This is a genomic window from Sphingobacterium sp. SGG-5, assembly GCF_011043525.1.
Lineage (GTDB): Bacteria > Bacteroidota > Bacteroidia > Sphingobacteriales > Sphingobacteriaceae > Sphingobacterium.
The window spans coordinates 230687-440317 of record NZ_JAAKGO010000005.1; the positions used below are offsets into that span (position 1 = coordinate 230687).

General features: G+C 43.2%; 166 protein-coding genes, 3 tRNA genes, 1 other RNA gene and 1 riboswitch (1 of these 171 running past the window's edge). Of the genes, 59 read left to right on the forward strand and 111 right to left on the reverse strand.

Annotated features, from left to right (window positions below):
• The 27 genes from G5B30_RS09485 to G5B30_RS09615 all read right to left on the reverse strand — a co-directional run.
• Nucleotides 1-243, reverse strand: partial view of a hypothetical protein gene (locus tag G5B30_RS09485; RefSeq protein WP_165319740.1) — the start only. It extends 816 nt beyond the left edge of the window; 243 of the gene's 1059 nt are visible here — the first part of the coding sequence; the start codon lies at nt 241-243; its stop codon lies off the left edge, out of view.
• 13 nt (nt 244-256) lie between these two features.
• A complete protein-coding gene (locus tag G5B30_RS09490) occupies nt 257-919 on the reverse strand; it encodes a hypothetical protein (RefSeq protein ID WP_165319741.1) in 663 nt (220 codons plus the stop codon).
• Nucleotides 920-975: 56 nt separating this feature from the next.
• Nucleotides 976-1929 (reverse strand): DUF5017 domain-containing protein, encoded by a 954-nt coding sequence (locus G5B30_RS09495; protein WP_165319742.1) that lies wholly within the window; start codon nt 1927-1929, stop codon nt 976-978.
• Between the two features lie 19 nt (nt 1930-1948).
• Nucleotides 1949-3826: a RagB/SusD family nutrient uptake outer membrane protein gene (locus G5B30_RS09500; RefSeq protein ID WP_165319743.1), complete on the reverse strand. Its 1878-nt coding sequence runs from the start codon at nt 3824-3826 to the stop codon at nt 1949-1951.
• 36 nt (nt 3827-3862) lie between these two features.
• Nucleotides 3863-7249, reverse strand: coding sequence for a TonB-dependent receptor (locus G5B30_RS09505; protein WP_165319744.1), 3387 nt, complete (start codon nt 7247-7249; stop codon nt 3863-3865).
• Between the two features lie 213 nt (nt 7250-7462).
• Nucleotides 7463-8617, reverse strand: coding sequence for a FecR family protein (locus tag G5B30_RS09510; RefSeq protein ID WP_165319745.1), 1155 nt, complete (start codon nt 8615-8617; stop codon nt 7463-7465).
• A gap of 68 nt (nt 8618-8685) precedes the next feature.
• Nucleotides 8686-9279, reverse strand: coding sequence for an RNA polymerase sigma factor (locus G5B30_RS09515; RefSeq protein WP_165319746.1), 594 nt, complete (start codon nt 9277-9279; stop codon nt 8686-8688).
• 352 nt (nt 9280-9631) lie between these two features.
• Nucleotides 9632-11749: a sialidase family protein gene (locus G5B30_RS09520; protein WP_165319747.1), complete on the reverse strand. Its 2118-nt coding sequence runs from the start codon at nt 11747-11749 to the stop codon at nt 9632-9634.
• Between the two features lie 7 nt (nt 11750-11756).
• A complete protein-coding gene (locus tag G5B30_RS09525) occupies nt 11757-12932 on the reverse strand; it encodes a sialidase family protein (protein ID WP_165319748.1) in 1176 nt (391 codons plus the stop codon).
• Between the two features lie 11 nt (nt 12933-12943).
• On the reverse strand, nt 12944-13897 hold the full coding sequence (locus G5B30_RS09530) for a DUF5017 domain-containing protein (RefSeq protein ID WP_165319749.1): 954 nt from the start codon (nt 13895-13897) through the stop codon (nt 12944-12946).
• Between the two features lie 20 nt (nt 13898-13917).
• Nucleotides 13918-15771 carry a RagB/SusD family nutrient uptake outer membrane protein gene (locus G5B30_RS09535; protein WP_165319750.1) on the reverse strand — a complete coding sequence of 618 codons (1854 nt, stop codon included), beginning with the start codon at nt 15769-15771 and terminating at the stop codon, nt 13918-13920.
• A gap of 10 nt (nt 15772-15781) precedes the next feature.
• Nucleotides 15782-19189 (reverse strand): SusC/RagA family TonB-linked outer membrane protein, encoded by a 3408-nt coding sequence (locus G5B30_RS09540; RefSeq protein ID WP_240903168.1) that lies wholly within the window; start codon nt 19187-19189, stop codon nt 15782-15784.
• 198 nt (nt 19190-19387) lie between these two features.
• Nucleotides 19388-20548 (reverse strand): FecR family protein, encoded by a 1161-nt coding sequence (locus tag G5B30_RS09545; RefSeq protein ID WP_165319751.1) that lies wholly within the window; start codon nt 20546-20548, stop codon nt 19388-19390.
• A 229-nt stretch (nt 20549-20777) separates the two neighbouring features.
• On the reverse strand, nt 20778-23027 hold the full coding sequence (locus G5B30_RS09550) for a hypothetical protein (protein ID WP_165319752.1): 2250 nt from the start codon (nt 23025-23027) through the stop codon (nt 20778-20780).
• A gap of 19 nt (nt 23028-23046) precedes the next feature.
• The gene (locus tag G5B30_RS09555) at nt 23047-24762 is read right to left on the reverse strand and encodes an alkaline phosphatase family protein (protein ID WP_165319753.1); all 1716 of its coding nucleotides are present in this window, start codon (nt 24760-24762) and stop codon (nt 23047-23049) included.
• Between the two features lie 8 nt (nt 24763-24770).
• On the reverse strand, nt 24771-26798 hold the full coding sequence (locus G5B30_RS09560; protein ID WP_165319754.1) for a M60 family metallopeptidase: 2028 nt from the start codon (nt 26796-26798) through the stop codon (nt 24771-24773).
• A gap of 13 nt (nt 26799-26811) precedes the next feature.
• A complete protein-coding gene (locus G5B30_RS09565; protein ID WP_165319755.1) occupies nt 26812-28575 on the reverse strand; it encodes a LamG-like jellyroll fold domain-containing protein in 1764 nt (587 codons plus the stop codon).
• Between the two features lie 12 nt (nt 28576-28587).
• The gene (locus G5B30_RS09570) at nt 28588-30210 is read right to left on the reverse strand and encodes a DUF5008 domain-containing protein (protein ID WP_165319756.1); all 1623 of its coding nucleotides are present in this window, start codon (nt 30208-30210) and stop codon (nt 28588-28590) included.
• Nucleotides 30211-30230: 20 nt separating this feature from the next.
• Nucleotides 30231-30974: a hypothetical protein gene (locus G5B30_RS09575; protein ID WP_165319757.1), complete on the reverse strand. Its 744-nt coding sequence runs from the start codon at nt 30972-30974 to the stop codon at nt 30231-30233.
• Between the two features lie 19 nt (nt 30975-30993).
• On the reverse strand, nt 30994-32622 hold the full coding sequence (locus tag G5B30_RS09580) for a RagB/SusD family nutrient uptake outer membrane protein (RefSeq protein ID WP_165319758.1): 1629 nt from the start codon (nt 32620-32622) through the stop codon (nt 30994-30996).
• 22 nt (nt 32623-32644) lie between these two features.
• Entirely contained in the window at nt 32645-35797 is a 3153-nt protein-coding gene (locus tag G5B30_RS09585) for a SusC/RagA family TonB-linked outer membrane protein (protein WP_206367071.1), read from the reverse strand.
• Nucleotides 35798-35810: 13 nt separating this feature from the next.
• On the reverse strand, nt 35811-36785 hold the full coding sequence (locus G5B30_RS09590) for a DUF5007 domain-containing protein (RefSeq protein WP_240903169.1): 975 nt from the start codon (nt 36783-36785) through the stop codon (nt 35811-35813).
• Between the two features lie 6 nt (nt 36786-36791).
• Complete coding sequence (locus G5B30_RS09595) at nt 36792-37454, reverse strand: hypothetical protein (protein ID WP_165319760.1); 663 nt, start codon at nt 37452-37454, stop codon at nt 36792-36794.
• 13 nt (nt 37455-37467) lie between these two features.
• Nucleotides 37468-38982, reverse strand: a complete 1515-nt coding sequence (locus G5B30_RS09600) for a RagB/SusD family nutrient uptake outer membrane protein (RefSeq protein WP_165319761.1) — start codon at nt 38980-38982, stop codon at nt 37468-37470.
• Nucleotides 38983-38986: 4 nt separating this feature from the next.
• Nucleotides 38987-41944 (reverse strand): SusC/RagA family TonB-linked outer membrane protein, encoded by a 2958-nt coding sequence (locus tag G5B30_RS09605; protein ID WP_165319762.1) that lies wholly within the window; start codon nt 41942-41944, stop codon nt 38987-38989.
• A gap of 309 nt (nt 41945-42253) precedes the next feature.
• The gene (locus tag G5B30_RS09610; protein WP_165319763.1) at nt 42254-42673 is read right to left on the reverse strand and encodes a SufE family protein; all 420 of its coding nucleotides are present in this window, start codon (nt 42671-42673) and stop codon (nt 42254-42256) included.
• A 6-nt stretch (nt 42674-42679) separates the two neighbouring features.
• Nucleotides 42680-43903 carry a cysteine desulfurase gene (locus G5B30_RS09615; RefSeq protein WP_165319915.1) on the reverse strand — a complete coding sequence of 408 codons (1224 nt, stop codon included), beginning with the start codon at nt 43901-43903 and terminating at the stop codon, nt 42680-42682.
• A gap of 130 nt (nt 43904-44033) precedes the next feature.
• On the opposite strand from G5B30_RS09615, the gene G5B30_RS09620 reads away from it, so the two are divergent.
• Entirely contained in the window at nt 44034-45029 is a 996-nt protein-coding gene (locus tag G5B30_RS09620) for an acyl-ACP desaturase (RefSeq protein ID WP_165319764.1), read from the forward strand.
• Between the two features lie 12 nt (nt 45030-45041).
• Here G5B30_RS09620 and G5B30_RS09625 read toward each other — a convergent pair whose 3' ends face one another.
• The 14 genes from G5B30_RS09625 to G5B30_RS09690 form a co-directional block, all read right to left on the reverse strand.
• Nucleotides 45042-46013 carry an NAD(P)H-quinone oxidoreductase gene (locus G5B30_RS09625; RefSeq protein ID WP_240903170.1) on the reverse strand — a complete coding sequence of 324 codons (972 nt, stop codon included), beginning with the start codon at nt 46011-46013 and terminating at the stop codon, nt 45042-45044.
• Complete coding sequence (locus G5B30_RS09630) at nt 46010-48706, reverse strand: TonB-dependent receptor (protein ID WP_165319765.1); 2697 nt, start codon at nt 48704-48706, stop codon at nt 46010-46012. Before G5B30_RS09630 ends, G5B30_RS09625 begins: the two co-directional genes overlap by 4 nt.
• 128 nt (nt 48707-48834) lie before the next feature.
• On the reverse strand, nt 48835-50232 hold the full coding sequence (locus G5B30_RS17555; RefSeq protein ID WP_165319766.1) for an amino acid racemase: 1398 nt from the start codon (nt 50230-50232) through the stop codon (nt 48835-48837).
• Nucleotides 50232-51065, reverse strand: coding sequence for an MBL fold metallo-hydrolase (locus tag G5B30_RS09640; RefSeq protein ID WP_165319767.1), 834 nt, complete (start codon nt 51063-51065; stop codon nt 50232-50234). The genes G5B30_RS17555 and G5B30_RS09640 overlap by 1 nt, the downstream gene beginning before the upstream one ends.
• 52 nt (nt 51066-51117) lie before the next feature.
• Nucleotides 51118-53331, reverse strand: coding sequence for a S9 family peptidase (locus tag G5B30_RS09645; protein ID WP_165319768.1), 2214 nt, complete (start codon nt 53329-53331; stop codon nt 51118-51120).
• 9 nt (nt 53332-53340) lie between these two features.
• Nucleotides 53341-55233: a CocE/NonD family hydrolase gene (locus tag G5B30_RS09650; RefSeq protein WP_165319769.1), complete on the reverse strand. Its 1893-nt coding sequence runs from the start codon at nt 55231-55233 to the stop codon at nt 53341-53343.
• A gap of 3 nt (nt 55234-55236) precedes the next feature.
• Complete coding sequence (locus tag G5B30_RS09655) at nt 55237-56385, reverse strand: C1 family peptidase (protein ID WP_165319770.1); 1149 nt, start codon at nt 56383-56385, stop codon at nt 55237-55239.
• A 31-nt stretch (nt 56386-56416) separates the two neighbouring features.
• On the reverse strand, nt 56417-58072 hold the full coding sequence (locus tag G5B30_RS09660) for a serine hydrolase domain-containing protein (RefSeq protein WP_165319771.1): 1656 nt from the start codon (nt 58070-58072) through the stop codon (nt 56417-56419).
• Nucleotides 58073-58099: 27 nt separating this feature from the next.
• Entirely contained in the window at nt 58100-59413 is a 1314-nt protein-coding gene (locus G5B30_RS09665; protein ID WP_165319772.1) for a DUF4302 domain-containing protein, read from the reverse strand.
• Nucleotides 59414-59420: 7 nt separating this feature from the next.
• Nucleotides 59421-61406: a substrate import-associated zinc metallohydrolase lipoprotein gene (locus G5B30_RS09670; RefSeq protein ID WP_165319773.1), complete on the reverse strand. Its 1986-nt coding sequence runs from the start codon at nt 61404-61406 to the stop codon at nt 59421-59423.
• A 36-nt stretch (nt 61407-61442) separates the two neighbouring features.
• Complete coding sequence (locus G5B30_RS09675; RefSeq protein ID WP_165319774.1) at nt 61443-62909, reverse strand: RagB/SusD family nutrient uptake outer membrane protein; 1467 nt, start codon at nt 62907-62909, stop codon at nt 61443-61445.
• A gap of 12 nt (nt 62910-62921) precedes the next feature.
• Nucleotides 62922-66554 carry a SusC/RagA family TonB-linked outer membrane protein gene (locus G5B30_RS09680; protein ID WP_165319775.1) on the reverse strand — a complete coding sequence of 1211 codons (3633 nt, stop codon included), beginning with the start codon at nt 66552-66554 and terminating at the stop codon, nt 62922-62924.
• A gap of 28 nt (nt 66555-66582) precedes the next feature.
• Nucleotides 66583-67680: a FecR family protein gene (locus tag G5B30_RS09685; RefSeq protein ID WP_165319776.1), complete on the reverse strand. Its 1098-nt coding sequence runs from the start codon at nt 67678-67680 to the stop codon at nt 66583-66585.
• A 72-nt stretch (nt 67681-67752) separates the two neighbouring features.
• A complete protein-coding gene (locus G5B30_RS09690; protein WP_165319777.1) occupies nt 67753-68343 on the reverse strand; it encodes an RNA polymerase sigma-70 factor in 591 nt (196 codons plus the stop codon).
• 62 nt (nt 68344-68405) lie between these two features.
• On the opposite strand from G5B30_RS09690, the gene G5B30_RS09695 reads away from it, so the two are divergent.
• Together G5B30_RS09695 and G5B30_RS09700 are read left to right on the forward strand one after the other, a co-directional pair.
• Nucleotides 68406-68957 carry a DUF1697 domain-containing protein gene (locus tag G5B30_RS09695; RefSeq protein WP_165319778.1) on the forward strand — a complete coding sequence of 184 codons (552 nt, stop codon included), beginning with the start codon at nt 68406-68408 and terminating at the stop codon, nt 68955-68957.
• A gap of 3 nt (nt 68958-68960) precedes the next feature.
• The gene (locus G5B30_RS09700; RefSeq protein WP_165319779.1) at nt 68961-69341 is read left to right on the forward strand and encodes a nuclear transport factor 2 family protein; all 381 of its coding nucleotides are present in this window, start codon (nt 68961-68963) and stop codon (nt 69339-69341) included.
• Here the strand turns inward: G5B30_RS09700 and G5B30_RS09705 are convergent, their stop codons facing one another.
• Nucleotides 69342-69674 (reverse strand): HopJ type III effector protein, encoded by a 333-nt coding sequence (locus G5B30_RS09705; protein WP_165319780.1) that lies wholly within the window; start codon nt 69672-69674, stop codon nt 69342-69344.
• On the reverse strand, nt 69640-70080 hold the full coding sequence (locus tag G5B30_RS09710; RefSeq protein ID WP_165319781.1) for a hypothetical protein: 441 nt from the start codon (nt 70078-70080) through the stop codon (nt 69640-69642). Before G5B30_RS09710 ends, G5B30_RS09705 begins: the two co-directional genes overlap by 35 nt.
• Before the next feature lie 387 nt (nt 70081-70467).
• Here G5B30_RS09710 and G5B30_RS09715 point away from each other — a divergent pair, with 387 nt between their 5' ends.
• Entirely contained in the window at nt 70468-70923 is a 456-nt protein-coding gene (locus G5B30_RS09715; RefSeq protein WP_165319782.1) for a copper resistance protein NlpE, read from the forward strand.
• Nucleotides 70924-70938: 15 nt separating this feature from the next.
• On the opposite strand, the gene G5B30_RS09720 is transcribed toward G5B30_RS09715, so the two are convergent.
• Nucleotides 70939-74784, reverse strand: a complete 3846-nt coding sequence (locus G5B30_RS09720) for a TIM-barrel domain-containing protein (RefSeq protein WP_165319783.1) — start codon at nt 74782-74784, stop codon at nt 70939-70941.
• Between the two features lie 264 nt (nt 74785-75048).
• Between G5B30_RS09720 and G5B30_RS09725 the strand changes: the two genes are divergently transcribed.
• Nucleotides 75049-75471: a hypothetical protein gene (locus G5B30_RS09725; RefSeq protein WP_165319784.1), complete on the forward strand. Its 423-nt coding sequence runs from the start codon at nt 75049-75051 to the stop codon at nt 75469-75471.
• Between the two features lie 53 nt (nt 75472-75524).
• On the opposite strand, the gene G5B30_RS09730 is transcribed toward G5B30_RS09725, so the two are convergent.
• The 6 genes from G5B30_RS09730 to holA all read right to left on the reverse strand — a co-directional run bounded on the left by G5B30_RS09730 (nt 75525) and on the right by holA (nt 80395).
• Nucleotides 75525-75824, reverse strand: a complete 300-nt coding sequence (locus G5B30_RS09730) for an FtsB family cell division protein (RefSeq protein ID WP_165319785.1) — start codon at nt 75822-75824, stop codon at nt 75525-75527.
• 28 nt (nt 75825-75852) lie between these two features.
• On the reverse strand, nt 75853-77148 hold the full coding sequence (eno, locus tag G5B30_RS09735) for a phosphopyruvate hydratase (RefSeq protein WP_165319786.1): 1296 nt from the start codon (nt 77146-77148) through the stop codon (nt 75853-75855).
• A gap of 147 nt (nt 77149-77295) precedes the next feature.
• Nucleotides 77296-78396, reverse strand: coding sequence for a glutamine-hydrolyzing carbamoyl-phosphate synthase small subunit (gene carA / locus G5B30_RS09740; protein ID WP_165319787.1), 1101 nt, complete (start codon nt 78394-78396; stop codon nt 77296-77298).
• A 208-nt stretch (nt 78397-78604) separates the two neighbouring features.
• A complete protein-coding gene (locus G5B30_RS09745) occupies nt 78605-78805 on the reverse strand; it encodes a YwbE family protein (RefSeq protein ID WP_165319788.1) in 201 nt (66 codons plus the stop codon).
• 10 nt (nt 78806-78815) lie between these two features.
• Complete coding sequence (locus G5B30_RS09750; RefSeq protein ID WP_165319789.1) at nt 78816-79385, reverse strand: hypothetical protein; 570 nt, start codon at nt 79383-79385, stop codon at nt 78816-78818.
• On the reverse strand, nt 79385-80395 hold the full coding sequence (holA, locus tag G5B30_RS09755) for a DNA polymerase III subunit delta (RefSeq protein ID WP_165319790.1): 1011 nt from the start codon (nt 80393-80395) through the stop codon (nt 79385-79387). Before holA ends, G5B30_RS09750 begins: the two co-directional genes overlap by 1 nt.
• 148 nt (nt 80396-80543) lie before the next feature.
• Between holA and G5B30_RS09760 the strand changes: the two genes are divergently transcribed.
• The 8 genes from G5B30_RS09760 to G5B30_RS09795 all read left to right on the forward strand — a co-directional run bounded on the left by G5B30_RS09760 (nt 80544) and on the right by G5B30_RS09795 (nt 89034).
• Nucleotides 80544-80996, forward strand: a complete 453-nt coding sequence (locus G5B30_RS09760; protein WP_165319791.1) for a type I restriction enzyme HsdR N-terminal domain-containing protein — start codon at nt 80544-80546, stop codon at nt 80994-80996.
• 74 nt (nt 80997-81070) lie between these two features.
• Complete coding sequence (gene clpP / locus G5B30_RS09765) at nt 81071-81769, forward strand: ATP-dependent Clp endopeptidase proteolytic subunit ClpP (protein ID WP_165319792.1); 699 nt, start codon at nt 81071-81073, stop codon at nt 81767-81769.
• Nucleotides 81770-81776: 7 nt separating this feature from the next.
• Nucleotides 81777-83024, forward strand: coding sequence for an ATP-dependent Clp protease ATP-binding subunit ClpX (clpX, locus tag G5B30_RS09770; RefSeq protein ID WP_165319793.1), 1248 nt, complete (start codon nt 81777-81779; stop codon nt 83022-83024).
• A 203-nt stretch (nt 83025-83227) separates the two neighbouring features.
• Nucleotides 83228-84043, forward strand: a complete 816-nt coding sequence (locus tag G5B30_RS09775) for an AMP nucleosidase (RefSeq protein WP_165319794.1) — start codon at nt 83228-83230, stop codon at nt 84041-84043.
• Nucleotides 84044-84152: 109 nt separating this feature from the next.
• Nucleotides 84153-84268, forward strand: a riboswitch (SAM riboswitch).
• A gap of 193 nt (nt 84269-84461) precedes the next feature.
• Nucleotides 84462-85769 carry an O-acetylhomoserine aminocarboxypropyltransferase/cysteine synthase family protein gene (locus tag G5B30_RS09780; RefSeq protein WP_165319795.1) on the forward strand — a complete coding sequence of 436 codons (1308 nt, stop codon included), beginning with the start codon at nt 84462-84464 and terminating at the stop codon, nt 85767-85769.
• A 126-nt stretch (nt 85770-85895) separates the two neighbouring features.
• Nucleotides 85896-87077 carry a homoserine dehydrogenase gene (locus G5B30_RS09785; protein ID WP_165319796.1) on the forward strand — a complete coding sequence of 394 codons (1182 nt, stop codon included), beginning with the start codon at nt 85896-85898 and terminating at the stop codon, nt 87075-87077.
• Nucleotides 87078-87090: 13 nt separating this feature from the next.
• Nucleotides 87091-88797 carry a M3 family oligoendopeptidase gene (locus G5B30_RS09790; RefSeq protein ID WP_165319797.1) on the forward strand — a complete coding sequence of 569 codons (1707 nt, stop codon included), beginning with the start codon at nt 87091-87093 and terminating at the stop codon, nt 88795-88797.
• A 60-nt stretch (nt 88798-88857) separates the two neighbouring features.
• Nucleotides 88858-89034, forward strand: a complete 177-nt coding sequence (locus G5B30_RS09795) for a hypothetical protein (protein WP_165319798.1) — start codon at nt 88858-88860, stop codon at nt 89032-89034.
• A gap of 6 nt (nt 89035-89040) precedes the next feature.
• On the opposite strand, the gene G5B30_RS09800 is transcribed toward G5B30_RS09795, so the two are convergent.
• Together G5B30_RS09800 and rnpB are read right to left on the reverse strand one after the other, a co-directional pair.
• The gene (locus G5B30_RS09800) at nt 89041-90414 is read right to left on the reverse strand and encodes a sigma-54-dependent transcriptional regulator (RefSeq protein ID WP_165319799.1); all 1374 of its coding nucleotides are present in this window, start codon (nt 90412-90414) and stop codon (nt 89041-89043) included.
• A gap of 34 nt (nt 90415-90448) precedes the next feature.
• Nucleotides 90449-90837, reverse strand: an RNA gene (gene rnpB, locus G5B30_RS09805) — RNase P RNA component class A.
• Nucleotides 90838-90929: 92 nt separating this feature from the next.
• Here rnpB and G5B30_RS09810 point away from each other — a divergent pair.
• From G5B30_RS09810 to G5B30_RS09835, 6 genes are all read left to right on the forward strand, one after another.
• Nucleotides 90930-91724 (forward strand): N-formylglutamate amidohydrolase, encoded by a 795-nt coding sequence (locus G5B30_RS09810; protein WP_165319800.1) that lies wholly within the window; start codon nt 90930-90932, stop codon nt 91722-91724.
• Nucleotides 91714-93546 carry a flavohemoglobin expression-modulating QEGLA motif protein gene (locus G5B30_RS09815; protein ID WP_206367072.1) on the forward strand — a complete coding sequence of 611 codons (1833 nt, stop codon included), beginning with the start codon at nt 91714-91716 and terminating at the stop codon, nt 93544-93546. The genes G5B30_RS09810 and G5B30_RS09815 overlap by 11 nt, the downstream gene beginning before the upstream one ends.
• Before the next feature lie 19 nt (nt 93547-93565).
• Entirely contained in the window at nt 93566-94552 is a 987-nt protein-coding gene (locus G5B30_RS09820; protein WP_165319801.1) for a glutathione synthase, read from the forward strand.
• 129 nt (nt 94553-94681) lie between these two features.
• Nucleotides 94682-96523: a glutamine--fructose-6-phosphate transaminase (isomerizing) gene (glmS, locus tag G5B30_RS09825; protein ID WP_165319802.1), complete on the forward strand. Its 1842-nt coding sequence runs from the start codon at nt 94682-94684 to the stop codon at nt 96521-96523.
• 1 nt (nt 96524) lies between these two features.
• A complete protein-coding gene (locus G5B30_RS09830; protein WP_165319803.1) occupies nt 96525-98705 on the forward strand; it encodes a DUF4954 family protein in 2181 nt (726 codons plus the stop codon).
• Nucleotides 98695-99132 (forward strand): hypothetical protein, encoded by a 438-nt coding sequence (locus G5B30_RS09835; protein WP_165319804.1) that lies wholly within the window; start codon nt 98695-98697, stop codon nt 99130-99132. Before G5B30_RS09830 ends, G5B30_RS09835 begins: the two co-directional genes overlap by 11 nt.
• Before the next feature lie 36 nt (nt 99133-99168).
• Here G5B30_RS09835 and G5B30_RS09840 read toward each other — a convergent pair whose 3' ends face one another.
• Entirely contained in the window at nt 99169-99312 is a 144-nt protein-coding gene (locus G5B30_RS09840) for a hypothetical protein (protein WP_165319805.1), read from the reverse strand.
• A 41-nt stretch (nt 99313-99353) separates the two neighbouring features.
• A complete protein-coding gene (locus tag G5B30_RS09845) occupies nt 99354-100022 on the reverse strand; it encodes a tetratricopeptide repeat protein (RefSeq protein WP_165319806.1) in 669 nt (222 codons plus the stop codon).
• A 299-nt stretch (nt 100023-100321) separates the two neighbouring features.
• On the opposite strand from G5B30_RS09845, the gene lon reads away from it, so the two are divergent.
• A complete protein-coding gene (lon, locus tag G5B30_RS09850) occupies nt 100322-102790 on the forward strand; it encodes an endopeptidase La (RefSeq protein WP_165319807.1) in 2469 nt (822 codons plus the stop codon).
• Here lon and G5B30_RS09855 read toward each other — a convergent pair.
• Entirely contained in the window at nt 102779-103591 is an 813-nt protein-coding gene (locus G5B30_RS09855; protein ID WP_165319808.1) for a helix-turn-helix domain-containing protein, read from the reverse strand. The two genes, lon and G5B30_RS09855, sit on opposite strands and share 12 nt — an antisense overlap.
• Before the next feature lie 94 nt (nt 103592-103685).
• Nucleotides 103686-105251, reverse strand: coding sequence for a hypothetical protein (locus G5B30_RS09860; RefSeq protein ID WP_165319809.1), 1566 nt, complete (start codon nt 105249-105251; stop codon nt 103686-103688).
• 117 nt (nt 105252-105368) lie between these two features.
• Here G5B30_RS09860 and rnhA point away from each other — a divergent pair, with 117 nt between their 5' ends.
• Nucleotides 105369-105875 (forward strand): ribonuclease HI, encoded by a 507-nt coding sequence (gene rnhA, locus G5B30_RS09865; protein WP_165319810.1) that lies wholly within the window; start codon nt 105369-105371, stop codon nt 105873-105875.
• Here the strand turns inward: rnhA and G5B30_RS09870 are convergent.
• From G5B30_RS09870 to G5B30_RS09885, 4 genes are all read right to left on the reverse strand, one after another.
• Nucleotides 105864-106826, reverse strand: a complete 963-nt coding sequence (locus G5B30_RS09870) for a helix-turn-helix transcriptional regulator (protein ID WP_165319811.1) — start codon at nt 106824-106826, stop codon at nt 105864-105866. The genes rnhA and G5B30_RS09870 overlap by 12 nt on opposite strands.
• A gap of 81 nt (nt 106827-106907) precedes the next feature.
• A complete protein-coding gene (locus tag G5B30_RS09875) occupies nt 106908-108620 on the reverse strand; it encodes a heme ABC transporter ATP-binding protein (protein WP_165319812.1) in 1713 nt (570 codons plus the stop codon).
• 141 nt (nt 108621-108761) lie between these two features.
• On the reverse strand, nt 108762-109793 hold the full coding sequence (locus tag G5B30_RS09880) for a FecCD family ABC transporter permease (protein ID WP_165319813.1): 1032 nt from the start codon (nt 109791-109793) through the stop codon (nt 108762-108764).
• A gap of 2 nt (nt 109794-109795) precedes the next feature.
• Nucleotides 109796-110644, reverse strand: coding sequence for a hemin ABC transporter substrate-binding protein (locus tag G5B30_RS09885; RefSeq protein WP_165319814.1), 849 nt, complete (start codon nt 110642-110644; stop codon nt 109796-109798).
• A 350-nt stretch (nt 110645-110994) separates the two neighbouring features.
• On the opposite strand from G5B30_RS09885, the gene G5B30_RS09890 reads away from it, so the two are divergent.
• The 5 genes from G5B30_RS09890 to G5B30_RS09910 all read left to right on the forward strand — a co-directional run bounded on the left by G5B30_RS09890 (nt 110995) and on the right by G5B30_RS09910 (nt 116183).
• The gene (locus G5B30_RS09890) at nt 110995-113280 is read left to right on the forward strand and encodes a TonB-dependent receptor (RefSeq protein WP_317164336.1); all 2286 of its coding nucleotides are present in this window, start codon (nt 110995-110997) and stop codon (nt 113278-113280) included.
• 3 nt (nt 113281-113283) lie between these two features.
• Nucleotides 113284-114030 carry an HmuY family protein gene (locus tag G5B30_RS09895; protein ID WP_165319815.1) on the forward strand — a complete coding sequence of 249 codons (747 nt, stop codon included), beginning with the start codon at nt 113284-113286 and terminating at the stop codon, nt 114028-114030.
• A 41-nt stretch (nt 114031-114071) separates the two neighbouring features.
• Nucleotides 114072-114668 (forward strand): hypothetical protein, encoded by a 597-nt coding sequence (locus tag G5B30_RS09900; RefSeq protein WP_165319816.1) that lies wholly within the window; start codon nt 114072-114074, stop codon nt 114666-114668.
• Between the two features lie 8 nt (nt 114669-114676).
• A complete protein-coding gene (locus G5B30_RS09905) occupies nt 114677-115453 on the forward strand; it encodes an HmuY family protein (protein WP_165319817.1) in 777 nt (258 codons plus the stop codon).
• A 172-nt stretch (nt 115454-115625) separates the two neighbouring features.
• Nucleotides 115626-116183 carry a biliverdin-producing heme oxygenase gene (locus G5B30_RS09910; RefSeq protein ID WP_165319818.1) on the forward strand — a complete coding sequence of 186 codons (558 nt, stop codon included), beginning with the start codon at nt 115626-115628 and terminating at the stop codon, nt 116181-116183.
• Nucleotides 116184-116442: 259 nt separating this feature from the next.
• Here the strand turns inward: G5B30_RS09910 and G5B30_RS09915 are convergent, their stop codons facing one another.
• Nucleotides 116443-116820: a YidH family protein gene (locus G5B30_RS09915; protein ID WP_165319819.1), complete on the reverse strand. Its 378-nt coding sequence runs from the start codon at nt 116818-116820 to the stop codon at nt 116443-116445.
• Nucleotides 116821-117085: 265 nt separating this feature from the next.
• Here G5B30_RS09915 and G5B30_RS09920 point away from each other — a divergent pair, with 265 nt between their 5' ends.
• Genes G5B30_RS09920 through rimK form a run of 3 tightly spaced genes read left to right on the forward strand, consistent with a single transcriptional unit; the run spans nt 117086 to nt 119635 of the window.
• Entirely contained in the window at nt 117086-118264 is a 1179-nt protein-coding gene (locus G5B30_RS09920; RefSeq protein ID WP_165319820.1) for an AIR synthase related protein, read from the forward strand.
• Nucleotides 118265-118271: 7 nt separating this feature from the next.
• On the forward strand, nt 118272-118703 hold the full coding sequence (locus G5B30_RS09925) for an ATP-dependent zinc protease (protein WP_317164335.1): 432 nt from the start codon (nt 118272-118274) through the stop codon (nt 118701-118703).
• On the forward strand, nt 118700-119635 hold the full coding sequence (gene rimK / locus G5B30_RS09930; RefSeq protein WP_165319821.1) for a 30S ribosomal protein S6--L-glutamate ligase: 936 nt from the start codon (nt 118700-118702) through the stop codon (nt 119633-119635). The genes G5B30_RS09925 and rimK overlap by 4 nt, the downstream gene beginning before the upstream one ends.
• Nucleotides 119636-119637: 2 nt before the next feature.
• Here rimK and G5B30_RS09935 read toward each other — a convergent pair whose 3' ends face one another.
• The 18 genes from G5B30_RS09935 to G5B30_RS10020 all read right to left on the reverse strand — a co-directional run bounded on the left by G5B30_RS09935 (nt 119638) and on the right by G5B30_RS10020 (nt 148635).
• A complete protein-coding gene (locus tag G5B30_RS09935) occupies nt 119638-120831 on the reverse strand; it encodes a M20 family metallopeptidase (RefSeq protein WP_206367073.1) in 1194 nt (397 codons plus the stop codon).
• A 50-nt stretch (nt 120832-120881) separates the two neighbouring features.
• Nucleotides 120882-121952, reverse strand: coding sequence for a dihydrodipicolinate synthase family protein (locus G5B30_RS09940; protein ID WP_165319822.1), 1071 nt, complete (start codon nt 121950-121952; stop codon nt 120882-120884).
• Entirely contained in the window at nt 121952-122974 is a 1023-nt protein-coding gene (locus G5B30_RS09945) for an NAD-dependent epimerase/dehydratase family protein (protein ID WP_165319823.1), read from the reverse strand. The genes G5B30_RS09940 and G5B30_RS09945 overlap by 1 nt, the downstream gene beginning before the upstream one ends.
• A 1-nt stretch (nt 122975) precedes the next feature.
• On the reverse strand, nt 122976-124178 hold the full coding sequence (locus G5B30_RS09950; protein ID WP_165319824.1) for an NRAMP family divalent metal transporter: 1203 nt from the start codon (nt 124176-124178) through the stop codon (nt 122976-122978).
• Nucleotides 124179-124182: 4 nt separating this feature from the next.
• Nucleotides 124183-125709: a PQQ-dependent sugar dehydrogenase gene (locus G5B30_RS09955; protein WP_165319825.1), complete on the reverse strand. Its 1527-nt coding sequence runs from the start codon at nt 125707-125709 to the stop codon at nt 124183-124185.
• Nucleotides 125710-125960: 251 nt separating this feature from the next.
• Entirely contained in the window at nt 125961-127961 is a 2001-nt protein-coding gene (locus tag G5B30_RS09960) for a hypothetical protein (RefSeq protein WP_165319826.1), read from the reverse strand.
• 239 nt (nt 127962-128200) lie between these two features.
• Nucleotides 128201-129709 carry a polysaccharide lyase 6 family protein gene (locus G5B30_RS09965; protein ID WP_165319827.1) on the reverse strand — a complete coding sequence of 503 codons (1509 nt, stop codon included), beginning with the start codon at nt 129707-129709 and terminating at the stop codon, nt 128201-128203.
• A 77-nt stretch (nt 129710-129786) separates the two neighbouring features.
• A complete protein-coding gene (locus G5B30_RS09970) occupies nt 129787-131166 on the reverse strand; it encodes a hypothetical protein (protein WP_165319828.1) in 1380 nt (459 codons plus the stop codon).
• 47 nt (nt 131167-131213) lie between these two features.
• On the reverse strand, nt 131214-131852 hold the full coding sequence (locus G5B30_RS09975; RefSeq protein WP_165319829.1) for a hypothetical protein: 639 nt from the start codon (nt 131850-131852) through the stop codon (nt 131214-131216).
• A gap of 60 nt (nt 131853-131912) precedes the next feature.
• The gene (locus tag G5B30_RS09980) at nt 131913-132941 is read right to left on the reverse strand and encodes a carbon-nitrogen hydrolase family protein (RefSeq protein ID WP_165319830.1); all 1029 of its coding nucleotides are present in this window, start codon (nt 132939-132941) and stop codon (nt 131913-131915) included.
• Between the two features lie 37 nt (nt 132942-132978).
• A complete protein-coding gene (locus G5B30_RS09985; protein WP_165319831.1) occupies nt 132979-134358 on the reverse strand; it encodes a polysaccharide lyase 6 family protein in 1380 nt (459 codons plus the stop codon).
• Between the two features lie 14 nt (nt 134359-134372).
• On the reverse strand, nt 134373-135326 hold the full coding sequence (locus G5B30_RS09990; RefSeq protein ID WP_165319832.1) for a DUF5017 domain-containing protein: 954 nt from the start codon (nt 135324-135326) through the stop codon (nt 134373-134375).
• A gap of 26 nt (nt 135327-135352) precedes the next feature.
• The gene (locus G5B30_RS09995) at nt 135353-137161 is read right to left on the reverse strand and encodes a RagB/SusD family nutrient uptake outer membrane protein (RefSeq protein WP_165319833.1); all 1809 of its coding nucleotides are present in this window, start codon (nt 137159-137161) and stop codon (nt 135353-135355) included.
• Between the two features lie 19 nt (nt 137162-137180).
• Nucleotides 137181-140459, reverse strand: coding sequence for a SusC/RagA family TonB-linked outer membrane protein (locus G5B30_RS10000; protein WP_240903171.1), 3279 nt, complete (start codon nt 140457-140459; stop codon nt 137181-137183).
• Nucleotides 140460-140730: 271 nt separating this feature from the next.
• Entirely contained in the window at nt 140731-144171 is a 3441-nt protein-coding gene (locus tag G5B30_RS10005) for a pyruvate carboxylase (RefSeq protein ID WP_165319834.1), read from the reverse strand.
• A 118-nt stretch (nt 144172-144289) separates the two neighbouring features.
• Nucleotides 144290-145693, reverse strand: a complete 1404-nt coding sequence (locus tag G5B30_RS10010; protein ID WP_165319835.1) for a polysaccharide lyase 6 family protein — start codon at nt 145691-145693, stop codon at nt 144290-144292.
• Between the two features lie 57 nt (nt 145694-145750).
• Nucleotides 145751-147154 (reverse strand): polysaccharide lyase 6 family protein, encoded by a 1404-nt coding sequence (locus G5B30_RS10015; RefSeq protein ID WP_165319836.1) that lies wholly within the window; start codon nt 147152-147154, stop codon nt 145751-145753.
• Between the two features lie 50 nt (nt 147155-147204).
• Nucleotides 147205-148635, reverse strand: coding sequence for a right-handed parallel beta-helix repeat-containing protein (locus tag G5B30_RS10020; protein WP_165319837.1), 1431 nt, complete (start codon nt 148633-148635; stop codon nt 147205-147207).
• Nucleotides 148636-148858: 223 nt separating this feature from the next.
• Here G5B30_RS10020 and G5B30_RS10025 point away from each other — a divergent pair, with 223 nt between their 5' ends.
• Nucleotides 148859-150256: a polysaccharide lyase 6 family protein gene (locus tag G5B30_RS10025; RefSeq protein ID WP_165319838.1), complete on the forward strand. Its 1398-nt coding sequence runs from the start codon at nt 148859-148861 to the stop codon at nt 150254-150256.
• An 18-nt stretch (nt 150257-150274) separates the two neighbouring features.
• On the opposite strand, the gene G5B30_RS10030 is transcribed toward G5B30_RS10025, so the two are convergent.
• The 9 genes from G5B30_RS10030 to thrS form a co-directional block, all read right to left on the reverse strand.
• Nucleotides 150275-151753: a PQQ-dependent sugar dehydrogenase gene (locus G5B30_RS10030; protein ID WP_165319839.1), complete on the reverse strand. Its 1479-nt coding sequence runs from the start codon at nt 151751-151753 to the stop codon at nt 150275-150277.
• 11 nt (nt 151754-151764) lie between these two features.
• Nucleotides 151765-152880, reverse strand: a complete 1116-nt coding sequence (locus G5B30_RS10035) for a plastocyanin/azurin family copper-binding protein (RefSeq protein ID WP_165319840.1) — start codon at nt 152878-152880, stop codon at nt 151765-151767.
• Between the two features lie 6 nt (nt 152881-152886).
• The gene (locus tag G5B30_RS10040; RefSeq protein WP_165319841.1) at nt 152887-154179 is read right to left on the reverse strand and encodes an enolase C-terminal domain-like protein; all 1293 of its coding nucleotides are present in this window, start codon (nt 154177-154179) and stop codon (nt 152887-152889) included.
• Between the two features lie 19 nt (nt 154180-154198).
• Nucleotides 154199-156391, reverse strand: coding sequence for a TonB-dependent receptor (locus tag G5B30_RS17405; protein ID WP_165319842.1), 2193 nt, complete (start codon nt 156389-156391; stop codon nt 154199-154201).
• A 165-nt stretch (nt 156392-156556) separates the two neighbouring features.
• Nucleotides 156557-157624 carry a LacI family DNA-binding transcriptional regulator gene (locus G5B30_RS10050; protein WP_165319843.1) on the reverse strand — a complete coding sequence of 356 codons (1068 nt, stop codon included), beginning with the start codon at nt 157622-157624 and terminating at the stop codon, nt 156557-156559.
• Between the two features lie 799 nt (nt 157625-158423).
• On the reverse strand, nt 158424-158768 hold the full coding sequence (gene rplT, locus G5B30_RS10055; protein WP_165319844.1) for a 50S ribosomal protein L20: 345 nt from the start codon (nt 158766-158768) through the stop codon (nt 158424-158426).
• A 101-nt stretch (nt 158769-158869) separates the two neighbouring features.
• Nucleotides 158870-159070 (reverse strand): 50S ribosomal protein L35, encoded by a 201-nt coding sequence (gene rpmI / locus G5B30_RS10060; RefSeq protein ID WP_165319845.1) that lies wholly within the window; start codon nt 159068-159070, stop codon nt 158870-158872.
• 46 nt (nt 159071-159116) lie between these two features.
• Nucleotides 159117-159641: a translation initiation factor IF-3 gene (infC, locus tag G5B30_RS10065; RefSeq protein WP_165319846.1), complete on the reverse strand. Its 525-nt coding sequence runs from the start codon at nt 159639-159641 to the stop codon at nt 159117-159119.
• Between the two features lie 48 nt (nt 159642-159689).
• Nucleotides 159690-161615: a threonine--tRNA ligase gene (thrS, locus tag G5B30_RS10070; protein WP_165319847.1), complete on the reverse strand. Its 1926-nt coding sequence runs from the start codon at nt 161613-161615 to the stop codon at nt 159690-159692.
• A gap of 170 nt (nt 161616-161785) precedes the next feature.
• On the opposite strand from thrS, the gene rlmF reads away from it, so the two are divergent.
• Both rlmF and G5B30_RS10080 read left to right on the forward strand, forming a co-directional pair.
• Nucleotides 161786-162697 (forward strand): 23S rRNA (adenine(1618)-N(6))-methyltransferase RlmF, encoded by a 912-nt coding sequence (gene rlmF, locus G5B30_RS10075; protein ID WP_165319848.1) that lies wholly within the window; start codon nt 161786-161788, stop codon nt 162695-162697.
• 84 nt (nt 162698-162781) lie between these two features.
• Nucleotides 162782-163540: a DUF3575 domain-containing protein gene (locus tag G5B30_RS10080; RefSeq protein WP_165319849.1), complete on the forward strand. Its 759-nt coding sequence runs from the start codon at nt 162782-162784 to the stop codon at nt 163538-163540.
• Between the two features lie 117 nt (nt 163541-163657).
• Here G5B30_RS10080 and glmM read toward each other — a convergent pair whose 3' ends face one another.
• Nucleotides 163658-165031 carry a phosphoglucosamine mutase gene (glmM, locus tag G5B30_RS10085; protein WP_165319850.1) on the reverse strand — a complete coding sequence of 458 codons (1374 nt, stop codon included), beginning with the start codon at nt 165029-165031 and terminating at the stop codon, nt 163658-163660.
• Nucleotides 165032-165212: 181 nt separating this feature from the next.
• On the opposite strand from glmM, the gene G5B30_RS10090 reads away from it, so the two are divergent.
• Together G5B30_RS10090 and G5B30_RS10095 are read left to right on the forward strand one after the other, a co-directional pair.
• Nucleotides 165213-165812, forward strand: coding sequence for a phosphatase PAP2 family protein (locus G5B30_RS10090; RefSeq protein ID WP_165319851.1), 600 nt, complete (start codon nt 165213-165215; stop codon nt 165810-165812).
• Nucleotides 165809-166606 carry a ZIP family metal transporter gene (locus G5B30_RS10095; protein WP_165319852.1) on the forward strand — a complete coding sequence of 266 codons (798 nt, stop codon included), beginning with the start codon at nt 165809-165811 and terminating at the stop codon, nt 166604-166606. The genes G5B30_RS10090 and G5B30_RS10095 overlap by 4 nt, the downstream gene beginning before the upstream one ends.
• Here the strand turns inward: G5B30_RS10095 and G5B30_RS10100 are convergent.
• Nucleotides 166600-167064: a MarR family winged helix-turn-helix transcriptional regulator gene (locus tag G5B30_RS10100; protein ID WP_165319853.1), complete on the reverse strand. Its 465-nt coding sequence runs from the start codon at nt 167062-167064 to the stop codon at nt 166600-166602. The two genes, G5B30_RS10095 and G5B30_RS10100, sit on opposite strands and share 7 nt — an antisense overlap.
• Before the next feature lie 181 nt (nt 167065-167245).
• Here G5B30_RS10100 and G5B30_RS10105 point away from each other — a divergent pair, with 181 nt between their 5' ends.
• The 3 genes from G5B30_RS10105 to G5B30_RS17585 all read left to right on the forward strand — a co-directional run bounded on the left by G5B30_RS10105 (nt 167246) and on the right by G5B30_RS17585 (nt 169843).
• Complete coding sequence (locus tag G5B30_RS10105; protein WP_165319854.1) at nt 167246-167485, forward strand: ferrous iron transport protein A; 240 nt, start codon at nt 167246-167248, stop codon at nt 167483-167485.
• Nucleotides 167485-169587, forward strand: coding sequence for a ferrous iron transport protein B (feoB, locus tag G5B30_RS10110; protein ID WP_165319855.1), 2103 nt, complete (start codon nt 167485-167487; stop codon nt 169585-169587). The genes G5B30_RS10105 and feoB overlap by 1 nt, the downstream gene beginning before the upstream one ends.
• A 103-nt stretch (nt 169588-169690) precedes the next feature.
• Nucleotides 169691-169843, forward strand: coding sequence for a FeoB-associated Cys-rich membrane protein (locus G5B30_RS17585; protein ID WP_165319856.1), 153 nt, complete (start codon nt 169691-169693; stop codon nt 169841-169843).
• Here the strand turns inward: G5B30_RS17585 and dinB are convergent.
• Nucleotides 169825-170871 (reverse strand): DNA polymerase IV, encoded by a 1047-nt coding sequence (gene dinB, locus G5B30_RS10120; RefSeq protein ID WP_206367080.1) that lies wholly within the window; start codon nt 170869-170871, stop codon nt 169825-169827. The two genes, G5B30_RS17585 and dinB, sit on opposite strands and share 19 nt — an antisense overlap.
• Nucleotides 170872-171026: 155 nt before the next feature.
• On the opposite strand from dinB, the gene G5B30_RS10125 reads away from it, so the two are divergent.
• From G5B30_RS10125 to G5B30_RS10135, 3 genes are read left to right on the forward strand one after another with little or no spacing between them, the layout of a single operon-like run.
• A complete protein-coding gene (locus G5B30_RS10125) occupies nt 171027-172232 on the forward strand; it encodes a porin (protein WP_165319858.1) in 1206 nt (401 codons plus the stop codon).
• Between the two features lie 11 nt (nt 172233-172243).
• Nucleotides 172244-173362 (forward strand): lipid-A-disaccharide synthase, encoded by a 1119-nt coding sequence (lpxB, locus tag G5B30_RS10130; RefSeq protein ID WP_165319859.1) that lies wholly within the window; start codon nt 172244-172246, stop codon nt 173360-173362.
• A gap of 30 nt (nt 173363-173392) precedes the next feature.
• Nucleotides 173393-174031 carry a hypothetical protein gene (locus G5B30_RS10135; protein WP_165319860.1) on the forward strand — a complete coding sequence of 213 codons (639 nt, stop codon included), beginning with the start codon at nt 173393-173395 and terminating at the stop codon, nt 174029-174031.
• A 15-nt stretch (nt 174032-174046) separates the two neighbouring features.
• Here G5B30_RS10135 and mnmA read toward each other — a convergent pair whose 3' ends face one another.
• Nucleotides 174047-175138, reverse strand: a complete 1092-nt coding sequence (mnmA, locus tag G5B30_RS10140) for a tRNA 2-thiouridine(34) synthase MnmA (RefSeq protein ID WP_165319861.1) — start codon at nt 175136-175138, stop codon at nt 174047-174049.
• A gap of 226 nt (nt 175139-175364) precedes the next feature.
• On the opposite strand from mnmA, the gene G5B30_RS10145 reads away from it, so the two are divergent.
• Nucleotides 175365-175437: transfer RNA gene (locus G5B30_RS10145), tRNA-Phe, on the forward strand.
• A gap of 41 nt (nt 175438-175478) precedes the next feature.
• Nucleotides 175479-175551: transfer RNA gene (locus G5B30_RS10150), tRNA-Phe, on the forward strand.
• A 14-nt stretch (nt 175552-175565) separates the two neighbouring features.
• Here the strand turns inward: G5B30_RS10150 and G5B30_RS10155 are convergent.
• From G5B30_RS10155 to G5B30_RS10185, 7 genes are all read right to left on the reverse strand, one after another.
• Complete coding sequence (locus G5B30_RS10155; RefSeq protein WP_165319862.1) at nt 175566-176516, reverse strand: MBL fold metallo-hydrolase; 951 nt, start codon at nt 176514-176516, stop codon at nt 175566-175568.
• Entirely contained in the window at nt 176516-177103 is a 588-nt protein-coding gene (gene coaE / locus G5B30_RS10160; RefSeq protein ID WP_165319863.1) for a dephospho-CoA kinase, read from the reverse strand. Before coaE ends, G5B30_RS10155 begins: the two co-directional genes overlap by 1 nt.
• 5 nt (nt 177104-177108) lie before the next feature.
• Nucleotides 177109-177993: a hypothetical protein gene (locus G5B30_RS10165; RefSeq protein WP_240903172.1), complete on the reverse strand. Its 885-nt coding sequence runs from the start codon at nt 177991-177993 to the stop codon at nt 177109-177111.
• 240 nt (nt 177994-178233) lie between these two features.
• Nucleotides 178234-178554, reverse strand: a complete 321-nt coding sequence (gene yajC, locus G5B30_RS10170; RefSeq protein WP_165319865.1) for a preprotein translocase subunit YajC — start codon at nt 178552-178554, stop codon at nt 178234-178236.
• A 42-nt stretch (nt 178555-178596) separates the two neighbouring features.
• Nucleotides 178597-179046: a DUF1573 domain-containing protein gene (locus tag G5B30_RS10175; RefSeq protein ID WP_165319866.1), complete on the reverse strand. Its 450-nt coding sequence runs from the start codon at nt 179044-179046 to the stop codon at nt 178597-178599.
• Nucleotides 179046-179993, reverse strand: a complete 948-nt coding sequence (gene nusB, locus G5B30_RS10180) for a transcription antitermination factor NusB (protein ID WP_165319867.1) — start codon at nt 179991-179993, stop codon at nt 179046-179048. Before nusB ends, G5B30_RS10175 begins: the two co-directional genes overlap by 1 nt.
• A gap of 38 nt (nt 179994-180031) precedes the next feature.
• A complete protein-coding gene (locus tag G5B30_RS10185) occupies nt 180032-181105 on the reverse strand; it encodes a Glu/Leu/Phe/Val family dehydrogenase (protein ID WP_165319868.1) in 1074 nt (357 codons plus the stop codon).
• Nucleotides 181106-181365: 260 nt separating this feature from the next.
• Between G5B30_RS10185 and G5B30_RS10190 the strand changes: the two genes are divergently transcribed.
• Together G5B30_RS10190 and G5B30_RS10195 are read left to right on the forward strand one after the other, a co-directional pair.
• Nucleotides 181366-183144, forward strand: coding sequence for an ABC transporter ATP-binding protein (locus G5B30_RS10190; RefSeq protein WP_165319869.1), 1779 nt, complete (start codon nt 181366-181368; stop codon nt 183142-183144).
• An 83-nt stretch (nt 183145-183227) separates the two neighbouring features.
• Nucleotides 183228-183301: transfer RNA gene (locus tag G5B30_RS10195), tRNA-Ala, on the forward strand.
• A gap of 35 nt (nt 183302-183336) precedes the next feature.
• On the opposite strand, the gene G5B30_RS10200 is transcribed toward G5B30_RS10195, so the two are convergent.
• The 6 genes from G5B30_RS10200 to G5B30_RS10225 form a co-directional block, all read right to left on the reverse strand.
• Nucleotides 183337-185058, reverse strand: a complete 1722-nt coding sequence (locus tag G5B30_RS10200) for a hypothetical protein (protein ID WP_165319870.1) — start codon at nt 185056-185058, stop codon at nt 183337-183339.
• Nucleotides 185059-185179: 121 nt separating this feature from the next.
• Nucleotides 185180-185443: a 50S ribosomal protein L27 gene (rpmA, locus tag G5B30_RS10205; RefSeq protein WP_165319871.1), complete on the reverse strand. Its 264-nt coding sequence runs from the start codon at nt 185441-185443 to the stop codon at nt 185180-185182.
• 58 nt (nt 185444-185501) lie between these two features.
• On the reverse strand, nt 185502-185813 hold the full coding sequence (gene rplU / locus G5B30_RS10210) for a 50S ribosomal protein L21 (RefSeq protein WP_165319872.1): 312 nt from the start codon (nt 185811-185813) through the stop codon (nt 185502-185504).
• A gap of 62 nt (nt 185814-185875) precedes the next feature.
• A complete protein-coding gene (locus G5B30_RS10215) occupies nt 185876-186841 on the reverse strand; it encodes a Gfo/Idh/MocA family protein (protein ID WP_165319873.1) in 966 nt (321 codons plus the stop codon).
• Nucleotides 186842-186955: 114 nt separating this feature from the next.
• On the reverse strand, nt 186956-187399 hold the full coding sequence (locus G5B30_RS10220; RefSeq protein WP_165319874.1) for an Hsp20/alpha crystallin family protein: 444 nt from the start codon (nt 187397-187399) through the stop codon (nt 186956-186958).
• A gap of 108 nt (nt 187400-187507) precedes the next feature.
• On the reverse strand, nt 187508-187870 hold the full coding sequence (locus G5B30_RS10225; protein WP_165319875.1) for a dihydroneopterin aldolase: 363 nt from the start codon (nt 187868-187870) through the stop codon (nt 187508-187510).
• A gap of 54 nt (nt 187871-187924) precedes the next feature.
• Here G5B30_RS10225 and G5B30_RS10230 point away from each other — a divergent pair, with 54 nt between their 5' ends.
• Together G5B30_RS10230 and G5B30_RS10235 are read left to right on the forward strand one after the other, a co-directional pair.
• Entirely contained in the window at nt 187925-190111 is a 2187-nt protein-coding gene (locus G5B30_RS10230; protein WP_206367075.1) for a S9 family peptidase, read from the forward strand.
• A gap of 106 nt (nt 190112-190217) precedes the next feature.
• Nucleotides 190218-191000, forward strand: coding sequence for an META domain-containing protein (locus G5B30_RS10235; protein ID WP_165319876.1), 783 nt, complete (start codon nt 190218-190220; stop codon nt 190998-191000).
• An 8-nt stretch (nt 191001-191008) separates the two neighbouring features.
• On the opposite strand, the gene cysM is transcribed toward G5B30_RS10235, so the two are convergent.
• The 4 genes from cysM to G5B30_RS10255 form a co-directional block, all read right to left on the reverse strand.
• Complete coding sequence (gene cysM, locus G5B30_RS10240) at nt 191009-191881, reverse strand: cysteine synthase CysM (RefSeq protein WP_165319877.1); 873 nt, start codon at nt 191879-191881, stop codon at nt 191009-191011.
• A gap of 1 nt (nt 191882) precedes the next feature.
• Nucleotides 191883-192692: a serine O-acetyltransferase EpsC gene (gene epsC, locus G5B30_RS10245; protein ID WP_165319878.1), complete on the reverse strand. Its 810-nt coding sequence runs from the start codon at nt 192690-192692 to the stop codon at nt 191883-191885.
• A gap of 66 nt (nt 192693-192758) precedes the next feature.
• Entirely contained in the window at nt 192759-193142 is a 384-nt protein-coding gene (locus G5B30_RS10250) for a DUF3037 domain-containing protein (RefSeq protein WP_165319879.1), read from the reverse strand.
• Complete coding sequence (locus G5B30_RS10255; protein ID WP_165319880.1) at nt 193120-193917, reverse strand: HipA family kinase; 798 nt, start codon at nt 193915-193917, stop codon at nt 193120-193122. Before G5B30_RS10255 ends, G5B30_RS10250 begins: the two co-directional genes overlap by 23 nt.
• A gap of 231 nt (nt 193918-194148) precedes the next feature.
• Here G5B30_RS10255 and G5B30_RS10260 point away from each other — a divergent pair, with 231 nt between their 5' ends.
• The 5 genes from G5B30_RS10260 to gldG are packed head-to-tail and all read left to right on the forward strand — an operon-like array spanning nt 194149 to nt 199589.
• A complete protein-coding gene (locus tag G5B30_RS10260; protein ID WP_165319881.1) occupies nt 194149-194691 on the forward strand; it encodes a DUF1599 domain-containing protein in 543 nt (180 codons plus the stop codon).
• An 8-nt stretch (nt 194692-194699) separates the two neighbouring features.
• Nucleotides 194700-195908: a BT_3928 family protein gene (locus G5B30_RS10265; protein ID WP_165319882.1), complete on the forward strand. Its 1209-nt coding sequence runs from the start codon at nt 194700-194702 to the stop codon at nt 195906-195908.
• A gap of 1 nt (nt 195909) precedes the next feature.
• Nucleotides 195910-196419, forward strand: a complete 510-nt coding sequence (locus G5B30_RS10270; RefSeq protein WP_165319883.1) for a shikimate kinase — start codon at nt 195910-195912, stop codon at nt 196417-196419.
• 4 nt (nt 196420-196423) lie between these two features.
• Nucleotides 196424-197146, forward strand: coding sequence for an ATP-binding cassette domain-containing protein (locus G5B30_RS10275; protein WP_165319923.1), 723 nt, complete (start codon nt 196424-196426; stop codon nt 197144-197146).
• A 25-nt stretch (nt 197147-197171) separates the two neighbouring features.
• Complete coding sequence (gene gldG / locus G5B30_RS10280) at nt 197172-199589, forward strand: gliding motility-associated ABC transporter substrate-binding protein GldG (RefSeq protein ID WP_165319884.1); 2418 nt, start codon at nt 197172-197174, stop codon at nt 199587-199589.
• 10 nt (nt 199590-199599) lie between these two features.
• On the opposite strand, the gene G5B30_RS10285 is transcribed toward gldG, so the two are convergent.
• Nucleotides 199600-201093, reverse strand: coding sequence for a succinate CoA transferase (locus tag G5B30_RS10285; protein WP_165319885.1), 1494 nt, complete (start codon nt 201091-201093; stop codon nt 199600-199602).
• Nucleotides 201094-201297: 204 nt separating this feature from the next.
• Between G5B30_RS10285 and G5B30_RS10290 the strand changes: the two genes are divergently transcribed.
• The gene (locus G5B30_RS10290) at nt 201298-202110 is read left to right on the forward strand and encodes a helix-turn-helix transcriptional regulator (RefSeq protein ID WP_165319886.1); all 813 of its coding nucleotides are present in this window, start codon (nt 201298-201300) and stop codon (nt 202108-202110) included.
• 8 nt (nt 202111-202118) lie between these two features.
• Nucleotides 202119-202982 (forward strand): DUF1080 domain-containing protein, encoded by an 864-nt coding sequence (locus tag G5B30_RS10295; RefSeq protein WP_165319887.1) that lies wholly within the window; start codon nt 202119-202121, stop codon nt 202980-202982.
• A gap of 78 nt (nt 202983-203060) precedes the next feature.
• On the opposite strand, the gene rpsT is transcribed toward G5B30_RS10295, so the two are convergent.
• Nucleotides 203061-203315: a 30S ribosomal protein S20 gene (rpsT, locus tag G5B30_RS10300; RefSeq protein WP_165319888.1), complete on the reverse strand. Its 255-nt coding sequence runs from the start codon at nt 203313-203315 to the stop codon at nt 203061-203063.
• Nucleotides 203316-203398: 83 nt separating this feature from the next.
• Between rpsT and G5B30_RS10305 the strand changes: the two genes are divergently transcribed.
• The 6 genes from G5B30_RS10305 to G5B30_RS10330 all read left to right on the forward strand — a co-directional run bounded on the left by G5B30_RS10305 (nt 203399) and on the right by G5B30_RS10330 (nt 209627).
• The gene (locus G5B30_RS10305; RefSeq protein ID WP_165319889.1) at nt 203399-203929 is read left to right on the forward strand and encodes an RNA methyltransferase; all 531 of its coding nucleotides are present in this window, start codon (nt 203399-203401) and stop codon (nt 203927-203929) included.
• Between the two features lie 82 nt (nt 203930-204011).
• The gene (gene sucD / locus G5B30_RS10310; RefSeq protein ID WP_165319890.1) at nt 204012-204884 is read left to right on the forward strand and encodes a succinate--CoA ligase subunit alpha; all 873 of its coding nucleotides are present in this window, start codon (nt 204012-204014) and stop codon (nt 204882-204884) included.
• Between the two features lie 154 nt (nt 204885-205038).
• A complete protein-coding gene (locus G5B30_RS10315) occupies nt 205039-205656 on the forward strand; it encodes a TetR/AcrR family transcriptional regulator (protein ID WP_165319891.1) in 618 nt (205 codons plus the stop codon).
• Complete coding sequence (locus G5B30_RS10320) at nt 205643-206935, forward strand: TolC family protein (RefSeq protein WP_165319892.1); 1293 nt, start codon at nt 205643-205645, stop codon at nt 206933-206935. Before G5B30_RS10315 ends, G5B30_RS10320 begins: the two co-directional genes overlap by 14 nt.
• Nucleotides 206936-206946: 11 nt before the next feature.
• Nucleotides 206947-208041 carry an HlyD family secretion protein gene (locus tag G5B30_RS10325; protein ID WP_165319893.1) on the forward strand — a complete coding sequence of 365 codons (1095 nt, stop codon included), beginning with the start codon at nt 206947-206949 and terminating at the stop codon, nt 208039-208041.
• 2 nt (nt 208042-208043) lie between these two features.
• Nucleotides 208044-209627 (forward strand): DHA2 family efflux MFS transporter permease subunit, encoded by a 1584-nt coding sequence (locus G5B30_RS10330; RefSeq protein WP_165319894.1) that lies wholly within the window; start codon nt 208044-208046, stop codon nt 209625-209627.
• The last annotated feature ends 4 nt before the right edge of the window (nt 209628-209631 follow it).

The window sequence follows — 209631 nt, forward strand, 5'->3', positions numbered from 1 at the left end:
TATATCTACATTGATTGGTCTGCACAAACCATCCAAGCACACTTCTCCGGTCAAATTAGTCGAATAATATGTAGCAAAGCCGTGATTGTCCTTTAATAAGTAAACGACAAACCTTTCATTCTCCGAACTGAAGATGAATGCTTCTTGCTTTGTACCTAATGCATATTTATGATCCGTCTGGGCAATCAAATATGACAATCCACTTGCCATTAATAACCAGATGCATACAACCTCTTTGGCCATTTTTTACAACACTTTACTTAGCCTTTACTTCCCCGTCCAATGACAGGACATAGTCTTGTGGATTTCCTCCCTCAGATCTTCCTATAGTAAATGTAGCAGTTTCGGGATTCGTACCTCCCCATATATATAACCGAAAGACAACACCTTTTTTTTGCCCTATCTCCTGCAGTGCCCTAACCCCCGACAGTTGCAATACCGGTTGCCATAAGCCATCAGGCTTACCATAGTCATATTTAATACTGACATCTTTATCTCCTAATTCGTTGAACTTCTTTCCATCTAAACTGTATGCCCATCTGTAGTAATAAGGCCCTCCCGCTCCTGGTCTCAGCTTCGCTTTTAGAGACGAAAGTGCCACCGTATAGCCCTTATTCGGTTGTACCCTAAACTCATAGTATGCTCCTTTGGAAAACGCTTTTTCTTTCGTATTATCAGAAGTCCCCACCAAGGAAAGCCTCGAAACAAAGCTTCTGGTAAACGTATTGGGGTTAATAAGCGCATTGCCTCTGATAAGTTCAGAGGGTTTCAAATTCGGATCCCGCAACTTTGCAGCCGCAGACTCCTCATTCCCTTTAGTATCCGGATCGGAAAAGTTCCATCCCAATATTTGTGTGTGACCTATATTGACTACAAATAATAATATGGCAATTCCGAAAAGTTTTATCTTATTTTTCATGTTTATTTCTTTTTGTATGTTCAACTGATTTTTGCTATTCAAATTATCCGACACCCTTATGGCTTAACCGTTATTTCAAGCTGTTTAATAACAGTTTTCTCACCATATACATTTGCATTTTTTGCCTCAAACACCACATGATATGTTCCTGCTTCGCTATACGTGTGTGTATATGCGTCAATCACACCATCTTCCACTGTTTTCACAGAAACAGCCTTATCGATACCGAAATCTACCGTTTTGCCAATATCAAGGGGATTAGTAATCGCCCATGCGGTGTGCGTAACGTCATCCTGTGACGGAGAGATATTACCATAAAAATTCAAATAGGTAGCCTGCAGGTTAGATCTGCCTGCCGCGAAAGTCGCTGACTTCACCAATTCCTTTGGCGGTGTAATGCCAGCACTGGCGTGTGTAGCCAGCGTCGATTTTTCACCATTGGAACTTAAAGATTCCAGTAAAAAACTACGCACTCTAAGAAAATTAGGGATAAGACCGTGTGTCGATCTCGGCATAGCCGTGTATCGAAATGCAATATATGTCGGCTTGCCATCTTCAATATAAGGTGATATATTTCCTGCTCCTGAAGCGATCCAAGTGCTATTCTCATCCGAGAGATGAGCTACCCTAAATTCGTCAGTGATATCAGTCCAATCGGCAGCTTCCACGTCACTGATATTAAGCTCTCCATTAAAATTGTTAGAAAGGAGAACCGCCAGCTGGTTATCTTGTGTAGCGTCCCGGCTATTAATAATTAAGGACTCAAACGACAGGGTAATGTCCGATTCTTCTATCCTTCCAGCCCTAAATTCATAATCATTACCCCACTCGCCAGAATAAAAGTTAATAAAATCCGGACTTCCTGAAAAATGAAAAGTTACTTCTTCATTGGCTTTGACCTCCAAAGACTCCACATCTACATCGAAATCAGGGAGATCAACATTCGCTTCCTTACTGCAGGAAGAGAGCATTAATGCACAGAATAGGATTAATAAATAATATGTTTTCATTACATTTTCTTGTTTAATTTTACCATCCATTATTTTGTGGTTTGAGATTAGGATTAACCCCCATGTCATGTGCCGGAATAGGCCAGACCACATCTCTTGCAGATGCATTCGTATAATAAATAAGTGCATTATTTCTGTCCGTAAAAGCGGGCGCAGCCAATGTCAGCGTCCGGCAATATTCCATCCGCTCTTCGAAAATGCCCCACCTTACAATATCTCCCTTTCGTAGGAGCTCAAAAGCCAACTCTCTGGCTCTCTCCTGTTGTATCAATTCCCGGAAAGCTATTCTATCCACTAAATCTAAAGGTGAAGCGTCCGCATCCCCTACCGTAGTTAGGGTAGCCATTGCCGTTGCCCCAGTGCCATTACCTCCTGTGATCGTAACAACAGGTGTAGAAGTAAACTGTATACCTGGATTGGTTATGGTTATCTCGGTCACACTGCCACCCGAGATACTGGCTGTAGCGGTAGCACCCGTACCATTTCCCCCTGTTATCGTTACTGCCGGGGCCACAGTATATCCTGTTCCTCCAGCAGTAACATCAATAGTCTTTATATTCTCCGAAACACCTCCTTTACCGTTAAGATATTTACCGTACGCCCGTCTTCTCACATCGTTCAGGTATTGTTTAGCTAAGGGGCTAGGTCCATCCTCATTATTCGACTCATTATCAGCCTCTGCATACATGAGCAAAACATCAGCGTAGCGCAATAATGGAAAGTTGATAGACGTATACCCATCGACTTTAGGCAACAGTGTTTCGTACTCCCTTCTGAACTTCCCCACATGTCTTTGACTGATTTCCGTGGTGGTATGATATGTTTTTGTAGCCGGATTCACGTTATTGTATTTGAATGGTGCTATTGCCCAGTCTCTCCGTTGGTCGTATGAATAGAGCTTATCCGGCGAATCGTACAGGTTATACAGGTATATGCTCGAATGGGTATAACCTACGGCATAACCTATCGAAGGGTCTAGATTTTGTCCATACCGAATACCATTTCCCCGTCCGACCATTCCACCACTTGTGTATGGCCCGACACTATTATTTCCCCAAAATTCGACTTCCCAAATACTTTCTTTATAATCATATTTATCTTGTATATAATTTATAAACACGTCTTCGTACGAGACATTCAGTTCATGAACACCCAAACTGATTACTTTCTCTGCCCATTTTTTAGCATCTGCATACTTCGATGTTTCATTAACCGGTGAGCCAGCCATATGCAAACATACCCTTGCCATGATACCCCACACAGCAGACTTACTGACTTTACCTCCATGCCCGATGGTCTCAATATCTTCTACCATATCAGCGGCACGCTCCATATCTTCCAATATCTGTTCATACACTTTTTTTGCCGGTGTCCTTGGAAGGTGTATATCTGTTATCGAAGCTGACACTGGTGTTTTTAGAAGTAATGGTACATCACCAAAATTTCTAACCAACATAAAATAGAAATAGCCCCGTAAAAACAAAGCTTGCCCTTCTATAACTTTTCGTTGCGTCTCATCCATGACGGGCTTATTGATATTCTCCAGTAATAAATTCGCTTTATTAATACCCACATACAGTTCTTGCCAGAATGCCTCTATTTTAATATCATTGGTAGAAACATTATACCCACCAACAGTGGCTAACTCATTGGCAAAGGAACTAAACCCTTCATCAGCTTCAAGTCCCATTCTTCCCAACATGTAGTTTCCGTATAAATAAGAGCTTCTCAATGTCGCATACACGCCGTTTAATGCATTTTGCAACTGTTCTTCTGTATCGTAATAATTTTTAGGTGTTAAAAAATCATCTGGAGTGGTGTCTAAAAACTTTTCACAGGAAATCAGTAACACCCCTATAATCAACGATAAAGAAGCTATAAAACAACTTTTTTTCATCTTAGAATCTTTTAATAAATACATGCTATTCACTATTTATAATGACACCTTTACGCCAAAAGTGACTGCGCGCTCCCGGGGATAGGCCGAATAATCAAAGCCAGGTGTTAATGTTTTATTCTGTACAGAAACCTCCGGATCCATTCCCGAATAATTCGTCCAGGTATATAGGTTTTGAGCCGAAGCGTACACATCAATACCCTTCAACTTAAGCTGCTTACATATGTTGTCGGAAAACCGGTACGAAAGAGAAACTGTTTTAAGACGTAAATAAGATCCATCTTCTATTATTCTTGAAGAGAACATACCTGTAGGGCCCTGTCCTCCTGACCGAAAATACTCGTTATTGGGATTCTCCGGGGTCCACCTGTTGGCATAAGTTGCATATTGGTTCAAGTTATTTCGACTGTACAGATTCCCTTCAAACATGTCGCGGTTAGCATTAAAAATATCATTACCATATGACCATTGAAAAAACACATTCAAGGCGAAATTTTTATAGACAAAATTGTTATTGAAACCTCCAATATGGATAGGAATAGCTCTCCCGATGTAGACGCGGTCTTTATCATTCACGATTCCATCTCCGTTAAAGTCTTTATATTTTATGTCGCCCGGCTGCACATTTGCACTTCCGTTTGAGGGAACATGGCTCTTTAATCTGTAGCTTTCATCCGGTTGTACATCGAAATCTTCCAATTGGTAGTTTCCTTCCCATTGATAACCGAAGAAGGTCGCCGCAGGTTCACCTACTTTAGCTAAATATAACTGCGCCTCTGTGTAGGAAGCGGGAAACGATACAGTAGATATTAATTTTTCTTGATCTTCCGCTAACGCCAGAACTTTATTTCTATTAAAAGCAATATTAAAATCACTCGACCATTCGAAATTCCGTGTTTTATAATTGATCGTATTTAAAGCTATTTCTACACCTTCATTTCTCACTTTACCTATGTTCTTAAATATCGTTGAATAGCCTGTACTATATGGCACAACGGCATCTAACAACAGATCACTGGTGTTTTTTCTATACAAGTCAACTGTAAGGTTTATCCTTTCTTTAAAAAGGGAGAGATCGTAACCAATATCCATCTGTTCCGTGCTTTCCCATTTTAAATCTTCATTTCCATATGTGCTTGGGAAAATACCATGTAAAGGTGTCTGGTTGTTGTAAGAATAATAATGTGCATATGGCATAGTCAACGTAGAGAGCCACGGGAAATCCCCTACTCTATTATTGCCCGTTATACCGTAACTTACTCTTAATTTTGCATCAGATACGAAGGATAATTTTTTAATAAAATCTTCTTTTCCCATGCTCCAGGCAAAAGCCCCGGAAGGGAAATACCCCCATTTATTGCCTTTAGCAAATTTGGATGAAGCATCTGCTCGAAATGAGGCTGTAAACAAATATTTGGATTTATAGTTATAGTTTACCCGAGAAAGGAAGGATACCAATGTATTATTAGTTACCGACGATGCCAACGAAGATAGCTCTCCCCAATCTAATCCACTAACACCTAATTCTGGATTCGGAACCCGTTGTGCAGCATAACCATTACGTTTACTTTCATTAGATTGGAACGTCGTCCCAACGACAACATTTACATTATTGTTCTTATTAATCCGATTTCTATATGTCAACAGATTTTCATTTACCCAGGTGTTATAATAGGTATTATATAATCCACCATTCACCCCCCTCGTGTTACTTGCAAAGGGATACCCTCTTGACGTTAATTCATTATAAAAAGATTCTTGTAAAAGCGTCCTATTATTAATACCGCCTCGTATAGCCAGATCAAAGTTCTTAGCAAATGCATAATTCACCCTGGCGTTGGCAAACAGGGTGTTTCTCATTCTTTTATTCAATTCATTTGATGCCGATAGATAAGGGTTAAAACGCTCGTCCGTCGCTAAATCATCAAGAGGCTCTTCTTCCGCAATTATACCTTCTAAGGGAATGGGCCGATAACCCCATATTTGATACATTAAATAGGTAGAATACGCTTGTCCACTATTTGATCTCGAAGATGAAACAGGCTGCCCATAGCTACTTTCTTTACTTGCATTCACATTCACAAAAAGTTTTAGCTTATCGTTAATCTTCTGGTCAAGCAAGACTCGGCCTTGATAGCGACTATATCCAGAATTTACGATAACACCAGTTTGATCGAAAAGTGATCCTGAAACAGTATATTTGGTCTGCGGTGTTCCTCCTGTTAGTGAGACATTATGAATATGTAAAGGGGCTGCTGAACCAAACATTTTATCCTGCCAATCAATCGGAGCTATGGAATGATAATCTTCCAATGTTCTTTCTGGACCTGTCAGATACGAATAGGTCGCTATTGCTTCATTTGTTTCCAGTTGATACTTCACAAATTCATAAGGATTCAACAACTCTATTTTCTTTGTCACATTCTGAAATCCAACCGAACCATCATACGTTAATGCCGGTATACCTACTTTTCCCTTTTTAGTCTCGACCACAATTACCCCATTAGCTCCTCTTGAACCATAAATGGCCGTTGCAGACGCATCTTTCAATATGGTAATTGATTCAATATCTTTCGGATTTAAGATACCGCTAATTGCATCCTCGGTCGGGAAACCATCAATAACATATAACGGTGCGTTACTTTGTGTCAACGAATTCCCACCCCTTATCACAATATTCATTCCTTCACCTGGCTGTCCATCATTCGAGCTTACCTGTACCCCCGCAATTCTTCCCGCCAAAGCATGCTCCATTGTCGCTACAGGAGCTTTTTGCAAATCTTCCATATTGACTACGCCCACTGCTCCCGTCAAGTCCTCTTTCTTCACTTCGCCATAGCCGATATTGACGACCACTTCCTCTATTTCCGATATTGCCCTTATCAGTTTAATATAGATATTATTGTCATTTGCGACCACCCGTTCCTGAGCACTATATCCCAGATAACTAAATACCAGAACGGCTTCCCGATTCGGCACATGGATCCGAAACTTTCCCTGTGTATCCGACACCGCTCTTATCGACGTACCCTTTACCACAACACTGACTGCAGGCAAGGGTTCATTATTCTCACCTGTCACCGTTCCCGTCACTTCTCTGGTCTGGTCAGCAATAGGGCTTTTTGATATGCTATTCTTCCTCTTTACTATAACGAAATTTTTCTCGATCTCGTAGGTCAATGGTTGATCGCGCAGACAGGCATCAAGCACTTCAGATAAAGGTTTGTTCTTCATCGAAACCGCCACAGGTTTACTCCCCCGCAAATCAGCTTCCTTGTATAAAAAGCCAAAAGCTGTCTGTCTTCTTATTTCCTTGAAAACCTCTTTCAAGCTTGTGTTTTCGACTACCAGCGTAACAGTTTGAGACCGTGCCACGGCCTGAATTTGAAAACAGATAACCAAAAAGGCAACAATTATCTTCATCCTCAACAAAAATATAAGTGAAGTATAAGGTAAAGCACTGCAACCAAATGCAGTAAAAATTTTATACATTTGAGATTAGGTTTAAATAAATTAGCATTTTGTTCTTTTACTACGTTGATTTATGGCCTGACTTGGTCGTTGACACGGCCAATCAAATAAGGGAGGTGGTACCAACACCTCCTTTATTTTATCAAGCAAATGTTACAAGCGACGTTATTTCATAACAATTACCCTCCTTCCCTCTCTTTTGAAACGGACATCACCATAAGACTCCAGATATTTTAACAATTCGTCGAGCGATGATGTGTGTTGAAATGCACCACCAAATTTTTGAATCATCTTTTCGCCTTGATATTCAACAACAATATCATACCTCCTTGCCAAATGTCTCATGATATATCGGATATCGGCATTTTCAAATATGAACTCTCCACGCTTCCAGGCAACGACTTCTTCCAAATCCACAGACGATACTTTTATATCTTGAAAATCGTCTGTGCTTGTCGCTTGTTGCCCCGGCTTCAAAATAACTGTCTGCCCACGATGCATAATTTTCACACTTCCTTCCAACAACGTCGTTTTTGTCTGATCCTCATCGGGATAACCGTTAATGTTGAAATGTGTACCTAATACCTCTACATCTTGACCCCGACTCTTTACGACAAACGGCTTGGTCTTGTCGCTGGCAATTTCAAAATATCCTTCCCCTATAAGTTTTACCTCTCTCTTTTTACCAGAAAATGCCGAAGGATAGCGCAAAGATGACATGGCATTCAACCATACCTTACTGCCATCAGGCAACTGTATTTGATACCTTTGTCCTCTTGGTATTTCTATTGTATTGTATGTCAACGTATTGGATGACACTTCATTGTTTTCATAAATAATCTCTCCATCCGCTGTTTTACGAATAACAACACCAGCACTCGCGGCCAAAATCCCGACATTAGCTTCGTCCAGATTGATCTTTCGTCCATTCGCCAGTATTAAAACAGGTTTATCATTACTTATCACTGTGTCCGATTCGACAATTACATCCTGCATTGGCAAATTTTCCGACTGCATCATATATAGATACGCAACTACTCCCAGCAGCAACAAGATTGATGCTGCCGTCCAAAATCTAAATAACCTTAATCTCCTAGTTTTTAAGTGCCGGACATGGGCAGAAGGTTGTGGTAGTGCGGAATGAATGCGATCAAATATTAATTCCCGATAAGCAATTTTTTGGTCTGGATCCAAATGCTCGATATAGCCTTTCTTTTCCTCAAACTGGCCGTATAAATTATCCAATTCAAGAATCTCTGCTGAACTTGCCTGACCTTCCTTAACTTTATTAATGAGCTCTAATAAGCGCTTTTGATCCATCCGAGTTTACTTGGTTTAATAGTAAGTCGTATATAAAACCAAAAACCGCTATTCAACTTCTATTTTTTTTAAAATTTATAGAGAAAGACAGCCAAGAGGATCAATTCCATGTTGTATCCCTTAAAATTGTCTTTCAAGATATGCATTGCCTTACGGATATGTTTTTCTACTGTACTCACTGAAATGCCTAAAAGCGTCGCTATTTTCTTATTGGAAAGGTTTTCAGCTCTGCTCAACAAAAAGACCTCTCGACATTTTTCCGGCATCTGTTGCGTTATCCTGTCTATCTTTTCCTTAAGTTCTTTTATCTGTAAAATTTCATCTGGCGTCAAGGCGTACTCACCTGGCGCCCGCAATGTATGCGTAACAAATTTTTCATGTGTAATCTGATGTCGAAGTACATCGAGCACCTTAAATTTCAATGCATTTTTTAGATATCCTATTACAGAAGTCCTTATTTGCAAAGTTTCCTGTTTTAAATACAGGCTCACAAAGATATCCTGTACGATCTCCTCCGCTTGCTCGATTGATCCCAGACGTCTAAAAGCAGAATCCAACAATGTTTCCCAATAACGGTTGTACAGTTCTTTAAAAGCAACTTCGTCTTTGGAACAGAACAAATCCATCAACTGTTGATCGCTCATTGTCTCATATACCGCCATGCAGGAGTCCAATATTAGGTTTACTGATATGACGAATATATCAAAATATTTTGAATAACGACATTTTTTTCTTGGAGGATCATAACAAAGCAGGCATCCTCTAAGTTTAATAAACGATAGCTGCTATGCCATTATAGGAAGTTCCTTATGGCTTTTACAGCTATCAAACCACCGATCGGTTGTGGATTTATTATTGAGCCCAAAACCATGTCTACCCATGTTTGAAGGATCATGCTACCCAAGAATTTGCCAGCAGGACATCACACGACATATCAGAGCAACGGACCTATTTGGTAAGACACATCTTCAGTCTAAAGAGGTAGAGATAGTAGAGTAAATCATCAAACGGGGATTATTCATTCCATTTTAAAGTAGGATAACCGTTATTCTTATTATTTAGATCCGGTATCCACATATTATTACCTTGATTCAGAAGGCTTAACGTTTCTACACTTTTTAGTTTTATACCCGAAAGCTCTTCGCCTGGTGAATTAATTTTATCGACAGTTCCCTGAAGATAAAAAACATTGTTGACAGTGGGCCCTGATTTACCTATTATACTTCCTATACCTGCTACTTCCTTGTAATTTGTACTAATATTCCCAATATTATAGCTATTGCTTATATATCCATTCCTAAAATAACCAGCTAATCCTCCAATATATTTATTTGCACCAGAAGAAGTGTTTAAAACAATTTTTCCCGTGTTGTAACAGTTAATAAGAATATTATTTCCCACACCGTATCCAAGAATCCCCCCTGCTTGTGAACTTCCTTTAACAGATGCGTCATTAAAGCTGTTCGAGACGGTTAGATTATTGCCATAAGCAACAATACCGGCAGATATACCTCCTACTGCAATCGTACTGTTGCCACTTATTCCGATATTATTAATGCTCCCATCCTTTACATAACCAAATAAGCCGTTCGAACTCTGTGCATTATCATTCCTGTTGATATTAAGATTAAGAATTTTATGTCCGCCTCCATCCAAGTGACCACTAAATGCTCGATTATTGGTCGTCGTGATATACCAACCAATTGGCATAAAATTAAATCTATTCAAATCGATATCCGTAATTAATTTAAAATACTTTGCAGCAAAGGTATTCCCTTTATACACTTGTTCTGCTAAGAAAACCAGCTGGCCAGGATGATCAATCAGGATTGGATTATCTATTGTACTTCCCTTTCCATGAGTATCGTCAAACGCCCGAACTTCACCATTCCAAGCTTGGTCTGGCAGCAGATGTAACCATTTACTTGGAGTCGAAACTGTTTTATAGTTTTCTATGGTATGGAACGTCATAAAATTGGCATTGTGAAAATTATCGGCACCGCCCATTCCATCATCATAGGCCGTACGGGATACGAATAATATGTCATTTCCATCAAAGATCCAGTCAACATATTGGAAGCCTACATTTTCTACATCATCATGTGCCAGCACGATCGTATTGATTTGCCACGTTTCTAAATCCGAAGAACTCGTAAGCGCTAATACATTTCTAATCCCACCTGCTGATCTATTGCCGGCTTTGTATTGTTCAGGAACGTAATTTGCTAACGACCAGTATTTTTTTGTATTTGGGTCATATCTGATATTAAATTTCGACGCACCACCCCAAAATTGGATTCTCTTGGCTGATCCAGGCTCTATCTTGACGTCGGAAGACAGCGAATAATAACCTGCATATATACCATCCATTGAGGCTAAACGAGTGATACACTTTACTTTCCCATCGAGTCCTATCACTGCATTCGCTTCAAGCCAACCTGTTCCATCTATCCAAGCTGGTTTTTCTAACCTCTCCGATTGCACCCAACTTGCGGAATTCAGCAGATCTGCGTCCTGTGAAGCCGAAACAACATACGCTTTATTACCAGACATCCACTTGTTGTTCAAATCCTTATCATGAAACTCGTACGCTTTATAAATCCGTCCATTAGCAAACAATACCGGAGTAGATGATCCATGACAAGCCCCCGATATAATAACAGTTGGTGTAGACCAAGTCTTTCCTTCATCATCGGACCCCCTTATCACCAAGTTTGCTCCTCCACTAGTATCTGCGCCTAGTAAATACAATTTACTCTTATGATAAAACAAGCCGGACCATACCGCTCCACTGACGCTTGCAATCTGTTTCCATGTACTGCCACCGTCTATCGAAGCAAATATATCTGTTCGATTGGACACTCCGGTTCCAAAAACATCGTTTGAAGTTATTATATGTCCATTTGGCAATTTCACTATACTCGGTGTCCCTCTATATATTCCAGATGATTTGGAACTATGTACTATAACAGTACCGGGCACAGCTGAAAATTCAGTTTTATCAGTTGAAGGGTTGTCTTCTGTAAGCTCCTTTTCGCACCCTCCAATTGTCAAAAGAGGTAATGTCAAAAAAATTAACACTATCCACGACAATTTAATGCCTTCTATCAACATTGTCTTCAAACTTTTCATGGTATATCTATTTATTTATATATTTCCTCCATTTCCTATCTGTCCCACTCTTCGCATAATTGTGGATCCGCTGGAAAGTTATATAGTTGGAGTTATGCGCATTATCTGCTTCACCAAATTCATCGGTAAAACCAACCCTATTTACGAAAACAATGTCATCCCCTTCAAACCGCCAGTCTATATATTGAAACCCATGATATTTTACATTGTCGCTTGCTAGTATAATTTGGTTGAGTTTCCAATGCGCTAAATCCGGAGAGGAGATCAAAGCTAAAACACTTCTCATCCCTCCAGCTCTCATTTTTGGTTTCCGTAATATTTCCGAAGGATAATTCGTAAGTGCCCAATATTTTTTCGTTTTCACATCCCACATGATGTTAAATTTGGTCGCACCGCCTAAAAATGGGATAGCTTTAACTGAATCAGGATCTACCGATCCGTCTTCACCTACCGAATAATAGCCAGCGATATAGCCCGACTCATTGGCAACCCTTGTGATGCCCTTAATCAATCCATCCGGCCCCAATACCGCATTAGTTTCTAACCACCCTGTACCATCCATGTCATGAGGTTTTTCGACTTCCTCACTATAGCTCCAACTATCTGTCTTTAACAGATCTGCATTGGTATCTGCCCACATCACAAATGATTTGTTTTCCGACATCCAAGGTTTCTTTTTATCTTCAACACCTAAATGGTCATATCCTTTGTAGATTTTTCCATCATGGAAAACCACTGGAGTTGATGAACCGTGATATCGTCCCTTTTTCAAAACAACAAGAGACGACCAGGTCTTGCCCATGTCAGACGATTTCCTTATAGATAGATTCCTATCTGAACCCCGTACCCCCAGAAGATACACATCACTCTTCACTACAAATAGCCCTGCCCAAAAAGTATCCTCCAGTTCGGTTAAAAACTGCCATGTTACTCCACGGTCCAAGGATTTATATACATGGACAACGTCGGATGTAGATTTCGGCCCGAAAAAATCAAATGATGCGAGATATTCGCCGTTCGGTAAAATAACTATACTCGGTGTTCCCAAATATTTGCCCGAGCTTTTAGGCGAATGGGCAATAACTACACCGGGTACAATATCGGTTTGAGAATATGATTGAGACCCTGATATAAATAGTATCAGGAGGGTAAATAAAACAAACCACTTACTTTTTTTCATCATCGTTTTAACTTTTATTCTTCGACAATCTTTACGTTTATCTTATAAATATTTTCACTAATGGTAGCACTATAAACGTTTGATACGACAAAGACGACCTCATAGGTCCCAGGCTCCTTAAAAACATAAGAAAAGTCTGACAATTGCTCATCAAGATAGCTTTTGACGAGTACCGGACGATCTGGCCCTTCATTCACTTGTCTGTCAACACTGATACCTTTTGTAATAGCATAGGCGATGCGATCTACGGGCGGACTCGCAGCTATGGCAAAAGAAAACCGGGAAGGTTCTATTAAAAACTGATTCGTACTACCGTCATAATTTGAATATCTTACAAAGCTCCAGTCTGCACCCATATGATCAATCAACGTATGTTCCCCTTCATCATTCGTATAGTTTATGTTAAAATTCGACACCCTAGCGTTGGTTCTTTGTCCATAAGTCGTGTGCGGCCCTCTGGCATGATAGCTAATTGCAAAGTGAAGCTGCACGTCATCTTCTTCAAATAAATCCAATATATTGGCCTTTGTCTCAGCAAAGCCAAGAGGGTTGTTACCATTCGAAATGCCTTCTGGAAAAACGCATCTGTCCGTAATATCGACCCAATTAGCTTCGTCTATCCCTTCGACGGAATAGGTATCACTAAAATCTTTGGAATAATACAATCGAAGCAAGTCACTTGTTTGACTCCCGTTGTAGTACTCCGATGTAAAGGAAAGGCTTATGTCAGCGACCTTATTAATTCGGTTTGTGTAAGCGTAAGCATAATCATTGTCTCGTTCACCAGAATAAAAGTTGATGTAATCTGCAACGCCTGTAAGATGAAACCGAACAGTATCACCAACCTCATATGTATCATTTTCAACTGTTACGCCAAAATCAACAGGCAGGACTTCTCTTCTTTCACAAGAGTACAAGACTATTAGAAAAGTCAACAAATAAAAGGAGATATATAAACTATTTTTCATATTATCATAATTTAAAAGATTTACCAACCTGGGTTTTGAGTCAACAGTTTGTTCAGATTCCTGTCGTAAGAAGGAATAGGTAATAACAGATCCCGTTCGGATACATTATCACCTGTCTGCGTCGTAAATTTTCTGCTATCAGACGCATGATCTCGAATATCTTTAGCTGCCAAACGGATATTCTGAAGAAAATTCCCCCATCGTATCAGGTCTTGGCTGCGTAAATTTTCTCCTGCAAACTCTAACATCCTTTCTCGTTGTACTGCGAGACGAAATGCTTCTGGAGAAGATATATCCTCCCCAGTTAGATCGGAAGAGACAGTCATAGGGTCTATTAGTGTTGCCGTAGCCACGGCACCTGAACCAGAAGAACTTTCAAAAGTTATTGTCGGTATCGAGGTAAAACTGTGTCCTGGCCTTGTAATGATTACTTCCGTTACTTCTCCTTCCGATACAACAGCCACCGCATCAGCATCATCTCCGCCTCCACCTTCGATAACAACTTTAGGTGGTGTACCGGCGAGGTATCCGCTACCTCCATCCGTAACCGTTATCCTTTGTAGAATCTCACCGTTCAAAAGCTTACCATAGGCTCGACTGCGCACGAGGTTAACAGCGTCCTTCGCATCATCAGTAACTCCGTTTATTTCATTTTCTGCTTCGGCATACATGAGTAAGATATCTGAATATCGCAATAATGGAAAATTCTGAGGAGTGTAAGTAGCATGTTTGGGTGTTAACGTTTCAAACTCCCTTCTCCATTTTCCCAAATCCATATTGTAAATGTCCAGACGAGCCGTCCTATCCCGGTTTGGATTACTCGTCGCCGTACCATACCAATATTGTACACAAGTCCAATCGCGCCTTAAATCGGGAGAATACTTTAATGTACCTGTACTCGCGTCATCATATTCAAACGTTTTGAACAGTAATCCAGTTGTCTTTATGGAAGCGGTGCTTCTTCCAATGTTTACATCATTACAAAAAGGGCCACTAATCGTTCCCAATTGCCCCGTTTCCACATAAGAACTCCCTATCCTATTTCCCCATATCTCGACTTCCCAGATTGTCTCTTTAACATCGTACAAATCCTGCGCATAATTAATAAATACCTGTTCAAAACTTGGATTAAGTTCATGCTCTTCCGATTCGATTACTTTTTTAGTATACGTAATGACATCATTGTACTTCTCTACATCCATAAGAGGATAACCAGCCATATGCAAATATACCCTTGCTAAAATTCCCCTGACTGCAGACAGACTGACCCTTCCTCCATAACCCACACTCGTCGCTGTTTGAGACTCAAGCAAGGTCTCCGCACGCTTCATATCCGTTATAATCTGTTCATAAACGATTCTTGCATCGGTTCGACCTATATCAGTATTGTTAATAGAAGGGTTCGGTTCGATCTTTAATGGAATATCTCCATAATGGGTAACCAAAATAAAATAATAATACGCCCTTAAGAAAAGAGCTTCTCCTAAAATAGATTGCCTTTTTACCGCATCCATTTCCGGTTTATCTATGTTTGCAATAAGAAGATTAGCTCTCTCTATCCCAAAATATAGGTATCGCCACAAATTAGTCAAATAAGTATTGGAAGGGTCATGCTGGTAAGTATTGAGAGAGCCGGCTGGTTGCAATCCTGTCATATAGGTTTCATCTGTACCCACTGCTACCTGCAATTGATACCATTTACCATATACATATTCTTGTCCTAAAATATCGTAAACACCTCTCAAAGCTACTTCCAGATCAGTTTCTGTTTTGTAGTAGTTCTCCGGGCTCATAAAATCGGTTGGTATTTTTTCTAAAAAATCCCCACACGACAAAAGCAATAATGAGATAAAGAGTAAAGTTATTTTTTTCATGTCGGTTGATTTAAAATGACACATTTAATCCGAAAGTAATTGTTCTGGCCCTTGGATACGCTGACCAATCGAAACCTGGAGTCAAAGGAGAGTTTCGTACCGACACTTCCGGATCGGATCCACTGTAGTTCGTCCACGTAAAGATATTTTGCGCCGCCATATATATCCGCGCTGTCTTTATTTTAGCGGGCAATAAGACTTTATCGGAAAAAGTATAGCCTAAGCTTACTGTTTTCAACCTCAGGAAAGAACCATCTTCTATAATATTCGTATGATAAATACGCGGTGGAACTCCCCCTACCCTTGGTATAGTGGTATTCTGATTTTCCGGTGTCCATCGGTCTGTTACTGACGCAAACATATTCAAGTTATACAGGTTATACGTATTTTGTTCGAAGTACAGCCTATTGCCATTCAGAATATCATTTCCATAGGACCATTGTAAGAATATATTAAGATCAAAATTTCTATAATTAAAGTCATTCGAAAAGCCCCCAACATGTCGGGGATTGGCATTTCCGATGGGCACATAATCCTCAGCGGTAATGGTACCATCATTGTTCACATCAACAAACTTCATATCCCCGGGTTGCAGCGTATTTCGAGCACGCCCATTGGTAGGCACCTCATTTTTGAGGAAATAACTTCCGTCTGGTAATAAATCAAAATCGCCATACTGGTATAGACCATCAGAAATAGCACCGTAAATGATTCCCATCGGCTGATCTACTTTAGCGACATAAGGGGCAACATTATGAAAATCTCCTACAAAACTTACATTTGCCAGACGATACGACTGTGCTGGTTGCAACTTTAATATCTTATTTCGATTGAATGAAATATTGAAAGCACTACTCCACAAAAAATTCTTCGTCTTTATAATATCCGTTTGTATTGTAAATTCCAAACCATGATTTCGAACGCTACCAATATTTTGAAATGCCGTTAAATATCCCGTAGTATACGGTAAATTAGCATTCAATAATAAATCTGTCGTTGTCTTGTTGTAATAATCAAAAGTAAACTGTATACGGTTTCGAATTACACTTAAATCATATCCCAGATTAAACTGGCTTGTGGTTTCCCATCTTAAATCGGGAACACCGGTAGTCGTCTGAAGAGACGCTCCCCGACCAGGAGTAGCGTTATTAAAGGAATAATAAGAAGTAAAAGGAAATGCAATACCTGAATAGGTAGCATACTCGTCTACCCTGTTATTTCCAGTCATACCATAGCCTACGCGTAGTTTTGCATCAGATATAAATCTAATATCTTTAATGAATGGCTCATTACTCATCCGCCATGCAAATGCTCCAGAAGGAAAATGCCCCCACTTATTATTTCCACGAAATTTAGAAGATCCGTCTGACCTAAAACTTAGCGTGACTAGGTATTTTTTATTATAATCATAATTCACCCGACCTAAAAACGAAGCTAGACTCCATTCCTTCCTGTACGTATCCGGCACTAAAGAAGTGCTTAAGTCAATTCCATCAATACCTAGATCTTCATCTTCTATAAAACTCGATGTATATCCCGAATAAGACAACTTATTGTTTTGCATCGTAAAGCCTGCGAGTATATTTAGCTTATGTTTTTTGATCGTTCTGTTATACGTCAATGTATTTTCATTCAGCCAATTATCCGTTCGACGGCTATAAATCCCTCCCGTCGTACCCTTAGAAGTTGGATAATTGGGATTGCCTATTTGTGTTTTTGAGTTATAAAACTTGGAAGTATTAAACTCATTGCTAATCAACCCCCCTTTTACTTTCAATGTTAATCGTTTATTCAACTTGAAATCAATATGACCATTGACGATGATACTATTCAACACTCTTTCATTGATTTCATTGTTTACTGAAATCACCGGATTGAGACGATAATCTGTGGGTGTTTCTGTGATAATAGCAGGATCAAAAAGCTCATCCATTAAATCTACATCGTCAAACCCTGAAATGGGTCGGTACCCCAGTGCACTGTATATGATACTCAAACTTGGGATTCCTCCCGTCGGATCTGATATAATAGAACCGGATGTTACTGTCTTCGTATAGTTTGCGTTAAGATATGCCCGAATATTCTTCTTCAGTTGTTGGCTTAACGTAAACTTACCTTGCCCACGGGTATATCCTGAGTTTTGGATAATTCCATCAGATTTAAATAAGTTTGCAAAAACAGCATACTGCGTTCCCTTATTTCCACCTCTGAAAGCGATATCGTGATTATGAGCAGGAGCAACTTGATACAGCGCATCTTGCATATCGATGCCGGGCATATCTTTATAATCGTCCAATGTTCTACCATCAAGATATAACCTTTCCGTCGTTATGGGATTTAGCTCATTTTGATATTTGACAAATTCATATGGCGACATCATTTCAAGCCTTCTGATTACCTTTTGGAAACCATAATAGGAATTTAGTGAAATCACAGGATCGGAATCTGTTCCTTTTTTTGTAGTAATTATAATAACACCATTTGCACCTCTTGAACCATATATCGCCGTAGCAGAAGCATCTTTCAGTACATGAATAGATTCGATATCTGATGGACTTACGGGACTTTCCGTAAAAGTTTCCACTGGAAAACCATCGACGACATATAAAGGCGAGTTATCCTGGGTAAGTGAGTTGTTTCCTCTGATTACGATATTATTGGGAGTTCCCGGCTGCCCGTCATTCCCCGACACTTGTACACCTGCCACCCTTCCAGCTAAGGCTTGATCAAAAGTAGCCACAGGGGCTTTTTGAAGTTCTTCCACATTGACCTGCCCTACCGCCCCTGTCAGATCCTCTTTCTTCACTTCGCCGTAACCGATATTGACCACTACTTCCTCTATTTCCGATACCGCTCTGATCAGCTTAATATAGACGACTTCGTCATTTCCGACCACCCGCTCCTGAGCACTATACCCCAGATAACTAAATACCAGAACGGCTTCCCGATTCGGCACATGGATCCGAAATTTTCCCTGTGTATCTGACACTGCTCTTATCGACGTACCCTTTACCGCAACACTGACTGCAGGCAAGGGTTCATTATTCTCACCTGTCACCGTTCCCGTCACTTCTATCTGTTGACGGCTGTCAAGCATATATGTAGCTCCTTTCCCCTGAGGCGCTTCTTTCACAAAAGCCGTCTTATGATCTGCATTGAGCAGCACTTCGACAGCAATACCATCAAAGCACCTTTCCAGCACCTGTCGAAGTTCTGTATCTTTCACATCTAACGTGATGGCTTTTATTTTTCGCGACAGACTAGCATCCGTCATAAAATTATAGCCCGTCTGCTTGGATAGTTGGTAGAAGACTTCTTTTATAGGGGCCTCTACTACCTTGATACTTACCTTCTGGGCAAACGTCACCGCACTTGCCTGAAAGAACGTAACGATCAAAAGGATAAAGCTAAGCTTCATAATGATGAGCGGTTTTAGGATACAATACGATTTGCTGCACCACAATGCAGTTATTTTTTTATACATTTGAATTAGGATTTATTAGACTTACAATCAGTTATTAATTTATCCTGTCGAAGCATTATGCTTTACAGAACAGGAGTGCTCGCAACACTTCTGTTCTTTCCACAGAAATATGTTCATCGTGTAATGGGTTGATTATTTTTTTCGTATGACGATTACCCTCCTTTCATTATTTATGTTGCTTATCTCAAATTTCACCTTATTTGTCATCTCAATAGTCTCCAATAAATTACTGAGATCTCGGGTACGGAGGTAGTTACCCTGAAAAGCCAGATCGGTCATATCTCCCCGATATTCAACCTGAAATCCATACCACTTAGACAACTTCTGCATAATGTCCACAATATTTTCATTATTGAAAATAAAGTATCCTTCTCTCCAGGCTTTGATATCGTTGATATCAATATCGTCCACACGGATTTTATCGCTGTTCGTAGCTGTCACAGACATCTGACCCGGTTTTAACAGCACACCGGAACCGGTCGCATCTCCGGTCAATGACACCTTCACGCTCCCCTCCACCAGGGCTGTTTTAATAGCTACGTCGTCGGGATATGCACTAACATTAAACTGTGTTCCAAGTACCTCAACTTGTTGATTTCGGGATGAAACAATAAAGGGTATTTTCCGGGCTGTTGTTGCCGAATAACTCGACTTCACTTCAAAATACGCTTCCCCAGTAAGCGCAACTTTTCTCTCTTTTTCCGAAAAATGCACGGGATAACGGAGCTTCGAAGCGGAACTCAGCCATACTTTGCTACCATCCGGCAATACTACGGTATATTGACTACCTATGGGGGTCTCTATGGTATTGTAACCACCTTTTATCATGCGCTTATTGCGTTCCGTTATCGTATAAACCAACTGTCCATCGGCAGTCTGGCTGATCTTTATGCCTTGCTCTTCTCCAATCTCACCGACGTTGCCATCACGAATGTTAATCTTTGTCCCATTTGCCAATGTCAAAACAGCGGTATTTGTTTCAGGCAATAAAAGCGCTGTCGACTCTGCTTGTATCGGAGCTTCGTCAGCATGAAAGAAATACCAACCCATTCCAATGCAGAACAGCAAAGAAGCAGCGACGGCTATTCGCCGTCCTATCTTTGCTACTTTCTTATTACCAATCGATTGCTGCATTTTTTCAAAACCCATGTGGTATTCCTCCAGCAATTCTTCCTCTTTGAGATCCGATGGCGACGTTTTGTACTTCAGGTACCATTGTTCTACAATAGCTCTTTCTTCCGCAGTAGCAGTACCGGCATTGTATTTCTTAAGCAATTTCTCTGCTTTCTTCATCAGTCTATAAGGGTTAAAAATTATTGCTGTTTATAAGTGAGACACGCAACTTAGGGGAAGGGGGTATAGCAATCAAAAAAAAAGCATAAAAATAAAGGGTGAGGTTATATAACCTCACCCTTTATTTTTATGCTTACGAGCAGTGATTATTATTCCGGTACCGTTGAACGTTTCACATAGTAAATTCTGCTATCTGAATACTTGACCATAGCTGCTACTAAATGGCACATCAATCATTAGGTACCGACTTTGATTTTAAATAATAGATCCTACTATCAGCAGGTACCGAAAAATACAACCTACCTTTATTCGCATCATATACTAATCCTGTTGGACTACCATCTGAATTTGTTTGTCCAACAAGGATAGCTGTATTTGCTATATCAACATTAGGATCTACAGGAGGGATTGTCCCAAACATTGATCCGCTTTGTGTCCCTGCAATTATAGCACTATTATTTGTAGGGGTTCTCGGTAATGCTCCTCCCCCAAGTCCAGTCGCATCAACAGGGTTCTCAGACACAAATTTGTATACTCGAGGGTATCGGTTGATCGTATAGTATACGTCGCCGTTGGGAGCAACAGCAATATGTCTCGTCGAATGCCCTTTTCTGATAGCATAAGTTTTATTATTTTCTATATCATACTTATAAATAGCATCCTGATTTGTATGACAAGCAATATATAATGTATTCTTATCTTCTGTTAGTGAAATACCGAAACCATAACCTATATCCGTAGTCGCGGTAGATACTGTATTATTATTTAAATCGACTTTTCTGATTCTCGCATTCTCCCATTCAGCCACCCATAATACGTTTCGTTTTGAATCATAGACTGCATCGCCGGGTCTTTTAAAGGTAGCTACAGAAAAATCTCCATCAGTCCCACCCGATGTATTTTGACCGGTCAGCACAGACACAGTCGCAACATCAGTATCTGGATCTATGACAACTTTCTTTATTTTGTGACCACCTGAGTTTTCTACGACATATAACGTATAATCATCCTGTATTGCAAGTCCCCAGGACGCAGTAAAGCCCGTCGCCAAAACTTTATGCCCCGAACCATCCATAGCAATACGGATCAAATTATTATCTGTCGTCACCGCATAAATATTTCCTTTACTATCAACCTCCATAGTTTGTACGTTAACTCCTCCATAAAAAGCGACCAACGTATTTCCTGTATACGAGTCTGCCGGAGTCATGTTCCAATATCGAGGTATAAAGTCTAATAGATCTAACCTAATTGTGGACAAAGCATTCGATTCTTTTACATTCAATGTAATATTTTTAAAAGGGCGAATACTTGACGTGGACTTTTCTATCTTGATTTCCGCTGGATAATCAAAATCAGGAAGTGTATATTTTCCGTTGCCATCCAACGTAATAGTCTCAGGCTCACTAAAATCATCGTCCAATACACTTTTATAGCTAATTATTAGTTTCTCTCCTGCCGCTATTTGATTTTGAAAAAACCACCATCCCGTAAATTGCAAGTCAGCAACACCAAAATTAGATTTGGCAACAAGCGTTTCACTAACAGCTCGCCGCTGTTTAGTCAAGACACCCTCAATCGCCGTGTAATCGTAGGCCGTTGGCTTTTCGTCTAACACAATCTTATACTCAACAGGGAAGTCAACATTTTCAAACAATACTTTCCCTTGTGCATCAGTAGTTAATGTAGTCGTTTTCACGTATTCGTCATCTCCGCTCTCACGTAAGTACAACGCTACCTTTACATCCCAATCAAACGGCATATCATTTTCATCAAGCACTGTGGTAGATATTGTCGTCTGTCCAAATAAACGTTCTGTATTTAATGTCAGATTCAACGGATCTTTCGTTGTGATCTTACCGGACTTTGTATCTATCACGTATCGCTCAGGATCTTCTTCCACACGTACTTCATAATTTACCGGCCATGCAATATCTTCAAATTGTACGTTTCCTTCTCCATCGGTCAAAATCGACTCTACCATAGAATACGATTCATCGTTGGTCTCGCGTACCCAAAGTGAGACGTGAATATTCTCGAATGGCACATCAGTGTCTGTATCATTAACGTGCACCTTAATTGGCATTACACCGAATCGTGGATGACTATTCATCGTCACATTATATTCTTTATGCTCCAAGACTTCGATGAACGTCTCATCCTTGGCATAACGACCTGTATCCCGGATCGACAATTTCACTTTGTTGGGAAAGGGTATCTGATAGGAAAACTTACCTTCCGCATCGGTACTTACCGTATCGACAAATGTTTGCTCCCCCTTTGCCGTAGTTTGTCTTTCAAAGAGTATCTTTATCCCCTTCAAAGGCTGATTATCATCGTCATTGATCAATTGACCAACAATAGTACCTTTTTCAGTTTCCGGAATCTCACTATCGCGATTCCACGACATATCTTTAGCACAAGCCGCTACAACCAATGCCACTATGCCTATCCATACGTAATAATATATCTTCTTCATATTCAATGTGGTTAATGGGTTACTTACCGATAAATTCCGTCTCGAACTTACTTAAGAACACAGAACCTTCCAAATCCCAAGAATCATGTGTCTCGATATTTAACCAGTAAAAGATTTGGGGGAGGATATCAATGCTATATAAGAAAGCTTCATTCTCATCTTCTTCTTCACCAGTCGCTATCTTACAAAAATCATTTTGCATAAATTCCCAACTGTAAGATCCATTTAAGGTAAAATCAGGCGCACCCTGCACACTGTTTCGCAACTTTGATCCGATACCATCCCCTAATGCCCAATATCCAATCAAATTATCTTCATAATTCCCATAGTCGATAGGGCTCTGACAGTAAGTATCTTGGATATATTGAGCAGGGAGCGCAGTATTATATATACATAAATCCTTAACGGTCTGTATCGTTGTTCCTCCTGTCCAAGCTGGGGCATATCCCACGTTCAGATCATTGCTCGATGAGCCTTGAGCGGTTCCGAGATCGCCTTCGTTAATTAGAGTGCCGTCTGTAAACACTTGGACTTTCCTTGTAGTCCCATCCATATAGATACGAGCTGTAAGCGTATACCATTTATCGATATCAAATTTTGGATTTGCTGCCGTTATTTGTGTACCTCTCACTTTTATCCGCCAACCAACACCTGTATTATGAATAAAAGACCATCCATCCACTGCATTCCCTGTATTACTTTGTTTCGATATAATTGCAGGATTGTTCGATCCAAATTGATGAACCATTAGCTTTAGCTGAATAGTGTATTCACCTGAAGTCCCAATATTATACATCTCCGCTTCCACAGCAGGAATCGTTCCATTAACACCATTTCTTGCTCGAAAAGCGGTTGTAAATGGTGGAACACTAAACTGCTGACCTACAAAATTTTCATTATAATATATGATCGGCACCTTCCGTTCTTCCAAACTAGAACCACCATACGAGTCGTTGATCCCCCCATGATTGGAGGTAACAATAATCACCCAGTCCTCATTAGCACTGCGTTTGCGTTGCGAAACTGCTTCCAAGATATCACCGATATACCCATCAATACGATCCAGTGTAGTTTTGTAGTCAGCATTTTCCATCGAAAATCCACCAGCTAAGCCAGCCGCATTGAGGTCTCTAAAATTGACAACAGTAAAAGTCAAATTATCTTCCCCATTCTTAATTCGATCCACTGCTTTATCCTTAGCAGCCTCATCCGATTCAACTACGCCATTCTCATCCGAGAGATTAAACATATTCTGATCCAATGGTGCCCATGGTGTTATCGACAAACTCTTTAGCGATCTACCCGTTTCCAACAAGCGTTGATACACTGTAATATACCCTGTCGACTCACCGCTTCCCTCATGTCCGTGCGGATCATCTGGATCCACTTCCGCTTCATCATCAAAGTCATTGCTATGTACGCCATGCTTAGCACTGTTCTTACCACTCAGTATGGTTGTCCAAGCTGCTGCATCATGTGTATTGGCATCTGCTATTCCTTCAAAAGTGTATTTCGAATGCTCCAACAGTGTATTAATATTAGCTGGCACATAGTTATATAATTCAAGTCCGGCCAAGCCGTCTATGGAAATCAACAACACCTTTCTATCTTTCGTCAGATTAGGTCCTGGATCCGGTTCGAAGACCAGTGGTGGATCGAAATACTGTTTACAAGCATTTAGCGAAAATGCTGTCACCAAAATAAAAAGCAATATCAAATAATTTAAAGTCTTCATATCCTTATTTAATTTAAAGCAAAGAAACCTAATTCTGCCAATGCTGTATTTTTCTCCCCTAGACCAAATCCATATAAATCTATACGCTTTATTATAAATTTAGCGTATCTGAAGCTCTTCGCTTCGCGATTGCTTTCAAAATAAATAGCCTGCTTCTCAGGAGATACCGATAGCGGATATTCACCTAATTCCGTATAATTAACGCCGTCAGCGCTAACATATAGCGTAATCTTTGTAGGACTATTTTTCAAGTGATCCGTATTTCGTTGATTAAGAACAAATCCATTCAAAGATTTGGCACTTCCAAGATCAATTGTTATATCCCAAGTTACATCATCACTTGACGGAGGTATGCTTCCATTGCCGGGGTTACCACAATCACCATAACATGAATGCCATATTGTCGATGCGTTATCATCTATTAACTGAATAGCTGGATAAGACTTTTGAGAACTAGTCGTGATTACTGCCCATCCCTCTTTATTAATTTCCGGTAAATATAGCTCATCCCCCCCCGTCCTCGTCACCGGATTAAAATTCCACACTTGTCTATCCAGCAAAGGAAATCCCTTTGTCTCTGAAACATAACGCTTAGATACGGCACTAACATACAATCCCCATTGATTCAGATACGGCTCCATATCTGTTTCTGTAAACTCGCTCAGGGCTTCATAAAAAAAGTCTACTTTAGATTGATCGTTGGCAGATGTAAAACGAGCCTCACGACCACGTTTGTAGATGTAGGTCCAAAAATCGTAACCATATTTTTCCAATATCTGTGCCCACATCATCAAGCGGATATCATGCGCTTGACTTTTATATTTATTATCAGATAAATCCAGAGCGGCCCAGTTCATTGCGTTTGCACCGTCTTTCGACTTTGTTTCCGCGATATACGGTACAGCTTTGTGCCATACCTCCGCGATCTTGTAACTCTGCTGACCAAATACCAACCAAGATACCCCGAAGTGGAAGACATTGTTCGTTACCTCGCCATTACCCGCAAAGCTCCATGTCGATCCCATCTGCATATTGTGTCCCAATTCGTGATAGGTTCCCCAATTGGAGTTTTTCACCGCATCCACAGTTGTCGCCTGTCTAAAGTAATTCTCTGTATTACCAGCACGGACAGGATATCCGGAAACTTGTGCAACCCCAGGTCTGAATAACACGTCGTGTACAATACGCCATTTGTTGAACGGCGCGCGGTGACGGATATCCGGATTACCCTCGGTCATCCCTGTCCAATCCCAATAACCCTCACGGATCGCTCTGTCCCAGGTCTCCATCAATTCTGTAGGATCTGGGATCGGGTTATTCTTCAATTTTTCAGTTTCCATCGTAAATACGATGCGGTCCCCTTCCAACTCAAACCAAGGTACAGTGGTATTGTCGACCATCGCTTGCCATTCTTCGTTCGTCGTTGCACCAGGACCATTCAATTTAAAACTGGGAGCTTTAGCCACTCCAGTAAAGTACAGGTCTATAATACGTCCCAATGGACGAGCGGGTATAATATAAATAAGCCCTCCATATAGATTACGCATATAGTTTTTTCCCGGAAATAGCGTCTGTCGGTTAAAAATAACGGCATCCCGTCGCGGAAAATCTATACCATCTGTACTTGTAGCGACATGCGGACTGATCTGTGCTGTGAGACCATATACACCCATAGGCACATCAATGACGATAAGCTCCCCTGCCGGCGCATACACACCAGTACTTTGCCACGCTCCAGGAGCAACAGATATACGTAGATCTCTGCTGCTAATCTCTTCGTAATCCAAATCGATCTGCACCAAAAACTCTTCCAACCGGGGCTCGTCTTCTGCTATTAACCCTGGAAATAAACGAGCCTGTGTATATTTTGAATAATCGATCTTGAAGGGATCGGTATCGATATCTACGTCGACAGTGTCTTCATACTCACCCGAATTGTAACCATTCTCAAAATTGTAGCCATATTCCTTCGAACAGGATACCATCATGATGACCAAACCCAAGGCCATCCATGTTATATTTTTTATACCTTTCATTCTTTTATGCTTTTTATGGGTTCGTAAAAGTCGGATTCCATATTTGCGAATCCAGGTCAAACTCGTCTATATTCATAAAATTCAGCCAACTAAATATCAATCGAGGTGCATCCACTGAGCGAATAACGTATCTCTCCAAATTGTCCGGCAAGGTCGGACAAAGGGTAGCACTTCTATCCGCGAAATTTGTCCAAGAATAAGTACCCGTCAGATCAAAATGCCGGTTGTTTCCACTCCTATCTTTTAGTTCCGCTCCTCCGTCGTAGCCCGGCCAATAGCCGATCAAGTTATTATGGTATGAGTCTGTACTGGGGGTAGACATCGTTGTACAATAAGAACTTTGTATATCTGCAACTGATTTGGCTACATCGTAGATGCGTACATCGGCTATTGTATGACTTTGAGTAGTAAAATCTGTAGCATAGCCCTTCGCGTACCCTAGTTGGAGCGGTTCATTTGAAACGCCATTGGCGCTAGAACCAGAGATATCACCTGTATTATACTCAACACCGTCCCTAAAAACGGTAACTTTTTGTGTAGCACCATCCATCCATACCCGTGCGATAACGGAATACCAAACTTCTTTTGCTATATCGGCTGTCGCGTAAATTTCTGTTCCACCCACCTTAAACCGAAAAGATCCACTTGACCAATCTTTGCCAGAAGCACCTTCCCTACCTATCATGAAAGCCCAACCAGGGCTCCCTCCTCCTGTATCCGGATGTTTACTGAATACAGTTTGGGTATAAGTACCATAACTATGGACTTTTATCCTCATCTGGATAGTATATTCCTTATTCTTTTCAATATTATATATGGCAGCATTTTCTGCATTAATTACTGCGCGGCCAACGTTTGATGTATACTTCACCGCCGAACTTATCCAAGCGGGATCTACGGTTTCCATACGTTCGTAGAGCTTGAAAGCAAACTGCGAATTATTTACAACAATGAAATTATTACGTTCGGTATCCGAAAAAACAGAACCATCGTCCTGTCCTGATGGCAACGTATATTGACCTCCCTTGGTAGAAGTGACAATAATCAACCATCGCTCATTGGGATAATTCTTACGTGAATATATAGCATCCGTAATACTTTTCAGTTGTTGGTCAAAGTTACCTAAAGCCTCTATATAATCTTCCGAATCATACCCAGACGCTTGTCCTGTTGCATCAACTTCCTTGAAAGTTGCCACTACCAATCCGGCATCTTCCCGCTCAAGCTCTTCTACAGCCTTGGTTACAACATCCGCATCACTGCCCTCGATCGCATATGTATCCACCTCGTTCGATTGTACCACTGCCCCTAAGGCAGCATTCGCACTAATAAACGCCATACGCATATCGGTATTGTCCGCAATATGTGTGAACAATGTCGGATAATCGGCTAGGTTATTGCCACTGCCGTCACCGGCGACGTGATGCTTGTCGTATTCTACACCGGTCAACAGATCAGCATACGAAGTAAGCGACTGCTTATTCTCCGCACTTACACCGTTCCAGGACACCATGGCATGGGTAGCCAATTGCCCCAATGTGGGCATAGCCCCGATGTCTCTTGCCTGTTGCCCTACGATGGTACCTACCCCACCTTCTACGATGATGTAAGCGACTTTATACTCTGTTGGCCGAACCTTCCCATCGTCAGGTTTTTCATCCAGATTCAACCGAAAAGCAAAATCTTTATTACACGAAGCTAATGTCAGCATTAGTAACCCTACAACGCCGTAGGTCGTAAAGAATTTCATTTTGGATATCATAATTAATCTTTTCATGTTCTAAACATACTATTCTATAAACGCCAGACGCACAATGTTACCTATGTTACTCTTTCCGTTGAACCGGGAGATAAATCCTACCAACGTGATTGTCTTTTGTCCCTGTGTATTGGTTCCTTCCAAAGCATCCATTACAAATCCATCCAACTTACCTGTATTGTTGTATCCTTCGGCGAGTGAACCGTCTTGTTCCAGGATACACAACCCCTCCCGGATTACATTGTCATAGCGTTTGAACGATCCGGAAACCAATATCTTTCCATTGGACAATTCTTTGATATAGTTCGGTAACCCACCGCTAAATCCACGGCTTACAAAAGAGTTGTCCACACTACCGTCGGCGTTCACCCTCACTATACCGTTCGAACTATGTCCGTCGTAGCTCGTAAAAAACCCAGTCAATAAGTACTTACCCGACGGCGTTGAGGTAATCGTGTATATGGCATCGTTAGCGCCATTGCCGGGATTAAAAGTATTGTCTACGCTTCCATCGGTATGGTTGACCCTAGCAATATTTCCTTTCACCGGCACGTCGTTGTACCGATTGAAAAAACCAACTACAATCAGCTTGCCATCGGACTGCATAAAACCGTCGTTAACAATCCCGTCCAAACCTTTAGTAGCAGGCGGAAATTCTTGCCCTTGCTCGGTAGGTAAAGTGTGGTTAACATTAAATGTATCGTCCAAAGAACCATCCATATTCAATCGTACGATACCACCGACCGGATATGCCCCCATCAACCTGTTGTCATAGGTCGAACGCTCGTAGTAATAATCGTTGTAATGCGTGAAGGCTCCTAAGGCCGTCACCTTATTATTATGTACGAAGGTTTTCATAACCGATAAATTTGTTCCTCCATTGAACGTCGGAACCCAAAGCTTGCTTCGTTCGGGATCACTGGTAAGGTTTAAAATATCAACCTGAACCGTATCTAAACTACCGTCCAAATTGATCTTCGTGATATGATTAACCAGATCCTTACCGTTATATTCCGGAATACTCCCTGATATTAACAACTTGCTGCCACTCAATTCATGGATAGAATTCACACTACCACCTCTGGCACCTATACCAAATTTCATCGAAGAAACATACTGCCCATTGGCTGTGATGCGTGCTAATCCGTTGATTGTCGTAGCAGCGGCAGCCCCATTGTAATCGGTAAAGCTCCCACCTAAGAAGATCTGCCCATTGCTAAGCCTTTTTATGGTCGCGATAGTACTGTTGGCTCCTACCCCGGCATTGAAAGTCGGATCTATAATAACATTACCCAATATCTCACACAGTGGCCCGGGGTAGATCTGTCCGTCGATAACTAGCCGTGTCCCTCCGGTACTCACGTTATCCGGCAAGATAGCCGTCAGCGTCGAATCGGTGACCTCAGTAACCTCAGCCTCTACACCATTGACCAAAAACTGCATCTTATCTTCATATTCTTTGGCTCCATATACTGTGAAAGTCATGGATGTGCCGGTTCTGCCCGCACTCGGTGAGGGTGCAGTTTCGGCAAACCGGATACCTAAAGGCTCCTTACCTCCGGCATACGGATCCGGCCCCAATACCTCATTGTCCTTACAAGACCCCATGATCAGCAGGAGCGCTGCAGTCATCCCTATATATATCTTGTTCATTTTCATTTTATTTCTTCTCTTTATTCGTAATCTATACCGTATTCCCTTGCCATCAGGATAAATTTAATGGTGTTAAATCCAAAGGTATGCCGGTTGTAATTGATCACATGTACACGACCGTTATCCGGTTTTATATTGGATGAAGCGATTAAGGTATTGATCCAGTTTCTTTTTGGTTCGGCAAAATCGGGAATATAAGAAATCATGATTTGCCTTGGCCCCTTGTAGGGAACTTCGATTATACTGTTATCAGGCCCGTCATTCTGAAGATTATGATAAATCACCCCTACGTTCAGTGGTTCATCCACATTATAGGTCTGATAAAGTTGTCCCGAAAAAGATTGCAGCTTTGTCGTATCAACCTGTGGAAAATCAATCAATCCATAATCTCCCCGGATAATATACTGCGAAAGGAAATATCGCCACACCTCCGGTTTAACGCTACGAAATGATTTGACAGTGTCCTGTCCTGATGAATACAAAAAAACATTCAACGCAGCCAGTGTGCTGTTGATGCTAGGATCAGGAACAGCAAAGAACGTAATTTGCTCATTGCGGAATACATCTTCCATACCGGCATGACGGATCACTTGCACAAGAGTATCGAAAAGATCAATTGGACGTTTAGCTTTCGAATCCAAATAGTCCATCATATCGCCGTTGAACACGGCATCGTGTATTCCAGAATCCTGATAGTAGTCCTCTTTATTACACGCTGCAATCAAGAGACCCGCGAAAGTAAAATATATCAGTAATTTTTTCATATCTATTGTCTGCTTTATATTATCTCCAATATTCATTCAAGCTCATATACGGATTATTTTTTAACACGTCCTCATTGATAGGCCATGTCCACGCTCCTTGTAAAAACGCGGAGTATGATATCGGATGCATACAGTAATTGATATCAAGTATCTTACGCGACCGCACCAAGTCATAAAAATAATGTCCTTCCCCCATCAGTTCCTTACATCTTTCCCAAAAAATGGCGGCTTTCAGGTTGTTATCATAATTATTTACCGCCGGATATAGTCCCGCCTTCGCACGTCCACGGATCATATTCAGTAACTCCACAGCCTTGGCATCATTGGTACCTAACTCGGCGACAGCTTCAGCCTGCAAGAGGATAGCATCGGCTATTCGGAAAATTACCTGCGAGAAACCTACAGATTGCTCCGTATTGCTATTCCCGTACGCGAAGTTAAAGAACTTAAAGAACACAAAGGTATAGTCACCACCGTACATATTAGCAGTAGAGGTACCCTCACCTTTTGTGAACCACTCCTCAATACGACGATCATCCTCCCCCTCCGGATAAAGGAGCCGCATATAAGACGGTTCATAAGCCAGCTCACTACGTCCAGATGCTGCATTCAGCGAGAACCATGGTGCATGTAAGACATGGCCCACAAAATGCCGGCGAAAATTTTCGATCTGCTCCTTGCCGTTTCCGGTATTTGATTGATAATTGGGATTGGTTGGAATTTCAAACAAGCCTTCTTTGGATCGTCCGTTGAAAATAGAAGCAGTCTCCTCGATAGGCAATAGCGCGTAAGCCCCCTGCTGATCGATTCCCGTTAGGCGAAGCTCATCCCCCAGGCGATCTACCTCCTCATAGTATAAGCGTTTATTGTTCTCATCAAAGCCCGCACACCACATATTCAAGTGCATCATGAGTGCCAAAGCTGATCCGCGCATCGCACGTACGGCATGGTCAGCCGGATCACTGTACGTCCATGGCAGATCCTGGTAATGAGCGGCTAGGTCAGCGATACAATTCTTAGCGACCTGTACATGGGAGGTACGTCCCAGCGGTTTTTGATTGTATGCCTCGGTATAATACGGCACATCTCCATAGAGCCGCAACAGCATAAAATAGGTCATACAGCGCATAAAGACCGCTTCGGCCTGATAACGTTTTACAGTAGCGGGTGATATACTGGCATCATTTTCAGCTATCTGCGGCACTTTATCGTAAAGAATATTGGCCGATTGTATAACTTTGTAGTGAGGTACCCAATTGTCCATCCGGTTCCACAGTACGTGTGTCACCCAAAATGTATTAGCCTGTTGACTTCCACCATCATCTACACGCTTTGTCGTCACCGCTGTCCCCACCATATTATAGGCGAGTAAGGTAATATCGGGTCGCCTCGGATTATTGCCCTCGGGAGGCAATACCGGTGCACAGCGCAGATCTCCAGCCAGGATAGTAGGACGTTCAATTCCTATACCCTGCCGAAAAAGCCGGTACACCTCCAGGGTAAAAGTCTCAGCATCGGTTTCACTTTTCCAAAAATTATTACCCGAAAGACTATCAGTGGGCTCTACGTTCAGAAATTTATCACAGCCTGTTAGCATAAATAACAGCAACAGGAGCATTCCGATTTTCGTATTTCTTATCTTTTTCATGTCTTGCAAATATTATAACACATTAGAACTGTACACTTAATCCTACCGTATAGCTACGTGGCGTAGGATAACCATCCGTACGGTCATACCCGGCAGAGGTCACGAGCTCTGGATTGGGTCCCGAATAGCTCGAGAACGAATACAGATTATTCCCGGTGACATACACACGCATAGAAGTGACACTATACTTTTGCGTCCACTCGCGAGGGAAGTTATACCCCAAGGTTATATAATTAACTTTCAAATACGAACCGTCTTCCATAAAGAGGGTCTGATTAGCCCGAAACGGGCGAACTGCCGTTCTCCTAAAATCAAAGGGATTAGGAAGAGCAGACACATCACCCGACTGCCTCCAGAAATCATAGCGATCCAAGGGCAGCAAAGTGGATTCTTTACGCCCCCCATATCGACCGAAAGGACTACCATAGGATTCCATCTGTTTCGCCAAGGCGGCGTTGATTACATCCCGACCGTAGGTATATGACAACTGCGCATTCAAGGAAATCCCCTTATAGCGTAAGAAAGTATTGATACCTCCAGTCATTTTAGGTTGGGCGTTACCGACCACAACCATATCACTGTTGTCTAGAATGTAATCGCCGTTTAAGTCGGTCCAATAGGGGTCTCCGCCTTGGAAGTAGTAACCTTCCGCTGTCTTGTAGGGCTCGCCTGTAGCTGGGTTTACAGGCACATCCCCATCCGTGGCAAAGGTACCCCGATAGTCAAATAATACAAAGGACATGGAATTACGTCCCAGCCGATATAAGGTATGAAATGTATTATATTGATCGTCATACTTCATAAACTCTCGGTTTCCATCGGGCAACATCGTAAGTACGTCATCGTTCCAGGCACCTATTAAAGTGAGATCCCACGAAACCTTACTGGAGGATGGCAATGGTCTAAATAATAGATTGAATTCATAGCCGTAATTGACCATACTGACCTCATTGGTCTTAATCTTTTCAAAAGCGTTGTGATTGGCCAGTGGCTTTTCCCACAACATGTTGTCGACTTGCTTATAGTAGGTCTCCAAGGTAGCGTTAACCCGTCCTTCGTAAAGACCAAACTCCACAGCGCCACTCATTTGTGTGGTCGTAGAAGGAATAAGCTGGGTATTTGGCATCTGCCCCCAGGAAAAACCAATCGTCTGATTATTGTTGAAATAACCGGAATAGATATATCTTCCGTTGGCATCGAACACCGTACCTGTAGGAACGATATTCTTACCCCAGGATCCCCTCAGAGACAAGTAGTCCAAGAAGTTATCTGCAAAGTTCTCCATAAAACTTTCTTTCTCTAGGTTCCAACGAGCCGCAATGGCTGGATTTTTGACCCAAGGTACGTCAGGGCCAACAGAAGACGATTTATCAAACCGGTAGTTGAAATCTACAATATACCGTTTATCAAAAAGGTTTAAACTCAACGCCCCCGCAAAACCGGCAGTACGGACGTCGGACATGTTGTTCAAAACACCCCCCAAAGCACTTCCTCCATTAAACCCAAAGGGGCCTTCATATTGGTCATTGGGATAACCGGTTTTTTGTTGAGCTTTGGCTTGAAACTCCGTCATGTTCAGCTCACTGAAGACATACGCCATTACCGTATGTCGGTTAAAGTCCTTGATATAATTCAGACGAGTCAGATTATATAAAGTTCCCCGCTGTCCGTCATGGTTGTAACTCTTGGAATTATTATTATTGGCGACAGCCGGCGTAAAGACATCTTTACGTGTTGTTGCGTAGTTGTAACTGAAATTGTTGCTTGCCCGTAAACCTTTGAGCACTTCAAAATCAAAATCTAACGTAGCTCGGAGATCTGTGGTGCGGTCATCGTTGCGTCCCGTCAACGCCGACAGGATATCACCGTTCACGAAGGAAGAGCTAGGTGAGGGAAAAAGCGATGTAGCAGACGAAGCTGCTGCCACGCCACCCTGTGTCACCGAGTTTCCACTTCCGGTTTTTTGCTTACCAAAGTTCCCAGACATGATACCCGAAAGGCGGAAGCGCTCCGTAGGTCTGTACTCCGAATTCATATTTAGGGTATAACGGCTGAAACCGGTGTTTTGAATAATACCTTTTTCGTTGTAATACGATCCGTTAATCTTGTAATTGAAGGTCACATCCCCTCCTGACGCATTGATATTATGCGTCTGATTATAGGTTGGCTTATAAAAAACACCTTGCCAGTTGGTCGAATTGTTGAAGTATGGGTTCAGACTGTCTGACAATAACTGACTATCCTGTATATCGTCCCGAGCCTCCCATATATCTCCGTTATATTCCATAATCTGGTTGATACGGGCATAGCGTTCATTGACACCCCCTAAGACATCACGCAGGTTTGGAACGGTATTAAAAAACTGATTCGTTGTATACTGGATAATCGGCACTTTAGATTTACCACGTTTGGTGGTAATAATAATCACACCGTAAGCTCCACGTGAGCCATACAAAGCTGTAGCAGCGGCATCCTTCAACACATCAATGGATTCGATATCTTCCGGTGGTATCAGAGAAATTGGACTGATACCGGTTCCTCCCGAATTGAAACCGTATTCAAAGTCAGTATTATCATCCACCTGTACACCATCGACTACATACAAGGGTGACGTGGGTGTCAGAAACCCGTCTACACCGCTACCACTCATGGAGATATTCGACAGACCGCGGATCATGACGGAAGTACGGCTTCCAGGTTGTCCAGAGTTCAGCTGGATGTTCATACCAGCTACCTTACCCTGCAACATCTGCATCACATTGGATACCGGATTGTCCTGTAGTTGGCTACCATCGATACGTACTGAAGAGCCTGTCATGGTCTCGCGTGTACGGCTGGTGTATCCTTGTACGACTACCTCTTCTAGTGCATTCTGCTTCTTTTCCAAATAGACGGTAAACACCAGTAGCTTCTTACCGACAAGACTTTCTTTAGCGACATTATACTCCAGATTACTGAATTCCAACTCATCGCCTTCCGGTACGGAGACCTTAAAATAACCGGATTTATCCGTTGCTCCAACGGCTTTACCCAATTTTGTAGAAAGTATGGACACATTAGAGATACCTCTTCTCGTTTCACCATCCTGAACAAATCCAGATACGTCCACATTCTTTTGCGCATAGACGCTGGTGGCAAGAATCACAGACAAAATCGCTATTATATATTTTTTCATTTGATGCACTTTCTTAATCGTTTTCAAATAATGGAGCTTCGTCGTAGAAATAAAAGATCACTTCCCAATCTCCGCGTTGATATATGCTAAAAGGAAATCCTATCCCATAATCCGATCTTATCCCGCCATAACTGATACGATCAAATGTAAACAAAGCATATGCATTACCATTTGCTGTATATTTAGTCGGAATTGTCGACACCAATGGTATAGGGTACTCGACGTCATACGTAACAGAACTGTAGTCTGGCGCAAAACGCATATTAAAACCATGTAACATGTTCTCCCAATCCGTTGTATTAAACTTATTCAGAGGGATAGGTGTCAGATCCGGTCTGAGTACTTTAAATGTAATCGAGCTACCATCACCAACCCGATTGAACCAGACATTGATCCTTCCTTCCAACGGTGTACGGGTTTCCTCGCCTAACATTCCCCCAGAGATGATCAGTCCGTTCAACGAATAGGGTTCCTCTATTTGAGGTTTCAGCTTAAGGTCCCTGAAATAGCGACGTCCTCCTGAACTCTGTACTTCCACATCGAACACATAACCTGAATCCGGAAAAACCTTTAAAATATTGGAATTAGCCGTTTCCCACATGGTTAACGTCCCGGAGTGTTCTCCGATCTCCCAAAGCGGGCGCATTACCGTATCGCGCTTTGCACGGATTTCTTCCAATGACTTCTCCTCACCGGTATAGCGCCCGGTCCAGATGGAAACAGGGAACAGCTTTAACAGTTCGGGAGCGGGTTTACCGTCAAATGTACGTACAGCAGATATCCGGAAAGATAAAGGGAGGGACGACTCGCCGCTGTTAAAATTCCCCTGATAAACGGTACTCCGCCCTAAAGTCGGTTGGTATTCCTTCTGCGTAAAGTTCATGTCCAAACTAAAGGCATTCAGATCTTGTGGAAAGTTTTTCTTACAGCTGTAAGCCAATGCGACAGATATGCACACCAATAATAGATATAGTATTCTCTTCATCATAGCCGATTATTTATTCATTCGAGTCAAAAATTCACCAAAACCAAACTCATGGCCATTAGCCAATACATGGACCACGGCATCATTGGTTTGAATATTTACTGCTTGCGTCGCCGAGCGTACCCACAATATCTCGAACTCCGACCCTTTTTTATCCGTGTAGTATACGGTTACCAAACCACCCCCTACATAACCTGAGGCATCCTGTTTGATTCGCTGGGCATGCATGGTAAGTTCATTTTTGACCGTATTTACCTCCAGTCCATCTACATACAGCATCTGCTCGGTCGTCTGCCTGCCCTGTACAATATATTTGGAAACCAATGTATCCAAATGAACCAAATCAAGTTCGTTCAAACGAAGTGAGGGCTTCCCCTGACTCTGCCGGACCAGATTAAGATTAGTCATTGCCAAATGGAAGGATGCGTTCGTGGGTGCAAAAATAGTCACGTCCCCAGCCGCAATAAGGTCTTTATACTCGGGTAGCATATCCAATACAAAAAGCAGCGAATCATAAGTACCAGCTTTACTTTTGAAATAGTCGATCGCTGTTCCGTTGTATATACTCTCTGTATTAACGTAGTCGTAGTATCCCTCATGTTTGACACAGGATATATTTGCGGTAAAAACATAGACCGCAAACAGCATCATAGCAATATATCTTATTTTCATTGTCATATCGTTATTATTCCCAGTAAGGATTTTGTTCCAAAAGATCGTTGTTGCTCAGTACTTCTTCGGCTATCGGCCAAAAAATTCCTTTGTCCTGAATCAGCTGCATAAAATCAGGATCGTTGCGTTTGATTTTGTTATAACGCACCAGATCAAACCAACGCCAACCTTCTCCCATCAATTCCCGACGCCTTTCTGCGAAGATTTCATCTATAAGATCATTCGATACGGGAGCGTCCCCCAACCCTCTCGACCGGCGTATCTGATTCAGGATACCACGTGCTATCCCCTCATTATCGCCCAATACAGCCAAAGCCTCCGCACGCAAAAGTGCAATCTCTTCCATACGGCTAAGTACCATAACCGAGCTGAATAGCGGGAAAGAGCCATCACTGGTACCACCACGAATCACTTTGATCTTGCTGAATATCGGTACCACACCGCCAAGCTCCGAAAAGTAATTGGAGACGTATTCGCCTTTTTCATTTACGTGAAAACGGACATCACCATCTTCATGAAAGATGCTTATGATACGCTCGATCGGGATATACATATCTGGAGAAGGTTTATTCACTAAGGGTGACGCTAAGGTCAGCTGTTCGATGTGTCCATCAAATGAAGCTTCCATAGCCGACCATTTAAACGGAAATGCCACTAAGTGCGAATTATTGGAATTAAAGAAATACCCCTCCGGCGTTGTTAATGTAACCGACGGAGCATATACAGCAACCGACTTGGCAGCATTAGTCAAGACAAAATCCGCATATACGGATGCTTCCAGATACTTACCGCTCCAGGCACACAGATGTGCCAAGATCGCATTAACCGAAAGACGATTGAACAATACACCATCCCAATTTTCGTAGCTATAACCGTGATACATATCCACGGGATAGATCTCATCATTGAGGAAACCATACCGATAAGGAAGTACATTTAAAGCAGATTTCAATTCATTTTCCGCATACGTCAAGACCGCATCCTCCGATGATGCATCTATCTTTGGAAAGTTACCTTCATAGGCTTTATCCCAAATCGGAACCTCACCCCAAATACGAGCCATCAGAAAGTAGCAAAAGCCTTTCAACGCACGGGCTTGTGCGACGTCAATGTTATGGTTTACTTCTGTATATTGGGGATCAAGCTCCATGATCTGACCCGAATATTTGATAAAGAGATTAGCAGCATTAATGGCCGCATAAAATTTACGCCAGTTGCTCAGATTTTTCATGAGATTGTTGGATGACAATAAGTTGCCATCGATCACCTCTTGCAGCTCCCGTTTGTTCGGTGCGATAAAATCGCCCTGACGCAAGTCGCCGTATATCCAATGGGCATTATTTTCAGCCAACGCCGTACGGACTAATCCATAGATTCCCATCAATGACGCCCGCGCATCGTTGATATCTTTCCATTTGTTCTCTTCATTGACGATATGTTGGGAGTCAATGTCTAGCAGTCCGTCACAGGAAGCGAGCGACATGGAGAAAATAAGTAATGTCTTTATTATCGTGTTGATATATCTCATGTTCTTAAAAATCTAATTTAACGCCTAATGTAAATGTTCGTGGAATACGGATACCCATACCCGTATCATAACCATAGAAGTCAACCAATTCCGGATCTCTTCCTGAGTACTTGGTATAAGTCAACAGGTTGTTACCGGATACATACACGTAAAAGCGATCGAACGTCTGTCTTTTTCCGTTAACCACCTGTGTTAAATCATACCCCAGAGAAAGATTACGCAATTTGATAAAAGAGCCGTCTTCCATAAACATATCCTGCTCCGCCTGATAAGGCGTAACGGAAGACCAGGGATTATAGAGAGGATAGTCTTGGTCATCAAAATTCTGTTCCCAGAACGTAATATCACGAACACCGGTAATGGTACTTGACTCATCCATATTGGCAAAATCAAAATACCGAGCGGCCTGCTGGTTAATAATCTCCCGTCCTAGGTTGAAGTAAAGCTGGAAGCTTAAGTCTAAACGACCGTATGTAAACTGGTTATAAAAACCGCCTACATATTTCGGAAGGATATTGCCCATCAACTGACGATCCGTATTATCGATATTGTAATCCCCGTTGACGTCTACCCAACGCGGATCGCCTCCTTTGAGCGGTGTACCACCGTTGTACGTTAATATCTTGTAGTTATTTGGGTCCACTGGTACATCGATGTCATTGACATATACACCTTCATTCTTGAGCAAGAAAAAACGGTCAATACGTTCCCCTACGACCAATTTCCTATTCCCAACAATAATCTCTTGCAAATCATTGGGCAATGCTGTCAGCTCATTGTTGTTATACCCGATATTAAGGGAAGAACTCCAGCCAAATTTAGAGGAGGTCGATGGAGCTAACGTATAATCTAAAGTCAAATCAACGCCCGTGTTTCGCACCGCCATACCATTCAGGATGTTGAATTTATAACCTGATTCAGCTACGGTAGGCACAGCGAACAAACTCTCTTTCGTATGTTTATTGTAGTATTCTGCACGGATACTCAACTGTTTCAACACCCCCAGTTCCAGTGAAATATTCGCCATATCCGTATACGACCAAGGAAGGTCATAACCTACCCAACCCGATGAATAAGGTCGGTTGATCGTACCAATACCATTATAAGAGAAGACGGCTTTGTTACCTTCCCAACCAAGGCCAGAAGTATATTGTGGACCGGCAGATTCTCTATCTGAAAACGGAATATTGCCCATCTGACCGTAAGAAGCAGCGACTTTGATCTGATCAAATATATCGGACTGCACATGATAATTCAGATCATATTCACCATTGACAGCGTACGAAGTGTACCAACGGTCTGTGGGTTGCACCTGTGAAGATCCGTCCCGGCGTACCAACGCTCCAATTTTATACCGCCCAGCCTGCCCATAGGTTGCACGTCCATATACCGAAGCCATACGGTGGTAGATACGATCGGAATAATAATATGGGATAAATCCGACTGCCCGCAGATACTCACCTTTTTGCGAATTCCCTTCTACGATATTGACCTTAATAAAATCATTCGGACCTTTATAGCCTACCCCATAATTGTACTTTTGGGCGTCGGATTGGTAACTCATACCGGCCTCAAAAAGTAAGTTGCTATTATCGGCAAATAGATGATCGTAGGTTAATGTATTGTCGAATACCATACGCTCATTGTAGCCTAAGTAATTAGAGACATAATTATTTCCGGACATTAAGGTCGAGGGCCAAAACACATTCCGTTTGTTCTCGTTATAATCGATTGAAAAACGCGGCGAAAAATTCAGGTTTTTCAAGATGGCAAAGTTGATCGCAATTTGCCCGATAAGACTGCTATTGATATTGTCGTCGATAACCTTGTCATATTCGCTAATAAACTGTCCGTACATCTCTTTATTCGGCGATAAGGGTGTAGTCATATCTGGAATAAAACGTGTTTCCCCTAAGCGCTCACTGATCGAACGGTTTCTCCCCCGGTCCAATCGTGTCATGTGTAACATACTGGATATCGTCATCCAACGAGTGGGAAGCATGTTGATATAGAACGCCCCTTGATAACGCTTTAAATACGTGTCATCTGCCGCTCCCGTATTGGAGGTATGTCCCGCGTAAAATCTAAAATTAGACCGCTCACCTCCCCCAATTAAACTACCATTTATGGAATATAAAGGTGCAACATTGTAATATAAATCCGTCCAATTGGAAGGACCGTAGAAATTCACATTGGATGAATCACTTAGATAGGCCGGATATGCGGCTTGTTGGTCGGGCGTAGCATAACGGTCATAATAGGGTTGACGGAAGTTTTTTTCCCAATCCGCATTGATGGTGTTGACCGATTGGGGCACGGCAAACCCGGAATATCCACTCAGGCTGAGCTTACGCTCGCCTGGTTCTGCATTCTTTGTGGTAATATAAATAACACCGTTTACCGCCCGGGGGCCGTAGATCGCCGTCGTGCTATAATCTTTAAGCACATGTATGGACTCGATATTTTCCGCATCAAAGATAGATTGAATGCTTGTCGCTGCGCCTACAGGCTGTAAAGTATAATCTTGAATATCATAAACAATAGAGGGATCCTCAATCAACGGAATACCGTTCAATAAAATCAAAGGCTTGTTTTTGGCTACATCATAAGGATTCAATACAGGGTGGGAAATTCCACGTATCAAGGTACCTTGTTGAACCGTCCCCGGTTCACCGGAGGTTTCTTGTACATACACTCCGCTCGTCTGTCCTTTGAGCATCTGATGCAAGGTGACATTAGGCATTCGACCTATTGTCGACAGGTTAACACTATCGGTTCCTAAATAAGCCTTGGTCGGATCGGCGTTATATATTACCACCGAATCGGTTTCGGTCTCCGTCGAGTCCTGAATGACCAGACGATCTATCCCGGTCTTCCGCAAGGGAATGAAATCCGCTGCAGACAATACGTATGGATGGACGAGGGTCACGATTGTAAAAACATACAAATACAGTTGTTTCATCTATCTATTATTTTTATGCTGATTGATACTTAATCTGGTTAGTTACTGATCCAACATCTTTCAATCGAATAACTGATACACAATAGTACAACTAAAATATTGTTCCAAACAACGCTAAGACGTGAGCAAACGTTTGCATGAACCACGCAAACGTTTTAGTGTATTTCGTACAACGTATCCCGTTTTATTTTTTATCAATAAAGTCTGTGGAGGAAGATTTTTTAATTTCGTCCATAAAAACCCAGGCCGCAATCCTGAGCGGTTTTAAATAAATACAAAAAGGGGATATTTTGCTTTAGCAGATCTGAATTATACCTTGGCCTGCAAAGCCATAGCGTACAATTTCATTTGTTTGACCATCGACAACAGACCATTGGCACGGGTTGGGGAAAGGTGCTCCTTCAATCCGATCTGATCGATGAAATATAAATCACTCGCCACAATTGCTGCGGGGGAATGCCCGGAAAGTACTTTAACCATCAGGCTGACCAACCCCTTGGTGATCACGGCATCACTGTCTGCCGTAAAATAAACTTTTCCTTCTCGTAGATGGGGATAGAGCCAAACTTTGGATTGACACCCTTTGATAAGATATTGATCTTGCTTATATTGTTCGTCTATCAATGGAAGTTCTTTACCCAGCTGTATAATATATTCGTATTTCTCCATCCAGTCGGTGTAGAATGCAAAATCTTCAATCAGCTCGTCTTGTATTTCGTTTATGGTCATTTTCTATCACAATAACATTTTTACGGCACGCTCAATTCCAGCCACTAAAGCATCGATATCTTCTCGGGTATTGTACATCGCTAAGCTTGCCCGAATGGTACCCGGAATACGGTATTGATCCATAACCGGCTGTGCACAATGATGCCCGGTACGTACCGCAATGCCCAGCTTATCCAAAATGACGCCGACATCGTAGGGATGAATGCCTTTAATAACAAAAGACAACACAGAAGATTTATGCTCGGCGGTACCGATCATCTTCAGTCCTTCGATAGCTAGCAACTTTTCTGTGGCGTAGGCCAACAAATCATCTTCATAGGCCTTGATACGATCCAAGCCGATCTCCTCCAGATAATCGATAGCTGCAGCTAAACATATACCGGCTTCAATATTGGGTGTCCCCGCCTCGAATTTAAAAGGCAGTTCATTATATGTCGTCTTCTCGAAAGTTACATCTTTAATCATATCGCCCCCACCCTGATAAGGAGGAATGGCATTCAACCACTTCTCTTTACCGTATAACACCCCCACTCCTGTTGGCCCATACATTTTGTGGCCGGAGAAAACGAGGAAGTCAACGTCCAATGCCTGCACATCAACTTTCAGGTGTTGAACCGCTTGTGCCGCATCCACCAGCACCGGCGTACCGTTCTGATGCGCTAAAGCAATAATTTCAGCAATCGGATTGATGGTTCCCAATGCATTAGATACATAGGTCACCGCGACCATTTTCGTCTTTGGGGAAAGCAAGGCTTGATATTGTTCCATATCCAGCTCTCCGTCACTATTCATCGGAATAACTTTCAGCACAGCTCCTTTATCTTCACACAACATCTGCCAGGGCACGATGTTCGAATGATGTTCCATCGCTGATATGATAATCTCATCACCGGCATGGACAAATGCCTTTCCATAGCATTGGGCCAGCAGATTGATGCCGTCTGTCGCCCCTTTGGTAATGATAATCTCGTGCTCGTGTTCAGCATGGATAAACGCCTGTACCTTGCGGCGAGTCACCTCAAATGCATCGGTAGAAATCTGCGACAGATAATGTACGCCCCGATGCACATTGCTATTCATGTCTTGGTAATAATGTATAATCGCGTCAATGACCTGCTGAGGCTTTTGCGTCGTCGCGCCGTTATCTAAATATACCAGAGGTTTACCATTCACTTCTCTTCTTAACAAAGGGAAATCCGCTCTAATCCGACCTATATCAAAATCTTTCAAAATAATCCTATTCAAGTTGATAGACAAAGTTAGTATTTATATCTCCAAAAAAAGTCAGCACTATGTATTCTTTTGCCTTCAATTCTTTTTTTATTCCAAAAAGAAACTAATTTACATACCTTTGTATACTATGCAAGAGAAACCGTTAAATATCCCCGAAGGCTCACGAAAAGAGGTTATGGCTTACCTGGAGCCCTTTATGCTTCACGAGATGAGCGAATACCTAAAGCCCGTGGAAGATATGTGGCAGCCGGCCGACTTTCTTCCGGACTCTTCGCGCAGTACTTTTTTTGAAGAAGTACGTGACTTGCAAGAAAGTGCCAAAGAACTCCCTTATGATTTGGTAGCGGTATTAATAGGTGACACTATTACGGAGGAAGCGCTTCCTACCTACGAGTCGTGGTTGACCATGGTTGAAGATGTGGAGAAAAACGAACAGGGGGGATGGATGAAATGGGTACGTGCTTGGACGGCTGAGGAGAATAGACACGGTGACTTGCTGAATAAATACTTGTACCTCTCTGGGCGTATCAATATGCGTGAGTTTGAAGTAAGTACACAATATCTCATCAAAGATGGTTTCGATATCGGAACAGGGGCTGACCCGTATCGCAACTTTATATATACCTCCTTTCAGGAACTGGCCACGAATGTTTCGCACCGCCGGGTCGCGGGGATATCTAAAAAGACTGGTGATAAACTATTAGCAAAAATGTGTGGCGTTATTGCTGCTGACGAAGCCCGTCATGCGAAAGCTTATATGTCCTTTATCTCCAAAGCGATAACAGTAGATCCGAGCGAAGTGATGTTGGCTTTTGAAGATATGATGCGTAAAAAAATCGTCATGCCTGCTCACTTTTTACGTGAATCAGGCGAACCGCAAGGTGAGGCTTTTGCTCACTTCTCGGATGCTGCACAACGTATGGAGGTATATACCGCTCTCGATTATGTCGATATCCTGCGTGAACTTATCGCAGACTGGAAAATTGATAAGGTGTCCAATCTCAACGAGCAAGGGGAAAAAGCAAGGGATTATATCATGAAACTTCCCGACCGTCTGACACGTCTGGCTGATCGGATCAAAATTCCGGAATTGCAGTATAAATTCAAGTGGATTTACGGTTAAGTAATGAAACCTTTAGGGTTTCAAAATGATCTTGCCTATATGCTGACTGGCTTCCATATAGGCATGGGCTTCTGAAGCTTGTTCCAATGGAAACACCCGATCGACCTGAATCTGAAAGCGGCCTGCTGCGAGATATGGCATGACCTGCTCCTGAAGTGCTTTTGTAAGATGCGATTTAAAAGCGATGGATCGCGAACGAAGGGTACTCCCGGTGAGCGTAATCCGCTTTTGCATGAGTTCGAAGATATTAAGTCCGACCTTTCCTCCATCTGTCGCATTGATATAGACCAACCTCCCTTCCTCAGCTAACACACGCATATTTTTATCAAAGTATGCTCCCCCAATACTATCCAATATCACATCAATCTGCTCGCCTTTCCAAAGCTCCGAAAAATCAACTTCGGTATAGCGTGCCACATGATCTACTCCCAGGGCCTGAACAAACGAGGCTTTATCGGCTGTGCTGACCGTAGTAAAAACCTCAGCACCAAATAATTTCGCCAGTTGAACCGCCGTATAGCCAATGCCACCCGCACCGCCATGTACCAAAAACTTTTCCCCTGCATGCAATTCGCCGCGCTCAAAGACGTTATGCCATACGGTGTAGAGATTCTCGGGCAACGAAGCTGCTTCTTCCATAGTAAGTACCGGCGGTATCCGAAGACAGCAACTTTCCTCGGCTACGGCATGGGTGCTGTAGCCGCCTCCACTCAGTAAGGCCATCACACGATCACCTTTCTGAAAGGCCGTCACCTCTTTTCCGACTTCAACAACAAGACCGGCTACTTCCAAGCCGGGAATATCAGCAGGAGCACCTGCCGGCGCAGGATAATGACCTTTCCGCTGAAAGATATCTGGCCGATTTACACCTGCTGCCGCAACCTGAATAAGAATCTGTGAATTTCCGACCGGCGGAATAGGTCTTTGGTCAACCTGCAATACTTCGGGTCCACCACATGTAGAAATATGAACAACACGCATCATTTTTTGGGATATTTTTGTATACGTATATTGAGAGAAAGCATAAAATATCTTCCCAACCTGTTATTCCGGGCTTCATAGACATCATTTCCGATATATTCGGAATATATCCCCATGTTCTTGTTTTGATCGAGCAAGTCAAATCCCTGCAAGCGTAGCAATCCGGTTTTGTTGGGCAGGAACGTGTATTCGATAAACCCATTGATCACGGTCTGATTAATGTTCATAAAGTTGGCCGTATACCCCTCATTATACCGCTGAGAAAGCTCCGTTCCTACTGAAAAGTGTTCGCCTAAGTAGGTCTTTGTATTCATCCCCCATTGCCAGGTATGCACATTGATATGGGTACGGAACGGAATATCGTATTTGGCATTATTTAAATTGTAGTTCGCAATAAAACCGCTTTCCAGATAATCGCTCAACGTGTATCTTAATTGCAGAGACTGGTTCACCATCAGCTGTTTGGTGATTCGCTTCCGATTATCAATATAAGACGGATGGTTGAAGTAATCGGTATTACCGGTCAGATCCAGCTGCAGATCATCCGTTATAAACGGTGTATTGAAGACATAAAACCAACGCATATCATAATACCCCGATGTATTTTGAAAGGTGGTCTGCTGGATCGTCGAACTTGATAAGGATGTCTTATCACTCACGATTTTATCCATGATGACATTATAGGCAAAGTTCGTTTCCAGATATTGGGCCTTGGAGGGAATACTTTTGCGGATACGTGTCGATATACGGTGGGCGAACTCCGCCTTCAGCTCGGGATTTCCGATAATTACATTTCTCGAATTACTGTTATCGACTACCGGTGCAATCTGATTAAAGTTCGGTTGGTTATTTTTACCCCGATAGTCAATCTGCCAGTCCAGGTCTTTCGATAATTTATACCACACATTGGCCGTGGGTATCAGGTTGATATTCTCATAGGTATACTGCATCCCCTCTAAGGCAAGATTACCGGTCAATACAATCGGTTCGACCGCAAAACCTACATTCACTTTTAATGTCTTCCCCGACTCATACTGATAATTTAATCCAAAGCGGTTATTTTTATAATAATAGTCGTAATCGACTGCCAGCGAATCGATGTATGAAGGATTTGTTGGATTCAATCGGTTATAGACCAGACGTACCGCATCAATTCCGGTGATATCAAACAAGTAATTGAATTCGAAACGCCCGTAGTCCATAAAGGGCTCGGTATAGGTAAGTGCAAGGTTTGCCGAATTGGTTACATTGTTTTGATTGATCAACTGATTTTGCAGGTAAGGTGGCTCATCAATATCATCGGGCGCATCGACAAATTCGATATAACGTTCATTAAAAGTTTCATCCCGTTTCAAGGTATTTGATTGTAAGGAAAGGTTGGCCGCAAACTTTCGCCCTTTTCGTGCGAAAAATTTGGAATAGAATACGTCAAGATCGCCATTAGGCGTGGTAAGCTCAGTAGTATCCTGAAAACTACCTATGTTTTTTGTGTTCGCATTGCTTATTTTGGTCGTCTTTTCATTGTATACACGCTGTTTATTGAAGGCCAGGTTTCCGTGTATCTTCAATTCATCCTTATTGGCAAATTTACCCTCTACACCGAATTTGACACTGTGGTTAAAATCATTTGTTTCTAACGTATAATCCTCCTTTCGGGTAATGGTATTGCCGATATAGCTGGAAGTCAGTTGCGAAAATCCATCGGTTATATTTCTCTTTCTGCTAAAGTTATACGACGTCTGCACCGAAAAGCGCTTTCCCAACCTGTCGGAGAGATTAATACCTACGGCACTTACATGATTGAGACCATCCACCGGATCGGCATAATCGCCAATATCCAACAAACTCCGCTCCCGCGACATGCCGGCCAAGCCACCGAGGTAAACCATATTTGTATTGGTATTATTAATAGAGCCATTGAGGGATATTTCGCGCCCGTCATCGAATTTATTCAAACCCAGACTGCCCAAATAGCGATCATTTGTCCCTCCACCCATTGTCATCTGCCCAAAATAAATCTGCTTTCGATCAGGTTTCAACGTAATGTTTATAATCTTCTCGGGTTTATCGTGTTTGCTGCCGGTAACTTCATCGATTGGACCATAATCGTCGATGACTTGTAAGTTTTGGATAAATCCAGCTGGCAGATTTTTGGTAGCCGTCAACAGGTTCCCTCCGAAAAAATCCTTGTTATCTACCTTGGCACGGCGTATGGCCTTACCGTTGTAATAGACCGACCCATCTCTCGCCACATGAAAACCAGGGAGCTTTTTTATGGCTTCTTCGAGCAGGGAATTCGGCCGGAATTTATAAGCATCAAAGTTAAACTGTATCGTATCCTCCGTCACGACTAAGGGCAGGACCCGGACAACATTAACTCCTTTTATGGTAAAGAACATAGGCTCCAAACGCACTTCTGGTACTTCCACATGGTTATTCTCTTCCAGTAAGAACATGGATTGGTAGCCGACCTCATAGCCAAGCATACTGAATGTAAGGAAGACGGTATGTCCTCCTACATCTTCGAATATATATCTACCCGATGTATCTGTAACACAAGAAAACGTATCTTGATCTGTAGTCAGCCGCACACTGACTGCGGCCAACGGGTTGCCCGAAGTATCCTGCACCGATCCACCGATACTGTTTTGGGCGAACAGTGTATCGCCCAGAACACAAATAATCAGTACAGCCATTAAGCCTATTTTTAGTATGCTTTCGGACACAGCGATATCAATACTATCTTATTCGTTCAATATACAAAATATTCCGGCTTCCACGTGACATTTACTGAAAAACGTTAAATATTTGGTTTTGTTGTGCTTTATACCGATATGGATAACTGTACGCATTTTTTTGCCAGTACCAATGTGGGATCAATCAACGGAATAGAGACACCGTCGATTACGAATGAGGTTTCATGAGGAAAGAGTAAAGGCAACTCGGTACAGCCTAATATGCAGACTTGAGCACCTTTATCGATGATATGGCGAACCGCGCCGTCGATATCCGTTTTACACGGACCGGTCGTATATCCGGCTTTTACACCGCAGGGCCCATAAATACTATCCATCACTTTCTTTTGATATTCGGGATCTGGCGTTATCACCTGTAAAGAATATCTCTCAGCCACATGGTGGTACACCCGGCTGGCAATCGTGCCGTCCGTAGCTAACAAACCGATCACGATGTCCTTACCATATTGTGCGATAATATGATCTACCGTCGCTTCCAACATATTGATAATGGGGATTTTTAGAGATTGCTGGATATCCTCAACAAAGGCATGCGCTGTATTACAGGGGATGGCAATTGCATCAGCTCCTTCTGCTTCCAAACGTTTACAGGTCGCGAATAATGCAATCGTCGGATCTTCTCCGCCATACACGAGATTGGCTGTTCGATCGGGTATCTGGGGATTCTGCTCGACAACCATTTTAATATGGTCCTGATCGCGTTGGGCGGGAGTCTCGCGTATTACTTTGCTCATGAAATCTACGGTAGCAGAGGGTCCTACACCGCCTAAGACACCAAGTTTAAAGGGTTTTGTATACGGATTTACTATACTATCAAGTGCATATTCAACATAGATGGTATTGACATCCAATACCGCAGGGTTTCTTCTCTGGAGTGTATCCGCGATGAGTGACAATTCGCCTATCCCCGGGATGATGATCGCACACCCCTGTTGGGTCAGGTCTTCACAAATCTGACTGACCTGCTGAACGGCCTCCCCCTCCAGAAAACCCTTGTTAATACCTTTTTCACCATAAACGGCATCCATTAGTAACTCCTGTTTGTCTGGATAGACAATTTCGTAGTCCGCTTCAAAATCCTTTAACATATCAGATGCTTTCACAAAGTCGGAAGTAAGGATACCCAGTTTGGCACCTTTTCTACAATTCGCTTTCACGTAGCTATGAAGTGCGTCCACCATACTGACAATGGGGACAGCTAGCTCGGCCTGCAGCTCTTTGATAAAGATATGATTGTCCAAACCGAAAAGCAGGATTCTATCGGCCTGGCCGTCTTCAAATCTTTTGGCGACCGTATAGATATGGAGTTTTTTGGATCTCATGTCTTCTTTCGAATGCAACTTGATGCCCATCTGTATATCGGATTGTTGTTCGAACAAAAAGTGATATTCGTCCTGATGGGTAAGCACTTCATCCGAAAGGATATCTAACCCTCCGATGATACCGATCTTTTTTTTATTCTCCACTATATTTCGCTTAATTTAAAGATATCTTTTACACGTATTCCTTTTTCGGTATGCTGCAATGTACAACATTCATGGACAGGATCGTGCTCCAACATCAGTATATATTCCTTTTCTACGATTTCATGCCAGTAGGATTGTCTTTCCTCCATTGTGGTCAGCGGTCTGACGTCATAGCTCATTACATAGGGAATGGGAATATGCCCGATGGAAGGCAAGAGGTCGGCCATATAAAGAACAGTTTTGTCTTTATATTCTACCTGTGGAAGCATCATGGCTTCTGTATGGCCGTATGCGTAGCGTAGAGCGACGGTATCGCTATAATGTTGTCCTTCTTCAAGAAAATGTAGCTGACCACTCTCCTGTATAGGTTGAATATTCTCCCGGAGAAAGGAAGCCCGCTCCCGGGGATTGGGGTTCATAGCCCAATTCCAGTGCTTTTCGTTGGACCAAAAGCGGGCATTTCGGAAAGCAGGCACCAAGCGATCGCATTCACGCTTAATAGCACCTCCACAGTGATCAAAATGAAGATGGGTTAACAATACATCGGTGATATCGTCTCGGGTAAAGCCATATTTTGCCAGAGATTTGTCTAGCGTATCATCACCATGCAGATAATAATGACTAAAGAATTTCTCATCCTGTTTATCGCCGATAGCCGTATCGACCAAGGTCAGTCTTTTACCGTCTTCCATGAGCAGCAATCGATTGGCCCACGTACACAGGTTATTCGAATCGGCAGGGTTTGTGCGTTGCCAAAGGGATTTGGGAACGACGCCAAACATCGCCCCTCCGTCCAGTTTGAAATATCCGGTATCTATGGCGTATAAATTCATCTGTTAATATTTCTCTCAAATCTAAGAAATATCCAACAACATAAAAAGGTCCTTATCTACTCTCTCTGACTAATTTTTCAATAAGGAAGTCTGTCATCAACTGATACAAATGAAAGCGTGTCTGTGTGCCAGCAATAGCATGATCTTTATCGGGATAGTAGTGTTGTTCGAACTGCTTTCCGGCTTTGATCAGCTGTTGCGAAAATATGGCACTATTACGGAAATGCACATTGTCGTCTGCGGTTCCATGAATAAGCAGTAAATTGCCCTTCATACGGTCAATATAGGCCATAGGTGTACTGCTTGCATACCCTTCGGGATTACTTTTTAGAAGGCCCATATGACGCTCGGCATAACCAGACTGATACAATTCCCAATTTGTAACCGGAGCAACGGATACCGCTGTGCTAAAGACCTCAGCACCATATGTAATAGCCATAGACGCCATAAACCCACCAAAACTCCATCCCCAAAAACCGATACGCGTAGGATCTACTGTGGGATATTGGGCCGAAAGCCACCGGGCGGCATCCATTTGGTCTTCTATCTCTTGTATGCCTAATCGACCGTAGATTGCCTTCTTGAAGCCTGCACCACGGAATCCCGTACCTGTATTGTCCACGCAAACCACGATTATCCCCTGTTGCGCCAAATATTGATGCCAAAAGTTAACCATACCCCAACTATTGGTCACCTTTTGTGAACCGGGTCCTCCGTAGTTCGCAAAAAGAACGGGATATTGGGTATCTTGTTTGTAATCTGGCGGGAATAATATCCAGGCATGGAGATCAACACCATGTCTGTTGGGTATTTGCAGAAAATGGGGTGCCGACATTTTAAAAGATTGAAGGGTATCCCTTAATCGGGCGTTATCCACCAACGAGCGCACAGGTTTTCCTTTGATAGAAAATAATGTCGTTACCGGAGGTCGATTGATCGCCGAAAATGTCTCGAGATAATGGGTAGAGGTCGGGTTGAATGACCAGGTATGCCATCCGGAATCGTGCGTTAGTCTCTCGGCATCTCCGGTCGATAGATCAATGGACAGGACCTGCCGCTCCCGTGGATCTTCGGCCACACTACAATAGAGCAGCCCTTTTCTTTCATCGACGGCCAATAGCCGGTCTGCATCGTATGAAAAAGGCGTGAGGACGGTCTCTTTATCGTCCTTCAAGTCATAGGCATACAATCTTCTCCACCCTTCTTTTTCACTCATATAAATGAAGCGCCGACCATCGACGAAACTGTAAAACGCATCGAAGGTAGCACGATCAATATAGCGCTCATCACGCTCCGTGAACAACCTTTTATAGGAGCCCTTTCGCACATCAATCTGACCGATTTCAAAACTTCGTTGATCCCTTGGCATTTTATAGACAAATAGCGAGCGGCTGTCTTTTGACCAGTAAATCCGGGGATAATAATATTCCATTTCTCCAGGCTTATCGCCTATCTGTAGATTCCCGGTATGCAGATCATAAATATGGATACTAACCTCGCTTATGGGTTCTCCGGGTCTATAATAGCGATATGCGTAGCTCTCTTCGGACAACGATGAAGCGTCATAAATGGGGAAGCGATAGACGGGAACACGGGACATATCAAATTCGTAACAGGCAATATACCTCCCATCGTAACTCCATTTATAGGCTTGTACCACGCCGAAAGTTTCTTCGTATACCCAATCCGCAGAACCGTATTTCACCGCTCCATCCTCTGGAGCATGCGTTATTTGTGTCTCCTTTCGGGTGTCTATATCATAAAGGAAAATATTATTGCCCTTGCAATAGGCTACACGCCGCCCCGTAGGGGAAAAGGAAATATTGCTTACGGGTTGGTCGGTCAACTGGAACAGCGAATCTCTCGCTATATCGTAGAGCCAAGGGATGCTCGTAAAGGAAAAGCGGTATATGCTCTTCCGGTGACTATGCAATAACAAAAGGTTTTCTTGTGCATTCCAGACATATCGGCTCAATGAAACGGTATTGGCTCCCTGCTGTTGCAGTTGCGTTTTTTTCAACACCGTATCTTGGATCTTTCCATCTGTAAGACGAAACTTTAATAAATCACCGTTTTCGCTGGTCTGATAATAGTGAACGCCGTCTTTTGAAAACCGGAAGTTATGATCAGTCTGCATACGGAATGTATTTTTCCCATATATATCCTCCAGTTGGATCGGCTGGAGGGATTTATTTTCCTGCTGAGCAAGACAGTAAGAGTTGATAACAACGGTAAACGCAAAGAAAAGATACCATCTAAAAGTCATAGGGTCGGATTAAGGTGTGGATAAAACAGGTAAGATCAGTTTGGAAGAATGCACCGCATTATGCAGGATGCGAATAGTAGCCGGTACAAAATCGGAATCCGCACAGGTATAGATGTCGAGGAACTGTTGAGGGTTGCGATCGACCAAAGGAAACCAGGAACTCTGCAGCTGTACCATGACCCGGTGTCCTTTCTTAAACGTATGGGCCACATCAGGCAAGGTAAACTGAACGTGTTCGGGTTGATTGGGCACGAACGGCTCGGGCGTATCAAAACTATGTCTATACTTGCCACGAAGTACTTCTCCCCGGACTAACATTTGATAACCGCCCATGGGATAGGTTGATGAAGGCATCCTTCTATGCCTACTGGGAGCCGGGTCACCGTAACTAAAATCATCGGGGAATACGTCGATGACCTTAACCACAAAATCGGCATCGGTCGTACTCAGTTGCACTTGCAGATCGGCCACGATAGGCCCTGCAAGCGTCAGGTCACTTTCCAACACCTCCGTCTGGAAAACAAGAACATCCGGCCTACGTGCTGCAAAACGTTGGTCGTCGGTCATATACGTTAATGTACGCACGCGGTGAACATCTTCTCGATAAGGCACAGGATGGGACGGGTCACTCACATAAACGCTTTCTCCCTGAGGTTCCTCCGCAGGAGTCCACAACAACTTCCCTTGGGGATGCAGATAAAGCGCCGTCGCCGTTGTCGCAGGAGGTGGCCAGCTCGGAAATGCATGCCATTGGTTTTCGCCGGAAATGTATATCTGTGCCGTACCATTCGGCATTTCCCAGTTCCCTTGATCCAACAGATGATGATGAAAGAAAGGATATTCCATATGCTCGGCATACCACCGGGATGTCTGTCCCGGGAAATGGAGGTTCCCAATGAAATCAAGTGTATCCCTTACCCATTGCATATGGTACCACGGGCCCATAACCAAGGTCAACGGTGCAGCAGGGCTCGCCTCACGCATACGCTTATAGGTCTTCCAAGCACCATAGGTATTCTCGGCATCATAAGGACTTCCTACAACCAGTGTGGGTACCGTCAAATCTTTCAAAAAATGGGTTACGGTACGTTCGTACCACCAGGGATGATACGGACGGTCTGTCATCAGGTCTTTCCAAAAAGGAATGCTATCTCCGGTTAATGCCGTAAGATTTTTCAACGCACCCCCTTTTAGGAAAAAATCATAGTTATCCACGTACCGAAATGGTGATTCTGTATTATAGGTCGATGTAGGGGAAGGTCTGTACTTATCCTGTTCTGTAAAAAATGTAAATGCATCCATCAGAAAAAAAGCACCATTATGGTGAAAATCATCACCGATAAACCAGTCGGTGACAGGTGCCTGTGGGCTAATTGCCCGTAATGCCGGGTGTCTACTCAAAGCAGCCATTAAGGTGTAGAAACCTCCGTAAGACCCCCCATAAACTCCTATTCTACCGTTATTGCCGGGCACATTATTGACTAACCATTCCATGGTATCGTAGGCGTCGGTTCGCTCGTCTATCGTGACCGGTGATTGCAAGGTATCGCTCAGCGGGCGAACATTCACGAAAGCGCCTTCACTCCGCCACCTTCCCCGGACATCCTGTATGACCAGAATATAGTTTTTTCTGACGTACTCGTTAAAATGTCCGTTCCACCAAGGACGAAAAGATGTACCATAAGGACTGGATGAATAAGGTGTACGTGTCAGCAAGATGGGATGGTCTTTTCCCTGCGTCGGTCTGTATATCGCCGTAAACAAATGTGTACCGTCACGCATGGGAATCATTACTTCTTCCTTCACATAATGATCTGCCATCCATAGCGAATCTGGATTTGTTTGGGCATTCGTCCCACAAATTCCGCAAAGCACATAGAAAAAAATCAACAACGCTCTCATGGTCTATAGGTCTAATTTGGCACGGATCTGCGCAGGAATAGCATCTTTATGCACCATAAATGAAATCGTATTCAAACGGATATAAGGCAGCGATGCATATAAATATCCCTTGGTCGGACGTATCCCATCTCCTGAGGAATTTTTCGTGTAATAAAATGTCTTTCCATGCTGATCTTTTACACGACCTGTAATATGCATCAGGTGATCGTCTGTGATACTATAGCTTTCAAACAATGACTGACGAAGTGCTGGAGGGATTTGCTTTTCGCGATGTATGGCCGACGCTAAAAAGTCGTCTTTTTCAGCCTGTTGCATCTTACCTACCTCCTTCTCGAGCACCACTGCCAGCCCCAAGGTATTCGAAAAGCCACTACCATGCGTGGCAGCATCCCACGCCACTGTAAAACCATGATCTAATGCATAGTCCAGCACCTGTATCAACTCATCCATCGGAAGATTCCGATGGATACCGTTGAACCAGTTATCCGGCACTTCCAACACAAAAGAGCTATAATAGGGATGATGCGAAAAGGAGGCCAATGTCACATAATCCTTTGCTCGCAGACCAAGGTGGTCCGCAAAAGTCTTTGGAGTATAGGTTTCGTTTTGATAGCTAAATTCCTGAGGTACTTCACCAAAGAAACGATCTAACAAACTGTCTACACCGCTGCGCCAAGCGACATGTACACCTTTTTTCTGCTGAGCAATAACGGTGTCCACGTAGACCTTTAATGTATTATACAATTCCGTATGATCGTATTTACCATCTGCTGTGCCTTTTTGGTCATACAGGCTTTGTGGTACCACACCATACAGATCGATCAGCCTCGCCACATCGTACGCCAGCCCTCCCTGTGTAAACCGGGCAGCCCCCTGACGGAGGATATAGTTGGCAGCCTTTTCTTTATAAGCATGTCGTACTACATACATTTCAGCCAGGTCCAGCGAACCTTTGCCCTGCCGAATTAATTCAGATTCCCAAAAAGATACGGTGGCAAAACTCCAACAGGTACCTGTAGCGCCCTGCATTTTGAAGGGCGTGTAGGGGTGTTTTAGATCTTCTGTAAACTTATATTGTCCAATGGAAACCTGAGCCTGCGCATATACAATCCACACAAAACATACCGAGCATAACAATAAAATTTTCTTCATAATACCATTTTTATTTCTTTATCTATATCCATTAACGTCTCTCAAAAACCAAATTATCCGCCCGCGCCATCGCAAAGCTTTCCTGCGACAAATCTGCCGTAAAACCAACAATTCCTTTCCTTCCATATTCAAGTGTCAGGATAACGTGATTTGCAGCGATGATCGATAGCTTGTCCCCATCGACGAATGCACGGACACATTTAACGGATTGTCCATTTTCAAACTGCATTCGAAAGCTGTTATCTGTCTTCGACCAGTCTATAACAATCTCCCCCCCGGCTTCCTCCGAAAAATAGCGACCGGGTAATCCCGAGAGTCTCGCATCGGACAAATCAATGGCTTGCACTTTACGGTAATGCTGTGCACCGTTCGTCGACAAGACGTCCACTTCCGTGCCCGAAAATTTAAACTGTCTGATGTCGGTTTTCCACGGATCATTGTACATACCGTTCCACTCCGGATCACGCGCCAGGTACAACGAATCGCCTCTTTGCACCCATTCCAGCACTTCTGGACCATCAACGCACTTATATAGACCTACCTGCGCCCGAAGATCAGTTACTTGAATAGACGCAGGGTTGTTTTTTATCGGTAGCCGCAAGGGATGTGCACCGACAAATAAATCGGAAACCAGTCGAGCTACCGCAATGGAAGGTACGGATGCATCATTCGACAGATAAGCCACTGATAATTCCAATTCCGGATAATAGGCTAACCAAGAACGGTACCCTGCTGTCGAGCCGGTATGGCAGATCTCCAACTGATCCTTAATCGTTCGGACAAACAGTGCTCCACAGGTATATTCACTTTTCGTACCATTGGCAAAGGTGTACGGCAGCAATCTCAACCGTTCGAATTCGTCTCCCCACCTCTTGTCTGCCAACCACTGATTCCATCGAATCAAATCTGCTGTAGTTGTTAACAATGCTGCATGCCCATAGGTATTTTCAAATGGCATAAACTGCTCGTAACCGTTTCCCGATGCCCGGTATGCTACCGCACGCCCTTGTACAACTTTTCGGAAATCTGTCCTCCAGCCTGTATATGTCATTCCTACCGGATCGAACAACTCGGTCTGCGTAAAATCCACAAAACGTCGGCCGGTAATACGCTCCACCAACAATACCAGAAGATTATGATTGGAATTGCTGTAGGCAAAGGCGCTGCCGGGAATAAAATTAAGGCTCTTTTGCCGAAATATAGTCGCGTACACATGCTGTTGGTTGTATACCCGGCTTGTTCTGGGCCATCCCCCCATGGCTACAACAGTACCCCAGTCTTTTATGCCGCTGGTATGCGTAAGTAGATGATGGACCGTAATCGGATACCCATAGTCTGGCAATTCGGGAATATACCGGTGGACATCATCCGTCAACACCAGTTTACGATCCTTGATTAGCAACAAGATCGCCGCAGCAGTAAATTGTTTCGAAACAGATCCGGCCTCGAATAACGAATGGGGAGTATTCGGGGTACCCTGTTCCAGTTCGGCCATCCCAAAGGACTTTTGGTAAATGGCTTTCCCGGATCGGGCAATCTGCAATACCCCTCCCGGAGTTCGCTGATTCCAGGACGAAAAGCCCTTTTCGATCACAGCTATACTGTCTGGCGACCACTGTGCTTTCCCGAGTTGTACCGCCAGTACAAGTACCAAACATATCAAATATCGGGTAATCCTATTTTTCATAGCATTCAATCCTTTATTCTCCGTGCATTAACGAGGTATACCATAGAAGAAATCGGTAGCGTCATCGACCGCATACAGACCTGCGATTAAATGGGGCGAATTTGGATCGGGGTTTTCGACCCAGTCTATCCGAAATGTCTTAGCCGCAAAAAAATCAGCTGTAAAAGGCTTCATTACACGTTCATCATTAAATAAGGTATTGTTGTCCCGTCTTAGATACGTAAATTGTAGTGTGCCGTTGGAATTGACCTGTAAACGATACCAAATTCCCACTGTAAACTCGACACCTGTTTCCGGATGCCTGTAACGAAAGTGAATGGAAACTTCATCATTGGCCAGAAAGCGCATAATAGCGTAATCCAACAACATGCGACCTGTAGGAGGGCCCATATAAAGTAAGTTGTTTTCCTTAGCCTGCTCCCATCTATCGGTCAATCCCAAAGAAAGGGCCGAATTGATTTGTTCGCCATTAAATTCAATCGTCGAAAATCCCTTTCCATAGCCCACCATCGGTGCAAGGGAAAATAGTGGCGTCGATGAAACCGTCATCTCAACACGCTGTCCCTTCGACTGAACAAAATAGGTCTCGTTAGCTTCATCCCAGCTAATGTCAGTAAACGTGTATGCACCTTTGGAGTACGGGGTTTTCAATGAAATCCCTTGGGTATTATAGGTGTACGGCACGGTGGTAAATTGTCCGTTTTGCCCCGCAAACACCACAACCTTCTGCTCGGTATTGACCATAAATTGCAAATCATCTGTCAAAGTAGACGCAAAGCGATTTCGCTTTATTGTTGTTGCGATATCTAAAACTTTCCCCGATTGCCAATCCTGTTTATCCTGTTGGGTCGCCTTGACCATATAGAAGTCAATCTTGTTGAGCTTTCCTTGAAAGCGCAACGTGTTCCCTACAGATTCCAGAAGAGCAAATTCATAATCGGAGCCATAACCTTGCCCCGGCTGACCATCGAAAACATTCCGGTTAGGGTCCGCTAAGAGATGAAGATAGGAATATGTATCAAAAATTAACAAGGACTGTTGGCTGGATTTAAGCCTCCAAGTGGATTCATTCACTTCCGTAACTGTTTCTTCCGTCAGATCACCGACCATTTCCACACGACCGTCCTCATGAAAGACAAAATGAAATGAGTAACCGCCGCCGAATTTGGTGTAGATATAACCGTTCCAGCCATATTCGGCAGACACCAGTTTGTCTTTATAGGACCTCAACGCTTCATTAAGACGTTCGTCGGGATCTCCTAATACAGGTTCCAGTTCTTTTTGACAAGAGGCAACGGTTAAAGTCAAAAACACCAGGATATATAAACTAAATCTTTTCATTGTTTCATTAATTAAATACTGTTGGCATATTAGCCGCAGTCGTCGCTGTTAGGATAGGAAAGTTATTCACCAATCCGAAAAAATAATTATTCGGACTATTGACCGGAATAATCATACCGTATTTCTGCCCTGTCGGTGGAACCGCAACGGTTTCAGGTGCATAGATAATCCGCATTCCACCAGAGTTGATGATATATTTGTCAAAAAATGGTTGCAGGGTTGTTCGAAGATTAGCTGCATTACCATTAAAGGTATCATTTGTTAAATTCGTCACTTTGGCTATACCATTTGCATCGATGGAAAGATTTAAATTGTAACGAGCGACCGAATTGGGGCTGGTGATGTTCGAGGCATGTCCGTAGAACACGGCTAACTTGGCGTCATTAAGTGTTGCCCCAATATACAGCGCCATACCGAAGAGCGTTCGGTGATTAGTCGGATAACTTGCATGCGATTCACGAACCGCTGCTTTAACAGCCTCCCAATCATCTTTAAATCCCTGTGATTGCGCGGTGTGCTCGGAAAACAAAAGCGTCGAATACAATTTGTCAGATCCGGTCCCGAGTTGGTCATGTAGTTGTTCTTGGGGATCGGTGGTACTAAAAGGCCATACACTTGACGTCAAATCCACATTGCCTAACTCACCAACAATAAAAGATTGTGGGTCGTCTGCCTGCGCAATATGGATATACTTTTCGTCTCCCAGCGGAGGTGCAATCGTTTCATCCGCCCATTGTACCAAAAAAGAATTTGCATCAAGCCATTCTTTTAGGAAGGGATCCAACGCAGGCAAAATACGTAGACTGCTCGCCGGCGTAGGGCTGGAGAAATATGCAAACCGATAGCCACCATCCGATTGGGGTATAATCTGATAGTTTAAGCGCTGAGGAACACTCCATATCCCATTTGCTTCGTAATAGTAGAAAATCAACTGTACGGTATTATTACTCGTAAAGTGCATGGAAAACTTATTATGAAACGATCTACCATCGCTCATAATGAGTAGATTTGACGCAGCTTGTGCCCATAAGTTCTTCAGATTGGCCGGGATAGACGAGTGCTCCATATCCACAATCACGGATTTATAGACCTTGTCGTCGCCCAACTGTGGATACAGCGGCGCATCGAAATCGGGCTCAACCACGGGTTCCTCGACAAGCTCATCCAACTTTTCGGCCAATGCATCTGCCCACGCCCATATATCCACATTCCAGACCTGAGCGAAATAATCGACAAGAATAGCCGTTTTCTGCCGCAGTAAGGCTTGGCCTTCTGCATTAGCTGATGCAATAATGCTTTCAAAGCCTGCCCTGCCGTTCACCAGGATGTTGGCGGTTATTTCCGCAAAATCTTCATTTGTTGTACTCATCGAGTATGCATTCACAAATCCCGCGTTCCGGGCATTCTGCAGGGTGACAGCGTTCCAATTGGAGGTATACGCTCCGGGGGTTATCGTTTTGAATTCTACAGGGTACATCACCTTTTGGTGCAAAATATGGGTCAATTCGTGATAAATCACCCGTACTTTACTTTTGACTTCCGCTGCACTCTCCCCCCCAAAATCGTTGACGCCAAAAAGAAAGACTTTACGGGCATTTTCCGCAATACCCGCATAAATTGTCCCATCGACATTATAAAAATAACTCCCCGCCAGCATAAGCTGCTTCGGAAAATGCTTTTTCACAAAGTCGGGGCCATTTACCTGCGCTGTCACATCGATGACAGCCGATTTAACAAAGTTCATGAACGGCTGTATTTTATCCATATCCACAGGTACGAACGTCCTGTTCTGTGCAAATTCGGATGCGTCCCAACGGTACTTAACTTCAATATTGTAGGGATCGGTAAAGGTTTCCTGTAACCAATCGTCTACCTCCGTACGTGGCCATCCATCACGATCATATTCGCCGATTTGCTTATCGAGAGGTAGTTCGGTTTTGCAACTTGTTGCAAATACGACCCAAAAGAGGAATATATATTTCAATGCTTTCATTTCACTATTTTTTTTTATATCTGTAATCATCCACCTTTATCTTGGATTCGGTTGTATGCCGGGATCGTTTAGCGCTTCCTGTGGCAACTGCAATGTCCTTCGTGGATCACCGGCGGATAGCGTATAGGTATTGCCCTCTAGATCCTTATGGACAACCGACAGGCGATGACGAAGTATGTCAAACCACCTCATACCCTCGTGGATAAATTCAGGCCGCTTCAGATCCAATATAGCTTTGATCAGCGCTTCTCCGTCATCACCTACGCCGTAATAGGATCTTGCTTTATCCAGCGTGAGATCATGTGTGGACGAATTATATCCCGTTACTCGTTGGCTGATAAAAGTATTGATATCTGCCAACGCGTCATCGTAGCGTTCCAACATAATGTATGCTTCAGCGCGGTTGAATAGCACCTCTTCGGTGGTCAATGCAGGAATGACAGTATATCCATATCCCGTCGTTCCGCTGGCTCCACCTATCCGAGCAAAAAAGTAGGTGAATTTCCGCACATAATATGAAGTCAGCCCGACTTGACCGGTGATATAGGCCAATGCCCCGCCTGTAATATTCGATTCGCCTCCTAAACCGAATATCTGGTTACGCAGTACTGACGAGGTGCTATAGCGATAGTCTCTCCACCGGCTTCCCCACCAGGATTGGGTTTCAATAAGCAACAGATTTGCTGGTTCTGTAGCTTTCGTATATTCTACCGCGAGCTCATTATAGCTCAGGTTTTTATAACGACCTGTCCAAGGTCTCATTTTTGCGACGACATTTCCGTCAGGAAACACAAGATCAGCATGTTCGATTGCACTTTCCGGCTTCTGCCAGAATAAGTAAAACCGTGTAGCAAAGGCATGCGCTGCCCTGCGGGTAAAGTGAAACGGAGCCACACTATATGCATCGTCTTTCAACAACGGCAATCCTGCTTTTAGATCCTTTTCGATCTGCTCATAGACATACTCGACGGTATGCCGACCGTAACTTTGCTCTACCACTGTCTCCGGTTGGGTAATGTAAGGTATGCCTAAATCCTCAGCCGCAGTATCCTTATCATAACTTTTGGAAAACAAATTCACCAACATAAAATGCGCATAAGCCCGGGCCAGTAACGCTTCTCCTTTCCAAGGCATATATTCCGCTCCCCCACCCATTTCCTCAATGGCGCGCAGCGCATGGTTGGCTACTGCAATGGCCTTATAGGCATCATTCCAATAACTCGTCGGCGAGTCCCGCGATATGGAACGAACATTATTCCAAAAGTAAGAATCGGTATTAATTGCGTCAGCACGCCCCTCCACATAATTGTCGGTCACGTTGTCCGTCATCGCCTCCGCAAACATCATATAATTACCCGAAGGATAGGCCGTAACCAGTAGTTTACCTACCTTTTCAGGTGTATTGATCTGGGTTCGCTGATCAGGTGCCTGTTCCAGATATTTTTTACATCCCAACAACAAAAAAGCTGAACATGTAATTAGTAATATTGTCTGATTATTCATCTTTCTCATAGTCTAAATTCCCAATTTTAACGATAAAGTGAACTGTTGAGGCATAGGTAGGGCTACTCCTCCCGAATTAAAAAATTCAGGATCCTGCCCGCGCAAGCGTTTATCGGCATACAATAAAAATAGATTGGTTCCATGCAAGCTAAAAGAAAGGCTGTTCACCCCCAAAGCTTTCACCAGGCGGTCATCCATATTATATCCCAATGAAACCGTCTTCAAACGGATAAATGACCCATCGACTACCCGGTAGTCCGAATAGTTGTAGGTATTATAAGGCCAAGCAGCCCCCAGTTCTGTATACTCCCTGAACTCCAATATAGAGGGTACGCCCGTAAACTGCTCGTCTCCGATCATTACCCTTCTGTCAAAAAACTCATTGGGCATCGCTGAAATATCGGAGTACACACTTTTATAAAAAGGATTTAAACGTATTTTATTGCCGGTCTGATAGCTAAAAAACACATTTAAAGAAAACTGTTTGTAATGAAACGTATTTGAAAAACCACCTGTCACCAATGGATCCACAGACCCTTCGTAGATCAATATATCCGTAGCGCTGCTTTGCATATTGATATTTACACCTGGACGGCTATTTTCGGTAATATACGATGGGATCCCGGTAAATGGATCCAAACCTAAGAAGGGAATAGAATAGAGCCCTCTGACGGCTCCACCTTCCTTCACCCCTCCTGTTGGAACAACCATATTATAGATCACAGGCGTATTTTTCAGATTTGTAATTTTATTTTTATTATAACCAAAGGTCAGATTAGCGTTGTACTTAAAATCCTCTTGGTTCACGGCCTTTCCTCCCAACGTCAGCTCTACGCCCTGAGATTTCATATCAGCGTAGTTAGCTTGTTTAAAGGCCTGCCCGCCGATGCCGGACGTGCGATAGGAACCGATCAGGTCAAAACCATTTCGATTGTAATAGTCCGCAGAAAAATGAAGCTTCCCACGATAAAAACCTACATCTAACCCGATATTAGCTTCATATTGCTTCTCCCAGGTAAGCTCCGCATTTTCGAGGCTAACCAATTGAATACTGGACTCCAGTTCCGAAAGATTAGGTCTAAAAGTAGAACCGTCCCTGAATATGGCGGAAGAGTTGGTCGCACTTCCCATGCTGGCCGTCAACCCATACGTTCCCCGTAATTTCAGAAAATCGACAACATGTGCATTTTCCATAAAACTTTCCTCGTCGATATTCCAAGCCGCACTCAACGTCCATGTCGGCAACCACCGTGCCGTCGTACTCATCCCCATCTGGTTGGAACCATCGTAGCGGAATGTCAGGTTAGCAACATACCTCCGGTCATAGGCATAGTTTGCATTGGCAAAAAACGCGGTATATCGATCATACCATTCATTTAGACCGAAGTAACTATCGCTGCTTTCCAACAGCTGTTTGATAATGCGATAATCTGTAAAAGGAACACCTCCGCTATCAAATTGATAACCATATCCCCTATTATAATTCCGACGGCGGTTGGCATATTTGATCTCCTGCCCGAGGAATGCAGACACGGTGTGTTTGTCGTCAAATTCGCGGTTCCATTTTACGGTATTGCGCATGTAAAAGTTGATCATTTCATCATCCGTGATATGCAAAAGCCCACCCTGTGGCAATACCACCATTGGTTCGGCTATAGCAAAGTCAGGATCTGTATAGAGATAGGGATTGCCGGACACCACTGACGAGGACCAGTTTGCCCGATAGGCCTGGGCCATATTGGAATACTCGGTGACCCGCTGATCACGCCCTGTCTTGACATACCGCATCGATCCGAGTACATTAAATTCAAAATCTTTCAAAAATTTATACCCCAAATCACCCTGAAGCTTTAAGTCCATGACACGGACGTTAAGACTATTGTTATTCAATTCATTGAGGATGTTGAAGGGAGCATACGAACGCCTGAAATACTCCAGGTTCCCGTCTTCATCGTATGCGGTAAGTGTACGGCTTGTATTCAGTGCATAGCTGAAGGGGTTGATGTCAAAATCTCGTGTATATTCACCTCGAACGGCATCATCTACACGCGTATTGGACCCCGGCGCGTCTTGATCCCTCACCGATCCACTGACAATAGTACCTAAGGTCACTTTATCGGAAAGCTTATAATTGGAACGTATGTTGGCCGTATAACGCTGTGCCTGATCCGCTATGGTCCACCCACTGTCCTTATAGTAACTGGTCGAAAAATAGTGTTGTGCATTTTCTGTTCCAGAAGAGACCGATACCGCATGTTCTTGCACAAAAGAATTATTGAACAACAAATCAAACCAATCGGTATTTGCATTTGCGTAACGCGTGAGAAAAGCATTCTGTGCCACTGTTGTATTGGGCAAACCGAACTGACCGGAAGTTTCGTCATACGTATTGATAAGATCATACATCTTGGCAAACACGCCACCGTCCCTCGCCGTAGAGATCGTCGAATGATTTAACCAGCCTTTACGCTCCAGTTCGAGGTAAACGGACATCTGGTCTGCCGAGTTCATGATATCATACGTGCGATAGCTCGGTTTCAGATAGGATGAGAAATTGCCGTTGTACATGACACGGGCTTTCCCCGATTTCCCCTTTTTTGTGGTGATAACCACTACTCCGTTCATTGCACGTGCGCCATAAAGCGCGGTCGCCGAAGCGTCTTTCAACACCTCGAAGCTTTCAATATCGTTTGCATTTATACCCGCTACAGACGAACCCAGTAGTGTTAATGGATCGCCGCTGGAAAGCTGGTCATTAGATACATTTACCACATCCTCCAACACTACACCATCAACGACCCACAAAGGCTTGTTTTCGCCGCTAATTGATGTTGCTCCCCGCACACGAATCTTCGGAGCCGTGCCAAACGTACCGGAGACATTTTGTACCGACACACCGGCTACCCTACCTTCAAGCATCCGACTGACGTCGGCAACTCCCTCCATTTTGACATCCTCCATCTTTACCTGTGTCGCTGCACCCGTAAACAATTTCCGGTTGATAGTCTGGTATCCTGTCACAACCACATCATCCAACATACTGACAATTTCCGACATGATCACGCTTGACCCTACTTGCGATGCCGGAATAGCAACCTGCTGAAAACCCACTGAGGTAAAAACAATGATATCCGCATCTTTAATATCTTGCAATGCGAATGCGCCTTCTGAATCCGTCTGGGTGGATTGATTCGTACCTTTCACGGATACCGTAGCAGCAGGAATCGCCTGCCCGGCTGGATTCACCACCTTCGACCGAAGTATCCGCTGTATGGCCTTTATGTCCGTCTTTTCGTGCTGAACCTGCACCGATCGTTTAGGCTTGGGGACCAAAACAATGGTCTTACCCTCCACGTAATAGGAAAAAGGCTGGTTCTGAAATACACTTTGTAACGCCTGTTCCAAGCTCACTTCTTTAAGATGTAACGAGATATCGCCTATATCTTTTATTGCTTCATCATTATATAAAAACATATAGCCGCTCTGCTGTTTGATGCTTTGTAAAACAGATACAAGAGATCCGCGTTTCATCGAAATCGAAATCTTCTGTGAATAGGTTTTTCCAATGGCTTGCATACCGGACAAGTACAGCAGTACCACCAGTATTTTAACCGTGCGCTGGCACGGTCTTGTGTAGTTTTTCAATCTTTCACACATTCGGATTAATATAAATTTAGTATACTCTTAATTGATTATTATTCAACACAAATTCGATCTTTCCCGACTTTTCCAGCATATCCAAAACTTGACCTAAAGGTACGTCTCTAGATATTCCTCCTGTAAAATGCAAATCGGGAATACTCGAATAATCCGGGGTGACCGCATACCAACGGGAAAGCTGCCGGACAATATCTGTCAATCCTGTATTTTCGAATGCAAAATAGCCGTCCTTCCAAGCTACAAAGCTGTGCGTATCCACTTGATCCACCCGTATTCCACCGGCAGTCTGATAGGCTTGTTGCCCGGGCTTGATAATCGCTGAATACCCTTCGACGGTTTTTATATTGACGCTTCCCTCTATTAAAGTCGTCTTGGTCGCTACTTCATCGGGATAAGCATTGACATTGAATTTAGTTCCTAAAACTTTTATATCCATCTGTGGGCTGTGAACCACAAAAGCAGCTCCGTTTTTACCTTTGGCGACGTCAAAATAAGCTTCGCCGTGAAGCGTCACCTTTCTTTCGTCTTCACCAAAGCTTTGCGGATACGTCAGCGCTGATTCCGCATTGAGCCAAACCTGGGTACCATCAGGCAAAACGAGTTTATATTGTCCACCCCTCGGGGTCTTTACGGTCAGACTACGGTTATCCTTTGGCGACACGACCGAACCATCACTGTAGACAATTTGTTGCCCGTCCAATCGGATCTCCTTCTGGTCTGTACGTAGCTCGACAGACTGTCCATCCGAAAAAAACAATGTGGCCTGATTCCCTCCCGGCAGTATTTCCTGACGAGAAACTCGTTGCTGTGCGATCTGTGCATTATCCCCCCGATACAGGAAGAAGATGGCACCCATCATGAGGCACAGGACGACAGCAGCAGCATACGGTAACCAACGGAAGCGCTTAATCCTCGGAGCAAGCAACCCCGAACGGCGTAAAGTTCCATTCCAAATCGATTCCTTTTGTAGAATAAACAGCAGATCTTCCTCCGTCAGCGGAGTTTTTTCTCCTTGCTGATAATACCAGTTCTCCAAAAGAGCCTGTTCCTCTGGGCTTGCATTCCCTTCGTTATACCTATGAATAAGTTCACGAACCTGTTCGTTGTTCATAAATCAGATTTATCTTGATTATATGAGTATAACAGGTCAGCCTGTGGTTGGGGGTATATTTTTTTCTTTTTTTTATCGCATCAACAACAAGATACAGACACCACCTATGTTTTTCAGTCTAGGTTTAAGTAGCTTCAGGGCATTCTTGATCTGTTTCTTTACCGTCTCAGGCGAGATCTGCAGCCTTTCGGCGATCTCCCGGTGGGACAAGTCATCCTTGCGGCTGAGCTCAAATATTTCCCGCATCTTTGCCGGAAGCTGATCGATTTCTTGTTGCACCCTCCTCAGGAGCTCCCGGCTATCTATTAACTCTTCCGTCATATTGTGAAGCCTGTCCGCGTACTTCGCGACAGAAAGAAGATAATCACTACGCACCTTTTGGCTTGCAATAAGATTCAACACACGGTTTCGGGCCTGCACGTATAGATAAGCAGATAGGTTGGTCTTATCTAAGAGCTTTTCCCGATGTATCCAGAGGCTACTGAACACCTCTTGTACAACATCCTTCGTATCTTCTTCATTCTTTAATACACGAAACACCTGATAGTATACAGTTGCCCAGTGGTCATTATAAATTCGCCTAAATGCATTCACATCCCCTGACTTCAGCCGAAGAATCAGCTCTACCTGGCAATCTTTAGGGGTGATTTCATTAGGTTTCATTTAACCAAAGATAGAGAAAAAATTTTTGTAGTTTTACATAGAGAATATAGATCGATATCAAGATGAACATATATGCCGTTTTTTTAAGAGCTGTGAATGTATCCGGTAAAAATCTGATTAAAATGGCAGAGCTGAAAGAAATTATAGCCCAACAGGGCTATAAATATGTAGTGACCTATATCCAAAGTGGGAATATTGTCTTGGCTTCTTCTGAGGATCCGGAAACGGTATCGTTAACTATCCGACAATTAATTGCCACACATTTTAACCTAACCATCGATGTTTTCGTTTTGACCGAGAAAAAGCTGAAGGAGGTATTTAATCAAAACCCGTTCGATAGTGCCTTACCTGGGAATAGGGTTTTTGCTACGTTTCTGTATACATCTCCGCACGAGGAAGCCATCGCAGCCTTTCATGCTATGGATCTCGGCGAGGAGCAGTTCAAAGTAATTGAAAATATCGTCTATTTCTATCTTCCCGAAGGCATGGCTAACTCCAAATTGTCCAACAACTTTATCGAAAAGAAGCTTAAAGTGAAAAGTACAGGACGAAATATGAATACAGTGCAAAAAATGATCACCCTATTGGAAGGTGCCGCCCTTTTAAAAAATTAGGCCATGAAGTTTAGTTTCCCCCAAGACTACGGTAACTCGCCGAAACGCGAATTGATAAAGAACATTTGTTTAGCATTTGTGAACAACGATATGGCTAAGGTCTACTCCCATCTCGCTGACGATATTGTCTGGGAATTTGTCGAAGAAGTCCGACTATCCGGAAAGCAAGAAGTAAACGATTTCTTTGAAAAAAATAGGATCGGTCAGGTAGAAGGAATGGTATTGGATTATATACTCACCCACGGGAAACAGGGCTCTGCGGGAGGAAAGATCATATTATCCGATTACAGTATTCATTTTGCAGATTTTTATGAATTTGAATCCGCCAAATCCACACAAATTAAAAAAATAAAGAGTTTTGTCCTACGCGACACGGAGGAATAATTACTTTTCCTGTAAGACCTGCCGGTCAAATTGTAATCCCACCCATCCATGTTGCATAAACTGCCGGATGTTCTGGTGGTCTGTCCCTTGAGGTGTCTGTTGCACGGCCTCATAATGTTCTGCAAATAGCCCCAGCGTATCGGTCTGCGATAAGTTATGAAGCTTGGCAAACGAAAGCACCTTTGCACTTCCTTGATTCTCATGTTCGGCATTATGCTGGCTACCATTTTGAAAAGCAGAAGCCGTATAAGTATAGTGTGTGTCTATATGTGCTAAAACGTCTTTAAATTGAATTGCTTTAGCTTCGAGTTGTTCTAATAATTGTCGTACCATGGGGGTAAAGATACACACTTAGCGGGATACTACCTACCTCTTCGAGCATTCCTGCTAGCTGTTTTACCAAACAAGCTACCTCTTCAAGCATTCCTGCTAGCTGTTTTACCAAACAAGCTACCTCTTCAAGCATTCCTGCTAGCTGTTGTACCAAACAAGCTACCTCTTCGGGCATCTCTGCTAGCTGTTGTACCAAACAAGCTACCTCTTCGGGCATCTCTGCTAGCTGTTTTACCAAACAAGCTACCCCTTCGGGCATCTCTGCTAGCTGTTTTACCAAACAAGCTACCTCTTCAAGCATCTCTGCTAACTGTTTTACCAAACAAGCTACCTCTTCGGGCATCTCTGCCAGCTGTTGTACCGTGCGAGCTACCTCTTCGAGCATCTCTGCTAGCTGTTTTACCAAAACTGCTAGCAGTTTTGGTAAAACAGCTAGCAGTCCGATGTCAGGATTTTCCACCTCTGATTTGTCAAAAAACCCGATTAACGACCTAAATAAAGCATATTTTAAGCAAAAAATCTGTTCAAAAAGGCCAAAAAAAGGTGTAAAAATGAGACAGAGCGTTTTTTGCCTACCCCCTAATTTGGTCTCATTTTTACACCTTTTCGCTTTTTTTGCACGGCACTTATTGGTGTTGGTCCCGTAATCCGTGATAAGCGGTCAGCTGTTGGACCTGAGTTTTGAAATATGCGCCTGTCTGCGGTAGGCAGGTATTGCGTAATGAACTTTGGCTTTATTTTCGCTTGGTAAAATAGATAATCAAACAAATGCAATACATTTAAACGACAAAACATGAAAAAATTAACCTTAGGCGGTATAGGAGTAGTATTCTTGCTCTTTGCCGCATGCCAGTCTAACACCAATTCGAGAACGCAGGTACAGGATAGCTTATCAACTGTCGACGAATCCTACATCGACACCGTCCATACTTCTCAAAATTCGCTGGATTGGCAAGGCACGTATGAGGGTATTACACCTTGCGCCGATTGCCCGGGAATCAAAACCACGGTCGAACTCCGAAGTGATGAAACATTTACGTACCAGGCAGCATACCTCGAACGCGATTTTTCTGTCGCCGACAGCGGCAAATTTATGTGGCATGACAACGGTAGTGCCGTTCACCTTCAGGGCGAAAACACCGACATGAAATTTAAAGTCGGTGAAAACCAACTTTTCCAACTGGATCAAAGTGGTCAACAAATCACCGGTGATCTTGCTGACCATTATATATTGAAGAAGATACGGTGATAAGAGCAGCTATTCTCAAAACCGAATAGTATTCAGCTTTTTATCCACAAGGAAACCATCTCTAAGATGTAGATTTACGGCCATCGCCTTCCGGGCTTTCAACGTAAGTTTAAGCAGATCTACGTCTCCAGAGATGGTTTCTTGATTACCTATATGAACAAAAGTCGGATACAAAGCTCTGCTACCATCGGTGTGCAATCTATTGTTGGTCAAATTCTCCATGTGTTTTGTTCCCAATGGTTGTATTCCTACAAATTCATAATCCGACATCGCATAAGGTAAGGTAAAACCAATCGCATTTACTGCTTTCAAACCTATACCCTTCACTAGGATATCTACTGTTTCTCCGGCCTCGACCGTCGGTTTTGAAAAGATCCAAGTGATCCTCCCGGTTATCTTTTCGGTTGGATCAGGTTTCACGCCCCCTCCTAATTGCGTAGCTAACACCGAGATATCGTACACATCTATCCAATTATTTTTATTCAGATCACCATGACTGATATAACCTTCGAAATCCGCATCACCTTTGCGCAAACCCGTATAGTTGGTATACGACATGAAGTCGTTCATATCCAATAAACCATCATTATTGATATCTCCCGGGAGGTAACTTTCGGTACCTGGCACTTTGAAAACGTACAGTTCCCTTCCAGAACCGAATCCGCCTGAGCCTTCTTCTACTACAATCTTAATATAACGTGCCGTAGGGTGTTTTTCAAAAGTAAAAATTTTCACGTCGTCCGTACGTTCCCAAGTAAAATCTCCTGCGTCCGACCAGTCTTCCTTATTCGTACTATAGGACACCTTGCCTTTGGTCAAGATACCATTTCCTCCACCGCTGCGCGGCAAATAATGCATTTTATCCAGCTGATTAACGGATTTTAAATCCATCACGATCGTAAAAGGCACGGCCTGTTGCTTCCATTTGGTATGCCATAGATTCCCTTCGTCGTGATCAAACAGCTTTTGTATGCCATATCCCCCCTGATTTTCGGCAGAGGCCTCTCCGACTATACCGTGGAGCGCAAATTCTAACGGATTAGATTTTGTTGTGGCCTGAATACTTGTCCAGTCCGACACCCCGTCCTTATTGACTGCACGTACCTTGAAAGTGTACGCCGTTTCCGATTGGAGATTATCAAATAGCAGCGTGGTATCCCGAATGGTGGAATACAGCATACTGTTAAATTCGATCTCATAATAATCGGCACGGGGTACCACATCCCAGGTGGGCTGCAGACTATACGCTTGAATATCGGATTCTGGAATCTGAACATTGCCGGGCACTTGTAATACACCTCGGTTGTGCAGCAGGTGGTTGATCGGGCTAAACTCAAAACCGGCAATATCGAGCTGTATAGCATATTGTGTGATATCAACAGCTTGTACGCGGATATGCAATTGTGGTGTTTTGTTGATGTGGATTACTGAAAACGGTGTCCCAGCCGTAGCAAAACGGTTTAGATCTGGATGTTCATCGTAATAATATCCATTCTCTTGCTGATGAAGCTCGTCCAACGTAGCGGTCTCCTCCAACCTGACCTTCTTGTCACCGATTTTGACGGACAGCTTTTTCGGCCTTTTGGTCATATTGATGACAAAGGAAGTTGTCTTCACGGTCTCCATACCGGCAAACGAGCCTTTGGTTGGATGCACACGGACTTTTACATGCGAACCGTTGACTTCTGATTCTATTTTCGTCCAGCTCCCCTGCCCATCACGATAAGCCTGTGTTGTCCCATCGTCGTCATATGCCGTGAATACCGAAGAGCCATTCGGGTATATTTCATAAATACGCTCCTTACGGGACAGCGCATGCACATTGTTGTGCGCCTGTGCAATCGGGATGATAGCACCCGCCTTCACAAATACCGGCAACTTCCATAATGGCGCTTCAAAACTGTTGATAACACGGTTGCCGGCATAAGTTTCTCCCGAAAAATAGTCAATCCATTCTCCTTTCGGCAGATATATGCCATTCCGGACATCATTACCCGCGGTATCAATCTGGGTCGCCTGATAGACCGGTGCCACCAAAAAGCTCGGCCCATACATAAATTGATATTGCGTAGCTTTGCCGTATGTATAATCATTTGGATCCGATAGAAACATCGCCCGCACCAAAGGTAAACCGTCTACGGCCTCTCGGGCTATACTATACGTGTAGGGCATGAGCATTGATTTCAATTTCAGATAATGTCGGTTAATGGATGTGGCCGGTTCACCCAAGGCATGCGGATATTTCGGATTTGAGCCCCACCCATCCATATTTAATTGCATAGGTGTAAATGTTTTCCATTGAAAATCCCGCACGTTGACCGGTACATTCTTCCCTCCAAATATACCGTCCATATCGGATGAAATATTCGGTTGTCCCGATAGACCGGATCCAATATAAGTGGGTATGTGAAAACGGATATATTCCCATACACCGCCGGTCTGATCGCCCGACCAAATTCCCGCATACCGCTGTGTACCCGCCCATCCATCGAGGGATATAATAAAAGGACGTGCATCGTGTCCATAATAGGGCATAATATGGCCCACATCACTGATCCCGTTCAGCCCGAAAGAATAACCGGGACCGACCCAAGCTACATCAGTCTTCAAGACGCGTACGCCGGCATCCCGGACTTCTTTGACAATATCCCTTTGCAATAATGCAGGGATACTATCTTTCGGATGTAGGTCAGACTGTGTCCATAGGCCTATCTCAACGCCACGCCGACGTGCATAATCACCAAATTCTTTTAAATTCTGTATGTTACCGTCCAAGGTTTCGGTCTGACCATACCCGGCTCCATATCCATCATTCGGAAGAAACCAGCCCAAAGGCATATCGTATCGGGCATAACGGTCAATGACGGCCCTTGCCGAGAATTGGTAGTTATCTTTTTCGCCATTGAGACTTTCTTTGATACCTGAATTATCTTTCTGGCTCTCCTTATACTTCTTCCCATCCTCAAACAGGATGCCTTTTTCATCTTCTTTCCAGTAATCCCTGTTGTAGGCATTGAGATGGCCTTCATAGAACCCAAACTTTGGCATCAGTATCGGATTGCCGGTCAGCTGATAGAAATCATTCAGCAGGGGTACGGCTCCGTCATTTATCATCACAAATACATCGAGGTAGTCACTTTCGTGATACAGCTTTACTTCGCCGGTAGCGGTCGCTCCAAAATCATATTTACCTTTCTTAAAGGTATGCCAAAGCACACCATAACCGTTTGTCGACCAATAAAAAGGTGTGGGTGATGCTACACCACCATCCGTCCAGGAATTTTGGTTCTCAATGGCAATAATCTTTCCTTTGTGGGAAAAACGGCCATTTTGTACACCACCGCCATAAAAATATTCATCCGGCTCTTCCTGCAATGTTAAGATCGTTTTTCCGTTTTCAAAACGGATGGGTTCATCCCACTTCAAGACCGTCTTTCCTGAATTCTTGTTCCGGACAGACAACAGGCCATTTTTCGTGAGAATAGACACTTCCACAGCCTCGGTACGAATGATAATCGCCTCATCCCCTGATGAGACCTCAAGGGACGTCAACGGTTTCCGCGGGTTATCCACCAAAATCTGTGCAGGAGGAGTAGCTTGCGGATCGCGCAATATACCTCCTCGAGGATCCTGAAACAATCGGAAAATATGGTCGGAGTAAAAATCGAGTAACGCCCGACTCTGATCTTCAAACAATACTTCTACCGTCGTCGGGTTAATCTTTTGTACGGATTTGACAGCAGAGAATGGATTTTTTTGCTTTAGTGGGGCATTCGGCTGTGCCTGATTTCGAATAGGGTTCCCTAAAAAGAGAACGATAAAAACACAAGCCCACAGTGCTCGTTGTGATAAAGTATACATGATGTACAGTTATAGCTAAGTAAAATAAACTACACTGTATAGTAAGTTTTAAAATAAGGTAGGTAAAAGTAAATAAAAGTTGCAGAAGTACCCTTAAATCCTAAAAATATTACAAAACGGCCGGTGAAAATCCGTTGACCGAATAAAATGTCACTTTCACCGAGATCGTTTTATCATTCGCCTATTTACGCTTAAAGCGCGTCATTTTTCGAAATATCTTTGATCCAACAAACAAATAGAAAAACAACTTTAAAATACAATATTATGAAAACTACATTATCAATCGCAGCTGTGGTCCTTACATTATCCCTTTCTTCTTTCGCTAGTACGACGAAAACCCCAAGTGGCATAAGTATCACCTATGTAATGGACCATTACATAGGCTACCTCATGCAAGGACAAGGCACTCTTGATGAACGCCTCTTCACCAAAAATTTCGAGATGACCGTATATGCACAGGATAATGAACGGAAAATCAATAAAAGGCAGCTCGTACGGTTTTTAAAAAAGACCAAAGGGTTATCCTATGATTGTGAAACAAATTACAAGATATTAGATGCAAGTCCACGATGCACGATTGTAAAAGCTTCGATGGCGTTTGAACATTTTACACGTGTAGATTATATCACGCTTTGCCTGGAAAAAGAGGACTGGAAAATCAGCAAAGTCGTATCGACATACCCCTAAACTGGGTATTTTTGTTTCAATGAAAAAGCCCGGGTGGAGATCCGGGCTTTATTTTATTTTTTCGCTTCTACTTCGGTAATAACGTATATATCTTCATTTTCCTTCTTCATCCTATACTTCTCCCGTGCTATGCGTTGTATCTCATTTGGATCATATTGGGCGTCTTTTATAGCTTGTTCAATTTTTTGGTTTTCCACACCATAGAAAGCCTTTTCTTTTTCTAATTTACCTTTCTCCTGCAAGTAGTGATACTGCGTTGCAAAATCATAACGATCAAAAAAGATCATCCAAACCAGAAATGCGATTCCGGCAATCAGATATTTATTCCGGATCAAGGAAAAAAGACGGCCCATACTCCAATCGATTAATTACCTAATGTAGTTATTTTTTGGCATACTTAAAATTCTTTCCAATAAATTTTGCATTTGCACCCAACTCTTCTTCAATACGAAGTAACTGGTTATACTTTGCAATCCTATCGGAACGGGAAATAGAACCTGTTTTAATTTGCCCACAATTTAATGCAACTGCCAAGTCTGCAATGGTATAATCTTCGGTTTCACCCGAACGGTGCGACATGACCGAGGTATAACCATTCGTTTGTGCTAATGAAACAGCTTCAATAGTCTCTGTCAACGAGCCAATCTGATTGACTTTCACGAGAATAGAGTTTGCAGTATGCTTATCAATTCCATCTTGAAGGCGCTTGGTATTCGTCACAAATAAGTCGTCACCGACAAGCTGTACACGATCACCTATTTTCTCTGTCAACAATTTCCAGCCCTTCCAATCGTCTTCGGCCATACCATCTTCAATGGATATGATTGGATATTTTTCGGTCAACTCAGCAAGATAAGTAGCTTGCTCTTCACTGGTGCGAACAGCCCCTTTATCTCCCTCAAACTTCTTATAATCGTATTTGTTCTTGGAGTAGAACTCAGTTGAAGCACAATCTAATGCCAAACAAACTTCACTTCCGGGCTTATACCCTGCCTTCTTAATTGCTGATAAAATGGTTTCAATCGCATCTTCAGTACCGTCGAACGTCGGAGCAAAACCACCTTCGTCCCCTACGGCCGTAGACAACCCTCTATCGTGTAATATTTTTTTCAAGGTATGGAATATTTCGGCTCCCCAGCGTAGCGCTTCCGAAAAAGATGCAGCACCTACAGGCATAATCATAAACTCCTGAAATGCAATAGGTGCATCGGAATGTGCGCCACCATTGACGATGTTCATCATCGGAATAGGCAACGTATTGGCATTGACACCACCGATATAACGATACAACGGTTGGCGACTTTCCTGCGCTGCGGCTTTGGCAACGGCCAATGAAACGCCTAAAATAGTGTTTGCACCCAATTTTCCTTTGTTTTCTGTGCCGTCAAGATCAATCATCATTTTGTCGATGGCATTTTGCTCGAAAACGTCCACACCTTCCAAAGCTTTTGCGATCTTGGTATTTACATTTTCTACAGCCTTCAAAACCCCCTTACCCAAATACTGTTTCTTATCCCCGTCACGCAATTCAACTGCTTCGTGAGCACCTGTAGATGCGCCTGACGGGACCGCTGCACGACCTACAAAACCATTTTGTGTCGTTACATCAACTTCAATTGTTGGATTTCCGCGCGAATCCAAGATCTGGCGCGCATGAACATCGATAATTAAACTCATTTTTTTCTATACTAGGATTTATGTTAAACTTCAATCTTACTTAGTGTATTTTGGACACTAATATATCAATTTTTATCACCAAATCAAAATTACAAAAAAAACGCCTCAATCTATTCATAGATTTGAGGCGTTCCTATATGTATGTATTTAAGCCTTCACCATATTGATAAAGTCATCAAATAAATAGCGTGAATCATGTGGACCCGGCGACGACTCGGGATGGTATTGTACCGAAAATGCCGGCTTCCCTTTCACCCGAATTCCTTCTATGGAATTATCATTCAGATTGACATGGGTAACTTCTACCGCATCCGATTGCTCGATATCTTCCCGGACGACACCAAATCCATGGTTTTGCGAAGTAATCTCGCAACGGTTAGCCACAATATTCTTTACGGGATGATTGATACCACGGTGGCCGTTAAACATCTTCTCTGTCCGGATACCATGCGCCAAGGCCAGGATCTGATGACCAAGACAAATACCAAACATCGGTTTGTCGGCGGCAAGGATTTCTTTCACCGTATCGATCGCATATTCCATTGCTGCAGGATCTCCTGGGCCATTGGAGACAAAATAACCTTCCGGTTTCCAAGCTTCCATTTCGGCAAAAGTGGTTTTCGCTGGGAAGACTTTCGCATACACATTCCGGTCGTCAAAGTTGCGCAGGATATTTTTCTTGATACCTAAATCTAATACCGCGATGCGTGTAGAAGCGTCTTCGTCGCCATAAAAATAAGGCTCTTTGGTAGAAACCGACGAGGACAGCTCCAAACCTTCCATAGAAGGCACCTCCGCCAGCTTCGCTTTTAACGATTCGACATCCAGATTTTCGGAGGATATGATCGCATTCATCACCCCTTTATCCCGGATGTGGCGGACCAGAGAGCGGGTATCAATATCGGATATACCGACCAAATTTTCTTCTTCGAAATAGTTTTGAATGGATCCATCTGCAATTTTCCGGCTATAATTGATATTATAGTTCTTACATACAAGACCCGCAATCTGTATTTCACCCGACTCGGTATCCTCGTTATCTACACCATAGTTACCGATATGAGCGTTGGTCGTCACCATGATCTGCCCATAGTACGAGGGGTCGGTAAAGATCTCCTGATAACCGGTAGTTCCTGTGTTGAAGCATATCTCTCCCGTTGTCGTACCGATCTTTCCGGCAGCTTTGCCGTGGTAAACGGTTCCATCTTCAAGAACTAAAATTGCGGGTAATTTACTGTAGTTGGTCATTCTCTATTTTAAAATTATAGTATACGATCGTTGTCAAAAACCACTGGACACAAAAAAAGCCCAAATGGGCTATTCTTATCAATTAATATGATGTCGACGTCATTATCGAACGAAGTGTCTGTTGGGATCAAATCAAAAACATCAATTTTCACGGGAGACAAAGGTAGGAATAAAAAATTAAAAACTAAAAACTAAAACGTCAAAAACTTCACTCCTCCTCTATGATCTCTTGTACTCTACCAATCTGTCCATCCTCAAGGCGAACTTTGATGCCACGATGGTGGAATGCTGCCGAAGTCAACAAGTCTTTGACCACCCCTTCGGTCAATTTCCCTGAACGCTGATCTTTCTTTAGTATAATGTTGACCACCATACCTGGTTTAATATATGCTCTTGTTTTTCCGTCCATATCCAAACTATTATTTAAACATCAATCCTACTGAAACATTAAAATGTTGATGTTGAAAATCCTTACGCATGTGATTATTTTTTGTCAGCTGTTGGTAGCCGTATGCTGCAGAAACCGTCCAGTCTGCCCGAGCTGGCCTTTCGTATAGATAGAAAAACCCACCTTTAAACAAGAAACCCTTGTCGTACTGCACACTCAGCCCTGGCGCATAACCCACATTGGTCAATAACCCTATTCTTGACGAGGAGCCAAACTCCCCAAAAGGCAATCGCCCGTCTATGAAAATGGGGAAAAGATTTCGATCGTATTTAAACGATCGCTGATCGGCATGATGTGGGTCATTCGTCTGATAGGTACCGGACAACCGCTCATTTCCCAAACCTAATCCCAAGTAAGCCCTATCTGAGTAGTTCTTCCCTGCAATAAAATGCAGCGAATATCCGTTGAAAGCACCTTTATATCCTTCATTGGCAAATCCCAGATTCCCCCCTCCTTGTATCATAAAGTACATATCTGACTGGGCAAAAGCTATAAAGCTCAGTGTCATCAAACACAACACTCCTGTTATTTTCTTTATCATCAGTTTAAAATTTTATAAATCATTTCACGCATCAGTTCACCGGACGTGGTATGCGGGCCAACATGTAATCCTTTGGATTTAAGGTCATACTCATGAAGGATGGCAAAGACATCAAAAGTTTTACGCCGGCTGTAATTCCGAGCGGCCATGTCATACTCTTTTGTAAAAAAGGGATTCACACCCAAAGCTTTGGCAACCGATTGTGAAGACTTGTCGCCTAAATAATGGTATTTTAAAATCTTGGTAAAATATCCTCCCAGAGAACCGAGCACAACAACAAAGGGATTTGCTTTCGGATTAGCTTCAAAGTAATCAACAATCTGGAAAGCCTTCAGCACATCACGTCTGCCCAATGCGTTATTGAGCTCGAAAACATTATAGTCCTTGCTGATACCGATATTATCTTCTACGTCCTTCAGCGCTATTTCCCGATCGTTAGGTACATTAAGTATCAGCTTTTGCACCTCATTAGCCACCTTAGACAGATCAGTACCTAAATATTCTGCCATCAGTGCGGCAGCTTGCGGATGAATCTTTCTGCCTTCCCGCTGTACCTCTTCCGTGATCCACCCCCCGACTTTGTTATCATACAACTTCTCCGACTCAAACGCAACGCCAATCTTTGCGATCTGCTTAAATAATTTTGTCCTTTTATCAAATTTGCCATGTTTGTACGCCAATACCAAAATAGTAGTCGGAGTCAAATTTTCGATATATTTAGCAAACAACTCATCCTCAGCTTTCCATTTCAGGTTCTGAGCTTCCTTGACCAGGATAACTTGATATTCGCTCATCATCGGATAGCGCTTCGCGGCATTTATGATGGTGGAGAAATCGGTATCCTTGCCGTATAGCACAGTCTGGTCGAAACCTTTCTGAGCTTCCTCTAATACCGTCTGTTCGATACGATCACTGATCAGATCGATATAATACGCCTCCTCACCGTGCAACAAGTACACGGGTTTGAACTTCCGTTGCTTAATATCAGACAGTATAGCTGTTACATTCATCTTGGGGCGAATTTAGTCATTTCTATTTAATTTCTTATGTTTCCTCTGTCTGCTATAAGCCTTCAAAGGCAGAGGAGAGATCGATAAGTTCATTTTATATATAACGCAATTATATTGCATATAAAAATGAATTTATCTAAGTTTGTACATGTTTAGGCCAACCCCTTTAAACTTACCTTCGTATCCATTAAAACTGAAACGAATTAAGGACAAAGTCTACGTATTTGATGAGCTGAGAAAGAAAATTCTTTTGCTTACACCGGAGGAGTGGGTCAGACAGCATTGGATACATTATTTACATACACAAAAGAATTACCCAAAGTCGCTGATGCATATCGAAGGGGGGCTAAACCTCCATGGTCTGCAGAAAAGGACAGATCTTGTGATTTACAACAGTCAGGGTGAAAAGATATTGATTGCCGAATTCAAGGCACCTGGTGTCAAAATCAATGAGAAGACCTTTGAACAAATCAACAATTATAATATGGTCCATAAAATCCCTCTCTTGCTCGTTAGCAATGGGCTGGATCATTTCTTCTGCAAGATTAATTTGAATAATAATCAGTATGAATTTCTTAAAGATTTGCCAAATTACATGTAGCAGACATAAATTATTTGACATTTTCGCTAAAAACCCGTTATATTAGTCCTTTATAACAATGTAAAAAATCAAAGATGAATATAGATAAAAATGAATTCAGAAAGTATGCGATCAAGCATCACCGTATAGGCAGTCAGCATGTAGACGGATTTATAGCAAGAGCAGAATCCAATATCCCCACCAACTTGACGCCATATATCGTAGAAGAGCGCCAACTGAACGTGGCACAGATGGACGTATTCTCCCGGCTAATGATGGATCGCATCATTTTTTTGGGTGACGCGGTCAACGATCAGGTCGCCAATATTATCCAAGCACAATTGTTGTTCCTGCAATCTACCGACGCGCAGCGCGACATACAGATATACATCAATTCGCCTGGCGGAAGTGTCTATGCGGGATTAGGCATATACGACACGATGCAATACATTTCCCCCGATGTGGCTACGATATGTACCGGAATGGCCGCTTCTATGGGCGCAGTATTGTTGGTTGCTGGCGCGAAAGGTAAAAGAGCGGCGTTGAAGCATGCGCGCGTCATGATTCATCAGCCCTCGGGAGGTGCGCAAGGAGTCGCAGCAGATATGGAAATCAACCTCCGGGAAATGCTGAAAATAAAAGAGGAATTGTACACGATTATTGCCGAACATTCTGGACAGTCTTATGAATGGGTAGAACGGTCATCTGATCGTGACTACTGGATGCGGGCGTCTGAAGCGAAAGAGTTCGGCATGATAGATGAGGTACTTGTACCGAAAAAAGAAAGCAAATAAAGAAAAGATGAGTAAAAGTAACAAAGATATATACTGCTCCTTTTGTGGGATTAGCAAAAATGAGGCATTGATGCTCATTGCGGGAGATGGGGCACATATCTGCGACCGCTGTGTCACGCAGGCCGGAGAGATTTTGGCAGAGGAGCTTAATCAGCGCAAGAACAAGTCCCTTCAGACCACGTTAAAACTGATCCGTCCGATGGAAATCAAACAGCATCTGGATCAGTATGTCATTGGGCAGGACGAAGCGAAAAAGGTGATATCGGTAGCCGTCTATAATCACTATAAGCGGTTAAACCAAAAGACCAATGCAGACGAAACAGAGATCGAAAAATCGAATCTTATCATTGTGGGGGAAACAGGCACAGGTAAAACGCTGCTCGCTAAGACCGTGGCCAAGATCCTGAATGTTCCTTTTTCTATCGTCGATGCGACCGTATTGACAGAAGCAGGGTATGTAGGCGAAGACGTGGAAAGTATACTGACGCGCTTGCTACAGGCAGCAGATTACGATGTCACGGCGGCGGAACGTGGGATTATCTATATCGATGAAATTGACAAGGTTGCCCGTAAAAGTGACAACCCGTCTATCACAAGGGACGTCTCGGGTGAAGGTGTACAGCAGGCATTACTGAAGATATTGGAAGGTACAAATGTGAACGTACCACCACAGGGAGGTCGTAAACACCCCGATCAGAAAATGATATCGGTTAACACCAGCAATATACTGTTTATATGTGGGGGAGCGTTTGATGGTATTCAGAAAAAAATTGCTAACCGCTTACGGACGCAGACAGTAGGCTATAAAATGAGTGATGAAGAGGAGGATATTGATCTCAACAATCTTTACAAATATATCACGCCACAGGATCTGAAAAGTTTCGGCCTTATCCCGGAGCTCATCGGGCGTCTACCTGTACTCTCCTACCTTAATCCGCTGGATAAAGAGACGTTACTCAGTATTCTGACCGAACCCAAGAATGCACTCGTTAAACAATATGTCAAGCTGTTTGAATACGAAGGCATTGAATTGCAGTTCGATCAGGAAGTGTATGAATTTATTGTGGACAAGGCATGGGAATTCAAATTGGGCGCACGTGGATTAAGAAGCATCTGCGAGGCGATCATGCTCGACGCAATGTTCGAGATCCCCACAACGAAGGAAACGACACAGGAAAAAGCGTTGCATATCACGCTGGATTATGCAAAGAAAAAATTTGCGAAGTCAGACATTAAAAAGCTAAAAGCTGCATAATATAAGAAGCTGTCTCAAAAGTCTCATTTCCGTCATTTCGAACGACGTTAGGAGGAGAAATCTATGGACATAATTGCGTTAGTCAATCAAAAACGCAGATTACCACGTCGTTAGCACTCCTCATAATGACGCGTTTTTTCATCGGTGCAGACTTTTAAGACAGTCTTTTTTGTTTCAACAAAAATGGTTAACTTACTTCTGTTATGACGAAGAAGAAAACCATCGAGACACCTGTCACTCCAGGTCTGAAAGATAAAGATGATATCGTTAAAAACTGGCTGCCACGCTATACCAGCATGCCGTTGGAAGAGTTCGGTCAGTATATCCTCCTCACCAACTTTTCCAATTATGTCCGGTTGTTTGCCAGCATGCATCATGATGCGGTTATCTATGGAGAAGATAAAGCGATGCAGGCTTGCACGGCCGATGGTATAACGATCATCAACTTTGGTATGGGAAGCCCAATGGCGGCTACGGTAATGGATTTACTATCTGCCATTACACCGCAGGCTGTGTTGTTCCTTGGGAAAACGGGTAGCTTAAAAAAGAAAATTGCCGTCGGCGAACTTATATTGCCCATTGCAGCCATACGTGGGGAAGGTACCTCGAATGACTACTTTCCCAGTGAAGTTCCCTCCCTACCTGCCTTTGCCCTGCAAAAAGCAATTTCTACCACCATTCGGGATCACGAACGGGATTATTGGACAGGAACGGTCTATACAACGAATAGACGGGTATGGGAACATGATAAAAAATTCAAAAAATACCTTAAAGCCATCCGGACAATGGCCGTCGACATGGAAACAGCTACCATATTCAGTGTAGGCTTTGCGAATAAAATTCCTACTGGAGCGCTCCTGTTGGTGTCTGACCAACCTATGATACCTGAAGGCGTAAAAACGATCGAAAGTGATCTCAAAGTGACACAGCAGTACGTCGAGACACATCTCAGGATCGGCATCGATGCATTAAAGCAATTAATCAACAACGGATTAACGGTAAAACACCTCAAATTCTGACAGAAAGGATGATCCCGGTATTTTTAATTTTGTCTTTTTATTTTTTATTTTATCTTTGCACTGTGCTATCGATAATAGTACTTTTGATCAACACCTTTTTATCGGTCTTGATTTATAAAGAAGTGGCGAGAGACTGGCTCAATGACCCGCTGGCAACCATCAAAAAACGATTTGAAAAGGTGCCAATTCCTGTCCAAATTCATATTGATTTGGAGTATATAAAAAAGAGACTATGACACCAGAAATTATTACACATTCAACCGATTCCCATAGGATAGGGACGGACAACGAAATATGGCTATGCTTTACGCATATGCGAATGCGTTAGTCGTCTGCTGTGTATACAGCCTACATAGACGACCTTATTCTAAATCCAACGACAAACAACTATAAATTTTACACTTTAAATCCTTAAAAAATGGCAGATAATAAAAACCTAAAATTCGAGACCTTACAAGTACATGCAGGTCAGGTGCCGGATCCGACAACAGGAGCTCGGGCAGTACCAATTTACCAAACAACATCTTTCGTATTTGACAATGCAGAGCACGGTGCTAATTTGTTTGCATTAAAACAATTCGGCAACATCTATACTCGGATCATGAACCCCACTACGGATGTTTTTGAGAAAAGGGTAGCCGCATTGGAAGGCGGCGTCGCGGGACTTGCTACCGCATCCGGACAAGCGGCACAGTTCCTGGCATTGACAAACATTCTCGAAAGCGGTGACAACTTTGTAACAGGATCGAACCTCTACGGTGGGACATATAATCAGTTTAAGGTATCTTTCAAAAGATTAGGTATTGAAGCGCGTTTCGCTAAGGATGCTGAACCGGAAGAAATAGAAGCACTAATCGACGACAGAACGAAAGCCATTTATGTGGAAACGATCGGAAATCCAAGCTTCAATATCCCTGATTTTGAACGTATTGCTGCAATCGCACGTAAGTTCGACCTCCCTTTCATTGTCGACAACACTTTCGCAGCTGCAGGATATTTATTTAAGCCTTTGGAACATGGCGCCAATGTGGTGGTACAGGCAGCGACAAAATGGATCGGTGGACACGGTAGCAGTATAGGCGGTGTAATCGTCGACGGTGGTAACTACAACTGGGGGAATGGTAAATTTCCACAGTTTTCGGAACCTTCGGAAGGCTATCACGGCTTGGTTTTCTCGGATGTATTCGGCGAAAACGGTCCTTTCGGTAACATACAGTTTATCATCCGTGCCCGCGTTGAAGGATTACGTGACTTTGGCCCTGCCCTATCACCTTTCAACTCTTTCTTGTTAAACCAGGGATTGGAAACCTTGTCTCTACGTGTACAACGTCACGTCGATAATGCATTAGAAATCGCACAGTGGTTGGAAGCGCACCCACAGGTAGAAAAAGTAAGCTATCCTGGCCTGAAGAGCCACCCTTATCACCAGAATGCACAGAAATACCTGAAAAATGGATATGGTGCTGTATTATCTTTCACCATAAAAGGTGGCGCGGATAAAGCCAACGACTTTATCGATGCGCTAGAACTGATTAGCCACCTGGCAAACGTGGGTGATACCAAGTCATTAATCATCCACCCTGCCGCGACTACACACCAGCAATTGTCGGAAGAGGCACAACGTCAGGCAGGTGTATATCCCGGACAACTTCGTCTGTCTGTGGGAATCGAGCATGTCGACGATATCAAGGCTGATCTTCAACAGGCATTTGATAAGATCAAATAATGTAAGAACGTCTTTGACGAGGTACGGGGAGAAATCCCGTACCTCTTACAGAAATGACAATAATGTCCGCCTCGCGTTCTTCAGTCGCCATCAATAAAAATTAAAAAAACTGCATAAAAATTTAAAATGAGTAAAAAACTTACGATAGGTATGTTTGGGTTTGGTGTCGTAGGGCAAGGTTTATACGACATCATAAAAACTAAAAATCTCAACCTTGAAATCAAAAAGTTTGTGATCAAGAACGCAGACAAAAAACGCAGTTTGCCGGCAGCGTTGTTTACGACCGACGCTAACAGCATCTTAGAAGACCCTGAAATCAATACTGTAGTCGAATTAATCGATGATGCCGAAGCCGCTTTCGAAATTACCTCACGTGCACTGAAATCGGGTAAAAATGTCGTCTCGGCAAATAAAAAGATGATTGCCACTCACTTAGAGGAGCTGACCGATATACAACACGAGTACGGTACCTCCTTATTATACGAGGGAGCCGTCTGCGGCAGTATTCCTATCATTCGAAATCTCGAAGAATACTATGACAACGAGCTTCTTCACTCTGTAAGCGGCATATTCAACGGTTCGTCCAACTATATCCTTTCCAAAATATTCAACGAAAACCAAAGTTATGAAGCCGCATTAAAAAAAGCGCAAGAGCTGGGCTTTGCCGAAACAGACCCTACACTGGATGTGGGCGGATACGATCCCAAGTTCAAACTAGCGATTGTGGCATCCCATGCTTATGGCTTATATATTAACCCGGACAAAATATTAAACCTGGGTATTGATAAGCTCAATGATGCTGATATCCGGTATGCGAAGGAGAAAAACTACAAAATTAAGTTGGTGCCTCTAGCCAAGGAAAGTGCACAGGGCGAAGTTGTACTCTACGTCTTACCGAAATTCCTTACCAAGGACAGTATATTGTATAACGTTGAGAACGAAAACAACGGCGTATTGGTCAAAGCAGCTTTTGCAGACGAACAGTTTTTCTTTGGCAAAGGTGCAGGTGGACACCCCACTGGTTCGGCAGTGCTTTCCGATATCACAGCGCTGCGCTACGACTATCGATATGAATACAAAAAGCACCTCGAATCATCACAAGTAACCTATTCGACAAATTACGAATTGAAGGTTTACTTTCGTTATGAAAACGAAGATGTGTTGGAAAACATAAAATTCAATACCATATTGGAGCGTTTCTACGGTGAGCAATCGAAATATGTTATCGGCTTCATCAATTTACAGGAAATCATTAACAAACGAGATCTCATCAACCAATCCGGCTATTTCCTTGCGGAGATATTGTAAGAAAGATACAACTATGAAAACACCTTTAGCAAAACCCCGAAAGTTCGTTCCTGAAAATCTGGAAATCCGTTGGGAAGCTTTAGCTCCCTTATTTTCCGAACTGAAAAATCAACCTCTTCAGTCTCTTCAGGATTTGGAGCAATGGCTTCAATACCGCAGCGAACTGGATGCGGTACTCAGTGAAGATTATGCATGGCGGTATATTAAGATGACCTGTAATACCACAGATCAAAAACTGGCGGAAGACTTCCAATATTTTGCGACGGAAATAGAACCTAAAATGGCATCGGTAACGAATGAGCTGGACAAAAAACTGGCAGCTTGCCCGTATACCGATCAGCTGACAGGTGACGGTTATCGTATCTATCTTCGGAAGGTAAAGAAATCATTAGAAATCTTTCGGGAAGAGAATATCCCCTTGTTTACGGAGGTGCAGCTGAAGCAACAGGAATACCAGACGATTGTCGGTGGTCTCTCTGTTGAAATCGATGGCAAGACCATGACGTTGCAACAAGCGTCAACCCGTTTACTTGAAAATGACCGGGAACAGCGCGAACAAGCATGGCGTCTGATCAACCACGAACGTTTAGCCAAAAAGGAGCAATTGGACACGTTGTTCAACGAATTAGTCAACCTACGTCATCAAATCGCCCGAAATGCCGGTTTTGAAAATTTTAGGGACTACATGTTTGCCGCTATGGGACGCTTCGACTATACGGTCGAGGATTGTGAAAATTTTCATCACACGATCCGGGATGTTGTCGTTCCTATCTTACAGGAATTTACACGGGAGCGGGAAGACAAACTCAACGTCGGCACCTTGAAACCCTGGGATATGTCTGTCGATCCCGAAAATCGCCCTCCGCTTAAGCCTTTTTCTTCCGGCGAAGAATTGATCCGCAAAACGGAAGAGGCTTTTAACCATATTCATCCCTATATCGGACAATGCATCCGCACGATGCGAGAAAATAAGCTATTCGATGTGGAAAGCCGCCTGGGTAAAGCACCGGGAGGTTACAATTACCCCCTTTACGAATCAGGAGCGCCTTTCATCTTTATGAATGCAGCGGGAACTTTACGAGATCTGACAACGATGGTGCATGAGGGAGGACATGCGGTCCATACCTTTATTTCGGCAGACTTAGCCCTTACGGCATTTAAAGATCTGCCAAGTGAGGTTGCTGAATTAGCCTCCATGTCTATGGAGTTGATTTCTATGGACCAATGGCACCTCTTCTTGAATGATTCCACCGAATTGGCACGGGCCAAAAGGGAACAACTGGAGGACGCCCTATCAACACTGCCTTGGGTAGCTACTATCGATGCCTTTCAGCATTGGATATATACACACCCCGAACATACGACCGAAGAAAGAAAGGAAGCTTGGTTGGCTATATATAACGAGTTTGGTCGGGGCTTTACCAATTGGGAGACGCTGGAGGAGGCCGAAATGTATTTGTGGCACAAACAACTTCATATATTCGAAGTTCCGTTTTACTACATTGAGTACGGCTTTGCACAATTGGGGGCAATAGCCGTGTGGAAAAACTACCTGGAGAACAAGAAAGAGGGAATTGAAAAATATTTAGGTGCGCTGAAACTGGGGTATACGCAATCCATTCCCGAAATATACGCAGCAGCGGGCGTAGAATTTGACTTTAGTGAGGAATATGTTCGTGGTCTTACCGACTTTCTACGTAAAGAAGTTAAAAAAGCTTAAATCAATTGATTTGGTGCACTTTTATTACTACTTTTATAATTAATCTTTTACGGTAAAATTATGAAAAAGTGGTTTAGTATGTTTTTCCTGACATTGCTTGCCCAGTTAGTAGCAGCACAGTCGGGTGATGTGGCCGAAAAAACTTCCCCAACAGTTGCCATAATTATTGGCGTACTGTTGTTGATTGTTATCATCGTTGTACTCTATAGCAGACAAAAAAGAAAATACAACGACTAAACGACCCTACTTCTCTTTCAGCTTGTATTTATCCATCAACATCTGAATATCGACGGTAGGAAGTCCAACAGCCTGAGCGGTCTGTGTGACATTCCAATTGTATTTTTTCAGTTTGTGAGCTAAAAATTGTTGTTCCGCATGCTCCTTAAACGCTTGGTAGTTGTCCATACTATCTAGGTTCAGGGTGGGTATATCATGATGACCGTTCGTTCCATGTGTTGATACGGAAGGATTGGCAAAATTGCTGACATCAGGTTCCGATATTACCTTACCACTGAGGATAATCAATCTTTCGACCATATTCCGTAATTCCCGGATATTTCCGGTCCAGGGCAACTCTTGTAACGCTTTCATGGCCCCTGTTGTAAACTCCTTTGTCGGAATATTATAATCACCGCAGATTTCTTCACAAAAAGACATCGCCAATTGTGGAATATCCTCACGACGCTCCCCCAATGAAGGGACATCAATAAGGATAACGCTTAGGCGATGGTAGAGGTCCATTCTGAAATTACCAGCGTCTATTTCCTTCAGCAAATCCTTGTTGGTAGCTGCGATGACGCGTACATTTACTGTAATCTCCTTATCGCCACCCACCCTTGTAATCTTATTTTCTTGCAATGCACGCAGAACCTTAGCCTGAGCAGATAGGCTCATATCGCCTATCTCATCCAAAAATAAGGTTCCACCGTTCGCCTGTTCAAACTTACCAATACGTTGCTTAACGGCCGACGTAAAAGCACCTTTCTCGTGGCCGAACAATTCCGATTCGATCAGTTCGGACGGGATCGCAGCACAGTTAACTTCTATAAGAGCCGAGGAAGAACGGTTTGATTTTTCATGCAGCCAACGCGCAACCAATTCCTTTCCTGACCCGTTTGCCCCCGTGATAAGCACTCGGGCATCTGTGGGCGCTACCTTATCGATGCAATCTTTTATCAGCGAAATGCTCTCCGAATCACCTAAAATCTCCCGGGTCTTCGACACTTTGCGTTTCAGTACTTTGGTTTCTTTTACTAAAGACTCCCGTTCCAGACCATTCCGCACGGTAATCAACAATCTGTTGAGATCAAGTGGTTTTTCCAAGAAGTCATAAGCCCCTCGTCGGGCAGCCTCCACTGCCGTTTCAATGGTACCATGACCAGATATCATAATAAAAGGCGTATCGCTAATACCTCTCGCAGCATCTAACACCTCCATACCGTCCATCTTATTCATCTTTATATCGCACAATACGAGATCTACCTTTTCCTTTTTTAATACCTCCAACCCTTCTATCCCATTATCTACATCCAACACCTTATAGCTTTCGTATTCCAAAATATCACGGAGTGAACTACGTATGGGGCGCTCGTCGTCTATAATTAATATTGTAGCCATATAAAAAACAATTATAAAATGCCAAAATAACAAAAAAGAAGCAAACCTTATAAGCCGGGTTCTGTACCCCGACGCATCGAGGCTTCTATCATTTATCTAGTCCCGCAATCACTCGCGGGATCCATCAACCTACCCTTCGCAGATTCCGACGGGTCGGAAGAAGACGAGCAGCCTTCAGATTCTGCGATCTATTTGGTCTTTCAACACACGAGGTTTACCGTAATGTATGTCACCATACAAGACCGTGAGCTCTTACCTCACGTTTTCACCCTTACTCCGACAAGTCGGAGTGGTATATTTTCTGTGGCACTTTCTGTTTTCCGACAAATCGGAACCCTTCCCGTTAGGAAGCGTGTTGCTCTATGTTGCCCGGACTTTCCTCTCTCCCGCCAGAGACGGGACAGCGATAGAACCAGTTTGCTTCAGCTGCAAATTTAGAGAATTAAAATCGGATAGCATGGGTTTTTCAAACCTTTTTCCCCTTCAACGGTTTTATAAAGTATAAAGCAGACAGCATGGATCAACCTTTAACATACCGCTACCATCTGGAGCAGACCGACAGCCCTTTTTGGGCTTTTGCTATTCACGATGGCCACCATATACATCCCGAAATCGAACCCTACTTGGCGATAGACGAAGAAACACGCTTACGGGAGGAGGATCCCTATACGGCTATTTTAGCTGAACTCCCCTTCAATCGATTTGTTTCAGCAACCTCCCGATTTCAACTGGACATCAATCGCAGTAAACAAGATGCCATCTACCTTCAGCCGGAGCAAGCCTGGGGGCTGAAGGTCTGGGAGAACGGTCTTCCCCAAAAATGGGTAGATAGACTATACACTTCTTACGACGATATTTTCCGAAGTATCGACACGGCCATACAAGAAACCATCGACAAATACGGCTATTTTGTTGTTTATGATATCCACAGCTATAATGCTAAGCGAGGCGGAGCACAGGCGCCGATAGATCACCTGCACAATCCCCAGATTAACATAGGAACGGTTCATAATCACCCCAAGTGGTCCATCTTGACATCGCTTTTTATCGAAGCTTTAGAACGAAAACAGGCGGGCGTAGCAACTTTTGATGTACGGGAAAACATCAACTTCAAAGGCGGCTATCTATCCCAGTATATCAACACGCGCTATGGCAATAAAGGATGTGTCTTCTCGATCGAATTTCGGAAAGATTTTATGGACGAATGGACGGGGCAGTTATATCCCGAAAAGCTACAGGAATATAAACAGCTTTTGTTACATACGGTAGAAACTTTAGAAAATTATAGGACGCATTCCCATGAAAAATGAACGTAAGACCTTAGATAACCTTCTGCAAAAAATAAATACACGCGATCCTTTTCATGTACAGATACCTGTCAAGAACAAACTCGTATTTAACAAGATAGCACCGTATGTATTCCTCTACAACGCGGATGAAAAAAAAGATCCGATGCTGTCCGAGTTGGTCAAGTCAGAATACACCTATTTTCTTATTCGGGACAAAAATTTTGATTTTTCCTTTTGGCTACCGCCAATCTTAGAGAAACTCGTGGAAGCCTTCGGTTCATGTCTTGTTGTCGAAGCCTGGACAGCTTCCGATACTCAGGAAGATGATGTACACATCCATGTCTCCCGAAAAAACGCGTTAGCAATAGGCCAATATCTCAACAAACAACTGCAAGCCGAAGGTGTACTCTCTGCTGTAAAATTGATAACCGGATCGAAAAAGAATTTTCCCACCAAAGCGGCACCGTTCATCGGTTTGTACGACAAGAAAGATAATCAGATTTTACATTTGGGTTTAAGCATACGTCCAAATTACCTGCTGACGGAAAAAAACACGATTCTTCCTATTGTATTGCGGCAGTTTCGGGAAGCTTTGTCAAGGAGTCTGTCGAAAACATTTTTCGAATTCGTCCGTATCCACAGTACCTCCAAACCTACGGCTTTTAAAATCAATCACCCCAATGAACTTATCCCTTTAGTCTGGGAAATCGACCAGAAGTTGACGCGGGAGAGCTTACGTTTTGATTTTTTACTACTCATCACGCCTACGAATACGCATGAGGCCTGGCTACAGTTCAAAAAAGACAATTATCGGAAACCACCTGTCTTCCACTATAGGCCCATGCCTATTGACCCGGATATCATTAAACGGAATCTGTACAATCTGCCCATTGAAGAACTTTACGACCCCACTATCGCCTATCTCTTCCGCGATAAGCGAAAAGAACTGGATTGGATGATGAGCATGCTCAGCGAACGGGGCAAGGAGGGCTTTATGCTCGGAAGCCTACAATTGTTTGGCAACGTCAGTGAAAAACTGTTGGATAGAGCGAAAGCAATTTTGACCATTACCGCCGACGACAAACTCGCTAGAGGGCGGGACGAGGATATGGTCTATGCCGAAGAATTCGCCCGTCTCGCACAACAAGAAATCAGTTACTTAAAAGCCCAAGACCCACAGTTTAACACTACGGTAAGGATACGAGACGATATCTACGGCGTGATGGTTAACCAGGGCGTGCTCAATATCAGTAAGCAATATATGTTGCCCCGCAGACGTGTAAATGCACTTCTGCAACACGAAGTTGGTACACACATCGTGACCTATTTTAACGGAAAGCAACAACCTTTCAATGTTTTTCGATTAGGTGTACCCGGCTACGAAAAATTACAGGAAGGTTTAGCCGTCCTTTCGGAATATATGGTTGGGGAATTGACAAACGACAGGCTACGGGTACTCGCCGGTCGAGTAATCGCTGTACATCACATGCTCGCCGGAAATACCTTTATCGATACTTTTGCCCTTTTAGCCGAACAGCATCTGTTCGATAAAAAAACGGCATTTCAAATGACTATGCGTGTATATCGCAGTGGAGGTTTGACCAAAGACGCCTTATACCTGCAAGGACTTACGGAGCTGGTCAGCTATATCAAGGAAGGCAATGACATCAACCTGCTCACCATGGGTAAAATACGAAAGGACTATATACCGGTCATACAAGAACTCATGTTGAAAGGCATGCTAAAGGCGCCAGCGCTGACACCGAGATACCTCACGTCACCTTACTTGGCGAAGTTAGAGACACTTCGGAAGAATAAAGGAATATTTCAAATGATACAGTAATTCATCTATTTATTCATCTATGAAAATCGCATTTGTCATCAATCAGACACACAAAGAGGATGTCAATTTTACAACGACGCTCTTAGCCTGGAAGGCACTACAGCTTGGCCACGAGGTTCTTTACATCGGTTTGGCCGATTTTTACTATGGAGCTCATCCGTTATTGGGTGCACATGCGCGCCATGTTCTTCCGTCACAAGCTGTTCCAGACACAGCTACATTAATACAGGTGCTTCGAGCCACGCCCAAGAAACTTTATGCGCTTACCGACATTGACGTACTTTGGTTGCGTTTTGACCCCGTATTGGATATGATCAATAGACCTTGGGCTGCTGCTGCAGGCTTACAATTTGCAACCTTGGCACAAAAGAAGGGTATAAGGGTACTCAACAACCCCGAAGCATTGACCAAAGCCAGCAACAAGCTTTATCTGGAAAATTTTGATGACACGATACAACCTAAAACCATCGTCACACGCAATTCACAGGATATCCTTCAGTTTTTCCAGGAACAGCAGGAAAAAATCATACTGAAACCTTTAAAGGGATCTGGCGGAAGAAATGTGTTTTTGATCAACAAAGACAATGCCCAGAACCTCAAGCAGACGGTTGAGGCTATCGCCCGGGATGGTTATGTCATTGCACAGGAATACTTACCCGAAGCAGCCCTCGGTGACATCCGGTTTTTTCTGCTCAATGGAAAACCCATACAGGTCAACGGAAAATATGCCGCCGTACATCGCGTGCAACAAGGAAACGAGATCCGCAGCAACCTCCATCAGGGTGCAAAAGTGCAAGAAGCGCAGATTGACGCCAATATACTCCGCACCGCCGAAAAAGTAGCTCATCAATTGGTCAAAGACGGCATGTACTTGGTCGGTCTGGATATTGTCGGCGATAAGATCATGGAAATCAACGTATTTAGCCCGGGTGCTCTGCATCATGCGGAACAGATGCATCAAGAAGATTTTTCGGGGGCTATTATACGGGATTTGGAGAGCTTGTGAACGTACACGGCTATGAAGTCACATTTTTTATTGCAATAAAATGCCGAGAAAACCTCTTACGCAATCGATTGTTTAGTTTTTTTTCTTTAGTTTTGTCCCCTGATTTGACAAACTAAAAACCTGATAACTATGTGTGGAATAGTTGGATACGTTGGACATCGACCTGCCTACCCTTATTTGATCGAAGGATTAAAAAAACTGGAATATAGAGGATACGATAGTGCCGGTATTGCCCTCCATTTTGGAAATGCTTTAAAAGTGGTGAAAAAAGCCGGAAAAGTCGCTGCGCTTGAAGAGCTTACAGCCGTGATCGAGCAGGGTTCACCGATAGGTATAGGACACACCAGATGGGCGACACACGGTATCCCTTCGGATAATAATGCCCACCCCCATACTTCCCAATCGGGGAAACTCGTACTGGTCCATAATGGAATCATCGAGAATTATGCTGCACTCAAAGAGGAGCTCTTAAAAAAAGGATATACCTTCCATAGCGATACCGATTCGGAAGTGCTGTTGAACTTTATTGAAGATATACAGCAGAATAATAATTGTGCGTTAGAAGAAGCCATCCGCATCGCACTCAAACGTGTGAGCGGAGCCTATGTCATTCTCCTGCTTTCCGAAGAATATCCACAGACCATCTTTGCGGCACGTAAAGGCAGTCCTTTGGTGATCGGTATTGGCCAAGGGGAACACTTTCTGGGGTCTGATGCCTCCCCTATGCTTGGATATACGAAAGAAGTAGTCTACATCAACGACTATGAGTTGGCTATTATTAAGCCGGACGAACTTATCCTCAAAAATCTCGGCAATGAACGTCTCACACCATTTGTTCAACAACTGGACATGGAGTTAGCCAGTATTGAGAAGGGCGGCTACGAACATTTTATGTTGAAAGAGATCTACGATCAGCCTGCAGCTATTTACGACTCCTTACGTGGTCGGTTGGATGCGCAGCAGGGACAGATCACGCTGAGCGGTGTAGATAGCATAAAAGATAAACTCATGGCTGCCCGCCGCATTATTATTGTTGCCTGTGGCACCAGCTGGCATGCGGGACTCCTCGGGGAGTATTTAATAGAGGAACTTTGCCGGGTCAATGTCGAAGTGGAATATGCTTCCGAGTTCCGGTATCGCAATCCGGTTATTGACGAGCATGATGTCATTATCGCGCTGTCGCAAAGCGGTGAGACGGCCGATACCTTGGTCGCTTTAGAAAATGCGAAAACCCAAGGAGCAACCATCTTCGGTATTGTGAATGTCGTCGGTTCTTCCATTGCTCGTCTTTCAGACGCAGGAGCCTATACACACGCCGGACCAGAGATCGGCGTGGCGAGCACGAAGGCATTTACTGCACAACTCACCGTATTGCAGCTGTTTGCCCTTAAGCTTGCGCAAATGAAAGGCACATTGGATAAGACAGTGGCACAAGAATTAATGCAGGAACTGGCATTAGTACCGGAAAAAGTACAGCATATCCTTGATACGCAACTCGAAAATATCAAAAAGATTGCGTCAACGTATAAAGATGCCCGGGACTTTCTGTACTTAGGGAGGGGATACAATTTCCCCATTGCACTGGAAGGCGCCTTAAAACTCAAAGAGGTATCCTATATCCACGCGGAAGGATATCCGGCGGCTGAAATGAAACATGGTCCGATCGCACTGGTTGACGAGCACTTACCGGTCGTCTTTGTGGCCACCAAAGATCGTGTCCATGAAAAAATCATCAGCAATATGCAGGAAATCAAATCCCGTCGCGGTAAATTGATTGCCGTAGTGAGCGAAGATGATCAAACAGCAAGCAGTCTGTCCGACGATTGTATATTCATTCCTCAGGCCCATGAAATTGTTGCTCCACTATTATCCGTCATCCCACTACAGCTTCTCTCTTATTATATCGGCGTGGAACGGGGATCGGATGTAGACAAACCACGTAATCTTGCCAAATCAGTAACGGTAGAATAATATGTCAACCATTTCACAAGGACATTTACAAAAGTTGGGGTACGATTTTATTCCTCCAGCTTATCTTCCCGATGGAAAGAACGAATACTACTTAAGAAATACGCAACAAAAAAAAGAAAGATCGTACCGCAACCTCACCCCGGATGAAATCCGTACACTAAAGGCCAACAACAACTACTGCCCCGATTGGAGTCAAGTATGGGTCAGCTCCGCGTTTTTCCCGGATCAGATTTTTAACTCAAAATTCTTTGGGCTCGTACGCATAGGCATGATGAGTCCGATATTCTTGGAATACCGGGATTTACGGCTGTCCTGTGGCATCTATAACTCACAAATCATTAGCTCCGATATCGGTGACAATGCATGTATCCACCATGTGCGATATATGTCACATTTTATCATTGGCGATGAGGTGATGCTCTCCAACATCAACGAGATGGAAACCAGCAATAATGCCAAGTTCGGCAACGGTATCCTCAAAGATGGTGATCCCGAAGAGCGTCGGATATGGTTAGAACTCTGTAATGAAAACGGCGGGCGATCCGTTTTACCGTTCGATGGCCTGCAGGCAGCCGACGTCTATCTGTGGACCCGATATCGGCAAGACGATATCTTACAAAAACGATTTCAGGACCTCACAGAAAGTCGCTTTTCCCGCAAACGCGGATTTTACAGCGAGATAGATGACCAAGTTGTCCTGAAAAATGCCAACATTATAAAAGATGTACGGATCGGTGCCTGTGCCTATATTAAAGGAGTAAATAAACTGAAGAATGTGACCATCCATTCGAGCCGGGAGGCCTATACACAGATCGGTGAAGGATGCGAAATTGTGAATGGTGTTATTGGATATGGATGTCGGGTCTTCTACGGTGTGAAAGCTGTCCGTTTTATCCTTTCCTCTCACTCTCAGCTCAAATACGGAGCCCGGTTGATCAACTCCTTTTTAGGCGACAACTCTACGATTTCTTGTTGTGAAGTCCTGAATTCCCTGATTTTTCCAGCTCATGAGCAGCACCACAACAATTCTTTTCTATGTGCGGCGCTCCTTAAAGGCCAGAGTAATATGGCGGCAGGGGCAACGATAGGGTCCAACCACAATTCACGGGCAGCTGATGGTGAAGTTGTAGCCGGACGGGGTTTCTGGCCCGGCCTGTGCGTGAGCCTGAAACACAACTCACGCTTTGCTTCCTATGTGTTATTGGTAAAAGGCGATTTCATGCATGAGCTGGATATACGGATTCCCTTTTCACTGGTAAGCAACGATGCCTATAAAAACCAACTGGTCATTGTCCCCGGCTACTGGTTTCTATACAATATGTATGCTTTGATGCGCAATACATCGAAGTTTATCGCGCGGGATAAACGACAATTCAAAAATCAATACCTGGAATATGACATCCTTGCACCTGATACGGTCAATGAGATGTTTACAGCGCTACAAGAGATCGAATACGCTGTCGGAAAAGCCTTTGCTGAGGAAGGCGATCAGGACTACCGCGCCTTAGGACAGGATATTCTTTCCCAAGATAGGGACATCAGCCAACGGGAGATCATATTACACAACACCGAATATTCTAATCGGAAAGTTGTATTAGCCAAAGTACGCGAATGCTATATCGTCTTTCAGCGTATGATTCGATATTATGCGTCGACCTTGCTTGCAGACCACATCGCAGCACAAGGTACTATCGCTCATTTCCTCCAGCATAAAGATAAATTGAAAACCCAACGTCTAGCTTTTGAAAATATCGGGGGACAGTTGGTGCCTTCACACAATGTGGCTACCTTAATTTCACAGATCAAAAATCAGACTATAAAATCGTGGGAAGAAATACACCTGAATTACCACTCTTGGAGCCAGGAATATCCGCTTATGAAGCTACGGCACGCTGTAGCTTCCTTGGAGGAAATAACCCAGGTACCCTTAGAAACATGGAATAGTGACTTTATTGTTTCCTGCCTTCAAGAAAGTGTGGAAACAAAGACTTGGGTCTATCAGGAAATATATCGTTCCCGCGCCAAGGACTATCAAAATCCATTTAAACAGATGCTATATAACTCCGAAGAGGAAATGGAGACTGTCGTCGGAAAGCTGGACGACAATGTATTTATTTCCAGCCAAAAAGAAGAATTGGAGCACTATACAAAAAAGGTTCGTACCTTAGTGTATGGCTCATAAAGTTTACATAATCCTTCTTCTCGGTATTGTCATCGGCTGTACAAATGATGACAAGACACTATTGTTACAGCAAAAGATCGATTTATTAGAGCAACAAGTCGATTCATTGACGAAGGAACTTGCTGTTTCTAAAACAGTCACAGATAATCCCTGGTTTGATAAAAATCAGGCTCCAAAGCTACTACGCTACCCTATTCCCGATCCAGAACAGTTCATTGACAGTTCTCTTCGCGCTACACCGGAAGTCATCCCATCGGAGGCCGTATTAGGCGGCCGGATGACTTTTAAGAATATACAGGTACTCGGTGACAAATGGGTTATCGCCGATTACGAGGATGGACATGTTATGGGACAAAGTATATTTTCTTATTCCTGGAATGATAATGAGAAACTCGAGTTTACGCCTTTACTAACGACTGAAAAATAAATGGATTTGGGCCTTCTAACGCAACCACTTCGTTCACTAACACAACCCTTTCAACGTTCCAAGCGACACTTCGACACGTGACACAACCACTTCGATCACCCAAGCAATCCTTTCAACGTTCCAAGTGGTCACTTCAACAATCGAAACAACCATTTCGATCATCCAAGCAATCCTTTCCATTGCTGAAAGGTTTATGTGCGGTGCGCAAGTGTTTGCTTTACTTACTTCAGATTATCCCGATACACACCTGCTTTTTTGATTTCAGTACGGATATCTTTACGGGCAGCATCATAGGTCAAGACCTTTTCATAATCCATAATTGCTTTATTATAGGCATCGGCCGCAACAGTTTTGTTATAACTGCTTTTCCCTTTCGTACCTTTCAAAATACCTAGGTCACGGTACGCTACGGCTCTATTTTGATAGAGTTTGGCATCATTTGCGTTGACAAGGATGGCTTTCGTATAATCCGCTATTGATGATTGCAAAAGCTGCTCACGCTGTCCATCTGATAGCTTCGTATCACCCGACACCGCCAACGTATTACTTGCCTTTGCTTTATAATAGTATGCATTTGCATTCTTGGCATCTAAGGCGATAACCTTTTCAAACGATTTTGCAGCGTCCTGGAAATTGCCAGATTGGAACTGCGAATAGCCCAATAGATAAAGTACATCTGCATCACCTGATTCGGCTGGTAATGCTTTTTCCAAATGCACAACCGCCGACTTAAAATCACCAGCCAACAATGCCTTTTGGCCCAACCGGACATTCGGGTTACGATGTTCTTGTTGTTGCGCCTGAACAGTTAATGTTGTTATAGCCAAAACTGCCGTAGCAATGCCAATCTTCACGGCCTTTCCTAGATTACACACAAATTTTAAATTCATATCATTTATTTAATTATTCCTTCTGTATTAGAGTAAATATGCCGCATTAAGTTTAAGTCGACAACAAATACTTATAAACATTTCCACAATAACGACGCAAATCCTATATTTATTTTCCATACCGCACCTGACATCAGTGTATTGCGCATGACGATTTAGCAGGATCGTACATCGATATAGCATAAATAATACCAATTTTGCGTTTTGGCATTTTGCTTGCAATAGTACCTACCACAATTTACGAATAGAATAAGAAACGAAAATCTGACATCTTGTCGGATTAGAGAACGATATTATATATGAACAATTTCGACCCGATTGACTTTAGTCAAATGATACCGGTAATTAACGAAGACACAGAGTTTTTCCCTTTATTGAGTCAACAAGACGAAGACGAAATGCGAAATGCGGACATTCCTGAGGTGTTATCCATACTACCTTTACGCAATACGGTACTCTTCCCGGGGGTTGTGATACCTATTACGGTAGGGAGGGATAAATCCATTAAACTAATTAAAGAAGCTTATAAAGGCGATCGGACAATTGGCGTTGTAGCCCAAAAAGATATGAACGTCGAGGATCCGACCTTCGAACAACTTAATAAAGTGGGCACGGTAGCAAATATCATCAAGATCTTGCAAATGCCGGATGGCAATACGACCGTTATCATTCAGGGTAAGCAACGGTTTAAACTCAACGAACCGGTGCAATCGGATCCTTATATCAAGGCTAAGGTGGAACGGCTTCCTGAGGCAAAACCTAAAGTGAGCAGCCGGGAATTTAAAGCGTTGATCTCATCGATCAAAGAGATGGCTCTGCAGATCATCCAGCTTTCTCCGCACCTGCCGAGTGAAGCCGGTATTGCCATAAAAAATATTGAGAGTCCGACTTTTCTGATCAACTTTATATCGTCCAACCTCTCTTTGGATCTGACACCCAAACAGATGCTCCTAGAGATGAAAGACTTTGAGAAACGAGCTCGGCTCTTATTGGAACACCTGACTACAGAAATTCAGATGTTGGAATTGAAGAACCAAATCCAGAATAAAGTACGGGTAGATCTCGATAAACAACAACGGGATTATTTTCTGAACCAACAGCTTAAGACTATTCAGGAAGAGCTGGGAGGGAATACGCCTGACTTAGAGCTTGAGGAATTAAAAAAACGGGCAAAAGCGAAAAAATGGGTAAAAGAGGTCAAGACACATTTCGATAAAGAACTGGAAAAATTGGCACGCATAAATCCTGCCGCAGCGGATTATTCCGTCCAACTAAACTATCTTGAGCTTTTATTGGATCTGCCATGGGGGGAACACACCAAAGACAATTTTGATCTTGCCCGGGCAATGCGGGTATTGGATAAGGACCATTATGGTTTGGAGAAAGTCAAACAGCGTATCATTGAATATTTGGCTGTATTGAAGCTGAAAAATGACATGAAAGCGCCTATCCTATGTCTGGTAGGCCCTCCGGGAGTGGGTAAGACCTCTCTAGGGAAGTCTATCGCGAAAGCATTGGGACGTAAATATACGCGGATGGCGTTAGGTGGTATCCGTGATGAAGCTGAAATCCGTGGGCACCGTAAGACATATATCGGTGCAATGCCGGGCCGCATTATCCAGTCGTTGAAAAAAGCAGGCACGTCAAATCCAGTTTTTGTATTAGACGAGATTGACAAAATCGGTGCTGATTTCAAGGGTGACCCATCTTCCGCTTTATTGGAGGTACTCGATCCCGAGCAAAACACCCACTTCTACGACCACTATGTGGAAATGGAATATGACCTTTCCAAAGTCATGTTTATCGCAACAGCTAATTCGCTAAGCACCATTCAACCGGCATTGCTGGATCGTATGGAAATCATCGAAGTCAATGGTTACACCATCGAGGAAAAAATAGAGATTGCAAAAAAACATTTACTACCCAAACAACGTGAGATGCACGGACTGAAAAATAAAGATGTCGTGCTCAACAACAAGGTGATCGAAAAAATAATCGACGAATATACACGCGAATCGGGTGTACGTGGGCTGGAGAAAAAAATCGGGTCTGTCATACGTGGTATCGCGACGAAGATTGTCATGGAAAAACCCCATTCGCCGAAGGTGACCACGCAGGCACTCGAAGAAATATTAGGTGCGCCGATCTTCGATAAGGACATATACGAAAACAATGAGGTGGCGGGCGTGGTCACAGGTCTAGCATGGACATCCGTAGGCGGTGACATCCTATTTATCGAATCCAGTCTGAGCCCCGGCAAGGGCAAGCTGAACCTTACCGGTAATTTAGGTGACGTGATGAAAGAATCTGCTGCTATCGCTATGGCTTACCTTCGCTCTCATGCCGAAGACTTCGGCATCGATTACTGCATTTTTGACGAATGGGACGTGAATGTACACGTACCAGCCGGCGCGACACCAAAAGATGGCCCTTCGGCAGGTATTACCATGCTAACAGCGCTGACATCTTTATTTACACAACGAAAGGTAAAAGAAAAGCTCGCTATGACGGGTGAAATCACCCTTCGCGGAAAGGTATTGCCTGTAGGCGGAATAAAAGAAAAAATACTAGCGGCGAAACGTGCAAATATTCAGGAAATAATTCTTTGTAAGTCTAATCAGAAAGATATTCTGGAAATCAAAGAAGATTATATTAAAGACATGACGTTCCACTACGTGACCGAAATGTCGGAGGTTGTTCATTTAGCGTTGTTGGAAACAAAGGTGAAAAATGCAAAAAATCTGACGCGAACGTCCCTAAAGCAATAGGAGACGATTAATATATTCTTTGGGCGTTTGCCCGGCAAAAGTCTGGAATTCACTGATGAAATGCGACGGATCATAGAATCCAAATCGCACAGCGACCTCCCACCAAGCGGTGTACTGGTTCTCTTCGATATATTGTTTAGCCTGGTTAAAACGAAGTAGACGCTGATACATTTTGGGACTCATCCCGATTTCGGATCTAAAGGACCTTTCCAGCGTTCTCGGATTGGTATTCGTTGCTTTTTGCAACATACGGACGCTGATATTACCGGCATGTTGGTTCAACAGCGATAAGGAAGTCAAAATACAGGGCCGATTGTGTTTTTTTCGTTCTCTGGCTTTCATACATAAGAACTCATCTATCATGCCAAGGATCTGTGTCTTGTCATTCAGTGTCATTATTTTTTCATACAATTCGTTGATATCTTTTCCGAAAACAGCTTCTGCATCTATAATTTGATCCGTAAAGCTATCCAGATCGATGCCTGTAAGTTGAAAGATGCCTATCGGCGTAAAGTTCACCGCGATAAGATCCAGATGCAGGGAACTGCTAAACAACACGCTTGGCGAAATAGCCTGTCCGACAAAATAAACCTTATACTTCAAACTCATTTGCTCTCTTTTTTGCAAAATGATATCATCGAGCGGGCAAAGATTGAAAATGAGCCCCTGGAATATAGGTGAATAATCCGGAAAGATAAAAGGCGTCAAACGTTTCGCACCTGTCACTCGATAATGTGTAACAACATCCTGCAAACTGGGGTGAGGCGGAACCTCAACATATTTAAAAAAATCCAGTGTCATGAGCTTCGGTAAATAATTGGCTATTACATAAAAAACCTGCTATTACGAAGATAACAGGTTTTTTAAGAAAATCCAAAACCCAATCTGATGAAATTTATGGCTTATACGTGATCTCTGCTACAAATGTCTCTGCCGGCTCTGTTCCCACTTTTTTCGTTCCCGTTACTTTTGTAGGGAATTTTGGATTTTTGCTATCATTAAATTCATATACATAGCTAACATTCACGTTATCCCCATCAAAAGTTCCAGTCAGTCCGGTAGGATTATTCCCCGACCCCAGTATATCTTCAAAACCGATATTGTCTCCTAATGGAGCCCCGATTAAATATCGGATATCTCTCCAACCGGGGACGTTCTTGAAGGGCGCATTCTTATCATTGTAGGTAATTGAGACCGTTCCTACGCTCATTGTCCCATCCTTTAACACCGCATTTGTCAGGTTTTCGTTACCGTCATAGCTAAGCTCAACCTGCAGATCACCTACCCCATCCCCCGTTACAATGGTCTTACCTCCCGAATAAGAAAATGTAGTTGTACCGGTTTCCCCACTAGATCGAAAGTTCTCATCTTTCGTTAATCTTCCACTCCCATCATAGCTATACAAATTGTAATCTTCACTGTTGGCCGAACCCAAAGATACCTTTTGAATACGTTCTCCATCATATATATATGTTGTGGATGCTCCGCCGGTCTCGGTTATTTTGTCAATCTTTTTACTATTTTCCTGATAGACGATCGTATAGGTTTTGGTATCTCCGCCTGAGGTCATAACAATTGTCTCCGGTAAAGTCGCCGTTTCTAAATTTGGTTCGTCAGGATTATCGGGATCAGTAGAAAGATTGCAATTACCACTATAACATATTTCCACCGTAAATACAGTCTCTCCACCCTGTTTTCCAGTTATTTTCGTTGGGAATTTTGCATTATCCATATCCGAAAATTCGTAACCAAATGTCAAATCAAGTAAAGATGTTCCTTCCTCTGTCACTTTCGTATGTGTCGGATTGTTCCTCCGCCCTACAATATCTGATATATCGACATGGTCACCCAAAGGAATACCCCCTGTAAAATTGATTTTAGACCATCCCTCTGCATTCAGAAAAGGACTGTTCTTATCGTTGTAAGACACTGTTGCCTGTAATGCATCTTGCATCCCTTTTATAACATTCCCTTTGCTGTCAAATTCAAGTATTATTGGATCGTCAACTTCCCAGTTACCATCCTCTTTATGTGAATTAGCAATCGTTATCTTGTTGTCCGATGGATAGGTGTACTCCACCTTCTCGATAATCTGACCTGCGCGCGTAGATTCGACACGAATTAACACGCCATTGTTATAAAAGAATGCTCTGTTACCATCACTACCACCATTACCATAATCGATACGCTCAATCAAATCTTGGCCATTATAATGATACGTCTCTATCGCTCCGTTCAATTTTGTGATTTTGTCTATCTTTTTGCTTCCCGATTTATATGCAATCGTGTAACGCTCTACCTCTCCTCCACTACGCAGGACAATCTGCCTAGGCAACGTATTTGCTTCTGCTGCAGGTGGTGGTTCTATATCCGGTCCGGTAGCGTCCGGACCTCCATTTTCGTCCTTACAGGATACGAAAGCCATCATACAGGCAAAAAACAGTAAAGTAAATTTTTTCATCGCTCTTTATATTTAATGGTTTGTTTTTTTGTTACTTAGTCTTTTCTTTTCCAAAAGTAAGGAGGGTTTTCGCCCCTTTATAGGAAAAAAACGACATTTAAGTGTATTTTTACGCAAATGATAGAGCTTTATACAGACGGTGCGTCCAGTGGCAATCCCGGACCGGGAGGGTACGGCACCATCCTTCGAACGATATATCACGGTAACAACCCTGAGTTTCAGGGCAAGCTGATTGAAAAAGAGTTTTCTGGCGGGTACCGCAAAACGACCAACAACCGTATGGAGCTCATGGCCGTGATTGTCGGCCTGGAAGCATTAAAAGACAGCAAACAGCAAGTCACGGTTTACTCCGATTCAAAGTATGTTATCGATGCGATCGAAAAACGGTGGGTGTATGGTTGGATACAGAAAGGATTTAAAGGAAAAAAGAACAAAGACCTCTGGCTGCGGCTTATGCAATCCTATAAACTTCACGACATTAAGCTCGTCTGGGTGAAAGGGCATGCTGGACATCCCTTGAATGAAAGATGTGATCAGTTGGCCGTAGCTGCATCCAGGAATAAAGCGTCATGGCGGATCGATAGTGTATTTGAAATAGAAGAACAGTCCCCCTTACATCTTTAATTCTCCCGGCGATATACCGTAATACTTTTTGAAGGCACTGCTAAAATTATTTTGATGACCAAAGCCTGTCAATAATGCGACTTCATATACGGAAAGTTTATCTTCCAACAAATAGGTTCGCGCTCTTTCCATCCGCACCCGCGTCAGGTAATCATGTATCGTCACTGAAAAATATTCTTTAAAATCCTTCCGAAGCTTACTCTCGCTCATCAGTACTTCCGTAGCCAGCTCCCGCTGTGTCGGCGGATTGGCGATACGCTGTTCCAAAATCTGCCGGGCCAGTTCCAAGCGCTCAATATCATCCTCATTGAATGACGAGGTCGTATTCTGGAGTTTTTCGTTATACTGTTCAAACTGGTACATCAACAACTCCACAATACGGGATTCAGTATGGAGGCGACGAAATTCGCCTGTCTTTTTGGATTGTATCAGTTCGGAAATTGTATGCTGCATTTCATAGGTAGCCATTAAATCTTCCTTAGAAAAAGAAACATATTTGCCCTTCTCGATTTCTTCGACAAAATGTCTATGGAGCAATGAGTCCCGTTTAATAAGATTCAGATAATAATCTTTTGAAATAACCGCTATAAAATAATTGTATTCGATACCTGCCTGGACTTCATGTATGGATTTGACAGAAGGAATGTAGCGAATATTATGTCGGCTCATGCCGTAAGGCAGTTTACTGTCTGCCGTTTTATAAAAAATAAATTGGCTGGTAATAGCTTCCCCCTCAACTTCTGTATGTATATGTACGGGATGAGCAAAAGACATTTTCGTATGTAAGATAAAGAGACCACTTGTCGACAGCTGGAAATTAGACATCTGGATGGGATCCCGATTGATTTCTATCCGACTTTCAATCAATGGTTTATCCGGCATATAATGATCCGGTATCTGCTCAATAAAAAGCCAGTCGTCTAACTCTACTATTTTACTTTTTATCAACATAATATCCAGTTCTCCTTTGTCTTTCTTGATAGCTAAAGTTACTGTTTTTCAAAGAGAAAAATAACTTTATTTAAAATCTATCTAAATAGTAACACTATTCGACATTATGAGGTCGCGCCAAACGTCCCGTTCTAATGTATTTCCAGGACCGTATAATTGCAATATCAGATTATCTTCTGTATCATACACTTCCACACCATATATATCGCCACCGTCCCTATATTGGCGGACTGTCCAGATGTCCCTGATCCGAGCCCACTCTATTTCCAACACAAAAGAAGTATCCTTTATGAAGTAACGATCACCTTGATCAATTAGGTTGGTAATATATCCCGTATATCCCTGAGTACCACTGGAATTAGAGACAACGATCCGAATAGAAAGCTGCTTATCAGCACTGGTATGCAGCACTTTACGAACAAAAGCCGCATCTATGCGCTTTATACGTTGGACACCCGTGCGTTCTGCAAAATTATCCAGGAGCATCCCGTTCGACTGCTCTATGGGGTTCTCCAAGGGTAGAGGCTCGATAGCAAGTGTACATTGTTGCCTTGTTGCAAAGGTTTGTTTGATCGTTTCAAAAGCTTCAATATGACTTTCTCCGTCGATCAGATATATGGCATGGATCTCCCTTCCGCTCTTATTAAAAAAATGTAATGACCTCTCCTTGTCTTCCTCAACCATGACACCGATATACCAGGTATTCCATAGTAGTTTCAGATCAATATCGGTATAAGTAGCTATTCTCGTATGTCTACACCCCCCACTCTTTGTACAGACCCTTACTTTTCCAAGCATCAAAAGATGAGACTGCAAATTCTGAAAACTCTCCTGAATATGATAATGAGCTTGTCCCGTAGTCAATAGGAGTGCCTCAATTTCTGATATACCCAAATGTACAGCCTGTTCTTCAACCGATAGATAAGGACATTTGCGCATTAACAGCGCTCTCCTTTGCTCGAGCGTAAGCGAGCCCTCGTGTTGCAGCGATGGTACAGGAAAAATATCAGCATCCATACCCATTTCTTCCAGATGCACATGAGGCTTTAATGTCTTTGTATTGAGTTCTACCGTAGCTTCTACCGAAAATATCGTATAAATATCTTTGGTATTCAACACTTCTACCGGACTCCCGTCAAAAAGCTTTCGGCCATGCTTAAGCATAAGGATACGATCGGCATACATCGCTGCAAAATTGACATCATGCACCACCAGTACAACCATCATTCCTCTGCGGGATAGCGCCTTTGCAATCGCCAATACTTTTTGCTGATAATGTAAATCCAATGCCGAAATGGGTTCGTCGAGCAGGAGCAGACTGTCAGGGTTATCCCAAATTTGTGCCAATATCCTAGCCAATTGTACACGTTGTTGTTCACCCCCCGAAAGGCTCAAAAAGATACGATCTGTAAAATCGCTGACACCACAAAGCTTCATAACTTCCTCGACAACTTCCTTATCGCATATTGTGGGCGTTGTCCGAAAATGAGGATAACGTCCCATCATGACGATTTCACGGACGGTAAACGCGAGGGATATATGCTGCTGTTGCGTCAGCATTGCTCTGCATTTAGATAATTCCCTTGCATCATAGCCGCTCAGGGGTTTACCATATAAGGTTACTGTCCCTGATTGCGCCTTTTGCTCACCGCTCAAGAGCTTCATCAGTGTCGACTTCCCGGCACCATTGGCACCTAATAAGGCCACCACTTCTCCTTTTCGCAGTTGAAACGAAACGTCTTTCAACAACTTTCTGCCTTTGACCTCATAGGTCAGCTTTTCTACACGTAACATCGTTTTATAGTATTTTGTAATGCGTATTGCGTATTGAGAACTCCATGATCCTTATTCTTTGTTCCTTAACCAAGCATGATGAACTCACCGTAGGTAATCCTTTATCATCTCATATCTCAATACGCACATCGCAATACGTCTCTATTTCTCCTTAATCAATATGTATAGAAACACCGGTGTGCCCAGTAATGCCGTGATAACTCCTATCGGCAGTTCGATAGGTGCGACCAGCACACGCGACAATACATCCGCTAATGTAAGTACCGTCGCTCCTAAAATCATAGAAGCAGGCAATACATATTTATGATCCACGCCCCCCATCAACCGCACCGTATGCGGTACCAACAAACCAACAAAACCAATAATTCCTGAAACAGCTACAGAAGCACCCACCGCTAAAGTAGATAATACAATAACCCACCGTTTGATATAATCCGTACGCATGCCCAACATATCGGCCTGTGCTTCTCCTAATGCGAATGCATTGAGTGACTTGGCAAAAAAAGGCAATGTAACTAACGGCAGAAAGATAAAAGGCGCTATTGCTGTCACATTTTCCCAGGTTGCGCCGCCGAGGCTCCCTAACATCCAGAAGGTAATGGTCCGCAACTGTTGTTCAGTAGCCATGTATGTCATTAACCCAGTCAATGCACCCGCGAAGGCGTTGATCGCGATACCCGCTAAAAGCATGGTGGTGACACTCGGGCGGCCATCTTTGATCGATATGCCATAGACAACGAAAGCTGTAAAGCCTGCACCGCAAAAAGCAGCAAAAGCAAGCAGATAGTACCCGATCCACGCGGCGAGCCCAGTGAACAGCAAACTTTCAAAAGCAATGACCACTACCGCAAATAAGGACGCTCCGGAAGATATCCCGAGAAGACCGGGCTCAGCCAACGGATTTCGAAAGATACCTTGTACGGCTGCGCCGGAAATTCCCAAAGCCGCCCCCACCAGCAGCCCAAGTAGCACACGAGGTAAGCGGATGACAAACAATACATCACTTTGCACGGGATCTACAGCGACATTCGTATAGAGCCCGAGCTTTCGGAGCAACAGTCGACAGACATCCGGCAAGGAAATGGAATAGGCTCCCAAGCCCAAAGCAACCAACCCACCAAGTACGGCCAGAACAATTAGAATAAGTAAAATAACACGCTGTTTCGATTGCATACTTAATCCATGGCTGCTACAAAGGCCTTATGTAACTCCATAATAGCCTCGGGAAGGCGAGTAGCGAAATTGACTAATAATGATGGATTCATGGTCACTATCCTTTCCTGTTTACCCGCCTCCGTGATGCGAACACCTGGAAGTTTCAGTATCCCCTCTTTCCCGCCCAAACTACTTGCTCCAAAGTCAAATAGTAAGATGATATCTGGATTGGCTTGTACCAATGCTTCCGTCGTATAAGGTTTGAAGTCGGAGAATTCCTGTACGGCATTTTTGCCGCCAGCTAAGCTGATGATGGCATCTAGGCTACTTCCTTTGCCCGCGACGCTCATCGTACCCGTGCCTCGCGCATAGATAAACAGGACACGGGGTACAGGCTTGCCTTTTGCCTCTTCTTTGACCGTTTGTGTAATACGTTCTAAGCTTACTCTCGTACGTTCGACAACGGTTTTGCCAACGGCAGAAATGTCCAATCCGTCGGCAACATCTTGAATAAATTTCAATGCACCTTTACTAGAGAAATCCTGTCTGATCGCTACAAAGCGAATACCCGATTCTGTCAGCTGCTGAATAACTGCCGCAGGTACATCTCCTGCGATGGCTAATACTATAGTAGGTTTAAAGGCAATTAACCCTTCAGCGGATACAGATCTATTCTTGCTTACGCGTGATAGTGCCGCTGCCGCCTTCGGCGAGATACTCGTCACATCAGTCGCCACCACAGCAGAACCCAAACCTAATCCATACACCGTTTCGGTAATAGCACTATGCAAAGTAATGATGCGTTGCTCACCTGCAAAAACCCCAGCATTCCACATCAGTAACAACACAGTATACACCCATTTTCTCATAATTAATCTTCTTTTCTGCTACAAAGCAAATCAATAATCAATCTAAATACAAATAATTTCAAAAAAACAACAAACAGTTCGGATTGGGAGACACGAAGCATAACAGATTAATAAACAAACCATTAGAACACTAACAAATAGACTCACATAGAATGTGAAACCGAATTGAATAGAATATTTGCCAATTTTCATATAGTATTTGTCGTTTGTATTCCCGTTTTTTGTTCAATTATTTAGAATGATTAAAAATAAAAATAGTGCTTGACCGTATTCTTTATTGTAAAATATATCCTGTTCTTTCCGTTGCTTTACTTTTTTGTCATTTAAGTAAGGGACAAGATAGTTTACAAATAAGTGGTTTTGTGTTGGACAGTCTCCAGCAACCGGTTGTACAAGCTTCCGTGATATTATCTCCCGACAATCGGGTATACCATACGGATAGACAGGGACACTTCCTATTCGACAAACTGTATGCGGGCACATATCATATAATGACACGCGCTCTTGGTTACCAAGATAGCACTTGGACAGTTGATCTTGAAAGCACAACGAGAAATTTGAATCTGATCGTGCGACATGAGGAACAGCAAATTGAAGCTGTAGAGGTTTATGGTCAGGGGGGTGCGGTAGACAATCTTATTAAAGCTGAGAATGCAGCGATGCCGGTTAAAGTCATTACGCAGCGGGATATTGAGCTCATGGGCAGTCGGCGGCTAGATGAAGTGCTAAAAGAGCAGACTGGTGTTGCCGTTGTCAATGATATAGCCGCTGGCTCCAGAGCGGTGGGCGTACAGATACAAGGTTTTAGCAGTGCTTATGTGATGGTACTTGTAGACGGACAGCCCATGTTGGGGCGTAATAGCGGCAACTTCGACCTGTCACGTATATCGGTGACGAATATCGAACGTATCGAAATCATTAAAGGGGCGACGTCATGCCTGTATGGTTCTGACGCGCTTGGCGGAGCAATCAATATCATCACCAAACACGGTGCTATAGCTCCTCAGCTGCATGCTTCCCTCCTCTATGGAAGTCTACATATTGTTGATGCTACCCTAGAAGGGGAGACGCCTTTTGCTAACCAGAGAGGATCGGTTGTCGTGTCTGGAAATTATTACCGTACGGATGGCTTTAATACCAATAGTAAATATATGAGTGATGGGACCACCGTCCCTCCTTATAGCAATTACAGTGTACAGGGCCGATCACGATACCGTACAAGCAAAGAAGGCACTATTGGTATAACAGCACGTTATGCTGCACGTCAATCGACGATGGTCAACGATTGGTCGAACAATATAGTCAATGAGGACCGGCAGCAGGATCAGGATTTTAACCTATCAGCAAGCTACGATCATCGGTTTCATTCGGGCCTGCGTAGCATGAGCCGCTATTATTATACCCGATATCAAACTCACATCACCGCCGAGTGGATACATCAAAACGCATTGATCGGTGTGGAGAAGTTCGGGCAGCAAGTTCACCGTCTGGAACAGCAGTTTGCCTATAGTCCGAAAGAAAACCTCAAATTGACAGGTGGAGTGGGTGGAAGTATAGAGACGATGGACGACACGAATTTGGATAGTAAACATGGCCTTCAGACAGCATTCGCTTATGTACAGAAGGAGTGGAAACCGATAGATCCTATACGCACCACGATTGGGCTGCGCTACGATTATACCAATGTCTATCATGGACAGTTTAGTCCAAGTTTAGGCGTGCAGTATTTTGCCTCACCCACATTAACACTGAAAGCCGGAAGTGGTATGGGTTTTAAAGCGCCGGATTATAAAATGCGCTATCAGGTATTTTATAATCCTGCAGCCAATTACATGGTTGTAGGAACAGACCGTGTACGTGACGTCATCGAAGCCATGGAAAATACAGGAGAGCTAAGCAGTAGAAATGCCTATATGCTGAATTTAGCAGCAGGCAATCTTAAAGCGGAGTCAAGCTGGTCGAATAACCTGGGGCTGGACTGGATCCCAACGCCAAAAATAAGAAGTGAATTTTCCATATTTTATCATCGCATCAGCGATCAGATACATTCAATCGGTGTAGGTCAGGGCACACAGATCGGACAAATTTATACGTATCGAAATCTACCGAAAGCTGTGAATAAAGGATTTGAACTCTCTACTTCTTATCAACTCACGAAGAACCTGGAGCTTACGATGGGTTACCAATTTCTTATCGCAAAGGACCTGAGTGTACTGGACAGTATCCGGGCAGGAAACTATCCTTATAATAAGTTGATTATTAATCCGACAACGGGTGATTCGTGGTCTCCTACGGTAAACGACTATTGGGGTATTGAAGACCGGTCACGACACATGGTCAATCTCAAGGCCCTCTATGAGTACAAACCGTGGAATATGACATTCAACGTACGAGCAAATATCCGGGGCAGATATCCTTTTCAGGAAACGACGACAAATCAGTTTATCGACAAGTACGATGCTTTTGTTCCGGATCATACCTTGTTAAATTTGACCGTAGAGAAAAGATTATGGAAGAACAAATTGATATTACGGCTCATAGCTGACAATATATTGGATTTTACACATGAGTATATGCCGGGGCAGCCGGGAAGGATTATTCTCGGTGGGTTAAGTTATCGGTGGTTTAAAGAATAGAATATGAAAACAATAAAACTTATCATCAACGAATTGGGAGCTTGGCTGGTATGTGGCAGAACAAGCTACTTATGCATCAGCTGCCTGTTATTGACTTTGAGCTCCTGCGGTAAAGACGAAGATCCACGTCCACAGCTGGAGGATGGAAAGAGTACGGTCGTCCACGATCTTGCCGGAGATATTGAGGCAGCCATGGGTGAAGGTGTGGACGGCAAGGAAGATCGAGATTTTTATACTTTTCTTTTCCGCTTTCGGGACAAACGCCAGATCTGGATCAAAACCAAGCAAGATTCGTTGCAGTGGCTAAAAACCAACGAGTGGGATATTGCTTTTACAGGGCCTTATAATTCGGAGATCTATATCAATAACGCAAATTATCCGGCAAATCCCGGTTATGAGGGGGAAGCTGCAAACACAGCGGTTATCAAAGTCGATCAATCTTATGAAGCGGTGGCTATAGCACCGGATGACAATGCATTTGATCAGAGTACAGTTACTAAAATCGGTTGGGCGCCCTCGACTTCTTCCAACGGTTGGTTTCAATATAGCTTGGAGACACATATTATGTTAGCTATCCCTAACCGGACATATGTTATCCGCCTGCCCGATGGCAAATACGCCAAATTGCAGCTTATCAACGCTTATAAAGGTAATCCAACGGCAGTAACGAATATGAACTGGCCTGCACCGTATTACACTTTTCGTTATTATGTACAGCAAGATGGCAGTAAAGACTTAAACACAAAATAGAAACAACATAATCCAACTTTTTAAATTTAATTTTTATAAAAATGAACAAACTATTTACTACAGCGGCGTTAGCATGCGCATTGACATTAGGACTTACGTCATGTGATAAGGACAAAAATGGTGAAGAAATAGCCACCCTTCTGGATAGCAAGGCAACCATACAAAGCAAGACGATGATACCCGACGAGGAATCAACGATCTTCTTTAATATCGACACCAACAACGAAGCAGAGGAAACTGCATCGCAAATTTCACTTTCGGGCACGATGAATCTTGATCTGAAATTAACTGAGCCAACCAAGTATCGCTTGGGTTATTTCGATTCAGAAATCAAAAATATCGAAGGAATTAAAGTGGCTGTATTAGACACAGCCTCAATAAATTACACAGATAAATTGACTATGAATATGATCAGTGGACCTATGCCGTCAATACCAAATGGATGGTACAATTATCTATTCACCAATCACACCGTTGCTCCAATCGAAGGAAGATATGTAATACTTTTCGAAGGAAATGAGGATACTGACTTTAGCAATACCTTAGATAAGGTATATATTATCCAACTTACTGCTATTACTCAAAACGGAGGGACGGCGGATGACTTCAGTATAAAAACAAAAATATTTACAAAATAATAAAACTCATGTCAAGCTTAATTTTATTAAAAAACAGTCTCCGGGCCGCGTTGCTTATCGGTTTATTAGCAACTGTAACCGTACAATATGCTTGTGATAAGGACAACACCGTTCCAGAAGATACAGGAAAAACAGACAACTATTATAAATTAATACGTGTTAAAAACCTTCCGATTGCTCCAACCGATGAGGGCTCAACACCCAACCCCGATGATCATTATTTATACAGCTTATCCGAAAACAGAACAATACCTATTGATTCTGCTAATTCAACAAAATGGGATCTAGCCTTTGGGGGAATGTTCACCAGTTTTCTTTCTGCAAACAATGGAAATGACGATGATAATTACGGAAAAGGAAGTGGAGGGAAAGGTGAAATTGCTATTGTAGAAAGCACATTTGATGAAGTAACAGAAATTCCTCAGAACCTCACCTATCATACCGGCAAAGATATTATTGGCACGGATGATCAAGGGTTCTTCGGTAATGGAATAGGTTGGTACCTCTACGATTTTAATGGAACATATGTCCGAGAGGGTGCAGCGGAAGATCAACATGTGGCGTATGCGTTAGCGGAACCTATTACAAAAAAAGATGGAACAACCGTACAGCCACGTACCGTCATCCTCAAAACGGCGAAGGGTGATTATGCCAAGATCAAAATGATCTCTTGCTATAAAGATTTGTTTAGCCAAGAACTTTGGAAAAAGGGCGAACCAATCATGTACGCTACTTTTGAGTATATACTCATACCTGCGGGCAGCACAAAGTTTGAAATAAAATAATTCAGAGCAGGAAAAGGCTATGTTTTAAAGCGTTTTGCATACATCATTAAGCAAAAAGCAGCAAGCAAACTGAAGAAGAAATACGGACATTTGTATAGTGATAAGCATATTGCCCTGTGCAGTATCGCAAATAGAGAGATGAAAGATCACAATACTCAATACGAATAAAGTTATGTTACATCAGAATATCAAAGAAAACACCAAAGAAGCTCACCAAACATTGGAGGGCGTAGTAGTACGTCAGTTGAAGAGCGTACGTTCCAACGCAGACTATGCCGACGTATTAAAGAACTTTTATGCTTATTTCAATACAGTAGAAAAAGCAATTGCACCGTTCATTACATCAGAAGTATTGCCTGATTATGCAGAACGCCGCAATTCTTCACACATAAAAGCCGATATCGAGGAACTTCGCGGTACGACCGACACACTTCCTGAAGCTGTTGCACCCCAGGTGAATAATGCTTTGGAAGCATTATCTGCTCTTTATGTCCTGGAAGGGTCGATCATGGGTGGCCCTTATATTGTCCAAATGCTCAATAAATATGGCATTACACAGGGAACCTCCTTCTTTTCTGGATATGGAGAAGATACCGGAAAAATGTGGGGTGTCTTTACAGCTGTATTAAATAAATACGGTGAAGATCCGGCGACACATGAAAGAGCTGTTGCAGTGGCAAACGAAACATTCTCCCGCTTCGGCGATGTATTTGCCGCGGCAACTGTCTAATAAAAAATCATCTTACTTCCCAAGAAGTATATTCAGGTGAAAAAAGAAAAGAATAATAAAATCTGGTTGAAACGCGTCGGTATCGGCGCGTTTTTATTCTTTCTCGTCAAAGGTTTGATCTGGCTGGGACTGTTCTTCTTCGCCGCTAAATCTTGTGTCCAATAAAGAAACCAGACACCTTCTGGAATTCCTACAACCACCCTGTAACTTTGTAATCATGTAACCCTATAACTATATAACCTCGCAACCAAAAAACTACTTAAATACTTTCGATAAGATACCAGATCAAAAAGACACTGATAAACACAATACAGGCCGTCAGGTAAGTAATTGTCGGACTGGAACTGGAATAGTGATCTACATCCAATTGCTTTTCTATCTTCTTGTAATTGAGGTAAGCCATTACGGCCGTCATCACACCTATCGCTACCAATACCACGCCTATAATACCCGAGTACCCAAATTGCGAAGGGTTTGGCTCTTTCCCCACAAATAGGGAAATCTGTTTAATGAACATCGAAAATTTTACGACAATAAAACCAAACCCCATAATCCCAATACTCGTTCTGATCCAGGCGAGAAAAGTTCGCTCATTGGCGAGGTGATCCGTAGGCTTTCCTTTTTGCTTGTTATCCATTATAATACCAAACTACAAAATATAATTTTAGTTTTTGGTAAATAAAAAAAGGTTTTCAAACGGGGAGAATGAAAACCTTTACTAACCAATTATAAACCTAAATTATGATACTACAAATGTAAGTGTATTATTAACACTATGCAAATGTTTTTTACGTTGAAAACCAGAAAAGACATCACGATGACAAAAGATACGTAAAACATCGTGCTGGCAACCTAAAAAACTTTTAGGCATAATCGTTCGGTTTGATTATTTTTGTGCCAAGATGTCAGAACTGAAATACAACCAAAGAGGCGTATCCGCTGGAAAAGAGGATGTCCACAATGCTATAAAAAACATTGATAAAGGGCTTTATCCCAAAGCATTTTGTAAGATCATACCCGATATCCTAGGCGGCGATGCATCTTGGTGTAATATCATGCATGCGGACGGTGCTGGCACAAAATCCTCGTTGGCGTATGTATACTGGAAAGAAACCGGAGACGCATCAGTCTGGAAAGGGATCGCTCAAGATGCGATCATCATGAATATCGATGATTTACTCTGCGTGGGTGCGGTTGACAATATTTTACTTTCCTCAACTATCGGACGTAATAAAAACCTTATTCCGGGTGAAGTCATAGCGGAGATCATCAATGGAACCGAGGAAATATTGGCTGATCTGCGTGATCTGGGCATAGGCATCTACTCCACAGGAGGCGAAACGGCTGATGTAGGCGATCTTGTACGCACCATTATTGTTGACAGTACCGTAACTTGCCGTATGAAACGCGAAGACGTTATTTCCAACCACCGGATTCAGGCAGGTGATGTTATTGTCGGGCTTGCTTCGAATGGCCAGGCTACTTATGAAAAAGAATACAACGGCGGCATGGGTTCCAACGGACTTACCTCCGCCCGTCATGACGTGTTTCACAAATACGTTGCTGAGAAGTATCCGGAGAGTTATGATCCTGCCGTCCCTTATGACCTCGTATTTGCAGGTGGAAAAGCCCTGACCGACACCATTAAAGTAGAGACAGGAGAAGAGGTCACCGCTGGAAAGCTCGTACTATCCCCTACCCGCACCTACGCACCTGTTATCAAACAAATATTAGACAAATACCGCGCACAAGTTCACGGCATGGTCCATTGTTCGGGTGGCGCACAAACGAAAGTCCTTCACTTTATCGATGATTTAAAAGTTATCAAAGACAACCTTTTTCCAACACCCCCGCTCTTCGAGTTGATCCAACGCGAATCGAATACCAGTTGGCAAGAGATGTACAAAGTATTTAACATGGGGCATCGCATGGAGCTGTATGTTCCGGCATCCATCGCCGATGATATCATCGCTATTTCGAATACTTTCGGTATTCCGGCACAGATTATTGGACGTGTAGAAAGTTTCAACAAAAAACAAATTGTCCTCGAATCGCCTTACGGCACATTCATTTACGCGTAAAAATCCCGTGAACACAAAACCCATCATAGGTCGCCATGAAATTGTAGACCTGCCGGAACTCGGCATGTACAATATTTATGCGAAAATAGATACAGGTGCGGATACATCGGTGTTACATTGTGAAGATTTCAGTATCTTTGAAAAAGATGGACATCGATTTATCACCTGCCACATCTGTCCGCATTTGGAAGATGACGAAGTGTTGACATTAACATTTCCAGTGCATCGGGAACGTGTCGTAAAAAGCTCTTTCGGGCAAACAGAGACACGGCATATTTTTATTACCAAGATAAGATTATTTGATCGGCTATATGATATCAAGCTTTCACTACGCGACCGTTCATCCATGTCTTATCCAATGCTTCTCGGTCGAAATTTTATAAGTGGCAAGTTTTTGGTCGATGTTTCCCGGAAGAATTTAGCTAAAAATAGTTTATGAAAATCGCCGTATTATCTTCCAACAGACAGCTTTATTCGACCCGCCGCTTAGTGGAAGCAGCCACCCAACGAGGACACGAATGTGTAGTCATTGATCACAGCAAATGTTATGTAGGTATCCAGCAAGGGAAACCAAGTATACACTACAAGGGCCAAGGAATTGGCGACATTGACGCCATCATACCACGGATAGGTGCATCGATCACTTTTTACGGTTCTGCTATTGTGCGCCAATTTGAGGTTATGAATGTGATCTCTGCCAATCCCAGTCAGGCTATCACCCGCTCCCGGGACAAGCTACGATGCATGCAGATCCTGTCAGGTGCAGGATTGGGTTTGCCCATTACAGGTTTCGCCCGTACGGCATCAGATGTAGACGATCTGATTAATATGGTCGGCGGTGCACCGCTCGTTATTAAGTTGCTGGAAGGTACGCAAGGAATTGGCGTCGTCCTGGCCGAAACCAAAAAAGCAGCTTCGTCTGTTATCGAAGCCTTCTATGGTTTGGGAAACAATATTCTGATACAAGAATACATCAAAGAAGCAAAAGGAACAGATATACGTGCTTTCGTGGTCGATGGTAAAGTTGTCGGTGCTATGAAAAGAACAGCTCGGGAGGGCGAATTCCGCTCCAACCTCCACCGCGGTGGCACCGCCGAAGTTGTCAAGCTGACACGTAAAGAAAAAGAGACTGCAGTTGCTGCAGCGCGTGCTATGGGGCTAACAGTTGCTGGAGTAGATATGCTTCCCTCTGCGCGTGGACCACTGATTTTGGAAGTGAATTCCTCGCCGGGCTTGGAAGGTATAGAACAGGCTACCCATAAAGATATCGCCGGGGAAATTATCAAGTATCTGGAACGTCAATACGAGACCAAGCAAAAAATAAAACCTGCCGTCAAGAAGCGACAGGTTAAAAAAGAAAGTAGGCTGTAAAATTAAGCGTGATCCAATAGCTGTAACACGCTGTACACCATCGCTCCTATTGCATGCTCAAATGCATCCTCATCGATCTGGAACGTCGGTGTATGCAATGCCGAGGTCATACCTTTTTCTGCATTGCCCGTACCGATGAAATAAAATAATGCAGGATAGGTATACGAGTAGTAAGCAAAATCTTCTGCAGCGGTCCAGATACCGAGCTGTTCAAAGTTGTCCGCCGACACATAGTCTTTCAGATAAGATGATACCGTACCTGTCAACGCCTCATCATTAACCAATACTGGGTATCCTCGTCGGATTTCTACTTCTGCTGTCGCTCCGTAGATCGGTGGCAGCTCTTTTATCTGCTTCTCGATCAGCTCCAATGCCTGTTTGCGCCAGCTCTCGTCCATCGTCCGAAAAGTGCCTTCCAACGTCACTTCATTTGGAATCACATTCGTCGCTCCATTCGCAAGAACCTTACCAAAAGACAAGACAGAAGGAATAGCGGGGTCCGCAAATCTTGACACAATTTGTTGTAAAGATAAGATCAGCTGCGCTGCAATGACAACCGGATCAATATTCAAGTGTGGTTGTGCTCCATGCCCTCCTTTACCTTTAAGACTGATAAATATTTCGTCGGCCGAAGCCATAAACTTACCTGGTCGCACACCGATCCTACCTACTTCTAAACCCGGTGAGACATGCAAACCGATAACACCTTTCACATCTGGGCCAGGAGGAGGTAATTTTTTAGCGGCTAAGATCGAAAGCGCACCTCCTGGTATTTTTTCCTCTGCAGGTTGGAATATACCGACTACAGTACCCGAAAAATCAGCCTCCATTTCCTTAAGAATGCTTAAGACCGCCAGCAAATTGGCGGTATGAAAATCATGTCCACAGGCATGCATGATGCCTTCATTTTGGGAAGTAAAATCGGTATCATTTTCCTCGTGGATAGGCAATGCATCCATATCGGCACGCAAGATTACAGTCTGTGTGCTGTTCGATTTCTTTCCGACAATCTTTGCTAACACACCGGTATCCGCCACCACCTCAAAGTCAATCGCATGAGACCGCAATACGCTTTGCACATATTCGCTCGTTTTGTATTCCTGAAAGGACAATTCAGGGAAACGGTGTAAATGTCTTCTATTAGAAATAGCCTCGTTCTTTACTGAAGAGACTATTTCTTTTATTTTTTCTATCATTATTAAGATAAAATTAGCCCGACGTAATCGTTTTACTAACGACGGAGTGCCTATACCTTAACAAGGTAGGTACTTAAGAACTTTTTCACAAATTTATCATCGTTTAAATCCGGATACGCTTCATAAACCCGGGAGATCTCATCATACTGCCCTTCAGACAATACTTCTTCCGGATTCAGACACCATATCCCTTTCATCAAACCCTGCCGCCGTAATACCTCATGTATACCCGGAATACAGCCTTTAAAATCATGTGCCGGGTCAAACAAAGCCGCATTCACATCGGTCACCTGATTAGCGATAACCTGCAGTTCCTTCCATTTCTCATAAGAGGGATTTTCCTTGTAATCTTTGACTTTCGCCAATAATTCCACCGCTTTATGGGTCCAAACAGCCCAATGCCCCAACAGTCCTCCTCTGAATTCTACATCCACATCTTCCTCTCCCACACGGAACCTATACACCGACAAAAGGTCCTGTACAATATTATCATCGTTACCGGTATATAATGCAATCTCATCCCGACGGGATGAATTGGCGATAGCACGGACAACGTCTAACGTCTGATAGCGGTTGAAAGAAGCACATTTGATCGCTTCCACATTTTCGATCTCCACAAACTTTGACCAGAAATCATAGGTAAATATCCGTCCGCCAACAGATGGCTGAAGGTAGAAACCGAATACCGGAATAATCCGGGCCACAGCTTCCGTGCGTTCCAATATTTCCGCCTCGGTCAGGTTGTGCAAGCCACCCATGCTCAGCAGCCCCATATCATAACCGAGATCGGCAGCTACCTGTGCTTCGCGGACAGCCTGATCGACCTGCCCACATATGCCGGCTATCTTCACAAACGGCCTGTCCAGATCAGCAGCTTCGATACCCTCTGCCGCAACCTGCAGCACCTTTTCAAAAAGACTATGTTCCGACAGACGGATTTCGAACTGCGTCGAATGAACCGCTACCGCAATACCTCCTGCACCGCTTTGGATATAATAGTTCGTCAACAGCCGTTGATTTTCCTCATCAAACCGACGGTTCTCATCCAATGCTAAAGGATGCGCCGGGATAACTGTTCCTTCCATCAATAATGACTTCAGAGCACCATCTAATTTTTTCATTAAAACTTTCCTCCTCTTTCTTGAAAATGTGTATCCTTACCAAAATCTTCCCCGTTGTTTAAAATCCACTGCGCCGTAATGGCAATAATCTCCTGTATACCTACTTTCGGGTAACCGAAAATCCGGTGACATTCCGAAGCATTGTTCAGCAAAGCTGTCTGCGCCGGTTCGTTCACGAAAATGGGTTGACGTCCCAACACATCACCCAACTTTTCGGCAATCCACTTTATTGACAGAATTTCCGGACCTGTTACATTTAATACCTTGGCTGGGCTTTCCGTATGTAACAGGCTCCGTATTGCAATTTCATTGGCGTCACCTTGCCATATTACATTTACATTATTTGTACGGATATCTATTGCCTGACCGCTATAAACTTGCTTCGCTATTTCGCGAACCACACCATACCGAAAATCAACGGCATAGTTCAACCGGTATAACAACACTGGCGTACCATTCTTTTTGCTGAAGTACGTAAATATCCGCTCACGCCCCAACGTACTCTGCGCATACTCACCGATAGGTTCTGGCATCACACGCTCGTCTGCCCCCGCAGAGTGGACATCTACAAAAGGCAATACGTTACCGGAAGAGAATGCTACGATACGCGAGTCCTTGAATTTTTCGGCCACACGGCCCGGAAGGTACGTGTTCATAGCCCATGTAAAGTCCTCCTTGCCTGTCGCACCGAACTTAAACCCTGCTAGGTAGATTACATTTTTGACCTCCGGTAATGCCTGTAGCGCGTTATCATCCAGCAGATCGCAAACTATAGTTTCTACACCTATTCCTTCCAGGTATGCTCTACCCGAAGCATCCGAAAAACGGGAAGCTCCGTATACCTTTCTATTCAGTCCAAGCTTCTTTAAGCCATCCATTAACAACTTCGCCATACTAGGCCCCATTTTTCCTCCGATACCCAAAAAAATAAAGTCACCGTCGATCTTTGACAGATCATTAAGGAATGCTTCCGACGGGCGGGTATATCTTTCTTCCAATTCTACTAAAACCTGATTATCCATATTATTTTAAAAACATATCGTAAATATTACTCACCATAAGAATACTGATTACCGCGAGGCCTAAAGCTCCGGCAATCCTATAAAACCGGTTATTGGCATGCGCCCCCATAATCGATTTATCATTAGCAATGATATAGATGGATACGCCAATAAAAGGTACGAGAAAAATCGTAACACTCTGTGCGAGGACAATCAATTCTAAAGGCAGCCGACCAAAAGAGATCGCCACAAGACAGCCCAGGATCATGACAATGGAGATCAGTATTTTGACTTTCTTTGAACTTAGGCTACTTCCAAAACCAAGCGCATCGCCCAATAGTGCCCCGCCTACCGTAGCATTGCCGACCAAAGAAGAAAAAGCCGCCCCAAAGAGACCGACAAAGAATAACGAACTGGCATGCTTACCGAATAAAGGTTCTAAAGCTTTTCCCATTTCCGCTGCACTTCCCACGTGGATACCTTTGGGGAACAGTACCGCGGCCGCACATACGACGACAGACGCACTCATAAATCCAAGTATCGCTACACCGGTATAGGCTCCCCGCGCCGAATTTTTAATATTAACACCCTCATGGCTTGATTTTCGGCGCTCCTGAATCAAATAAGTCTGATAAAAGGCCCCCACCAGCGAAAAGCAAGAAGCCGTGAACGCAATGACCAAGCCAAGCGAACCTGTAGGCATTGTCGGTACAAATCCCGTAAAAAAACGCCCGGCATCGATATCTGCCAGAAATAAGGTCGCAATAAAACAGGCCAGCATGACCAGCACTAAACCCAACATGAGCTTCTCCATAACCTTATAAAAAGACGGAAAAAACAATAGGGCGATTGCTAGGACAGTAAAGGTGATAATCCATATCGACATCGGTGTCCCGGTCGCTTCGCCGATAGCGATGCCGACGCCAATGCCGTTTCCTGCCTGAAAAGAAGTCGCTACCAGAAATATTCCCACACCTATCGCTATACCTATCCCCTTATTAAAGCGCTCTTTGATTAACGTCAGCAAAGACTTGTCGTGGATAACACCTATCCGTGCACACATCGCTGTATAAACACCCATAAAAAACAGCGCTAATCCGACGATCCACATCAGCGAATATTCGTAATCCGCTCCCATCTTCGAGGTGATGGTCATTTTGCTCGGACCAAATACTAAAGCCGCTGTAATAATCCCGGGACCTAGTATATTTAATAGTTTCTTCATTTTTTTATTTTTGTTTGTCGTGCTTTCTGTGCGTTTCTACCTGCATACTATCTATCGCCGCATAATTATTTCCAAAATTGTTCCTGACATACGTTGCTATTTCTGCAATCTCCTTATTCGATAAAAAGCTGAATGACGGCATCATTTGATCATAATCGATTTCATCTATTTTTATTTTTCCACTCAAACCGTTCAGCATGACATCGACAAATTTATGCTCATCTTTGATCCATTCTGTTTGGCGCAATGGCGGAAATATTCCTTTCTGCCCCGCCCCATCATCCTTATGGCAGGATGCACAATAAGCCTGATATAAAGATTTACCACTGTTCACATCTACAGTCTGTATCTCATTCTCCACGAGATACTTATTTGGTACAAAATCGATCTTCGTCAGCTTGAGAATACGGTCATCGGTCTCCAACGGGAAACCGACCTGTTTCTTCCAATCGCGATTGCTCGTCGCAATATAGATATTTCCCTTGTTATCACTGGTAATTGCACGAATCCGCCCATATACATCCTTGAGATAAACCTTTTCCGCAATCACCTCCGTCTGTTCGTCATTCAAACGCAACACGTGGAGGCTCTGGTCCTTCAAGGTACCTAACAGCAGCGAGTTTTTCCATTCCGGTATGATATCGGACTGTGGATAATGTAATGCAGCAGGAGCGATGACCGGAGTCCATGCCTTGATAGGCTCCGTCGTTCCGTGAAGTTGCGCATACGCTATCTCTTCAGGCAAATCGTGGTAGCCTTCAATCTTTTTCCAGCCGTAATTATGTAACGGCCTAATCCAGTTCAGCTCGTCTTCAATAGCATCACCGTGTTCCGAAGTAATGATATTGCCATTCAGCGTGACAGTTATCCCTTGCATATTGCGAAAGCCCCAAGCATACACGTAAGATCCGGGAATCGGATTGTCTTGAGGCACCTCTCCCTCATCCGTCATCCGTAGTATTTTTCCGTTCAACGTCGTCGAATCCTGAGCATGTGTTTGTGACGCAACATCTCCGGTAGCCCAATACAAAATATTTTTTTTATCAAAAACCATCCGTGAACCATTATGCGCTCTTGCTCCCTTAATCTTCAATAACACTTTGGTTTCCGAGATCATACCTTTATCGTATTTCAACCGCAACAGTTCACTAAAAATATGTTCGCCTTCCTTAACCGTATAACAGGTGTATAAGTAAGGCTTATGACGGAAATCCGGATGGACGGTCAAGGCCAAAAGACCTAATGTACGCTGCTGGTAAACGCGAGGTACAGTATAGATAGCTGTACGCTTATTTGTCTTCAGATTCAACTCCGAGATTGTGCCTTTTATTTCGGTAAAGAAAATAGAATTTGTCTCCGAATTGTATTGCATGTCCCAAGGAACATCGAGACTGTCAAGCAACTCCTCCACACCCAAAAAAGTAGTCTCCGATACTTTTACAAAATCGATATATCTATCTCTGTTCTCAAGAGCAACACAACCCAGCAAGAACAACATGCTGTATACCGCAAGCCAAACTATTCTTTGCATCGTTGCGCGCTTAGACTTTAATTTTTTCGAACAATGATTGTACATCACTAATTACAGGTTTCTCGTTTATCATATCTGCAAATATGCATAATACTTCGTTAACGTTAACGAAATGAGTTCAAAAAAATGCCCCAGTGGGGGCACTTTCTTTAATCAATTGCGCTAATATAACAATATTAATCCGATTCACAATATTTTTTTATTTTTTTTCATCGTGGCAACTTATTTTGCTTTAGTCTATTGATCTGATACTATTCTAACGTGTTGAAATAATCATAATAAACACTTCCGTACAGTTTGGAACCATCGTCGCCGGTCCGCACATGACAGCCATCTCCGCTCCAATGTTTGGTTGAGTATTTAATCAGTATCTTACCGGACTTGGGTGCATTCTTAAGAAAAACCACTTCCAACTTCTGGTTGATTTTTTGGCTTGCCAATACGCGATCTTTCGGATAATTCATGTTAAGGGCTCCTTTTGTCAAACTTTTGTCCACGCCATAGGAATAGGGATTCCGAATCACAGCATCGGATCCGTACACATTTTTTCCATCGACAATAACTTCACAGTTTTGGATGTTCCTACGATCGAATCCTTCGATTATACCTTCCGTATAGCCGGTCATCGGATTTGTTCTTAATGCGCTGGCGTCTATAACCACCTCCCTATCTCGGGTCTGTGAAAACTCATAATCATAAAAAGGCTGAACTTCCAGATTTTCGAAGTCTAATTCTTTGGAAATATCATTCATGAGATCCCAATATCCCCACAGCTCTCTTGCTCCGATAATAGGAAGTGGGTTAACCATAGAGGCTATCTTCACTTTTGGCCGGAGCGTTCTTATTCGATCGACAAATTTTCTGAATTCCTGCTCGAAGGCAGAAAAGGACCTGACCCGGATTTCCATGCCTTTAAGAATCGCTATATCTTTATACAGCAGCTCTTCGGGAGTAATAGGTCTATCGAAAAACAACTGATGGCTGGCTGCATCATATTTTTCCACTTTTCGTACGACGTATTCTCTATTGTTTGAAAAATATCCACCCAGAAACACATAATCTCCCTGCTGGGGGGGTGTATCTGCCTGATGGAGCTTATCCGACAAAAATGTCACGCTATTTGCTGTTATCTTTTCAATTTTTCCGACCCATTTTTGGAAATTATACGTATCTGCCTGCCCATTATAGGTAATAGATTTAGGCGGAAGTGTCCGGATAGACTGCAGTTCCTGTAACGTTAAATCAGGATGCTCAGTATAGAGTTTATACCCTCCCACGCTCCAGTCGTCATTTGGCGTCGTTTCCATGTATACAACATCTGGGTTAAATTCGGCTATTTTTTTATAACCGCGGTGAAATTCGTCTGGATTGTTAAAAAAAGCCAGTTTCCATCCACCTATACCTGCATTTTGAAAATGAAAAAACCGATTGGTCGCAAAATTGAAGATAAAATAAGGGAGCCCTTTTGTCCCTTTATAATTACCCTTTATCCGCAGTTCGACCTCTCGTTCCTTCACATCTTCAAATCGGTAAATTTTAATCGCACGGTCATCCGTCTCCCTGAAGTCCAATCCACTGGAGACCCGTGATGGTTTGGTGATATCAAAAGCGACATCTCCATCGCCAAATGGGCTTTCCAGTTCGCCTTTACCGGATTTGCCTATGGTGGTTTTTTCGTAACTGATCTCTTCACCATACGAAAAACCGACCGTCAGTTTATCGCCTTTGGCCGGTGCTTTACGGAAAGAAATCCAATGGTGCACCTCTGGATCGCCATTCTTGCCTTCGCCGTATTTCCGAATCACCATATAGTCCAAGCCGCCCGGAATTGCACCACCACCATAACCTCCTTGATTATGATCCCCTTGCAACAATTTCCCGTTTAACTGTATATGATGTCCAAATGTAAAGGCTCTGCCCAGATCAAATTGTTTGGTTTTGCCATCACCTTCAAACACCATATCTGCCGTGCCGATGGGACTGGGATTCCAATTATTGATGGTATCGTATAAAATGCCGTCTATGTATACTTCGATCAGGGAAGCGGATGCGTTGCTTCTTTCTATTCCCTGGACAAGCGTGATCTCATCTCCTGTAATCGAAAATTTGATGTTCGAGTTTACGCCGGCAATTTTCAAGGCATTACCACCAAAGAATTTTTGATCGTTCGGTCCGTTTAAATAAGCGTGCTCACCTTCCGCCTTTACCATATCCGCTTCAACCGTAGTGGACTTGTTTCTTTGTATATTCAAGATAGCCTCTCTCACCAAGCCGGATTGTAAAAAACCTCCTCCCCAGGTAACTGAGGAACCTGCGAAACTTATTCTCCAATTCTTGGAAGCTACGCTCTTTACCACTGATTTTTGTTGCCCAAAACAGACAGAGGAGACAATAAGCAATATTAAAATGTAATGGATTCTGTGTTTTATCATAAAAATATGTACATTAATTGTAATTAAATGTTGTGTTCCCGAGCATGATAACAAACAATTTATTGCTTGATGTACGGCGTATCTTCGATGCCCAGCTCCGGCCATCTGTCCTTAATCCATGACGGCCCTACATCGGTTCTCTTTAAGGGGCTTCGGATAATGTTTCCTTCCAGTGCACTCCCTGTCGGATAATAATACATCCCGTCTGCTCCCTTATACAACTGCGGATCCTCAATTGAGATCCCCGGTATGTCTCCAAGGCTGTTTAAATTCCCTTTAAAGAATATATTGCCCTCGTATTGGATATTCCCAATTGGTTCATCCAATACTTGAATAACAGGAACTGTGCTACTATTTCCAATGATTACATTCTCTTTGTAGGTTATGTTTTCTACAGGTACGATCATTTCACTAGTCTGGTTATAGTACTGGCCGATAAGAATATTTTTATCGTTGTCTATCAAAGTATTATTTGCGATCAGCACATTCTTGGTCGGATAATAACCGCCTTTACCGGGGTAATTATCAGGTTCACCCTCGTAAAGTACAATGGCAGCTTTTCCCTTGGCTCTTGTCCCTTGGATATAATTGCCGCTAATGATATTATCCTCACCGATAATTAAAATCCCTCCCGTATAACTCGGATTTTCTGCCGGTAGAATATAATTTTCGGCAATCAGGTTACCATTACCCTGCCTTACACAGATGCTTCCTGACGCATTGATGAACGTATTGTTCTTGATGATATTTCCGCCGGATTTTATATTGATAATCTTACCTATTCCGAGCATATTCTCAAAGATATTGGCTTCTACCGTCGTGCGTGATGCCGATAAGGCCTGTACTCCATCTCCTATACGGATGGCTGTTGCTCCACCGGCACCGATAGATGGCATATCTTTAAAATAGTTGTGATGGATATGGTGATAGTTTGCTTCGTTGGTAGCACGCCAAACGATCAAAAGCACACTATTGCTTGTCTTTCCCTGAAAGAAACAATGGTCTACCGTATTATTGGTCCCAAAAAGGCTGATCCATACATCTGCTCCATCTTCCCTCGGCCTATTGTATCCGGAAATTACGACATTCGTAAGCCGACTATGGTGGGCGGGAGCAGCTTTATAGTTGAATTTGATAAAATAGCTGGGCAACGAAGAGTATCCATCCTTGAAATGCAGACCATCAACAACCAGGTACTCCCCCGACATTTGTAGCGAAGACCGGCCCGAAATAACAACTCCTCCCGGCGACTGGGTTTTCAACGTGATGGGCTTTTCTTTCGTCCCATTGCCCGTAAATATAATATCCAGATCACGCCATACCCCATCTTTCATGACAATAATATCACCAGGGGCAACTTCTGCTATAGCCGTGTTGAGTTCTGCCTTCGAAGTCACTAACCTTCCCGTCGGCTCGTCTGGAGGAGGAGGATCGTCATCAACTGGCTTTTTGTCCGGATCCTTGATTATGGTCTCCTCTTTCTCCACGTAGTCTTCTCCGTTTTTTGAACACGATAAGATACCTACCCCAATAAAAAAAACAAGTGCTAATGTGGATACAGCTTTCATACCATTTTGTGAATAAAAACGATGAATAGGAAGTCGGCGTAATCCGACTTCCTGTCCTATCAAATTATAAAAGGTGTTTACTGTGGCTTGTACGTAACTTTAATGTCATCGAAATAACTATGTGTGTTTGCACTTGACGTGCTAAAGTAGAGACGGTTCACCTCCGTGCGCCCCCCATCCGTCGCAAGACCGCTTCCGAGCAAAACACCATCTCTATACACATTAAAGGTAGCACCGACCATTTCAATACGCAACTTGAACCATTCATCCCATATGACACTAGTGACTGGATTGAATTCCGTTATAGTAGCACCCGCATAATACCGTATCGTTGTGCTGAAATTACTTACTCTGGCAACGCTAGTTGTTCCATCATATAAGCCTATAAGGGTATTGGCGCTTTGAGCCGCTTGAAGATCAAGCTTCACCCACAGCTCTACCGTCACGTTCTCATACTTTTCAGCTGTGTTTTCCGAATTAAAATACCGGCCTATATTCCTTGTTCCACTAGTCTCAAGAAAAGCCAGACTTTTTGTACCGCTGACAGACATATTATCAGAAATAACCGCTTTGGTCGATGAAAGAGCATATCCCAACTCTTCCAGTGTCTCTGCACCATCAAAATGATGTTCAAACACAACGATATCAACAGGATCCGTTGTAAACGTTAGCGTCTGTGCCTCGCTGGCTAGCGTAACAGCGGTTGCTTTGATACGGACCTCTACCGATTTATCGCCGGTGAGATCGGGTCCATTTGGACCTGCTATCCAGTCTCCTCCATCTACCCTGTACTCGTGAACGGCCGCAAGGCCGACGATGATATTCGATATGTCGTCAGCAACCAAATTCGGAGCAGCTGCCGGAGCTGCGATAATAGCCACCGGCCTTTTGTGTGTATGATCGCTCGCCGCACGAACATAGACCCGACCAACGGCGAAGGTAACTGCCGTATTGACATCGCTGGCTAAGAGCCAATCGCCATCTGTTCCATCGGTAGAATTTAAACTGTACTCCATCTCGGTGGTCGTACCTTTAATAATCCCTTCGGCGATATCAACCGATACATCACTCAGGTACACGAGATCCATATTGTCCGAACCTAAACTTATTACCAATCGTACATTTGCCGGATTAGTTGTTTCACGGATATACACGCGTCCGTCGTCACCGAAAGCAACCACCGTACTTCCGTCACTGGCCGCCTCCCAATCCCCGTCTACCCCATCAGTAGAATTCAAACTATATTCCATCGCAGTAGTCGTCCCGGTGATGATTCCCCCCTGTAGATCCACACCGACCTTCGTCAGATCCATAGGTTCAGCACCGACATCCGGATCATTCTTCGAACAAGCCATTAAGCCGACGACTAAAAAGATAACAGCCAACACGCCGAATAGCCTTGAAAATATAGACGAAAGACCCTGTCTTCCTCCTTGCGGTTTATGTTCTTTGTTCATGACACTTTGTTCTAATTTATTGGTTAGTTTTTATAGCACGATGATACTCAATTCCGCAAGACGCGGACATCATCGATATATGCCGCCTTATTGCCGACAGAATAGAAAATAGTGTTTACCTTGGTGTGTCCGCCGAGCGTGGGAATATTCTCCCCCACGAGCTTATCGTTCATGTACACATTGTATTTGTTGCCCGTGATCGCTATTCGGACAGTCACCCATTCATTGGCACTATATGGAGCAAGCGTATTTTTCTCATTAGCGTCGTTTATGTAGATCAAGTTTTTACTGAACATGTTGGTCTTCACCACCGCATCCCGTCCATTATACAGGGAGATCCCAAAAGATCCGCCCATTTCGGGAACGTTTACCTTCCATTCGACCGTCGCGTTCGGCACACCGACATTGTCAAATTTTTTCCTTAGATTGAGCTGTTTGACAGCAAAGAAAACACTGTTTTCTCCGCTTGCGCTTCTATCGGAGGAAATGACGGGTCTTTCCGACATACCTTGGGCAGCTCCCGGCCGGTAGCCCAAAGCCTCCAGGCTCTTGCCATCATCAAAATTATCCTCAAATACGGCTTGTTGAGCTGCCGCTTGTCCGGGCATATTTAGCAGGAACATGACTAATAATGCTCCCATCCATGATGCTATTCCTCTTTTTTTAATTTCTCTTACTTTTTTCATGATTTGCTTTTTTTAATAATGTTCTATATAAAATTCTACCCGATGATTCCGTTTGTTTTTTTAAATCTCATGTTGTTTTTTAACGAGCTGCGATCGCTTGAAATAATCATTCACGACATCGATCCCAAACTCCTTTAACATCGCTGCGACGCCGACGCTTTCATTTTCACTGGTCACCAATAATACACCGAGCTCCCCGGGATCTTTAATGTGTACACTGCTGCCATACTTTTTCTTCAGGTCCTTCAGCTTCCCACGATGATAATCGAGGTGCACGACGCGATAGTCAAGATTTATATCGGCAACCGCATAATTAAAATAATTCGTGGAGCTAGCAACAACCTCACCCAAGGGATTTCTGACCTGAGAAGGCGCACCTCGACCGCTGATAGCCCCGACGAAAAATGCCCTGCAGGTATAAGCCCAAACGCTCTGTACAAACCCACCGTGATAAGCGGAAGGGAAGACAATTATATCCGGATCCAACGCTACGTACCGTTCCCTTAGCTCATCAAAGTTCAAGTCGTAACAGATTGCGATAGCTAATTTCCCAAAATCACAATCAAAAACCGGCACCTCTGTACCCGGTATAATGCCGGACTCTGTTTCCTTGATCGTGGGGTAGTTTTTGTCATACATGCCGATTGTTTCTCCATTTCGCCCCAGCAATACGCCACTATTTCGCAGCAGGCCTTTCTCGTCATACCTCCTCATGCTGTATACAAGGTAAGAGTTTGTCGATTTTGCTACCGATGCGAAAAAGTCGAGTATCTGATTGCCGCGGACTTTGACGTATTCGTTCTTTTCATCTTGTGTCAGTCCCCATGGAAAATCTGCATTTTCCGGCAAAACGATCAAATCAGGATCGTCGTGGATAACCTGATCCAGCTCCCTTTTCCAGAAAGCGATCATTTGCTGCACCATTTTCTGGTAGCCTCCGCTTTTGTCCAAAGTCGGGGTTCTTTCACCAATTGTGGCAACCCGTATCCGATTGGCTGCATTAGCCGTATCCAGAAGGCTCATACAGCATACCATACTGCATAAAAAAGCCGATATCATACCTCTTTTTAGTTTTCCTGTCATTTCCATCTATCCTTTCCAGTTAAATTCATTCTTGTACTTTTATTTATTGTCTTCTCCAGTTCGGACCGACCTGATCCGGTTTCAGCGGCAGCCCCATTAAGTTTCTTCTTAAGGGGTTCGTTTTGCTGTAATGGTACTTACCGTCTGCACCCAACGTCAGCTGTGGATCCTTGATCGCTATACCGGGTATACCCTCCAGGCCTTTCAGATTGCCACCAAAAAATGTATTGTCTTCGTAATGCACCTCCCCGGTCGGTTTATCCAAAACTTCGATAACCGGTGTAGCACTCGAATTACCAAGAATAACATTTCCTACATAACGTATACCTTCGACCGGCACGGTCAGCCCTTTACTCGGGTTATAGAGTTGACCGACCACAATATTCTTATCGTTGTCTACCAGTGTATTGTTAGCTATCAGCACATTTTTTGTCGGATAATACCCACCTTTGCCCGGATGGTTATCAAGCTGCCCTTCATACAAGGCTATCGCAGCCTTTCCTCTTCTTCTCGTCCCCTGTATATAGTTCTGGCGTATAATATGGTTTTCACCGATCACCAGGATTCCCCCGGTATAATTGTCTTGCATCCCCGGGAAGATAAAATTCCCTTCGATGAGGTTACCATTGCCCTGGCGGATACAGATACTTCCCGAAGCCTTAATAAAGGTATTTCCCCGGATGATATTCCCCCCGGATTTGATATTGATAATTTTCCCGATTCCCAACATATTCTCGAAAACATTGGACTCTACCGTTGTAACCGAAGAAGACAAGGCCTGTACCCCATCTCCAATACGGATGGCTGTGGCTCCACCCAGCCCGATGCTCGGCATATCTTTGAAATGATTATGTGCTATCCGGTGATAATTGGCATCGGCAGTTGCACGCCAGACGATTATCAGTACACTTTTGCTGGTCTTTCCTTCAAAAAGACAATGATCAATCTGGTTGTGGCTACCAAATAAACCCACCCAAACATCTGTTCCTTTCGGCTTATTGAAACTGGATATAACGACATTGGTCAACCGGCAATGTTCCGCAGGAATATTACCACTACGAAATTCGATAAGATGCAGTGGCCGGGACGAATGTCCATCTTTAAAATAAAGTCCATCTACAACCAGGTGCCGCCCGGCTATCCGAAGGGAAGAAGAACCCGATATGATCGTTTGACCGGGTGTTTCGGCCATCAACGTAACCGGGGCAGACTCCGTACCATTTGCTTTAAAAACAATATCGATATCTTTCCACACGCCATTTTTCATGACAATCACATCGCCTGGAGTCGCTTTAGCAAAAGCAGCATGGAGCTCCTCCGCCGACTTGACCGGTATCTTATTTGAAGATTGCGCCATGGTGCCAGTAATCCATGCGAACATACATACGATCAACAACGTTATTTTATTTTTTTTGTCCTTCATATTTTAATATCCGATCAATCCGCTATTACCGTAACATCTACTTCCCTTATGACCTGTTGGCTTCCCTCTATATTGGCATTCATACCAACAAAATAGGCCTTATAAATCCCCGGCTTTGTATACGTGTGGGTATAACTTTCAAGCCGAGGATTTAGATCCGCTTTGACAGCAATCGGCCGATCGGGTCCTCTATTGACATCTCCGGTTTCAAAAGGTTTACTGACAGCCCATATTTCGGTATGAATATCGGGGTCTGTAGGTTCATCCATCGGATGACCTAAAAAAGTGATCCGGCTAGCAGATTGCACGGTCTTGGATACAATTTCAGGATGTTGATGTATGATATTGAATCCTGCGGTTTCCATATCGCCCATGACAAGAGGACCTGCGTCCGTATTACCAGTAAACGTAAAACTTTGTATATGCCAAGTTCTTGGTCGTTCATGCGCCGGATCATTAATCTCTGCTTTACTGCGTACAGTATATTTAAAACCAATAAAAAGCGGCTTGCCCGGCTCAATCAGATCCGAAATATCGACCACGCCCGAGGAGGTGAAAGTTATCGATGTCGCCAATATGAACCGATCTGTGATATCTACCCAGTGCGCATCATCTATATTGGACCAGCTGCTGTAGTCACCGTTAAAATCTGTAGATGCCATGACGGCAAACTGATTTTCCTGCGGCCGTGCAGTCACGGGTATGGAAGTCGTAAAATAGAGATCGGCATGCTCTACACGGATAATACGACCATCTTTATGGGCATAATCATTATACAGTTCCCCGGAATAAAAGGTGATAATATCAGGATTGCCTTTCAGTTTAAAATCTACGATTTCATTTACCCGATATACATTAGCCCCCGTACTTACCGCAAAATCGTCCAGATTGGGCGTCAACTCCATCTTATACTCGCATGATCCGAATAAGATCACACTTGCTGATAGAAGATAAAATAACTTGTTCATCGTTCTCTGTATTAAAAATTAATCAATTACCACTTCGGATTCTGTGTCAATGCCCGGTTTACACTCATCTCGGTAGCCGGTATAGGCCACAGCAAATGTTTATCCGAAATATTATTATACTGGCGGATAAAATGCGCATCCGGGATGTCTGCAAGTATTTCCTGGCCTACTCTTTTCATGTTGAACACAAATATTCCCCAACGGATCAAGTCTGTTTTCCGGAGCGTTTCAAAAGCCAGTTCCCGCAACCGCTCATCCTGAATGGTTTTTCGGAAATCGCCTATTTCAAGCTCATTTAACTCGGCTTCTTCCTTCTTGTAAATTTCGACGTCAGCCGTTGCACCGGTACCAGCTCCTGTAAAGGTTATGGTCGGTGCCGATGTATACCCCGCACCTCTGGCATGACCTGTCACGGCGTCTCTATCGAATACCACTCCCGTAACCTGTCCTCCCAAGACGGTAACTGTAGCCTTGGCTCCAGACCCGCCGCCACCCTCAAAAGTTACGGTAGGTGCTGCTGTATATCCTGATCCTCCATTGGTGATCGTTACTGACTTTATCCCCGTCGACCAAGCGCGGCGACGCACGCGATTAACAGCTTCGATGGCCTCTGGACTTGGCCCTCCATTCGCTTCATAATCGGCCTCAGCGAACATCAGCAATACATCGGAAAACCGTAACAATGCAAAGTTCTGGGGCGTAACAGAACCTCTCTTAGGTAGAAGGATCTCGTATTCCCTTCGGTATTTCGCCGAGTTCCGGGTATATACATCTCTTCTTGCCGTTGAAGTAGCGAAGGTCTTGGCTCCTGTCGCATTGACATACGTAAAATCGGCAATGGTCCAATCTCTCCGCAAATCCCCTTCCTTATAGGCTGTATAAAGTTTTGCTGTCGTGCGAACGCCATTAATAGTATTACCAATATCTGCATTTGTGGTGGCGGGACCATTCACATAGCCTACACCACCCTCTTCTGTCCACGCGTCTTCGCCATTCCCACGAAATTCTACCTCCCAGATACTCTCATGAATATCATAAATATCCTGCGCATAGTTGATGAATACCTGACTAAAATTTGGATTTAATGCATGTGCGGCATCGGTATCATCGATCACCTTCTTAGCCCAAAACCGGGCTTGCTCATATTTTGATTTGTCATTCACCGGATTACCTGCCATATGGAGACAAACTCTTGCCAAAATACCTCGAACAGCCGATTTGTTGACCCTTCCGCCAAAACCTACGGTCTGTATGTCGTCGACCAAGGCTTCTGCGGTCTCCATATCTTTCAATATCTGAGCATAAACCTGAGCTGCTGAAGCCCGCGGCTTATGTATATCATTCACATCGGAAGTCGGTTCCAGCACCAACGGAACTCCGCCATAATATTGAACCAGCAAAAAGTAATAATATCCTCTTAGAAATAGTGTCTCACCTCTTACCCTATCCCTTACACTTTGGTCAATCTCTGGATTACTATCTATATTTGCCAATAGAATATTAGCTCGGCCTATTCCCGTATATAAAGCCGTCCAGTGGCGAAATATATCGGCATCGCTGGAAGTAAAATCATAGACCTGGGGGCCAAATGCCGGCGTTGTCCGGGCATAATACCCTTCATCAGCTTCCAAACCCATTCGGTAAAGCATCCATTGTCCATAGACATCTCTATGCCCTAATTTATCATAAACAGCCGCGAGGTTACTCTCCAAGTCTTCCGCTGTATCATAATAAGCCGGCGCGTCAAGGAAATCCAAAGGTTCTTTGGTCAGATCACATGAGCTTACACTAAACAAACATAGCGCAAACAAAAAATAATATCTATATTTCATCATAATCCTCTTTAAATCAATACTAAAATGTTGCATTTATACCAAATGTAATTGTACGAGCCTGCGGATAAGCTGAATAATCAAAGCCAGGCGTTAAGACCGAATTACGGACCGACACTTCGGGATCCATCCCCGAATAGTTCGTAAAAGTCAGCAGATTCTGTGCGGAAACACGAAGATCAAGAGCAGTCAAAGCAAGCGGCTGAATGAGCCTCTTCGGAAAGGAATAGGCCAATGAAACCGTTTTAAGGCGTAGGTACGAACCATCTTCCAGCACCCGTGTTGATTGCAATCCGGCAGGCCCCTGCCCACCCACTTTAAAAAGTGTATTTGAGGGATTTTCGGGTGTCCATCTATCCGCAAAACTGGCATATTGATTGACACCGAACATATTGATATAATTCCCCTCAAATATCAGTCGGTTCGCATTGTAAATCTGGTTGCCATAAGACCATTGCAAAAGCACGTTTAGACTAAGACCCTTGTACGAAAAATTATTCGAGAAACCTCCCATATGGGTAGGCAGTCCATTACCGATAATCGTCATATCGTGATCATTAATGGTACCATCTCCATTCAGATCTTTATACTTGATGTCGCCCGGTTGAACGCCATCCGTACTCCCGTTGTCCGGCAGGCCTTTTTTCAAAATATACGCTCCCGGAGACGGGCTATCAAAATCATCATACTGATAGATGCCATCAAAAATATAACCGTAAAATAATCCGGCAGGATAGCCGACTCTGGAGGCATACAGGGTTGGAATACTTGATCCAACTCGCATCGTTTTATACAAGCTATTCTGATTATCGGCTAACTTCAGTACTTTGTTTTTATTGAAGCTGATATTAAAATTGGATTCCCAGGTAAACGACTCCGATTGGATGTTCACGGTATTCAACGTAAATTCCCACCCCCTGTTTTGAAGTGTACCGACATTTTTATATACACTTGGGAACCCTGAGCTAATCGGCATATCTGCATCTAAAAGAAGGTCTCGCGTAATCTTATTATAAAAGTCGACGGTAAGACCAATTCTGTTTTTATACAAGCCCAGGTCATAACCGATGTCCAACTGTTCTGTAGTTTCCCATGTCAGGTCTCGATTCGCCATACGCTCGATGACGATCCCCTGTGTAGGGGTACCATTATTGAAAGAATAGGAATACGCTAAAGGCATCCCGTAATTGGGCATATAACCATTGTTGCTGATCCGGTTATTTCCTGTAAGCCCATAACTCATCCTGAGCTTCGAGGAAGAAACGGCTGCTATCGCCTTCATGAATTTCTCCTTATCCATATTCCAGGCAAAAGCCGCTGAAGGAAAGTAGCCCCATTGATTTCCTTTAATAAACTTCGATGAGCCATCGGCACGCATCGTCGCGGTGAGCAGGTATTTGGACTTGAAGTTATAATTTGCCCGACCAAAAAAAGACATTAAAGCATACTCACCCCCACCGGTCTCTGTAGAGTAAGGCTGACCCGCACCCAGTCCGTATATAGCCAGCTCTTCATTAGGCACTCTCTGCGTAGCGAAGCCAAAAAGCTCACTTTTATTTTCTTGATACGAGAAACCTCCCATCAACGTCAGCCGGTGATAACGGTTATACGTGTTGTTATAGGTCAGGAAATTTTCATTCGACCAACCTTTATTCTCCGTATACCGAAACGAACCGTTTACCCCTTGATTATTTGACCTATTTAGCAAACTACCTCTCGGCGTATTGGAATTATAAAACAGGTCAAGGCGGTTTTTCGTGTTACGCACGGCAACCCTTGACCGCAGTTTTAGATTTTTTAAAATCGCATATTCCACATAAGCATTGGAGCTAAAGTTTGTGCTGTTGCTCTTTCTGTATTCATTCTCACTGGACACCAATGGGTTGATCCGAATGTCCGATTCATTCGTATTGTCCGGATCATCATCGTACTCTGTGAGGTCTACGTCCGGGTTGCCCGAAACAGGCCGGTATGCCCAAGCCCGATACAATACATAAGCCGTAAAACTATTACCCGCATCATTGACAACTTGCCCATGCCTTAAATTTTGGCTATAATTTGCGGTAAGCCCCATCTTTAACTTATCACTTATCGTCTGATCAATGGTCGCTCTCCCCTGATATCGCCGTGCTCCCGTATTCAATATGATACCCTCCTGATCAAAGACAGAACCCGACACCGAGTATTTTGTTGTCTCATTACCTCCCCGGATAGCCAAATTGCTAATATGAACCGGTGAATTCCTGAAAATCAAGTCCTGCCAATCCGTACCCGTGATAGTTCGATAATCTTCCAGCGTCCTACCTTCGGGATCGTACGATGCATGGGTGGTAGGTAATTCGGCGGGCGTGTATAGGCTACCTGCAACAAAATTTGACTGCAGTTTACTTATTTCCAATTGATATTTCACAAATTCGTAAGTCGACATCATCTCCATTCTCTTCTGCGTTTGTTGATACCCCAAAGAGCTGTTAAATGTAATAACAGGTTTTCCTTCCTTTCCTTTTTTGGTCTCAATGATAATTACACCATTTGCACCTCTGGAACCGTAAATAGCCGTAGCCGAAGCATCTTTTAGAATATTGATCGATTCGATCTCTTCCGGATTGATCGCCGCATTATCCGAATCTTCTACAGGGAAACCATCAATGACATATAAAGGAGCTGTACTCTGCGTGAGCGACCCTGGACCACGGATGGTAATATCCATCCCTACCCCGGGCTGTCCATCTGATGAAGAAACCTGAACACCAGCTATCCGGCCCGCCAATGCTTCATCAAAGGAAGCCACAGGAGCCTTCATTAAATTATCCATATCCACCGTACCGACGGAACCTGTCAAATCTTGCCTTGTTTCGGTTCCATATCCGATCACAACAACTTCTTCCATATGAAGATTATGCGTCGTTAATCTCGCATCTATAGTTCTGCGATCACCGACCTTGATCTCCAAAATATCAAACCCCACATAGGAAAATGCCAGGACAGAATGCTCTCCAGCTACACTGATCGTATAATTACCGTTCGCGTCGGTCAACGCCCTACGGTTTTCGTTTTGGACATGAACGAAAGCGCCTACCAAAGGTTCGCCCTTCTCGTTAGTGACCTTGCCGGTGATCGTGATGGACTGGGCTTTAATACCGAAAGATCTTTCGGCAGAGGTGCTGTGTAGGCCCCTCACGGGCACAGCGCCGGCTTGTAAGGAACCTGTCATCATAAACACAGCGACCAATGGTATTGCTAGTCGATACTTAGTGAAGCCGTGACGTATGTAGAGCTTTGATTCTATGCAAAACATCATACATGTAAATAGTTTGGACATAAGTTTTAGATTCATAATATGATACCAAAATTTAAGGTTTTAGCGGCAGAGGGAATTCTTATTCTAATACCTCCTGCAGCTTGTGGTAACGTTAACAGTACCGTATATTTCATATTTTCATTATTTCGGCAATTGTTATTTATCAATAAAAATTACACTAAATGGTAACCCGTCAACGTTAACGATGGTTGAAATAAGCAATTTTTTTTTGAATTTCCAAATTAAATGAAAAAAAATGATACAGATGGATTTATTTTATTTCCACAATGAGATCTTCAGTTTTAACAAGCGTACCTACCGGAAGCTCAATATGCCCCACAGTCCCTTCCACAGGCGAGGTGATCGTCGATTCCATTTTCATCGCCTCGATCACAAATAGGGGCTGGTTAAGGGACACCGTATCCCCTACCGACACACATATTTCACATAGTATACCTTGCAACGGGGATCCGATCTGCTTAGGATTGCTGCTGTCTATTTTTCGGTTTTCCTTTTTCTCTACGTTGGAATGTACATCCCTTATTTCCAGATTACGTGTCTGCCCGTTTAATTTGAAAAATACGGTTCGACAGCCGTCTCCATCTGGTGGGCCAATAGACACGAGCTTTACCAATAACGTTTTTCCCTTGGTCAGTTCAATAGTCGTCTCTTCGCCGGGTTTCATTCCGTATAGAAAATAGGGCGTGGGGACCACGGATACATCACCATACATCCGGTAAGCCTGTAGATATTCGGCAAATACTTTAGGATAAAACTTGTGGCTTAGATAGTCAGTAAAGGATAGATCTGAGCCGTATTCTGCCAGAAACGATTTGAAATCGTCTGCCAGATCCAAGGAGGACAAATGGGTATTGGGTCGGTCAGTATAAGCCAGTTGTCCCTTTAGTACCATATTTTGCAACTTTTCCGGAAACCCTCCCTCCGGTTGGCCTATATCACCACGGAAAAAAGACACGACCGAATCAGGGAAAGATAAAGTTTCTCCCCTTGACAGCACATCTTGTTCGCTCAATTGATTCGAGACCATATATTGTGCCATATCGCCCACCACTTTTGAGCTTGGCGTTACTTTCACAATATCCCCGAACAATCTATTGGCCGCAGCATAGCGCTCTTTTATCTCGTCAATACGATCGCCCAAACCTAATGCCGCTGCCTGTTGCTTCAGATTAGAATATTGCCCTCCAGGGATCTCATGCCAAAACACCTCAGCAGAACTTGCGACAATACCTGATTCAAAAGGAGCATAATAGGTACGGACAGTCTCCCAATAATCGCTATATGCTCGAAGACTGTCCGTATCGAACGGGTTTTCCCGTTCGTGGAAACGCATCATTTCCAGTATAGCATTGAAATTGGGCTGCGAAGTAAGTCCCGACATCGACCCCAGGGCACAGTCCACCACGTCGACCCCGGCTTCTATCGCCTTGAGATAAGTCGCTGCCTGTAAAGACGAGGTGTCGTGGGTATGCAAGTGGATCGGGATATTCACCGTTGCTTTTAATCCGTTGATAAGTTCTTCGGCAGCATAGGGTTTCAGCAGACCGGACATATCTTTTATCCCTAGAATATGTGCTCCCGCATTTTCCAGATCCTTGGCCATACGCAGGTAGTAATTAAGATCATATTTGGTCCGTTTCGGATCGAGGATGTCCCCTGTGTAGCACAGCGTTCCTTCGGCAAGCCCTGCGGTACGTTTTCGTACCATCTCGATACAGGGGGCGATATTTTCCATCCAATTGAGCGAATCAAAAATACGAAACAGATCCACGCCCGTCTCCCAGCTCTTCTCGACAAATGCTTCGATCAGATTGTCCGGATAAGCGGAATACCCCACACCATTGCATCCCCGTATCAACATCTGTAACAGGATATTCGGTATCGCCTGGCGTAGTTTTGCCAATCTTTGCCAAGGATCTTCGGACTGGAAGCGAAGACAGACATCGAATGTTGCTCCGCCCCAAACTTCCATACTGAACGTTTGCGGGTGCGATCTAGCAAACCCTTCGGCCACTTTCAACATATCATACGTGCGTACTCGTGTCGCCAATAAAGATTGATGTGCATCCCGTAAGGTCGTATCGGTATACTGTATACGCTTTTCCTGCACTAACCACTTGCAAAACCCTTCAGGCCCGAGCCGAGTAAGCCGGTTTTTCGTCCCTTCTGCATAAGGTTCACGGCTATTGAAAACCGGCGGAACTGCCGGTGCATGCCGCAGAAATGGGGCTGCCCCCTTGACATCGGGATTTCCATTGACAGAAACATCGCCCAAGAATGTCAGCAACTTCGTACCGCGATCCAGTTTCTTCACTGTCTGAAAAAGCTCCGGATGATCGGCAATGAAACCCACAGTGGCCTTTCCGGATAGAAAAACCGGGTGCATAATAAGATTTTCCAAAAATCCGATGTTGTTTTTCACGCCACGGATACGAAACTCTCTCAACGCCCTATCCATACGCCTAGCCGCCTCTTCCAGTGTATTGCCATATGTACTCACTTTAGCAAGCATCGAATCGAAGAAGGGACTAATCTTCATACCTGGGTAGGCACTGCCCTCATCCAACCGTACACCGAAACCAGCGGCATTCCGGTAGGTAATAAGTGTGCCGTAATCCGGCTTAAAACCATCCGCTGGATCCTCTGTTGTAATCCGGCATTGTATCGCATATCCTTTCAGCAACACGGACTCTTGATCGCCCAAGCCTACGATTGGATCCTCCAGAGCATATCCCGAAGCTATATACAATTGTGTCTTGATCAAGTCGACTCCAGTGACGATCTCTGTAACGGTGTGTTCGACCTGAATGCGGGGGTTGACTTCGATAAAATAAACGTCTCCCCGAGTATCTACCAAAAACTCTACCGTACCTACATTGTCATATTCAGCCTCCGTCGCAATGGATGTAGCATATCGATACAATTGATTCCTGCTTTCTTTAGACAGATTTACCGATGGAGCAACCTCCACCACCTTTTGGAAACGACGTTGCACAGAACAGTCCCGTTCATAAAGATGCACCACATTTCCGTAGTGATCCCCTACGATCTGCACTTCAATGTGACGAGGATTTTCAATATATTTTTCCAGGAACACCGTATCATTTCCGAACGCATTGAGGGCCTCGCTGCGTGTGCTGTTGTAGGCAACTTCAAGTTCTCTTCCGTTGCGTACGACCCGCATGCCACGTCCTCCCCCACCTGCTGCAGCCTTTAACATCACAGGGTAGCCGATTCGATCCGCCTCTGCTAATGCCACCTGAAACACGTCAAGGACTTTTTGACTACTTTCAATAATAGGTACATTCGCCTTTTGCGCGACCAATTTTGCGCTCACTTTGTCGCCCAACCGCTCCATCACTTCGGGCGAAGGGCCAATGAAGGTCATATTTTCCTCTGCACAACGACGGGCTAAATCGGCATTCTCCGACAAAAAACCATAGCCCGGATGGATAGCATCCGCCCCACTCTGCTTCGCTATTTCGATGATCGCTTCGATATCCAAATAGGGTTTGAGCGGTTCTTCATCCCTACCAATCTGATATGCTTCGTCTGCTTTATAACGATGCAGCGAATAACGGTCTTCAAAGGTATATACCGCGACTGTCCCTATCCCCAATTCATTGCAGGCCCGGCTAATTCGAATAGCGATCTCGCTCCGGTTGGCAATAAGCACTTTTTTAATATTCATAAAATTCTCCTCCTTTTTATCATTAATTACGGGTTATCGCATCGCCATCTTTACACGCATTCCTTATTTCGTTAACGTTAACGAAATAAGTTTCAAAAAAAGCCTTTCGGCCCTTTTGTTAGGGTGTGTTCATCCAATCGGGCCCTACTTCACTCCTATCTAATGGTTGTCCGACAATATTTTCTTTGAACGGACTATCCTCCTCGTAATGGTACAGCCCATCCGCCCCAATCTGCAAATGGGGGTCTTCGACACGTATTCCCGGTTCGTCCGTAATATTCAAAACACCGTGATGAACTACATTGTCTTCGTAAGCCATGTCAGTGGATTCATCCAGCACCCGAATCAGATTAGACATCGTATTCATGCCTACTATTACATTATTTTTCATCAGGGAGTATATAACCGGCATAATTTGTCCCGATGTGACATTGTAAAGGTCGCCGATAACCATATTTACCTCATTATCTACTAATGTATTTCCCGCTATCAACACATTTTTTATCTGCAAATAACCATGCAGTGGCGAATCTTCTAACCCTTCGATCAATGAAAGGGCCGCTCTTGTACCCCGCAAACCTTGAATATAATTATTCTTAATGATATGTCCCTCTCCCATGATACGGATACCTCCCGTGAGCCTCACTTGTCCGCCGAGGATGAAATTTCCTTCGACCCGGTTATTATTACCGTGCCGCAGACTGATACTACCCTGGGATTCAATCACGGTATTATAACGTATCGTATTCTGTCCGGATTTGATAGAAAGCAGTTCGCCTTCACCGTTGCAATTTTCGAATATATTGTATTCGATCGTCGTATATGAGTCAGACAGGGAGGTGTTGCTCGCACCGATACCAATAGCTTCGGCACCATTTTGTCCCAGCACAGGAACATCCTTAAAATGGTTGTGATCGATCTGATGGTGATCGTCCGCATCTGTCGAGCGCCAGACGGTCATAATCCGGCCGGAGCTTGTCTTGCCGTGGAAATAGCAGTGGTCCACGCGGTTATACGTACCGAACAGATTGACCCATACATCCGAACCGTCATCTACAGTTCGGTTAAACTCGGATACGACAATATTTGTAATTCGGCTATGGTGGGCGTGCTGGTGCTTCTCATCCCTGAATTGGATCAGGTAACCAAGGGACGTCTCCCCATCTTTGAAATGCAGACCGTCAACAACCAGGTATTCGCCCGACATGCGCAGCGAGGAGTTTCCGGACAGAACTACCTGACCTCCCGTCTGCGCCCGCAAGGTAATTGGCTTTTCTGGCGTACCTGTTCCCTTAAAAATAATGTTAAGGTCCTTCCAGTTTCCGTCCTGCATAAGGATAAGATCTCCGGGTGCAGCCTGTGCAATTGCGGTCTTCAACTCCTCTTCCGTACTGACGAGCAGCCCCTCTGGTTCGTCCGGAACATCAGGGAGCGGCGGGTCTTCTTTTTCTTTTTCTGGAAGCACTTGCTCTTTGTCCGGTGGTGTCACCTTGTCTTTCGAGCAAGAGTAAAGATTACTCAAGAGACCCAGGTAAAAAATAAAAACGAATTGAAACAGGTATCTCATAACATAAGCGAGTTAGTGATTCACATAGGGTGTATCTTCGATTCCCAATTCCGGCCATCTCCCCTTGATCCAGGATGGCCCCACATCGGTTCTTTTTAGCGGACTTTCGACGATATTTCCTTTAAGGGAACTCCCGACCGGATAGATATAGCGCCCATTTGACACCATTAATCCGGGATTCTCATATTTCACGCCGGTCTGCTTTACAGGCAAGCCATTATAAATTATATTTCCTTGATAAGTTGTATGCACAGGCTCATCCATTACCTTGATGAGCGGATACATTTCATTAATGCCGACAACAACGTTGTTCTTGATACTTGAATTTAACAGCGGCATCGTCTGCTTCTTTTCTGGTCTATATAAATCTCCGACGACTAAATTCAGCTCATTATCTATCATCGTATTTCCTTCAATGGTAATATTTTTTGCCTGCAGATATCCATACAGGGGAGAATCTTCCAGCCCCTCAATGATTCCAATGGCAGGTCTTGATCCTCTCAATCCCTGGATATAATTATTTTTGATAACATGATTTTCTCCCGTAAGCCGTATTCCCCCTGTACGGGCCACCCGATCGCCAAAGATAAAATTTCCTTCTACCAGATTATTATTGCCATGACGCAGGCTGATGCTACTTTGCGATCGAACGACGGTATTAGACCGTATGATATTCCGACCGGATTTGATTGAAAGCAACTCCCCTTCCCCGTTGCAATTCTCGAATAGATTATATTCGATCGTGGTATACGAATCAGACAGCGAGGTGTTGCTTGCTCCGACTCCAATAGCCTCGGCGCCATTCTTCCCGAGCAGTGGCACATCCTTAAAATAATTGTGATCAATCTGATGGTGATTTTCCGCATCGGTAGGCCGCCAAATCGTCATAATTCGCCCGGGACTTGTCTTGCCGTGAAAAAAGCAATGGTCTACCCGATTGTACATACCGAACAGATTGACCCACACATCTGATTTGCCATCAGCAGGCCTATTAAATTCAGATACGACAATATTGGTAATCCGACTGTGGTTGGCAGGTTGGCGTTTCTCATCCCTAAAACGGATCAGGTAACCCGACGTTGTTCCTCCATCTTTGAAATGCAGGCCATCGACAATCAAATATTCCCCCGATAATAAAAGAGAAGAATTTCCAGAGATAATCACTTTCCCCAACGTTTGCGCCTTTAAGGTAATGGGCTTATCTTTTGTACCATTGCCTTTCGCCCGAATATTAATATCTTTCCACGTGCCGTCCTGCATGACAATCACATCTCCGGGCGAAGCATTTGCGAAAGCAGCTTGGAGCTCTTCTGCGGATCTCACCAGCTTCTCAGTCGAAGACTGTGCCAACACACATATAGTCGATATCAGGATCAACAACATGGACAGCAGGAATTTCTTTTCTCGGTTTTTCATGAATTGTTATTTAAAAATTAATTGATCCCAATAAAAACTTGATCCGGGTATTATTCAATAATCGCACCTGTAGCTTTATTTTTTATCCTCCCGCTCTTACCGTTATCTACACGGTTACCGCGAATAACTGTCCCCGGACACGATCCGGTGACTAAAATCCCGGACAACATTCTTGGAATTTGCCGATTTTCCGTCACCATACATGCGCTTACCATAACTCCAGCACTATTATTTATATGAATCCCCTGAAACTTCGGGTCGGTAATCTGATTATTGTTGATGGTGATATGACGGCTATTATTGATCGTTAATGCTCCTCCTGCTTGCTCGTTTCCGGCTTCCGCCCCTTCTAGAATATTACTGCTGAAAATGATATTGCGGGAATTAGCAATGGAGACCCCGCCCACCGCCGTGGAATCGGTGGCACTATAATAATCTTCATTTCGGTCCATCACATTATTACCCACAACGATGTTCTCGCTGTTTTCGATCACAATATTACGGTTAAAGCCACGTATAAAACTATTTCCTGTAATGTTGATACCCCGCGTCTGCTGGAGGTGGATATTAATATCCTGCGCGCTGATATGATTCCCGGTAATACTCCATAGACCAATCTTACGCGGATTACCTTCCTGCCCGATGAAACGGATATTTGCTCCATTGGGACTATAAATAGCTTGTATGGTATTTCCGGAGATCGTCCCTTCCCGGACACTGCTTCCCGGTTTGCTGCAATCTATCCATATGTCTGCAGAAACTATACCTTCAGGATCACAGTTGTACTCGATATCATTGCCCGTGATCTGAAAATTTCTGATATTACCTCCGGCTACTTTAATTCCACCTTGCTTACAATAACTGATGTGACTATTGCTGATAATGAATTGATGGATGTTGACCTGATCTAGAAAGATCCCGATACCACTTGCATTATAGATATGACAATCCGCGATAATGATATTTCTATTTCTTGAAACTAAATGAACACCAGTGCGAACATCCCGAATGAGCAGTCCTCTTACTGTCGGTTGCATGGTGTTTCGAAATTCCAACCCATCCGCATCTTGATGTGCACCAACGATTTCCAGATCATAGATCGTAGGCATGCGCTCCTTCTCCCAAACGATCGGCTTGACCGTAGACGGAAGCGCTGACCCCTCATGTGATCCGATAAATCGAAAAGCAGGCCCTTCGCCCGTCATAATCACACTTCCCGTCCCTCCTGCACCAGAAATACTTAAGGACCCCGTCTCACCGAGCTTGACCTCAATGGTTCGGCTTATTTTATATTGACCTTTTGTAAATTCCACATGACCGTCTACAGCACCGGTGATCGCGGCGATAATCGCATCTGTATCATCTGCCTTTCCATCACCTTGGGCGCCGAAATCTTTGACGTCTATTGCCATGCTTGGTGAGGTCACTGTACAGAAGAGCGCACAGATCAGAATAGTGAAACGAAATTTAAATTCAAACATACATCAATATTTGGACTCTATTTATCATAATTATTATCATTACCGGTCTACATTTTTATCACGGTAACGATACCGTGACACTAAAGTAATAACTTATTTCTACTTTTCCAAGTAATATTGTCGGCAGTGTAAAATATATTTTCAGGTCATACAATATTTATTACTTTTACCAACGAATAAGATGTACTTAAAAACACGCCACATTTTTAATAACAAAACAATTATGAGCAGTTTACATTATATAACACAATTAATGTCTGTATTTCTGTTATTGATAACATTGACATCGTCTAGTCCGCGCCGCGTCGTTTCGAACGATTATTTTGTAACCAATGAAGCAGAGCTTGTTGACGCGATCGGTAAGTCCGTTCCAGGAGACATGATAATTATGAAAAATGGGGTATGGAACAACATCGATATTGTATTCAAAAGCCGAGGAGCAGAAAACAAACCGATCACTTTAAAGGCTGAAACGACCGGACAGGTTGTCATCTCGGGAGCATCTTCACTACGCCTTGCTGGAGAATATTTAGTAGTAGAGGGACTTCATTTCAAAAACGGACATTCCTCACGGAATTTTCATCTCATTGAGTTCCGAGATGGAAAAACACATGCGAATCACTGCCGCATTACCAACATTGCGATATCGAAATTTAACAAAGAAAGCGGAACTGATGTCTGGGTAGGGTTTTATGGGAAGTACAACCGGGTAGACCACTGCTTGTTTGAGGGGAAAGTCAGTAGAAGTGTACTTATGATTGTCTGGCGCCCTACCGATGATGCTAATCACCATAGTATAGATCATAACCATTTTAAAGATATGCCAAGCATCGGTTTGGGCGGAGCAATAGCGATCCGCATCGGAGACGGAACAAACGCCTCAACCACTTCTGCCACGACTGTTGAATCAAATATATTCGAAAATATGCTGGGAATAGGTAAGATCATCAACATTAAATCAAGTGGAAACATCATTCGTGGCAATACCTTTATCAAAGCTTCGGGAAGCATCACAATAAGGCATGGCAACAATAATATAATAGAAGGTAACTATATTTTCCCTGGATTACGTGACAATTATACCGGGGGAGTTTTAGTTATTGGGGAAAATCATATTATCCGTAATAATTACATACAAGGGACGAGAAGAAGAGGCAAGCCTGCAATTACTTTATATCAGGGCGACGCGAATAATTATACGGGAAAAGGAAGCTATTATCCCACCAAAAATATTTTGATTGCGAACAATACGCTTATTGATAATGATAAAAATATACTTATCGGCCAAAAAGGTCAGGTAGCTGGTATGCCTGATGTAGAGATGGCTATACCCGTTGAAAACATCACCTACAAAGAGAATGTAATTATCGGAAACAGCAGTCCTACGCCACTGATCGAGGTCTTAGAAGCGCCCAAAGGGAAAATTATTTATGAGGGTAATTTATTTTTTAATGGAAATATGGAGGGCCTTAAAAATGTCCCCGGAATAGCAATAGAAAACCCCCGCTTGACACTTGGGACGGATAGCCTTTACCACTATGACACACATAGTCCGCTTAAGAAAAACATATTGGCTCCACCGGTACAAAAGAAGGAAGTCGGGCCAACCTGGATGAATTGACCCGCCTCTATCTCTGGTTTACTTGGCCTTTTTGACCGTATACGCCACGATTTTATTCATCAAGGTATCTTGCTGGCCTTTGGCATGCAGCGAGTCTATCGTGATTTCGTAAATAGACCCTTCACTTATTTCATCCAGCTGCAAAGACAATTTGGTGTTTCCGGACCTCGACTTAAATCCTTTCACAACGACTTCTTGCTCATCTACTCGATCAGAGCCGTATTTGGCATGGTAATGATAGTGGTATTTTTTGATTTTCAACCACGAGGAGAGATCCGTTCCTTTCGGAATAGAAAAACCTTTTGTAAAGGTCAGATCAAAACCATCTTTATTAAGCTTGATATCTTTTACGTCAAACGGAACTTTATTAGTAGCAGTTATTTTTTGTATTCCTCGATCACCTAACCAACCATGATCTGATTGGCCCACCCACAGACTTCCATCGGGAGCAATAGCCAGACGGTTGTTTCCTTTTCTCAATCCCTGTCCGTCGATAAAAGGTGTCACCGCCCCCTGCAACACACCACCGACCTCCTCGAGCATAACCCGGACCAAGCGTTCTGTATTCATTTCTCCCACGATCAACTGCCCTTTAAAATGATCCATATGCATTCCATCTCTGATCACAATGGGCTGCGTTGGGGAATTAGCGATCACATTGTGCGGGAAAATTACGGTAGGTTTTTCTCTCAGGTTGTTCAAGGAATCAACAGGCCATTCAAAAGGATTACCGTTATGCCAGTTTTTATCCCAGACCAAGCTCGCCGGGTGACCGTAAAAATTTCCTTCTCTGACACAATACAAATGGCTTGAACCCACCCAGTCACCCTGATTATCGGTAACCAGCAAACGATTATGATCGTCTATGAGCAGACCATTGGGCGAACGAAATCCCGATGCGAATGGCATAACCTCTCCTTCGGGCGTGATTTTCATCACCCACCCTCTGTAGGGCACTACAGAAAACATAGCCCTGCCTTGTCCTTTGCCGTCCATATTTAATTCCCCTCGCACCTCTTCCGCTATTCCTCCGCCGGATGACGAGGAATTGAGCGCGATATATAGATTCCCTTCCTTGTCCTTCACAGGTCCATATACAAATTCGTGGTAGTTTCCAGTCATACCAAAACCGTCATACACCGTCTCGTAAGAATCCGCCATTCCATCACCGTCCGTATCTTTTATACGTGTCAGTTCCGGAAGCTGCATGACCAGCAGCTCACTTTCGCTGACCACCAACATACCTAAGGGTTCCTGCAAACCGGTGGCAAACAATTTCCATTCATTTTTTTGAGGATCGAAGATCATGATCTCACCGCGCATAAAGGCAGCGACCAACCTACCATCCGGCAAAAACTCCAAAGCGGCCACTTCGGCTGTCAGCCCTTCGGGCATAGTGATAGTCTCGATGACATACGATTCTGGAGCTTCTTGCCGTGCCGATTGGCAAAAAGCCAGTGAGAATATCAAGCTGAATAACAAAACTAAACTTTTCATCTATACAAAATTTAATTCAACATCCGTAGTTCGACAGCAAATTGCTTTCCTGCTTGAGCACTCAATTCTAAAATATCTGAAGATAGTTCTTTCCCCTCGTAGTAATAGCGTACCGCATCCGTGGGTGTATAGGTAAAACGAACCTGATCTTTTAACTGCGGAATTCGGAAAGAACGGACAACACCTTGTCCATTCTTCAGTTCTTTTATCAGCTCGAACACATCGACCCCATTGATGACATAGTGAAATTCCGGATATCCACCCTCCACTATTTTATACCCTTTGAACCGAGCCTTTTCCTCCGCAACATTTCCTATCCCAAGGACCGTACTCTTGTCCTCCTTGTAAAAAACGTCTCCCAAAACCACTGCCCGTGCATCTTTATGCCCTTTCCATATGGCTGTATTATCCAAAAAATCCCCTTGCCAAGCGAATCTCAATTTACATACTCCAGCATCCCAGCAATACGAAAGCTGATCCGGTAAATGCACAGCAATAGCTGCCGGACTAGCACCTTCGACATACGTCCGATACAGATATGGCGCCTTTAACGCATAAGGATGGGGCTGATGGTTCGCATGATCGTGTCCTGCTTCAGCCTTTTGTCTGGCCGGAGGCACATTATTATCCTTTTCTATAGGTGGCATCTTCCCTGTTGCATTGACATACATCGCTCCATACATCACAAAGCCATGTCCCGGCAACGTACACACATACGGATAAACACCTTCTTCTTTAGGCGCTGTAAACGTCAGTACTTCAGACTGTCCGTCATGAAGAGCGGCGGTATGCCATAGCACGTCATCCCCTTTTGGCACATAGTTTTGTTTCGGTCCTTCAGCTCCCAGAGCGAGAGCCTTAGTCACTACACTTTCCCGCTTCCCGGGCTTGACGATAAGAAAATTATGGTCCATATCATCGGTGTTCTTAAATTTGATCTTAACCTGTTGTCCCGGTTTTACATGAAACCTTGGCAAGCTAAACTGTAGACCGGGCAAGACGGTCATATTTATTTCCACAGCTTTCTGCTGCGCCATTGGGGCATAAGGAAGCAATACACTTACAAGAAAACCCATAATGGCACACCATCTCCAAGGTTTTATCGATAAATCAACGTACATATTCATTTTTTATTAGCGTTTAAAAAGATTTTTATAATATTCCGATACAGAAAAAATACCTCCACCACATTCATAAAAGCGGGAACCCAATTCAAACACCCCGTTTGAAACTTCTGTCCACTTTTCGCCAAAGTGTGGATGCCGGGCTTTCATGATGTCCCAGTTCACATAATTCATATCCCCATTTGTTTCCATAAGCCCCATACCGACACCCGGAAAAGGCGGAAGTGCTGCGGCAATATTCTTATTCCAGTCTATCAATATCGGGTTTACGGTAAGGTCTGCACATAAACAGGGTATAGAATGCTCGTAGGCTATCTTTGCTATCTTTAACGTTTCGCTCAAAGTCTTTGCTATACCTTTAAGCACAAAACCCTTATAACCTCGGGCAATTTTTCGGTAAGCATCTCCCTCGCTATGCACACTTTCGTCTGCAGCAATCAATACCCCTAAATCCGATACGTCTTCATCATTTTCCTCAACAAAAGGCTCTTCATAGAGTATGATATAAGGAAAAGCTCCTATCTCTTTCGCGTGATCCAAATACCGTTTAAGTAGCGCTTTATTCGGATACCGCGCATTGGCATCCATGGTATAATACACTTTTCCGGTAGTCGTCTGCGTGGTTTTCACATCTTTCAAGATACGGTGGATCTCGGTCAGCCTTTCCATATCCTTTTGCAGCATTACCTCATCGTCCCCCGGAAAACCAGTTTTTACTTTAAAAACAAAATACCCTTGCTCAGCTGCCGTTTTGATGTATTCCAGCGGCATATCATACGATATCTGGTACATGACCGCTATTTTATCGTTTTTATGAGATAAAGCCTCACGGTAGATTTTGGGAAGCATATCGTAAAACGTAGCAACTCCGTTTTCCTGTGCATAAAGTAACCACAAGGCATTGTCTACGCTCAAGAGTGCATTATAAATAAAGTTGACATTCAGCTGTTCAATACCTGTTAGTTGTTTCGCCTCTTCATATACTTCAGGAATTATCTGATCCACAAACTGTATGGGGTCGTCAAATTTACGGTTCACAATTTTCTGTAGCGCTTTATTGGTCACGGCATACATCAATGCGTTGCCACCCGCTTCGGAAGTCGAAGCAAAAACATTCGCATCACCATACAATACACTCTGTGTGGCCATACCAATAGCTTCAAATCCACCCTTACTTTTGATCTGTACAACATTTTGCCAAAGTTCGGTCAGGTATCCCCCTTTAAAACCAAAATGGTATCTTAATTGCTCACGTTCAAAATTAGAGTCTACTGAAATAATTTCTACACCTTTCCTCTTCATTATTATATTGTTTTAATTATCAAAAAGTCACTTTTGCTGTAAGCCCATACCGCCGTGGTCCGCCTAAATGAACGGCACCAAAATCGTAGGCATAATCGATATACCGCTGGTTCGCCAGATTTTCGCCCCAGACAGCCAGCTCTATATGTCTGTAATGATAGGCTATCCTCGCGTTCCAGAGATCATACGTATCCTGACGTATGTTATTGGCCATGTCAAAATATTGGGTACCGATATTTTTATATGATATTCCACCCACCAGCCGGGAATCTGTCCCTGAAGAAAGGTAGTGTGTATAACGGGCCAACAAGGAACCGGTCGTACGTGGTGTAAAAACCGGACTATTTCCACTATAATCTTTGTTCTCTCCGTTCTCCACTATCGTCAAATCTTTATATTCTGCATCGGTATACCCAAAACTACCGTCAAGTTCAAGCCCTTTAAAGGGAATAGCCGAAAGCTCCAGCTCTGCCCCTTTGCTTGTAAGCCGCCCGCTGTTACGCATCAGAGTCAACGCCTCAGGCATGACGAGCACCGGAATCTGTCCGTTTTTCATTTGGGTATAGAAGACAGTAACATTCAGCTTTAATTTTCTGTCCATAAACATATTCTTGCTTCCGATCTCGAAATTATCACTATGTTCCGATTCGTACGGACTTAATGCTTTTTCTGAGGGATCCGATGACAAAGGGCTAATACCGCCGGCCCTAAACCCTCTATTGTACATCGCGTATACACGGTGAGCGTTAGAAAACCTATATCCCAATGCCAGCTTTGGGCTAAAATTACTATAATGGGCCGAAGCCGAAGTATCTGTGCGGGTAACCATCGCTTCTCCCTCATCAGGCACAAAATGCCCTTCTATCCGCAGCTTCTTATGTTCATAATCGTACCGAAGTCCAGCTGTCAATGTCAACGACGGGAGTAATTGGTAATCCACCTGTCCAAAACCAGCCAACCCGGCACTATTCAGCTTATTGATACCTACATCCGTAAAATTGCTTATGGGCGAACCGTACATATCGGCATCCTTCCCATAATGCGTTCCCTGCTTAACCGGGCTGTCCTGTACAAAACCATATATACCCGTATTCCATCTTGTCCTAGAATCAGCGCGTGCCGGCGATGAAAAACGTGTCTCATGCATCCAGACCTTATTACGGTTCCAATCCTTGCCATAATTATTGACGACGGATATAATATCAAAATCAGAAAAATCCCCGTCAATGGACTCTTTATAAAAACGATAATTTTCCTGGTATGAGGTCTGCGTATTCATTACAAAACTATCGTGCCGATACTGGGCTGACAATGAAAAGTTAAGGGTTCGATCCCGCATTGTTGTGTTATTGTTCTGACTGAGTTTAAACGGATTCTGAAAAGCCTCATCCACTCCCATAACCAGTGGAAAAGCACCATCATTCAACTGGAGCTGATGCTTAACATTTAACAGCAAAGACCATCGTTCGCTAGGCTGGTATTTCAAAAAATAATTCCCTTGACTCAATTTCACGTCATCATATGACGAGCTCGTGAATTCGTTGAAAAAAAACCCGTCGCGGCTCGAAAACATATTCGCTGCTCCAAAATACAGCTTATCCGCAACCAACGGAAGCTTGATGCCGGCCGTATATCGCTGTAAATTATAACTGCCGTAATCCATCTGTATGTACCCTCTCATTTGGTTATCAGGCTGTTTGGTAATAATATTTATTACTCCTCCACTGGCGTTTCGGCCATAGAGTGTTCCCTGCGGTCCCCGTAGGACCTCTATCCTCTCTACATCATTCAATTGCGAGATATAGGAATCCAAGCTGAATTGGTTTACACCATCAATATAAGTAGCGACTGCAGGATCGTACGAAGTGGTGGATATGCCCCTTATACTCACAACGTTGCGAAGATCCCCAGGATTGGCAGCATACAAATTGGGCACTAAAGCTCCCAAATCAGCTATATCCCAGACTTTAAATTCATCAATCTGCCTGGAGTCTAAAACATTCAGACTCAACATTGTTTCCTGAGCGACCGCTTCCTTTTTATCCGCGGTCACGATGATTTCGGGTATATGGTGACCTATCCTTTCCAAATGAACCTCTTTGTTGCTGGAATCCTTCTCCACTATCCGCCCCTTTAATATAGATCCATTTTGTTCTTGACCATATCCCAAGGACAAAGAAAAGATTAATAAAGCTCCAATAAGTTCTTTCATTTTCCGTTTACGTTAACGACACTTATGAAAACTACTCCCACTAAAATAAGAAATTTGCTATATTTGCCGATTATATGTGATTGTGTTTACAAATAGTTTTCCAGTAACTATGTCTCGAAAGTAGTATATCAACACTAAAAATGCAAATATTTATTTAGTTTTTTTTTAATTCTCATAAAACATATAATTCTCGATGGTGATAATATCAATGGGCATCGGTTTGAAATTAACCCCGTCTTCTTTTAATAGAAAAAATCTATACAGGTAGTTCAATGCCAGATAACCTTGCTTGTCCGGGCGCTGGCAGATCAAAAAATCGACGACACCTTTAGTTAGGTAATTGACATTTGCCTCCAGAAAATCGAACCCGATGAGATAAGGCTTGGTTATTTCCGGATGCTCATAAAAGAACTGTCCTACTACCGAAACGCGTGAATTGGTAACAAACAAGACATCTGGGCTACCCGTCTTCATCTTTCTCAGCAGCTCCCGCTCTACCTCTTCATACACGTTATAGGGAATATCAGCAATATCGATTTCAAACTGCCGATCCAGATGATGAAGGTATTCTTTGTACCCTTCAATCTTGGTGTCCAGATACTTATAATTCTCTAAACCCTTCGCGACGTTCAAAATAAGTATTTTAGCTCCTGGATTTACCAGATACGAGGTGAGATTCCCCGCCAACCTTCCGGTACTGTTCAAATCGGGACCGATGTAACCCAAGGTAGACTTACTCGGGATATCAGAGTTAATGTATATGGTCTGTAGTTTCCGTTTATGACATTGCCGGACAAAGTCTTCTGTCTCTTTAATAAATATAGGGGCGATCACGACGGCGTTGAAATTTCCATGAAGTATTTGCTCCGAAACCTTTACAAAGGTACGAACATCCTCTTGGTCGTAAAGAAACACAGTCGTTTGTATACCAAAAGGCTCCAACTCTTTAATACCCTTCTCAATACCATCTAAACACAGCTGCCAGTAACCAGTTTCCAACGAAGTCTTAGGTATTAACACCGCAAAATTAAGATTATTCTTAACCGACAGTGAGCGCGCATACAGATTGGGTTGGTAATTATACTCTTTGATAATGTCTTTTATTTTTTGCCGAGTAGCATCCGACACGTCTTTCCGGTTGTTCAGCACACGATCTACCGTTGCAATGGAGACATTCGCCAGCCTTGCAATGTCTTTAATACCAAAATTCTTTTTTTCTTTGCCGTCCACCATTTTATGTTGTTGTATAATTAGTTGAAAACCAAATTTACATTAAGTTTTCCGAATCTCCATGCTGAAGCGTAAAATGTCCAGGGTAAACGCACAATCAAACATTACCCCTTTTTGTGATTACTTTTTCAGAATCAGGAATACCCATTTCTGAAAAAGGTGTTCCTGATTCTGAAAAAAGTAGTGCTTGTTTGCAACTACCAACTCTCTTTTTGCAAAAAGTACATCCTTTTTCCAGAGAGGGTATTACCTATTACAAAAAGGGAACACCTTAATCATAACTTGTGATACGTAGTTCTGAATTTGTACATCCTTCTTGCAAACAGGAATGTACTTATTCGTATTTTGTACATCCCCTTTGCAAACAAGTGATCACTTTATTTCAACAAGGATGTACCTATTCGTATTTTGCACATCCCTTTTGCAAACAGGTGATCACCTTTTCTGAAAAGGTACATCCTTTTTCGGAAAAAGGACTACCTTTTTGTAAACAGGGATGTTCCGAAAGCTAAAAAGTGATCACAAAAAGAGGGGCTCGGCGTGCGTGAAACTACTATTGCAGCAATAATAATCAACTCAATAAAGCCGCCTATATCAAATCCTATAAACAGGCAGCCGAAGACGCCAATATCATGCAACCATGGTTCAGATCTACGATTTGATGAATAAGGGAGAATCAATTCATATCAATGTTAAGGAGCTAAAAGCAGGATTGAACGATATATGGAGATATTAACCCATTAAAAAAGGAACCTTCCCAGGTTCCTTTCTAAATATCTAACAAATTGATAGGGTTAAAACTTTATTTTACAGCATCGATAACTGCTTTAAAAGCAGCAGGCTCATTATAAGCTAAGTCAGCCAAAACCTTACGGTTCAAACCGATATTCTTCGCATTGAGCTTACCCATCAATTGGGAATATGAAATTCCGTGCTGACGAGCACCTGCATTGATACGTTGTATCCATAAAGCTCTAAACTCGCGTTTTTTGGTTTTACGGTCGCGGTAAGCGTACTGTAAACCTTTTTCAACTGTATTTTTAGCAATAGTATATACTTTGCTACGTGATCCAAAATAGCCTTTTGCTAATTTCAGAATTCTTTTTCTTCTTCTTCTCGAAGCTACTGCGTTAACCGAACGTGGCATAATTTTTAAAATTTAATTTGGTAAAAGGTGTTACGTTTTTCAGCAATCTTACAACCCCATACCCGGTTAAAAAATGTTGTTAATTAATTTATGAAGACGTATTATTTGCCAATGGCCAACATACGTTTCACATTACCCAAATCACCATCTGAAACATAACTTGTTTGTGTTAGATTACGTTTCTGCTTGGTTGTCTTCTTTGTCAAGATGTGGCTTTTAAAAGCGTTCTTTCTTGCAATTTTACCTGTTCCAGTTAGCTTAAAGCGTTTCTTTGCACTGGAATTGGTCTTTACTTTTGGCATAATACTTATTTATTTATATCAATCTGTTAGAATACTCTTTTTTGAATTATTTTTTTGTTGTCTTCGGTGCGATGGTCAAAAACATCCGTTTACCTTCCAGTTTGGGAAAAAGCTCAACCTTACCATAATCTTCCAAAGCTTGGGCAAAACGCAACAATAGGATCTCTCCTTGTTCTTTAAAGACGATAGCACGTCCTTTGAAATGGACATATGCACGCACCTTCTCACCGGCTTCCAAAAAGCGGATCGCATGCTTCAATTTAAAATCAAAATCATGCTCACTGGTATTCGGACCGAAGCGAAGCTCCTTAATTACGGTCTGCTTGGCATTCGCCTTGATTTCCTTCTGCTTTTTCTTTTGCTCGTAAATAAATTTACTATAATCCGTGATCCGACAGACCGGCGGAACAGCATTTGGCGAAATCTCCACTAAATCCAGCTCCAGTTCGTCAGCTAATTCCAAAGCTTTTCGAGTAGGATAAACCCCTTGTTCTACGTTATCGCCGACAAGACGTACTTCTGGTACTCGAATATGTTCATTTATCCGATGTTCGGGTTCTTTCTTTCTCATTGGTGGTCTGGGACCACTATGTCTTTTTAATGCCAAATGCTTTTAATTTTAAACGGTTATTTCTTTTATTAATAATTCTCTAAACTCTTCCATTCCCATTACACCTAAGTCTACTCCTCCATGCTTACGGACAGAAATTGTGCCATTTTCCACTTCTTTCTCCCCTACAATCAGCATATAAGGCATTTTTTTAACTTCGGCGTCACGTATTTTCCGACCAACCTTTTCGTCACGAAGATCGATTAGACCGCGAATATCGGAATTATTTAACGATTCCAAAAGTTTTTGCGCATATTCTTCGTATTTTTCCGAGACGGGAAGGATGATAAATTGCTCTGGCGCAAGCCATAACGGAAACTGGCCACCGCAATGCTCGATCAGTACTGCTACAAAGCGTTCCAACGATCCAAATGGAGCACGGTGTATCATCACAGGGCGATGTTTCTGGTTATCGCTGCCCGTATATTCCAACTCAAAACGTTCCGGTAGATTGTAGTCAACCTGGATAGTTCCCAATTGCCATTTGCGCCCCAACGCATCCTTCACCATAAAGTCAAGCTTTGGACCATAGAAAGCGGCTTCTCCATACTCGATAACGGAAGGAAGTCCCTTCTCTGCTGTAGCTTCGATGATAGCGGCTTCTGCCAATGCCCAATTTTCCTCGGAACCAATATATTTTGCCCCATTTTCGGGATCACGTAGTGACACTTGCGCCGTATAATCTTCAAAACCTAAGGCGCCAAATACATACAGCACCAAGTCTATGACTTTCTTAAACTCCTCTTTTACTTGATCCGGGCGGCAAAATAAATGGGCATCATCTTGTGTAAATCCACGTACACGGGTCAGACCATGCAATTCGCCGGATTGCTCATAACGGTACACGGTACCGAATTCTGCAAACCGAACAGGAAGGTCCTTATAGGAACGTGGCTTTGTCTTATAGATTTCGCAATGATGCGGACAGTTCATCGGCTTTAGGAAAAACTCTTCTCCTTCCACCGGGGTTTTGATCGGCTGAAAGGCATCTGCGCCATATTTTTCATAATGCCCCGATGTCACATACAGTTGCTTGTGACCAATATGAGGAGTCACTACAGGTTCGTAGCCGGACTTGATCTGTGCCCGCTGTAAAAAGTCGATTAACTTCTGACGTAAGGCAGCCCCTTTGGGTAACCACAACGGTAGACCCATGCCGACTTTTTCTGAAAAGGTGAATAATTCAAATTCCTTACCCAACTTGCGGTGGTCACGCTTTTTCGCTTCCTCAATAAACTTGAGATAATCTGCCAGCTCGGAAGCTTTGGGAAAAGTCACCCCGTAGATACGCGTCAACTGTTTGCGTGTTTCATCGCCGCGCCAATAGGCACCTGCTACATTGGTCAACTTAATGGCTTTGATAAAGCCAGTATGCGGAATATGTGGCCCGCGGCATAGATCGGTAAAGCTACCTTGGGTATAGAACGTTATCTTTCCATCTTCCAGATCTTTGATAAGATCCAGTTTATATTCATCGCCTTTTTCTGTAAAGTAAGCTAAAGCATCCTGTTTTGACACCGCCTCACGCGCAAAAGTCTCCTTTTGCTTGGCAAGCGCTAACATTTTATCTTCGATTTTCTTAAACTCATCGGAAGAAAACTCTTGATCGCCGAAGTCTACATCATAATAAAAACCAGTCTCAATAGCGGGACCGATACCAAACTTGATACCGGGATATAACGCTTCTAACGCTTCGGCCAATAAGTGAGCCGAGGAATGCCAAAACGTCGATTTGCCTTTATCGTCATTCCAGGTCAGTAATTTTACGGTAGCATCTTCTTCGATGGCACGGGAAGCATCCCAAACTTCACCATTTACCTCTGCGGCTAATACATTGCGGGCTAATCCTTCCGAGATAGACAAGGCTATCTGCATGGCAGTGGTTCCTTTTTCATACTGACGTACGGAGCCGTCAGGGAGCGTGATGTTAATCATCTACAAAATGATTTAAAGTTTATTAAAAATTTGAGGTTGACACCCGATGCAAGGTGTACAATTACCTTGTTTTCTGTCCGGATACACCCCTTTCTACAATTCAAGCACAAAGGTATTCATTCTTGAGCAGTTAAGAAAATAAACGTGTACCTTTGTCTAAACTCAAAAGAATGGCAAACAACAAAACCACGGCATCCAAGTTGCATCCGAGAAATAAACATCAACAAGGGTATAATTTTCCCCATTTAAAAAAAAACAGCCCTAATCTCCAACCGTTTGTCTTCGTCAATGATTTTGGCAATGAAACTATTGACTTTGCGGATCCGAAGGCCGTATTCGAACTCAACAAAGCATTACTATTAGCTGACTATGGATTGCGACATTGGGAACTGGCCAGAAATAGCCTTTGCCCCGCTGTTCCAGGCCGGGCAGACTACATACACTATCTGGCTGATCTGCTGGCAGAAGTCAACAGCGGAACAATCCCCACAGGACCTGCGGTCAATGTACTGGATATCGGTACAGGAGCCGGCCTGATTTATCCGATAATCGGCATAAACGAGTACGGATGGAAATTTACCGCAACAGAGACTGATCGGGCATCTTTCCATCACGCCGAGATCAATCTTAACAAGAACCCGGGATTGAAAGGTAAGATCCAGTTGCGCTTTCAACACGACAGTGATAAGATTTTGGAAGGTATCCTAAACGGCAAGGATAAATATGACGCCATCCTTTGCAATCCACCGTTCTACAAATCGCGGGAAGAAAATTGGCAAAGCAGCACAAAAAAATATACAGCTCTAAAGAAAAGCACGGAGACCACAACCGTGCAAAACTTTAGAGGGCGGCATAATGAGCTCTGGTGTAAAGGTGGGGAACAGGCATTTATCACGAAACTGATTGAAGATAGTCTGCACCTTAAAGCACAGTTAGGATGGATTACATCCTTAGTCGCCGACAAGAACCATTTAAAGCCCCTACGTGCTGTGCTGGAATATCATAAAGCAGCTTCGATTAAAGTCGTGGAAATGAAGCAAGGAAACAAGACATCCCGGATATTAGCGTGGCGCTGGAGCTGACAAATATTAATAATAAATTAATTTCCATTAGTAATAAAAATTATTATTTTTGTCCCACATATATACCAACCAAAGAACATAAAAATGAAAAAAACATTATGTTTCATCGCATTAGGGACAGTCCTTTGTGCAATGCCAGTTTTAAAAACCAATGCCCAAGAAATTACGGCACCAAAAAATGCAGTAAAAATGAATTTATTCCCATTAGCTGCAAAAACTTTTGCTTTTGAGTATGAGCGAGCACTTATTGGCAAGCTCACAGCCGTAGGTATGTTCAGCTATCGAGCGGAAAGCAATCTTCCTTTTGTTTCTTCGTGGAGTTCACTTATTGACGATGAAGACGCAAAAGAGGCTTTAGGAAACACAAAGCAAGGTGCAACGTCTTTCGCTTTAGAAGCCCGCTATTATACTGGTAAAAAAGGAGCAATGCGAGGATTTTATTTGGCTCCTTACATTAAGTCTGCCAACTATACTTCGAGTGTACCCTTCAATGTAGATATTGATGCGGCTGATATTGACAAAATCGACGTCAACGGTAATCTGAAGGCATTTACTTTTGGATTAGGTTTTGGCACGCAGTTCAGTTTAGGAAAAAACATTACGCTTGACTGGAAAATCATCGCACCCGGATATGGGAGCAGCAACGGGACTTTGAAGGGGAAGGCCAATAGACAATTGACAGATGATGAAGTGGCTGAAATCCAAGAACAATTGGACGAGCAGCTTAGTGATCTTCCTGTTGTAAAAGCAGAAGCCGATGTGAATAAGGATGGTATAAAAGTCAAAATGAAAGGCCCTTGGGCAGGTATCCGTACAGGTCTGTCTATTGGTTATAAATTCTAACAAACCACCGTCATTTCGAACGATCCCGAGTATCGGGAGAGGAGAAATCTATGGACGTCCGTAGATTTCTCCCTTCGGTCGAAATGACGATTTTTTTCCTATCTCACACCGTTTTTTCTACCGGATAATATCCTGCATAATCCGTTGCGCTATCGCTTCAGCAGCCTCCTGCGTCGGACCTTCTGAATAAATACGGATAATAGGTTCGGTATTTGATTTACGGAGATGTACCCATTCGTTTTCAAAATCAATCTTCAGGCCGTCAATGGTCGAATGCTCTTCGTGGGCGTATTTCTCCTGCATCTTCGCCAACAGGTGGTCAATATCCAGCTCGGGCGTCAATGTGATTTTATTCTTTGACATGTAGTACTGAGGTAATTCGGCACGGTATACGGATGCTTTCTTACCCAACTTCGCCAAGTGTGTCAAAAATATAGCCACGCCTACCAAGGCATCCCGACCGTAATGTGATGCCGGGTAAATGACTCCACCATTACCCTCGCCGCCTATAACTGCATCGACTTCCTTCATTTTGGTCACCACATTCACCTCTCCTACCGCAGCCGCGAAATATTGTCCACCATGCTTCAGCGTAATATCGCGTAAAGCTCTTGTGGAAGATAAGTTGGACACCGTATTGCCTTTCTTATTTTGCAAGATATAATCGGCAACAGCTACCAACGTATATTCTTCGCCAAACAATTCGCCGTTCTCCATCATAAACACGAGCCGATCTACATCTGGATCTACAGCAATACCCAAATCCGCACCATTTTCGATAACCGCAGCCGATAAATCCGTCAAATGCTCCTTTAAGGGCTCAGGATTATGTGGAAACTTTCCATTGGGTTCGCAATGTATCTTATATACCGTCTGTACGCCCAATGCTTCCAGCAACGCCGGGATAAATATCCCTCCAGTGCTATTTACCGCATCGACTGCTACTTTGAAATTCGCACGGCGAATAGCTTCCACATCCACATATTCCAACGCCAATACGGAATCGATATGCTTCTGCAAATAGCTATCATCGACACGCACTTCTCCTATATCCTGTATTTCCGCAAAATCAAAATCCAGACTCTCTCCAAGCGCCAAAACCTCCTTGCCTTCTTTGTCCGAAATAAACTCACCTTTATCATTGAGCAGCTTCAAGGCATTCCATTGTCCGGGATTGTGGGAGGCTGTAAGGATGATACCTCCTGCAGCACCCTCCAAAGGAACAGCAATCTCCACTGTAGGTGTGGTAGAAAGTCCAAGATCGACAACATCGGCCCCAATACTCTGTAAGGTGCCAAGTACCAAATGATTGACCATCGCACCGGACTCCCGTGCATCACGTCCTACAACAATTTTTTTATTACCTGTTTTCTGAATCAGGATTTTACCAAAGGCAGCAGTAAATTTCACCACATCGATAGGTGTCAGACCTTCTCCTGATCTTCCACCAATGGTTCCCCGAATCCCTGAAATTGATTTAATTAACGTCATTTTTTAAGTTAAAAATTAAAAAGCCAAAATCCTAAAGGATAAAAGTAAGTTATTTCAAATTAATCGCAAACCATCTTGATAAATTCCAGAGAAAAAAACTACCTTTGTTGCAACTTTGTGTATTTTATACAAATAACATACTTTTTTTAATTTTGCCTTTTCATTCTTGATTTTGTAAAACATGTGGCAAGAAATAGTAAATATTGACAAAGAAATATTTTTGTGGATCAATCAAGGTTTAAGTTCGTCATTTCTGGACGGGTTATTGCCTATACTCCGCAATCCGTATACCTGGGCTCCGCTATACCTCTTTCTTATTATCTTCTTCATTAAACATTACGGTAAAATGGGGATTATCATTGTGCTATGCACACTGGTCAACTTTGGGATATCCGATGCCGTGTCCTCCCATGTGATAAAGAAAAGTGTCGAAAGGCTACGTCCTTGTAATGATCCCGAATTTAAGGAACATATTACACTTCGGGTACGCTGTGGGTCAGGATACAGTTTTACGAGCTCCCACGCAACGAATCATTTTGCAATGGCTTTCTTTTGGATTGTGCTGTTTAGAAGAAAATGGAGACATGCTTTATGGTTATGTATTCTGTGGGCTACGGCCATTGGTATTTCACAAATCTATGTAGGCGTACATTATCCTTTTGACATCTTATGCGGTGCTGTATTAGGTATTATTATCGGCCTGCTGAGCGGATGGATCTTCAAGCGGTCCGTTCCTCAATTTTTCACCACCCAAACAAATTCTGAAACCAATCCCGTATGACTCCGTTTTTAATCGTCTCGATCCTATTTATATCGGCATTTAGCAGTGGTCTTGCCGTTTTTTTTGTAAAGAGAGACAACACCTCTTTTCTGAAGCTCATTCTATCGTTCAGTGGCGCCTATCTGTTTGCCATCACGGTATTACACCTCATACCACACGTCTATCATACGGACCATACGAGACCTGAAATCATCGGTCTTTATATTCTCGGAGGATTTCTTTTCCAACTTGTACTGGAGCAGTTTTCCCAAGGTATTGAGCACGGCCATATACACCACTCCAATCATCAGGCGTTTCCGTTGGGCATTATGATAAGCCTGTGCTTGCATGCATTCCTGGAGGGAATGCCTTTGGTGTCCGGTCACCAGTCTCAATTGGTTTTCGGTATTGCCATCCATCATATTCCAGCAGCCTTCGCTTTGGGAAGTCTTTTGATCAATACATCCCTAAAGCGGCAAGCCATTGTTCTCATGCTGCTCATCTTCGCCGCGATGACACCACTTGGATATATCAGTAGCAACCTGCTCAGCGATGCCCAAATTGGCGATATATCGCTACATTTTGATAAAATGATGGCTGTCGTTATCGGTATATTCCTACACATATCGACAACCATATTATTTGAAGCCGGATCTGCAGATCATCATAAATTCAATAGAAAGAAGATGCTTGCCGTCCTTTTGGGCATTGCGGTATCCCTGACAAGCTTCTTATTGCATCCGCATGAGCATGGGGATAATGGACACAAACATGAGCATCACGAACATACACACGACCACAACCACGATCATTGAGGTTCAGGCACGCCCCTAAGCTTATCCAAAAGATGACTAAGCGTCAACGCCTCCTCTTCTGTCAGGCTTTGGCCTAATAAGTTAGACAGCATCATATCCTGTTCAAGACTTTCCAATAACTGAAGCCCTTTTTCGGTAATTTTCAAATCTACCGCTCTCTTGTCCTGCACATTTTGTTGCCGCGATATTAAACCTTTAAGCACAATACGATCAACTAAGCGAGAGATATCGGGTGTACTGCTCACCATGCGGTCTTTTATCAGACTATTGGAAGCCGAATTGGGGTACTGACCTCTCAGAATACGGAGGACATTATATTGTTGCAACGTAATATGACACCGACTGGCACGTTGTTCCAATATTTTCGTCAGCCAATTGTTTGTATATAAAATATTAACGGTGGCTCTATGGTAATGATCGGTGAAACTTTTAATCTTAATACACTCCTCGATGTTCATCTTTTTTTTATTTATTCATTATCTGTTTTTATTTCTAAAAGATTGGCTTACCTCCCGGACACTTTCGTAGAATTAATCTAAATAAAACAAAAGTGTGACACGTGCGCCCAAGAATAACTATTCATTTTGATTATATTTGTGGCTTTCCGGTCATTATCTGATCGAAGGTACAAAATAGGCTATGCAAAATAAAATCTCATTAGATAAATTAAAAAAAGGCGAAGAGGCAACTATCGTAGCCTTTCACAGTGATGAACTGCCTGCAAAATTCTATGAATTGGGATTTACTCCTGGCGCAACAATACAGATCAAACATAAAGCTCCGGCACGGGGGCCAATATGTGTCACTATCGTAAAAGACCGAACATTAGTGGCTATTCGGACGGCCGAAGCTTCTTTAATCTTGACGAGCAGAATATAATGAACCATAAGACAATCGCCTTATTAGGGAATCCCAATGTGGGTAAAACATCATTATTTAACCGAATTACAAAGTTAAATCAAAAGGTAGGCAACTATCCGGGGATTACTGTAGAAAAGAGGGCAGGAACGGTCAAAGCCAATGGAAAGCAATATAAGATCGTTGATCTTCCAGGCACCTATACCTTGTTTCCAAATTCGTTAGATGAAGACGTCGTATTCGATATATTGAGTAATCCGACACAAAAAGATCACCCTGATCTGGTGGTGGTGGTCTCCGAACCGACAACGTTGAACCGGGGTATCATCCTCTATCAGCAGGTCCGGGAGCTCGGCTTACCTGCTATATTTGTCATCAACATGATGGATGAAATAGAAACAAAAGGCCTGATCATCAACCATGCGGCATTAGAAAAATATTTACAGACAAAAGTACTTACGACAAATGCGCGTACGGGGAAAGGTATAGATAACCTATTATCTCACTTAGATAGCAGCCCAGGCCATTATTATGGTGCGCTCACGCTACCCGAACGCTATCAAGACGCGCTGGCCGAGGCCAAGGCCTTATTTCCGTTGGAAACTGAATACAAAACCTGGCATCTGCTTGCACAGGAGCACCCTTCGGGGACGTCTGAACAACATCTCGCTCAACTGGCAGCCATCCGGACCAGACATGGTCTGCATACACAACAGCTTCAAAAAGATGAAGCTATACTCCGGCATGATAAAGTCGACAGCGACCTGGAGGCCATCATCCAAAAATCGACAAATAAAAAATTAGCCCTTACCGATAGGATCGATAATCTACTTATGCATCCGGTGTTGGGCTATGTTATTTTCTTTGGCTTATTGTTTCTCATCTTCCAGGCCATTTATTATTGGTCGGGGCCTTTAATGGATGGTGTAGACCAACTTTTTGCCGCTCTTGGCGATCAGGCAGCTGCCGTTATGCCCGAAGGCCCCTTAAGCGGCCTTATTGTCAATGGAATTATCGCTGGTATTGGAGGTATTGTTATTTTCTTACCACAAATCGCCATTCTCTTTTTATTTATTGCTATCATGGAAGAGACCGGTTATATGAGCCGGGTAGTCTTTCTTATGGACCGTTGGCTGAAGCCTTTCGGGTTGAATGGTAAGTCTGTCATTCCGCTCATGTCGGGGGTTGCCTGTGCGATCCCAGCCATCATGTCCACGCGGAATATCGAAAATGCAAAAGAACGCCTGTTAACGATTTTGGTAACGCCTTTTATGACGTGTTCGGCACGGCTCCCTATTTACATCGTCATCATTGGATTGGTGATTCCCGACGACAAAGTTTTAGGTTTCAGCTTACAAGGTATTACTTTATTTGTCATGTATATCTTAGGTGTGGTGGGTGCGTTAGGCGCAGCGTTGCTTTTAAATGGCTTTATTAAATCGGTACGTAAATCCTACCTGATTTTTGAATTGCCGACCTATAAAATGCCCGACTGGAAGAACGTCCTTAATACCGTATGGGAAAAATCCTCCGGCTTTCTCATTGGAGCCGGTAAGGTGATTTTAGCCATTTCCATCATTTTATGGGTTTTGGGTAATTTTGGCCCGAACGACCGCTTTTCTGACCCAGAAAAATATATCGTGCAGGAAAATCCCCATTTCACACCCGAGCAGGTCGATAACGAAATTACAGCTTATAGGACCGAATACTCCTACCTGGGCTACCTGGGTCGAGGTATTGAACCGGTCATAAAGCCTTTGGGATATGACTGGAAAGTAGGTATAGGCTTGATCGCTTCTTTCGCTGCACGTGAGGTATTTGTAGGTACAGTTGCCGTGGTATACAGCCTCGGTGAAGATCTGGATATAGAAGACGATAGTCAAAAACAAACATTGTTTACCCGGATGAAGTCGGAGATCAATAGAAATACCGGAAAACCGACTTATAATTTTGCTTCCGGAATATCCTTATTACTTTTTTACGCTTTTGCGATGCAGTGTATGGCGACAATAGCTGTAGTTCGAAAAGAAACAGGCTCTTGGAAATGGCCGCTATTCCAGCTCTTTTTTATGACCGGCGTAGCGTACATTGCGGCATTAATCGCTTATCAGGTTTTGAAATAAAGTGATAAGGGTTATGAAGGTGATGATAGTGACAGAGGTAATGACCATCATAACTTTCATAACCTCCTTCACCTACATAATTTTAAAATAAATACATACAGATATGATTACAGTCCAATATATCATCATCGCTTTAATCTTTATCGCTGCAGTCGTGTATATGATTCGGAAATTTATGCCCTCAAAAGGGAATGGGTCCAGCGGATGCCAAAAAGGATGTGGTAGTTGTTCGGATATTCAAAACAAAGTTAATTGACGTGCGGTCATTTTTTGCATGTCCTGGTGGTAAAAGTTGGACATGCTCACCCCGAGCAGGCGGATCTTTTTATCTTCCAGATCAATCCGATCAAAAAGTTGCTTGGCCTGCTCAAAAATTTCGGTGGACTGATCGACATAATAAGCATGCGTTATCGAACGCGTGAGCTGTATAAAGTCCGAAAATCTTATTTTCAATCCGACTGTCCGTCCCTGTACCGACTTGGCACGTAGTCTTTCTCCCAGTTTGACGCACAATATCTGCAATTCTTTAAGCAACTCTTCTCGGCTGGAAAGATTTGTCTCAAAGGTATCTTCCACACAGATGGACTTAACCATACGGTGCGGTTGTACGGGACGATGATCTTCTCCGCGCACCATGCGGTAAAAAAAACTACCAGACTTCCCAAAATCCCGAACCAACTCTTGCTCGGTGAGACGTTTTAGATCGCTACCGAAATGAATGCCCCGACCTTTCATCTTTTGGGCCGTAACCTTTCCTATTCCGAAAAACTTCTCAATGGGCAGTGTTTCCAAAAAAGGGACGATCTTTGATGGCCCGATAAAGGTTAGGCCATCAGGTTTTCTATAGTCCGATGCTATTTTTGCAACAAACTTATTCACAGATACACCGGCGGAAGCCGTGAGGTGAAGCTCTTCCCAAATGGCTTTTTTTATAGCCGTTGCGACATCTATTGCCGAACCTATCCCCTGCTTATCCTCCGTCACATCCAAAAATGCTTCATCCAACGACAAGGGTTCAATCATATCGGTATAACGATGAAAAATAGCCCGTATCTGTTCGGAAACCTGCTTATAGACGTCAAAACGTGGACGGGTAAATAGCAGATCCGGGCAGAGCTGCAAGGCCTGTCTGGACGGCATGGCCGAGCGCACACCATATCTTCGTGCCTCATAGCTCGCTGCAGCGACCACACCGCGACCATCGGGGGAACCACCTACCGCCAAAGGTTTGCCTCTCAGCTCCGGAAAATCCCGTTGATCTACCGACGCATAAAAAGCGTCCATATCGATGTGAACAATTTTACGCACAAATACAAACTTAGATAAATGCTATCTTATAAAAAATTCATTTTCCTAAATGTTTCCCAATTTAGCATAGACCTTTGGGCAAGAAATAATTTTATCTTTGCAATACATTACCATTTTTAACAAAACGTAACATGAGCTTGAACATCACATTTGTACTATCACTTCTTATTGCATTATCTGTCATGGGATCAGCATTCGGCCAGGAACGGGACGACCGTGCTACGATCCTCAATTTCACAGGTATTCAATACAAATCGAAAGATTCGTTGTTTTACACCAACTTTCGGTTTAGAATGCAAAACAGGCTGGGCTACAGCAATGTCTTAGATGGTATCGAAAACGATAAGTTTGAAGCCCGGATACGCCGTCTGCGGATGCGTATGGATGGTTATATCTATACACCTAAAATTTCCTATTCTGTCCAGCTGGCCTTTTCCCGGGGAGATCAGGACTTTGATGACAGCGGTGTTCCCAATATCGTCCGTGACGCGGTATTATTCTACAATTTCTCCGATGACTTTTATGTTTCATTCGGTCAAAACAAACTTCCGGGAAACCGGCAACGAGTAAACTCGTCCGGATCACTACAATTTGCAGACCGCTCGTTGGTCAACTCTAACTTTACCGTAGACCGTGATTTTGGTATTTCTTTCAATCTGAGCAAGAAACTCGGGCACATGCCAGTTAATGCTAAAGCGGCCATATCTACGGGGGAAGGACGTCCGGTAAATACCACGGATGACGGGCTGGCCTACACTGGACGCATAGAATTTCTACCTCTGGGTGACTTCACCAATGATAACGACTACTCCGAAGGTGATCTGGAACGCGAGAAACGACCTAAGCTTTCTATCGGTGGCGGATACAGTTATAATGACCGAACAATACGTGAAGGTGGACAAACGGGTAAATTTGTCCAAAATCCGTTCACATTAAAAACTGCCTTTGCCGACGCCATCTTCAAATATCAGGGATTTGCCTATCAAGCCGAATACATGCGTAGAGACGTGGACAACCCATTAAACATAACGGATGAGGGCGAAGATTCGGAAGCTACATACGCCTATAAAGGGTGGGGGGTGAACCAACAAACCTCCTATCTATTGAATCACGGTTATGAGATTGCGGGGAGATACACCTTTATACAACCGCATCAGGATATCAAAGTATACGAATCGCAAATTGAAGTACTGGAACTCGGCTTAACGAAATATCTGAAGGCACATCGCCTGAAATTCCAGCTAAACGCTAATTACATGGTTAAAGATGGCTATTACAACAATACCCATAGGAAAAATTCATGGGGAGGTACCTTCCAGGTCGAATTAGGAATATAGGATATGAAATTATGAAGTATTACTTAATAGCAGGCGAAACATCGGGAGATTTACACGGGGCGAATCTCATCAAAGCATTAAAGACAGAGGATCCTCAGGCAGAATTTCGGATTATAGGAGGCGACCAAATGGAAGCTGCCACGAGCCAAAAAGCATTAATTCACACCGCCGATATGGCTTTTATGGGGTTTGTCGAAGTGGTCAAAAATCTCAGGACAATCTCCAAAAACCTTAAGAAAGCTAAAGAAGATCTTTTTCGATATCAACCGGACACCGTTATCTTAATCGATTTTCCGGGATTTAATCTGAAAATAGCTTCTTTTGCAAAAAAAAACAACATCAAGGTATGTTACTATATATCACCCAAAATCTGGGCCTGGAATCAAGGACGGGTACACAAGATCAAAAAGATCGTGGATCACATGTTCTGTATCCTACCTTTTGAAGTAGACTTTTACAAACGCTTCGATATGGATGTCGATTATGTAGGCAATCCTTTGCTGGATGCTATCGATGCCTATACCTTTAATCCAAATTTTCTTGCCGCCAATAACCTAGAAAACAATCCGATTATCGCACTGCTTCCGGGAAGCCGCAAGATGGAAATCGAGAAGATCCTTCCGGATATGATTGAGATGTATTATGCCTTTCCTAAACATCAATTAGTCATCGCAGGCGCACCAAACTTTGATGAGGCATACTATAGACAGTTTACGGGCGATCTTGATATTGCTGTTGTCTTTGATCAGACCTATGATCTACTTCATCATGCAGAAGCAGCTGTTGTTACTTCAGGAACAGCCACATTGGAAACCGCTATATTAAAAGTACCACAAGTGGTTGTCTATAAAGCCAACGCCCTTACCATTCAAATTGCCAGAAAGCTTATAAAAGTCAAATTTATTTCTCTTGTCAATTTAATCAACGGCTATCTATCCGTTATTGAGCTTATACAGAAAGACTGTAACCCGGAAGCCATCCGTGATGAACTGGACAGATTGATCAATGACCCAGAACATCGTGCGAGTGTGTTGGAAAACTATACTATTCTCGCTGAAAAATTAGGTTCGCCGGGAGCCTCTGCTAAGACAGCAAAACTCATTTTGAATTACTTAGCTCCGAAAAATTAAACCTTCGAAAGGAAAAAGTGTTTAATAGATATGGAAGCAAAAAGAATCATAGGAGTTTTCATAGCCTGCCTTTTTTTGGCGGGTACACTTTCGGCACAGACTACAGCACAGCATTTTGATAAGCTGGTACTGAAAAAGAAAGAAAAGAAAGTTTTTTCTGACCGGGATTCCTCGAGTATGATCCATATCGACACGTTGATTATGAACGATAAATCGTCGTTACAGTTTTTCGGCAAAAAGGATGTCAAGATCATAGTCGATTATGCTGAAATCGGAAAACAGGCAGTGATCGTAGGTCAGGGAGGACAAAACAACGGCTCCAACTTTGACATCGAAGCCAATTTCCAAAAATTAGGTTCGTTGTATATTATCGCCAGAGGTCGAGATGCGATGAATGGCACAAAAACATTTCCAAATGGAGATGCAGGCAATATTACACTCCGCTATGATCCTGCCGGAATGACGCCACAGACTTCCGATAAAAAAGCAAAAAATTACCTGTTGGCCGACGTGACTCCAGGGGGACTACATGTCACGCCGACTGCTGAACTTAGCAACATCTATAGCCGTATCGCTACAGCACCTCAGGGACTGAGAGGTCTACCCCAAGGACAGATCTATTCGGGATCACCAGGAAAAGAAGGTGTAGTCGTGATAGAAAGTAAGTAATAAATCCGACAGGAATTATTTCATTAAAAAGCCGCCTCCGATCAAATCGCTGCCTTCATAGAAAACGGCCGACTGACCCGGTGCAATACCTTTTACGGCATGCGGGAAATCCACTTGCATAATAGAACCTTGCTGTGTCAAGGTGGAAATAGCCCCGGAATCTTTATAGCGGATTTTGGTTACTGCTTCCATGGGCTGTTCTAAGGAAGCATACTTGACCAGATTGACATCCCGTACAAAAGCTTGCGTTTTTTCAAGTTCATGCTCTTCCCCCAATACAACGGAATTGCTTTCGGGAAGAATTTCGATCACAAACATCGGTTTTCCCAGCGCAATCCCTAATCCCTTACGCTGTCCTATTGTGAAGTAAGGATACCCGACATGTTGGCCGACAACCGTGCCATCGGAAAGGAGGAAATTACCCGGACCGATTTCGTCATCTAATGTAGGACGCCGATGTCTTAAAAACTCTCTATAATCGTTATTCGGCACAAAACAGATCTCATAGCTTTCGGACTTATTCGCAAGCTCCAGCTGCCCCATATCTAAGGCCATTTGCTTGATTTCTGTTTTCCGGAAACTTCCCAGCGGAAAACGCGTACGGGCTAAATTTTCTTGGGAGACCCCCCATAGCACATAAGACTGGTCTTTGTGTTCGTCTAACCCTTTTGACACTACGTAGCGGCCATTATCATGCAAACGGATATTGGCATAATGTCCCGTAGCAATAAATTCACAGTCCAGCTTATCCGCACGCTTAATCAGTGCCTCCCATTTGATATGGGTATTGCATAAAACGCAGGGATTCGGTGTGCGGCCGGCAATATATTCTTCGACAAAATTATCGATAACATAATCACCGAATTCATTTCGGATATCCAATATATAGTGGGGAAAGCCATAATTGACGGCTAATGAACGAGCATCATTTATGCTATCCAGACTACAGCACCCTGTCTCCTTCGAAGAGCCACCCGAGGATGCGTAATCCCAGGTTTTCATCGTAATACCAATGACTTCATATCCTTCTTCGTGCAGCATAACTGCGGCTACGGAGCTATCCACTCCCCCACTCATCGCAACTAATACTCTGCCTTTTTTACTCATACCAAATCACAAAATGCAAAGATACCCTAAATTGACGGATTAGCATGTTTATTTCATGTAATTTTATCTCAATCAAAAATGTCACGACATTCCCTATGACCTTAACGAAAAAATTATTTCCATAGGAATCAACTGATTGCCCATAATCCCAAAAATAGTTGATCTAAAAGTTTCGGAATTAAAAAAAAGAAACTACATTTGCAACGCAACAACGACGTTGAAAGCAGGTGCCATAGCTCAGTTGGTAGAGCAAAGGACTGAAAATCCTTGTGTCGCTGGTTCGAATCCAGCTGGCACCACCTCAAAATCTGAAAGTAACAGATTCAAAACAAAAACTTAGGGTGCCATAGCTCAGTTGGTAGAGCAAAGGACTGAAAATCCTTGTGTCGCTGGTTCGAATCCAGCTGGCACCACTTATAGACCACCATCACATCATCTTTTGTAATTCCCGTACCACTTGCCCTTGAAGGTGTTTCACCAGCAGGTGACCATTGCCATGAACGGTCCAGATTTCGCGCGGTTTGACACCATCGATCAGCTGCAATATATCCATCCAATCCACATGGTCCGAGATATAGAGTTCGATATCATTGTGTTGCTGTAGCCTCTTCCAACCCGAAGCAAAAGCCCGAAGTACATTTTTTGCACGAAAGTAATTGTTAAATGTAATCGGCGGCACCATATAGATTTTGTGCTGTCCGTCCCGCATGACTTTACGTTGGTAGACCTCATACCGCAAAGGAACAAGTCCCAAACGATCATATACCCTATGCATCCGTAAAATACTGTGATGTACAAAAATCGTCTTTTCGGGACAGTATTGATTAATCAAATAGGTTATCCGCTGGGCTTTACCCAGCCCATAACATCCCAACATAATCGGGTGAGCGGTGGCAGATAGTTTTTTTATCTCCTCCACTGGATCGGGGTGGATCACCGCAGGGTCTGCAAACGTCGTTTCCGTAATGAGCACATCAGCCTCTACCACCTCTAACGGCTCGCAGGTAGGGTCAAACTGATTTTTGATATCGCCTGTATAGAGGTAAGACACATGCTGATATTTCATCAAAATCTGTGCGGAACCTAAAATATGACCTGCAGGGATAAACGTTACTTCCACAGGGCCAAAGAAGAGCGGTACGTGATACGGTATGGATTCATAGGTATGCACAGGCTGACTGGAGAACCGCTCCTGCATAAAAGCGATCGTAGCTGCCGTAGCATAGATATATCGATGTCCAGGCCGAGCATGGTCGCCATGGGCATGTGAAATCACAGCTTTCTCGACGGGCAACGACGGATCAATAAAAAAATCACCGTAAGAGCAATAATAACCCTGCGCAGTCTCCACTAAAAAATCGGATAATATCTCCGCCATTAAGCATGGATTAAGTTATTGTGAATGGCCAATACCTGTGGCAACAAAGGTAACACGCCATCATTATGGATAAGGAAGTCTGCATATTGAAGCTTCTCTTCTTCCGGCATCTGCCGAGCCATACGCCGTAGTACGTCCTCCCGTTCCGCTCCATCCCGCTGCATGACACGCTGTATCCGCAACTCTTCCGGAGCAGTAACCAATATGGTATAGTCCAGGTTCTTATACGAGCCGCTTTCATATAATAAAGCCGCCTCTTTGAGTATATAAGGTGCCGTCTGTTTATTGGACCAATCGACACTCGCTTGAATCACCGCCGGATGGACAATACTATTTAGCAGTGTCAGCTTTTCCGGATCGTTGAATACAATACCCGACAAATATCCCCGATTGACCTGACCATCGTCGAAGTACGTATCCGGACCAAATGAATGGACTAACGCTTGTCGCACCTCTTCATTCTTGGTCATGACCAGCTTGGCTTCGACATCCGCATCGTAAAACGGAACACCCAAAGTTTTAAAAACCTTACTTACAAAGCTTTTTCCTGTTCCTATGCCGCCTGTTATCCCTACTTTGATCGACATACGCTTTATTTTCTAACAAAAAAATCAATATTCTGTGGCTCTATTCGGACGACTTCACAAAATTCCGGAGCTTTAATAAGCTGCACCGGCAGACTCTTCACCTGGTTCTTTGTCCAGTTATCCAAATCCACCACTGCTTCAAAATCTCGTGCCGTCCATTTCCCATAATCCTTTAAAGACACGAGCGCTGTAATCGTTACTTTAGAAGGAATAATCCTTACCGATGTGTATGGACTACTATGTCGCACATGCAGCGGTACCTCAATTTGCTTTTCCGTCAGCTCGCCTACAGGAATAGTAACTTCGGCAACCGCCGGATGAATAGTAATATTCGTACGCTGCTTTCTATTAATGTTTACTACCGTGCGGATATCCGTATGTACATCCGTTCCGTAAACCGTGTCCGTCTCTAAATAATCAATATACTGAACATCTTCCGAGGGACCTGTGACCGTCACATGTTGGGGATTCGTTTGTGTCTGGCCAATGATGCCGTACTGCTTTTTGAAAGATATATTGGTCGGCACGCGTATTTCTACTTTACGTTGAGTCTGGCTCGAAAAGTCAAAATATAGGGTGTCGGGTGACACACGTACAACTTGTTTGTCAGCCGGAAATTGTCGATTGATAAAACCCAATTGGCTGGAAAAGACAATAAAGTTGCGGCTGGCCAACGTACTCAGATCGACTTGGATCTTGGATACCGTCGGCTTCATTTTAGAAAGCAGGACATTCCAACCGGTCATTTTCAATGACACCTGTACGGTATCTGCTTGCAAAGGATGAAAAGCTTTTTTTTCGGGAATATTGACATATTCTATGCTCGATTTGACGACAAAAGTATATTTATTTGATATGGCAATAAGCATCCATGCCACAAGCGAAATCATTAGACATCGAAGAAATATCGAAATCTTCCGCCGCTGGATTTTATTGAATCGCCTGTACTTCATCGTTCTTACAAACTTAGATAAACTTGCTTTTATATGCAATTACAATCGCGTTGTATATAAAAGCAAATTATCGTTCTCTCCTCAGCCATTGAGAAATTTTTTATAGAGGAAAAATAGGCATAAAAAAGTCACTTCGGTTACGAAGTGACTAACATCTTTTACTTTGCGAGGAAAAGATTACGCTTTTTTCGTATCGTTATTTGCTGCACGTGACGCATCCAACGCCACAGCAGATTTGTCGAAACGCATTTTCACGCCTGAACCCACGTCAACTAAAAATGTGGTGTCGCTCACTTCAACAATGCGGCCGTGTATACCTGCGGTCGTCACGATTTTCGAGTTTACAGTGAGTTCCTCAATATATTTTTTGTGATCTTTTTGTTTTTTCATTTGTGGACGGATCATGAAAAAATAAAACACTACAACGATTAAGATCAAAGGTAAGAAACTCATCACGCCACCACCTGGGGCTGCCTGTAATAAAATTGTCAACATCATATTTATATAAATTTAAAAGTCAAAATTAAAAATTAAAACCAACTATTTCTCCACGACACCTTTGATTTGAACAGTGGTCACCTTGTTCTCCGCATTCGAGCTTATGGTAACGATTTTTTGTTGTTTTCCAACTTGTCCTTTGCTATCAAAACTGACTTTAATTTCACCTTCTTTACCGGGCAACACCGGATCCTTCGTGTAATCCGGAGTCGTACAACCACAGGAAGCACTCACTTGAGATAAGATGACAGGCGCCTCGCCCGAATTTGTAAATTTGAACACATGCTCTACGATGTCGCCTTCCTTTACTGTACCAAAATCGTATGCCGTCTCCGCAAATTCAATCTTGCCATGCGGACCTTCCGCTGTGTGCAGCGGATCGACCACATCAACTGTATCATTTCCTTTATCCGTAGACTGGGTTGCATTATTGCACGCTACAACGAACGATAGTAACGTACAGCTCCATAAAATAGATTTTAATCTCATCATTAATTTTTTAATCCTCTACCTGTTTTATTTATACGGCCTTGGCGCATTAAGTCTCCTAAAATTTTATCTAATATACCATTGATAAATGTACTGCTTTTAGCCGTGCTGAAGGTCTTTGAAAGTTCGATATATTCGTTCATAGTCACCTTAACTGGTATAGAAGGGAAATCGATCAACTCACTTATTGCCATCTGCATGAGTACCGTATCCATCAGTGCAATCCGCTCGGATTCCCAATTTTTTGTTTTCTCCGCAATCAGCACCTGATACTCCTGACTATTCCGAATGGTCACTTTCAGCAAATCTTCAATAAATTCCTGATCTTCTTCCCAATTGGGTGTCAGATTCGCTAGTTTATTCAAAGAAGGATTCTCCGAGCTGAAATTCTTAAATGTCTTAGCGATCATCGCCTGCAACACTTCTTTATCTACCGGCCAGTTGATAAACTTCTCCTCAAACACTTGCTCGATTTCTGTCGTCTTTAAAACGATTTTTTTGAAGATATATTTTATAATATCTTTTTCTGCGTAAATGCTACGATCCGCATTCGTCAAGTAACTCATATATTCTTCCGAATCTTTAAGACGGGCAAATATCGAACGGACGATCTCCGGATCAAACCCCCACGACACCTTGTACTTTTTCACCAATTCCAGGTATGTTCTGTTTTGGCGAAGTGACTCGATGAATGTATTGGTGTTGAGCTTTGTTGTCAGGATTTTATCTTTTTCTGTCGGCAGGAACTTTGCGGCCCTGCTTTCTGCATCCAACACGACATATTCCGCTACTTCATCCAATAAGTTTAGCGTCCATATATACATTTCATTGACTTCTTCTACACTTTTGAAAAGTGCTTTTTGAAAGTCCTTTACCTGCTTATCTTCAGATAAATTGTACGCATAAAGCGTTTGCATAACCTTCACACGAAGGTGCCTTCTGTTTAACATATTTTTTAAAGAACGATTGTAACTCTATAAGAACGTAACTACCTTCTGATTTTTTTCATATCTGCAATACGTTGTTCCGCCAATTGCTTTGCTGCTTCAAAGGTCGTGATGTTTCCTTCCCTTGATTTTTGCAAAACATGCCGCGTCGCACTGTATATATTGCGGATCAATGCTTCCGTACGCTCCGCACCGTACCCTTCCAATTCCGAATAGCAACTGATGAGCGCACCGGAATTAATTAAAAAATCAGGTGTATATAAAATATTATTTTCTTTTAACAATTGTATTGTTTTCGCTTCCTCTTTAAGTTGATTATTTGCAGAACCGGCAATGATTTTACAGTTCATTTTGGGAACCGTATCCGGATTCACCGTACCGCCCAATGCACAAGGTGCATATACATCGACATCCAGCTCATAACTCGCGGCATACTGAATAGGCTCTGCCTTATATTTAGCTGCCACTTTCAATTTACGTTCTTCGGTCATATCCGACACATATACCCGTGCATTTTCTGCACGCAGCATAGCTACCAGATGCTCGCCCACACTTCCAACACCTTGCACAGCAATCTTTCGCCCAGCCAACGACTCATCGCCATAGACATCTTTGATAGCTGCTTTTATTCCATAGAATACACCACGAGCTGCAAATACCGTAGTATCGCCTCCACCATGCATAAACTCCGGAAGACCAGCTACGTAATCCGTCTCGGAATGGATATATTCTAAATCTTTTTGTGTTGTACCCACATCTATGGAAGCCACAAAGTTACCATTAAGACCGTTGATAAATTTGCCGAAACGGCGCATCAGTACTTCTGTTTTCTCGGTGCGATTGTTGCCTATAATGACGGCACAGCCTCCTCCCAAATTCAATCCGGCCAAAGAAGCTTTATATGTTATCGCCTTCGAAAGCCGCAACGCATCTTCAATCGCCTCATTTTCCGTCTCATAAGGCAACATCCTTACACCTCCGATTGCAGGCCCTAAGGTGGTATCATGAATAGCGACAATAGCCTTTAATCCTACATCAGGATCATTACAGAAGAACAGATTTTGATGCCCTTCAGCCCCCATCAATTGAAAAATAGAAGAATTTTGTATATTCATTTCTGCCTAAATAATCCCAAAAAGGATGTACAAACTTAGATAAAATGCTTCGCATTCACGAATGCCTATAACAAAAAAATATATTATGAGTAATTTCCTTTTAAATGCAATATAATTACGTTGCATATGAGAAGGATTTTATCGTTCTCTCCTCTGCCTTTGAAAATCTTTAGGGATAGAGGAAAAGTAGTAAATAAAATCAATCCCTGCATGCTTTCGTAAGATATTTCCACGGAAAGCAGTACCTTTGCGTACAGCATATGAGAGAACTGGCGTATCTTAACAAATACTTCTACAAGTACAAGTGGCAACTAATTCCCGGGGTCGCCTTCGTCATCATATCCAATTATTTCGGAATCCTGCCCGCAAAGGTTATCCGAGAAGCGTTCGACCTGGTAAAAGAAAATATTGACCTTTATCGGCTTTATGACGGCTTTGGTCGTCAAGATCTTATTTACAACGTTTTTGGAAGCAGCCTTTTATTTTTCGGTGCTATCGTCCTTGCGCTCGCGTTGCTTCGTGGTCTCTTCCTCTTTCTGATGAGGCAGTCCATTATTCTGATTTCCCGGCATATTGAATATGACCTGAAAAACGAGATCTATAATCACTACCAGGAGCTGGATTTTTCATTCTTTCGGAAAAACAATACCGGCGACCTGATGAACCGAGCGACTGAGGATGTCAATCAAGTGCGTAACTACTTGGGACCCGCTATCATGTATGCCATCAATACCATAGCGCTGTCGCTGTTGGTGATCTATGCGATGTATGATGTTAACCCTACATTAGCAACCTATTCCTTAATACCTATTCCGATAATTGCTATTATTATTCTTTTTATCAATAAGATTATCAATAAAAGAAGTACCCGCATCCAAGCCCAGCTCTCCAAATTATCCTCCTTCGTACAGGAAACATTTTCAGGGATACGTGTCATCAAAACGTATGTAAAGGAACAGGAGAAGATGGATGAGTTTGCCCAAGAAAGCAATCATTACCGTGATACGGCATTGGACCTTGTGCGTGTGCAAGCGATATTTTTCCCCTTGATTATCTTTTTAGTGGGATTTAGTACGATTATTACGGTTTATATCGGCGGTATAGAGGTCAACAAAGGAACAATTACGGCAGGAAATATTGCCGAGTTTATTATATATGTCAATCAGCTCACCTTTCCGGCTATGGCCCTGGCCTGGGTGACATCACTCATACAACGCGCTGCAGCGTCACAAAAGCGGATCAACGAATTCCTGAAGACGAAGCCCCAAATTCAGAATGGCGCTATTACACATACTATCGAAGGGGATATTAGCCTATCTAATGTATCTTTCACCTATCCTGAAACCGGCATTAAAGCATTGGATAACGTTAGTGTTCATGTACCGAAAGGGAGCACATTAGCGATTATCGGCAAAACGGGGTCGGGTAAAACGACGCTCGCCAACTTGTTGCTCCGCACCTATGATGTAGACGAAGGTAGCATTCATATTGACGGAATCCAGCTGAAAGACTACGATTTTGGAGCATTAAGACAACAGGTTGGTTTTGTTCCACAACAAGTCTTCTTATTTTCGGATACCATAGCAAACAATATCGCTTTTGGATTGGACCACGCGGATAATGACAAAGTGGAACAAGCGGCTAAAGATGCGGCAGTATATGATAATATTATCGCTTTTGAACAGGGCTTCCAAACACATATCGGTGAGCGCGGCGTCACCTTATCCGGCGGACAAAAACAACGGGTATCCATCGCCCGGGCATTGATCAAAGATCCGAAAATATTGATATTCGATGATTGTTTATCGGCCGTAGACACCAAGACAGAAGAACATATACTGCATAATTTGTCCCGTATTATGAAAAACAGGACATCAATTTTCATTGCTCACCGCGTATCGACGATAAAAAATGCGGACCACATCATCGTATTGGATAACGGCAAGATAATGGAACAAGGCACACACCATCAGCTTTTAGAACAAAATGGAGAATATGCAGCACTCTATGAAAGCCAATTACTTCAATCTGCAGAATAATTTTAGAGTTACGGCATTGGAAAATATAATCTTCCATTAGCAACTGAATAAAGAAATTATTATCTTAGCGGACATTTTCACCCGGGGCATTAGCTCATTTGGCTAGAGCGCTACGCTGGCAGCGTAGAGGTGATCGGTTCGAATCCGATATGCTCCACAGACACACTTCATAGCGAGGTAGTTTTCAACAAATTACCTCTCTTCAGCTATCTCTCCCCGATCCATCAATATACGCCCTGCATGCCCACCCAGACCAACACATTGTTGTATACCCTCTTGCAAACTCTTCCATAACGTTTTAAAGAAAGAATATGCAGGCACCCGCGTATAGTTGACATAGCCTACACGGTGCTCACCATTAGCTGCCGGATTGCTATCATCAATCAGCAATTGGTTGACAAGAAAGGAAAGTACACCTTTCTTTTTTCTGGTCGGCTTATCTCCTGGCGTATAGAGCAGATTGATCTTAAGATCATCGTAGTCAAAACGAAATTCACCCCAGTTTTTATAATCGGTCCCTTGCATATCAAAACGTATGCCGTGTATATTGCCCGAACCAAATTCAAAATTAAGCAAGGGAGTTAGGATTCTGTTAAATGCCGGTGCCTGCATCCTACCTAATGTTCCTTTATAGGTGTGGCTACCGTTCTTGCTCAACATATCAAATCCAAATTGGGCGTGCAACACCCCTACCCCCATGATCTTGGCTTGTAGATCGGCCCGCATAAATTTATCTTTTACCAGCTTGCTCGTATCATTGGTCAAATTGGTGATATTCCCTTTTGCTTGCTGAAAAGTAATCACACCTTCCTGATTATACTTGGCACTATACTCCTGATAGGAAACATCGACATTATTTACGAAAATCGTATCACATCGAATGCGTTGATCCATTTTCATAACGATCTGATGCGGCGCCTCACCTACTTTAGAAATACTATCCTTCTGGAACCGCTTATCTTTATGAAACGAGGCAGAGCCACCTTTTATGTAAGCATACTTGGCATGAAGTAAACGATTGCTGGCCATTTCATTCATATCAATACCTTCTAACCGAAGTGTATCCCAAGCTAAGATGATCATCGCCTTATTCTTCTTATCTTGTTTAAAGTAATCAAGTTTACGAATTTTTGGTGCAAGGACAATCTTATGGAACAGTGCCTGCTGACTTTTACTGTGGAAAGTCAAACGCTCAAATTTTATTTTATACACACTATTCGGAAATTCGTAATCAAAACGGGGAATATCCAGATCGATCTCTTTTGCATAAAATAAACGAGAAGTATCACGAGCAGAATTTGCATCCAACAAAAAATCACCAATTACAATCTGGGTGCTATCTATAGCTACATCTGTAGATACCTCATCCTCATCCGTTACAGTCGACAACTTAAAATTCATATTATCCAGCGTGATTTGATCCACCTTTACTGCATTAAAATCATCTTTAATATGTTCATATAAAGATTTGGATTCCTTATTTTTCACGCTATCGGTATAGGCATGTTGTTTACGAATAAGATGGATAGCGGCCGAGTCTATTCGAATATGACCGATATTGATTTTTTTCACCACCAAAATATCCCAAATGCTCAGGCTTGTAAGTTCCAAAGAAGAGACTTTGATATGGAAGCGGTTGTCCGGAGCTTTTTGAGCGGCCTCCAGTCTATGATAGATTGTGGAATCAGAAAGGAGTTCGGCATTTTGTAGGGTAACATTTCCTGCCAGAAGATTGACATCAAGAGCATCATAGTTTAAGGTATATAAACTATCGGTGGATTTTACTATCCGCTCTGTCAGTTTGGCTTTAATGGTGGACTTCCAGGCCCGGATATAATACCACCCCACTCCCAGCAATATCAGAATAACCACCATGATGGTTCCAAGAATAATCTTACGGCGGTTATACTTCATACTAAACTGAGGATTACACATCGTCTACATAAAAAACAATATAATAACCAATATGTTTAGCATGAAAAAACCTCCAAGAGTTATCCCTTGAAGGTTTTGTATAATGTTGTTAAGTTCAACCTTAGTTTTGCTCGGCAGGAATTACCGAAACATAAGATTTATTGTTTGCTTTTTTACGGAAAACAACAGTACCGTCAACTAAAGCATGTAAGGTATGGTCTCTACCAATACCTACATTTTTATCTGGATTGTGTTGTGTACCACGCTGACGAACGATAATGTTGCCGGCAATAGCTTGTTGACCACCAAAAATTTTGACGCCCAATCTCTTACTGTGTGACTCACGGCCGTTCTTCGAACTACCCGCACCTTTTTTGTGTGCCATTTCTTTATCTAATTTATGATCCTAAGACCTGTGATTAAAATACTTTTAAAAACTTTACTTACAGACTAATACCCGTAATCTGGATTTTAGTAAACTGCTGACGGTGTCCGTTTTTCTTCTTGTAACCTTTACGGCGTTTTTTCTTAAAAACGATAACTTTATCACCTTTCAAATGAGACAAAATCGTAGCCGAAACTTTAGCTCCTGAGATACTTGGCGCACCTACAGTAAATTTACCACCGTCCTCTGCTAACAATACATTGTCAAATTCAATACTAGCGCCTTCTTCTCCTTGTAAACGGTGCACAAAAAGAGACTGGTCTTTTGCAACCTTAAATTGCTGTCCTGCTATATTTACTATTGCGTACATTGTTATTTATATATAATTATTTAATGAGTGGCAAAGATAGCAGATTATTTCGGATTGCACAATTATTTTTTTGTAAATGCATCCATGATCTCCATACAAACGACACCATCTTCGATCGAACAGGGATTATCTCGCTGATCTAAGAAATACTGAACAGTGTGCGCAATCATGGGCTGCTGCACATGCGGGAGCGGCTCAAAGGGAAATTCTTCCGTAGAACCTTCCCGCTCCAAAACAATGGGCGTGCCCTCGAAGAAGGAAAACCGTAAAACACCGTCTGTCCCCAATATCTCACACGTATCTTTTTGCTGTTGTTGTCCAAAATCCCATACGCCGTTGAATAAAACATCGTCTGCAAATAAAACCTGCCCCGAAACACGGGTTGCCGGAGCTTCCAACCCATAGGCGTCCGACAGGCCACAATAATGCACCGGTTTACCAAAGATGGCCAACATCAGATCCAATTGATGAGGTGCCAGATCATGGAATAGACCACCGCCTGAAATTGCAGGATCTACACGCCATTTATTTTTGGATATGGACAGGACTTCGGCAGACTGTGCCTTTTTATAGATCTTGAGCTGTACCAGCGTAGGCTTTCCGATAAGCCCCGTCTGAACAATGTCTTTTATCTTCAAAAAATAGGGATTGGCCCTACGGTAATGGGCCACCACCAATTTGCCACCATACCGTGCCAACATGTCTTTCATCTGCCGGGCTTCCTCCGCATTTAAAGCCAAGGGTTTCTCCACATAAACCATTTTACCGGCCTGCAGCGACTTCTGTACATAATGAAGATGCACATAAGGAGGTGTCGCAATATATACGGCATTAATCTCCGGGTTGGCCAACATTTTATCCACATCCGTATACCACTGTGCTATACCATGCCGAGCAGCATAATCTTTCACCTTTTCTTCGTCGCGACGCATTACTGCTATCAGATCCGAATTTGGCACCTTTTTAAAAGCAGGACCGCTCTTCACTTCGGTCACATCGCCGGCACCGATCATCCCCCATTTTATCATAAGCAACTTCTATTTTCCGATAAACTTAGATAAAGTTAGTTTTATATGCAACAAAAAAGGCCCCGGTCTTGCAACCGGAACCCTTAACAACCAAACTTAATCAACCTCACAAAATTATTTAACGTCTATCAATCGCTTCGCGATAATAGCCTCTTCCTTTTTACCGACTTTTACATCCAGTACACCATCGGTATAAGAAGCTTCGATATTGTTATAATCTACGGTATCAGGCAAGGTAAATGACCGGGAGAATGACGTAAAGCTATACTCTTTCTTACTGTACAATTTTTCCTTGACTTCTGTTTCTTCTGTCTTATCCACAGAAATAGTAATAATGTTTTTATCCACATTGATCTTAAAGTCCGGTTTTTGCAAACCTGGAGCTGCTAATTCAATGTTGTAGGCCTCGGGAGTTTCCGTGATATTGACCGCGGGAACCCGCGTTACCAATCGGTCGGTAATGAATGAATCGTTAAATAGATTGTCAAATACAGAATTGACAAAAGGGTTTACACCATCTGTGTTGATTGCTCGTGTTGGAAATTTAATTAATGCCATTGTTATATCCTCCTATTGTTTTTAATGTTATACATGCATGATTAATCAAGTTGTATTCCAAAACCAAAAACATGACTTTTTGTCTTATTGGAAGAATATTTTAAGACATTATGGCATTCCCCAACTCAGAGCTACCTCTGAGTTTGCCAAATCTCCACCAAACGCGGGATTAATCTTACGTATATTTACAACTGCCTTCGTTAGAAAGTTATACTTCTTTAACACCGCATCCAAGATATCTTCTGCTGCAGATTCCAACAATTTACGCTTAGGACTCATCACTTCCACGAGCAATTGATACAATTCCTCATAATTCACGGTATTATTCAAATCTTCTGCGTTTTCATTTTTAAAAGGAAAATACACTTCCAGTGACACAAAAAATTCATTTCCGACAATTTGTTCCTCTTCATAGAACCCGATGGGCGAGAAAAAACGAACCTCCGATAAAGCTACTTTTTGGGTTATCATTCTCTAAAATAAACACAAATTTTCATTTTTCACATAAATACCTAACTTCGTTTCATGTTTACACCGATCAAGAAACTAGTATTACTTTTTTTACTCGGCTCATCTTGCGCTTATGCGCAACGTAACTTTACGATTGATGAAACCGTATATGGTCCGGGCAAATTTGCACCCAAGACATTTTACGCACTCCAATGGCTGGCCACTGACGATGCGATCAGCCATTTGAACGAAGATTACCAAAAGCTTATCGTAAGAGAACACAAAGACAATTGGGCACCCCGAGAACTGATCGCAGTTACAGATCTACAAGAGGCTATCAACGAAACGCTTCCCGCAGAAAAAATCACACTGAAAATATTTCCACCTTCGTATACATGGAAATCCGATCGGGTATTTTCGTTTTCCGTCGCTGGCGACAAGTCAACCTATACACTGGATTACGACATCCGTACAAAAAAAGCCACAATCGTCGCTACGATCCCAAGCACCGCATTAAGCCCCGAATACAGTTGGGACAATAGTAACGTAGCCTATCTTGTTGGAAACAACATTGAGATTGTCAACCGGTATGGACAGACAACGCAAGTGACAGCAGATACGGTCGATGGTATTGTCAATGGCTCGGAGTATGTCCACCGTCAGGAGTTTGGTATAAACAAAGGCATGTGGTGGTCTCCGGACAATCGGAAACTTTTATACTACCGTAAGGATGAGACGATGGTCACCAAATACCCGCTTCCGCAATGGGACACACGTATTGCCACCATCAAAGACATCCGATATCCGATGGCGGGAATGAAAAGTGAAGAGGTGACACTGGTGGTGTACAATACCGAAACCAAGCAATACGTAACCCTACAGACCGGAGAACCCAAAGAGCAATACCTGACGACGGTGACTTGGGATCCTTCCGGCGAATATATTTACGTAGGCGTACTCAACCGAGGACAGGATCACCTCCAACTGAACCAATACAACGCACAGACAGGCGCATTTGTCAAAACCTTATTCGAAGAACGCTCGGCTACCTGGGTAGAACCACAGCAACCCTTGATCTTCCTCCCACAAGATGCGGATCAGTTTCTATACCAAACCGATAAAGACGGGTATAACCAACTCTATCTTTACGACACATCGGGCAAGCTGCTTAGACATCTTGGATACGAGGATATCGTCGTTACAGCATTCCAGGGCTTCGATAGCAAAGGCCGGAAAGCGTATTATATAGGCGCTATAAACAAGGGCTTAGAACGCCATTTATTTGAGGTCGATTTAAGATCCGGAAAAACAAAACAGCTCACCACTGAAGGCGGTGTGCATGAAGCTTCCATAAGCCCGAGCGGCCGTTTTATATGCGATCAATACAGCAACCTAAGCACGCCCAACAAAATAAGCGTCCTTTCGGGAAATGGCAAGAAAGCTACTGTCCTATTAGAGGCCGATAATCCTTTCATTGGAACAATAACATTGCCGCATATCGAGATCAGAGAATTTACTTCTGCGGATGGGAAAACACCTTTAAATGCACGTATCACTTATCCTCCCCATTTCGATAGCAGCAAAAAGTATCCTGTAATGATCTATCTGTATGGCGGATCACACGCACAATTGGTCACCGACAGATGGTTAGGTGGCGTAGGCTATTTTGATTTGTATATGGCCCAAAAGGGTTATGTGGTGTTCACGCTTGACAACCGAGGCTCAGACGCACGCGGACGGGACTTTACGCGTGTTACGCACCGTCAGCTGGGAGAAGCTGAAATGGCCGATCAACTGGTCGGTATTCGTTATTTACAGTCTCTTCCCTATATAGACCGGGATAAAATGGGCATCTTCGGCTGGAGCTTCGGCGGTTTTATGACCACCTCACTGATGACTAAACACAACGACATCTTTCACGCCGCGGTCGCAGGAGGACCCGTTATGGATTGGAAGTATTATGAAGTGATGTACGGCGAACGTTATATGGATACACCGCAAGAAAACCCGGAAGGATACAAAAAAACATCGTTGTTGAACAAAGCGGATCAGCTGAAGGGCAACCTGCTTATTATTCATGGGGCACAGGATCCTGTAGTTGTACAGCAGCACAGCATGGACTTTATAGAACAGTGTATCAAGCATGGAAAACAGGTTGATTACTTCCTTTATCCTACGCATGAACATAATGTAAGTGGTAAAGACCGAATCCATTTGTATGAAAAGGTCGCGCGGTATTTTGACCTTCATCTTAAAAATTAGATATAGGTTTTAAACTTTAGCTACGCTTCCTTGTTCTATAATAAATGTATAGACGTTGTAGCGAAAGAATCAAAAGAGACGTTTATCATCAGCAAAATAACGTGTAATGAAATTTAACATCATACTAATCGCAGCAGTTCTTTTCTGTATCGTAAACAGTTGTGGGTTGCGTAAACAAGAAAGCACCGCACAGGTGGAAAACAGTACAGATATTTATCAAGGAAAATGGAAGCTCATTGAGCTGAACGGAAGTCCCGTGGCGGATAAAGTCAACGGTAAAGAGCCTTTCCTCGTGTTCGACAAAACCACAAAACGCTATTCGGCCTCGGGAGGCTGTAATGGCTTAGGCGGAAACTTTGAACTCAAAGCAAACCAACAGATAACTTTTTCGCAGGGTATGTCTACCATGATGGCCTGTCAGGATATGACGATCGAACGGGGTTTCGGTCAGCTCTTTGCCCAAGCGGATAACTATACCCTAGCGGGCGACATCCTATCCTTGAAAAAAGGCAAGGAAACGTTAGCAAAATTTAAAACGATGCCTCAACAAAATGCAAATTTAGAAGGCACCTGGCAGTTGGATTATCTAGGCGATCCGGGTGAAAACTTCGAAGAGCTGTATGCCAACAAAAAACCAACGATTACATTCAATCTTACCGAGAAGAAAATCTCCGGGAACAGCAGCTGCAACAATTATTTCAGCACATTTAACACCGAAGGGAGCACAATCCGCTTCGGCGAGATTGGATCTACCCGCATGTTCTGCCCCGGCAACGGCGAAGCGGTTTTCTTTGAAAACTTAAAAAAGGTCAACGCATTTAGTGTGCAAGGCGACCAGCTCCATTTCATAATGGGCGATATTGCTATTATGCGGTTTAAAAAAATCTAACGGAATTTTTACCCAAACAAATCCGAGCTCAGATAACGATCCCCTCGATCGCAAGAGATAAAGACAATCACGCCCTCATCGATTTCATCCACGATCTGCAGGGCAGCGTGAAATGCTCCACCTGTGCTCATACCCGAAAACACGCCCGCTTCACGCGCCAAGGCCCTCGACCGCTGTACCGCATCTTCCTGACTGACGTCAATGACACGATCTACCCGCGAAGCATCAAATATTTTTGGCAGATAAGCCACAGGCCAGCGACGGATCCCCGGAATAGAAGCCTCTTCCGTGGGCTGACAGCCGACAATCTGGACTTCGGAATTTTGTTCCTTTAGAAACATGGAGCACCCCATGATGGTACCTGTAGTACCCATAGCACTCACAAAATGCGTAATCGTGCCCGCCGTATCCCGCCATATTTCAGGCCCTGTTGTTTTAATATGTGCTTTATAGTTATCCGGATTCGAAAATTGATTCAAAATGAAGATACCTTCTTTTTCTGCCTTCTCTTCCGCATAATCCCGACAGGTCTCCATACCCTCCAGCAAGGTCACCCGAGCACCATACGCCTTCATTGTCAGTGTGCGCTCGCGCGTAGAAGTCGTTGGCATCACCAGCTCCAGATCCAACCCATATATACCGGCAATCATCGCCAAGGCTATGCCCGTATTGCCGCTCGTCGCTTCGATAAGCTTATCTCCTTTTTTGATATCCCCACGTTCCATCGCTGACTTTATCATATTCAACGCAGGGCGGTCTTTAACCGACCCCGCAGGATTGTTCCCTTCGAGCTTCACAAAGATCTGCACCTTTGGGTTGTTGTGAAAACCTTTAATTTCGACCAGTGGCGTATTGCCGATAGCATCTATAATATTTCCCATGTTATAAAGCAGGTTTTGTGTCAATAAATTTTGAATTTGGTTGGTGATACACCGTGGTATACGGCGGCACGCTTGCCGTCAGCCATACATTTCCGCCGATCACCGAATGATGGCCTACCTGCGTTTCACCGCCCAGGATAGTCGCACCGGCATAGATAATCACATGATCCTCAATAATAGGATGTCGCTGCTTGCCCGCGAATATTTTGTCCACACTCAGTGCACCCAAAGTCACCCCTTGGTAGAGCTTCACATGATCACCGATGATGCATGTCTCACCGATTACCAGTCCGGTACCATGGTCTATATACAAATACTTTCCGATCTGTGCTCCCGGATGTATGTCAATCCCTGTTTTCGAATGCACATATTCCGTAAGAATTCGTGGAATAAGCGGCACTCCCGCCTTCCATAGCTCGTGAGCCATGCGATAAATACATATCGCTGTAAAGCCCGGATAGGTACGTATTACTTCTCGGATACTCTGTGCCGCAGGGTCACCGTTCATAATCGCCTCCGCATCCGTCTGCATCACTTCATATACGGCAGGCAGATCTTCAAAAAACCGACGGGCAATCTCTTTATTATCACAATGGGAACAGGCTTTGGTTTTGAGCAGCAGCTCAAATAATTCATTTTCAGCCTGCTCAAAGGCTAATTTAATTTCCTCTACACTCTGAAATCCTTTTGAATTCTGTTCGGGAAACAAGAGATGTAGCACATTCTGGGCCCACTTCGCGATATCCTTATTCGAAGGCATATCCTGCACCTCCAGCTGCTTCAAAAACAAATGCCTATAAAATTCATCCATGTTTTTTAATCCTATTTATACAAAATTATATAAAATGCTTTGCATTCACGGTATATACCTATCACCTTATAGCACGGTTTTTTCAAATAATTCCTGAAGGGTCTCTTCCGCAGACACACATAATCCGGGATGCACGACCGAACATTGAATGATCGTACTCCTTTTTGCGGTAAGCCACCGAAATCGCTCTGCTTGCTCCAATTGTGCGATCCGACCGGCACTCTTATCACCCACACATATCTGTTGAAATGCATACAAATGATTCCTGATCAAGGGTAAGTCAGCAGATGGATCCATAGCCAGCAATTTCTTTTCATCGACATGTATTCTGACCGCTGCAAAACGTTGCTTTTTACAATACAGGGCCACACCTACATTGACAAACTCTTCCCGTTCAACACGAGGCACCACACGTATTACAGCATATTCATATACGGTTCTTTCGCTCATGTTCTATCTGCTTAATAAATACATCCGATTGCTGTATACGTCTACTCAGGAATTCTACATACACCGCACGCACTTCATCTGCCGAAAGATCCCTACCCGCCTCGATCAACCATTCGTCGGGGACAGCTGCCAGTATCTGTCGGATATTTTCTTCTGAAAAATAGGATCGGTACGTTTGGTCAACTTCACGCACGCGGGAAGCTTTTTCCAGCAAGACATGATCCTTTATCTGCACAAAGGGCTTTCCCACCTGCTCCTGCCAGTTGTCCCAGGTATGGTGAAAATACAAGGCCGCACCATGATCAATGAGCCACAATTCGTTATGCCAAATGAGTAAGTTGGTATTACGTGCGGTACGATCGACATTCATCAATAACGAATCCAGCCAGACAATTTTCGATGCTTCCAGTTCGTCCACCGTATCCACATGAGCATCAAAAGTTATCGCTCCGTTCAAAAAGTGAACACCTAAGTTCTTGCCCACGGAAAAACGTAATAAGTCCTGGATTTCTTCATCCGGTTCGGTTCGTGCAAAAGACTCATCCAGTTCAGCAAACACCATTTCGGGCATGCGAAGTCCCAAAAGCCGGGCAAGCTCTCCGCCGATCAGCTCGGCTACTAAAGCTTTCTTTCCCTGTCCGGCACCGCGAAACTTGATGACATAACTAAAGCCATCGTCGGCATCCACCAAAGCAGGAAGCGAACCTCCCTCGCGAAAGGGCTGAATATAACGGATAATGTTTACCTCCCTGATTTCGGGTTTTTCTATCTTCATCAGACAAGTTATTTCTATCAAAAATACTCAAAATACCCGCATTTCAAATAAATAAACCGCGATACGGTCCCATTTTTTATTCATTCGTATTTACTTTTTTTGGCATTCATGAACACTTGGTGGTTTTCTGCAAACCGAACACTGTGAGTTCATTTAACATTCGGTTGGTGAATACAGCACATTTTGTATAAGTTTGTACTTAAACTATTGACAAAGTCGCAACCTCATTCTATGGACACCACGACAGCATACAATACGGTTATCCAACACTGTAAAGACTTATTCCTCAAGAAAACAAAAGACTATGGCACAGCTTGGCGTATTATGCGCCTATCCTCCATTACCGATCAGCTATATATAAAAGCACAACGTATTCGGACACTGGAAATTAAAAAAGTCTCCAAAGTCGGGGAAGGTATTATCGATGAGTATATCGGCATTGTCAATTATTGCGTGATCGCATTAATGCAGCTCGAACTGGGAGAAGAGGGAGAAGAGAATCTGGATATCGCATTTGTGGAACAGCAGTATACGGAAAAAGTGAATGAAACACGCGATCTGATGTTTGCCAAAAACCACGATTACGGCGAGGCATGGCGGGATATGCGTACATCCTCGATGACAGACCTGATTCTGATGAAGCTCCATCGGGTCAAACAGATCGAAGACAACGATGGTCAGACATTAGTATCAGAAGGTTTGAAGGCCAACTACCAAGATATGCTCAATTATGCCGTCTTTGCACTGATCAAGATGGGATTGGCCAAACAATAATATTTCTTATGGCAGCAAACACCTCATATTACGCGGCACACGCCGAGAAAACATCCAAGCCCGACATTCTGTTAGGGGTTAGCAGAGTACTCGTCGGCTTGCTTTTTATTTTTTCGGGATTGATTAAAGCCAACGACCCGATGGGCTTTGGTTATAAACTACAGGAATATTTTCATGTGTTCCACATGAACTTCCTCAACGACTACAGTACCTGGATAGCTATTATTATCTGCGCTCTCGAAGTGATCTTAGGTGCCTTGTTATTGGTGGGAATTGCAGGGCGCAAGGTGGCCTGGGGCTTACTCCTGCTGATCCTGTTTTTCACCTTCCTTACCTTCTATTCTGCCTTTTTTGAGGTGGTGACGTCCTGCGGCTGTTTTGGAGATGCCATCCCCCTAACACCTTGGCAGTCTTTCATCAAAGACCTGATTTTGCTGGCATTTATCGTCGTTATATTTAGTAAACGCGCTAAGATACGACCGATTACTAAAAACCCGATGTTAAGTAACCTGCTGACTTTCCTGATTATTGTTTCATCGGTTGCCTTCGGATTATATACAACTTATTACCTTCCGGTTATTGACTTTCTTCCTTATAAAGAAGGCAATCATCTTCCTGATTTGATGAAGATACCGGAGGGGGCGCCCTTAGATGAGTACGAACACACGTATCATCTCAAAAACAAGGTGACAGGCGAAACAAAAACGGTCAACGATAAAGTGTATATGGATCAAAAAATATGGGAAGACGAACGTTGGGAGATTGTCGGCGAACCGGAGACTCGACTGATCAAGAAAGGATATCAACTTCCTATACCCGACCTGATCATATCCGACGCGGAAGGTATAGATGTGACCCCGGAAATCGTCTCAAACCCTTATTACAACTTCATTGTAGTGAGTACGGATGTCACCAAGCTTGATCCTATCGATTATCTCGCTCTGGACAGAATAAACAATACATTACGGGAGATCAGCAACGAAGAAAACATACGCGTCATACTGCTAACCTCGAGTTCTTCAGACGATGCGAATTACCTGAATAGCCAATTGGAGTTGGTATTGGAAATTTTTTATGCCGATGCCGTGCCACTGAAAAGCATGGTAAGATCCAACCCCGGAGTACTCTTGATGCGAAACGGAACGGTGATCAAAAAATGGTCAAAAGTAACATTCCCTGATAAGGATAAACTCATTGCCAACTATCTAAAGAAATAGCATGACAACACCTATCTTTTTGATTGGATTTATGGGGAGCGGCAAGACGACCTGGGGAAAAAAGATTGCCAACAAATTAGGAATTCCCTTTGTGGACCTGGACCAGGAAATTGTCGCCCACATCGGCATGAGCATACCCGAATATTTCACCGCCTTTGGAGAAGAAAAATTCCGTCAACTGGAAAGCGACTTCCTCAAACGTCAGCAGGGCAAGGAAGCCGTTATCTCTACGGGGGGAGGTACGCCATGCTACTATGATAATATGCAGTGGATGAAAGAAAACGGACTTTCCCTGTATCTCTATCACACCCCGCAATCACTTTGGGCCAGGTTGAGCGCATCTGATCTGAAGAAGCGCCCGGTACTACAAGGCTTTTCGGGGGATGAGCTGTTGGATTTTATCACGACAAAACTACAGGAAAGAGCGCCTTTTTATGAACAGGCCGATATCCAATTTGAACAGATACACACGACGTTGGATGACATCATCGATCGGATTGAAAAACAGTAACACCATGTCGATTGCTATTCAAAACCTGAGTAAAACGTACGGCACACAGCAAGCGCTGGATGACATCAGCTTCACCACACAATCGAACCATATCATTGGTTTTCTGGGACCTAATGGAGCCGGCAAATCAACAACGATGAAGATTCTAACGGGTATCTTGCCTTTTCAATCGGGCAAATGCCGGATCAACAATATCGACATTCAGTCGGATGCCTTGGAAGCCAAAAGGAATATCGGCTACCTGCCCGAAAACAACCCGTTATACCTCGACATGTATGTCCGCGAAATCCTTTCTTTTGAAGCCAAGGTTCATCGGCTAAAAAATCCGAACAATAGGATCAACGAGGTTATCCGGCTCACAGGATTAGCGGCAGAACAACATAAAAAAATACATCAGCTATCGAAAGGATATAGACAACGGGTAGGTCTTGCCTTGGCTATTATACATGATCCGCAAGTACTTATACTGGACGAACCCACATCGGGGCTGGACCCAAATCAGATTCTGGAAATACGGTCGCTGATCAAAGCCTTGAGCAAGGATAAAACCGTGTTACTTTCTACGCATATCATGCAAGAGGTGGAAGCGATCTGTGAAGAGATTGTTGTTCTCGATAAGGGAAAAATAAAGGACCATTTTCTGTTATCGGAAAAACAATCCCGATACCCTGGAAAAAGTATGGAAGAAATATTTGTCTATTTGACGCACGCGGAAAGACAAACATGATAGGTTTACATAAAAACGCACAAAATTGTACAGTATTTATAGCAAAGAAGTCGCCAGCTATTTTAACGCATTAATTGGATATCTGGCCATTGGCTTATTTTTACTTCTGACGGGATTAATATTGTGGATATTCCCGGACACTTCCATTTTAGATGCCGGCTACGCATCGATGGAAGGCTTTTTTGGCATTGCCCCCTACCTCCTCATCTTTCTTGTCCCAGCAGTCACTATGCGCAGTATCGCGGGAGAGAAAGCGGATGGTACGTATGACCTGTTACTGAGCCGCCCGTTAACGTTGGCTCAAATTGTAATAGGCAAATATCTGGGTGGCCTTACAATCGCTTGTCTGGCTGTCCTACCTACGGTCGTATATGCGGTTACCCTTTATTTTTTAGCCTTTCCGCAAGGGAATATCGATCTGGGCGCTATCATCGGCTCCTACGTAGGCTTACTCTTGCTATGCAGTGCTTTTACGAGTCTATCGCTGTTTTGCTCCAGCCTGACAAAAAATGTGATCGTCGCCTTTTTATTAGCTGTTTTTGCTTGCTTTATTACTTTTTATGCATTCGGTGCCACGGCAGAAATGCCTATTTTCTACAACATACAGGAATATGTGAAGAACTGGGGCATACAGGAGCATTATGAGGCCGTGAGCCGAGGCGTGCTGACAGCCCGGGATTTCCTGTATTTCCTCAGTTTCACCGGTCTATTTTTGCTCCTCTCCATCGGTCATCTCGGCAGACAGCAAAGACCACGGAAGCAAACATTGCTTCGTTATGCAGGCAGTCTAATACTCTTATTGCTCGTTAATCAATCTTTTGTCTACTCCGTTTTTGGACGAATAGACTTTACAGCTGATAAACGGTTTACGCTCAGCAATACCACAAAGGATATCGTTAAAAAGATAGACAAGGAGCTCTATATCAATATTTTTTTAGACGGTGACGATCTTCCCTCCGGGTTTCAAAGACTTCGAAAAGCGGCATTGGATATGGCGCATGACTTAAAGTCTTATTCCGGTGGAAAAATCAAAGTCAATGTCATCGATCCCTTGGAAGGCGATCAAAGTCAACAATCGGAATTTACACAGGCGTTGATCAATCGCGGGCTATATCCTACGAATCTCAGCGTTAAGACCAGTTCGGGCTTTTCACAAAAACTGATTTTCCCGGCGGCTGTTGTCCATAATGACACACACGAAGTCAATGTCACCCTCTTACAGAACAGAACAGGTTTGACACCGGAGCAGGTGCTGAACAACTCCATCCAAAATCTGGAGTATGCTTTCGTGTCGGCAATCATGAAAATAAACAAAGAGACTGTTCCCTATATCGGTTTTACCGAAGGACATGGTGAACCTACAGATCTCGAACTCTATGATGCCATGCATACCCTGGCTGTTTCCAATCAAGTCGGACGACTACATCTGGACTCTATCGCCTTGGAAGATCTGAAGCAGATCAAGGTTATCGTGATTGCCCAACCGACCAAAAGGTTTTCGGAAAGTGACAAATATAAGTTGGATTATTATGTGCGGCACGGGGGAAATATCATCTGGGCAATAGATCAGATTGACGCCAGCCTGGACAATCTCCGCCAGTCCGGAGGAGCACAGCCTCTCATCGGCCGGGAGCTCAATCTGGACGATCAGCTGTTTCTGTATGGCGTACGCCTCAACTACGATATGATAGCCGATCTCAACTGTAGCCAAATCCCACTCTCCGTTGGGAATATCGCTGGGCAGGCACAGATCGAGCTGGCACCTTGGTACTTTTTCCCCATCCTGATGCCGACAAGTCAACATCCAATCGTCAAAAATCTTGACGGTATACGAACAGAATTTATCGGCACGATCGATACGATCGCTACAACGGGAATTACAAAAGAAGTTCTTTTACAGTCTTCGCCTTTTACACGGATCCTCCATACGCCCAGTACGATATCCTTACAAATGGTTGAAGAGCAACCTGACCCTGCGACGTTTCGTACAAAGCCTGCACCGGTAGCTATGTTGCTACAAGGAAAATTTCCATATATCTTTAAAGACAGGCCGGCACCAGATGGTATTGCACACCCAGTAGATGTATCTGATATTTCACAAACAGCCAAAATGCTCGTTATCGCCGATGGAGACTGGCTGATCAACCAAGTGAGTGCCAAAGATCAATCGCCATTCCCTTTAGGATGGGATCGATACACCGAACAGCAATATGCCAACAAGCTCTTTCTGGAAAACACGATAGACTATCTGCTGTATGATGAAAGTCTTATTGCTCTGCGCAACAGAGAAGTCAAACTGCGGCTGCTGGATCAGGCAAAAGTAAAAGACGAAAAGATAACCTGGCAGATTGTCAACGTCGGCTGCCCCCTTCTATTGTTGGTCCTTATCGGAACCGCCCAGCAGCTTTGGCGTAAACGGAAATATACCCATACCGTTCGGTAACAACAACGGGTTATTGACGTTTCATGCTGCCGGTTTCGGCAAACCGCTGATGCCAGCTAAAACATTCTTCCAGCAAATGTGGTGTATGTCCCCCACGTTGGCAAGCCCGGTCAAAATACGACTGGAGTTCTTCCCTATAGTCAGGATGTACACAATTATTAATGATTTGCTGGGCACGTTCGCGGGGAGCCAGCCCTCTTAAATCTGCTAAACCTATATCAGTTACCAAGATATCAACATCATGTTCCGTATGGTCCACATGCGATACCATAGGCAATACGTGAGAGATAGCATTTCCTTTGGAAGCAGCCTGTGTCACGAAGATGCTCAGGTAGGCATTACGGGCAAAATCTCCCGATCCACCTATTCCATTCATGATTTTTGTTCCCGAAATATGCGTCGAATTGACATTGCCATAAATATCAAACTCTATAGCCGTGTTGATGGCAATGATACCCAGTCTGCGGATCAGTCCCGGCGTATTCGAAATATTTTGTGGGCGAAGCACAAATTTACTCCTGTAACGTTGCAGATCTCCTAAAACACGATCGTAGCAACCTTTCGAGACAGTTATAGACGAAGCCGAAGCGAAGCTCAACTTACCCGCATCCATAAGATCGAATGTACTGTCTTGCAACACCTCCGAGAACATCGTCAAATCATAGAAGTTACTATCCTTAAATCCACTTAAGACCGCATTCGCCACCTTACCAATACCAGCCTGTAAAGGCAACAACCGATCCGTTAGGTGCCCCAACCGTACCTCATTTTCAAAAAAATCAAGGATATATTTCGCTATCGCCGATGTCTTCGCATCCGGCTCGGCAATATCGGCTGCACTATCCTGTATATCCGAAAATACAATGCCCACGACCTTCTGCGGATCTAACGCGATAGTCTTGCGACCTATCCTGTTCCAGGGCGCTACGATAGGTATAACATTCCGGTAAGGATAATTTTCAGCTTGGTAAATATCATGTATACCGTATATATCTTCGGGAACCGACGTGTTTATCTCGAGGATCACCTGCTTGGCCAATGCGGCAAAAGTCACCGAGTTACCCACCGATGTCGTCGGAACAATACTGCCGTCTCGATCAATGTAGGCGACTTCAATGACAGCAATGTCAATAGGCGGCAAACTTTGGTTGTGCAACAGTTCGGCACTCTCACTTAAATGTTGGTCGATAAACAAGATTTCTCCGTCATTAATCTTATGACGCAACGTACGGTCCACCTGAAAAGGCATGCGTTTAGTCAATACACCCGCATCAGCGAGCTTGCCATCCGTATCGTGCCCAAGAGATGCTCCCGTCATCAAGGTGATTTTCAAAGGATCAGTTTTCGCTCTTTCAGCAAGCGCCGGCAGCACCATCTTACTATCACCGGCTTTGGTAAAACCGCTCGACGCGACAACCATACCATTCTTAAAAAGCTGGGCAGCTTGTTCCGCCGTCATAACCTTATCCCGTAAACTTTCGACTTTAATCCGCTGTAGTGACATATTGTTTCATTGAGTTCATACAATATATACAAAGTTCTTATTTAATTTCAATTCTCTATTGCGTAATATCACAAAAATTATTGCCCTACCTCATATTAAAAATCTACACTTTTTATCTACAATGGGAACCGCCGCGCACCGACGTTTGGTATTTCCAGAATATTTAGGCAAATTTACGGCTGGCTAACACGATGCTTACTATCCATGGAAAAAGAGTATGTAGACAAGTATTACATGACCGAGGTGGATGCATATCCGGATAGTATATACTGTCATCATGCCCTTATGGGCGATGGCTATATTGTGGAGCACGCGCATGTCAAAGGCCAGTTTCTATATACAGAAGGAGGTGTCGTATACCTGAAGACATCGTCCAAATCGTATTTCTTGCCCGCACGCCATTATATCTGGATACCATCAGGTGTACGACACAGTATTCATCCCAGCTCGCCTCATGTTATCATGCGCAACCTGTATTTTCCACGCTTCGAAACGGATACGGACTTTTTCGATAAGGTAAATATTTATCCCGTCAACAACCTATTGATCGAATTGATTATGTTTACCAATCGGTGGAATGGGAATATTTTTCCGTCAGAAGAGCCCAATTATACCATTGCAAAAGCATTCAAACAGATTCTCCCCGAGTTGTCTCAGTCTGAACTACCCCTCGCTCTTCCTTATACCGAGCATCCCAAGCTAAGCGCAATAACCAGATTTTTAGAACAACATGTGGCAGAGAGTGTCAACCTGAACATATTATCCAAAAAGTTTGAGTTAAGCCAGCGAACTGTAGCCAGGCTGTTTCAAAAGGAATTTAATATGTCCTTCATTCAATATTACACGATATTACGCATGCTTACAGCTTTAAAGCTCTTATTGGATGAGCAGCTTAACGTACATGATGTCGCATTACGCGTTGGTTATAGCAGTCTTCCTACCTTTAGTAACACCTTTCAAAAAATCATAGGCATACGACCAAGCGATTATGTAAAAAAACAAAATACACTTTTATAATCATATATATGAAACAAATACTATCAGCGCTTTATTTATTTACCTCTACCATTTTTCTGGCAAACTGCCAGTCGACACGCCAGGAAACGAACGCTCTTCCGCAAGCTATCCAACTTTTCAACGGAAAAAATATGGAAGGATGGATTCCCAAAATACGCTTTCATGAGGTCAACGACAACTTCGGCAATACTTTCCGTGTAGAAGATGGCTTATTGAAAGTACGTTATGACCAATATGATAGCTTTGACAAGACATACGGACATTTGGCTTACCATAAACCCTTCGGCTACTACCTTCTTCGGGTTGAATACCGATTTGTAGGGGATCAGGCCAATGGAGGTGAAGGCTGGGCCTGGCGCAACAGCGGAGCAATGTTACATGGTCAGGACCCACAGACCATGTTAAAAGACCAGGATTTTCCGATATCCATCGAAGGTCAGTTTTTAGGCGGTGATGGTTCGGCTGAGCGTACGACATCTAATCTCTGTACGCCGGGCACGAATGTCGCCATCGACGGAAAACTATTCACACCGCATTGCAAAAGCTCCACTTCAAAAACATATCACGGTGATCAATGGGTTACGGCAGATTTCCTGGTTTTAGGCGATTCGGTTATCAAGCATATACTGGACGGAGAGGTTGTGCTCGAATATAACCAACCCCAATATGGAGGTGGAAATGTCAGCAGCTATGACACCAATGTCAAAAAAGATGGTCAACTCATCTCTTCGGGCTATATTTATCTGCAAAGCGAAAGCCACCCGTTGGACTTCAGAAAGGTAGAATTATATGACCTGGAAAAATATAAGGCGGATACCACGAAATTAAATGCTATTGTAACACAACTATTAAAGAGCAATAGTAAAGATTAACGCAAAATCAAGGACAAGTAAACAAGAAAAGGGATGTATATGATATACATCCCTACGTATTTTCAGAGAACAAGTAACTTAAGCTAGTTTATTGACCAGCTTTGTAAGCTTTGATTTATTATTAGAAGCTTTGTTCTTGTGGATTACATTTTTCTTAGCCAAGCGATCGAGCATAGAAACAACACGAGGCAATAAAGCTTTAGCTTCTTCAGCATTAGTGGTGTTACGTAACTTCTTAATAGCATTACGTGTAGTTTTTGCCTGGTAACGGTTTCTTAAACGCTTTGCAGCGTTAGCTCTAATTCTTTTAAGCGCTGATTTATGATTTGCCATTTCTATTAGCTATATTTTATTATTCGTTTTTTACTAAATTTGGAATGCAAAAATAACGAGATAAAATCAATATTCAAAATCTAATGCAAAAATTATCCATGGATCAGCTCAATAGACCTGATCTCGAATCTTTTAAAAACCAAGACAAAACACCGGTAATATTGGTACTCGACAATGTACGCAGTATGCACAACGTCGGATCGGCCTTTCGGACAGCAGATGGCTTTGCGATCGAAAAAATCATGCTCTGTGGCATTACCGGTACTCCCCCACATCGGGAAATCGAAAAAACAGCACTCGGTGCTACCCAGTCTGTCGAATGGAGCTATTATAAAGACAATGTCGAGGCGATCAGCGAGTTGAAGAAACAAGGTTATAAGATATATGCTATCGAACAAACTACAGGCAGTATATTCCTGCAAGATTTTAATATAACCACGAATGAAAAATATGCACTTATCTTTGGAAATGAAGTCCATGGTGTGGATGAAGAACTCCTGAAAATGGTAGACGGATGTATAGAAATCCCACAGTTTGGCACGAAACATTCTTTCAACGTAGCCATTACGATTGGTATGGTGTTATGGACCTTTGTCCAGAAATTGAAGTTTTAGCAAAAAAAGACCTGTTTTACTGTGCTTAATTTCCAGAAGTCATTGCAAAATGGTAGCTTTGCACAGCATAAAAACAGAACAAATGAGTGTATTAGTAAATAAAGATTCAAAAGTTATCGTTCAAGGATTTACTGGAACAGAAGGTACTTACCACGCTTCTCAAATGATCGAGTATGGAACTCAAGTTGTAGGCGGAGTAACTCCAGGAAAAGGTGGTCAAACTCATTTAGACCGTCCTGTATTTAATACTGTACAAGAAGCTGTAGATAAAACAGGAGCAAATGTTTCCATCATTTTTGTACCACCGGCATTTGCTGCGGATGCCATTATGGAAGCTGCAGCTGCAGGTATAGCCTTGATTGTTTGTATTACAGAAGGTATTCCTACTAAAGATATGATTCAGGTAAAATCTTACTTGAGCGACAAAAACTCTCGTTTGATCGGTCCTAACTGTCCGGGTATCATCACCGCAGAAGAAGCAAAGATTGGTATTATGCCGGGCTTCATCTTTAAAAAAGGTAAGGTTGGCGTAGTTTCTAAATCCGGAACCCTGACTTACGAAGCAGTAGATCAAACCGTAAAAGCAGGATTGGGTATTACAACCGCCATTGGGATAGGTGGTGACCCTATTATCGGTACTACGACTAAGGAAGCGGTCGAACTGTTGATGAATGACCCAGAAACTGAAGGTATCATTATGATCGGTGAAATCGGAGGTGGAATGGAAGCTGAAGCTGCACATTGGATCAAAGAAAATGGCACAAAACCTGTCGTCGGATTTATTGCAGGACAAACTGCGCCTCCAGGCCGTCGGATGGGACATGCGGGTGCTATTGTAGGCGGTGCAGATGATACAGCTGCTGCAAAAATGAAAATCATGCGCGAATGTGGTATCCGCGTAGTTGAATCTCCTGCGGAAATCGGAAAAGCAATTGCGGAAGAACTAGCGAAATAAACGCTACTCAAACATACATTAAAAGGCAAACTCGGCGAGTTTGCCTTTTTTTATTGGTCAATAATCTGTTTTTTGTAAGATTTTAAAGACAAATGAAATTAAACAGCTGTTTAATTTAAACACTTGTTTAAATTTGCACACGTTTTTTTTCAAAATGGATTTAAATCAGAAACAACTCGAAATTCTCAAAATAGCCGAAAAGCTATTTGCCAAGAATGGATTTGAAGGAACGTCTGTCCGAGACATTGCACTGGCGGCAAATATCAATGTAGCCATGATCAATTACTATTTCGAATCCAAAGAAAATTTATTAGAAACCATTGTCAAGCAAGGCGCCGAAGCGTATAAGCTCATCCCCGACACCTATATCCACGAAGAAGATCCGTTGCTGCGTTTGGAGCGTATCATTGAGCATTATATCAGTTCAAATTTGGCAAACAGGTATGTATATGAAATATTAGCCAACGAAAATACGATTCAAAAGCGTATCATAAACTCCCAGATTTATACGGAACTACGTAAACATAATATACAGCTTATTAAAGAGGTCATCGAATACGGATGTGAAAAAGGTGTTTTCCGCTACTACGACCCGATTTTGATTCATACGACTATGATCGGAACGTTGATGAACTTCAAAAGGAACCGTATCATTTTTGAAGAGCTACTAACGCTACCTCCAGGATGCGATTTTGAAGAATACCTCCACGAAACCCTTACCACGCATTTAAAATTCACATTAAAATCTATATTAAAAAATGAAAATCAATAACTGGAGTATGACGACACTCCTACTCTTGTTCGGCATGAGTACCCACGCTCAAGAGAAAAAACAACTGAGCTTAGATGACGTCATGCAGTTGGCTTTTTATCATTCGGCACAAGCTCAAGCACTCGATTCAAAGGTTAAGACGAGTCAATTGGAGTATGAAGCCTCAAAAGGAAGCCAGCTTCCCGATGCAAAACTGACTGGCACCTACATGCTGATGAATTCGCCAAACGTAAACATACAACTTCCGATAGGTGAAGGAGACAGCATGGATCTCGCTACAAATCAACTCTTGCTCGGTCAACTTTCCATCAACATGCCATTATATACCGGTGGGAAAATTAAAAACAACATACAGGCAGCAGAACATACTTGGAAAGCCACAGCATTACAAAGCACGGCTACAAAACAGCAGTTTGCGATCCAAGCTATGCATAACTACATCGCGCTATATAAAGCGCAGAAAACAATGGATCTTATTGCGGAAAATATTAAAAAATCAGCACAACAGGTCAACGATTTCAAAGCGATGGAAGCCAATGGCATCATTGCCAGAAATGATCTTTTGAAAGCTGAATGGCAATTGTCGAATTATAAGGTCTCCTATCAGGAAGCGCTGAAAAATGTTAACATATTAAGCTATCAACTAAGCATTATATTGGGCCTCGATGAAAATACAACGTTTGACCACATTCATCTTTCTGAATTACAAAACCAAAATATAGGACGTATCAACCTGGAAGATCGTTACGAAGTCCAGTCACTACAAGCACAAAAACAAGTGGCAGATGATCAGATCAAAGTTGCTAAATCTGCTTACTTCCCCACCGTCTTTGCTACAGCCGGATACGCGGCTCTACAGCTACAACATGTGGTAACCGTAACCAATGCCGCCAATGTAGGTGTCGGTCTTTCCTACGATATCGGGGCGCTTTATAAAAACAAAAAGAAAGTACATGTTGCTCAACAACATATCGAAGAACTTAATCTGAGCTTAAGGCAGGTAGAGGACGACATCAAAACGCAAATTCATAAATCACGGGAAGAAGTCCAGCTCGCTCAGGAAAAGCAAAAACTCTATCAGGAAGCCTTAATACAGGCCAAAGAAAATTACAGGATCGTTAAAGATAAGTATGACAATGGTGTAGCAGATACCGATGACCTACTGGAAGCAGATGTACAACAACTGCAAAGCGAGATCAACCTCGCCATCGGTGATGCAAGCATTGTCGAAAAACAATACGATTTATTATTAGCTACAGGTCAACTCAACCTTAAATAACAACATGCATTATGGAAACCACAACACAAAATAAAAAACCCGTTAACAAAAAGTTTTTAATCATCTTCATCGCTATCCTCCTATTGGGCGGTGGGTTCGGTATTTACAAATACCAACATGCGCAAGCACATGAAACCACAGATGACGCTCAGGTTGAAAAAAATCTCAGTCCTATTATTCCTCGTGTGGGCGGATATGTCGATAAGATTTATATCAAAGACAATCAAATAGTCAAAAAAGGCGATACACTTTTCACCATTCAAGCAGCAGATTATCTTGTACGGGTCGAAGAAGCAAAAGCTGCCCTATCCGCTGCTGAAAGTTCATTCGAAGTATCGAAGGCGGACGTTAATGCCGCCAATGCCAACATTGCCATATCGGAAGCCACCATACTTTCAAATAACGGCACGATCGAAGCCGCAGAAATTAAATTACAACAGGCAAAAAATGATTTTGAACGCTACGAAAACCTATACAAAAATCATTCGATTACCAAACAGCAATATGAGCAGGCCTTGACCCATAAGCTGGAAGCCGAAAAACAGGTCGATATACTCAAGCAACAACGTAATGCCAGCAACTCGCAAAAGCAAGCCATCATCAGCAAAACAACTGTTGCCAGTAAACAAACTTCAGTAGCGGAAGCTAATATTGCACGGGCAAAAGCAACACTTAAAGCGGCAGAACTCAACTTGGGATATACCGTGATAACAGCAGCTGTAGATGGGCAACTTTCGAACGTAAAGCTGCAGGAGGGCCAAATGGTAAATCCGGGACAATCTTTATTTTACGTTATCAACAACGACGAAACCTGGGTCGTTGCTAATTTTAAGGAAACACAGTTAAATAAGATCCGCATCGGTCAAAAAGTAGAAATCAAGATCGATGCTTATCCCGATAATATTGTCGAAGGGGTTGTCGAATCCTTTTCTCCTGCTACGGGTTCAAGATTCTCCTTACTTCCACCGGATAATGCTACCGGGAACTTTGTAAAAACCGTACAGCGATTACCTGTCAAAATCACACTTTCAAGTCACAACGATCCACAAATGATCGCTATGCTTCGGCCGGGAATGAATGCCGACGTCGATGTACATATAAATTAACTATGGAACAACTCACAGAGAAAGACAGCCTGATTGAATACGGTTTCACCAGAGCACTGATTACATTTACCTGTATTTTATGTGCCCTGTTGGAAATCGTCGACACCACCATCGTCAATGTGGCATTGAATGAGATGAAAGGTACTTTAGGAGCAACTTTGACGGACGTGGCGTGGGTTATTACCGCTTATGCAATTGCAAATGTTATCGTAATCCCTATGACAAGCTGGCTTTCCCAGCAATTCGGTAGAAGGAATTATTTCGCTGCCTCTATTATTCTCTTTACCGTATCCTCATTTTTATGTGGCAACGCAACCAATATATGGGAACTGGTCGCATTTCGTTTTTTCCAAGGTATGGGTGGCGGAGCACTATTAGTGACAGCACAGACGATCCTGACCGAAACATACCCGCCTGAGAAAAGAAGTATGGCACAAGCCATTTATGGCATGGGTGTTATTGTAGGCCCCACGTTAGGGCCTCCTTTAGGGGGATATATTGTAGATAACTACTCTTGGCCTTATATATTTTACATCAATGTACCCTTGGGTATTCTGGCGACGATTATGACAGTCTCCCTAGTAAAAAGCCCACGATATGGCAGTAAACAGTCTGCAAAAGAAGTAGATTGGTGGGGAATGCTGTTCTTAATTCTATTTATAGGCAGCCTACAATTTGTACTCGAGCATGGACAGCAAGACGACTGGTTTGAGGATAACACGATCCTAATTTTATCCGTCGTATCGTTCCTGGGTTTCTTTTTCTTCATCTGGAGAGAACTTATCTATGACAAACCTATTGTCAACCTGAAGGTTCTCAAGGATAAAAATCTACAGGTCGGCACATTGATGAGCTTTATATTAGGATTTGGATTATTCGGTTCCACATTTATCATACCGCTATACACGCAATCCATTTTGGGATGGACAGCCACCGATGCCGGTTTACTCCTTATCCCCAGTTCCATTATGACCGGAATCATGATGCCATTTATTGGTAAGATGATTCAAGCTGGAGTGCCGCAAAAGTATATGGTCGCGGTAGGGCTCTGTATATTTTTCGGCTTTTCCTTCTTTATGTATGGATTGATTACTAACGATACTGGATCCGAACACATGTTTTGGCCATTAATCATTCGGGGAGTAGGTCTCGGTCTGCTATTTGTTCCCGTTATGACTTTATCGCTATCCACACTTTCCGGCAAAGCCATTGGTGAGGGCGCTGCATTTACCGGAATGAGTCGGCAGCTCGGTGGATCATTTGGTATCGCCTTGATTACAACTTTCATCTCACGCGACACCCAGCACCATCGCGTAGATCTCATCTCGCATATTGATCCTTCACACTTTGAGGTACAACAGCGTATTGCCGGCATGCAGGCTAACTTCATGAGTAAAGGATTTAGTATCAACAATTCTCTTTCAAAAGCATATCAAGCTATCGAAGGAAGTGTTATGAAACAAGCGACCATCTTATCCTATATGGATGTATTTCTATATCTGGGGATATTGTTTCTGGTGTGTGTGCCTTTTGTTTTACTGATCAAACAAGGCAAAAATAAAGTGGATGCATCTAATATGCACTAAACAA

Excerpts from the sequence above, each read along its gene's own strand:
- G5B30_RS09490 (WP_165319741.1), bottom strand. The coding sequence starts at position 919 with ATGAAAAATAAGATAAAACTTTTCGGAATTGCCATATTATTATTTGTA.
- G5B30_RS09495 (WP_165319742.1), bottom strand. The coding sequence starts at position 1,929 with ATGAAAACATATTATTTATTAATCCTATTCTGTGCATTAATGCTCTCT.
- G5B30_RS09500 (WP_165319743.1), bottom strand. The coding sequence starts at position 3,826 with ATGAAAAAAAGTTGTTTTATAGCTTCTTTATCGTTGATTATAGGGGTG.
- G5B30_RS09505 (WP_165319744.1), bottom strand. The coding sequence starts at position 7,249 with ATGAAGATAATTGTTGCCTTTTTGGTTATCTGTTTTCAAATTCAGGCC.
- G5B30_RS09510 (WP_165319745.1), bottom strand. The coding sequence starts at position 8,617 with ATGGATCAAAAGCGCTTATTAGAGCTCATTAATAAAGTTAAGGAAGGT.
- G5B30_RS09515 (WP_165319746.1), bottom strand. The coding sequence starts at position 9,279 with ATGGCGGTATATGAGACAATGAGCGATCAACAGTTGATGGATTTGTTC.
- G5B30_RS09520 (WP_165319747.1), bottom strand. The coding sequence starts at position 11,749 with ATGAAAAGTTTGAAGACAATGTTGATAGAAGGCATTAAATTGTCGTGG.
- G5B30_RS09525 (WP_165319748.1), bottom strand. The coding sequence starts at position 12,932 with ATGATGAAAAAAAGTAAGTGGTTTGTTTTATTTACCCTCCTGATACTA.
- G5B30_RS09530 (WP_165319749.1), bottom strand. The coding sequence starts at position 13,897 with ATGAAAAATAGTTTATATATCTCCTTTTATTTGTTGACTTTTCTAATA.
- G5B30_RS09535 (WP_165319750.1), bottom strand. The coding sequence starts at position 15,771 with ATGAAAAAAATAACTTTACTCTTTATCTCATTATTGCTTTTGTCGTGT.
- G5B30_RS09540 (WP_240903168.1), bottom strand. The coding sequence starts at position 19,189 with ATGAAGCTTAGCTTTATCCTTTTGATCGTTACGTTCTTTCAGGCAAGT.
- G5B30_RS09545 (WP_165319751.1), bottom strand. The coding sequence starts at position 20,548 with ATGAAGAAAGCAGAGAAATTGCTTAAGAAATACAATGCCGGTACTGCT.
- G5B30_RS09550 (WP_165319752.1), bottom strand. The coding sequence starts at position 23,027 with ATGAAGAAGATATATTATTACGTATGGATAGGCATAGTGGCATTGGTT.
- G5B30_RS09555 (WP_165319753.1), bottom strand. The coding sequence starts at position 24,762 with ATGAAGACTTTAAATTATTTGATATTGCTTTTTATTTTGGTGACAGCA.
- G5B30_RS09560 (WP_165319754.1), bottom strand. The coding sequence starts at position 26,798 with ATGAAAGGTATAAAAAATATAACATGGATGGCCTTGGGTTTGGTCATC.
- G5B30_RS09565 (WP_165319755.1), bottom strand. The coding sequence starts at position 28,575 with ATGAAAAGATTAATTATGATATCCAAAATGAAATTCTTTACGACCTAC.
- G5B30_RS09570 (WP_165319756.1), bottom strand. The coding sequence starts at position 30,210 with ATGAACAAGATATATATAGGGATGACTGCAGCGCTCCTGCTGATCATG.
- G5B30_RS09575 (WP_165319757.1), bottom strand. The coding sequence starts at position 30,974 with ATGAAAAAATTACTGATATATTTTACTTTCGCGGGTCTCTTGATTGCA.
- G5B30_RS09580 (WP_165319758.1), bottom strand. The coding sequence starts at position 32,622 with ATGAAAAAGATAAGAAATACGAAAATCGGAATGCTCCTGTTGCTGTTA.
- G5B30_RS09585 (WP_206367071.1), bottom strand. The coding sequence starts at position 35,797 with ATGAAAAAATATATAATAGCGATTTTGTCTGTGATTCTTGCCACCAGC.
- G5B30_RS09590 (WP_240903169.1), bottom strand. The coding sequence starts at position 36,785 with ATGATGAAGAGAATACTATATCTATTATTGGTGTGCATATCTGTCGCA.
- G5B30_RS09595 (WP_165319760.1), bottom strand. The coding sequence starts at position 37,454 with ATGAAAATAAGATATATTGCTATGATGCTGTTTGCGGTCTATGTTTTT.
- G5B30_RS09600 (WP_165319761.1), bottom strand. The coding sequence starts at position 38,982 with ATGAGATATATCAACACGATAATAAAGACATTACTTATTTTCTCCATG.
- G5B30_RS09605 (WP_165319762.1), bottom strand. The coding sequence starts at position 41,944 with ATGAAACAACTGTATTTGTATGTTTTTACAATCGTGACCCTCGTCCAT.
- G5B30_RS09610 (WP_165319763.1), bottom strand. The coding sequence starts at position 42,673 with ATGACCATAAACGAAATACAAGACGAGCTGATTGAAGATTTTGCATTC.
- G5B30_RS09620 (WP_165319764.1), top strand. The coding sequence starts at position 44,034 with ATGCAAGAGAAACCGTTAAATATCCCCGAAGGCTCACGAAAAGAGGTT.
- G5B30_RS09625 (WP_240903170.1), bottom strand. The coding sequence starts at position 46,013 with ATGATGCGTGTTGTTCATATTTCTACATGTGGTGGACCCGAAGTATTG.
- G5B30_RS09630 (WP_165319765.1), bottom strand. The coding sequence starts at position 48,706 with ATGGCTGTACTGATTATTTGTGTTCTGGGCGATACACTGTTCGCCCAA.
- G5B30_RS09640 (WP_165319767.1), bottom strand. The coding sequence starts at position 51,065 with ATGAATTTATACGCCATAGATACCGGATATTTCAAACTGGACGGAGGG.
- G5B30_RS09645 (WP_165319768.1), bottom strand. The coding sequence starts at position 53,331 with ATGACTTTTAGATGGTATCTTTTCTTTGCGTTTACCGTTGTTATCAAC.
- G5B30_RS09650 (WP_165319769.1), bottom strand. The coding sequence starts at position 55,233 with ATGAGAGCGTTGTTGATTTTTTTCTATGTGCTTTGCGGAATTTGTGGG.
- G5B30_RS09655 (WP_165319770.1), bottom strand. The coding sequence starts at position 56,385 with ATGAAGAAAATTTTATTGTTATGCTCGGTATGTTTTGTGTGGATTGTA.
- G5B30_RS09660 (WP_165319771.1), bottom strand. The coding sequence starts at position 58,072 with ATGAAAAATAGGATTACCCGATATTTGATATGTTTGGTACTTGTACTG.
- G5B30_RS09665 (WP_165319772.1), bottom strand. The coding sequence starts at position 59,413 with ATGAAAAGATTTAGTTTATATATCCTGGTGTTTTTGACTTTAACCGTT.
- G5B30_RS09670 (WP_165319773.1), bottom strand. The coding sequence starts at position 61,406 with ATGAAAGCATTGAAATATATATTCCTCTTTTGGGTCGTATTTGCAACA.
- G5B30_RS09675 (WP_165319774.1), bottom strand. The coding sequence starts at position 62,909 with ATGAATAATCAGACAATATTACTAATTACATGTTCAGCTTTTTTGTTG.
- G5B30_RS09685 (WP_165319776.1), bottom strand. The coding sequence starts at position 67,680 with ATGAACAACGAACAGGTTCGTGAACTTATTCATAGGTATAACGAAGGG.
- G5B30_RS09690 (WP_165319777.1), bottom strand. The coding sequence starts at position 68,343 with ATGAAACCTAATGAAATCACCCCTAAAGATTGCCAGGTAGAGCTGATT.
- G5B30_RS09695 (WP_165319778.1), top strand. The coding sequence starts at position 68,406 with ATGAACATATATGCCGTTTTTTTAAGAGCTGTGAATGTATCCGGTAAA.
- G5B30_RS09700 (WP_165319779.1), top strand. The coding sequence starts at position 68,961 with ATGAAGTTTAGTTTCCCCCAAGACTACGGTAACTCGCCGAAACGCGAA.
- G5B30_RS09705 (WP_165319780.1), bottom strand. The coding sequence starts at position 69,674 with ATGGTACGACAATTATTAGAACAACTCGAAGCTAAAGCAATTCAATTT.
- G5B30_RS09715 (WP_165319782.1), top strand. The coding sequence starts at position 70,468 with ATGAAAAAATTAACCTTAGGCGGTATAGGAGTAGTATTCTTGCTCTTT.
- G5B30_RS09720 (WP_165319783.1), bottom strand. The coding sequence starts at position 74,784 with ATGTATACTTTATCACAACGAGCACTGTGGGCTTGTGTTTTTATCGTT.
- G5B30_RS09725 (WP_165319784.1), top strand. The coding sequence starts at position 75,049 with ATGAAAACTACATTATCAATCGCAGCTGTGGTCCTTACATTATCCCTT.
- G5B30_RS09730 (WP_165319785.1), bottom strand. The coding sequence starts at position 75,824 with ATGGGCCGTCTTTTTTCCTTGATCCGGAATAAATATCTGATTGCCGGA.
- eno (WP_165319786.1), bottom strand. The coding sequence starts at position 77,148 with ATGAGTTTAATTATCGATGTTCATGCGCGCCAGATCTTGGATTCGCGC.
- carA (WP_165319787.1), bottom strand. The coding sequence starts at position 78,396 with ATGACCAACTACAGTAAATTACCCGCAATTTTAGTTCTTGAAGATGGA.
- G5B30_RS09745 (WP_165319788.1), bottom strand. The coding sequence starts at position 78,805 with ATGGACGGAAAAACAAGAGCATATATTAAACCAGGTATGGTGGTCAAC.
- G5B30_RS09750 (WP_165319789.1), bottom strand. The coding sequence starts at position 79,385 with ATGATAAAGAAAATAACAGGAGTGTTGTGTTTGATGACACTGAGCTTT.
- holA (WP_165319790.1), bottom strand. The coding sequence starts at position 80,395 with ATGAATGTAACAGCTATACTGTCTGATATTAAGCAACGGAAGTTCAAA.
- G5B30_RS09760 (WP_165319791.1), top strand. The coding sequence starts at position 80,544 with ATGTTTAGGCCAACCCCTTTAAACTTACCTTCGTATCCATTAAAACTG.
- clpP (WP_165319792.1), top strand. The coding sequence starts at position 81,071 with ATGAATATAGATAAAAATGAATTCAGAAAGTATGCGATCAAGCATCAC.
- clpX (WP_165319793.1), top strand. The coding sequence starts at position 81,777 with ATGAGTAAAAGTAACAAAGATATATACTGCTCCTTTTGTGGGATTAGC.
- G5B30_RS09775 (WP_165319794.1), top strand. The coding sequence starts at position 83,228 with ATGACGAAGAAGAAAACCATCGAGACACCTGTCACTCCAGGTCTGAAA.
- G5B30_RS09780 (WP_165319795.1), top strand. The coding sequence starts at position 84,462 with ATGGCAGATAATAAAAACCTAAAATTCGAGACCTTACAAGTACATGCA.
- G5B30_RS09785 (WP_165319796.1), top strand. The coding sequence starts at position 85,896 with ATGAGTAAAAAACTTACGATAGGTATGTTTGGGTTTGGTGTCGTAGGG.
- G5B30_RS09790 (WP_165319797.1), top strand. The coding sequence starts at position 87,091 with ATGAAAACACCTTTAGCAAAACCCCGAAAGTTCGTTCCTGAAAATCTG.
- G5B30_RS09795 (WP_165319798.1), top strand. The coding sequence starts at position 88,858 with ATGAAAAAGTGGTTTAGTATGTTTTTCCTGACATTGCTTGCCCAGTTA.
- G5B30_RS09800 (WP_165319799.1), bottom strand. The coding sequence starts at position 90,414 with ATGGCTACAATATTAATTATAGACGACGAGCGCCCCATACGTAGTTCA.
- G5B30_RS09810 (WP_165319800.1), top strand. The coding sequence starts at position 90,930 with ATGGATCAACCTTTAACATACCGCTACCATCTGGAGCAGACCGACAGC.
- G5B30_RS09815 (WP_206367072.1), top strand. The coding sequence starts at position 91,714 with ATGAAAAATGAACGTAAGACCTTAGATAACCTTCTGCAAAAAATAAAT.
- G5B30_RS09820 (WP_165319801.1), top strand. The coding sequence starts at position 93,566 with ATGAAAATCGCATTTGTCATCAATCAGACACACAAAGAGGATGTCAAT.
- glmS (WP_165319802.1), top strand. The coding sequence starts at position 94,682 with ATGTGTGGAATAGTTGGATACGTTGGACATCGACCTGCCTACCCTTAT.
- G5B30_RS09830 (WP_165319803.1), top strand. The coding sequence starts at position 96,525 with ATGTCAACCATTTCACAAGGACATTTACAAAAGTTGGGGTACGATTTT.
- G5B30_RS09835 (WP_165319804.1), top strand. The coding sequence starts at position 98,695 with ATGGCTCATAAAGTTTACATAATCCTTCTTCTCGGTATTGTCATCGGC.
- G5B30_RS09840 (WP_165319805.1), bottom strand. The coding sequence starts at position 99,312 with ATGGAAAGGATTGCTTGGATGATCGAAATGGTTGTTTCGATTGTTGAA.
- G5B30_RS09845 (WP_165319806.1), bottom strand. The coding sequence starts at position 100,022 with ATGAATTTAAAATTTGTGTGTAATCTAGGAAAGGCCGTGAAGATTGGC.
- lon (WP_165319807.1), top strand. The coding sequence starts at position 100,322 with ATGAACAATTTCGACCCGATTGACTTTAGTCAAATGATACCGGTAATT.
- G5B30_RS09855 (WP_165319808.1), bottom strand. The coding sequence starts at position 103,591 with ATGACACTGGATTTTTTTAAATATGTTGAGGTTCCGCCTCACCCCAGT.
- G5B30_RS09860 (WP_165319809.1), bottom strand. The coding sequence starts at position 105,251 with ATGAAAAAATTTACTTTACTGTTTTTTGCCTGTATGATGGCTTTCGTA.
- rnhA (WP_165319810.1), top strand. The coding sequence starts at position 105,369 with ATGATAGAGCTTTATACAGACGGTGCGTCCAGTGGCAATCCCGGACCG.
- G5B30_RS09870 (WP_165319811.1), bottom strand. The coding sequence starts at position 106,826 with ATGTTGATAAAAAGTAAAATAGTAGAGTTAGACGACTGGCTTTTTATT.
- G5B30_RS09875 (WP_165319812.1), bottom strand. The coding sequence starts at position 108,620 with ATGTTACGTGTAGAAAAGCTGACCTATGAGGTCAAAGGCAGAAAGTTG.
- G5B30_RS09880 (WP_165319813.1), bottom strand. The coding sequence starts at position 109,793 with ATGCAATCGAAACAGCGTGTTATTTTACTTATTCTAATTGTTCTGGCC.
- G5B30_RS09885 (WP_165319814.1), bottom strand. The coding sequence starts at position 110,644 with ATGAGAAAATGGGTGTATACTGTGTTGTTACTGATGTGGAATGCTGGG.
- G5B30_RS09895 (WP_165319815.1), top strand. The coding sequence starts at position 113,284 with ATGAAAACAATAAAACTTATCATCAACGAATTGGGAGCTTGGCTGGTA.
- G5B30_RS09900 (WP_165319816.1), top strand. The coding sequence starts at position 114,072 with ATGAACAAACTATTTACTACAGCGGCGTTAGCATGCGCATTGACATTA.
- G5B30_RS09905 (WP_165319817.1), top strand. The coding sequence starts at position 114,677 with ATGTCAAGCTTAATTTTATTAAAAAACAGTCTCCGGGCCGCGTTGCTT.
- G5B30_RS09910 (WP_165319818.1), top strand. The coding sequence starts at position 115,626 with ATGTTACATCAGAATATCAAAGAAAACACCAAAGAAGCTCACCAAACA.
- G5B30_RS09915 (WP_165319819.1), bottom strand. The coding sequence starts at position 116,820 with ATGGATAACAAGCAAAAAGGAAAGCCTACGGATCACCTCGCCAATGAG.
- G5B30_RS09920 (WP_165319820.1), top strand. The coding sequence starts at position 117,086 with ATGTCAGAACTGAAATACAACCAAAGAGGCGTATCCGCTGGAAAAGAG.
- rimK (WP_165319821.1), top strand. The coding sequence starts at position 118,700 with ATGAAAATCGCCGTATTATCTTCCAACAGACAGCTTTATTCGACCCGC.
- G5B30_RS09935 (WP_206367073.1), bottom strand. The coding sequence starts at position 120,831 with ATGATAGAAAAAATAAAAGAAATAGTCTCTTCAGTAAAGAACGAGGCT.
- G5B30_RS09940 (WP_165319822.1), bottom strand. The coding sequence starts at position 121,952 with ATGAAAAAATTAGATGGTGCTCTGAAGTCATTATTGATGGAAGGAACA.
- G5B30_RS09945 (WP_165319823.1), bottom strand. The coding sequence starts at position 122,974 with ATGGATAATCAGGTTTTAGTAGAATTGGAAGAAAGATATACCCGCCCG.
- G5B30_RS09950 (WP_165319824.1), bottom strand. The coding sequence starts at position 124,178 with ATGAAGAAACTATTAAATATACTAGGTCCCGGGATTATTACAGCGGCT.
- G5B30_RS09955 (WP_165319825.1), bottom strand. The coding sequence starts at position 125,709 with ATGCAAAGAATAGTTTGGCTTGCGGTATACAGCATGTTGTTCTTGCTG.
- G5B30_RS09965 (WP_165319827.1), bottom strand. The coding sequence starts at position 129,709 with ATGAAAGCTGTATCCACATTAGCACTTGTTTTTTTTATTGGGGTAGGT.
- G5B30_RS09970 (WP_165319828.1), bottom strand. The coding sequence starts at position 131,166 with ATGAACAAAGAACATAAACCGCAAGGAGGAAGACAGGGTCTTTCGTCT.
- G5B30_RS09975 (WP_165319829.1), bottom strand. The coding sequence starts at position 131,852 with ATGAAAAAAGTAAGAGAAATTAAAAAAAGAGGAATAGCATCATGGATG.
- G5B30_RS09980 (WP_165319830.1), bottom strand. The coding sequence starts at position 132,941 with ATGGAAATGACAGGAAAACTAAAAAGAGGTATGATATCGGCTTTTTTA.
- G5B30_RS09985 (WP_165319831.1), bottom strand. The coding sequence starts at position 134,358 with ATGAAGGACAAAAAAAATAAAATAACGTTGTTGATCGTATGTATGTTC.
- G5B30_RS09990 (WP_165319832.1), bottom strand. The coding sequence starts at position 135,326 with ATGAACAAGTTATTTTATCTTCTATCAGCAAGTGTGATCTTATTCGGA.
- G5B30_RS09995 (WP_165319833.1), bottom strand. The coding sequence starts at position 137,161 with ATGATGAAATATAGATATTATTTTTTGTTTGCGCTATGTTTGTTTAGT.
- G5B30_RS10000 (WP_240903171.1), bottom strand. The coding sequence starts at position 140,459 with ATGATGTTTTGCATAGAATCAAAGCTCTACATACGTCACGGCTTCACT.
- G5B30_RS10005 (WP_165319834.1), bottom strand. The coding sequence starts at position 144,171 with ATGAATATTAAAAAAGTGCTTATTGCCAACCGGAGCGAGATCGCTATT.
- G5B30_RS10015 (WP_165319836.1), bottom strand. The coding sequence starts at position 147,154 with ATGAAAAACCGAGAAAAGAAATTCCTGCTGTCCATGTTGTTGATCCTG.
- G5B30_RS10020 (WP_165319837.1), bottom strand. The coding sequence starts at position 148,635 with ATGTTTGAATTTAAATTTCGTTTCACTATTCTGATCTGTGCGCTCTTC.
- G5B30_RS10025 (WP_165319838.1), top strand. The coding sequence starts at position 148,859 with ATGAGCAGTTTACATTATATAACACAATTAATGTCTGTATTTCTGTTA.
- G5B30_RS10030 (WP_165319839.1), bottom strand. The coding sequence starts at position 151,753 with ATGAAAAGTTTAGTTTTGTTATTCAGCTTGATATTCTCACTGGCTTTT.
- G5B30_RS10035 (WP_165319840.1), bottom strand. The coding sequence starts at position 152,880 with ATGAATATGTACGTTGATTTATCGATAAAACCTTGGAGATGGTGTGCC.
- G5B30_RS10040 (WP_165319841.1), bottom strand. The coding sequence starts at position 154,179 with ATGAAGAGGAAAGGTGTAGAAATTATTTCAGTAGACTCTAATTTTGAA.
- G5B30_RS17405 (WP_165319842.1), bottom strand. The coding sequence starts at position 156,391 with ATGAAAGAACTTATTGGAGCTTTATTAATCTTTTCTTTGTCCTTGGGA.
- G5B30_RS10050 (WP_165319843.1), bottom strand. The coding sequence starts at position 157,624 with ATGGTGGACGGCAAAGAAAAAAAGAATTTTGGTATTAAAGACATTGCA.
- rplT (WP_165319844.1), bottom strand. The coding sequence starts at position 158,768 with ATGCCACGTTCGGTTAACGCAGTAGCTTCGAGAAGAAGAAGAAAAAGA.
- rpmI (WP_165319845.1), bottom strand. The coding sequence starts at position 159,070 with ATGCCAAAAGTAAAGACCAATTCCAGTGCAAAGAAACGCTTTAAGCTA.
- infC (WP_165319846.1), bottom strand. The coding sequence starts at position 159,641 with ATGAGAAAGAAAGAACCCGAACATCGGATAAATGAACATATTCGAGTA.
- thrS (WP_165319847.1), bottom strand. The coding sequence starts at position 161,615 with ATGATTAACATCACGCTCCCTGACGGCTCCGTACGTCAGTATGAAAAA.
- rlmF (WP_165319848.1), top strand. The coding sequence starts at position 161,786 with ATGGCAAACAACAAAACCACGGCATCCAAGTTGCATCCGAGAAATAAA.
- G5B30_RS10080 (WP_165319849.1), top strand. The coding sequence starts at position 162,782 with ATGAAAAAAACATTATGTTTCATCGCATTAGGGACAGTCCTTTGTGCA.
- glmM (WP_165319850.1), bottom strand. The coding sequence starts at position 165,031 with ATGACGTTAATTAAATCAATTTCAGGGATTCGGGGAACCATTGGTGGA.
- G5B30_RS10090 (WP_165319851.1), top strand. The coding sequence starts at position 165,213 with ATGTGGCAAGAAATAGTAAATATTGACAAAGAAATATTTTTGTGGATC.
- G5B30_RS10095 (WP_165319852.1), top strand. The coding sequence starts at position 165,809 with ATGACTCCGTTTTTAATCGTCTCGATCCTATTTATATCGGCATTTAGC.
- G5B30_RS10100 (WP_165319853.1), bottom strand. The coding sequence starts at position 167,064 with ATGAACATCGAGGAGTGTATTAAGATTAAAAGTTTCACCGATCATTAC.
- G5B30_RS10105 (WP_165319854.1), top strand. The coding sequence starts at position 167,246 with ATGCAAAATAAAATCTCATTAGATAAATTAAAAAAAGGCGAAGAGGCA.
- feoB (WP_165319855.1), top strand. The coding sequence starts at position 167,485 with ATGAACCATAAGACAATCGCCTTATTAGGGAATCCCAATGTGGGTAAA.
- G5B30_RS17585 (WP_165319856.1), top strand. The coding sequence starts at position 169,691 with ATGATTACAGTCCAATATATCATCATCGCTTTAATCTTTATCGCTGCA.
- dinB (WP_206367080.1), bottom strand. The coding sequence starts at position 170,871 with ATGGACGCTTTTTATGCGTCGGTAGATCAACGGGATTTTCCGGAGCTG.
- G5B30_RS10125 (WP_165319858.1), top strand. The coding sequence starts at position 171,027 with ATGAGCTTGAACATCACATTTGTACTATCACTTCTTATTGCATTATCT.
- lpxB (WP_165319859.1), top strand. The coding sequence starts at position 172,244 with ATGAAGTATTACTTAATAGCAGGCGAAACATCGGGAGATTTACACGGG.
- G5B30_RS10135 (WP_165319860.1), top strand. The coding sequence starts at position 173,393 with ATGGAAGCAAAAAGAATCATAGGAGTTTTCATAGCCTGCCTTTTTTTG.
- mnmA (WP_165319861.1), bottom strand. The coding sequence starts at position 175,138 with ATGAGTAAAAAAGGCAGAGTATTAGTTGCGATGAGTGGGGGAGTGGAT.
- G5B30_RS10155 (WP_165319862.1), bottom strand. The coding sequence starts at position 176,516 with ATGGCGGAGATATTATCCGATTTTTTAGTGGAGACTGCGCAGGGTTAT.
- coaE (WP_165319863.1), bottom strand. The coding sequence starts at position 177,103 with ATGTCGATCAAAGTAGGGATAACAGGCGGCATAGGAACAGGAAAAAGC.
- G5B30_RS10165 (WP_240903172.1), bottom strand. The coding sequence starts at position 177,993 with ATGATTTCGCTTGTGGCATGGATGCTTATTGCCATATCAAATAAATAT.
- yajC (WP_165319865.1), bottom strand. The coding sequence starts at position 178,554 with ATGATGTTGACAATTTTATTACAGGCAGCCCCAGGTGGTGGCGTGATG.
- G5B30_RS10175 (WP_165319866.1), bottom strand. The coding sequence starts at position 179,046 with ATGATGAGATTAAAATCTATTTTATGGAGCTGTACGTTACTATCGTTC.
- nusB (WP_165319867.1), bottom strand. The coding sequence starts at position 179,993 with ATGTTAAACAGAAGGCACCTTCGTGTGAAGGTTATGCAAACGCTTTAT.
- G5B30_RS10185 (WP_165319868.1), bottom strand. The coding sequence starts at position 181,105 with ATGAATATACAAAATTCTTCTATTTTTCAATTGATGGGGGCTGAAGGG.
- G5B30_RS10190 (WP_165319869.1), top strand. The coding sequence starts at position 181,366 with ATGAGAGAACTGGCGTATCTTAACAAATACTTCTACAAGTACAAGTGG.
- G5B30_RS10200 (WP_165319870.1), bottom strand. The coding sequence starts at position 185,058 with ATGAAGTATAACCGCCGTAAGATTATTCTTGGAACCATCATGGTGGTT.
- rpmA (WP_165319871.1), bottom strand. The coding sequence starts at position 185,443 with ATGGCACACAAAAAAGGTGCGGGTAGTTCGAAGAACGGCCGTGAGTCA.
- rplU (WP_165319872.1), bottom strand. The coding sequence starts at position 185,813 with ATGTACGCAATAGTAAATATAGCAGGACAGCAATTTAAGGTTGCAAAA.
- G5B30_RS10215 (WP_165319873.1), bottom strand. The coding sequence starts at position 186,841 with ATGATAAAATGGGGGATGATCGGTGCCGGCGATGTGACCGAAGTGAAG.
- G5B30_RS10220 (WP_165319874.1), bottom strand. The coding sequence starts at position 187,399 with ATGGCATTAATTAAATTTCCAACACGAGCAATCAACACAGATGGTGTA.
- G5B30_RS10225 (WP_165319875.1), bottom strand. The coding sequence starts at position 187,870 with ATGATAACCCAAAAAGTAGCTTTATCGGAGGTTCGTTTTTTCTCGCCC.
- G5B30_RS10230 (WP_206367075.1), top strand. The coding sequence starts at position 187,925 with ATGTTTACACCGATCAAGAAACTAGTATTACTTTTTTTACTCGGCTCA.
- G5B30_RS10235 (WP_165319876.1), top strand. The coding sequence starts at position 190,218 with ATGAAATTTAACATCATACTAATCGCAGCAGTTCTTTTCTGTATCGTA.
- cysM (WP_165319877.1), bottom strand. The coding sequence starts at position 191,881 with ATGGGAAATATTATAGATGCTATCGGCAATACGCCACTGGTCGAAATT.
- epsC (WP_165319878.1), bottom strand. The coding sequence starts at position 192,692 with ATGGATGAATTTTATAGGCATTTGTTTTTGAAGCAGCTGGAGGTGCAG.
- G5B30_RS10250 (WP_165319879.1), bottom strand. The coding sequence starts at position 193,142 with ATGAGCGAAAGAACCGTATATGAATATGCTGTAATACGTGTGGTGCCT.
- G5B30_RS10255 (WP_165319880.1), bottom strand. The coding sequence starts at position 193,917 with ATGAAGATAGAAAAACCCGAAATCAGGGAGGTAAACATTATCCGTTAT.
- G5B30_RS10260 (WP_165319881.1), top strand. The coding sequence starts at position 194,149 with ATGGACACCACGACAGCATACAATACGGTTATCCAACACTGTAAAGAC.
- G5B30_RS10265 (WP_165319882.1), top strand. The coding sequence starts at position 194,700 with ATGGCAGCAAACACCTCATATTACGCGGCACACGCCGAGAAAACATCC.
- G5B30_RS10270 (WP_165319883.1), top strand. The coding sequence starts at position 195,910 with ATGACAACACCTATCTTTTTGATTGGATTTATGGGGAGCGGCAAGACG.
- G5B30_RS10275 (WP_165319923.1), top strand. The coding sequence starts at position 196,424 with ATGTCGATTGCTATTCAAAACCTGAGTAAAACGTACGGCACACAGCAA.
- G5B30_RS10285 (WP_165319885.1), bottom strand. The coding sequence starts at position 201,093 with ATGTCACTACAGCGGATTAAAGTCGAAAGTTTACGGGATAAGGTTATG.
- G5B30_RS10290 (WP_165319886.1), top strand. The coding sequence starts at position 201,298 with ATGGAAAAAGAGTATGTAGACAAGTATTACATGACCGAGGTGGATGCA.
- G5B30_RS10295 (WP_165319887.1), top strand. The coding sequence starts at position 202,119 with ATGAAACAAATACTATCAGCGCTTTATTTATTTACCTCTACCATTTTT.
- rpsT (WP_165319888.1), bottom strand. The coding sequence starts at position 203,315 with ATGGCAAATCATAAATCAGCGCTTAAAAGAATTAGAGCTAACGCTGCA.
- G5B30_RS10305 (WP_165319889.1), top strand. The coding sequence starts at position 203,399 with ATGCAAAAATTATCCATGGATCAGCTCAATAGACCTGATCTCGAATCT.
- sucD (WP_165319890.1), top strand. The coding sequence starts at position 204,012 with ATGAGTGTATTAGTAAATAAAGATTCAAAAGTTATCGTTCAAGGATTT.
- G5B30_RS10315 (WP_165319891.1), top strand. The coding sequence starts at position 205,039 with ATGGATTTAAATCAGAAACAACTCGAAATTCTCAAAATAGCCGAAAAG.
- G5B30_RS10320 (WP_165319892.1), top strand. The coding sequence starts at position 205,643 with ATGAAAATCAATAACTGGAGTATGACGACACTCCTACTCTTGTTCGGC.
- G5B30_RS10325 (WP_165319893.1), top strand. The coding sequence starts at position 206,947 with ATGGAAACCACAACACAAAATAAAAAACCCGTTAACAAAAAGTTTTTA.
- G5B30_RS10330 (WP_165319894.1), top strand. The coding sequence starts at position 208,044 with ATGGAACAACTCACAGAGAAAGACAGCCTGATTGAATACGGTTTCACC.